The following is a 230,686-nucleotide window of genomic DNA, read 5'->3' on the forward strand; positions in this document are numbered from 1 at the left end:
TCCCCTGGCAAGACGGACAAGTCTCTGAACCGCCGAGAATCAATTGAAAATATCCTTTCCCTGAACAAAATGGGCATGCATGTGAAGCGGTTGTCGTTGCAGTTTTCATCTAATCATCACCCTTTTTCTTAATTTTCTGATAATATACCATATCAAGCTGTCAACAATAAAGTCAGATCATGTGACAAATCTTTTGATGTAAGCGGAAACATACTTATTTTCCTCTCATTCTCTTTTTATTTTGGCGTTTTTTAATAAAGAAAACCCGCTTCCGCGGGTTTTTAGAAAAACTTGAACTTGCCTTTTTTCAGTGTCAGTCCGAGTCCGCCAATCATAAACAGCGAGCGGTTATCAATGACTTTTTTCATAAACGAAGCGGGCGTGCCTTTCAGCTTTCTGCCATAAACAACCCCAACCGCGTTATGCTCGCCAAGAGAAGCCACTGTTCCCTTAATGTCCGGCTTGAATTCCTCAAGCTCTCCGCCTTTAATAAGCCTGCCAAGGTTTATAGCGACCGTTATGCCCTGCTGCATTGCAATTTGCGCAGTCGGCGGATACGGGCGCTCTGTATCTTCATTCATAAACAGCGAGCTGTCGCCGAGAATAAAGACATTGTCATGTCCTGGGGCGCGAAGATCAGGGTTGACTTTCACCCGGCCGCGCATATTTTCAAAACCGGCCTCCTCTACAATCGGATGGCCGCGGACACCTGCTGCCCATACAACGGTTTGCGATTTGATCTGCTCTGGTTCTTCATCTTTTTTGCCGACTCTGACTCCTTCTGGTGTACATTCTTGTACAGCCGTTCCGATCTTGAACTCAACTCCGTTTTCCTCAAGATAATGTACGGCGTAATCAACAAGTTCCGGATCAAAGCCCGGCAAAACGGTCGGCGCTGCTTCCACACAAATGATGCGGACAAGGCTTCTGTCAACGTCATATTCCTTACAGAGCTCCGGCACGCGAGCAGCCAGTTCGCCAAGAAATTCAATTCCCGTAAATCCGGCACCGCCAACAACGATCGTTAACCTGTCCGGCCGTTTTTCCGCTTCCGTATTGTAAGTCGCAAACTGCAGCTCAATATGTTCCCGCAGCAGGCGCGACGTGTTGATGTTGGCAATCGGAAACGCATATTCTTTTAAGCCTTTAATGCCGAACGTTTCAGGCACGGCGCCGAGCCCGATGACTAAATAATCGTACTGCAATTCTCCATTCGCAAGCACAACTTTTTTCTCATCAATTTTGATTGCCTTTACAGTATCCTGTACAAAATTCACCCGTGACTGGTTGATTACATCTTTTATCTGATAACGGCAGCGGTCATGATGGAGCGTACCCGCGCTCGCTTCATGCATCCATGTCGTTTCATAATGATAATTGTGTTTATTTACAAGCGTAATGTCAGCATCATTCGGCCCGACATACTTCGTCAGCCTTGTCACCGTCATCAATCCGCCATATCCTGCACCTAAAATCACGATTTTGGGCTTATTCAATGCCATCACATCCACCTTCTCTTTTTTTGCTTTTGTTAGACCCATAATAAAATCATCATTTGTGTTAGCTTCAGCTTATTGGCGGGATTTTATGAAATATATTGAAAAGTTTTTTGTGAAGTCCTTACCCGTAGCACTATTATCATGTTTATCCGGCTGGCCCAAGAAACATTCAGAAAAAGATCATTTCATTTGGTTATTATCGTAGCGGCCTGCGGAAATATTTTCAAGAACGGATGGGCATGTTAGATCCTTGCGATTTTTTCTGCTGACTCGTCAATTTCAACGGCAATATGGTATAATTAATAACAATTTTCATTTAGGAGGCAATTTTCGTATGCGAGAGGATACAAAGGTTTATGATATTACAATTATAGGCGGGGGACCGGTCGGCTTATTCACCGCTTTTTACGGCGGGATGAGACAGGCAAGCGTCAAAATTATCGAAAGCCTGCCTCAGCTCGGCGGACAGCTTAGCGCCCTATACCCTGAGAAGTATATATATGATGTAGCGGGATTCCCGAAAATCCGCGCGCAAGAGCTTATCAATAACCTAAAAGAGCAAATGGCGAAATTCGACCAAACCATTTGTGTGGAGCAAGCGGTTGAATCTGTTGAGAAACAAGCAGACGGCGTGTTTAAGCTTGTAACAAATGAAGAAACCCACTACTCTAAAACGGTCATCATCACTGCAGGAAATGGCGCATTCAAACCGAGAAAGCTGGAACTTGAAAATGCCGAGCAGTATGAAGGCAAAAACCTCCATTACTTCGTTGATGATCTGCAAAAATTCGCCGGCAGACGCGTTGCGATCCTTGGCGGTGGAGATTCCGCGGTTGATTGGGCGCTTATGCTTGAGCCAATCGCAAAAGAAGTATCGATCATTCACCGCCGCGACAAGTTCCGTGCGCACGAGCACAGTGTGGAAAACCTTCATGCGTCGAAGGTTAATGTCCTGACACCATTCGTCCCTGCGGAGCTGATCGGCGAAGACAAAATCGAACAGCTAGTGCTTGAAGAAGTGAAAGGCGACCGCAAAGAGATTTTAGAAATTGATGACTTAATCGTCAACTACGGTTTCGTTTCATCTCTTGGACCGATCAAAAACTGGGGCCTGGACATCGAGAAAAATTCCATTGTCGTGAAATCAACAATGGAAACAAATATCGAAGGCTTCTTTGCAGCAGGTGACATTTGTACATACGAAGGGAAAGTCAACCTGATTGCCAGCGGCTTCGGTGAGGCACCGACAGCAGTGAACAACGCCAAGGCTTACATGGACCCGAAAGCCCGCGTACAGCCTCTTCACTCAACAAGTCTTTTTGAAAATAAATAATAAAAAAGGAGCTTGTGTCTGCGACACAGCTCCTTTTTTATTTGAAGATATTTATATAATTCAATGCAGTTCCTACAACCAGCGCAATCACAAGGGCTGCGACTACCCAGATCATTGCCATAATAATGCGGTCCTGAATCTTTTGGGACTTCGGTGTTTTTTCTTCGTTTTGGGCCATCTTATTCGCTCCTTTCCCATGTCCATGCCATAAAGAAAGCCTGGTGCTGAACAACCAAGCTTTGCTGAACGTATATCATTCGCGTTTTGATCCGCTCTCTAAGACCATTCGTTAAAACTATGATACCTAAACTCACCCTGCATGACAAGCTTCGGCACTTGCACCACACCTGCCAGCAAATCATAATGTTTGACATCCTAAATAAAACAGAGTACATTATAGAAGGCGAACATTTCATATAATATTATTTTAAATATTCGTTTTTAGGAGTGAAAACCATGGAAAACGTATTTGATTACGAAGATATTCAGCTAATTCCTGCAAAATGCATTGTAAATAGCCGTTCAGAATGTGATACATCCGTACGTTTAGGCGGACGTACATTTAAATTACCCGTCGTCCCAGCCAATATGCAGACGATTATAGATGAGAAGCTGGCGATTTCATTAGCCGAAAATGGCTACTTTTATGTGATGCACCGATTTGAACCTGAAAAACGGATTGATTTTATTAAAGATATGAACGCACGCGGGTTATTCTCTTCTATCAGCGTGGGCGTCAAAGATGAGGAGTATCAATTTGTCCGCCAGCTGGCAGAAGAAAATCTGACTCCTGAATACGTGACAATTGACATTGCTCACGGGCACTCAAATGCTGTCATTGAAATGATCCAGCACCTTAAAAAACATTTGCCGGACAGCTTTGTTATTGCTGGCAACGTCGGAACGCCAGAAGCGGTCAGAGAGCTTGAAAATGCGGGAGCGGATGCCACTAAAGTCGGCATCGGACCGGGAAAAGTATGTATTACGAAAATCAAAACCGGCTTCGGCACAGGCGGCTGGCAATTAGCAGCGCTGCGCTGGTGTGCCAAGGCTGCCAGCAAACCGATTATCGCGGATGGAGGCATCCGCACCCATGGCGACATCGCAAAATCAATCCGATTCGGCGCAACGATGGTCATGATCGGTTCACTATTTGCCGGACACGAAGAATCGCCAGGCCAAACGATCGAAAAAGACGGAAAGCTTTACAAGGAGTACTTCGGCTCAGCCTCTGAATTCCAAAAAGGCGAAAAGAAAAATGTCGAAGGCAAAAAAATGCACGTGGCGCATAAAGGCTCAATCAAGGATACACTGATTGAAATGGAGCAGGATCTTCAATCTTCTATTTCTTATGCAGGAGGAACAAAGCTTGACGCCATCCGCAATGTGGATTATGTGATTGTGAAGAATTCCATTTTTAATGGGGATAAATATTAATCATAAAAAAACGCCAAGTCAGCGGTTCTCCGCTTGAGTTGGCGTTTTCTGCTACTTCTTCAGCAAAGTAAGCTTATAATTGCTTTTTGAATTTATTTTCCATCAGTTCTGCCATTTGTTTTGCATTTGGATTTTCTTCATTTTGCAACTGTTCAATGATGTTCATATAATCCGTTTCATTTCGGTTCTGGCTTAATTTATATGCCGCTTGAATGTCTTCCACCTTAATCTTAAATCCAACGATACCTTTCAATTCACGTTCTAAGAGTTTTGGAGAAAGCTTATCCCATAAAACAGGATTGTCACGATGTTTTTCGTATTTCTCCAGCATGATTGTTAATTCTTCTTCTAATTCATTTTTCTCTAACATACTTGCTTTTCCATACATGTGGACAGCCTGATAATTCCACGTCGGAACATTTTCGCGCGAATACCAGGAAGAAGAAATATAAGCGTGCGGTCCCTGAAACATCACAAGCACATCTTCACAGACTTCAAACGTTCTCCACTGAGGATTTCCATAAGCGAAATGCCCCGTAATATAGTAATGATCATCTTTTTTATTGAATCCTAACGGCAAATGTGTGGCAATTGGTTTTCCTTGTTCTGTTGTGACAACCGTACCAAAGGAGTTTTCTTGTACAAAATTCCAAATTTCTTCAGCATTTGTGACTTTAAAATATTTTGGAATATACATCATCATCCACCCTTCGAAAAATATTATATGAGTGTTTTAGCCATGATTAAATCCGTTTGTTCTTCATCACCCATATAAAAAGAGTGGGCGCCGGTCTGAACAAACCCCATTTTCTTATAAAAGGCAATGGCATTTTCATTTTTTTCCCACACACCTAGCCAAATGTTCTTTTTATTACGTTCCAGCGCAATTTCTATCGCTTTATTCAACAGATGTTTGCCAAGCCCATGTTTTTGAAAGCTGTTCTTTATATAAATTCTCTCGATTTCAAGTGATTCAGCACCCATTTCTTCAGACTGAGCATCATCGATATTGACCTTTACATATCCAGCGATTTCATGATCAAAGTAAACAAAAAAGAATTGCGAAGACATATTGGATAACTCTTTTTCCAGCTGCTCAGTGTTAAATGCGCTTTCTAAATAGGCTTTCATATTTTCAGGTGAGTTCTGTTCTTTAAAAGTGTCATTGAATGTTTCAATACTCAATTGTTGAAGTGTTTGTAAATCTTCCCGGCTGCATTTTTTCATTTTTACACTCATTGTTCGGATTCAGCCCCTTTATTTAAAATTCAATTGTCTTGTGTCCCTTTTTAATATATTTAAACACGGAACAGATACTGACCTTGTTACCATTCCAAAAATCTTCTTCATCACCAACTCCCTATCGTGATTTTGTTGTAAATGCAATAAAATATACTCCGCATTAAATATAGCGTAACTTTGCTGTATTTACAACAAAAATCAAACAACAAAGCAGCGTTTCTCTTGCCGAAGTCCCCGGAACTCTCTGCATCATTTCCCCATAATAAAAACGCCTCCCTTAACGATGATTTATCGCTAAGAAAAGCGTCAGTAATAGTTGCTATCCGTTTTTAGTGCTTAGCACTCTTCAGGCTTGCCTGCATTCGTTGCTGTTCTAAACGAAGAACCGCAGCCGCATGAAGCGATGGCGTTTGGATTGTCGATGGTGAAGCCGGAATCCTATTCCCGATGGCCGAAACGCTAGTTTATCAACGTTTAAGCCGCGGAAACAGTGACGTTATTGTATTTCGCGCTCGATGATTACCGTTTCAATGACGGTTTTTTTCGTTATCCACATATTACACAATTTTTCCGAACAAGACAAGCGTTGTTATCCACATCCCGAAAATTAACCGCTAAAATACTCCTCGCGATCCACTTCGTACCCCATCGATTTGAGCGCCCGCTCTACCTTCGATTAGGTCGAATGCAAAGGGACGTCTGCATAAAAAAGTACCCCATCCGCGAAGGACAGGGCGAGGATTGCTACTTTTTAAACGCTTGATGTTCATAGTAACTGTCGGCAACTATTTCGAAATTCTTGTATTTGAATTCTTTCCAGTTTATTTCATCGGCGGTTTTTCGCTCTAGCTGAATCGATAGGACTTTTTCAAAAGATGAGTTGCCTTTTGCGTCCTTCAAAGGAAATTCCCACGTTATTAAAACCCTACCGACGGAAGTATCCTCAAAAATCTTAGGAAAAAGTTTTTCGCCTTCTTTAAGCATTCCCTTTTTCACCATATTGTTAGTTAAATTACTACTCCCGTTTAAAGTAACGTTAACGGTTTTAATTCCTCGATTATTCTCGTCTACGTCATCAAAGATATCAAGCTTCTTCAATTTTTCCGTATCTTCTGTTCCTTTTTCCTTCAGCTCATCCGCTATAAGCATCTTTACGTTTTTATCCGTTACTTTAAAAGGCTCGGCTTTCTTGCTTTCTGCGCTGTCCTCTTTTTGCACCGCACCTGTATTAACACTATCTTCACTACATGCCGACAATAATAAAAGTGGTACAGAAAGTAACAATAAAAGCATCTTCCGCATAGGAATACCTCCGCTATGTATTACCAAAATTATACTACGGCGCCAAACTTATCCGCAATGAGTTTTTATGTACGCGAGCACCTACGTTATCATACGTAAGCACTCGCTAAAAGTTTCGCTATTTCGTTGTACCTTCGCGTTTGGCTCCGAGTTCAAAAAGACCTGTCGCAGCTAATCCCGCAAAGCCTCCGGCCCATAATCGCAGCACCAAGTCGAGGTCAGTAAACGGATAAGCAACCGCGCCTAGTCCGATACCGATCACAAAACTTAACGCCGGGATTACATTAGTCGGAAGCTTAACCGTTTTCTTAACGAGTTGAACAAGCGCCGTTAAAATAGGCGCCAACACAGTCGCGAAAATTAAAACGTCTTGCATAGTATCGTCTCCCTTTCGTTATTTTACTGTTGCGCCGGTTGATTTCGCAGCATAGATATTTACTTTTCCGAACTGATCCGTTTTAATCGTATAGACGTCCGTTTGTGGGTTCGCAAGGACTTCGTATTTAAGGCCGCCGAATTTCTTAGGACGCAAATAGCCGCATTCATTTCCTTTAACCGGCGCTTTGTTAGTCGGATAGATGCGCCAAGAATCGGCCGAAGCCGGAAGGTAGACGTATTTCTTACCGCTGGATGACGGTCTAGAAGAACCTCCTTTAAGCTTGAGAACCTGGCCGACGGAGATTTTATTCGCATTCTTGATGCCGTTGTACGATTGAAGCTTCGCCACACTTACGCCTGTTTTCTCCGCAATTTCAGAAAGTGTGTCGCCTTTCTTGACGGTATAGGTAGATCCGGAAGCTTTAGGCGCTGATTTCTTCGCGGATGAAGATGACGTTGATTTACCGCCGAGTGCTTTAAGTTCCGCCGCAATATCCGCTTTTACTTCTTCCCAACGATCTTCAGCGAGAACACGATGCGGACAATATTTACCGGACCAGTCTTGGTGCTTACGTACGCGATCAACGCCCCAACCGCGCTCTTTTAATAGTTGCGCAATAAACTTAATCGCCAGATTCTCGGCCGCTCTATACTTTGCACCGCCTGACTTCGAATAGCAAACCTCTACGCCGATGGACGTACGGTTTCCGGAACTTGCTCCGCTACCATCTCCGGTATGCCACGCGTTTCGATCTGTCGGAATGCCTTGTACGACCTCCTTATCGTCCACCGCGAAATGGTAAGATACTTCGTTGTTATTTCCGATCATGTATCGAATTTCTGCGTCTGCTGATGCGTCGTTCGCCGTATTGTGGAACGTAATGTATTTCGCATCCATAGAATACGGACACTTAACGGAATACTTACTTGATGCGACGAGATTCTTACGTACTGAAATCGCCATTTTATCGTCTCCTTTCGAAATTAAAAAAGCCCGCCGGGACTCTCACCTGACGGGCGTATTGCGTTTATTCGGTTATAAAAATAGCGCAACTCCCGATATCGCTAAGCCAGCGACGCCGATCATTACGCCCCAAATCCATTTCGTATTTGCTTTCATATCCGCTATATCTGCGCGATTTTCTTTCGCCAACGACAATGCTTCGTCAGCTTTTTCGTCAGCTCTCTCGGCTGTCGTTTTTACATCGTTAAAATAATCGACCTTGGTGTCTATCCGAACAAGCCATTCGCGAACTTCGGCTAACTTATCGTTAAATTCGTGTATGTTCGGCTCCGGCATTGGGACGCCTCCTTTCCGTTATTTACTCAGTCCCAGTAGATCCGTCAGTCTCCCCAGAAGGCCCTTCGCTGGGAGTCGGATAACCCTCTCCGGTAATTTCCTTGTATTGCTCCGGCGTAATCTTGCCGTACTGTACAGCCTCCGCCACCATCTCTTTCGTCCAATAGCCTCGCTCATACCAACCTTTGATGCTGTTATACCAATCCATTTAAGCGCCTCCCGTTGTTGTAGTCATCATTTCGTAAGCTACCTGCGCGTTTTCTTTTTGGAGTTCTTCGTATTTTGCTTGCACAAGCAGTAGTTCGTAAGCAAGTCGCGAATCCTGAACCAGAAGGTCTTCCAGAAAAATAGTGGTGTCTTCCATACGTTGCCCTCCTTTACGTTAACGGAATCGTTATATTCACGGAGATTTTACTAATCCCTGTCTCGCTGTTTACAGTTCCACCGGCCAGATACAGATCGCCGTTAACTCGATAATCCATTCGCAAATATCCGTAGGTTCCTACCGTTGCCACAAGAAATTCGGTAGGATACTTAACTTTCGGCAATCCCGTCGCGATGATCGTTCCGAAGGCCGACTTGAAGCCGCCATTAATTTGGAGTTCGTCACCACCGTTTTTAGTACGATAACGCAATGGAACTGTGGTGTCTGTAACCGCACCGTTTATCAACGGAATAGTCGTCCATGTGCTCGTAAGCTGACCGACCTTTGTATCCGTGTAAGCCTTTGCGTCTGTGAGCGCCTTATCCGCCTTGGCCTGCGCCCCAGTGGTCGTTTCTTTCGCATTCCATGACGTACGTTCATCAGCCGTTATATGTTTAATGGTATCGGACGCATGAGTATCAAAATCGATCTTAGCCGCCTGTTCAACGTTCGAAACGTTAGCCAAACCGATCTGTGCCTTCGTTACTGCGTGCGGGTTATCCATTCGGTTGGCGTGCGTATCAGTGTACGCTTTTGCATCGCCTAACGCTTTATCCGCTTTACTTTGCGATCCCGTTGTCGTTTCCTTTGCGTTCCAGGTCGTTCGTTCGTCAGCCGTAATGTGGATCGTTTTATTATTCGCGTGCACGTCCGTATAGGCTTTAGCGTTAGCTTCGGCTGCGTCCGCTTTCTCTTGGGCGCCGGCTTTTGTTTCGATATTTTCAAGGTCCGAAAACTTCTGCCGTAGTTCTTCCATCGTCACAATAGCTTCGTCATACAGTTCGTTGACCTTTGCGATCAAAGCCTCGAAATCATCAATATAATACTCCGCTATAGGAGCGATATCAGTATCGACTAGCGCTCGATCTATGTTGAAGGAAAACTTATGGACGGAAATCGCCTGATTATTCGCATAGTACAAATTAAGCTCTGCGTTGACCGTTCCGTAATGCTTAATTTCATCCGAAGTTAATACGTATTGCGCTACGCCACCTACCGGATCTACAATTTCTACGTTTTTGATAAATCGGCTGCCGTCCGCCATGAACATAACGAGCTTTCCGCTAACTGCCGACAGGGGCAAAGGCTCCCCGTCTTTCGTTAACGTAAATATGAGTCGCGCCGTGTCAATGTCTTGCGTGCTGAATTGGATTCCGGTAGTTATTTTTCGTTTGGTTGAGGCGGTAATTTCAAACGACTGTTTTGCATCGTTATAAATCATTATCGAACCTCCTAATGCTGCGGCGTAACGATCATTTGCGCTACACCGTATCCTTTTTCTGCGTCATAAGGCGTTTTAATTTTCATGACCGTTCCATAGCCGTCCGATTCCGCTTTAGTTGCGATACCCCCGACCGCAGTCACGCTGTCTCCTACCGCGACGGTTTCGTCGATACGTACGTAAACTTGCCCGATTAGTCCAATTACGTGCCATTCGTCTCTTTCTTCACGAGGCGTGTACTCGACGGTTGGATCGTAGTCCGGATTCTCAACAGGTACAGTGACCGTACGACCATCTTCTTCAATGTCGTGGTAGATAAGTCCGCCGAACTCGTCGTGTAGGTAACGGTCATTCCAATAGAACGCTGCTCCACCGAGTACCAAGCCCGCAGTTTTAGAAACAACGCCCAGGATCTTATCGCCTCTGTCCGCTTTTCGAATCTTATCGCCTTCTAACGCAACTAGATACGAAGCATCGATTTTCTTGCCGTCTACCGATTCAAAGTACTCCGCGAAATCCTGGAGGTTTGATACGCTTTCGACTGCGCCGGTTGCTCTTACGGTTCCGTATTCTGCGCTTAGTTCAATCTTCTTGTTCGCTTCTGAAGCGCTGCCTGTGCCGTGTCCCATAGCAAGTGAATACGATTTACTGTTCTTCGTTGCACGCGAAAACATAACGCCAGATGAACCGCCGTCGCCTGTTGTATGCGAATCATACGAGAACATAACTCCATTCCGTGAACCTTCAGTAGACGCTCCGCCCGCATTGCCTGCGATAAAGTTACGCTCACCCTTTGCGATAGCTGATCCGGTATTCGCGATGATGGCGCTAGAATTGGTTAGAGGTGCTCCGGTCGAAGCAGCCGCACGGAATCCGCCTTTCAGGTTGTTCGGGACTACCTTATATTTTTGCCCGCCTAATACCGCTGCGTCTGTATATCCGACAGCACGAACCGCAATTATATTAGCCTGGTTGTTCGGTGAGGTAATACCCGAAGTTCCTCCCCGCGTATGCGCAATACCGTTCATCAAAGTAACGTTATAAACGCCACCACCCATACTGATTCCGACAGGTGCCGAATCGTGGATCGCAAAATTTGAAATATGAATATCATCCGTCCGCTGCCCGCCTCCGTAAATATGGATGTCTGATCCGGCTTGGGCGAATCCGCTAATCTGCAACCCGTCAACGTTTATCTTCCGGCTTTTATACTGGAAGGCGATAATTGGTGCGCCTTTATAGTCATACGTTGGATCACCTATCGCTCGGAAATTTGAAATCATGACGCGTTGATATGCTGATACCGCCAGAGCTTTCGGTACCATACCTTCGTATAGATCGTTATATATAGGTTCGCGCGCTGTACAGTCAGTAATCGTTATGTCGCGCGCTGTTTCACTCCAAGGATCAGCTTCTAAGTGGTGTCCGATATGACGAAGATCATAAGCCCGCACATCGCGATATGATTCGTGTCCGCGAATATGGACGTTTGAAGGCGCCGGCCAAGCTGCGTGCGCTTTCACCTCGACGCCCCTTACGTTCCCTTCGGTATAGCAATCGATAACCCATACGTTTTTAGATCCGTCATCAATTTCAATACCGTTCGAGTTAGCGCTTCCGGTAGCGTGAGCAGTTCCTCGCGGATTCGTCATAATACAGTTCGTGATAAAAATGTACTCGCTATAGTGCGTAGAAATACCGTCATCTCCGTATCCAGAGCCGACGCAACGATCGAACCAAATGTAACGACAGCCTTGTTGCGTATAATCCGTTGCGCTAATATCGTAAGTTGGCGCTGAAGCATCGAAACTATGCAGACCCGGATTAATACTTTCCACTTCGCGCACGATACCGAACTTAACTTGCGCAAGTGTCAGGCCGCTCGAGTGTAAGCCGCCTGTTGCTCCGACGCCTCCCTGACGATTCGGGTTCCAGTCCAACGTCATGCCTTCGACGGTAATATTTCGGTTGCCGCTTGCGTGATCCGCGTTAGTCACTACCCATTCGCTTGCTGGCGTGTCTTCGTGGAGCTTTAGCGTTGTGACGCCCATGCCTTCTCCGATCAGATACGTCCACGACGGAAGCTTAACGCCCTTTACGATGTAAGTACCAGCCGACAATTTTACTCGTACTTTACCCGCGCCAATCGCCTTTTGGAACGCTTCTGTACTATCGGTAGTGCCAGTCGGATCGGCTCCGAAATCATCAACGTTAACTGTACGCTTGATTTTCTGAAGAAGCTTAACATATTCGCGATCGAGCCGTTCCTTTAATAACGGAAATACTTCTCCGTCAGTCCCTACGCGTGCATCTACGACTTCTTTTACGTTTGTTCCATCTGCGTTCAAAATTAGATTTCTCATGCGGGTATACAACCCGTCTATATAATTGCGCAAAGAAAAGCCGCCATGATCGATTTGATCTGACGTATGGGCGTGCTCATCGGTTTTATGTCGGCTCAGCCCGTTACTTAGTTCGAGCATATCGTTTCCGATGTCTCCAAGGTTTTGGTTATAGTCCTTGATATACTGACGGTTAAATCCGCCGGTACCTGCTTTCTTATATGAATATTTCCCCACGCGCTCACCTCCGTTTAGTTCGCTTTAAATTGCGTGTTGATTGCGATAAAAGCATTCGCAGTAGTGTTCGTGCTGCTTTCGATACAAACATCGCCGTTCGTTTTTATAACACCGGTATAAATAAAACCAACGCCCGCAGATCCGGTAAAGTGATGCGGATAAGCTGGCCGAAAACCTGCCGGCAGTGTGTAAACCGGCGCGGTTGATCCGATGGTGCCACCTTTTGCAACGCCCCGCAATACCACCGTTCCGACCATATCCTTACCGTACTGAACCGGATAACTTCCGGAAGCATCAGTGTATTGCGTCCATCCATTTTTAAACGTCGGAGCCGTCCACGTTATATTCGTTAGTCGCGCTTCTAGTGCGGCCGCCGCTCCTCCGGCTTCCTTCGAATCCCACGTTAATTTTTGCGCTGCTGTTACGTGTATGTCCGTGTTTTTTACGTGCGCATCTAAATCGCTCTTAAGCGCCAAACCTGACGTGTTGATCGCGCTCGTCTTAATCGTGCCTGTCGAAGGGTCAATTACTTTATCAACGGTTTTTTTAGTCGTGTCAAAATCCGCAATTAAATCCGAAGCCTTTTTCGTAACTGATCCGAATGTAAATACCGGCGGCTTTTTATCGTTTGAATAGTCTTCAATAGTTAAGACACGCAGTTGAACGTTTATATCAAACGGCTCAATAACGCACCATAAATAATCGCCTTTTCTTACGTCTGTGAAACCCATGTTCGCGAGTTCAATAGCCGTAAATGTTAGCGATATTTCCATACTGTCACCGAGCTTGCTTTTCATCTCCGCCAATAACGATGCCTTATCCGTAAACCTCTCGTCCTTTACAGGCTCTGCGTGCTTTATTCCGTAAATAGCCGCTAGTGGACTTGTATATTCCGCCTGTACTACGTAGGTGCCGTCTTCGTTTTGTTTACCGTAGCCTCGAATATATGTCGCGAAACTGCTCGTATCTATTTCTTTCTCCGGCTGACTAACGTTGAATTTATAGCGCAGGAAAGGTTCGTCTTTTTTGCTTCCGATCTTTTTCGCGATGAAGATACGCTTCCCGACGTAATCAAATTCCGCGCCGAATTTTTCGAGAATGCTTCGCAGTAAAGCTAGCGAATTATCCCATCCGAAGTTCTGAACTTCGACTGATGTCGGTAAGTCCGTATTATCCACTTCGTACGTGTAGCCGGTACCTTTTAACGCAAAATCGAGCATCGCATCTATTCGCAACGTGCCCGATTTCTCTTCGTAAATTCGATAGTTTATCAAGTCGTCAAATATCCGATGAAGTGCCGTTACCTCGACACCTACACCGTTTTTAAACGTCTTCTCCTTGTGCGTTTTGATAATGTATTCTTCGTCTTTGTAAATAAGGATGTTTTCGTTTTTAACAAGTTTGTATCCGTATTGATTTAGCTCGGTCTTATAACCCGTTACGCTTAACGTTTTTTCGCCTTCGATTCCGTTACTTCGCGTCGCATAGAAACCCGGCAAAGGCTCCGCGATTCCTGATAGATCTTTTACCGCTAAAATAGCCATCGCCCGCACCTACTTATAAAGATAGTGAAAATCGAAAGATATTTCGAAGCTTCCCGTCGTTCCAGAAAGTTCGATTTCGTTCCATCCGGGCGCAAGCGAAATGTAGCCTCGGTTTGTGTTCGCGTAAATGCTTGTGCCGTTTTTCAAATGTCGAAGGCCTTCGAGCTTAATCGTATCAGTAGATCCGGAGCTCCCGGAATAAGAAACCGTTTGATTCGTCGTTTTATTGACGATCTTAAAATTAGTTGAGGCGCCTTTATAAACGATATCTAACGGTACGTCTTCGGTTGGATCGATCGTTACATTGCCTGCGTTATAGATTCGGAACCTATTCGTTTTGTGTCGATACGATAAATCGTCCGACGGCAACATACCCTGCGCGACTTGCCACTTATCGGAGCTAAACGTTAACGGGTCGAGCGTTGATCCTAAAGAAGCCGCAAAAGGAAAAGAAGCCGTAAACTCTACCGTAAGTTTTCCGCTCCTCGGCGTAATATCTTCCGGCTCGTACGTGCTGCTTACTTTTACGGACCAAACCTTTCCGGGCTGGCGCGAATCTATAATTTCCATTTCGCTTTTCGTTGCAAATAGATCGTATATTTCGTCTAGTAACAAATGATAGTCGAGATGGTCAACGCCTTTAAAAAGAAAGACGGCCGTTAATTTTCGGACATCGAAGGTCGTACCCATATCGATTGATCCGTCGCGGCCGTCTATTTCCTGAAGATCTGTCCGATGGGTTAACGAGTCCTTTCGAAAACTAAGGAGCCGCAAACCGAAATTACGGTGATCGATCGTCTCACCGTTTTTGATAATTATCAGATGCACTACCGATCACCCCTAAATAATCTTTTCATCGTAGCTTGTTGCGCTTGTGAACTGTCGACGTAGCTAGTTAAAGCATCCTTATCTACACGTACGTTAGGATCTTTTTGCGCGATTATATTAAGTGCCGCCAAAGATCGTTGTTCAACGCTAACTAAGCGCTCAAGTAGACCCGCCACAACCGTCTGATCTGTTCCGCTTTCTACGCCTAATTTCTTACCGGTTTCTTTATAAAGCTGAAGCGCTCGTTGACGGTTGTTCTTTAACGGAATAACCGCTTCTGGGCCCTCTTCCGCAACCCAAGCGAGCTGTTTCTGCGTTACAATGTCGCCGATTTTGTACCCCTTGTACGGGCCACCTGCACGCATTGACTTAATGCCTGGCGTATTAAATACCGTTCCGTAGCGCGAAATGATATACCGGATGGCTGCAACCGCGTTGTGCACCGGATTCATAATATCGCCCATGCCCTTCATCTTGTGCGAATCAAACGTTGTTCTAATCGTCTGCATAAGCCCCATCGACGGCGTTCCGCGTTTCCAGTTAATGTCCCACTTGTTTATCGTAGAAGGTCCGGTACGTCCGCCTGATTCCTTCATCGCGATGGTCGTTAATGGGCCGAACCAGTCGCTAGGTACTTTCGTAATCGCCATCGCTTTTCGAATCCACTGCTTAACGTTGCCTGTCGCTTTTTCTCCGCTACCGAAACCGCCGCCAAAATCAGCGACCTGCTTCTTAACGAAACCGACCATTGACGACTTAACCTTTTCGTAGGCACCTTTCGCCATATCGCCGAATACGCCGGATATTTCCGGAAGCTTCAGGCCGAGACTGCCGACGACTTTCGAGACTAACTTTTTCGGATCGGAAACGTAGTCCCACACGTCAAACGCGAATTCTTTAACTTTGTTGACGGCACCTTTCGCGACATTAACAACGGTGTCTTTCGCGCCAGAAACTGCGTCGACGCCTTTTTCGAACAGGTTTTTCTTCTTCGTCCCGTTCTTAAATGCCGGAATACCTTGTGCAATAAGCTTTTTCGTCATGTTATGCGGAAGGACTTGCGTTCCTTTCGGCAAATTGAACAACGTATCTCTGCCGGGACTTAGGCCGGTAAATCCGGAAGGTGTGCGGAATAGCTCAGGGCCGCCTCCATCGCCGAGAATCGCTGGACCGCCTGGATGTCCGCCGGCTGACGTACCTTTCGCGTATCTAGGAATCTCTAATTTCGGAATGTAATGCTTCTTGTCGACGCCGATTAATCCGAGAACCTTATTGATACCTTTTTGCGTGAGTCCGTTTACGATGCCCTCGAATCCGCCGATCATTTTGTTTCCGAGAGCTTTAACACCGTCAACTGCTTTTCCTGCCATACTTTTAATACCGTCGCCGATTTTTCCTGGTAGTGCTTTAGCGTTTGAAACCAACTTGTTGAATACATCTATAGCGAAATTCTTTATTTTATTGAATAAACTTTTGGTGCTACTCCAAAGTGAATTCCATGCGCTAACTGCACTACTAACTACCTTATTAGCTAATGTCTTAATAGTGGATACAATACTACTCCAAATTGTTTTTAATATTGTCTTAATAGTATTAAACACTGCTGAAGTAACAGACTTTATCGTGTTCCATGCAGTCTTAATAACGAGTAAAACTAGACTGACGGCCCCTTTTATTACTGCCGCGATAATTGACCAAACGCTCTTCAGAATACCTAATACAGCGTTCCAAACACCTTGCCAATCTCCTTTTAGTATCGAAGAGAAAAGCTTGATGATATTTGTAACTAAATTAAGAGCTCCTTGAATAACGCCGACAATTACCGGAAAAACAATCTGAACAACTTGTAGTATGAAACGTATGGCAGGAACAAGAATGCTTTGGATTATTACGGCAACACCGTTCAAGACTGCTATAATTACTGGAACTGCTGCCTGTATTATTGTTAGAACAACAGGGAAAACCGCTTGAACCACGTTAAGTACAAGAGGTAACACATTAGTTACGAGATCTTTGATTACGGTAGCGAGTAATTTGATTATCACAACAACAATCGGTAATACTGCTTGTATGATTGTCAGGACTGCAGGGAAAATCGCCTGAACTGCGCTCAAGAGAATTGGCAACACTTCAGTCGCGATCATTTGAATTATCGGCACGATTGCTTGAATAAGACTCAACGCTACTGGAAATACCGCTTGGACTATATTCAAAATGATCGGCAGTAGTGACGTAAACCCTTGAACAAGTACCGGAAGCACTGCCGTTACAATTGACGTAACTATTTGCAGCATTGAACCTTGTACTTGCGCCCACACGCTTACTAGTCCGCCAACTAGGCTGATAATCCCTGGAAGTATCTGCGCAAAAGCACCAGCCAATTCACCGATTAAAGGCGTAATCTGAACGACTGCATCCGAAAACGCTACGCCGAGCGTTCCCGCTAAACTTACAAACGTCGTACCTAGTTGCGCGAAGGCTGGTCCGAGCTCTGCGATAGCTGCGCCTAAATCCGAAAATGCCGGCTTCAACGTGGCAAGACTCGTAACCATAACGTTCATTGTTTCCGCAAACTGTGGCGCTAACTCAGCCGCGATCTCACCGAAGTATTGACTAAACGCGTCAAACACCGGTTGCAACGCCGTCATTGCGCTGCTAATAACGCTTGATACTTGCGACCAAACAGTCGTAACCGAGTTGCGAAATTGTTCGTTAGATTGGTAAAGTCGGAATAAGAATCCGGTCAAGCTGACCAACGCTGTAATCGCGAAGCCAATCGGCCCAGATACGCCCATTAACGCCAAACCAAACGCTGTGATCGTAGGCGCAACGATAGAAATAACGCCGCTTACGCTTGAGAATGCCGTCTTAAGTTGCGCGAAGAAGATTCTGGCGGCTTCCGATACTTTAGCACCGACTCCTTGAGCGAAAGACTCCGATGCTTTCTGGCCGATTGAATAAAAGAACGATCCGATTGCGCTAATGGCCGCATTAAATCCGCTTTGTATTGCGGTACCTATGTTGACTGCTCCGGCTGCAAACCCGTTCCACATGACCGGCCCTTTTTCGAGCAAATACGCTGCTACACGATCGACTGCCGCTACGATTCCGTCAAAAGCTACCTTCGCGCCGTTATATGCGACTAAGGCTCCGGCTTTGATTGCGTTAAACACTACGCCGAGAAGTTTCTGTAACTGCTCCGAGTGTTTGTATACGAGTGCGAATACCGCTATCAGACCTAATATTCCAGCGATGGTTAAAGAAATAGGACTGGTTAACGCTGCGAATACGGACCCGAGAACGGTTCCGCTGACGGCTAATATTCCGCCCGCTTCGATCAATGCACCGATACCTGCAGCCATCGCGCCGAATCCGGCTAACACCGCTCCGAACGTCGTTATGATACCAAGGATCGCAGCTACAACCGCCGCAGAAATCGCGATAAACTTCTGCATACCTGGCGATAGATTATTGAACGCGTCAACGACCTTTTGAAGCACGGCAACTAACGCCGATACGACCGGAGTTAAGGCTTTACCGATGTTAATCTGCGCTGTTTCGAACGCTCCCGAAAGTTCCTCGATTCGCCCTTTCAAGTTGTTCATACGCTCTGCAGCAACGTCGGCCGCTTTGATTTTATCCATCGCTTTCGCCATGTCGTTAAATCCTTTAGAGCCCTCTTTTCCGAGGATCAACGCGCCACGGATTGCGTCAGAACCGAATATTTTATACAGCGCTTCTTGCTTATCCTTCGCAGTCATGCCGTCAAGGGCTTTCGAAAGCTCTCCGGAGATTTCCGTCATACTTTTGATGTTCCCTTGCGCATCGAAAAATTTGTTATCCATTATGCCGAGTGCGTTAGACGCCTTAGAAAACGCCTTTTCGAAGCTGTCCGTTCCTTTCTTAAGTCCGGTACTTTTTTCTACGTACTTGTCTAACGCATTATATACGTCGCCGAGGTTCTTGCTTGCCGGCTTAAACCCTTCCTTAGAAAGGACATCGAACGCCTTATTCGTATCCAACGTTACTAGACCGAGAGATTCCATCGTCGTATAAGCGCCTTCAGTCATCGGCACTAACCGGCTGAGCATCGTTTTGAGTGACGTACCCGCATCCGATCCCTTAAGACCGTTCTGCGCGAAAACAGCGAGCGCCGTCGCCGTATCTTTAAACGTCAGCCCCATTCCGGCAGCAACCGCAGAAGTCATCGATAACCCGTACTTCATTTCTTGAACGTCGGTTGCCGAAGAGTTGGCCGCCCCTGCCAGAATATCCGCTGCTTGCGCTACGCTGAGGTTATCGTCCTTAAACGCGTTAAGCGCAGTCGAAGCGATTTCCGCCGCATCTGCCAATTCAAGACCGCCCGCCGTTGCCAACGATAGCGCTCCGGAAAGGCCGCCGTTTATAATGTCCTGCGTGGTTACACCGGCTTTGACGAGCTCTTCCATACCTTGCGCAGCCTCTAACGCACTGTATTTCGTATCAGCACCGAGTTTGACCGCTAGGTTCGTTAAAGCATCGCTGTACTTATTCGCTTCTTCCGGATTCATAACCGATTTAACGTTCGACATTTGCTGTTCGAAGTCCATCGACTTTTTAGTCGCAAGGCCGAGCGCTCCACCAACCGCTAAGGTAGCCGCGCCGAATGATGTCGCGATTTCCGAGCCGATCGATTGTAAATTTCCGCCGACCGTCCGAAGGTTTTCGCCGCTTTCTTGGGCTTGCGTTCCCATGCGATGCCATGCGTTGGCTTGCTGATTAATTTGCGTCGTAGTCGATCTTAGTTGCGCCTGCGTTTCGCGTAGTTGTGCGGTCGCTTCGTTCATACGAGCGCTAAGTTCCTGCGTTTCCTGTGCGTCCTCGCCTTTTGCGCGTTTAGATTCGAGATATAAACGGCGAAGGTCTTTAAGGCGCTGCTGCTGAAGATCAATCGATTTGTTTAAGTGGTCGGCTTTCTGCCTCAGTTGGTCCGAGGTCGATCCGAAGTTATCAACGCCAGCCGTTGACGCTTTAAACGCCGCATCAAGCGCACGCATTTTCGTCGTGATCGTATTGACGCTCGCGTTTAGCTTGGCGCCTAGCTGTGCGAAACCTGTACTCTGTTCCTTAATCCGTTTGTTGACGAGATCGAGTTGGTCCTCGGTTTTCCTCATGGACGCTAACGCTTTGTTGTAATGCGTTAGTAACTTAACGGAGGCAGCCGCATCTTTTCCTTTTGTACGCACGCTTTCTTCGTACTGACGCTTAAGATCGGTTAGTTTCGCTTTGTGTACTTGTAGCGTCCGATTTAGTACGTTCGCTTTCTGATTAAGAGTATCGAGACTATTATCGAATTTACCTGCGCCAGCCATAGTCGCCTTGAATTCACTATTAAGCGCACCGAGCTTTCGGTTGATATCTGCAAGTCCTCGCGTTAGGTCTGCGCTTTCTAGTCCGATACTGACTCGCAATGAGCCGAGTGATTCCGCCATGCTTTACCCCCTTTCTAAAAACCGAGTACCTGATCGACATAGACTTCCTGCTTCCCGCCGCTTGAATCGCTGCGCTTGTTTTTGCCGCTATCGGAATACTGCATGAGCTCGAAGAACCATCCGATGTCCATTTCGTCTAGGTAATAGATATCCTGCGGACGTTCCATGCTGTCGAGATAAAGCTTTTTAATGTCGTGTTCGAGCTTTTCGAGGAAGTCTAAGGGGAAAAGGTACCCCGGCGTTAGTTTTTTGCCGGAGTTTCCGCAGTGGCTTCGCCTTCAACTTTCGCAGCTTCTGACGGTTCAACGCCTGCATTTACCGTTCCTACGACGCCTTGGATAGTATCGGAAATAGTTGAGATCATCTTTTCGGAAGAAATACCGTCATAGAATTCGTCGAGTGAGAACTGGCCGTCATAAACGCGAACAACGTAATCAACGAGATTGTCAAGATCGCCAACGTCCAGGTCATCGAAGTTGCTTGTTTTCGAAAGTTTGATAGCTTCGCGAAGCATTCTTCCTTTAATAAATGGCGCGCTAAATACCTTTTCTTCACCGTTGATTAGTAATGTAATTTGCATATAAACACTCTCCTAGTTTTTGTTTTTTAAGTAGTCAAATAAAAAGAGAGCCGGCTTTCGCCAAACTCTCCGTTGAATCTATTAAGCTCCTGTATTTTCTTCCGGTGCAGGTGCGGACGTAGAAGGCTCATAAACTTTCTTGAACCAATCGTTAATGACCGTCTGATTAACGCCTTCACCTTTCGTGTAAACTGAACGTCCCCAAACGCCATCAAATTCACGACGCATGAATGTACCGGAAATTGAATCCGTCTGGAATTCCGGACTATCCGTTTTAGTTGCGAATTCTTCTTCTTGCAACTGGAATTTACCTTTATATAACGCGTAAAGCTTATCGCCGCCGCCCGATACTTGCGACTTAAAGAGCAACGCACCATATGGCGCCAAGTCGGTGTCTTTCTTTTCGAGTACGCCGTCAGCGTTAATCGTGTGACCGAGCAATAACGCCTGGATATCGTGAGATAATTGGTCAACGCCGATTTCAACCTCAACGCCTCCGAAAGCTGTTTCGATTTCTGACGGGCCATCATCCGCGTTCAAAGTTTCGCTGTTTGTATTCGGTGAAATAGATGCCTCGATTGCCTTACCGACCTTAACCGGCGTATCGTAAGTGGCGCCCGTAGCATCGTCCTTAATCAATTTCGCAAAGTAAATATCGCGTAATCCCATGCGTGTTCCTGCCAAATTTATTCCTCCTCTATATTTTGCGCATAATAAAAACGGAGCACCTTGTGATAGATCTCCGTTTCGTTTTCGTATAGGTCGTACTGCCCTAAGCGTCCAAAGCCCGCATCAACGAGCTGTTTCTTAACGCCGGTTTCTAGTCGGGCGTATTCGCTAGGGTCCTTCGTATAAATATCAACTTGAACGTAAAATCCCGTTGCTTCTTCGGCATCTTCCGCATTTAGTGCGCTCTTTTCGTCGTAGAAGAAAAACCGGATATACGTTTCGTCCTCTCCGCGATACTTCAGAAAAACAACGGGCACGCCCAACGGTTTAAGCGCCGAATTAACGATTGCCCGTGCACTCATCGCAATAACTCCCTTTCTAAATAGCGTCTGATTTCGCGCTGTGCTTCGTTCTTTTTCGCGTTGAAAGACGGCTCAATGAAAGGCATCGCTTGGTGTCCGGGATGGTCGACTTCTCTTCCGTAAAACGTAGAACCGTCGCTCATGACCTTTTTGTTCTTCGCTTTCTCTAAGTGCGGACTGGTGCCGAACTCAGCGAATCGCGATATAAAGTCGAGGTCGCTCGGTCCGATTTCGATAATGTCGTCCTTAACGTCGCTGACTAGGATCTTGCTTTGTTCGCTAGGCTTTCGCGCTTCCATCTCGTCAAATACCGGTTTTGCGCCGGCTTCGAGAGCGCCTTTCTTAACGGATTGAGCTTCGTGGCCCATCCGATTAAGCCGCGTCATTAATTCGCGCATCCCTTTTACATTTGATCTTGAACTCACTTAACGTTGACCTCCTTCGCAATAATCGTGAAGGTAACGTTCGCTTCGTTATCGTTAATGAAGCTATCAACCTCGAACTCTCGTGCACCATACTTAACGCGCATCTTATTGTTGAGCAGCGAATTCATCCGCTTTGAATACCGAATGATAAAACGGGTCGTTCTCTCGGCCTGAATCGTAGCCGCCGCGATATATTCCCGGCCCTGTAACGTCTTTACTGCCGCCCATACCGTAGCAACCGGTGTCCAACCGTCGATCTCAAACCCTTCGTCATTCGTTGTGTTTGCGTATTGTAAAAACGTGATTCGCTTGTCTAAACTTCCGATATTTACCGCCATAGCCTCACCTCAATTGAAGGATCATACCGGCGATTTTTGTGCCGCTGTTGGCTGTCGTCCTATTTTCGTAGGCATCCGCAACAAAGATCAGCGCCGCCATTTTGTATAGGTCCGATTCGGTATCCTTTACGCCTGCGTTTTCCATGTGCTTGGCTGCTGCGGAAATAAAAAAGGAGACGAGGTTATCGTCCTCATCTCCGTCAATCCGCAAGTATTCTTTTGCTTCCTCAAGCGTAAGAGCCATCGTTATTCACCTGCCGGTGGTGTCGGTTCGTTAACGGTAATAGCAACCGTCGTCTTAACCGAAGGTTTAACCTTAGACGCGACTGTGATCGTCGTTGTGCCGGCCGCTTTAGCCGTTACTAAGCCGGAGCTTGATACGGTTGCTGTTGCGGTGCTACTAGACGTATAGGTCACGTTTTGGTCTGCGCCTGAAGGCGAAACTGTTGCGTTAATCTGGTACGTATCGCCGACCGTTAATGTCTTAGATGATTCCGTTACGTTAACGCTTGTAGGTTCGGTCGCTAACGTTGTAACTGAAAGCTCGGCGCTAAGTGGTGACGGATCACCGACGTTAGGAATTGCGCGAACCTGGTATTTATACGTTGTTAATTGCGTCAAGCCGCTATCTGCAAACGATGTTCCTACGCGTGTTCCGATTGATACTCCGTCTCTATATACTTCGTATTCTTTGATGCCCCCATTAAAGGTTACGGCGTCCCAACTAAGGGACACCGATGTGTCTTTAGGAGTCGCCGTTAACCCTTGGGGCGCATTAGGGCGCAGTTACGACGGACGCGATGCGGAAAGCAGATTTAAGTTTGATTTTGTGATCGAACCAAGCAGTCAGTACGAATAAGTTTTCGCCTGTGCTGATGTCTTTGTCGCTTTCGTAAGTGATCGCAGGATCGTAGTTAAAGTGAGAGTAACGGAAGTCCCCAACGATTGGTTTAACCGCAGCATCAGAGAACACAACCGGTTTACCGATGATTTGCTCTGGCTGGGCGTTGTAAAGAGTTGTGCTGCCGTTTGCAAGAGTTTCGATCATTTCAAGGTAATCCGCATAAGTCATCATAACTTTGGCGTTCTCGCGGAAATCTTCTGGAAGATCGGCGATAGCCTTTTTAATCGCTTTGTAAGTAGATTCTCCTTCAACTTCTTTGAGTCCAGCACCGTAGAATGACATTTCTTCTTCGCCAGCTTTCGGAGTCACAGCGAAAGAAACTTTCTTTTCTTTTGCAGCCAAACCGGACTGAAGCGCTCGTTCAACTGTTGATACTAGGTTTGTATCAGTCGCAGCTAAGATTGTTTCAGAAACTTTAGCTTTAACTTTGAACTTACGACGACCGAAAGTAACGACTGAACCTTCAACTTCTAGCTCTTTAGCAGTCTGTGTATCTTGAATGAAGTCGTCATCATCCAAAGAAAAGTCCACTTTAGGGATCTCAAGATTCGTAACGCTAGTGTAAGTTGATACACTGCGTAGTGGGTTTGTTACAAAAGGCTCATGGATTAGCTCTTCAGAAACAGTTTTCGGCAGTAATTTTTCTCCGCCAGTTCCATTGTTATCTCCAAGAGTCGCACGTACTTCCTGTGCTGGAACTTCACGGCGAACCGCGGCACGGATAAGTCCGGCTTTAGCTGCGATTTTACGAATGGACGGGTCAGAGCTTTCAAGACCTGCGCTTGCTCCTGCATTTGCTTTTTCCAGTGAAGCTTGAATTTTTGCTTTCTGCTCTGCTTCTTTCGCATCATGCTGGTTTTTCAAAATGTCATAACGTTCTTTCAAATCTTGTTTCTTTTGTTGAAGTGCTTTTAATTCATCCGTAGCCACGCTAGGATTTGCAGCTTTATTTAAAATATCTGTTTCTACAGACGCCAGCTGCGCACCGATCGTCTGTAAATTCGCTTTAAGGTCGAATAATTCCATTAATATATTCCTCCATCACTTTTTAATTTGAGTAAATGTGTTTCCGCTTCTGCGGCAATTTGTTCGCGGAATCTCCGTTCCTCTTCCGACATGCCCGCAGGCTGCTCGGACTTAAAGACGTCCGGAGTATTCCGATAACTCGCGAATAACTTCGTATCTACTTTCGCAGCCACTTGCTTAGGTGCTTCGATGCTGTCGCAAAGCCCTAATTCGAGGCATTCTTGCGCTGTAAGCCACGTTTCAGCGTCCAAAAGCGCGATTAATCGGTCGCGATCAAGCTTTTCGCCTGCTTTTCCGAGATAAGCCTCGATAAGACTTTCGCGAATACGGTCCATGTCATCGGCTTGCTTGCGGAGTTCGTCCGCGTTGCCCTGCGCTAACGTCCACGGGTTGTGAATCATCATCATCGCGTTTGCGGGCATAAAAATAGCGTCACCGGACATTGCGATAACGCTTGCGATACTGGCCGCCAGCCCGTCGACGTAAACGTTAACGTGGGCTTTGTGCCGCTTTATGATGTTGTAGATCGAATTTCCTTCGAAAACGGACCCGCCAGGCGAGTTAATATAGATATTTAGCGTTGAAACGTCGCCAAGTTCGTCTAAATCCGCCTTAAAAGTCTGCGCTGTTACTTCGTCGCCCCAAAATTGAGCTGAACTAATTTCGCTGTAAATGTAAACCTCGCCAGCTTTAGCGTCATTCTTCGCCGCTTTGATTTCCCAGAACTTCTTTATCGTTCTCACCTCCTTCAACTGATTCGTTATCATCTTCGTTAGTATCTAACGTTGGAGGCGTCGGTGCGTCGGTGCTCGTAATTTTCTGCTGTGCGACTTGATCGATCGGGAATAAGTCTTTGCTTAAATAAAGCGTATCTCCGCCCTTTTCAGGCGGTAAATCCTCCCACGCACGCACCTCATTCGGCTTAAACCAACCGCTCCGGATGCCTTGTTGATAGAAATTACCGCGAGTCTGCATGTCTCCGCGCAATAACGCGTTCATACTGAACTTAAAATAATAACCGGCCTTGCGTTCCTTTTCGGTCAGCAGCTTCCGGTTAAATTCCTTTTCGTATTGAGTTGCGATAGGCATCAGCGTGCCTTGTACATAATCGATGTAAAGTTGCTCCATGTTCGATACGCTGCCTTGCGTTTCGCCGAGCATATATAACGGAATGTTAAAAGCTTGCGCAACCCTGGAACGGGTCACTTTTTCGACCTCAAACGCCTTTGTATCGATGAATTCCTTCTTTAAATCCTTAATTTCAACGCCAGGTTCTTGAATTAGAATGCCGCCATTGTTCGAATAGAAATTCCGGAAGTTCTCTAACATCGCTGTTTTCCGGTCATCATCGAGTTGGTTGGCGACTTTGAGAATAAACGATATTTTGGCACCGTCCATTTGCTCGAGACTGAACGTCCTTACATCGCGATCAAAGTCGAGCGCGTTCCGCAGCACCTTTAACGGCGATATTCCTTTCAGTCCGTCAACCGACGTATACTTAACGTGAATCATATCCATGTTGTGAACGAAGTAGTTGCCGTTATCACCGAATACCTCGTACCAGAGCTCGCGAGACGTTTCTTCAATGACCGGCTGCACTCGCGAAGGGTCTAAAACATCCAATCCGATGACTTCATATCGCATTCCATACCGTTTTATCGCGTAAGCATTGCCGTAAACAGCTCGATGCGTCTCTAAAATTCCGATCATTTCACCGGACGTCATGTTATGGTTCGGCGCGTACGTTAATAGTTCGGATGCCTGCGACTCGATTGGCTGATAATTTTTGTACGCCTTGATCGGTAAGCTTGCCATCGTATTTGACAGCCGCGATACAGCCGAAAAGACTGTTTCGTTATCCGCTAGCGTTGTCTCTCCGTAGTTGCCGAAAATACTGGCGCGAGGAATAAACCAATGCGGAAGGTCCTTTTTAACGGCCGCCTTTGATCCGGATGCGCCTCCGAAAAAGCTTCGTACGTTGCTCCAAAAGCCCATTTTCTCACCTCCTAACCGTTTAGTAGATCGTTAATCGAGATAAATCCGACGCTCCCGCCTCCAACCGGCTTCGTCATGTCGAGATATACCTGCGAATGGGCGTTAAGGAACGCAGCAAAGCCGTCTATTTTTCGGTAGCGCGTCTGTTTGGTCGGCAGCCAGTTTCCGTTGCGATCTTCGACCAGCTTGACGTTGTTCAAATACCACGTAAAAAGTTTGTTTTCGTTATATACGACTCTCCCGTCGAGTAATAACTCTTTAACGTTCTTCAACGGATCGCTCAGTGTAATGTAACCCTGCCGCACGACCTCCGTTTGGAATCCGTAGTTCTGTAGGTCTTGGACCAATCGCATCGCATTCGCCGGGTCAAACGTGATCTTTTCGATCTGATATTTTCGCGACATTTCCACGAACCAATCGTAAACGTACTCGTATTCCACGTATTCGCCCGGAATAATCGTCAAATAACCGTCGGCCTCAAACCCACGGTAGTCGATTTTTTCGTTATCTTTTTGTACTTTTGCCGCCGGTACCCACGAATGAGACAAAACAAAAACGCGATTATCCGGCAAAATAAATTCCAGACACGCGCTCGTAAAGTCTTCCGTTTGTGATAAGTCGAAGCCGCCGATACATCTCATGCCGCGCAACGATTCCGGATCTACATGTCCGTTATTGCGCTTAATGACTTCGAAGTCGATAAAGCTTTCTTCGCCGTTGTCAACGAAGATATTGAAACGCTTGACCAGCCAGTCGTTATATTCTCGTGGTACGTGTCGGTCCGCGTTAAAGTCCTGTATCATTGACGGAATATCCATCGTTACGCCGATGTTTGGGTTCGCTTTGATCCACATTTCCGGGTTTTCGACCTCGGATATGTCGTCTAATTCCGCCATAAAGTAGAAATTTCGCTCCTGTACGTTACTTCCGTCAAGAACATCGGAGGCAATTTCGTAATATTCGACTAAAGGACCGTCCAGCTGATAACCTGCCGTCGTAATGTAAATGATTAACGGCTGAGTCCGCGCAGCCCTCGAGTTCTTAATTACGCTGATAAGCTTCGAATCTTTGAATTCGTGTATCTCATCGAATATGCCAAGATGCGTGTTTAAGCCGTCCAGCTTTTCGCTATCTGACGCCCGCGCTTCGATCTGACTCATTGACGCGTCGTGATAAATGCCTTTCTGATTTTCGCGAATATGTTTACGAAGCTTTGGCGATTTTCTAATCATGGCGCGACTCTCTTCGAAAAGCACGCCCGCCTGCTGCTTCGAGTTAGCTAAAACGTAGGCTCTGGCGCCAGGTTCGCCGTCTTTTGTTATCGCAAAGTTAGCCAAACCGCTGATTTTCGTTGTTTTTCCGTTCTTACGGCCGACAAATATCAGGCCTTCGCGGAAACGTCGTAGCCCAGTATCGCGATGAACCCACCCGTACAGCGATCCGATAACGAAGTGCTGCCACGGCTGAAGCGTTAAGTTTGAATACCGGCCCTGCGACGGCTTACAATACCGCTCGATAAATTGTATCGGCCGGTGTCCTTTTTCTTCGTCAAAGACGTAAGGAAATTCGTCTGTGCCGGCGCGTTCAAGATCGCGAAGGTGACGTTTGCAAGCGAGAATATTTTTCTTGCTCGCGACTATTTCACCCGACGCTACCTTTTCCGCATACCAAGTCGTTAGCAACTTTTCGGACGGTTTTTCGCGTATAAATCCGGCTATTTTTTGCGTTTTTAGCCAGTTTTCGTACCATTTTTCGACCTCTGTAGCGTTAGAATTTACTGAAATCGTCGTCATCGTCATCACCGCCCGCGTTTAATTCCTTGCGTTGTGCCGGCGTAAGATCGAGCGATTTCAGAAGGTTATTTAACGTCGTAACCGTCTTCGTAAGCTCAATCGCTAACGGATTTTTGACGAGGTTTTCCGCGCCTGCCTTGTTCGTATGCCGCATCATTAAAGGGTTTTCCGCCACTTCCTTTTTTAATCGGCGGTAGAACTTATGCGTATCGATGTAAAGTTCGATAAGCTCTTCGTCCGATTCCGTATACCTGTCGCCAAGATATTCGCGCAGCCTTTTCGCAGTAGGTACCGCCATATGATCGCTCCTTTCATCCGGGGATTTACCCCCTTTAATGTAAAATTTCCGGTCGCGCTACAAGCGAATGGGCCCCGCCGGTCCTTACGTTTTTGCCTTTGAAATCCGAGTGGCGGGGGGGCTATAGCTCCGGATTAGCCTGCGCCTTCACCACGTTTATTTTGCGCTTCTTAGCCGCCTTGGCCGCCGGTCCAGCGCCTTTTTCCGGGTGCCTTCGATTGTGGCACGGGTTGCACAAACTTACGAGATTTTCGAGCGTTAGCGCGAGTTCCGGATGATCTCGTAATTCTTTGATATGATGAACCGTCTGAGCCTTCGTTATCTTACGTTCTTTGAGACAGTCTTGGCATACGTTGTGGTCGCGCGTAAGAGCCAACGCTCTGCATTCCGTCCATGCCTTCGACTTATAGAACGCTCTCGCTTCGGGATCGCGCTTGTGCTTGTCGTAGTAGTTCAAGGCATCGTCTCCTTTCACATACTAAAGCGTCAATCACTCTACAGTGACTTAGGCTGCGGCACTGTTCTCGACCTTCTCCGAAATAGAGGCGAACTTCCTCAGATAGAATGATTGCCGATGCTTTGAGAGTTGCTTTATATATCTGTTCACGTGCGTAAGGCGAGTCTCTCCGTATACTCTGTCTTCGTCCGGACCGATTAAGTAAACGATTATAAGGTTACGACAGATCGCGTTATATTCACGTAAAGTAGGCGATTGGCAATTAATAACGCGCGAGTGGCTTAGCTTAGCGTCCATCCAAACTCCGTTCTTAAAAGTAAAGTCCGGTCTATGTTTTCCGTGACTCATGCGTTTGTAAGAAATCCCGAGCTCCTTTAAAAGACCGGACAGAACATGCTCGAATTCATGCCCGCACTTAATGGATGTATATCTGTTCTTTTTGATAGAGTTATAAGGGATGCCAGCTGCCTCTACCGCGTGTGCATACTTACCGAACAACGTCTCGCTTCTTAGCCTTAATGAGTCATCGGTAGCTTTTACGGCAGTATAATTTAAAGGGAGTCCCTCTGTATGCCTGCGCTGTATTTCGTTAATCACAGATTCTTCTGTCGGGTACTTTCTTGAACCTCGATACGAATTCTTTGCCATATGCGTTCTCCTACCTTTCGCGTATTTTTCCTACCGGTTAAGGTGCGATGCGGCTCGCACGTGGTAGGCCGTTCTGCTGGCGGGGCCAATCGCCAGTGAGCCGCAAACACAAAAAAGGCGACCGACAATATGCCGATCGCTTTCGTTCTGTTTGCGGAAGTACAAACAAACTTAATAAAATTCAAAATAGGGGAAGAGGAAGAAAAAACGACGTTTAATATCACATGAGGTTATCGATTTCTTCCTCACTAAATACGGATAAAATCCACATGAAACATAGGTTTTTGTAGTTGATAAGAATTAATTTTCATAACGTAAGACAGCATAAGCTGCAGTTATACAAGTGCCTTGGGGAGAATTAGTTACACTTCTTTATCCAGTAAAAATCACCGGACAATAGTTCTTGAAACATAGCGCCCCTACGTCGCTTTGCTCCTACGGGCCGCAGATATTATTTATTAAGTACCTTGATCGCGATAAGGTTTTAAAGAAATGAATATCACCGCCGGAGTGAGCAAAGCGAACGGCAGGCGGAAGGTGTTAGAGATTTAAAGAATAGATGTATTATAGATAAGAGGAGATTTACTAATAAAAACGCTACAAACACAGTCGTACCAACGATTCACTCCACTTTTATACCACGACATATTTGATACGTAACTCGCCGACTACACGCCATATTTGATACGCAACTCACTCCGAACGGTCTAATTCACGGAAATGTCCGCGGACTGTATTCGTATATTCCGTCTCTTTTTCTGCGCGGAACATAACGTCCGGGTTAACGACAATCGCCGAATTCCTCGCCTGCATCTTCATAACGAGGTTCGCCTTCATAAGTGCGCTCATATGCCGTTTAACAGTCGGTAAGCTTTCGCCAATCACTTCCGATAGTCTCTCCTGCGTCATGTGCTCGATCGCTTCGCCTTGCGACGTCGGGTTCTCACATAGGTAGTATTCCGTTTGGTGAAAATACGGCAACATCTTATATAGAAGGCCGCATTCTTGAAGCGTTAGATTGCGTATACGACGCTTTGTTTCCTGTTGGTATAGTTTCGTATAGGTTGCGCCAGCGATCGTTTTGCCGATACTGTGAAAGCTCTCTGATACGTAATACTGCGTTCCGGCTCCGTGTCCCTCCCGTATGATCGCGCCGGCAGTGGTCAGCTTTGTCATAGTGCGGCTTGCCTGGCGATCACTCTTTCCGATAATCTCCGCAATTCTTTCGAGGTTCATCGGCTTTCCTTTATCAAATAATAGGCCGTGTTTTTGAAATTTAAGATACGGCAGCAGCTTAATAAGAGCGCCAAGCTCTGATAGTGATAATGACGCCGTAAGCTCTTTAACGGGCTCGTCGTAGCAATTAACGTAGTATTTTGATGCGCGTTCGGTGTTTTGCCGTTTAATGTAGTTATATCGACGACGGCTCTCGATCTGTGCATTCGTTATAAACTGACCTGTTTTCCCGTGTTTATCCATGTAGTAGGGTCCGCTGATATGGTGCAGCTCCGCGTCAGGCTTTTCCGTTTTAATCTCCGCATATTTTCGCTGCCATTCCTTTAGTTCCAGTTTTCTCATATAATTACCCCCGTCTTTTTTATTTAGCCAACAGGCCCGCCTATGAAGCGAAGCCGCCGCCCTTGAATGCGATATAACCTAGCGGACCCTGCCGCCCACGTTTCCGCCATGCTCGGTACTTCTCGGAGCACATAGATTTCACTTTGCCGCGGTAATCTACGTTGTCGTAGTATTCGCGTGTCTGTAGGTTGAAGCGTAAGTATTCGTCGAGGTAGCACGTCACAGCCCTGCCATTCGTGTAATCGAGGTATATGCGGCCACATACCGGACACTGTTTCCACCGATTGGCACGTATCCATTTAAAGTCGCGCCAAGTCAATTCTCCACCTGGTACCTCTTTTTCGAGAATCATATCAAGCACTCCGCGATAATCATTAAGATCGCTGCGCAGCCCGTCAAAGGCCGCGCGGAAATCTTCAATACTATCAAAACGGTCTCCTAAAATAACGCTGAATTCATATGATATATTGGAGTAAAAGCGTCGCTTCCACTCCGGATGTCTCTTTTCGATTACAGGTACAACGGGTGATTTCGGCATGTCCTTTTCCTCCTTACTTATAGATAGGTTTCCACTGTGAACGAGTTTTTGAAGTGCCGTCATCGTTAACTGTTATTGACTTTCTACGACCGACTACCCCGTCTTTTCTAATCGCGCCCCAACCCGGTTTCGGATTATTATCATCGCCCTCGTCAACTAGGAATACGCCCCATTTTCGGTAAGCCTCTTCGAACGCTTCTTTTCCGCTGAATGTGTATTCTTCTACGTAATCCGGAAAATCTCGTGGAAATACAGGCGGCCCGTCTTCAAGTTGCCGTAAGGTTTCAGCAGCAAGAGGATCGCGAGGGTTTTTCTCGCTCAACCAACGCATTAATGCTCTCTGTACTTCACAAGTAAACGAATATACCGGCGCTTCTCCGGCGCCTACGGCGTTTAACCACTCGCCAAGTACGTCAGGCCCTTTAGCTTCAAACGGCTTATATGGCGGCAATTTCTTCGCCCTATAACCGAGCATCACAGCGGCAATGCTTTCCGGTGAGGCTTCGCGTATACTTTTTACTTCTGTCCCTTTGAGCTTCAGTAACGACATAATGTCTACATCAGCTAACTCCAAGAAATATGAAAGTGCGAGAACTTTCCGTTCTGTAGCGTTAAGAATGTCAGTATCAAGCGCAGACCTTAAATCATTGAGCATAGTTACTGTAGCTTCGTCTGTTTTGCTTTCAATGTAGTTGTACATAGATAATAGACGGATGATTCCATCCTCGTCGTACAAATACTCGTCCTCTCTTTGTGCTACTTTTGCGTGATAGATTGAGCCTTTACCCATTTTCCGTATCCCCCTATTTTTAAAAATTTAGTTTGCAAAACCGAACAGTTTGTGTTATAATTTATAATGGATAATACTATGGGTATTTAAATATAAAATCAAAATAGATACTTAGAAATTTCCTTAACATACGCAAACGCCCATCACCCCAATTTCTTTAGATTTTCATATCTTCTTACAAACTCCAAAAACTCAGCGTTTGTTGCGTCAAAATTCAATACTATAAAACACTCGATCTTTTCAGACACAGAACGAACTCCGGATTCGATCATATTCACGTAAGCCGGCGCAATTCCTAGCCATCGCGCGTACTCGCTTTGTCTCATTCCTTTAAATTTCCTTATCAAGATAAAAACTTCTCTACTCATACAGACCCACACCCTTCATTCATTAACTAAAATTAACAAGCTAATCAAAAATAAGCGACACGGCTGTAAGCCGCATTAACAAACCTTCACTATATAATGATTAAGTCCACATGAAACATAGGTTTTTAGGTCTTACAAGAAAAAATTCTCATAACGTAAGACAGCATATTGGGAGCTTTAACAAGTACCTTCCAACCTCAAAATCGATTCATAACGTATAGACAACAAAAGGACAAAAATATGTATTGTGCTCATTTAAAGTTTTTCTTGACATAATCATTATTTTTGGTATAATTCAATTAAGATAGGAAAGTCTATATTCACCGAAATACATAACTCAATATAAATAGATTCGAAGACACTTTTTTAATTATGTCCGTCGAACCTATCTTTTTAACGCCTATTTTATATAATATCGGCGCTTTTTTGCGTTTGTTTAGCTTTTTCTTCGTTTTTTATGCCGGAAGCAAGCCACTGTTCCCTTCACAACCTCTCTCAATCAGATCTTCCGGAACGTCGTGTATAGCCCCCGACCGCCCCTCGATCTTATAACTCTGTTTTTCGCGCTGCCAGTCGATTACCTTACCGATCATCGCTTCAGATGAGAGCCAAGTCAGTCCGCCAGTTTTAACGCCCCAATATCGCACGGTTTCGCCTGCTTTATACACAACTTTCGCCTCCCGTGAAAAACAATCGCATGAACTGCGCGACGCTCATATCGGCTATTTTGCGACCGTCGAGCTTCTGAAGAGCCGCCGTCGTCTTGGCAAACTCGAATGCGAATGCCTCCGGGTGCGCTTCGTCGTGTAAGTGGTATCCGTCTTTATTTCGCGTTAGGCCGTCAGTGTCGTAAAACGCAAACCTACCGCCGCCCAACGCATCAAAGTCGCATAATGCTACCGTATCTGCTGCGATTAGATAGGCGTTGTGTGTCTCCGTATAAGGAAAGGCCACGCCACTATGCCGAATCAAACGTACTTTTTCCATTTCGTTTCCCCCTCGAATTTTGGTTCCGTCCGCAATCTTAGATATAAGGTACAAGAGCACGCTCTAATTCAGTCCGTTCTTTTCTGAGTGCTGATCTATCTTCGTGCAGTCGCTTATTATCTGCGCAAAGCTCCGCTAAACGGCTGTTTAACGCCGCAGCATCTTCGGTACTCGCGTCGATTAATCCGAAGCGCACTTTAGCTATTTCGTAACTATTTTCGTGAAAAGCGAGTTCAGCTTCGCACCATTTGCGGTGGATCTCGTCTCTTTTCGCGATCAAAGTCTCTTTAGTCGACTCCTTAAGCGATTGTCTTACCTTTTCCGATAAGTTGTGCGGTGACTGTAGCGCGTAATCAATGGGGAAAACGTCCAGTACGGTGCCATTCTCGGCAATAACAAGGCGCACTCTTTCGTTATAGTTGTCGTAAACGGCTTGGCTGCCGCTTGTAGAACCGAGTGACCAAACGAATGAAGAACCTTGCGCGTATTTAATTAACGCGTTCTGTGCTTGCGTTTTTGTAAGACCGAGACGAGCTGCTGCATTTTTTACCGCTGATTTAGAAACACTGTATTTATTCATCATGAACCCTTCCTTTCTAGTGAGAAACCAATCCGAATGAAATTCACAAATGACATATTTGCGAGTTCAGGTAAATCAATTTTAGAAAGATCCGCGCCTAATTTCGACGTTCCTACCTGGAAAAAGCGTGGATGGTTATCTTCATACAAATGAAATCCGTCATCCTTCTTATCCAGCCGGTCAGCTTCGTAAAATACGAGCTCATCGTCTCCCGTATATTTTCCGATGATGTCGGGACTCATTAACCAGGCGTCAGATACCTCGTGTATAGGCAGCCCCGTATCAAAAGCGACTCCGTGCCAGTGAATTTTCACCTTCTTCGGACTAAATTTTTTCGTCATGCCGACCGCACCTCCTCACCGAATAATTCTTGCGCTGACTCGGGCTTAATTTCAGCGCAACCAGCAAATGCTTTTCGAGATACTTGGGGCAAGAGCGTAAAGAATTCCTCTGGCGAAAGATTTACGAACTGCTCGTCTGAGCCTGCAGGATAAATATTCCACCAACCAACAACAGTTTTTTTATAGTAAACGTTCATTTTTCAATTTCCTCCTTCAATTTTTCGTAAAGACGCAACACTGTATTAAGAAGCAAAAGTTGCGATATGTAACTTAGGGTTAATAGACTACAAAATTTTCGCTTCTGATCTGAGTGTCGATGCCTTCGCCTTTTTTACTTATGAAGTATTACTTGTTGAGTTAATAATATTACTTCAGGAGTAAAACGTCAAGAGGTTTTCTTAGGTTTTTTCAAAAAACATTTTACTGCTGCCGTTTTACTTGTATAATATGTTTAAAATAAAATTACGGAGGACTAGAGAAAATGCCTTTTGAATTTAAGTTGAACGATATACTGGACGAGCTAGGAATTACTAAAAACAAACTAGCTGTTGAGGCAAAAGTAAGGCCGGCAACCATCGGGGATCTTTGCGAGGGGAAAACAAAACGGATAGAACTCGAAACAATCGAGAAAATCCTATATGTATTAAATAATCTCTCACCAACTAAGACATACACTATCGACGACATTATTCTTTACAACTTGGATATTGAGGATTGATCATAAAATGTTATTTGAAGGAGAAAAACAAGAATGGCTACTCTTTAAGGAGAGGGATCTATCGGTTAGAGTTTTTGAAGCCAATAATACATATGAAGCATACGAGACAATAGCAGGCAAAGGTACGCATGTAGCTCGCGGTTTAGAAAAATGGCCCACGATATCAGAGGCAATTGACGGGATAATACAAAAATAAAGACGCCACGCTGGCGTCTTTGGGAGTGTAATATTAACTGTGTAAGTAAGGAATGCGTACGGTTCCTTACTCACACAGTTTTTTATTTGATAGAATAATACGTATAAAGCTAAAGGAGTGGTTTCAGTGGGGAAATTGAAAAGAGATCCGAACTCCGTAGAATTAGCTAACAAGATTATCGAACAGTATCAGCCTAAATCAGTAGAAGATATGCAAGAAGCATTAAAAGACATATTTGGTCCCATGTTTGAGTCAATGCTAAAAGGTGAAATGAATCACCATTTGGGCTATGAATCCAATGACAAGGGAGAAAAAGAAACAAGAAATAGAAGAAATGGATATGGCAAAAAGATCGTGAAAACAACGGCAGGAGAAGTTGAAATTGCAGTCCCCCGTGATCGTGATGGTTCATTTGAACCGCAGTTGATTCCAAAGCGTAAAAGAGATGTATCCTCTATAGAGGATAAGGTCATTTCGATGTATGCCAGAGGAATGTCACAACGAGACATTTCTTCCACGATAGAAGACATCTATGGCTTTTCTGTATCTCATGAAATGGTATCCGACATTACGGATACTGTACTTCCTAATTTAGAAGAGTGGCAAAATCGTCCCTTAAGTAACTGTTACCCTTTTGTGTTTGTCGATTGTCTTTACACAACCATTCGTAATGACTATGAAACGAAGAAGTATGCCGTTTACACAATACTAGGATATACCATAGAAGGTAAAAAGGACATTCTAGGTTTGTGGTTGAATGAAACGGAAAGTAAACATAAATGGATGCAAATTTTTGATGAAATCAAATCTCGTGGTGTAGAAGATATCTTCTTTCTCTCAATGGATGGCGTTAGTGGTCTGGAAGAAGGAGCACGTGCGATTTTTCCTGATGTGACCGTACAGAGATGTATTGTTCATTTAATTCGAAATTCGATTAAGTATATACCAAGTAAAGACTACAAGCCTTTTACTGCTGCCTTAAAGAAAGTGTATGGAGCTCCAAGCCTTAAGGCTTGTCACAGTGCATTTGAATCTTTTGAAAAGCAGTGGTCTACGTACCCTGGAGCTGTAGACGTATGGAAACGAAACTTTTCTCATGTGGAACAACTTTTCGATTATGGTGGTAATATTCGTAAAATCATGTACACTACAAATGCCGTTGAAAGTATCCACTCTAGCTTTCGAAAAGTCACGAAAAAAGGAGCATTCCCCCATGAGAATGCCCTATTAAAAATATTGTTTTTACGAACAAAAGAATTAGAAAAGAAATGGGATGGTGGACGCATCCAGCAATGGGCTATGGTCATGAATCAACTATTAGTTCATGACCACCTAAAGGAACGTGTGAAGAAATATCTAGAATAACTTACACACTTTTCTTGACAAGCCCGCGTCTTTTTAATAATCACAATCTTTATCTCTACATTCTTTCTTTCTCACAGCATCTATAGTGTGCCCCATAATCTTGTCATTTGCCTTATCATAAATACCGTCAAATTTATTCGATGTATCATCGTTGTAATAGCCAAATACCTCTATTCCACCCATTGGATCTATTTCGTATTTATCTTTAAATGTGACGTTATGTATTCCTTCATAATTCGCTTTGATAAATTTCTCCATTCGTTCTTGAGCAATCTTTACCCCTTCTGCCTGTTCATTTTTATCATTAATATTCTTCATTATAAAACCCCCAACTGCTATAATAATTATTATAAGGATAAAAATGTATTTTTTCATAGAATCACCCTTTCAATAATTCATTTTACATTATATGTGAGGAGTTTTGTATGACCAAGAACATAAAAGTACCTGAAGTATCTGATGAAACTTATTACATACTTAGTCGGTACGCGTACAATTATAATAAACTAAAAGAAAGCCTAAAAAACAATCAACCTATTATAGCTGATAGAAACATTCCTTGGTATGTTGAGAAAATAAAAACTGACGAAGATACCGGATTGGACGCGGTTGTACTATCACAAGGAGAAAAAACAAAAGATGGCAAATGGGTGAAATCAAATAATCCAGAAAATGTTGTCGTATCCTTTGCAGGAACCGATCTCGGAAAAGACCCGATCAATGATGGCGCAAAAGCTGACGGCGGCAACATTGTTTTTGGAAGCGACCCTAAAAAAGAAGCTCATTATATCGTTAAAAAGGACGCCAAAGACACGTCTAAAACACTCGGAAAATACAACGGTACACCTTCCCAAGACGCGATGCTTACAACCGGAAACTATAAACTCATTACGAAAACATCGCAAATCGACCAAGCAGACCAACTCGTTAAAGAAGTTAAAAGGAAGTATAACGGAACATCGACGATTGTTTCAACAACAGGTCATTCACTCGGAGGTGCAGAGGCCGAATACAGTGCAGTAAACAATGATATTTATGGAGTCGCGTTTAACAGCCCTTCTGTCGTCAAACTACATACTGATAATAAGCGAGAAGAAATAAACGATGGCTTGTACGATCCTTACGTGAGGTCTATTATTAACCCGGATGATATGGTCGGAGCTGGTTATTGGAACGAATATGACCGCCACAACGGGACCACAATTTACACAAAAAACCCTGCACTTTCACAGATCAATCGCAAACAAAGACTGAGTGGAAGATGGGGTGACCAAATCGAAAAGAACCTCGCCTACTTTATAGATACTGTTATTCTTCGAAATCCTGATACGCACGGCCTAAATGAAGCCAACTTTACATTTGATGAAAACGGAAATATCACGAACGTAAACGGCGATGAGCTTGTGTACGATAAAAACCTAAACGCAATGCTTCCGGCCGGCGCGATCGGTGGCGGGGATGCCATTAAAGTAACTCCCAAAAGTGCAAAAAAACTTGCCGAAAAAGTTGACGCGATGGTCGAGGATCTAAGAACGATGAAAAAAGAAGCGCAGAATGCCTATCAAGAGCACGACGAAAAAGTTGCTGAACTAAAAACGGAATTTTATGGCCAAGTTGGGCATGGATTCTACGATCAACTAAACGGGCAGGATGTTACAAATACGTTAGAGGATATAGCTCAATCTTACGATAGAGGACCTATATTTTACGACACACAAGCCGAACAATCATTCATAGATTCACTACAGGCAGCGATTACAGACCTAGAGGAAATAGGCGGTTTCTTAAATAAAATCGCCGATGATTTTGAGGAAAAAGATCAAATGCTTGCCAATTGGCTAAGATTATAGGAGTGACACCGCAATGCCAACGTTAGACAACCTTTTAGAACATAAAGATGATCCAATGCGAAAACAGATGCAGCGTCAAATGTTAAAAGCAGGTATGACACAAGTCGCAAATACTAAGCTTGAGACGGTTCGAAAAAACCTTAAACCAAAGTTCGAAATGAATTCGCTACAGGAAGAATTAAACGATGTTTATTCAGCCCTTTTATACAGCTTCGAGGGAAAAGCGCAAAAAGCACTCGCTCAACGGATTAGTGAAAGTGCCCAGCTTGTCGTTAACGCGGAGAACGACGGAGAAACTTTTGTTACTAGCTTTAAAACGAGATAAAAAGCTATTTTAATTATCGATGATAACCAGCAGTTTACTATAGACAAGTTCAGTCGCAGAGGTGATCGAAATGAAATTAAACGCAACACCACGCCTACATGCCGTTATGAAGGAAAAAGGATGGACGCAAGCAAGGCTCGCAGAAGCATCCGGCGTGCCGCAAGGGTCGATTTCGCGATTCGATAAGAACAGTCGCCACGAAGATTGGCACGTTTTCTCGATAGCGAAGGCGCTCGAGGTAGAAGTCGAGGAATTATTCGAAATTGAAGAAGCTACGGAAGAGGGCGCTGAATAAATCGGCGTCTTTTATAAAAATTTCCGAAGGTTTTCAGCTACTTCATTCTTATCTAAATACAAATACTGTGTTGTTACGGAAAGATCGCTATGACCAAGCGCTTTTGATATATCTGTTAATCTAGCGCCTCTATTTAGTAATGACTTGGCGAAACCTCTTCGTAAAGCATGCGGATTAATATTTTTCAATTCATACTCACGAGCGTACTTATTTAAACGCTTCTGTATATTGTTGTTTGATGGTCCCGTCGCGATGGGTCCACCCTGTTTCGTAATAAAAACGAAGTTATTATCCTTTTGGTACTGATATCGGATGGCTTTGTTTTGCTTCATTAAAACGTCTAGCATGCGTGTAAGTACATCATCGAACGGTAGCAATAAAGATTCGCGACTCTTAAGAATATCTCCGTTCAATCTTAGTAATTTATCCGAGAGATCAATGTGTTTTTCCTCGAGTTTTGCCAGGGTACTTACGCGAATCCCCGTTTTATACATAAGGAGAACTGCCGTAGCATCGCGCAATTGGACAAAATCTTTTAAATCTAGTACGGATAAAAGTATTTTAATATCCTGCTCCGTCGCCCCTTCTTTCACTTGTTTATCAACCTTTATATTAATACTCTTCCAAAACTTCGTTTCAAACCATCCATTATCAAAACACCGCGATAAAAAAGCTTTTAGACACTTTAGACGTATTAGTCTTGTTTGTGAGCTGACATCCATTTTTTCAAGCCATAAATAAATTGATTCCGTAGTTATTTCGTCTAAAAACGTCAGGCCTTCTGATTTCATGAAGTCTGTTACGTGAAGACGATAGTCATTCATGGTTCGCTTTCTATTCCCTGAAACCTCCATTTGCCTCAAAACAGTAATAAGAGCTTTTTCAATCTTTGTACGATCCTTAAAAGAATTGGATGAACTCAATTTATGTATTAAATTAGATAACTCAGTTAAGTCCTCTTTGACAGTGAAACTATCCTTCTTTTTTGTCACTTTCAAACACTCCTTTCATTAGAAAGGATAGGCATTCAAATAGTCATTTTCAACAAAAATACGAAAATTAAATTGATATAACTAAAGAAAATTTGGCTTTTATATCTAAAATACGAACATAAAACAGTAGAATAATACTAATTTTAACGAAACACGAACGAAGCTATTCGCTAACAATACGACGAACAAACGCACGAAGACGCTACCGAGGCGTTAACGAATCAAATCTCGCAGCATATAAACGATCCAGCATCCGATCCAACACACCGTTATAATACCCGGCAAGATTACGTATAGTTTTCCGTTTAGTCGCGATAAATGTTTGCCTTACGGCTTCCAGTCCGATTTCTTGAAGCGTATCGGCAGCATACACGCCTTTTAAATACGACGTATGCGCAAGGTATATACCGTACAGCTTGCTCGTTAATTTCCGATCGCTGACAAACGTATTGACCGCAGACTTAAACGCAGCATACGTATTACGTAGTAACTTTAATTTGCTTTGAGAAATAATAGCTTCGTCTTTCCGTTTCGGCGCTTCCGGCTTTGTCTCCGCTGGCTTTTCGGCTTCTTGACGGGGTAACACGGACGGGGTAACATCGGCTTTAGTCGCCGGCAGGATAACGTACATATTGGCGCCGTTGCCGCCGGATACTGGCCGGTATTTAATTTCTTTGCGGATAATTCCGAGATCGACTAAACGCTTAATGGCCCGAATCACAGTAACGCGGTGCCGGCCGATTAGTTCCGCGATAGAGGCGAGCTTCAGGTACGCCACGCCCGGCGTTTTGACGGCATGACGAGACAACACCTTTAGAACCTCGATTGCGGCAGGTGTTAGATCGGATTTATTGCGGTATATGTGCGTGCGGATGGCGCCGTTAAGCTCGTCCACTGAACGGAACGACGCCATTTTAGAGGCTTCTTTCGTGTACATTCGGTTTCTCTCCTCGTTAAGAGACGGCAACCGTTGCGGAAAATTAGGCGCACTTAAATAAGCGTTGACTTGTACGCTTTTTTCCGATATAATGAACACAGGGTTAGGGCGTTCAATTTATCGGGTTTCCGATGGGTTGACGTTCTTTTTTTTGTTTTTATATTCTTTTTCTTCGACTATCTCTTATCGCCATTAACGGCGAACCTTCATCATGTGACCTTCTTAAATCCTCAGTAGAAAGTTGTACATATCTCCGAAGTGTTCTTATATCTTTCCAGCCACCCATTTTTTGAACTGTGTAAATGTCTATCTTCTTGTCTACGATCATGATTTTAGCCCAAGTATGTCTATAAACGTGCGCGGTGACTTTCTTTGTCTTTATTCCTGCTCTTTCTGCGTAAAACTTAAGGCGTTTATTAAAATGATTAGTCGTGAGTTGATCCCCTAGACTGGATACGAAAACCGAGTCAGTATCAAAGTGGGCGCGATTCTCTTCAATGAGCTGCTTCAAAAGCTTTGCGCAATATGTTGATATAGGCACAATTCTAAAATAGCGTCCTTTAGTTCTGCCGCCGCCTAAGACTATTTGCTGAGCGCTGAAGTCAATTTCATCTACAGTTAGTCCAACGAGTTCACCTATTCTTAGACCGGAATCAAGTAAGAGGCTAATTCCTACGTAGTCTCTAAATCCGACAAAATCACGTTGCTCCGGCTGCTCCAGTATCCTCGCGACATCTTCATTTGTGAAATTGTTCGTCATATCAACGTCCTGTTTAATCAGTTTTAACCGTTCGACCGGATTCGGGTCTATAAATCCCTCGGCGTATAGGTAGTTAAAATATGCCGTAAGCGTGCGAATCGCAATATTTACCGTAGTCTCAGACAATCCTATCGGCTGTTTTGTCGCATCGATATTCGTATGACCTTCGTATCGCCTTCTCTCGTAACGTAAGTAATGGATATATGCGCGCAAATGCTCGATTGTCACGTCGTTCACATACTCCATATCTTCGTATTTTTGCGTTAGCCACTCCGTGAAATATCTAACGATCTTTTTGTAATCGATTATCGTCCTTTCACGTAAACCCTCCGCAATCTTTCCCGAGATAACAATATCTGTCGCACGATCAAACGTAATATTCGGAAGTTCTCGTTTAGTTGCTGAAGTATAACGCGCACGTATTCGCTTCGTTCCTTTAGCCATAAAAAAACGGCCTCCTTTTCGATGAATGAAAATCACCGCAAGGAAACCGTAATAATCGAGAAATAAACGCCCCATAATGGGTTGTTAATTGTCGCGAGATACTAACGTTTTTTACCGAAATTATTTTGACAATCGTTAATCATTCGCCTGGCCGACCGTATAGTTTACCGTCTAGCACTCTTCAGGCTTGCCTGCATTCGTTGCTGTTCTAAACGAAGAACCGCAGCCGCATGAAGCGATGGCGTTTGGATTGTCGATGGTGAAGCCGCCGCCGAGCATGGATTGTTTATAATCAATCACGGTGCCGTTCATGATGTCAAGGCTTTCTTTGTCAACTAGAACAGTGATGCCGTGCTGATCAAACACACTGTCTGATTCACTCTTTTCATGCTCAAAGCCCATGCCGTAAGAAAGTCCGCTGCAGCCGCCGCCTTTGACGCCTACACGCAGAAACGCGTTTTCTTCTTCATGCTCTTTCATCATATCTTTTATATGCAAAGCTGCTGCTTCTGTAATTGTTACCGGGTTGCTCATCATTATGAACCTCCTTTTAAAAACCGGTTGCTGTCTTTTATTATAAACATGATCGTTCCAATTCTCAAACAAGGTGTTTTACAAGAAATAGACACCCTCACAAACGGTTTCAGCCGGCCCTGTCATCATTACATGGCCGTTATCTTTCCAGTTTATCACCAAATCCCCGCCTGCTAAATGCACCGTGATGTCTTGATTTCGCTTTGATACTCCGTTTAATACAGATGCGACCGCCGCTGCACATGCTCCTGTCCCGCATGCCTGAGTAATCCCAGATCCCCGTTCCCAGACGCGGAAATGCAATTCTTGTTCATTCACGGTTTCAACGAATTCCACATTGATGCCTTCCGGAAATCTCGGATCTTTCTCAATCACCGGCCCCAGTGTCGTTAAGGGTGCCTGTTCAATGTCTGCGATCGGAAAAACGATATGCGGATTTCCCATTGAAACGGCAGTGCCTGTTAGTTCTACTTCACCAAATGCCATCGTTTCATTGATTGTGTGCTCTTCCCCGCCGTCAAGCATCGGGAGCTCGGATTTTGTCAAGCGCGGTTCGCCCATATCGACAGTGACCACATTCACTTTTCCATTTTCAACTTGAACTTCCGCTTTCACAAGCCCGGAGAGGGTTTCAATCAGAAAAGATGTTTCCTCAACCAGCTTATGCTCATATGCGTATTTTGCGACGCAGCGCAGGCCGTTGCCGCAGTTTTTCCCTTCAGACCCGTCATTATTAAAAATCCGCATTTTAACAGGCGCTTGGTCTGATGGGCATATCAGGATCATTCCGTCGGATCCGATCCCTGTATAAACAGAAGAAACCTGAATTGCAATCTCTGACAGTTTTTCTTCTGGAAGCTGTTCTTCAAATTGATTCACATAAATATAACTGTTTCCCAGGCCGTGCATTTTGGTAAATCGAAATGAGTTCATAGGTGCCTCCAACTTTTTTTCTTTTTCTTAGTATAAAAGCTATTATAAGCGGACACAATACAATTATCCCCCGTTTTTCATACATAAAAGCTCCTTGCATTGACGCAAGGAGCTTTTATCGTTTATATAAACATGCCGGCAATGGCTGCGCTGAGCAGATTGGCTAATGTTCCTGCAAGAACAGCCTTCAGGCCGAGACATGCGATATCTGAACGGCGGCTGGGTGCTAATCCGCCCAGCGTACCAAGCATAATCGCAATTGATGAAAAATTGGCGAATCCGCATAACGCGAAACTGATAATGGTAGCAGTTTTCTTAGAAAACTCGCCGATGTGCGGACCGAAGTTAGAATAAGCGACAAACTCATTCAGCACCAATTTCTGGCCGATATAGCTTCCCGCCTGCAATGCTTCATGCCAAGGCACGCCAATCAAAAAGGCGATAGGAGAAAACACATAGCCGAGAATGGATTCTAATGTTACGCCTTTTAAACCGAACAAGCCGAAAGCCCCGCCGAGAATACCGTTTACTACAGCGATTAACGCAACAAACGCAAGCAGCATCGCCCCAACGTTTAACGCAATTTGCAGTCCTGTTGACGCTCCCTTTGCAGCTGCGTCAATGACATTGGCTGCGCCTTCGCCTTCATCCATTTTGAAATCGCTTTTTACGGTTTGCGTTTTTTCCGTTTCGGGTATAATCAATTTACCAAAGACTAGTCCAGCTGGAGCAGCCATAAAGCTGGCCGCCAGCAAGTATTCAATCGGAATACCAAGAAGCGCGTACCCAAACAAGGTAGATCCCGCAACTGCCGATAGACCGCTCGTCATAATCGTAAACAACTCAGAGCGCGTCAGCCCCGCAATCAGGGGTTTGATCACTAACGGAGATTCTGATTGTCCTACAAAAATATTGGCAGCAGCCGCCAGAGATTCCGTTTTGCTTGTTCCAAGGAGCTTCGACAATCCGCCGCCAATGACACGGAAAACGAGCTGCATGATTTTCAAATGATATAAAACTGCAATCAGTGCTGAGAAGAAAATGATAACGGGCAGTACACTTAATGCAAAGGCCGGACTGTCTCCGACCTTTAGAAGCGGTCCAAAAATAAAACTGATGCCTTCATTCGCATAGTCAATCAGAAGCTGTACACGGCTTGAAAACCATAAAAAAACAGCGCGTCCCGCTTCCCATTTCAACACGATGAATCCAAACGCCACCTGTGTGCATAAACCAACGATGACGGTTCTTATCTTAATATTGCTTTTCTTTTCTGAAAATAAAAACGCGATAGCAATGATCGCAACTGCGCCCAGCAGCCCCCACAGAACATTCATGAATACTCGTACACCTCTTAAATTTTATTTAAAAAATATCTTTTATACGATAACAATAATATTTTTTGATGTCTACACATTTTTTAGTTCTTTTGTACGGCAAAATAAAAAAGGGCCTGTCCAGGCCCTTTTCTTTAAAACATTGGATTTTCTTCAATAAAGGTATATATATTCTCAACAAGCTCAGCAGGCGTTTCACCCATGACGACTTCTCCGTTTACCAGAGCGAAAAGCGATTCCATGCATGTCCCGCAGTAGCTTAAGCAGCCATATTCAAGGACATCAAGGTTGGGATCCTTCTCCAAAATCGCCCGGGCTTCCTGAGAGCCGTGAGCCAGATTGCTGACACAAAATTCAATCATTGGATTCATGCGGTTTCACCTCACATATGTCCATTATCGCGAATTTTTCACTATTCGTCAAAGACAACGGATGATTCAAAATTTATTATCGTAACATATTATTTCTCAAATAACGTTTTACTAATTTGTGTTTTCAGGCTAAATTGTAGGTTATTTTGAAACTATTATTGTGATTTTAGATCAAATTCGATATAATTCTAGATGTTATTTTACATAGTTCGTATTTTCTTCAATGTGTCTATCATACTCTTCGGATTAAAGGGGAATTCAAATGAAAAAATTGGTCTTGATCGGCGGAGGTTACGGGAACATGCGTGTTCTTCATCGCTTATTGCCAAACCAGCTGCCTGATGATGTTTCAATCACGTTAATTGACAGAAATCCTTATCACTGCTTGAAAACAGAATATTATGCCCTTGCCGCAGGCACAATTTCTGACCATCATATCAGAGTGTCATTCCCAGAGCACCCTCGCCTGGATGTCCAATACGGTGATATCACATCAATTGATATTGTACAAAAACAAGTGCTGTTCCAAGATCGTGAACCGATTTCTTACGATGACGCCGTAATCGGGCTCGGCTGTGAGGATAAATATCACAACGTGCCGGGAGCGCCTGAATTCACCTACAGTATTCAAACCATCGATCAGTCCCGCGAAACCTACCAAAAGCTGAATAATCTGAGCGCTAATGCGACCGTCGCCATTGTCGGAGCGGGCTTAAGCGGCGTTGAGCTTGCAAGTGAATTGAGAGAAAGCCGTGATGACCTGAACATTATTTTGTTCGACCGCGGTAATCTCATTTTATCAAGCTTTCCCGAGCGTTTAAGCAAATATGTGCAAAAATGGTTCGAAGAGCACGGTGTCCGCATTATTAACAGGGCAAATATCACAAAAGTAGAAGAAGGCGTTGTGTATAACCACGATGATCCGATTTCTGCAGACGCCATTGTGTGGACAGCCGGCATCCAGCCAAACAAAGTCGTCAGAGACTTAGATGTGGAGAAGGACGCACAAGGGCGTATTGTATTAACGCCTCATCACAATCTTCCAGGTGATGAACATCTGTACGTTGTCGGCGATTGCGCCAGCCTTCCTCATGCACCGAGCGCCCAGCTGGCAGAGGCTCAAGCAGAGCAGATTGTCCAAATCTTGCAAAAACGCTGGAATGGGGAAGCCCTGCCTGAATCAATGCCTCAGTTTAAGCTGAAAGGCGTCCTCGGTTCACTCGGAAAAAAAGCCGGCTTCGGGCTTGTTGCTGACCGTCCGCTGATCGGCCGTGTTCCGCGTATGCTGAAATCCGGCTTGCTGTGGATGTATAAACACCATAACGGTTAATGATAGAGAAGAACCGCTGATCAAGTCAGCGGTTTTCTGTATACCCATGCTTCTCCATTTCCTCATAAACGTCTTTTAATTTTGGATTGCCTTCACCGACAATTTTGTCTTCTACGAGCACAAGCGGATAAAAATACTCGTCATTTCTGATTTTTTCCGCAAGCTCTTTCGCATGTTCATTGTCAGGCGGCTCATAAATATCGATGTACTGCATTTCAAAAGGCTGATTTAGATATTTTCTTTTCAGCGCAGCCTCAAGCCACTCGTATGTATCCTTGGCTGTCGGCATATTGACACAGCTCGCACACACGGTTTCTGCCCCGTACACGCTTAGCATGACTGGTTTCATCACTGTAAACGCCCCCTTCTCCTATGCAAGTCCTTTCTTTTAAGTATACAGAGCCAAAGGGCGTTTTTATAGAAAAAAACCGTTTTTGTGTTGAAGTCTGAATGTGCTATAATAGGGAAAGCAACTTTGCAAACCAAACAATAGATTTTTATTGTTACACTGAATATAATGGTTTTATGACGACGAAAGGAGCGAATGTCATGACTGAAGTTGAAATGAAAGAACAGGTGCAGGAAGTACTGGACAAACTTCGTCCGTTTTTACTTCGTGACGGCGGTGACTGTGAGCTTGTAGACGTAGATGAAGGTATCGTTAAGCTTCGTCTTCTAGGCGCATGCGGCAGCTGCCCAAGTTCAACAATTACGCTGAAAGCCGGAATTGAGCGCGCTCTTCTAGAAGAAGTGCCGGGTGTCGTTGAAGTAGAACAAGTCTTTTAATAAAGCAGCCAGGCTGATATTTGATCAGCCTGGCTTTTTTTATTAGAGATATTGGTCAAACCATGAGCTGATATAATTCAGGCGCTTGATCCGCTGTCTTGGGTGTCCGGTGCGTGACAAATTGTGCGATGCATTCGGAAAACGGACAAGCATGGTTTCCTTGCCCATTTTTTTCAGAGCGATAAACAGCTGCTCCGCCTGCTCGATCGGGCACCGGTCATCCCGCTCGCCATGCAGAATCAAAAGCGGTGTCTCCACGTTTGCTGCGTATTTTAAAGGAGATCGGTCCCAGAGCTTTTCTGTGTCCTCAAACATGTCATGCTCAAGCTGCCAGTCTGTAAAGAAATAGCCGATATCACTGACGCCGTGAAAGCTGATCCAATTTGATATCGAGCGCTGGGTAACGGCAGCTTTAAAGCGGTTCGTCTGCCCGACGATCCAGTTGGTCATAAAACCTCCGTAGCTTCCGCCCGTGACACCGAGCCGCTTAGGATCAATATGCGGATCTCGTTTGATAGCCTCATCCACAGCTTGCATCACATCGTCATAATCCTTTCCTCCATAATCCCCTCTGACCGCATTCACAAATTCCTGCCCGTAGCCGTGGCTTCCTCTCGGATTGATATAAACGACCGCGTACCCTTTCGCCGCCAGCACCTGAAACTCATGAAAATATGTATGTCCGTACATCATATGCGGACCGCCGTGTATGTTGAGAATAAGTGGATATGTTGTCTCACCTTCCATTTGTGCAGGCTTCATCAGCCAGCCGTTCACCGTCACGCCGTCTTCTGTAGCATATTGAATCTCTTCAGGTATTGATATCATATGCTCACTGACAAACTTGTCATTCGCGCCAGTCAGCTGTTTCTCTTCCTGTCCAAGCGGGATACTGTAAAGCTCACTCGGTCTGTCCGGCTTTGTCACACTGGCAATAAAGTGCTGTTCATCAGGTGAAAGAGAAAAGCTATTGATGTACTCTTTTTCCAGACGAACCGGATACACAAGGCCTTCAATCGAAATATAATAGATGCCGGTACTGCCTTGATCTGTGCCGATGACATAAAACCCTTGGCAGTCTTTCGTCCAAATCGGGCGCTGTTCGGCGCCTCCGATCAATGAATCTCCAATCAGCGCATCCGCTAAATGAACGTCCAGCATCTCAGTCAGACATGTGAGGCGGCCTTGTTCGATATCATAGAGCCACGCCTTTGAGAGCGTTGCATTCTTATATTCCTTTTCATTTCCAAGCAAAGCAAGATACCTTCCGTCTGGTGAAAATGAACTAGATCCGAATGAGCCGCGATGAGGTGTAACCTGCTTAAGATCTCCAGACTCCAGTGACATTATGTAAACATCATGCGGCTTGCTGGCATCATCTGTATCAGTTAAATTAGCTGAGAAAACAAACCATTTGCCGTCAGGAGAAAAAGCAGGGTCACTATGATCAGCTTTGTGATTTGTCAGCTCCTTTATCTCACCCGACTTAACGCTGACAAGCACAAGCTGGGCATACGCACCTCTCGTCAGCCCTTTGCCGTCCCGTTTGTAGGAGAGGCTTTGCACTTCAACAGGTTCATAGCTGTCCTGCTCCGTTTTTTCTCGGTCATCAATGCTTTCTCCCTCTCCCAAACTGACAGTGACCAGAATCGATTCGCCATCCGGGGACCATATTGGCTTTGACACGCCATACGGGATATCAGTCAGTTTTCTCGCTTCTCCGCCTTCAGCGCTCATCATATACAGCTGTGCCGCATCGCCCTCTCGATCAGAAATAAAGGCAAGCGTGCGCCCGTCCGGAGACCATCTTGGGTCGGTGCTTCGCTTTTCTCCATGTGTCCAAGGAACAGACCCGCCCGTTTTCGTTTCATAGATCCATATATTTGATGTATACGAATCTTTCTCTTGATTTACTTGTGATTTTACATATGCGGCACGGGTGCCGTCTGGGGCGTATTGAGGATCGGTCACAGAGACAATCGCTGTGATGTCGTCTGCGGTTATCAGCTTTTTCATATTCATCTCCTCCTTTTTACATGTATTTCGTTTTTCTAAATAAAAACTCCTTTATCTCCAGCAAAAAAAGCGCCCTCCGCTGACGCTGAGGAACGCTTGGCATGATCTATACACTTTTTACTTGATATAAAGGATTTCGCTCTATTATACTTCCCTCTTTCGGAACGGTCAAAGCGTCTACTTCACAATGAGGGAAATGAAGCGCGAGCTGTTCTTTTAGCTCTTCTCCCTTTCCTTTTTCGGTCATGACGAGAATCGTTGGGCCTGCTCCGCTGAGAGCCGTTCCATATGCGCCCTTCATCTCGGCGACGTGCTCTACTTTTGACAGCTCAGGCACAAGCATCGCCCGGTACGGCTGATGAAACATATCCTTCTTCATGATTTTCCCGACAAGCGGCCAATCCTTGGACATGATCGCAGCAATGAGGATATTGCTGACAGCACTTGCTTTTACGGCATCGGCATATGGAAACTCCTTCGGAAGCACGTCTCTCGCGTCTCTTGTCAGCACTTCATAAAAAGGAATGACAACGACTACGTCAATGTCAGCATTCGGGACGCGGATCATTTGGGTCTCGTCATCCTCATGCAGGCCGATCACAAGTCCGCCGACGAGAGAAGCGCCAGCATTGTCCGGGTGTCCTTCTTCTAGACTGGCTAAATGCAGCTTGTCCGCTTCAGACAGCTTTAAGCCGCATAATTCATCAGCCAGTTCAATGGCCGCTACAATCGCCGCGGCGCTGCTGCCAAGGCCGCGTGCAAGCGGGATGTCGCTCCACACCTTCACATGGACAGGAGGCATTTCTTTTCCGTACAAATCTGCGGTCCGCTTAGCCACTTGATAGATCAGGTTATCTGTACCCGCCGGAATTCCGGCGACTGTTTCTGTTTCAGCCTCAAAAGACCATTTGTCGCTTTCAAAGACGGTCAGCTTCAAATATCTGCTGAGCGCCATTCCGACTGAATCAAAGCCGGGGCCTAGGTTAGCTGTGCTTCCGGGAACAGTGACAGAGAACAGCATGTTGGCTTCGTTCATACACGGGCCGCTCCTTTTACATATTCAAGGATGCTGTCTTCATCAGTCGGCAATGTGACGGGCTTGATTTCTGAAATGTCGACCGCTGTGTTCGGATCTTTCAGTCCGTTTCCTGTTAACACAGCTACGACCTTGCTGCCTTTCGGAATTTCTCCGGATTTCACCTGTTTCAGCACTCCTGCGATAGACGCGCAAGAACCTGGTTCTGCAAACACGCCTTCTACACGGGCGATCAGCTGATATGCGTGAAGGATTTCATCATCAGTGACTTCGTCAATTTTCCCATTGGATTCCTCGGCTGCCTTTACAGCTTTGTCCCAGCTTGCCGGGTTTCCGATACGAATGGCTGTCGCTATTGTTTCAGGATTTTCAATCACTTCATTGCGCACGATTGCCGCCGCACCCTCAGCTTCAAAGCCGCGCATTTTCGGAAGGCCTGTGCCGTTTTTCTCATGATATTCCTTGAAGCCCTTCCAGTACGCAGTGATGTTTCCAGCGTTTCCGACCGGGATCGCTAAAACATCAGGCGCTTCCCCCAGCTGTTCGCACACTTCGAAGGCAGCAGTTTTTTGGCCTTCAATGCGGTAAGGGTTGACTGAGTTGACAAGGGCAATCGGTGATTTCTCACAGATGGAACGGACAATTTTAAGCGCATCGTCAAAATTTCCGTCAATTGCGATAATCTCGGCTCCGTACATGACAGCTTGAGCGAGTTTTCCAAATGCAATTTTTCCGTTCGGGATGATGACAATGCATTTCATGTTAGCACGGGCTGCATATGCTGCCGCAGCAGCGGAAGTGTTACCTGTTGACGCGCACATAATCGTGTCATTGCCTTCTTCTTTTGCCTTTGCCACAGCCATAACCATTCCGCGATCTTTAAATGATCCCGTAGGATTGACGCCTTCCGTTTTGACATGAAGCTCAATTCCGAGCTGCTCAGACAGCTTCGGCAGGTGAATAAGAGGTGTGTTTCCTTCATGTAAAGTTAGCGCCGGTGTTTGATCTGTTACAGGTAAAAATTCTTTATATTGATGGATAAGTCCTTTCCACATTAGCTCCAACCGTTCCCTTCTACACGATATGTGCTTTTGACTTCTTGAACGACTTCCAAATCATTTAGGTTTTGCAAAATATCACTGAAATCAGCTTCTGATGTATGATGTGTGACAATTACGATTTCAGCTAACTCATCATGGCCTTTAATTGGCAGCTGAAGGATTTTTTCAAAGCTCACGCCCCGCTCAGAGAACACAGATGTAATTTTCGAGAATGAACCAACCTCATCTTTTACATGAATTCTTAAAAACTGCTGTGCATAAATGTTAGACGGCGATTTCATGTTTTTCTCATATTGCGGTCCGACAAAGCTGTTGCCGGTTACACCGAGGCGCATATTTTTCATGACAGCGACGAGGTCAGAAACAACGGATGTCGCTGTCGGCATGCTTCCGGCTCCCGGCCCGTAGAACATCGTCTCACCGACAGCCTCGCCGTATACATAAACAGCGTTAAACTCATTATGAACAGCAGAAAGCGGATGGTGGTCAGGAAGCAGTGTCGGCTGTACGCTGACCTCGATTTTGCTGCCGTCACGCTGAGCAATCCCGATCAGCTTCATTGTATAGCCGAGGCGTTTGCTGAAGCTGATGTCCTCGTCTGTAATTTGGGAGATCCCCTTTACTTTGACGTCTTCCAGATCCACGTTCATCGAGAAGCCGAGGCGCGCCAATATCGCCATTTTCCGTGCGGCGTCAAGCCCTTCCACGTCAGAAGTCGGATCAGCTTCGGCAAAACCGAGATCCTGCGCTTCCTTGAGCACTTCCTCGTATGGGCTTTTCTCTTTGATCATTTTGGTTAAGATAAAGTTTGTTGTGCCGTTCACAATTCCCATCATTTTTGTAATTCGATCTGATGAGAGGCCTTCCTCTAACGTGCGCAGAATCGGAATCCCGCCGGCAACACTGGCTTCAAAGTAGATATCGCATCCATTTTCCTTCGCTTCGGCAAGCAGCTCGGAGCCGTACACAGCCATTAAGTCCTTGTTTGCTGTGACAACATGCTTTTTCGATCTCAGCGCGTCGACCAAATATTGTTTTGTCTGTTCAACGCCGCCGATCACCTCGATGACGACATCAACATCTGGATCATCAATGACATCATACACTTCTGTCGTGAGCACTTCCTTCGGCAAATCTACTTCTCTCTTTTTCTCTAAATCTTTTACAAGCACTTTTTTTATCGTAACCGGACAGCCGACCTGATGCATAAGCTTATCCTGATGGTCTTGAATAATTTTAACGACACCGCTTCCGACGGTACCTAAACCTAAAAGCCCTACACGAATCGCTTTCAAAAAAACTCCACCTTTCTTTTGATTGTCCTCTTGAAAAAGACAATTGTTAACTCAACACAGACATATAAGTTACAAACATTATATAAGCCCGCTCCTGTTTTGACAAGACAGCATTAGGCTGAATTTTGCGAATGTAAACGCTTAACGAATTGATATGACAAGATTCTTTATTTTCTAATTATTTTTGTCAGATTTTCTCCTCACCCTGAGCTGCCTTTGCCGAGCCAGCTGACGCGTGGAACAAACAGCTTCTGCGCCCGCATATTCATGAATTCCTGCGCTGTATTGAGAAATTGTTCATAACGCCTGCAGTCATTAAGAATGAAGTTAAGCTGTTCTTCAAAATAATGCTTTTCTGATTCTGATGACGTGTAATAGCTTTCTACGATTTCAAAATAATGAAGCGGGAAAAGCAGACGGCTGTATAAAAGGCGTTTCGAAAATGAAGACAGCGGTGTGACTTGCTCGTATTCCTGTAAAAAGAGAAAGCCCTGCTGATTAAAATCTTGTCTGTGATGCAAAAACGTATGCCTCATATATTCAGCCAAATCACGGGAAGCGTGGTCAAACACCCAATCCGCCGGAATCCTGATCAATGATTCCGGTGACCATGTATGCCTTTCCATCCGCTGATGGCATATCGTTCCTGAATCAGCGGCTTGGGGCTTGTCATCCAGCTCAGTGTCCACTAAATATTGTATCGCGTTTTCTGACAGTCCTAAATAATATGGAAATGATTCGATCATTTTTTTATCGAATGGCTCATGCGGAGGGGTCTGAACCTTTCTCTGCCAAAATGCTTCCAGCTGATCAATTCGTTTTCCCCACAGATCCTTCCACTGGCCGATTCTTCCGGCTGCCTTCACCTCATACGGATATCCTCGGCCTTTTCGGTGAAATTCCGCAAGCTCCGCTCCAATGGAGAACGCCCTGTTTGAATAAGGGGGGGCCGCCTTCAGCAGAGCGTACGTTTTTCCCTCATGTTCAAATGTCAGTTCACCTTCTTTTGTAAAGATAAAAACCGAAACGTATGGGTCACTTTGTTCTTGTAAATACTGACTCATGTAATAAAGCTCCGCCAGCTCTGTTTCTGAGAATTGGGAAACGGGGACAATCAGAAAGTATGAATTAGGCGTCTGAAAGCATTGATATGTGTGCTGGTACATGGAAAGCTGCCTGATGTGAATGCCGTATTTTTCTTTTATTGTACCTTTCACCATGATCACCTGCCTGTTGAATTTGGGCTCATCACATCGTAGTCATACACAGCCGGAATTATGAATACATATTTTAATCCGAAGAAGGCGCAAGAAAAAGTCGTAAACTTCTCATGCATTTTGTATAAACTAGTAAAAAAGATTGGGTGAAGCTGATGTCAGAAAACGAACAATTCAGTCAGATGGAAGCTAAAGCAAGAGCACGGATGAAGGAGCGCGGCGTTGAGGTATCAGACATTGCCGAGCTTGTCTTTTTTCTGCAGAAAAAATATCATCCGGATTTAACCATTGATGAATGCACGCTGAACGTCAATCGTGTTCTCGCAAAACGCGAGGTGCAAAACGCGATTTTAACGGGCATTGAATTGGATGTTCTTGCTGAGCAGAAAAAACTGTCTGAACCGCTGCAAACGATGCTGGAAATAGATGAAAGCCTATATGGAGTAGATGAAGTTCTGGCATTTTCCATTGTGAACATTTACGGATCGATCGGGTTTACGAACTACGGTTACATCGACAAAGAAAAACCCGGAATCCTTAAACGATTGAATGATAAATCAACCGGTGAATGCCATACCTTTTTAGATGACATCGTCGGAGCGATTTCCGCCGCGGCTTCAAGCAGACTTGCTCACCGCGCGCGGCATACAGAATAAGGGCACCCTTTTAGGGCGCCCTTTTTTCAAATGTATGGAATCCATTCAGTCAGAGAGTCAATGGCGTGAGTCGGTTTTTCCATATCGTCTGTCATATGTTCTCTTTTCGTTACGCCTGTGTGAACGAGCAGCGTATCCATACCCGCGTTAATGCCGGCCATAATATCAGTGGCGTAGTTGTCGCCGACCATGAGTGTTTCAGACACATCTGTGCCGAGAACGCGCATCGCCTGCTCCATAATAATTGATTCCGGCTTGCCGATAAATACAGGCTGTACACCTGTAGATACGGTTAACACCGATGTCAGTGAGCCGTTTCCCGGCAGGAGCCCTCTTTCAGTCGGAATCGCAATATCTCCGTTAGTGGAAATAAAGCGGGCGCCATTTCTGATTGCCAGGCAGCCAACAGCAAATTTTTCGTATGTAATGGAACGGTCGATGCCAACAACGACAAAATCCGCGTTTTCTCCGCCAAATATCAGGCCGTTTTCTTCAATCGCCTGGCGGATTCCTTCCTCCCCAATCACATACACAGACGCGTCTTTTTTCTGCTGTGCAATGTGCTGGGCAGTTGCCATGCTGGTCGTGAAGACCTGCTCTTCTGTTGCCGGAATATCAAAAGACACGAGCTTGTCCGCTACCTGCTTCGGTGTGCGCGAAGAGTTGTTTGTCACGAAAAGATAAGGAACGCCGCGATCTTTCAGCGTTCTGACAAATTCACACGCCTCCTCGATTTTTTCCGTGCCATTGTACATCGTTCCGTCTAAATCAATTAAATACCCTTTATATGTTTTCATATCCAACACTCCTGTGGCTTTCCAGTTGTTATTTAAACGCGGAAACAGGTCCTAGCTCTGTTTCCAAATAGCTTCTGATCCGTTTCGGGAAGTCCTGAAGAGCTGTTTGATGCGCCTTGATCAGCCTGTAAAGCTCGCCGCTGTCAGCGAGCAGATACTGTTGAACCAACGTTTTGCGGTAGGCGATCAATTTTTTGAGCTCATCACCCTCTTTTTCCGTGACAACTTTCTCATCAACAAGTATATCCATAATGTCGTCATAGCTGCCCGGGTCCCGCATAATAAAGCCGTCAATCATGTCATTGCCTGTATCCAAAATGCATTCGATTAACAGATGGCCTATACGCTGAAGTGCCAATTCCCCGATTTCAGACTGCCAGTCTGTTTGTGAGTCAAAAAGCGCCAGCTGGTGCTCGAAGAACCCTAGTGTTTTCTCGATTTTGCTTCTGTCAACAAAATACATGACAGCATCCCCTTTGTGTATATTTATTTTCTGATCCGTTTCAAGACAAAATACGCACAGCCGAAATTGCAGTATTCGTAAATATATTCATCTAATGTGCTGATTTTCGTTTCGAAGGTTGCCTTTTGATTCTGGTCGTCAAAGAAGCCCTTGAGCCTTAACTGACCGTATCCCCAGTCTCCCACAATATAATCGTATTTATTTAATATATCGGAGTAGCGGGCTTTAAAAGCCTCTTCGTTGAAGCCGTCTTTGAAATTGTGCACCAATTCAAATTCGGCATTTTGAATAAGAATCATGATCTCACCTCTTTTTCACTCATTCCTATCATAATTCATTGCCCCGTCCCCATCAATTGCTAAAGAATAAATCATGCGATTTGGCTACCCTACACATGAGGAGGGATTGATAAATGAAACGAACCGCTGTCAGCCTCTGCCTGCTGACCGGACTTTTATCCGGGTGCGGAGGCGCAGGATTGGATAATGCCCAAAATGTCCGGAATCAGACGCAGAATCAAACCAAACCCATTCATGTGTCGGACCGCAACGAGGCTTTTAACAGGCATAATGAGAACGAACAATTTGGCTATGTCCGCTATCAAAAAGAACAATTTGACGGAGACCAGCAGAAAACGCCGGTGATGAACCGGGAAGAAACCGCTCACATGATATCAAGTTTAACGGTTCAGCTCCCCCATATTCAAGATGCTGCGACATTGGTGACTGACCGAGAAGCGCTTGTCGTATACAAAACCGATTCTAAAAACCGGGAGCTGACCGCCGATCAGGTGAAAAAAACAGCGGCTTCCGTGATACCGCGATACTATCACGTGTATATTTCCGATAATCCAAACCATATGCAGTCCGTCGAAAATTACAGCAATCTCGGCTCTGGTTCAAGGGATATCAGAGAGATCATGTCGGGGACGATTCAAGAAATGAAAACCTCCCCGCAAGGAAGCCCTGTCTCAGAGAATGAAAATGCCAATGGAGAAACGCGTCAGGACATGAAAATCGATAGGAATGACAAAAACGCCAGATGATCTGGCGTTTTGGCATTATGCTTGTGCTTGACGCTTTTTAGATGCTTCGTTTACTTGTTCATCCGCATGGTAAGAGGAACGGACAAGCGGACCGGCTTCACAATGGCTGAAGCCTTTTTGCATCGCGATTTCTTTTAATTCTGCAAATTCATCAGGATGGTAGTATTTTTGGACTTTCAAGTGTTTCTTCGTCGGCTGCAGATATTGGCCGATTGCCATAATATCCACGTTGTTCGCCAAAAGGTCGTCCATTACTTCAATAATCTCTTCTTTTGTTTCGCCGAGTCCGATCATGATACTTGATTTTGTAGGAATGTCAGGCTGCATTTCCTTCGCACGGCGCAAAAATTCCAATGAACGGTCGTACGTCGCACGCGCGCGGACTCTTGGCGTCAGGCGGCGAACCGTTTCGATATTGTGATTCAGGATGTCTGGGCGTGTATCCATTAAGGTTTTTAGGTTATCGTAGTTTCCGCCCATATCAGACGGCAGCACCTCAATTGTTGTGAACGGGCTTTTTCTGCGGATCGCACGGACAGTTTCCGCGAAAATGCCTGCCCCGCCATCTTTCTGATCGTCACGCGCAACAGCCGTAATGACCGCGTGTTTCAGATTCATAAGCGCGACTGAATCCGCTACGCGTTCCGGCTCTTGCAGGTCAAGCTCAGTTGGAAGGCCTGTTTTGACAGCACAGAAACGGCATGCTCTTGTACAAACAGAACCTAAAATCATAAATGTCGCTGTACGTCTGACCGCCCAGCATTCATGAATATTCGGGCACTTTGCTTCTTCGCATACGGTGTGCAGGTTGTTTTCCCGCATGAGTTTTTTGAGCCCTGTATAGTTTTCATTTGTATTTAATTTAATTTTAAGCCATTCGGGCTTTCTGAGGTGTTCGTCTTTCTTTGCCAATTCCCATCATCTCCAATATCCAATATACTCAATTTCTGACACGAAACATTCTGAAAACGAGAAAGGTGCAGGTTTTAGTTCTGCAACAAAAATAATGTTTTTCTAACTAAAGAAAGTCTTTTCTTTAGACACTTTAACATAGGAAAAATTTCTCGACAAGGGAAGATGATTACTGACATTTTTAAGCCGGGTTGCCGCAAACTATGTGTATTCAATATGAAAGGAGATTATTTTGTGAAAGTTTTGTTATCCGCTCTTCTTCTCCTTTTGTTTGCATTTGAGCCTTCTGCGTCTGGAAAAAAACTTTCAGATCCAGTGCTGTCGAAACGGATGGAATTATATCATAAAATCGAAGCTGTGACGCAGATCCCTTGGTATGCGCTCGCCGCTGTTGATCAATACGAAGAAAACGTGCGGAGCAACCGGAAAGATCTGCCTGACAAGGCGGGAATCATCAGCATCTATATACCCGATGATATCTGGAGCGGGCCTGAAAACCCGAATCCGAAAGACGATGCGCCCTTAAGCATTAAAGTGTTTGACGGAATCGGAATGGATGGCGATGGAGACGGGAAAGCCGAGGTCAGCAACGATGAAGATATCTTGTATACGTTCAGCCAATACTTACTGTCGTATGGCACAGATGAAGACAACATCCGGATCGGGCTTTGGAATTATTACCGGCGTGATCAGACAGTGGGGATTATATCTGAATTCATGAAGCTGTTTAAAGCCTACGGCCATATTGATCTGGGCGAGCATGCATTCCCGCTTCCGATCAGAACCGATTACAGCTACCGAAGCACGTGGGGAGATGCCCGCGGCTTCGGTGGAAGGCGGATTCATGAAGGCACGGATATCTTTGCCCATTACGGCCTTCCTGTCAAATCCACATGTTACGGCGTAGTTGAAATGAAGGGCTGGAACCGCTTCGGAGGATGGAGAATCGGCATCAGGGACATTAACAATACGTATCATTATTTTGCCCATCTCAATGGGTTTGCCAAAGGGATTAAAACAGGACAAATCGTTGAGCCTGGCCAAGTGATCGGATCAGTCGGCAGCTCCGGATACGGCCCGCCGGGAACCGCCGGGAAGTTCCCGCCGCATCTGCACTATGGCATGTACAAAGATAACGGAAGAACCGAATGGTCATTTGATCCATACCCGCATTTGAGGGCGTGGGAGCGATATGAATACCAAAAAAAGAAATAACAAAAAGCCGCCTCTTCAACAGGCGGCTTATTTGCTGCTTTTTTCTTTTTTTGAATCGGCACCGTCTTCTTTGCTGCTCGGAAGCTGGACAGAAGGCGTGACACCCGAGCCGCCGCTTCCATTATAAAACTGCGGCACTTCGCCCTGCACTGCTTTAATCGATACAGGAACATTATTTGTGACGACAGCGGTTTTGCTGGCAAATGGAATGATGACCTTCACTTTAATTTCGACAAAGATGCTGATATCAATAAGTGCGTTATTTATGCCATACGGCTTGATTTTGGTTTTGACATCTGTAAAAGCGTCACCGATTAAATTGAACCGGACCGGGATTTTCGGCCCGAGGTTTCCAAGAAGGCTGTTGCCGGTTACCTGTCCCAGCGGAATGTTGATCATAATGTTTTCACTGGCGCCGCTGTGTCCGGTATGGGTTTCCATCTCTTTCAAATGAGCCTGAAGCTGCTTTGTCACTTTTGTTTTCACACTGTTTACAACCTGTGTATTAAAATCGATTGTCGTTAAGTTTCCGTTTTCATCAGAATTCATTTGAAACATATCTTTCATATTTTCACTGTCAGACATATAGTCCTCAATCGAATCCTGGATCACCTCTGTCGCTATACGCTTCGTTTCCATCTCGCCGATGTCCATTAAAACAGGTTTGATCGAGCCATTGATCATCCAAAGGCTGACCGTTGTTGACAGGATAAAAAAGACAACTGACAGGAGCATCACGTAACGGAAAGGCAAAGGTCCTCTCTTGCGAAAAGGGCCGCGATATCTTGGCAAGAAAATCCCCCCTTACATATCACAATGTATGCTTGTAAGAGGGGACATAGTAATAGCCGGGGCCAATTTATTTTATTTCACCATTTTTAAAAGCGCTTCTCTGCCGCTCATGCCGACTTTGATGCCAAGATCTTCCGCAGCGTACGTGACGGATTCTAAAGGTGCGTCTAACAGCTGGTCAATGGTGCGGACACCAACTGCCCGCCCCGCCACGATGCCGCGCTCCTTTAATTTTTCATTCAGCAGCGCCACATCAAGCGCGCCGCACATAATGTATCCGTGATCATTGGCGACGGCCATAAAATTCGTTTTGGGAAGCTTTACTGTCACAGCTGTAAAAGGCTGTCCTTCTATCATGATCGGTGTCAGGTTTACCACGTCAACCACTCCCTTCATTCATCACTTTATGATGAAGGGCACAGCTTGTTGTGGGCTGACTGCCTTATTGCGCAAGCTTCCAAGCAAGCAGATCCCGCAAAAATTCCGGCATAAAATATTCTTTTTCTGCAGCGTCGCGAATCAACGGAAACAGTTTGCCGAGCGTAAACATATCAAGCACCGCAACGGAGTATTGTTTATGTTTTTTAATATCTTCCCCGTTCAGTGTGATCCGGGTGACGTGGGTGATCCCGTCATCGAGCCGTTTCGTTTCTACCTCAACGCCGGCATACACCATTTTCCCCATCACTTCTCCGCGGAAGCCGAGTCCTTTGATCCGGAGCTGCTCCATTTGTTCGGAAGCGGCATGGACAATGGTTTCCTTCAGTTCTTCTCCCGTCAGGCGGACAGCCACCGGGTTGATCGGATGCGGACAGATGCGGTGCAGATCCAGCTTTGTCACAGGACCTGCTTTTAGCGGACCGAGAATGACACCTGAATTGACCATACTGATGTCCGTCTCGCACCATTCCTTTAAGGCGTATGCCAAAAACAAAGGCAGCTCTGATTCTTCAAACCACTTCACCTCAGCATCTTGTGCAAGCTCTGCAACGGCATCGGACAGTTTCTCCTCGGCTTCACGTTCTTTTTCATTGAGAAACGCTTTTGTTTCTGCGGATTCTCCTGTCCATTCCGCCATGTTCTGCACAGAAGCCGTTTTGCTGATGATGCTTTGCTGTACGCTGTCCACCGTGATTTCTACACAGCCGACATAATGCCCGTATTTCTCGGCGCTGGCCAGCAGTACCCCATTCACCACTTGTCCATCTTCAAGCAAATGATGGGTATGTGATTCGAGGATTACATCAATCTCAGGCACCGCTTCAGCCACTGCCTGATCATCAAGAATGCCTAAATGTGACAGCAGAACGATAATATCAGCCTGCCCTTTCACTTCCCGATTGGTTTTCTTTATGCTTTCAAGAGCATCCGTTACTGTCCATCCCAGCTTGTCATATACAGGATAATACGGCACAGTTACACCTAAGAAAGCAATGGACATACCGTTTTTCAATGATTTGATATGGTAAGGCACCGCCCAGGACGGACGGTTTCCATTTTTATCAAACAGGTTAGAGACGATGACAGGAAATTCAGCATGATCATATAAGGCAGCAAGCTCTTCATGCGGAAGCGTAATCCCTTCGTTATTGCCGATCGCCGCTCCATCAATGTGAAGGCGGTTTAAGAGATCGACATTCGCTTTTCCGAATGTCGCCTCTGTCACGAATTGAAAACGATCAAGATGATCGCCAATATCAAAAACGAGCGTCTCTTCACCGTCTGACTGATGCTCTTTTCTTTTCTGCTCGATATAATCTACAATTTTCGGCCAATTTTCAAAATGGCTGTGCAAATCATTTGTATGATATAAGCGGAGCTTCTCCTTCATAATATCTCTCCCTAATCGTTCAGCTGAAAATGCCTTCATAAATGAGCTGGCAGCCGATCAAAATCAATACGATCCGCATGATCATAACGATCGTTTTCGTCTGCATTTTTCTGTTGATGGCGGCGCCAAGCTTTCCGCCGAACCAAGCGCCTGGCACAAGCGCGAGGGCGTACAGCCAATTGACGTGCCCGGAAATCATATGTGAAACAGACCCTGTCATAGAAGACAGGAAAATAATAAACATGGACGTTGCCACCGCAACCTTCGGCGGAAACAGAAATAACAGCATCATCGCCGGAACCATCAGTGATCCGCCGCCTATACCGAAAAGTCCGCCTAAAAAACCGACAACAAAGGCAATGGCAATACCCACAGAGGCCTGATATGAGTACGTATAAGGCTCACCGGCATCATCCTGAAATGTCCGTATAATTCCTTTGTGCGCTTTGTTGATTGGCCGGGCTTTCGCTTTCAGCATTAAGGATAATGAAATCAGAATCATAAAAATGCCAAACCAAACGGAAAACGAGCTTGAATTGAACAGCTTTGACACGTAAGCCCCGATCATGCTGCCGGGACCTGAACCGATAAAGAAAATGAGCCCGCTCTTATAATCAACTGTTTTATATTTAATATAAGCCAAAGTTGAAGAAAGGCCCGTAAAAATAATGACCAAAAGCGAAGTTCCAATCGCAACCTGCGGCGTCACATCCTGAAACAGCTGCGTCACTGTGCTTAAAAACATCAGAGACGGCACAATGACAATTCCGCCGCCAAGCCCGATCAGACTTCCTACCGTACCTGCGATTAATCCCAGTACGACCAAAATCACAAACGACATCAATAAAAACCTCTTTTCTAAAATAAATCGAGCTGTCTCGGGGCAAGTCCGCTGTACTCGATATCAAGCAGTTCAAGCATCTGCTTGCCGTTATCCGCGGCGTCACCGCCGGAATTATTGTTGAACAGGACAAAAACATCCTTACATTGCTGCTGCAATTCATTCAGGTGCTTTTTCCAATCCTCCAGCTCCTGTTGGTTGTAGCGGTATAAGTACCTGACCTCCCACCAGTTTTTCCCGCCATCAGGCTTCATCCAGCCCTGCTTGTTGCGTCCGTGAAACCTGACGAGCGTTTTGTTTTCATCGGTCGCGCGCAACACGGTCGGAACGCTGCCTTCTCCGATTTGCGGTTCATCACAGACACTGTGAATCCAGCCTTCCGCTTTCATAAATGAAAGCGTCTGCTCATAAAATGGCGGCGAGAACCAGGAACGGTTTCTGAATTCAAGCGCGCAAGGAATATCTCCCATTTGGTGCTTGCACCATCTCAAATAGGCGACATTCTCCTTCTTGCAGTCAAACCACGGCGGAAATTGAAACAGCACCATGGCGATCTTATTGCTATGTAAATATGGCGTTAAAGACACCTTAAACGCATCAAACATCTCCTCTTTTGAGTCAAAGGGAATTTCGCCGCGCTGATGCCCTGTCATGCCCTGATATGCTTTCACGATAAATTGGAAGGTTTCGGGCGTTTCCTTCACCCACTTTTCATTATTGCGCGCCGGCTGAATCGCGTAAAAGCTCGCGTCTAATTCCACGATCGGAAAATGGGAGGAATAGGCCTGCAATTTTTTCTGGCTGGCCGTTTTCGGCGGATAGATGCTGTCATGATCCCCCCATCCCGTCAGTCCGATATAAATCACACTCATTCACCTCTCTTCCAGTTTATCACACGTGTTTTCAGGTTTCCTCGGAAATGCTGTTCATATGGCGGGAAAATGCCTCACGCAAATGCTGATATTGTTCCTCATTCGTATCTAAAAACGCCTCTTCTCTTGAGGAAGGAATGTGCTGATATTCAATAGGCGCCTGAAACTGCTCACTCGTAAAATCGTACACCACACCATTGATGCTGTTGTAAAAATGCCAGCTCTCATCGACTTTTGTTTTGAAAATCGTGCCGCCGAAATGGTCTTGAATCACCAATGCCGTCACGCCGCATTGGCCGCATGACGGGCATTCTTCCGTCCATTTAGAGCTCGAATGGCGCGACCAGGATTGCTTAAGTATGTATTTGACATGCTCCATTGCCTCCGCCTCCTTTAAAAAAAGATACCACGTTGATGAGATTTTAAAAACTAGAACGGAGGAAATCAAAAAACCCGGCGGTAAAATCCGCCGGGCTTACGAAGGAACGACCAGAGCTCCGTCAATTTCAGTGACTTTTTCCCCATCATTGTACACGCACCGGCCTTTGCTGTAAGTGGCCGTAATGCTGCAGGGAAATGTATGTCCTTCGTAAATGCTTTTTTTATGCTTTGCAAACATCGATTCTCTTGTAACAGTGTACGGCTCCATGCTGACGAGCACGAAATCTGCATCACACCCCGCCTCAAGCCGCCCTTTTTTCTGAAGGCCGAATCGTTTTGCAGGGGCCGCCGCTGTCCATTCTGCGATGGTTTCAAACGGAATCTGATGCTCAAGCGCCAGTTCCAGCATTCCTAATAAAGTGAACTGCCCCCCGCTGATTCCGCCCCATGATAAAAACATGTTATCCTCCCGCTTCAAGGATGGACGGCAAGGGGAATGGTCTGAGGAAACCATGTCAATGTCCCCGGCAATGAGCGTTTCGATCAGCGTCTCTTTTGATTGCAGCGACCGGAGCGGAGGCGCGCATTTTGCGACAGAGCCCCTTTGCCGTAAATCGTCATGGCTGAACAAGACATAATGCGGGCATGTCTCGACCGAAACATCAAGACCTTCCTGTTTCGCCTCTCTGATCAGCCGGACCGCTTTCGCCGTGCTGATATGGACAAAATGAACCGGACAGCCTGTCACCTTCGCATACTGAATCGTGCGATACACCGCTTCAACTTCTGCTTCCTCCGGGCGGGAGGCGGCGTACGCATCCGCGTCCACCTTTCCTTTATTGGCCAAAACCATTTGCAAGTAGCTTGTGATCGCGTCGCTTTCCGCGTGGAGAGCGAGGATTTTTCCTGCAGCCGCGATTTCTGCCATGCCTTTGAGCAATGTCCGTTCATCAACAGAGCGGAACTCATCAGTACCTGACTTTGATAAAAACGCTTTAAACCCGATCGCTCCCGCTTCAGCCATCGGACGGATGTCCTCAATATGGCCTGGCACAAGGCCGCCCCATAGCGCAAAATCCACGGCAGATTTTTGCCTGCCTAGCTCAGCTTTTGCGAGAAGATGCTCTGCCGTCACGGTTGATGGAATACAGTTGAGCGGCATATCAAAATAGGTGGTGCAGCCGCCTGCGGCCATCATTTGAGAACCTGTTTCAAACCCCTCCCAATCCTCCCTGCCCGGTTCATTAAAATGAACATGGCAGTCTATCACACCAGGAAACACGTATTTCCCGTCTGCCTGGATGATTTCCGTCCCGCTTGCTTCAATGTCAGAACCTATCTCGGCAATGACACCGTTTTGAACTGCAATCTCAGCTTCTATAACGCCATCTGGCGTAACTGCCTTCGCACCTTTTATCACCATATCGTAAGCCATATTGATCCCCCCATGTAAGGATGACGATTTTTCATGTCAGTTTATGTAACACAACCAGTTCTATTTTCAACAGTTTACTGCTACTATGATCGTATTACATCAGCAAAACCGCTAGAATTCCTATTGAAAATTATTCACCTTAACCAATGTTTTTATAGAAAAGGAGAATGCGCTATGAATATTTTTGATGTGATGAAAATACCGGCTTTTGAAAACGCCAATTTAATCGCTGGAAAAGCAGGAGGGGAAAGAGAGGTTCAGCATGTCAATATGATGGACGCTCCGGATATCGCAGACTTTTTGCATAAGAATGAATTGCTCGTCACCACCGCCTATCACCTGAAGGATCACCCGCATCAATTATCTGAACTGATTCGGCAAATGGCAAAACGCGGCTGCGCGGGCCTCGGCATTAAAACAAAGCGCTATCTGGAAGATATCCCGAAGGAAATCATCGAACTGGCCGATTCATATGCGTTTCCGATCATTGAGCTTCCGGAACACATCCGCCTCGGCGATATTGTGAATGCCACACTCAGCCATATTCTCGATATGCGTTCTAACGAGCTGCAGCAAGCCATTTACGCGCACAAAAAATTCACAAACCACATTATGAGCGGCAAGGGGCTGCAATCCCTCCTCAAAAAGGTGTCAGACCTCCTTCAGCTTCCCGTGCTGCTGCTTGACCAGCATGCCAAAATGCTGTCTGCGTCTCATCAGATTTCAGTTGAGACCGAAAAGCTGAAAGGCACCCTGAATACCGTATCCGGGCCATTTTTCACTTGTTTCTCTACAATCTCAGATCAGAAAACATATTCTGTCCTGCCTATTTATAATCACGAAAAAAACTGCGGCTACCTGCTGATACCGGACATGGTGCAGGCCGGCGACAAAGGATTGATCCTCACGATTGAACAAGCGGCCAACGTCATTTCCTTTGAACTGCTGAAGGAAAATGCGCTGAAGCAGTTCAGCCGAAGGGCCCGCAATGAGTTTTTCAACAATTTTATTGAGCGGTCCTTTTCTTCAGATGACGAAATCAAAAACCGGGCGAAAGAATTCAAACTGCGCTGGGATCAAAAATACATGTGCATTGCCGGCAAACTCGATCGGAATAATGAATCAATCAGTTTTACAGAAAATCAGCTTGCTTCCGACAGCGTATTCGAATTTCTTGAAGGTGAATTATCAGCCTTCCCGTTTCCGCCTCACTTCTTTATGAAAGGAAATGTCGGCATTATTCTAATCGAGGCGACAGACAGCTGGAGTGAAATGCACGCCTCGGTGATCAGCTTTTTAGAACAGTTTCAAACACAGGTCAGCGCTCAATTTAAACGAACCGTGTCCTTTGGCATCAGCAATATCTGCCAAAAGCTCATTGATGTTCCCGACGCTTTCACAGAAGCTTCTGATGCTCTGCAATCGGGGCATTTGTCAAGAAGCACCGCATTTATCCAGGTGTATCACGCCAAAGATGTGCCTGAGCTTCTGCGCTTGCTCCCGGTTGAGGATTTGAAGAAATTTTACAACTCCACGCTTCAGAGCCTCGCTGAAAAACAGCAGGAGGATCAAAGCCTGCTTCATACGCTTTCCGTCTATTTAGAGACACACTGCCAAATTTCAGAGACGGCAAAGCGTCTGTACGTTCATCGCAATACGGTCATATACCGCCTTGAAAAATGCGAAGAGCTGCTGGGGAAAAGCTTAAAAGATCCTGAAACAACGATGCGTTTGCGGCTTGCCTTACGTATGCAGCGGCTGATCAGCTAATGTTTGTTACATTTTCTTACAAAATGAATCATTTTTCGTCACTTTCAGCAATCACACCTGTCTTTTTCAGCTACTGTATCCAATGACACCCCTCGATCGGCACGATATCATGTTACTAAAGTTCACATACAAGGAGGGACTATAGTGAAAAAAAGATCGTTTAAGGTGTTTACGCTTAGCCTGCAGCATGTGCTCGCCATGTATGCAGGTGCGATTTTGGTGCCCCTGCTTGTCGGCAGGGCGCTGAATGTAACAACTGAACAGCTGTCCTACCTATTGGCGATAGACCTGTTAACGTGCGGCGTCGCGACGCTTTTGCAAACCTTGCGCGGAGCATACATCGGCATCGGGCTTCCCGTCATGCTTGGCAGTTCATTTGTGGCCGTCACCCCGATGATCGCAATCGGCAGCAATTACGGCATTCACGCGATTTACGGTTCCATCATCGCGGCCGGTGTGTTCATCTTTTTGTTTGCGCGTTTTTTCGGCAAGCTGACTGTGTTATTTCCTCCTGTCGTAACAGGTACGGTTGTGACCTTGATCGGCCTTTCACTTGTTCCGACAGGTGTGAAAAATATGGCTGGCGGCGAAAAAATAAACGGCAGCGCCAACCCCGAATACGGTTCGCTCGAAAACCTTCTTCTCTCTGTCGGTGTCCTTGTTCTGATCTTAGTCCTCAACCGCTTTATCAAAGGATTTGCCCGAACACTGTCCGTTCTGATCGGCATCGCCGCCGGAACAGCGGCAGCAGCGATCATGGGCAAAGTCAGCTTTTCTTCTGTTACAGAAGCACCGTTCTTCCAAATCCCGAAGCCTTTTTACTTCGGAGCCCCTGCGTTTGAAATCGGTCCGATCTTAACGATGCTGATCGTCGGAATCGTCATTATTGTGGAATCAACCGGCGTTTTTTACGCAATCGGAAAGATATGCGGCAGACCTTTAACTGAAAAAGATCTCGTCAAAGGCTATCGAGCGGAAGGAATCGCCATTCTCATCGGCGGGCTGTTCAATGCCTTTCCTTATAATACCTTTGCGCAAAACGCCGGCTTATTGCAGCTGACCAAAGTGAAAACAAGAAACATCGTCGTTACCGCAGGCTGTATCCTTGTCTGTCTCGGACTGATTCCGAAGATTGCCGCCCTTGCATCTGCCGTTCCTGCTGCTGTACTTGGCGGCGCGACCGTCGTCATGTTCGGCATGGTGATTGCCTCCGGCGTCAAAATGCTCAGCACAGCGGATCTCAAAAATCAATACCACCTCCTGACCATCGCATGCTCAATCGCACTCGGCATCGGCGCCAGCACGGCCCCCGGGATTTTTGCTGAATTCCCCGCTCCGATTAGAATTCTGGTCAGTGACGGCACCATCACTGGCAGCCTGACCGCCATCTTTTTGAATCTATTTTTCAGCTTGCGCGACAAAAAAGAATTAACAGCACAGCAAACAGAACTTCCGGTATTAGAACATACACTCGCATTAGAAAAAGAGGTGTAAAAAAGATGAAGGAACAGCACAATGCCTTACAGCTGATGATGCTGGGGCTTCAGCACATGCTTGCCATGTATGCGGGAGCCATTCTCGTTCCGTTGATCGTCGGAGCAGCGATCGGGCTGAATGCGGGGCAGCTGACGTATTTAATCGCGATTGATTTGTTTATGTGCGGGGCGGCAACTCTTTTGCAGCTCTGGAGAAACCGATATTTCGGCATCGGCCTTCCCGTTGTGCTCGGATGCACGTTTACCGCAGTCGGCCCGATGATTTCCATCGGAAGCACTTACGGTGTCCCAGCGATATATGGTGCCATTATCGCCGCAGGACTGATTGTCGTCTTAGCCGCGGGCTTCTTCGGGAAGCTTGTCCGTTTTTTTCCGCCTGTCGTAACCGGATCAGTCGTCATGATCATCGGCATCAGCCTGATTCCAACGGCAATGAATAACCTGGCCGGAGGTGAAGGAAGCAAAGAATTCGGCTCACTCGACAACGTGCTCCTCGGGTTTGGCGTCACAGCTTTTATCTTATTGCTGTTTTATTTCTTTAAAGGCTTTATCCGCTCCATAGCGATTTTACTCGGTCTTATCGCAGGAACAGCGGCTGCATATTTCATGGGAAAGGTCGATTTTTCTGAGGTCTTGGAGGCGTCTTGGCTTCATGTCCCGTCTCTGTTTTATTTCGGACCGCCAACCTTTGAGCTGCCGGCTGTTGTCACGATGCTTCTCGTTGCGATTGTCAGCCTCGTTGAATCGACAGGTGTTTACTTTGCGCTTGCGGATATCACAAACCGCAGACTGTCGGAGAAGGATCTGGAAAAGGGCTACCGGGCAGAAGGCCTTGCGATTTTGCTGGGCGGCTTATTTAACGCGTTTCCCTATACAGCTTTCTCGCAGAATGTCGGCATCGTTCAGCTCTCAAAGATGAAAAGTGTCAACGTCATCGCCATCACAGGAATCATACTGGTCGCGATCGGGCTGGTTCCAAAAGCAGCGGCCCTGACAACAGTGATCCCCACCCCAGTTCTCGGCGGCGCAATGATCGTCATGTTCGGCATGGTCATTTCTTACGGAATCAAAATGCTATCCAGCGTTGACCTTGATTCGCAAGGCAACTTGCTGATTATCGCCTCTTCCGTCAGCTTGGGGCTTGGCGCTACAACAGTTCCCGCGTTGTTTTCATCTCTTCCGGGCGCGGCCTCTGTCTTGGCAGGAAGCGGAATTGTGATCGGCAGTTTGACGGCCATTGCACTGCACGCTTTTTTTCAAACCAAACAGCCGAATGTCACAGACATAAAAACGTAAAGGAAGATGCCAATGTTCACAATGGATGACCTGAACCAAATGGATACACAAACACTGACAGACACACTTGGCTCTATTTTTGAACACTCTTCATGGATTGCGGAGAGATCCGCAGCACTACGGCCGTTTTCGTCCCTTTCTGATCTTCACCGCAAAATGACTGGCATTGTAAAAGCCGCGGATCGCGAGACACAGCTTGATTTAATCAAAAAGCATCCCCGGCTCGGAACAAAGAAAACAATGAGCGATGACTCGGTACGAGAGCAGCAGAACGCGGGGCTCGGCAAATTAGAACAGCAGGAATACGAGGAGTTTCTCATGCTGAATGAACACTATTATGATCGCTTCGGCTTTCCTTTTATTTTAGCGGTGAAGGGAAAGACGAAACAGGACATTCACCAAGCCCTGCTGGCAAGGCTTGAGAGCGAACGAGAAACGGAGTTCCAGCAGGCCCTTATAGAAATTTACCGAATCGCCCGCTTTCGTCTGGCTGACATCATCACTGAAAAAGGAGAGACGCAAATGAAAAGAACCATGTCTTATGGCAAAGGAAATGTATTTGCATACCGAACGTTTTTAAAACCGCTCACTGGAGTGAAGCAAATCCCAGAATCATCTTTTACCGGGAGAGACAATACCGTTGTCGGCGTTGATGTGACATGCGAAATTGGCGGAGACGCCTTCCTGCCATCATTTACAGATGGAGACAACACTCTCGTCGTGGCAACGGATTCAATGAAAAACTTTATCCAGCGCCATCTCGCATCCTATGAAGGAACGACAACCGAGGGGTTCCTACAATATGTAGCTCACCGATTTTTAGATACCTATTCTCATATGGACACGATCACTCTGACTGGCGAAGACATTCCGTTTGAAGCAATGCCTGCATACGAGGAGAAAGAGCTCACCGCAAGCCGCCTTGTCTTCAGAAGATCACGCAATGAACGAAGCCGCTCTGTGCTGAAAGCAGAACGCAGCGGGAATACCATCACGATTACAGAACAATACAGCGAAATCATGGATCTTCAGCTCGTTAAGGTGAGCGGCAACTCCTTCGCCGGCTTCATCCGGGACGAATATACGACTCTTCCCGAAGACGGCAACCGCCCGCTGTTTGTCTATTTAAACATCAGCTGGCAGTATGAAAATACAAATGACGCATATGCTTCTGACCCAGCCCGCTACGTCGCGGCTGAACAAGTCCGCGACTTGGCGAGCACCGTTTTTCACGAGCTCGAAACCCCTTCAATCCAACACTTAATCTATCACATCGGCTGCAGAATATTAGAGAGGTTCCCGCAGCTCACTGATGTCAGCTTCCAATCTCAAAATCACACATGGGATACAGTTGTCGAAGAAATCCCGGGTTCAAAAGGAAAAGTCTACACCGAACCTCGCCCGCCATACGGTTTCCAAAATTTTACCGTGACAAGAGAAGACGCCGAGAAAGAAAAACAGAAAACTGCTGAAAAATGTCGGAGCCTGAAAGCCTGATGGGACAACTGACAACCCATATTTTAGATTTAACCTGCGGCAAACCAGCGGCGAACGTAAAAATTGAATTGAAGCGGCTGGGCGAAAGTATTATGAAAGAGGTTTACACTAACAATGACGGCAGAGCCAATGTCCCTCTGCTGGCTGATGAAGAGCTGGTGTCCGGAGAATATGTGATGGAATTTCATGCAGGAGAGTATTTTGCGAATAAAAACGTGAATACGGTCGACCAGCCGTTTTTAACCATAGTCACCGTCCGTTTTCAGCTAGCAGATCCAGATGCACATTATCATATCCCGCTCTTGCTGTCGCCGTTTGGTTATCAGGTGTATAGGGGGAGTTAAGAAGGAAGCCCGCCTCACCGGCGGGCTTCTATTTGCACTTCAATAAACTTTTGATCCTAGGACAGTACTTGCAGTAATCCCACGCTTAGTGAAACAACAGCTAGAATAAACATTCACCTATATTTTTCAGGATAATTGCCTACGACAAAAATATCCTGTAGTCCTTTCATTTATAAATCGAGGTTTCAAACTAATAAGTCAGCTCTTAGCAGCCGAGCTCCCTTCTCCAATCCTATAAACAGACCGCGTTTTTTCTCGAAAAAATACTCTGTAGACAATTGCTGCGTTTTTAATAGTTTTGATAACGCGTTCTCTCTTACACCTTTAGACAAAATATTCATTTTTTCTTTTTTAGACTTAAATCTATGTCGAAAATAATCGTTGACATATCTTATACTATCTCCACTAAAGGAGGTGACATTATGGGATTCTACAATTCTGGTGGATATAGTGGAAACTCTGGTTACTCAAACGGTTTCGGGAGCTCCTTCGCTTTGATCGTGGTGCTATTCATTTTGTTGATCATTGTTGGAGCAGCTATCTTTAATTATTAAGTTTAACTTTCCTTGCCTCCGCCGTATCCAACACCTCCCTGTCCGACAGACGCCATAAGAAGTTTTTATGGCGTCTTTGCTATGTGTTCACTAATCTTTTTCTAATCCAGAAGCTGTCAAGTTCTACGAGATTTATCGTGTGTTTTCCCACAACGCTTCTGCGTCTTGATCTCGCTGTCTGACTGAGGCTAAAAAAGTCCGGCTTTTAAAAGCCGGACTCCAGTCTACCCCCGTTCAACTCTCTTCTAATCCTGCAAGCTGACCGCATAATCCCGCCATACCCGGTACACCGGCACAAATTCCCCGCCAGCCCTTCTTCTATATCTTCGTCAGAAGGTTGAGGGGTTTCCCGAAACAGCGCTTTAAGCGCAATTATCATTCCTGGGGTACAGTAGCCGCATTGGAAGCCTCCTTCTTCCAAAAAAGCGGTTTGGCAGATATCCAGTTCCTCTTGTTGTACGCCCTCGATTGTTGTAATGGAGTGGCCGTCCACTTGATAAGCCATGGTCATACACGCATTGGCCAGTTTTCCGTCGATTAAAATAGAGCAGGCTCCGCAGCGGCCGATTCCGCAGGACACCTTTGTCCCGGTCAGCTGAAATTCCTTTCTAAGCAGGTCACTCAGATGTGTCGTAGGAACGGCAGCAACCTCCCACTCCTGCCCATTCACGGTCATCCGGAACTGTTCCTTTTTTACAGGAAATGGCCCGGCCTCTTTTACGTCCATTGCTTCAGCCCCTTTCTGTCTATCGCTTCAAGCAGCTCTTCTCTTGAAATTGGCAGCTTGTTTATCCAGCATCCGACCGCATCATGTACTGCCTTTACAATCGCCGGAGTGATGGCGATTGTTCCGATTTCGCCAACACCGCGCGGTCCATATACGTCTCCCTTCATTAAGTCTTCTATTGCAATCAGCTTCATGTCAGGAACGTCTTTGATTCCGGGAATCAAATAGTGATCGAGATTTTCTGCGGCATAACGGCCGTCCGTCATTTTCGCTTCCTCCATCAGTGTGTAGCCGAGTGCCATGGCAGCGCCGCCTTCAATTTGACCTCGATATCCCTGCGGACTGACAACCGGACCTGCCGCAATAGCGTGCTCACAACCTATCAATTTGACATCGCCTGTTAACAGATCTACCTCCACCTCAACGGCAGCCGCTCCAAATGAGTAGAGGAAATGGCCGCCCACCACAGGATCAGGCGTTGTTGGAAAGTCAAAGGCCGTTTCCTCTGCCAAAGGGCCTTTTTCAGCCAGCTCCTTATACGTCACCACGAGCGCCTTTGTGTTTTTGTCACGCAAGCCTGCAGCGCCGGGAATAAGATTTTCCGCTGAACAGCCGTTCCATTCTGCCGCCCGTTTTTTCAACTGGGCTAGAAACGGCTTCTTCAAACGCTGGATCGCGTGCCACACCATGCTTGTGCCGCGGGATGCTGTGGAGGAGCCTGACTTCGGCACTTTTGCGGTATCCCCAATAACAATGGAAATATCTTCTGCGGCACAACCCAGCTCCTCCATGACAATCTGTTCAATCGCTGCTAGAATCCCCTGTCCGCATTCTTCAAATCCGAATGATGCTGTGATTTTACCTTCACTCGAAAGGGACAAACGGCCTCCTGCCGCATCCATTCGGCCATACCCCAGCCCGCCGCCGTGCATTGTAATTGCCGCTCCCGTGCCTCTTTGCAGATACCCGCAGTTCCGGCTGGTTCTTGTAAGAATGGGAGATTTAGATATGGCATTCAACACCTGTGCCGCTCCGTCAGTCGATGCAATCCGATGCTCAAGAGGCCCCAAGTCATGCGGTTTTCTGATATTTTTTCTTCTCAGCTCCAGCGGGTCGATGCCGAGCATGCCGCTGAGACGATCGAGATGGGTTTCGAGTGCAAATGTGATTTGGTTGCCGCCAAAACCCCGAAATTCCCCCGCCACCCCGTTGTTCGTAAATACTGATATTCCTTCAGTCCGGATATTCGGAATACGGTACGGCCCTGCGGCATGCTCGACAGAAAAATCAAGAACGGCAGGTCCGAGCGTGGCGTAAGCGCCTGTGTCCGCCACAATTTTCACGTCGTGCGCCAATAGATTTCCCGAATGATCTGCACCCGTTTTTATCGTAATCTTCATCGGATGGCGCTTAATGCCAGAACGTACAGACTCCTTTCGTGTCTGATGGATTTTGACAGGACGTCCGCTTTTCAGTGACAAAAGCGCGGCATACGGCTGAATATTCAGCTCATCCTTCCCTCCGAACGAGCCGCCCATCGGACTTGACACAATCCTGATCTTCTCTTCAGGAATGTCAAAAATACGGGCAAGCTGGAAACGGTCTTTATAGCCGTGCTGGGTTCCTGCATACATCGTAAAACCCCCGTCGTCTTCCGGAACGGCTACACCTCCCTCCGTTTCCATATACGTATGCATCTGCCGCGGCAGCTCATAGGTTTCTTCAAGGACTGTGTCAGATGCTTGAAACCCTTCTTCCACATCACCGTTTGAAAAAAATGCGCGGTGCAGGATATTCCCGTCCTCATGCAGTCTTTGCGCATTCGGCCGAAGCGCTTTTTCTGGTGAATCCATGACTTCCAGCTCTTTATACTCAACTCGAATCAGCTCCAGCGCCGCTTCCGCGATTTCTTCCGTTTCCGCAGCAACTGCGGCGATCGCATCCCCGACATACCGCACCCTGTCCTCACATAAAACCGGCTGATCAGGGATGACAATGCCAAATCGGTTTAAGCCGGGAACGTCTTTATGTGTGACGACGGCCTGCACGCCTTCCATTTTCTCAGCTTTTATGGTGCAAACCGACACAATCTCTGCATGAGGATAAGCACTTCTCAGCACCTTGCCATACAGCATTCCCGGAAAGCTGAGATCGGTCATATATTTCAATTCCCCTGTAACCTTACCCCTTCCATCCGGCCTGACCCTTGACGGTTTGTTGATGATCATTTATTCCCCTCCCTCAGCCATCAGCTCTGCCATGATGACGTTGGCAGCGGCTTTTTTTCTGTATGCCGCTGACATAAAAGCATCTGAGGAAAACGGCAGCTCATGGATAAGTGTTTTGTACAGCTCATGCGAGTCCCACCCTGGTGCCATCCATTTCGCTTCGCTGTCCAATAATCTCCTAGGAGTGATATCGGCATGGCCAGCGGCGAGGCGAATGCCGCCGTCTTTCAAAAAACGTCCAGCTGCAACAGCAACCGCTTCTGTAAAAGCCTGGCGCCTTCCAAGCTTGTGATAAAATACACGCTCTCCCTCCGCCCGCGGGATGATGACACGCGTGACGATAGCCGTTCTAAAGTCTTCCTCACTGAGCCAAGCGCCAAGCGGCAGCCTGATTAGCTCCTTTTGATATACGATAAGCTCAGCACCAAGCACAAGCAGAAGCGGAATGAAATCACCGATTTTACTCGCTATGTTGCCGCCAATCGTGGCACGGCTGCGAATCCCCGGTGCAGCGACAGCGGAAGCAGCGTCACTGAAACAGCCAAGCGCTCTCTTGATCAAAGGGTTCTTTCTGCATTCATTCAGTGATGTGAGCGCCCCGATCGACACGTGGGTGTCACTGGCGCTGATCCCTCGCATCTCGTCAATCCCTTCAAGGCTGACAAGGTGCTGTTTCGGCAGAGTTCCTTTGTCCCACTGAAGCTGAAGCAGCGTGCTTCCCGATGCGGCACACACATCCGGAGCAAGCTTCTCTAAAAGCGAATAGGCCTCATCAAGCGCTGTCGGCCTCCATAATTGAATATTCATCCTTGCTTTTGTCACTTGGCCGTTCAAGACATCGCCCTCCTTACCATGTCATATTCCTCGGGTGTATCAATATCGTCCAACTCACCGCTATCCTTTGCCTCCAAAACCGCTCCTGCTCCAAGCTGTCCGCTTTTCAGGAGCCTGCGAGCCCCTTCATCTCCCGTTAACCCCTTTACATAAGGAAAACAAGCCGACGAGAAGTAGATTGGCGGGGTGAACGCCCCTAAAAACGATGACACGGCAAATGACTCAGGAGCCAGAGCCACAAGGGCATTGAGATGATCGACGGAAAGCTGAGGCTGGTCGGCTAACAAAATGACAACGCCGTCCGCCCCCATGCTTTCTGCTTTTCTCACCCCGCTGCTGACTGAATGCCCCTGACCCTTTTCTGCGTCTTGGCAAACGTGCAGGCTCCAGCGTTTTTGAAAAGGCGGAGCGTGATACGGCGCTCCTATCCACTCAAGGGAGGCATGTTCTGTCCGCTCGACGACCAGCACGTGATCAAGGCGGGACGACAGAGCAGTTTTCAAGGAAAGTGAGCCGATGTTTTCTCCTTTTAGCGGCAAAGCCAGCTTGTTTTGGCCCATTCTTCTGCTTTTGCCGGCAGCGAGAAACACGCCGATCAGATAGGGGCTTCTCATACAACCGCTATCCGTTTTCTTGTTTGAATGATTTCTGCAACTACACTTACCGCAATTTCCTCGGGACCTTCCGCACCGATTTTCAGCCCGACCGGACTGTAAAAGTGAGACGGAGGATGTTTTCCGTTCAGCAGCCGTTTCGTGCGGTTTGCCGAACCCAACAGTCCAATATAATGGATGTTTTGAGAAAATAAGAAGTTGATGATCGTTTGATCGTGCTGATAATGATGGGTTGCCACAACAGCTGCATCATTCGGAAAAAATTGAAATTCGCTAAGCATTTGTTCCGGAAAAGCGGTGATCAGCTGATCCGCTTTTGGAAAAAGAGAGGATGTACAATAAGCGGGCCGCCAATCCGTCACGATAACAGAAAACCCTGTGTCAGCCGCCAAATTGGCCAGCGGTACAGTATCCGGTCCCGCCCCAAACAGAATGAGACGCGGCTTCGGTTCAATTCGCTGAATAAACATGTTAGTGGTTTGATCGAAATGCGGTAAATGAAGCGTTGAAACAGTACGTTGAATATCTTGCAGAGGCGCGTCCGGCCAGTTGCCAAAATGCCCGTTCTCCGTCAGAAATAAATAATGGGAGGATCCAATCTTTGTAACGGAAGTGACAGCTTTGCCTGAATGAAGGCAATCCCTCACTTTCTCATAGTGCCGCCTTTTTTCCTGAGTGATTCGCTCCGCATGAACATGAATCATGCCATTGCACCCGGCTCCCATGCCCCAAGAAAGATCGTCCTCCGACCGCATGTCGTAGGGAATCTGCGTTGGTGTGAGCTGATCGCCCAGCGCACTGATTCTTTGGAATACATCTTCTTCCACACACCCGCCGCTCAGCAAGCCAATCCGTCTGCCATTTTTCTTAAAGAGCATAGAGGCGCCTGCTTTTCGATACGCGGAGCCTTCAACTTGAACAATTGTCGCCATTACAGCCTCCTCCTGGTCTTCCAGGAGCGCATCTAACATCGTGTGAAAATTCCCCAATGCCGCATCCTCCTCTCGAAAATTGCCGTGAGAAACAACTAGTTCAGCGTGATTTTATAGGTAACTTGTATAAAGAATAGACGATGGAAGAAAAAATGACTCATGATTTGTCAGAAAATGAAACACATAGAAAGACGATTTGTAAAAAGAGTCAAACGAAGAAATTCAGATTGGAGAAAACACGAAATCATATCTAAAAAGCTTGCGGAGGTCCGCAAGCTTTTCTTTACACCGCTGCCTGGCGGCCAGCGTTTTCATATACATCCAGCGCTGCTTGGAGCGCTTTTCCTGCTTCGATTCCTGCGTTATGTCTGAGAAGCACAGCCTCTAACCCGGCAAGCACGAATAGCACGTTTTCTTTTCTGCAGCTGTACCCCATCGTACCTATTCTCCAGATCTTCCCTGCAAGCGGGCCGAATGAGCTGGCGATTTCAATGCCGAATTGTGCCAGCAGCATGTCACGGACAGACTCGCCGTCAATGCCGCCGGGAATTTCGACACAGGTAACAACAGGCATTTTGCAGCTGTCATCTCCAAACAATCTTAGCCCCATTGCCTTTATCCCTGCTGCTAATGCGGCTTCATGGTGCCGATGCCGCTCGAAACGCGCCTCAAGACCTTCTTCAAGCACCAGTCTGACTCCCTCACGTAAGGCGTACAGCATCGTCGTCGCTTCTGTATGATGATTGAGCCGTCTTTCGCTCCAATAATCCTCAAGCTGGCTCAAATCAAAGTAGTTGCTTGTGATTGGCCGATTTCCCAAAAGCGCTTCCCTGTCAGCTTGTGTCGCAATCCCGCGCTCCACCTTTTTGCGAGCTGCAATCACATCCGCCACCCGCTCATTATACGTAATCGGCGCCATTCCTGAAGGCACAGACAAACATTTTTGCGTTCCGCCGATGGCAGCGTCAATCTTCCATTCATCGACTTTAACCTCGCAGCCCCCAATCGTTGCGACTGCATCGACGATAAACAATGCATCCTCGGTGCGGCAGGCTTGGCCGATGGCTTTCAGCGGGTGAATCCGTCCTGTCGATGTTTCTCCATGCACCATTGCCACAATTTTCGGCTTCACTTTTTTTATCTCCCGTATGATGTCCTCCGGGTCAAAAACCGTTCCCCATTCGCACTCAAGCATATGAACATTTGCCCCATATCGCTCGGCGATTTCAGTCAGCAAATAACCGAAACGGCCGTAAATGGGAATGAGCACATCATCTTCCGGCTCTATCACACTAGCCAGCACTGCTTCAATTCCCGCCCTTGAAGTGCCGTCAATCGGGTATGCCCAGCGGTTTTTTGTTTGGAACAGCTCCCGAAGCATCTCCATCGTTTCATTCATAATACCTGTAAACGCCGGATCAAATTGGCCGACAACCGGGGTGCTCATTACTCTTAATACACGCGGATCAACCTCAACAGGCCCTGGCGTCATAATCGTTCTTAACGGGGTGCATAATTCTCTTCTGCCTGACACAGCCATTCCTCCTTTATCAGTAAGCCAGTTTGTATAATAAATCAGTCAGTGCGCGGACACCGATCTCAAGCTGTCTGGCTGACGTATATTCCTTCGGTGAGTGGCTGACGCCGCCTCGGCTTGGCACAAACAGCATACAAGCAGGATAGCGCCTTCCGATCATTTGCGCGTCATGCCCTGCTCCGCTCACCATTTCCTCACAGCTGAAGCCGTTTTCTAATGCTGTTTCAAAAGCCGCAGCCTTCAGCCTTTCGTCCATCGGCACAGGCTCTATCCGCATATATTCATCAATCACGGCGCGAATTCCTTTTTGTAGGCAAATGCCGTTGATCAAAGCAACCATGTCTTGATGAAACTGTTCCAGCACATGCTGATGCTGATGGCGAATATCGATTGAAAACTGGACGCGGCCCGGTATGACATTGGCTACATTGGGCTCTGCCGTTATTTTTCCGCATGTCAGACGGAGCTCATCCGGCAGTTCCTCCGACCGCAGCAACAGCTCATGAATGATACGGCTGCTGGCTGCGAGCGGGTCCTTGCGCCATTTCATGGAGGTGGTTCCCGCATGATTGCATTCCCCCTCCAGCGTGACGAGATAGCGCCTCTGCCCCGCAATGCTTGTCACAATCCCGAGATCCCGTCCTGACATTTCCAATGTCTGTCCCTGTTCAATATGGAGCTCAACAAAAGCGCTGATATCTGTCCGATATGCTGCCTGAAACACACCTTTGCCAAAACCGTTCTCATGCATCGCATGTTGCAGCGAGACTCCTGATTCGTCTCTTGGCTCTGCTCCATCCTGTAATGAAAAAACACCCGTCATATTCCCTGATCCCCAATAGGTCATTGGAAAACGGCTGCCCTCCTCCTCACATAAGGAGACCGCCTCGAGCGTTTTTTTTGGCGCTCCGTATGTCTCTTTGAGCCGCTTTATCGCAAGCATCGCCGCCAGAACGCCATAGGCGCCGTCGTATTTTCCTCCATTGATGACAGTATCGATATGTGAACCGGTTACAATGACTTCATCCGGAGACTGGGTGCCCGAAAGCCTTCCAAACACATTGCCGACATCGTCGAATCTTGTTTCAAGCCCGAAAGAAGACATTTCCGTTTTCACAGCAAGCTGTGCGTCCATCCACTCTTTTGTGTATAAAAGCCTCGTTACGCCGCCATCCGCAGACGCACCGTATTGGGCGAGCCATTCAATATAATCTGTGATGCTGTTTTTTACTGAAAGCTTCTGCTTTTCCATGTACTCCCCCCTCTGGCCGCTATGGTGACTTCATTATAGAAGGAAGAACATGATAGTTCATTGACAGATTAACCAAAAAAACGTTTATTTTTTAGTCGCAGTATCTATCCAACAACCAGATTCACCCTATATGTCACAACTATTTTAGTGTAAAGGTCAAAAGAAAACACGGTAAGGAAGAGAGCCAGCAAGAGCGAAAGAGAGGGTCAAGCTCAGCTTGCCAGAGAGGCGATGTTCGCGGAACGGATGAAAACGGAAATGCCGGCAGCTCGCAAAAACAGGACCTAAAGATATGGAACAGGAGATTTCCGCCTCCTCCAAAGGGACTAATTTACAATTTTAATGAAAAATATACAAAATGACACTTCTATCCTTTATTTGAATTTTAGATAATAGACATGATCTGATAAAAGGAGGGCAAGTGATGACAAAAAAAGCATGGTTTCTGCCGCTCGTCTGTGTATTACTGATTTCCGGATGGCTTGCGCCGGCAGCTTCAGCAAGCGCGCAAACCGCATTAAGCCTCAATGACCGATTGGCGTCTTCCCCTTCAGGAACAGGAAGCCTTCTCTCATTAGCCGCCCCCGCTGCACCCTATGCTGACACAGATACCTATTATGAAGGGGCTGAAGGTAAAACAGGAGACTCGCTAAAAAGCACCCTGCACCGTATTATCAGCGGACACACGATGCTGTCCTACAGCGAAGTGTGGAACGCGCTGAAAGAAACGGATGAAGACCCGAGAAATCCGAATAACGTCATCCTGCTCTATACGAATGAATCGCGGTCCAAAAGCCTGAACGGCGGCAATGTCGGCGATTGGAACCGCGAGCACGTCTGGGCGAAATCCCATGGCGATTTTGGTACGAGCAAGGGACCTGGTACTGATATTCATCATTTGCGCCCAGCCGATGTTCAAGTTAACAGCACAAGAGGAAATATGGATTTTGACAATGGCGGCACTGAATATGCGAAGGCACCCGGAAATTATTATGACGGCGATTCATGGGAGCCCCGCGATGATGTGAAAGGCGATGTTGCCCGCATGCTGTTTTACATGGCTGTCCGTTACGAGGGTGATGACGGCTATCCTGATCTTGAGCTTAATGATAAGACAGGCAACGGCTCAGCTCCTTATCATGGCAAACAATCTGTCCTGCTCGAATGGAATAAGCAGGATCCGGTTGACGACCGCGAGCGGAAAAGAAATGAAATCATTTATGAAAAATATCAGCACAACCGCAATCCATTTATAAACCACCCTGAATGGGCCGGCGACATCTGGCCGTAAGAAAAAGGTGCTCCTTGTGAGGAGCACCTTTAGATAACTTTGGTAAACATATTCTGAGCAAAAGGGATACTCATTTAAGATAATTATACACACACAATACAAAATCATTCTTAGGAGGAGCTTTTAAAATACAAGACAAACAAAAAATAGACTAATTAGAAATTAAAATAACCGGTAGTTTTTAAGATTAATATCTTTCGAATATGAGCTTATTCGTAGGATACCAAAGAAAGTACGAAGTACCGGATTTATTGTGCAAAAGAGCTCTTACCTATTCCTTTAGAAAGACTGGCCCCTACCACTTGGATAGGTGTAACGAACGAATGAGATGCATTTGACAAGTTTTAGACATGGGAGCGAAAAGCTACAAGTGTTGCGTAGAGAATACGTACGATACATGGAAACTATTGGAGTTATTACTACCTTAAAATTCTTGTACTGTGGATAAACGCTTAGCATCCAGCTTCAGCGCCTAGCCCCTCGAGGTCATAAGCGACGCTGATCAAGGCGCTTGCGCTTTTGTTCTTCCCTTTATATTTTAAATTATAGAAAATATCTTAGTAAACTAATAGTTATCATTCCTGCCACTACAGCACCTAGCAAACTCTTAGTTAATAAAACAACTAAAAAAGTTGGTATGATTCCTAATAACTCATGACTATTTGAGAGAGGTGAAAAATTATCATCTTCAAAAAGAAGTTCTTGACCCAACAAAGCAGTCATAACAGTAACCGGTACAAAACTTAGCCAACTCAAAAACCATTTAGGCAACTCTATTTTACTTAAAAAAAGGAGTGGGATTACTCTAGGTAATAATGTAACAATACCTGTACCTAAAACAATGAGTAAAATATCTAATCTCAATTCCATTTCTTAATCACCATCCCGACTGTTGAAGCAATAATAGTTGTCACCATGACGGCCCACATACCTGGCATTAAATAATTAACAGCGATCAAACAAAAAATTGTAAAGATAGCTATTGATATTTCGAGAGCTTTATTGGTCTTACTCAAAATCTGTAGAACCAATAGGCCAGCGAACATCGCAGGTAAAGCAAAGTCCATCCCTATAGACTCTGTATCTGTTACTAAACCTCCAAAAATACCTCCTAGGACATTAGCAAGTAACCAATTGATATATGCTGTTATATTTAATCCGAGTAGCCAAGAAAAACTCGCTTCCTTCCTATTTTCTAGATGATTGGATGCAACACCAAATGTTTCGTCCGTAATTTGCGAACCAATAACAAAGTTTTTCCAAGCGGAAAATTTACGACAATAAGGAGCTAAAGAAGCACTAAATAGCAAATGTCGTAGATTTACTAAAAAGATTGAAAAGAGAATGGAAGTAATTGCACTTCCAGCCAAAATCATTCCAGCTGTTACAAATTGTCCTGAACCTGCATAAAGGAATAGGGATAACAATGCAATTTCTAGAACACTTAGACCAGCTGTCTTTGCAACTACCCCTGCTGCAAAACCAATACTGAGATAACCAAACACAGTCGGCAAGCAAGCTTTCACACCATCCATAAAAGTTTCTTGGCTTTGTGCTGAACGTTTAAGTTGAAGAGCACTGTCTGACATACGAATTCCACCTTTTTATAATTTTCAAAATAAGTTATATTGTATGGTATGACCCTAATATAAACCAATAATTAGAATAACAGTCAACATAACACTATAACACCTTGATGGTTTTACGGAGGGATTAAATTTGAAAATTGAATTGAACAGATATAGTAGAATATCCCTTGTCCAACAAATATACGAAAATCTATCCGACAGAATACGGTCAGGGATATTAAATGAGGAGGAGTGTCTGCCTTCAATTAGGGAAATGTCCAAAAATTTAGAGGTGAGTTTTCTTACAGTTGTGAAAGCTTATGATCTACTTGAACAAAATAACCTTGTCAAAAGAGTACAAGGAAAAGGAACTTTTGTTAAATCGCATTCCATAAAGTGTGAAAAATCAAGAAACACGGGGAGTTCATACAAGTGGCAACTTTCAATACAAGATTATCTTCCAAGAACACATTTTGATACACATTACAATTCGTCAGATCATAGTTTACAATTTTCATTAGCAGCTATTGCTCCCTCTCTCTTGCCAAATAGATATCTAGAAAACGAGATTCATATAATGTTAGAAAAAAATCCTCTTATCTTATCAGAATATGGACCAATTCAGGGAGACTTAGATTTAAGAATAGCTATGAAACGAACTTTAAAGAAACAAAAAATTAATGTTAGCGAAAAGGATATTTTAGTTACAAACGGTACACAACAGGGAATAGACTTAGTAGCAAGGACATTTATTGGTCCAGGAGATGTAGTTATAGCAGAAGCGCCTACTTATCCAGCAGCATTAGACATATTCCGTTCGCGAGGAGCCTCAATTTTACCCGTTCCAATAGATAAAAATGGAATAAGAACAGACATATTAATTAAACTATGTGAAACAAAAAATCCTAAATTAATATATACAATCCCTAATTTCCACAATCCCACAGGAATAGTTATTAGTGACGATAGAAGAGAACAACTGTTAACAATTGCTCAAGAATTTAAAATAATAATTATTGAAGATGATCCTTGGAGTGAAATTTATTACAATGAAAAACCGCCAAATCCAATTAAAAGTTTGGATACTAAGGGGAATGTTATATATCTAAAAGGATTAAGTAAAACACTAATTCCTGGTTGTAGAATAGGATTACTAACTGCAGATGGGACTATTTTTAATCGTTTGGTATCATCAAAAATGAATGCTGACCTTGGAAGTCCTTTATTAACACAAAAAGCTTTATATCCACTCTTTCAATCTAAAAGAATGGAAGATCATATAAAAAAATTAAGAACTGCATTAAAAATAAGAAGAGATTTAGTAATTAAGTTGTTAAAGAAACATATGCCTGAAGGTGTTGAGTGGATAGAACCAAAAGGAGGATTAAATATTTGGATATCTATTCCTGAAAAGTGGGATACCAAACAGTTATTATTAGAATGTCAAAAGAAAAACCTATCTTTCCTACCAGGTTTTGTATGTTTTTCTGGTGAACCAGAAACAAATCATTTAAGATTAAGCTTTTCATATCTAAACGATAATGTTTTAGAGACAGGAATTATAGAATTATGTAGAATCTTAAAAGAATTTTTATCAGTTACTCCTCTAGAGAATAGTCGGCTAATATTATAAAATAGATATTTTAGTAACCTATTATCAAAAAAGAGCGAATATTAAAAATGTTCACTCAGGCTGTCGAGAAAATCTCGACGGCCTTTATTTTTCCTTAAAATATCCATTCTCCTGCAATAAAATAAAAGAAAGACTAAAAAGGACGGTGTCTTTCTCATGTTCCACACAAGAAACTCTTCTCAAAACACAGCCGAATTTGTTCTGCTTGACCAACTCGTTGAAGAGGATCACCTGCTTCGGAAAATTGATAAACACATAGACTTCTCTTTCATCATTGAAAAGGTGAAACCTTACTACAGTGAAAACAAAGGCCGCCCCTCACTTGATCCGCTTATTTTATTTAAAATGATGTTTATCGGATACCTCTATGGTATCCGTTCAGAAAGACAGCTTGAAAAAGAAATTTACTACAATATGGCGTACAGATGGTTTCTCGGATTGAACATAAACGACCCGGTTCCACACCACTCCACCATCAGCTGGAACAGACGCACACGCTTTAAAGATACAACCATCTTCCAAGACATTTTTGATGAGATCGTTCTTCAGGCCATCAATCATGACATGGTGGGCGGACGAGTCCTATTCACCGACTCCACACACCTTAAAGCCAATGCCAACAAGCATAAATACACAAGAAAAACAATTGCGCAGGATACCCAAAACTATATCAAGGATTTAAATGAAGCCATTCAAGAGGATCGGGAGGAACACGGAAAAAAGCCATTAACAGCCAAAGAGGAGGTGAAAGCTGAAAAAGAGATCCGCCACAGTACCACTGATCCTGAAAGTGGATATATGTACTGTGAAAACAAACCGGAGGGTTTCTTTTATTTAGATCACCGCACAACGGATATGAAATACAACATTATCACCGATGCTTATGTCACGCCCGGAAATGTCCATGATTCTGTGCCCTACCTTGACCGATTGGATCATGAAATCACACTATTTGGTTTTCAAGTAGAAGCCGTCACTCTTGATTCCGGATATTTAACGGCTCCGATCTGTAAAGGATTATCTGACCGACAAATCTTTGGTGTCATTGCACATAGACACACTTACATACTCAACAACTGACCGAAAAGGCTACCGGTCATACAAATCAAATCCTGAAATATGTTCCTCATGCCCACTGCTTGAAAACTGTACAAAATCAAAGAATCGGCAGAAAGTGATTACTCGACATGTATGGGAAGATCATAAAGAAAAGGTCAGACAAAATCGCTTGTCTGTTTCAGGAAAAAACCTCTACAAAAAAAGAAAAGAAAAAATAGAGCGAAGCTTTGCAGATTCAAAACAGCTGCATGGGCTTCGCTATTGCAGGTTGAGGGGAAAACGAAATGTGAGTGAACAAGTTATCCTCACAGCCGTATGCCAGAACATGAAGAAGATTGCCACATACCTAGCCAAGCAGGGCTAGGCATGTGGGAGCGCTTTTTCTGCATCTGAAACTGATGAATATTTAAAGAAACTGGATAAAACAAAAAATCTTGTAGAAAAAACATCGTTTTCTCTACAAGCTGAGTGAACATTAAAAATGTTCACTCTTTTTATATGGGGTGGCGGCAAATTTCTACCCTGAGGAACACAAGTTTATAAAAGGTTAGGCGCCATTTGCTGAGTCTGCAATTCAAGATAAGTTAGGGGGAGAAGCAAAATCCTATAAATGGGAAATTTTCATAAAGGATACTGGCGTCCAATTCTTCACAAAACCTTATGTTCCGCTAATTAGCGAAACTAGGGTTAAAGAGCATAACTCTACTAAAAAATTCAATCATATAAAAAGATTTAAAAACAGTCAAGGAAGAGCAATAACACTACTTATAACACTAGGGAATTTAGAATAACACTTGTATTCGATTGTTATTTACAAATTTAGTCATATCTTGATAAACTGACACATGAAACACCACAGAAAAACAAGTAATAACGAAAAAAATATCAGAATGGGAGGATTGAAGTTTTATTGCATATGTTCCATGGAGCATTTACAAACAAAATCAAGAGGGAGAACTAACTTTCATATGGGTAAACTTTACACATTATCTATCGAAAAAGAAATGTTAGAAAAATTCAAGGACATTCACTTAACAGGAATTATCGTTAAAAACTTGAAGGTGAAAAGTATAAATCCTAATTTTTTTGAACCTTATATTTCCGGCTTAAATGAACTCTATAAACAACAGGATGTAACTGAAAATGAAGAAGTGAAAAAATGGAGAAATATATACAAAGAAATGGGGCTAAAGCCAAGTAAATACCATTGTTCTTTTGAAAGTATTCTTCGAAGATATTTAAAAGGCTTTAATTTTCTGGGCATTAATAATGTTGTAGATTCCTATAACTCTGTGAGTCTATTACATCAAAAATGTATTGGTGGTTATGATCTAGACAAGATTCAAAATAAAATCACTCTCCGTTTTGCGAAGGAAGGTGAAACTTGCTTACCAATTGGAGCAAGCGAACCAATTTCTCTTTCTAAGAACTCTGTTGTATATGCGGATGAAGAAAAAGTGTTGTGTTCCTATTGGAACTATAGAGATTCTGAGTATACAAAAATTACTGAAAATACAAAAAACTCTATATTCTTTATAGATGAAATTGACGCAACACCTAAAAAAGGGAAAAATGCGATCAAGGACTTAGCAAATCTACTAAAAGATACATGTGATGCTCAAATTATATATCAATTTGAACTAAGTAACGAGTATCCCACTAATTATTTCGAAGTTTAAATAAATTATTATTCGTAAGGGAGAGTTATTAATGGAAAATAAAAATAGAGGTTTTCAAACTAGTTGTATTCACTCTGGAGAAGAATGGAACAAGAGTGGTCATTTGAGTCCCCCAATATGTCAATCTACAGCATTTGAATTTCCCAACACTGAGGAAGGTGCACGTAGAGCAGCAGATATACATGCGGATGAGTTTTACGGAAGATGGGGTAGTAGAAATGAAAGGGAGTTTGAAGCGATTATAGCTGCATTAGAAGGAGCAGAAGATGCCGTATCTACTTCTTCAGGATTAGCAGCAATATCGATGGTATTCCATGCTTTACTGCAACCAGGAGACCATTGTGTTGCTGTACATAATTGTTATTCCGAGTCGAAAATATTAATCGAGGAATTATGCAAACAACATTCTGTTGAACTTACAATGATTAGTTCAGAGGATATTGAAAACTATAGGAATGCCATTAACCCAAATACAAAACTTGTATATGCAGAAACACCAGCAAATCCAACTATCACTCTTGTAGACATTCAAGAAGTGTCTAGGATTACAAAAGAACAGAGTGACGCAATCTTTGTAGTGGATTCCACTTTTGCAACACCATACAATCAACAACCTTTAAAGCTCGGAGCCGATATTGTACTACACTCGGCAACGAAGTATATTGGCGGTCACTCTGATGTTGTAGCTGGAGTTTGTGCAGGAAACAAAGACTTAATGAGTAAAGTGAGAAAAGCATTTTCGTTCCATGGTCCGAAATTAGATCCTTTTGCAGCATGGCTTTTATGCCGCGGTGTGAGAACTTTAGGATTGCGAGTTCAAAAACATAACGAAAATGCTTTGAAAATAGCTACATTCCTCGAAAATCACCCTATGGTAAATAAGGTATATTATCCATTCCTTAAAAGTCACAAACAACATGATATAGCCGCTCGTCAAATGACTGGTGGGGGAGGAATGGTTTGCTTCGAGGTAAAAGGTGGAATGAACTCGGGTCTTTCACTTATATCTAACGTGAAACTTAATAAGATGGCTGTTAGTCTTGGTGGTTATTCAAGCACCATTACACACCCTGCTTCTATGACTCACAATTTATTGCCTCGTGAGGAAAGAGAAAAAGGTGGAATTACAGATGGAATGCTTAGACTTTCAGTTGGAATTGAGGAAGTTGAAGATATCCAAGCTGATTTAGAAAATGCATTAAATCAAGCAAATTTAGTAACAAATTAATATAAATAATAGGGTGCCATTCGGCTCCCTATTCTAATTAATAACGGAGGAAAAGTCATGTCTTCAGTGAACTCTATCTTTTCACAAGAAACTAGAAAAAAATTAACCAAACTTTACAAGAAAAATAACTGGTATAACTTCTTATGTATCTTCTTTAATTGGGGCGTGATAAGCAGTTCGATTTATTTATCTATGAAAACCCCTAATATTTGGATATACCTATTAAGTATTATCTTGATTGGAAGTAGAATGAGAGGTTTTGACAATCTCATGCATGAAGCAAGTCATAAAATGTTATTTAAGAATAAACACTTAAATAAATGGGTTACTTGCTTTTTTTATAGCCTTTCCTATATTCACTTCTTTTACAACGTACTGTAAGTCACATGTACTACATCACCGTTTCTTATGGGACCCTCAGAAAGACCCAGATACCAAACGATATGAGTTAATGGGGTTAGATAAACCACAGAAAAAAATGAGCACATTCTTAATTAATCATATTATTAAACCATTAACATTATTACATGTACCTAAGTATATATTTGGAACATTAAAAGTTAATCTTTTCTCAAAAGAAGAGCCATTGAGCGAACGTATCGCACGCCTCGGTTTTTGGGCAACTATTTTAGTAGTTATTGCTGTATTTAATCTATGGTTAGAGTTATTGTTATTTTGGTTTGTACCATTATTAACAACATTTCAAATCATTAGATATTGGGCGGAAATGGCAGAGCACTCGGGTTTAAAAACTGATCATCCCCTCTATTCAAGTAGAAACACACTTGGTAATCCTATCGAAAGATTTATCTTGCATCCACATCATGATAATTACCATCTTGTTCATCACTTATTTCCTGGTATACCGCACTACAATTTAAAAAAGGCACATATTATATTAATGGAAAATCAAGAATATAGAGAGGCGCATCATTGTATGGGCTTCTTTAAGTCCTTCTTACCTGGATTTTCATCGGTTATAGAGGACATATGCGGTAAATTTATATTTTTGCGAGATAAATAATACTACTTTATTGAAATAACGAATGCCACAAGTTAATTACAGAATACTTGTGGCATTCATTTTATATAAATTGTTATTAGCAAAAGAGCTATAATAAAATATTAGGAGATGTAGATATGAAGGTAGTCAAATTTGGTGGTTCCTCGTTAGCAACAATCAAAAAAGTGTTTAATATAGTTGTGTCAGATCCAAACCGAAAAATAAATGTAACGGCAAGTGAAAGACTTAAAATCAGCAGGGCAGCTGTGATTACGGGATAATTAATTTGCTGAAAAGGACGGCCGCTGTACCACGTCCTTTATTAAGTAATTCTTCTCTTAAAACTCTTCATGCTCTTAACCGTTTATGGGTACGTCCGGGCGGGTAAGCGAATGATGATCTTCATGTCGTTTTCTTCAAGGAGAAATCAAAAACAGAGATATTTACAGGCTGGCTGTCTAGCGGTGCTGATTTTGGAATCGGGACAGCACCGGGCTAGATATGCCAGCGTAAGATCACTTAGAAATTGTTTTATGATGCTTTCCTGCAATTTGCTCAAGCTGAAGATGCCTTTTCAGGAGCACCTTTCCTAATACACAGCCTCTTCCGTCTCCGCATCGAAAAAGACGGCGTGATCCATTTTCACTGCCAGCTGAATCGAATCGCCTGCGGCAATTCGCGTGTTCCCATTCAGGCGAACCGTCAGCCGCTCGTCCCCGCTTGTGACATGGACAATCAGCTCCGCTCCCAGATTTTCATTCACTTCCACCTTTGCTTTACACACTGAATCAAACAGCTGTTCATTCCCTGCCACATGTGTGATATGCTCCGGCCGGATGCCGGCAATCATCTGTTCTCCGGCGTAACCCTTTTGTCTAAGCCGCTTTGCTTTTTCTTCAGGAATATGAAGCCGGATCGAAGAATTTGTGAAAAACAGCTCGCCATGCTGCTGTTCTATGATGCCTTTCAAAAAGTTCATTCCGGGAGAGCCAATGAAGCTTGCGACAAACAAATTGGCTGGGTAATGATAAATGTCATGAGGTTTCGCCACTTGCTGAATTTCCCCTTCATTCATGACGACAATCCGATCTCCCATTGTCATTGCTTCGGTCTGGTCATGCGTGACATAAATGATCGTTGCCTCTAATCGCTGGTGCAGCTTGCTGATTTCTGTCCGCATCGTCACTCTTAGTTTTGCATCCAGATTAGAAAGCGGCTCGTCCATTAAAAAGACCTTCGGCTCCCTCACAATCGATCTGCCAAGCGCCACCCTTTGCCGCTGCCCGCCGGAGAGCGCCTTCGGTTTTCTCTTCAGCAAATGTTCAATTTCTAAAATTCTGGCTGCCGCATGAACCCGCTCGGCAATTTCCTGTTTCGCCATCTTTCTGAGCTTTAATCCAAACGCCATATTATCAAAAACCGTCATATGCGGATAAAGCGCATAGTTCTGGAATACCATCGCAATATCACGTTCTTTCGGCGGAAGATCATTGACCCGCTCCCCATCAATAAGAAGATTTCCTTCAGAAATGCTTTCTAATCCAGCCACCATCCGCAGCGTTGTAGATTTTCCGCATCCTGACGGCCCCACCAGCACCAAAAGCTCCTTATCCTTTACATCTAAATCAAAGTCCTTCACGGTTAATTGTGAGTGATATGATTTTTTGACGTGTTCAAATGTTAATGAAGCCATCAGAAAAGTCCCCCTATCTTTTGACCCGTTATTTCGTCACTGGAAACAACTTGGTCTTTCTGTTATTTTTAGAGTAATCGATTCCCATTTTTGCTATATTTCTAAAATAAAAAATGTAAATTTGTATTATAACGTCATAATACATTATAATATAAATAATAGGTTAAAAGGAGGCTACCCTTTGTTAAACAACGGAAGTTCTACACCTTTATACATTCAGCTAAAACAAATCATCACTGATGACATCAAAAAGGGCGTGTATTCCCCAACCGCCAAGCTGCCTACCGAAAACGAGCTTTGCACCAAGTATAACGTCAGCCGCATCACCGTCAGGAAAGCCATTCTCGATTTAGTCGAAGAAGGCTATCTGATCAGGCAGCAGGGAAAGGGAACGTTCGTTAAAAGCCCTAAATTAAAACGAGAGCTGATCGCTGTAAACGGCTACTCGGAATTTATGGAATCCACCGGCAAAAAACCGAAGCATCATGTGCTGTCCCATGACATCATTCCAGCGACAAAACCTATCGCCGAAAAGCTTCAAATCCATCCCGAGAGCCCTGTCATTGAATTAAAACGGATTTTATATAATGATGATCAGCCTCTCACCTTTGAAGTGACGCATTATCCGCTTGATTTGTTTCCCGGCATTGATACCTTTATTGCTGACGGCGTCTCCATGCATGATATTTTGAAACAGCAATACAAAGTTGTACCCACGCACAATACGAAGCTATTAAACGTTGTATATGCCCAACAGGAGGAAAGCAAATACCTGGATTGTGATATCGGGGATGCGCTGTTTGAAATTGATAAAACGGCTTTTACATCAAACGACCAGCCAATCTATTGCTCATTGTTTTTGATGCACACAAACCGTGTCACTTTTACCATCAACAGCCCCTACACATAACAGGCATAAAAAACGAGACACTGCTTATAGTATTCTCGTTTTTTCACTGCTTCCCCCGTCCTCCAAGCGATAAGGATAGCCATAGCCGAAAGCTCCGTACACACCGCATGTTTTCGCAGCCGTTTCGGCGGCCTGGCGCAAAGCGTACGTTATATCCTGCTTCACGCAAAAGGCAGTCAAAAAGCCTGCTATAAAAGAATCTCCCGCTCCAAGTGTATCTATTATATCAGTTTCCACAATCGGCTGATGATAGACTCGATCACCCGCAGACAGGATTGCTCCTTGGCCCCCTCGGGTCATACAAACCATTTTGGCTCCGTACCCATGAGCTGTTTTGGCAAGCTCACCGCATTCCGACTCACTCAAATCGCTTCCTGAAAAAAACGCATACGTCACATAAGGACAGACCCTCCTCAAATAATCATCCTCCCGATTGGTTGAAAAATCAAATGAGACCGGGACAAGCCCGCACAGCTGCGGAAGATCGTTCTCAAGCCTGCTGTACACGCTCGTATGCAGCAGATCATGCCCGCTGATAAAAGATACATCTTTCTCCTGGAACGCGAGCCGAAGCCGGGACTGAATGCCGCCTTTATTTGACCTGACAAAAATGCGGTCCCCCTGTTCATCAAGGGTGACAATCGCCATCCCGTTTTCTCCATGCGCCTGGCGGATATAATCTGCATTGACCTGCTCCAGCTTGAGAACGTTCAACAGATGCGCCGCGGCTTCGTCATTGCCGACGATTCCGATATAGGAAGACTCATGCCCGAGCCGCTTGGCAAGCACAGCAACGTTTAAGGCATTTCCTCCCGCTGTCTGCAGCGCGTCTCTGAACTGCATCAGCCCGGCTGGAATGGTCCGCAAATTCCCTGTCTCCGGATTGTAAATAAAATCAAACAAAAGCGCGATCACCGTCATTGAGATGACAACCGGCAAAAAGAAAACGGTACGAAAAAACGGCGACCATTTTCTGACCAGCTTATCCTCAAGCACCGCCGCCAAAATCAAACCGCCAAATACCTGGCATACAATTGAGATCACTGCATAAAGCACATTATTGGTAAGTGCCTGATAGAAGACAGGATCATGAAATAATTCAACATAGTTTTTTAAGCCGATAAACTTTTTCCGGAGAAAATGAGCTCCACTGAAACAGGCTGAGGAATACATTCTCAAAAATCGGGATATAAACGAAAAGTAAAAAAACGAGAGCGGGGACCAAAAACAAATAGGGGATTATTTTATTCTGATTGACCAAGGGTATCTCATCTCCTTTATAAAAAGAAAAGGTGCGAAGCTTCACCTTTTCTTTGATTTATTCAGCTGACGCCCTCACCTGCTTTGCTGCCTTTTGAACGGCTTTCATCACCTGCTGCGGTGTCATGTCGCCGCCAAGCATTTGCTGGACGCCTGTTAGGTACGCATCTGCGACTTCAACATCGACATCCATATCAAACCATGGAACCATTGATTTGGCATCAACAATATGCTGAACGGCTTCACGCTGAATGGCTGTTGCATTTTCTTCAGTAGCCGTACCTTGCACTGCACTGTATTTCCCGACATCTTTCACGAGCTTTTCGCCCATTTTTTTCGACGTCAAGAACTGCAAAAATTCCATCGCTTCCTTCGGATGTTTTGTTCTTGAGGAAATCATGAATCCTTCCGGCGCTCCCGTTAACGCTTCTGAAGATCCTTTCTGCCCGCTGATTTTAGGAAATGGGAACATCCCGAGATTAACCGGTTCAACCAGCTTGAGTTCCGCTGTTTCCGCATATATCATCGCCGACTTTCCGCTCTTAAATTGCTGTCTCACATATTCGTGGTCGACGGAGTTTACATGTTTATTAAAGTAAGGCATCAGCTCTTGAAGCTTTTCAAGTGCTTTTACGTAGCCTTCATCAGTAAATTCACCCGTTTTGGCGTTATAGTCCTTTTCCCGTGTTTTTTCATCGACCATCCGCTGATTAAGCGTGCCGATATAGTGCGAGATTGTCCAAGTCGCCTTTGTTCCAAAGCTGATCGGTGTGTAGCCATGTTCTTTCAGCTTTTTTGACACATCGATTAATTCATCCCACGTCTTCGGGGGATCAAGATTCAGCTTTTGGAAAATGTCTTTATTATAGAAGAATGATTTAGCGTCCATTTGCCACGGCACGCCATATTGCTTGTTTTCATAAGTAAATGGTGTAATTTGCGATTGAACGAGCTGTGATGACCAATCGGTGTCATTTTTGTAGTAGGACGAGAGATCAAGTGCTTTATTGCCTCTGATAAATTTAAAAGCAAACTCATCGCTCCAAGAGAAGTAAATGTCAGGAGGGCTGGTGGTTCCCAGCATGACCTTAATTTTATCTTTATAGGAGTCATTTAAAACGGCTTCAATTTGAATATCGATATCTGGGTGTTCTTTTTCAAATTCCTTAACAACCTCTTCAAAATAACTTTTTTCCGGCTCCTTCGGCCATCTGTGGAAAAATTTCAATGTCACCTTTCCGTCCGCTGAACTGCTTTGGCTCGAACAGCCTGCAATGGTGAACATACTGACAGCTGCAATGATCAAGAACAACAACATTTTCTTCAAAGGGTTGGCCTCCTCTGGACATTAGACTATAATGTTATATAACATTATAGTCTAATGCATAATGGTTCCTCATTTTCAGATCAATACTCAACTTTCCACATGTATCTTCTATGGGATAAAGGATGATTTCTCGCCTCTGCCAGCTCGTCTGCATAGCTTCTCAGCACACGATTGAGAACGAGCGGAGCAAGATAGCCTTTAACTGAATCGTCAATTGCAGTGAAGTCGTAAGATGCAGCATCAAGCACAGTGAGCTTTTTGCCATACTTTTTCGAGAAGGTAAGCGCCCGCTCTTCAAGAGGTCTTGTTTCATCTAAACCGAGCAGGATGATAAACGGCACGGATTCATCAATAATTTCAAACGGTCCGTGAAAATATTCTCCGGCATGAATGGCGTGGAAATGAATCCATTGCATTTCCATGAGAATGCAGATGCTGTAGGAGTAAGCGACACCGTAGTTTGCACCGCTTGCCATGGTATAAATAATACTTTCTTTTTCATGGGCTTTTGCAAATTGCTTGGCGTTGTCAGCTTCCTGCTTAAGGGCTTTTTCATATACAGCCTGCAATTGATCTAAGCCTTCAATTGCCTGCTCAAATTTCGTATTGTTTTCTAATACTTGCAGGGTGCCAAAAACGATTTGATACAAAACGCCATAGTTTGTATTGATCGCAAGCGCCTCATCACCCCAATCGTACTGGGCAACATATTGCGCCTCCTGCGCTAAAGGAGACTCCGGTTTAAACGTCGTCGCAATCGTAAGTGCACCCTTTCCCCTTGCAAACGCAGCAGCTTTGACTGTCTCCGGGGTATTTCCCGAATGCGAGCACAAAATAACAAGAGACTTTTCACCAAGCTGAACAGGGTTGCGCTGAATAAATTCGTTGGCGCTGTAGAGGTCGGAGTTTATTGATTTTGACTCTCTGTCAAACACATACTTACTCGGATACATAATGGCAGAAGACCCTCCGCATGCGACAAAGAATACATGATCAATGGTTTTCCCTTTCAAATCCTGCAAGAAAGCTTGAACCTCACGATTTACTTTTGCTGTGGCCTGACTCAAATCCTTCACTCCCCGTTTTTATTATATAACGTTATATAACATTATATATTGTTATATTAAAGTCCGCGGGTAGGATTGTCAATATTATTTTCTGAAATTTCTCAATAATTTATTCGAATGACAGACAAATGGTCTATATGCGAAAAAATGCCCAAATCAAAAGCCAGAACTTGACTTAAGCTCTGGCTTCGCTGTTCAATCCGCAGACTGACGTCTTATTTAAAAAATACCTTGTCTATGTTGTACTTCGAGTGCTGTGTATTGATGATATATGTTTCGTAAATCTCTCTTTCCATTGGATCATCAACTACACATACCTCAATTTTATATACTTCGTCTCTGTGATGTTTGATCGGTGAAACAGTGTCTTCGAAATGCTTCTTAATTCTCTGTCTTAACTTTCTGGCTTTACCGACAAACAGCAGCTCGTCATGAATGTTGTAAAACATAAAAATGCCGCCTTTGTCCCTTGGGATCTGGTGAAAGTCAATGAATCCGTGAATCGGTTTTATCTTCGGCTCGTTATCATTAGCTGACTGCTGTCGTTCAGTGATGGTGACATTCGGTGCGGGTATATCAATTTTTATCAAAATCAGTTCACGTCCTCTTTTTCATTAAAGATAAATGCTAACACATACAGAAAAGAAAAGCTAGAACAGCTTTATACTATTTGTTTGTTAAGCCTTTATTTATTATGCAAGCGCTCCGGCTGGATCATACGGGCCAAGGTCGATTTCAGTCTGCTTTCCGAGAACGAGTTTTGCGAGCTCTGCACCCAAGAACGGCCCCATCGTCAGTCCAGAAGCACCCAAACCGTTTGCAGCATACAGGCCTTGAACATTCGGCACGGCCCCTACGACCGGCAGAAATCCGGGTGTAAACGGCCTGAAGCCCACTCTTGTTTCAACAGCAGCCGCATCAGCAAGACCCGGTGCAACGGCTAACGCTTTGCTCAATACTTCGTGCTGGCCTCCGGCTGTCACACGAAGATCATCAAGGCCGGCATCGTTTTCGTGTGTGGCGCCGGCTACAATTCTGCCGTTATCAAACGAAAGAATGTACTGATCACTCGGCGGCATTACAACCGGCCACGATCCTGTATCTGCATCTGTCATTTCAAAATGCATAATCTGCGCTTTTTGAAATGACACTTGAAAATGAATGCCAAGAGGCTTCAATATCTCATTGGCCCATGCTCCCGCTGTCACAATCACCGCGTCAGCCGCAAACTGCTTTGCATCTGTTTGCACGCCGGTGACTGTTCCGTTTTCAAAAAGCAAAGACGCATTTCCTTTGATGACCGTTGCGCCGTGTTTCTCTGCAGCGCTTAAAAGCGACCGGCACAGCGCTCTCCCGTTCACACGGGCGGCACCGCTGATATGAACCGATTCATAGCCGTCAGCTAAAATCGGAAACAGCTTTTTCGTTTCACTTGCAGACAAGCGGGTAATGTCGCCGATTTCCGGCGCATCCTCCCGTCTCTTATACGCTCTTTCCTCCATTTTATCGAGTTTAGACGCGTCAGTATGAATGCTGATGGCACCGACACGTTTGTATCCTGTATCCGATTCACCGTCTTTTTCCAATTGATGGATTAAATCCTTATAGTACCGGGCTCCCCCCTTAGCAAGCTGGTACCAATCCTGATTACGGCGTTGCGAGAGCCATGGACAGACGATCCCCGCCGCCGCATCAGTCGCTTGTCCCGGCTCTTTCCGATCAATGACAGTAACGCGAGCGCCTGATTTTGCGAGATGATAAGCCGTCGACGCGCCCAGAATCCCTGCGCCGACGATGATGTACGATTTCATATGCAAACACCTTTTCTATTATAATGTCTATTCATTTTACCAAATAGAATGCTTTCCTTCGACCTTTTGCCCTAATGTGGAAAAACCGCGAAGTTCGTCCAATCTCTTTACTCTCCTATCGAATATCCTGTCACTATCAATAGAGAAAGGATGATACCATGAGCGAAAATCGTCATGAAAATGAAGAAAACAGACGCGATGCGGCAGTCGCAAAAGTCCAAAACAGCGGTAATGCAAAAGTCGTGGTCAGCGTGAATACAGATCAGGATCAGGCACAGGCGCAGTCACAAGACGGAGAAGACTAATGAACGAAAACATCATTCCTCTCAACAGACATACTCAAGAGATACCCACTACTGAATCTGTTATCAAAAACAGCGGCAACTCAGAGGTCCATATCGACATTCACATTGATACAATGCCAATTGCTTTTGCTATATTATGCTCTGCATTAGCCGCAAAGCAGATGACAAAAGAGGAATTCGATATGGCTTATACTCAATTGCGAGAGATGAACAGAGAAAATAACAGCAGATCATCTGTAAAGCAAATTATCAATCAGGAGACAGAAGAAGAGTAAAAAACCGCGGGCCCTGTGGCCAGCGGTTTTTCTTCTGCATACAAAAAGGACGCGACTGAATCGGTTACTTCTGTACAATTTGAATAAGGTTACCGCTTGTATCGTCGAAGACAGCTATTGTGACTTCGCCCATTTTTGTCGGTTCCATCGTAAACGTCACGCCTTTTTCCTTTAATCGGTTGTACTCTTTTTGAATATCTGCAACGCCAAACATTGTGGCCGGGAGGCCATCGGAGAATATCTTCTTTTGATACTCCTTGGCGGCAGGATGTTCATTCGGTTCGAGTAAAAGCTCGGTTCCGTCTTGATCATCTGGAGAAACAAGCGTTATCCACCTGAATTTCTCCATGGGAACATCCTCCTTTTTTACAAACCCCAGTTTTTCTGTATAGAACTTCAGTGCCTTGTCTTGATCTTGCACAAATATACTAGTCACAATGATTTTCATATTGTTGTTGCCTCCTTTGATATTTATGGTGCATGGTACTGTGCAAACAATCCGGCTTCAAGCAAAACAAACCAACATTTGTCAGAAACTCAGTACTGGTTTTATAAAATTACTCTATCCATCCTTTCAGCAAATTTTTAAGCGGTTCGTTGTTGAATATAAGTACTCGATATTTTCCCTTTCGTTTTGATGTTACAAGTCCTGCATCCTCCAGTACAGAAAGGTGTTTAGCTATCGCCTGTCGCGTAATAGAAAGGTCGTACTTTGTATTAAGACATATCGTAAGTTCATACAACGTCAGCTCGTTGCGTTCAGATAATTCGTCTAATATAAGCCGCCGAGTCGAATCGCCGAGTGCTTTGAATATAGCGTCTTTGTTCCAATTCATATATTGAGTATAAGCAACTCATTAGTTGCATGTCAAGTATAAGAAACTGTATGGTTGCGTGATATAGGAACTGAACCTGCCCGGCGCAGGTCTGAAATATTCTAATCGATAAGGAATTAAAACCATCAAAATAACAGTGGATATGTCTCTGAAAAATAAAAGAAGACGAACTTCAAAAGTTCGTCTTCTACAATCAAATTCGGCACGCCGGCCATTTTAAAGTTGATAACTATCTCTAAACCCCTTGATAAACAAAGGGGTTTTCATCATTAACCGATAGAACCTTCCATTTCGAACTTAATCAAACGGTTCATTTCAACTGCGTATTCCATCGGAAGCTCTTTTGTGAATGGCTCGATAAAGCCCATTACGATCATTTCAGTTGCTTCTTCTTCAGAAATACCGCGGCTCATCAAGTAGAAGAGCTGCTCTTCAGATACTTTAGACACTTTCGCTTCGTGCTCCAATGAAATGTTATCATTTAAGATTTCATTGTAAGGAATTGTGTCTGATGTTGATTTGTTATCCATAATGAGCGTATCGCACTCGATGTTAGAGCGGGCGCCTTCCGCTTTGCGTCCGAAGTGGACGATTCCGCGGTACGTTACTTTTCCGCCCTGTTTTGAAATCGATTTTGATACGATTGTAGATGATGTGTTTGGTGCAAGGTGAATCATTTTCGCACCTGCATCCTGATGCTGGCCTTTACCCGCAAGAGCAATAGAAAGCGTCATACCGCGCGCGCCTTCGCCTTTTAGGATACAAGCCGGATATTTCATTGTCAGCTTAGAACCGATGTTGCCGTCGATCCATTCCATTGTTGCGTTTTCTTCACAGACTGTACGCTTTGTTACAAGGTTGTAAACGTTGTTCGCCCAGTTTTGGATCGTTGTATAACGGCAGTAGCCGCCTTTTTTCACGATGATCTCAACGACCGCACTGTGAAGTGAGTTTGTTGTGTAAACAGGCGCAGTACAGCCTTCAACATAATGAACACTTGCTTCTTCGTCAACAATGATCAGTGTACGTTCGAACTGACCCATGTTCTCAGAGTTGATACGGAAGTAAGCTTGAAGCGGTGTTTCAACCTTCACGCCTTTAGGCACGTAGATGAAAGATCCGCCGGACCAAACAGCTGAGTTAAGCGCCGCAAACTTGTTATCAGTCGGCGGGATTACTTTTGCCCAGTGCTCACGGAAAATATCTTCATTCTCTTTCAGCGCGCTGTCAGTGTCTTTAAAGACGATGCCTTGCGCTTCAAGATCTTCTTTCATGTTGTGGTATACAACCTCAGATTCGTACTGAGCAGAAACACCCGCAAGGTATTTTTGTTCAGCTTCAGGAATACCGAGCTTGTCGAATGTTTGCTTAATTTCTTCAGGAACTTCATCCCAAGAACGCTCTGAACGCTCAGACGGTTTTACGTAGTACGTAATTTCGTCAAAGTTCAGTGAGTTTAAATCTCCGCCCCATTGAGGCATCGGCATATTGTAGAAATGCTCAAGTGATTTCAAGCGGAAGTCAAGCATCCATTGAGGCTCTTCTTTCATGCGAGAAATTTCTTCTACGATTTCTTTTGTCAATCCGCGCTCTGAACGGAAAATGGAAACGTCCTTGTCGTGAAAACCATACTTGTATTCACCAATATCAGGCATTTTTTTAGCCATCCATTTTCACTCCAATCCTTTTAATTGCCGCCTTCTTCTTTCGCGACTCCTTTTTCAAGTGCTTTCCATGACAGGGTTGCACATTTAATACGGGCCGGGAATTTTGAAACGCCTTGAAGGGCTTCAATATCCCCGAGATCTATAGAATCATCATACTCTTTCCCTTGCATCATATCCGAGAAAATCTTAGACATGGAAAGGGCAGTTTCAATATCTTTCCCTTTAATCGCCTGAGTCATCATCGAAGCGGATGCCATTGAAATGGAACAGCCTTCCCCTTCAAACTTCGCATCTTCCACGATGTCTCCGTCAAGCTTCATTGTCAGTCTGATGCGGTCGCCGCATGTCGGATTGTTCATATCCACGACAATGCTGTCATTCAAAACCCCTTTATTTCGCGGGTTTTTGTAATGATCCATAATCACCTGTCTGTACAATGTATCTAAGTTTGCATTAAAAGACATTTGTAAAATACTCCTTTGTCTTTTGAAGAGCTTCCACAAGCTTATCAATCTCTTCCTCTGTATTATACAGATAAAAGCTTGCTCTTGCAGTAGCAGTTACATCCAGCCATTTCATCAGCGGCTGCGCACAATGGTGGCCGGCTCTGACTGCGATTCCCTCCGCATCAAGCACAGTCGCCACATCGTGCGGATGAACATCATCAAGGTTAAATGTGACAAGCCCGGCACGCTCTTCCGGCCCGTAAACCGTTACGCCGTCAAGCTGGCGGAAGCGTTCAAGCGCATAAGCTGCAAGCTTGTGCTCATGGCGGGAAATCTCATCAAGACCGATTTCTTCGAGAAAATCAATGGCGGCACCGAGGCCGATTGCTCCTGCAATAATCGGAGTACCCGCTTCGAATTTCCACGGAAGCTCTTTCCAAGTTGATTCATAAAGCCCGACAAAGTCGATCATTTCACCGCCGAATTCGGCAGGCTCCATATTTTCCAGCAGGGCTTTCTTTCCGTACAGCACACCAACACCGGTAGGTCCGCACATTTTATGGGAAGAAAGCGCAAAGAAGTCGCAATCGAGATCCTGCACGTCAATTTTCATGTGAGGCGTGCTTTGTGCACCGTCCACCACAATGACAGCCCCATTGTCATGAGCGATTTTCGCCATTTCTTTAATCGGGTTGACCGTGCCGAGAACATTAGATACATGAGACACCGCAACAATTTTTGTGTTGCTTGTGACCGTTTCTCTGACGTCTTCTAAAGAAATCGTTCCGTCTTCCTGCAGCGGAATATATTTTAATGTGGCGCCAGTTGCTTTTACAGCCTGCTGCCACGGAATGATATTCGCATGATGCTCCATGTAGGTGATGACCACTTCATCACCAGGTTTCAGGTTGGCGCGCGCATAGCTTAACGCCACCATATTCAGTGATGTGGTCGTGCCTTTTGTGAAAATAATCTCAGCCATTGACTTCGCGTTAATAAACTTGCGGACTTTTTCACGCGCTCCTTCATAACCATCTGTCGCTCTGGTTCCAAGTGTATGGACGCCCCGGTGAACATTGGAATTGTATTGGTTATAATACTTATCCAGTGTTTCAATGACAGCACGCGGCTTCTGGGAAGTCGCCGCGCTGTCGAGATAAACGAGATCATGTCCGTTCACTTGCTGATGAAGGATCGGGAACTGCTCACGAATATCTGTGATATTCATTACTTCACTTTCCTTTCGATAACAGAAACTAATTGTTTCTTAACGCCTTCAATCGGAAGTTCATTTACTACCGGTGCAAGGAATCCGTAAATGACTAAGCGTTCTGCTTCTTCTTTCGGAATCCCGCGGCTCATCAGGTAGTAAAGCTGAATAGGGTCCACACGGCCGACAGATGCCGCATGTCCTGCAGTTACATCGTCTTCGTCAATTAAAAGAATAGGGTTTGCGTCTCCGCGTGCTTTTTCGCTAAGCATCAGCACGCGTGATTCTTGCTCCGCATTCGCTTTAGAAGCGCCATGTTCGATTTTGCCGATTCCGTTAAAGATAGAAGAAGCGGAATCCTTCATCACACCGTGCTTCAAGATATAGCCTTCAGAAGCTTTACCGAAATGGATGATTTGTGTTGTGAAGTTTTCTGTTTGCTCTCCTCTTCCGACAACAACCGTTTTCGTATCACCGTATGTGCCGTCACCGTAAAGGTTTGTTGTATTTTCGGAAATCGTGTCGCCGTCGTTCATCAGGCCAAGAGCCCACTCGATTTTGCTGTCGCGTCCGCGCGCAGCACCGCGGCGGTTCACATAAGTTGTCACACCGCTTGACAGATTATCCACCGCACCGTATGTCACGCTGGCATTATCACCTGTGATGACCTCACTGATAATATTGAAGACAGCGTCTTTCGGGTTTACAGTGCTGATGTAGTTTTCTACATATGTGACAGAGCTGTGGTCTTCAGCCACAATCAGCACGTGGTTGAATAGAGCTGTATCATTGCTTTCGTGGACATAAACAGCCTGAACCGGCGTCTCCACCTGAACATTTTTCGGAACATAAAGGAATGCTCCTCCGTTAACAAGAGCCGCGTGAAGTGCAGTTAACTTATGTTCGTCAACCTTCACGCCGTCCTTCATAAAGTATTTCTCCACCAAGTCGCTGTGCTCGCGTGCAGCAGTCAGAATATCAGTGAAGATGACGCCTTTGTCTTTCAATTCTTGAGAAAGAGAAAGATATGCCGGCGTCTGGTCACGCTGTACGTATAATGTTTTATCTTCGTTTTCAACGTCGATCAGCGCTTTTACTTCATCAGTCAAATCTTCTAATGAAGAAAGCGGTTCGTTATCCACTGTATGCTTCGCGAAATTCGTGAAGTTCCAGTTTGTGATTTTTGTTTTGTCAGGTTTTGGCATCGGCAGATCCTCAGCTTGTTCAAGAGCCTGTAAGCGCAGGTTCTTCAGCCAGGCAGGTTCTTGGTGCTTTTCGGAAAAGCTTTTGAGATACTCCTGATCTACGGATAGTTTTGTACCTAGTGTCATATTAATCCCCCTAACGCTTACGCTTCTTGGCCAACAGTTTCGTCTTCAATGCCAAGTTCTTGTTTGATCCAGTCATAACCTTCTGCTTCAAGACGCTGTGCAAGCTCTGCACCGCCGGATTTTACAACGCGGCCTTGCATCATAACGTGAACAACATCCGGAGTGATGTAGTTTAACAGGCGCTGATAGTGAGTGATCATCAGGCAGCCGAAGTTTTCGCTGCGCATTTTGTTGATCCCTTTTGATACAACTTTCAAAGCGTCAATATCAAGACCTGAGTCGATTTCATCGAGGATGGCGATTTTCGGTTCAATCATCATTAATTGAAGGATTTCGTTGCGTTTTTTCTCCCCGCCTGAGAATCCTTCGTTAAGGTAGCGCTGAGCCATTTCAGGGTCCATTTCAAGGAACTCCATGTTTTCGTCCATTTTGCGGATGAATTTCATAAGAGAAATTTCATCGCCTTCTTCTCTGCGCGCGTTGATTGCTGAGCGAAGGAAGTCGGCATTTGTCACACCGCTGATTTCACTTGGGTACTGCATCGCAAGGAATAAGCCTGCCTGCGCACGCTCGTCCACTTCCATCTCCAGTACATCTTTGCCGTCAAGCGTGATGCTGCCTTTTGTTACTTCATATTTAGGATGCCCCATAATAGCAGCTGATAAAGTGGATTTACCAGTTCCGTTCGGGCCCATTACTGCGTGGAATTCTCCACCTTTTATTTCAAGGTTTACACCCTTTAAGATCTCTTTCCCTTCGATTTCAACGTGAAGATCTTTGATCGTTAATGTTGAAGCAGCCATATCTATACCTCCAAAAATATATAATCATTATTCTCATTTTATTCTCATTCTAATTTTATAACAAATGAAAAGTAAATACAACTTTTTATCGTGCCTTGCACATTCCTCAAGTTTAACAAAGATCAGCACTTTATTAAAGCGATTGAAAAAGAAAAAGAGTGGATTCCCACCCTTTTTTAAAAGATTGATTTTCTCAATAAGCTCCCGCAGAAATCCGCTTGCTTTTTTCGTAATCAAGCTCTCTCTGCCGCTCTACTTTCATTCTTGTTTCCAGCCGGCGTCCATATTCCTCGTATCCAATTCCGTGTGACAGCTGCATCGCTTTTTCCATTTCTGACGTATAATCGAGGTTCAGTCTGTCCTGGCTACTGCAAATAATGAATCAATCCCTTCATATATTTGCTTTTTATTGTACCAGTGCTGCGTTGGATGCCGCAAAAACGATTTGGCGTGAAATAGCGGCAGATGAGACGAAAGCATCCTTTCAGAACAAATGAGAATGGTTTTTCGGAATATTCCTTCTCTTAATGCGTGGTGTTTCCGAATTCCTCAATGCACTGTTGAACGACTGTCACGCCTTGGCTGAAAGCCGCGCCGCCTTAAAATGCCGCTGCCACACTGACGGCTTCGAGAATGTTTTCTTCTGTCGCTCCCTGATCGAGACAGCCTTTTGTATGATAGATCATGCAATATTCGTCCTGAGCATTGATGGCAATTCCGAGGGCGATCAGCTGTTTTTCTCTTTCAGTCAGAGAATTCCCGGCAAAGCACTGTTCAGTAAATTCGTTAAATTTTCTTCCCATCAGCGGCATCTTTTGTTCAAATGTACCTAAACCATGTTTATATTGTTTGAGCGCGTCCTGCATGCTTCCTCTGTCTTGATTCAAAGTAAATCCCTCATTCTGTTTAACATTCCTTTTTATTATGAACAGCTTTTAGGAAAATACGCGAAAAAACCCCGGAATTCTCATCCGGGGTTTCACCGTGTCAGCAAACCCTCGCATTCGTTGTCAGACCTGCGCGTTGGTGCTCACGAATTGCAACATTCGCTCCGCTCCAATGCTCGGCCTTCCTAGACTTCAAGGGTTTTCAATCACGCTGAAAAGATGACAAAGCCCTAAAACGAATATCGTTTTAGGGCCTTGTCAATAATTGAACCCCGGAATTCTCATCCGGGGTTTCAGTCTTATTCAGATACAGGAAGCACAGCTCCGTCGTATTTTTTCTCGATGAAGTCTTTGATCTTTTTAGAGTGAAGAACTTCCATCAGCGCTTTGATTTTTGCAGAATCTTCTTCGCCTTTTCTTACTGCGATGATGTTAGCGTATGGGTTGTTTTTCGTTGATTCTACTTCAATCGCGTCTTTTTTAGGATTTAATTTATTTTGGATCGCATAGTTTACATTGATGAAGACCGCGTCTCCTTCTTTGTTTTCATATGCTTTTGCCGTTAATTCAGGCGCCACTTTTTTGAATTCAAGGTTTTTCGGGTTTTTCTTAATGTCTTTCAATGTTGCGTCAACTGTTTCCACTTTAGAATCAAGAGTGATTAATCCAGCGTTTTCAAGCATTGCAAGCATACGGCCTTGTTCAGCAACGTTGTTTGTCAGAATGATTGTCGCACCGTCTGGAAGGTCTTTCAGTGATTTGTATGTTTTAGAGTAAATACCGAATGGCTCTAAGTGAACAGCGCCGGCATTCACAAGTTTGTAATCTGTGTTTTCTTTCATTTCTTGCTCAAGGTAAGGAATGTGCTGGAAGTAGTTCGCGTCCACTTCTTTATCAGCTAAAGCTTTATTGTACATTTTATAATCACTAAGAACTTTCACTTTCAGCGTATAGCCTTTTTCTTTCAGCAATGGTTCAGCTTCTTTTAAAATTTCCGCATGCGGTGTTTTCGTTGCCGCAACGACAATTTCTTTCTTGCCGGATTCAGCGCCGTTATTCGAACCGCAGGCAGCCATAACTCCTGCAAATACAAGCAGTAATGCACCCAAAAATAGCTTTTTCAATGTAAATCCTCCCTTATCGTTTGTCTATAATATTTGTTATTAGATCACCGATGATTTGAATAATAAACACGATGATTAAAATAAACACAGTAGCAACGAAGGTAACATCAGCGTTATTAGACTGATATCCTTCTACGTACGCAAGGTTTCCAAGGCCTCCTGAACCAATGGCTCCGGCAATTGCCGTTGAGCCGATCAAAGCGATGGCAGTAACCGTAATGCCAGAAATAAGAGCAGGCATTGATTCCGGAATCAGCACTTTGAAAATAATCGTAGACGTTTTCGCGCCCATTGATTTAGCGGCTTCAATCACACCTTTATCCACCTCACGCAGCGCGATTTCAACAAGGCGCGCGTAAAATGGTGCCGAGCCGATTACCAGCGCCGGCAATGCGGCGTTTGGCCCTAAGATCGTGCCGACTAAAAATTTCGTAAAACCTAATAGTAAAATAATTAAAATAAGGAACGGAATCGATCTGAATATGTTAACAACGGCCGCAATCACAGAGTTGACCGCTTTATTCTGCCAGAGGCTTCCTTTGCTCGTCAGAAAGAGCAGCAAGCCGAGGATGACCCCGATGACAAAAGCAAACAGTAAAGAAATCAGCGTCATATAAAGTGTTTCATATGTCGCGTTCCATAATTCAGTTAAATCAACGTTCGGGAAGTATTTTTCAAACATTCGTGATCACCTCTGCTTTCACCTGTTTGTCATTAATGAATCGGATCACGTTTTGCACTTCTTCCTCGTCCCCGTCAATGTGGATGAACAGTGAACCGTAAGCCCCATCCTTCGTCTGCGAAATTTTCCCTTGCAGAATATTGACGCTGACATTGAAGTTTCTGATCATCTCTGTAATCAGAGGCTGTTCAGCTGACTCACCGACAAATGTGAGCTGAACCATTTTTCCTGATGCTGTATCATCAAGAAGGTGCTGAAGCGTCTCTTTCGTTTCTTCCGGCTCTGTCACCTGCTGAACAAATCGTTTTGTCATTTGTTCCTTTGGATTTTTAAAGACATCGAGAACCTCGCCTTCTTCGACCACCTTGCCGTTTTCCATGACGGCGACTCTGTTGCAGATTTTGCGGATGACATGCATTTCGTGCGTAATCAGCACAATCGTCAAACCGAGTCTTTCATTAATATCGGACAATAGATCCAGAATTGAATCTGTCGTTTGCGGATCTAATGCTGATGTCGCTTCGTCACAAAGAAGAACCTTCGGATTGTTTGCAAGCGCTCTGGCAATTCCGACACGCTGCTTCTGCCCGCCGCTCAGCTGGGACGGATATGATTTTTCTTTTCCTTCTAAACCTACCAGTTTAATCAGTTCATTGGCGCGCTTGATCCGCTCGCTCTTTTTCACCCCGGCAATTTCCAAAGGAAACATGATATTATCTCTGACAGTCCGCGACCAAAGCAAATTGAAATGCTGGAAAATCATACTGATCTCATGGCGTGCTTTTCTTAAACCGCGTCCATTTACTTCATTAATCTTGGTTCCCGCCACTTCCACGGTTCCTGAGGTTGGTTTCTCAAGGCCGTTCAGCAGACGGATTAAGGAACTCTTACCAGCTCCGCTATATCCTATAATTCCAAAAATCTCACCTTTTTTAATGGAAAGCGAGACGTTTTGGACAGCATTGACATCTCCATGTTTCGACTTGTAAACTTTTGAAACATCCTGAAGATTGATCAAAGCAATCACCTGCCTTAACACTATTCTAAGAAATCTTCCGGTTTTTTCTGCAAAAGAAAAGCCTTTCTGCACACTTGAGCAGAAAGGCTTATATAAAATGCCTTTCTCTCATCTTTCAAAGCTGAACGCTTCGTGTGAATTGGCACCATTTCAACAGTGTTGATGGTTGCCGGGCTTCATAGGGCACTTCCCTCCACCTCTCTTGATAAGAGAAATATATAGTCTTTTTCGTCCGGAAATTCTTAATGTAGAATAGCACGGCGAATGATTAAATGTCAATAAAATAAATGATGTCAACTTTTACTATTATAATAATTTATTATTTTTTAATTTTTTATAATCCTCTGAAAAAATCCATTTGTCAGCCAGAGAATGGCTTCCAGTTTTAACAGGGCCCTGAATGACCCCTTTACTTTGAGGCTTCCGCTCTGAATCAGGTGCTGAAGGGAAATGTCTCCGTGCAATAAATCAATAATTTCCGTTTGGTTTCCGTAAAAGGTCAGGTTGGACGTTTGGGGCGGAGAAACTTTTTTCATTTCTCCCTGTTCGTTTATTGAGACGGTTAAGGCTTCTGCTTCTCCTTGGAAGGTAATGAGCAATGTTGAGGCATTCAAAAGGGGTTTTAAAAACAGATGCTGATACTCATCCTCTAAAACTTCCGCTTTCTCCATATGTACAACCTCCTATTTGTTGGTCATACATACACATTTCTCTCTTTGTCGCAAGAACCCCTTTATAAAACGAACGACAATTTCATTGGATATGCTGAGAAATATGTCATAAATGGGATGCGGAAGATGATTTTTGTTTGATCAGCTCATATAAATAAGAAACGGAATGAAATGCATATCCTCTTTCGACCATCTTTCCGCCTTTAAACAGCAGAAAACAAGGGACGCTTTCAATTTGATACGCTTTTGCGAATGTCGGAGAGTAATTGACATTGTTTTGATAGAAGGCGACAGCCGGCAGCATTTCTTTCACCACTGTCAGCATTTTGCTTGCAAGCTGGCAGGTGCCGCAAAACGGAGTATATAAATATAGAAGGTACACATCATCTTCAATGTGATCGAGTTCGTGTTCTTGGAGTTCTTTCATGCTATACACCTCGGGACTTTCTTTCAAGAAAAATAGTATGGACATTCAGATTCGCACGCAGCAATACAGAGGCGACATGGTGCCTGGGCGCAGCCGCTACTTCCTTATAGGCTCTGTCGATATGGAGATGGCAGGCTTCATTAAATTCACGCTTCAGCTGTTTTCTCAATTTCTCACCTGATTCATCAGCATCAACTAATATATAGACGTCTTTATCATAAAGCTCGTCAGCCAATTCCTCGAGCCTCAGCTGGCTGATTGTTCCGTTTGTGCAGATAATGCGCACCGGTTCATTCAGGACGCTTTCGATTTTCTCTTTATCTGATTTCCCCTCGACAATCATTACCTTTTCCAGCTCATCCATCTTCATCTTCTTCACCTGCCGCGTCAAATTTGAAACGTTCAGATTGTAAAAGAAGGCAGTGAAATTCACCGCCAACATTAACACCAGCCGTTTTCGTAGTCACAATCTACATATTTTGCGTCGTCTCCAGAGACCACATCGGCTGTCTTATAAAATTTCTCATTTTCAAAGGAATAACCGGACTTAAGCTCATATTCATTCATGCTTGTCATTTGGCCGATCATCTCATTATCATGATATAACGAGAGCCGGCCATTTTGAAAGCGGCCTGTCACGTCATTGGTGACATCGAGCTTTTGTTTGTCGAAAGCCATATTGGACACCTCCCATAACGTTAGCGTGTCCAATTGCTTGTACGGCTATCCTGTTTTAGTCTTCTTGTGTCATCTCTTCGTATTGCTCTGCTGTCATCAGTTTTTCAATTTCAGAAGCGTCAGATGGCTCAACGACGATCATCCATGCTTTTTCGTACGGAGATTCGTTGACGAATTCCGGACTGTCATCAAGATCTTCGTTTACTTCCACAACCGTTCCGTTAATCGGTGCATAAAGCTCAGATACCGTTTTAACGGATTCAACACTGCCGAATGGCTCGTCCGCTTTGATTTCAGCGCCCACTTCAGGAAGTTCGACAAACACGATGTCGCCTAGTTCGGACTGGGCAAAATGCGTAATTCCGATTCTGGCTTTTTCTCCTTCAACTTTTACCCACTCGTGTTCTCCTGAGTAACGCAAATCTTTTGGTATGCTCAATTGAATCCCTCCATTTTTTACAGCACTACAATAAGAAGATACCACACTTTTCAAAAAAAATTTACATTAAGCCCAGTTTTCTTCAAATTGGTCTTCTTTAAATCCGACAGTCACTTTTTCGCCGTCTGTTGTAAGCGGGCGTTTGATCAGCATACCATCTGAAGCCAGCAGCTCGAGCTGTTCGTCCTCTGACATGTGATACAGCTTTTCCTTGAGATTGAGCTCGCGGTATTTCATGCCGCTCGTGTTGAAAAATTTCTTGAGATCCAGCCCGCTTTTTTCATAAAGCGCTTTTAATTCTTCTTTGCTTGGCGGCTGCTCAGCAATATGTATTTCGTTTATTTTCTTCCCATGCTCTTCAAGCCACTTCTTTGCTTTGCGGCACGTTCCGCATTTAGGGTACCAGTAAAAAGTTAACGACATCTTCTTCCCCCTCAATAAAATAATCGAGGTTATTTTAACACAGTTTGTTTTAAAAACCTAAAACAGTGCTTCTTAAAAAAGAGCTCCGCGCATGCGGAGCTCTTGGCCAATCAGACAGTATATTTCTCAGCCTCAAAAATGCCTGCCGCCGCCTCGCGTTTTTTCTGAATCACATTTTTAGGCGTTACGCGTGTCAGCTTGCGCAGAGCGGAAAGCATCATGCGGAGTGAATCTCCTTCTTCCATTGCGATAAGGGATTCCTTCGCATGCGCTTCAATTTCGTTAAAGGCCTCTTGAACGAAAATTTCTGTGTACAGCACCTTTTGCGCTGCTTTTTCAGCGCCTTGTGCGGCAATGGCCTTTTCCGTTCTGAGCACGGCTGATTCCATTGCGTATACATTGCTGACGATATCCGCTACGTTCACGAGAATTTCTTGCTCACGATCGATCGCTTTTCCGTATTTTTGCGCGGCTAGGCCGGCAGCAAACAACGCAATTTTTTTGGCTTGCTTGACGATATATTTCTCCTGCTCTAAGACGCCGCTTCCAGGCTCTTCAGGCATAAGCATCATGAGTTCTTCCTGCAGCGACTGCGCTTTTTCGAATAAAGGCAGCTCGCCTTTAAGCGCTTTTTTCAGGAAGGTGCTTGGCACGATTAACCGGTTGATTTCGTTTGTGCCTTCAAAAATCCGATTGATCCTTGAATCCCTATAGGCCCTTTCTACTTCGTATTCCTGCATAAAGCCGTAGCCTCCATGAATCTGCACGCCTTCATCAACGATATAATCAAGCGTTTCAGAGCCGAATACCTTATTCAGAGAGCATTCGATGGCGTATTCCGCAATCGATTTGGCGATTTGCCGGCCGTCCTTGAGATCTTCGGCCGTGAACTGGCTCATATTGTCTTCAAACAGCCCGACGGTTCTGTATACAGAGCTTTCCATCGCATACAGCCTTGAGGCCATTGTCCCGATTTTTTCCTGTGTTAATGAAAAACCAGCAATCGGCGTTTTAAATTGGCGGCGCTGATTTGCGTATGCCGCAGACAGCTCGATGACGCGTTTAGATGCGCCGATTGTGCCAACCGCCAGTTTGTAACGGCCGATGTTTAAAATATTAAAGGCGATGACATGCCCTTTGCCGATTTCTCCGAGCAGGTTTTCCTTTGGCACTTCAGCTTGATCCAGAATGAGAGTTCTTGTCGATGATCCCTTGATTCCCATTTTCTTTTCTTCCGGTCCCGTGGAGACACCCGGGAACTCTTTTTCTACAATAAAGGCTGAAAACTTGTCGCCGTCTACCTTGGCGTAAACCACAAATACATCGGCAAAAGCAGAGTTGGTAATCCACTGTTTTTCCCCTGTTAATACATAATGGGTTCCTGCTTCATTCAGCACAGCTGTTGTTTTTGCTCCAAGTGCATCAGACCCAGAGCCAGGCTCAGTCAGAGCATAAGCGGCGATCTTTTCGCCTGAAGCGAGTCCAGGCAAATATTTTTTCTTTTGTTCTTCTGATCCGAAAAAGACGATCGGCAAGGAACCGATACCGACATGCGCGCCATAAGAAAGAGAAAAGCTTCCCGCACGCGAAAATTTCTCAGTGATGAGTGCCGAGCTGATTTTATCAAGACCGAGTCCTCCGTATTCTTCCGGCACATCGGCGCCAAGCAGCCCTAGTTCGCCCGCTTTCTTCAACAGTCTGACAGAATGCTCGAATTGGTGGTTTTCGATATCATCTATATGAGGGAGAACATCTTGCTCGATGTAATCCTCCGTTGTTTTCGCAATCATTTTATGCTCGTCAGTGAAATCCTCCGGTGTATACATTTGATCGTATGTGACATCCTCGATTAAAAATCCGCCGCCTTTTTGTACTTCAGCCGTTTTTTTTGCCATTTGTTTTTCCCCCTTTAGCATAATTCAAATACACCGGCCGCTCCCATCCCGCCGCCGATACACATGGTCACGACTCCAAATTGCTCATTTCTCCGTTTCATTTCATGGATGAGTGAGAGTGTAAGCTTCGTGCCCGTACAGCCAAGCGGGTGTCCAAGCGCGATTGCGCCCCCGTTGACATTCACCTTTTCTTCATCAATTCCCAATTCCCTGATTACTTGAATGGCCTGTGAGGCAAAAGCTTCATTCAGTTCAAACAAGCCGATGTCCTGCAGCTGAAGTCCGGCAAGCTTCAAAGCGCGCGGAATCGCTTCCACCGGTCCGATTCCCATCACTTCCGGCGGCACGCCGCCTACGGCAAAGGAGCGGAATTTCACAAGCGGCGCCAGGCCAAGAGCATCGGCTTTTTCCCGGTCCATCAGCATGACAGCCGCCGCTCCGTCACTTGTCTGCGAGGAATTGCCCGCAGTCACCGTCCCGTCAACGGAAAACGCCGGGCGCAATGTCGATAAGATGTCTGCAGTCGTTTGCGGGCGAACACCTTCATCCTGAGAAAACACAAACTGTTTTTCCATATGCTTATGGTCTTCTCCGATTTCTGTCACCGTCACTTCTACGGGTACAATTTCATCTTTAAATTTTCCTTCTGCAAGGGCTTTAGCAGCGTTTTGGTGGCTGCGAACGGCAAACGCGTCTTGATCCTCACGGGAGACGCCGTATTTTTTCGCGACTTGCTCGGCTGTGTGTCCCATGCTCATATAATATTCTGGTGCCTTTTCTGCCAAAGCAAGGTTCGGACGGGTAACATGCCCCATCATCGGAACTTGCGACATGGATTCTGCTCCGCCGGCGATCGCTGTATCGTAGGCGCCCAGCATAATTTTTTCTGCTGCATATGCAATAGACTGAAGGCCTGAAGAGCAATAACGGTTAACTGTAATCGCCGGAACTGTGTACGGCAGGCCCGCGAGCGCACCGATATTTCTCGCCATATTAAGCCCCTGCTCCGCTTCAGGCGTTGCACAGCCAATAATCAAATCGTCAATATTGCCTTCGTAGCCGCCTGCCCGTTTCAGCGTCTCTTTTACACAAATCGCTCCCAAATCATCCGGGCGAACGCTGGCCAACGATCCTTTTTTTGCTTTTCCAACCGGTGTTCTTGCACCTGACACAATGACTGCCTCTTTCATAAGCTCCCTCCTAATTCCGTAAAGGTTTACCTTTCACAAGCATATGCTGCATTCTCGCTTGAGATTTTGCCTCTCCTGCCAAACTCAAAAACGCTTCTCTTTCGATCTCCAATAAATACTCTTCATCAACCTCTGTACCAAACGGCACTTTTCCGCCCGCAATGACATAAGCGAGTTTTTTCGCGATCTTGAAATCATGCTCAGATATATAGCCGGACAGCTTCATCTGCTCAGCGCCAAGCAAGAGTGCCGCATAACCGGTTTCTCCCGGCACCTTGACCTTTTCTTTTACAGGCGGCCGCCAGCCGGTATCGTATAAAGATACGGCCAGCTGCTTCGCATCGTATAACAGGTGGTCTTGATTCACGCTGATCTGATCCGTTTCTTTTAAGATGTTCATCTCACGAGCCTCTTGAGCGGAAGCGGACACTTTCGCCATCGCAATCGTTTCAAATGTTTTCATTGCCGCATTCATCGGATCAAGGCCGCGGCGAAGATGGTTGATGTACAGCTCTTTGTTACCTCCTCCGCCAGGGATGAGGCCGACACCGGATTCCACAAGTCCCATATAGGCTTCGCTTGCCGCTTGAATGCGCGCCGCCGGCAGGCATACTTCCGTTCCTCCGCCGAGCGTCATGCCAAATGGCGCGGCGAAGACCGGTTTCGCGCTGTATTTGATTTTCATCATCGTCTCCTGAAAACGGCGTATCACAAAATCAACTTCCAAAAAGTTGTCGTCTTGGACTTCCATTAAGATCATGGCGAGATTCGCGCCGACGCAGAAATTTTTCCCTTGATTGCCGATGACAAGCCCCTTGTAATTCCGTTCTGTTTCCTCTAATCCTTTGTGGATCATCTGAATGATATCGAGACCAATCGCATTGCTTTTCGAATGAAATTCAAGAAGGGCCACATCATCTCCAAGGTCAATTAAGCTTGCTCCGCTGTTTTTCGCAATCACGCCTTTTGTTTCTTTAAGTGCTTGTAAATGAATTCGTTTTTTGTTTTCTTTCACGGCTCTGTATTCGCCGCGGTCATAATAAAATACCGTTCCGTTCTCTTTGATGTAGAAGGTTTCATTTCCTTTATCCAGCATCTCTTTTATCCAGCCAGGCATATCTGCTCCAAGCTGCTCAAGCTTTTCCGCTGACTGCTTGAGGCCGATGGCATCCCACATTTCAAAAGGGCCCAGTTCCCAGCCGAATCCCCACTTCATGGCTTGGTCAATCGCATGAATATCATCGGCAATCTCGACAAGCAGCTCGGCTGAGTAAAGCAGGGTTTGAGATGTGATATTCCACAGCAATCGGCCGGCTCTGTCATCCGAATAAATAAGCGCTTTCATTTTGGCTTTTGTCCCTTTTGCCTGTTTTGCCGCTTCAAGTGCCGGTGATTTCATTTTTGTCCGCTCGCCGTAAGTAAGCGTCACTGGGTCAAGCTCATAAATCGTTTTTCCTTCTTTTTTATAAAAGCCTTGGCCGGCCTTGCTTCCGATCCACCCTTTTTCCAGCATATCGTTCATGAAGCTTGGAAGGCGAAACACTTCTTTTTCATCGCCATCAGCTTTGTCAAACACATTTCGGGCAACGTGGGCGAATGTATCGAGGCCGACCACATCAAGCGTTCTAAAGGTGGCGCTTTTCGGCCTGCCGATCAGCGGTCCTGTGATCGAATCAACCTCCCCGACCTGATAACCGCCTTTCAGCATTTCTTGGACTGTCACGAGAAGCCCGTAAGTCCCGATTCGGTTTGCGATAAAGTTCGGTGTGTCCTTTGCTGTAACAACGCCTTTCCCGAGGACATTTTCTCCGAAAGCTGTCATAAACTTTAAAATATCAGGATCCGTTTCCTTAATCGGAATGATCTCCAGCAGCTTTAAATAGCGTGCGGGATTAAAAAAATGCGTTCCGAGAAAATGGGCTTTAAAATCATCCGACCGGCCTTCAGCCATTTCCTGCACTGATATGCCGGATGTGTTGCTTGAGACGATGCTTCCAGTCTTTCGATGTTCATCCACAAGAGCGAAAATTTTCTTTTTGACTTCAAGGTTTTCGACAACGACCTCAATAATCCAATCTGCTTCTTTCAGTTTTTCTGCATCATCCTCCAGATTGCCAGGTGTAATATAGGAGGTATTTTTCGCTGATGTGAGGGGAGCGGGCTTTTGTTTCAGCAGTTTTTTCACCGCCTGCCGGCTCAGCCTGCTGCGCACCTCCGGACTGTCCTTCGTCAGCCCCCTTTTTTCCTCTTCCTTTGTCAAATCGTTCGGCACAATATCTAGCAGCAGGACAGGAATTCCGATGTTAGCCAAATGCGCCGCAATCCCGGAACCCATTACCCCCGATCCTAAAACGGCTGCCTTCCGAATGTGTTTGTGCATGAGATATCCCCCTTGAACATTGAATGAATAGTCATTCATTTTTTGACTAAAAAAATGAAACCCGTTTCTTCTTTCATCTTAAAAGATTTCCGGTTCGACTTCAATAGCTAATTTGTTATTTTTTTGTATGAAGCCTATAAAAGTCGGGCAACTTAAGCCCGGAGGTGAAGGGAATGGTACGAGAGAAAAAAAATCCGTCTTCAGCGGCAGTCAGCGCGGCGAGCGTAAAGGGAGATGCCGGTCCGACTCAGCATTACGGCGGCGGAAAACGGACAAGTCAAAATCAGCAGTATAAAAAACATAACATGGAACAATCATAATGCAGCTGCTTCCCGCGGCTGCTTTCACTTTTTCAAAATTCCTTTTAACACAAACGCTGCATTGGCAGGCCGTTCTGCAATTCTTCTCATAAAGTAGCTGAACCAGTCCGTTCCATATGGGACATACACACGCATTCTGTAGCCTTCCTTGGCGAGTTCCTTCTGACGCTCCGGCCTGATGCCGTATAGCATTTGAAACTCAAATTGCGACGCGGGGATTTGATGTTCGGCGACGAGCTGTTTCGTAAATGCAATGATGTCATCGTCATGTGTGGCGACAGCCGTGTAGTTCCCGCTTAACAACTGCAGCTTTATTAAGCTCTGAAAATGAAGGTCCGTTCCTCTTTTGTCGGGAAACGCTACAGCCGGAGATTCTTTATAAGCGCCTTTTACAAGTCTGAGATTCGGCTTTAAGTCCCGCATCTTTCTGATATCTTCTGCCGCCCGGTACAGATACGCCTGAATGACCGTGCCGAGCTTCTCAAATTCCTGTTTGCATTGCCTGTAAATAGAAAGTGTCTGTTCATAATGGGAATAGTCTTCCATATCAATGGTCACAGCAACATCATATTGCTTCGCAACGGAAAGAATGGCGCGCAAATGAGTAAGAGCAAGTTCTTCTGAAAGATCGAGCCCGATTGAGGTCAGCTTAAGTGAAAGCTCTGAATTCAATTGATGTTCGGCAATGGCTTGAATGGCTTTCTTGCATTCCTCTGCGACTTGGTTTGCTTCTTTTTCCGAAGCTGCATACTCGCCTAAATAATCAATTGTTGCACACAAACCGGATCTGTTTAGCCTTTTGACGGTCTTAACCGCCGATTCAATCGTATCCCCTGCGACAAACCTTCGTGCTCCAAGCCGCGTTCCGTATGCTTTTGCGAACTTGGTAAGTGTTTTATTTTGAGATAAGAATAAAAACACATGTCTCAACATCCGACTCCCTCCCGCCGTCATCTTCAAAACACCTGTATATAACTCCCAGTCTGAAGGAAACTATAAAATGAACAGAAACCAAAGGAGGATCACAATGGATAATCAGCAGCAATCTCAAATGCCGCCTTCCGTTATTTCGACAAAGGATCATTTGTATCTCAATGACATGCTGAACTGGAATTTGCTCGCGATGAAAAAAGCGCATTTCATGGCGCAGCAGTGCCAGGATCAAACGTTAAAGCAAGAACTCGACCGCGTCGGACACATGCATCATGATCACTATCAAAGAATATTAAAGCACCTGCAGCCAGGCCAGCAGCAGTCCGGCTACATCCAATAAGGAGGCGCCAGAATGAATCAGCAAAATCAAAAAATCAGCAACCCGCAGACACCTGTACCGACAACATCGGAAATGAATGACAGAGATTTCGTCAACGAATTGCTGACAACCGAAAAATACATGACAACAGCTTATTGCACTGCTTTGCACGAATTCAGCCACGAGTCTCTTTATCAGGATATTCAATCCATTTTTGATGAGTCACAAAAAGCGCAAAGAAAACTATATGATCTCATGTTCCAATATGGATGGTATTCTGTTGAAGCGGAGGATGCACAAAAGCTGCAGCAGTCCTATCAAAAATTCCAGCAGACCATTCAGCAGCAGTCTCCTTATCAGCAATAACAATATCAGTAAAAAGGATACGATGTTCTTTCGGGCATCTATCCTTTTTTTGTGTAAAATCAGTTGACTTTTCATTTACGCTTATTTATATTTAATAAGCATTAACTATTTTGTCATTAAAATATATATACAGTGTATGTAACAGAGGGGAAATGAATATGAAGAGTGCGGATCAGTTAATGTCCGATATTCAATTATCGCTTCAGGCGCTCTTTCAAAAGATACAGCCTGAAATGCTGGAAAGCATGGAGAAACAAGGTGTCACCCCAGCGCAGCTGTTTGTGCTGGCCAGCCTAAAGAAACACGGCAGCCTCAAAATTTCTGAAATTGCCGAGCGTATGGAGGTGAAGCCAAGCGCGGTGACGCTGATGGCAGATCGCCTTGAACAAAAAAATCTTATCGCCAGAACACACAACACAAAAGACAGGCGAGTGATTGATCTCAGTCTTACTGACGAAGGAGACAGAAAGTTCGAGGAGGTTTTGGCAGGCAGAAAGGCCATTATGGCGCGCTACCTTTCCTTTTTGACGGAGGAGGAAATGCTGCAGGCGGCGCATATTACTGCAAAGCTCGCACAAGCAGCAGAAACGGATGAAAAGCAAAACATGAAAAGAGGAAACGGATGAAAATGAGTAAAGAAGGCAAACAATCAAAACGAACGTTATTAATAACAGGCTTAATTATTGCCATGTTTTTTTCAGCCCTTGACGGTACTATTGTCGGAACGGCCATGCCGAAAATTGTCGGTGATCTGGGCGGTTTGAGCATGATGACCTGGCTGACAACGGCATATTTGTTAACATCAACAACCATTGTTCCAATTGCCGGTAAACTGGCTGATTTATTGGGACGCCGCATTGTCTATGTATCAGGTTTAATTATTTTCATGGCAGCTTCTGCTTTGTGCGGAATGGCCAACAACATGACGGAATTGATTATCTTCCGTGGACTGCAGGGAATCGGCGGAGGCATCATGATGCCGATGGCGATGATTGTCATCGGTGACTTGTTCACAGGAAAACAGCGTGCTAAATTCCAAGGTGTCTTTGGCGCAATTTACGGGCTGGCTTCAGTGATTGGGCCGCAAATCGGCGGCTGGATTGTAGACTCGTTAAACTGGAAATGGGTTTTCTATATTAACCTGCCAGTCGGAATTATTGCGGTTATTTTTATTGCCAGAGGATTACAGGGACGCCAGCAGACTGGTCCGATCAACTTCGATATCGCAGGTATTTTCACAATGATTGTCGGTGTGGTCAGCCTACTGCTCGCCTTAAGCTTTGGCGGAAAAGATTATGCATGGGATTCATGGCAGATTCTTGGGTTGTTCGCTCTCGCACTGATCGGCATTGTCAGCTTTATCATCGTAGAATCAAAAGCAAAAGAGCCAATCCTGCCAATGTATTTATTTAAAAACAGAACATTTACATTTCTAAACTTGATCGGCTTCTTTATGAGTATCGGTATGTTTGGCGCCATTACGTTTGTTCCTTTCTTTATGCAAGGAATTGTCGGTGTAAGTGCGTCTGAATCGGGTACAATTATGACACCGATGATGATTTCTATGATTATCACAAGTATCATCGGCGGACAGCTTGTTTATAAAATCGGGATTAAATCGCAAATCATTACAGGCATGCTGGTTATGGCCGGCGGATTCCTGCTGTTAACGACATTGGATCTCGACACGAGCAAGCTTGTCGCTACATCTTTTATGGCGATTATTGGTCTGGGAATGGGTCTTGTTATGCCGATTCTGACATTGGCTTTACAGGAAAGCTTTTCGAAGGAGGAGCTTGGAGTTGTCACTTCATCCAGCCAATTCTTCCGTTCTATCGGCGGAACATTCGGCATTACCATGCTGGGAGCCGTCATGAATGCGAGATCAGGAAATCTATTAACAGATAAATTGGTTCCATATTTAGACTCTCTTCCGGCACAGGCAAGCTCGTTTGCCGCCCAGCTAAAGGGTATGATTGATACAAATCCGCAAGGGCTGCTGCAATCACTGTTCAGTCCGGACGCGGTCAAACAAATCCCTGCGGCTTTCTCATCCCATATTGTGCCGATTTTAAAAACATCGTTGATGGATTCGCTCCACAGCGTGTTTTATACGGGCCTGATCTTTATCGCAGTCGGAGCCGTATTCACCTTGTTCTTAAAACCTATCAAGCTATCAAATAAGAAAGCGGAAGACCAACAAGAAAAAGAGAAGGCGGCAAAAGCCGTTGAATCACCTTCCCATTAATAGAGCACCCCGCGGGTATCAATCCGCGGGGTTTTTTATTCAATCATCTGGGCTCTTCCATTTCCGAAAGACCAATCCTCAGCCTGATTTCCGGCCAGCATGATAAACACATCTTCTTTTCTTACACCAAGCTCGGAATGAATCCGGCTCGCGATTGAGCGGTAAAGTGCTTTTTTCTGTTCAGTTGTTCTTGACTGTTTCAGTGTAAAATGAATGTATATCAGTTCATCAGTACGCTCGACTTGGAGATAAAATGGATCATAAAAAAATTCGCTTTTTTCATATTGTCTGATGACTTGGAAATAGTCATCTTCCGGCACATTGATTTCTTCAATCATCGATTGGTGGACAGTCCTGCTCAGTTTTTGAAGCCACACTTCGCTTCTTCCCGACCGTAAATGAATCTGTACAAATGGCATCTCCCCGCATCCCTTTCTTTACAGCGTCTGTCCGCTGTCAATTGTGATAATTTGGCCTGTGAGTGATTCCTGTTCAATTAGTGAACAAATCAATTAGTAATAGGAGTTTAATTCTTCTATAGGCATTATTCCGATCCCTCCTCTTCCTCTTCATCATTTACACCGATTAAAACATGAGGGAATTTTTCATGAGGATAATTCTTTAATGCAAACTCCATACATTCCCATTCTGTCCCTGTGAAGAATGTGACGTTATTTCTTTTATCAAAAACACGACTACTTTTCTTTTTCATCACTCCGCGCCCTCCTTACTCATATTTTTCTAAATAATCATCCCAACCACACCGACACTTAGTCGCAAACCATGTGGGCAATCCGTCTTTACTGCGTTTTAACATCTTCCCTGTTTTCGCTGACCTTTCAAACTCCACTGCCATTTCTCCGTAATTGATAAGCTGATCATTCCCGCACTTTGGACATTCTGTATATTCCTTCACTCCGCATCCTCCTTCATCATCTCTTCCAGTATACTTAAATCGTCAGAATCCATCGCAAGAGTTTGATCTCCACAAAAAGGGCAATAGATTTCGGACGTACAGGCAGGACTTTCTAAAAACATCCATTCCTCGCATTCGTCGCAATAGTATCCGATTAATGTTCCATTCACTTTTGGCATTCCACAGCCTCCTTAGAGCAAAACAATTCTTCATCGGTACCACAGGCCTTCAAAGCCACTATGCAAATTGCCATTTGAGGCGTTTCGGCAATAGCTGTGAAAACACGCTCCTCTGTCGGTATTACTGCGAGGTATGGTGTATAATTTCTGTTTGAATCTCTATCAATTTTCACAAGTTGGAATTTCTCCATCGAACACTATTCTAAACAACATCTTCAGACCTATGATCAACTGTTTCAAACGAAATTTATCCAATAAGGAGTGCAGGTAAATGGAACTTTCGAAGCAAGCATTGGTAGAGGAAATTAATACATTAAGCAAAGAGCTCAAATTGCCTAAAATCCGTCAGGATTTTGAAGAAGTGATTAAAGAATCAGTTGAAACAGATGCCAGTTATGAAGAATTCTTACGACAGTTACTTCAAAAAGAACTGGATTCCAGACAGGAATCCGCCAAATACAACCGAATCCGTCGTGCAGACTTTCCATATAAAAAATATCTAGAAGATCTATCAACTGAGGATTTGTCAAAAGATGCCCAGCAAAAATTTAAGCTTTTAAAGAGCTTAGACTTTATCAGAGAAGGTCGAAACATCATTTTAGCTGGCAATGCGGGTACAGGAAAGACTCATATGGCAATTGGTTTAGGGATAAAAGCTTGTATGGAAGGTTATAAGGTATGGTTTACAACGGTCCCTTTATTAGTCAATCAAATAAAAGAATGCAGATCGGAGAGAACTCTACGAGTTTTTCAGAACCGATTTGAAAAATATGATTTAGTCATCGCAGATGAAATGGGCTATATTTCATTTGATAAAGAAGGTGCAGAGTTATTGTTTACCCATTTATCATTACGAGCGAATCAGAAATCAACCATTATTACAACGAACTTATCTTTTGAAAGATGGGGGGAGATCTTTCAAGATCCTGTCATGACAGCAGCTATGATTGATCGTTTAACCCATCAAGCCTATATTGTGAATATGATTGGTGACTCCTACCGCATGAAAGAGACAGAGAAATGGTTGAAGAAACAAGAATTAATCGAACAGAGCTAGAACGAAAAGAAGAATAAAAAAAGCATTAAAAAACCGGCCAATTATATAAATGATGGCAGAAAATTGGCTGGGTTTTTAATGACGAAATGGCTGGATTTTAAGTTGACAAATACAACGGCATTATATATACTTTGTATCTCCAATGTCTCATTATTAATGAGTGTTGTTGTATGAATAGGTTTCCATTTACCGTCCTTTTACAGCCTCTGGGAACGACATCCCGTAATACATTTGAGTTAAACTGATTACTCCAGAATAAGATAATGTTTCCACTTAAATATATTCTGCTTTTCCATACTGATCACGTCCTTCTTTTAAATTACTAGCATCAGTATGTCCAAGTTTTAGAGATTAGTTTCAAGTTAGATTAATTTTTTGCACTAGAACCCTTATCCTATCCTTTTTTAAAATACCAGTCTCAATAAAATATGAAAATTTTAGGGAATAGAGTGCAAGTACCTTGAAGTTTTTATACCAGAACACTTAAAACTAAAAAGATTCTTCAAATGTAATAATGAAAACATTCATATAGTAGAAATTATTTTGATATTGTATTAGAGCAGGTAAGAAACTATTCAATCCTTTTCTGTTTATTAAGTCCTTATCCCTTCGGTATTGTAATAAATATTTGCCATAAGTAATGGATTTGAATTAAATTTTTAAAAATTTAAAGTTGTAGATATAATGATCTATTTTCACATTTTTTATAACATAGTTTCTTTAAAATATTATCCGCTTTCATTCTTGTGAAATCATGGAAGTGAGGTCTTAATACCCATCGATTGATTCTTTAAATGAATAGTTGACAGAACATTTTGTAATTAATTATATTAATCTGGTGTTAATTAAATCTTTTATCCAAGAGGTGGAACATGAATCTATCAAAAAAGTCGTTACGTGTTTTAGCGAGCCTTTCCATTGCGGCTACTGTTAGTTTAACGGCAACAGTTCCGAACGTTCTGGCGGTTACTCAACCTGAAGCCGATACTCCTTTAACAAAGGACAAACTTCAAAAACTTTCTGTTCAGAATATCGAAAAACTTTCTAATGGTGTAAAGCTGGACTTAGGAACAAATGAAGCCTATATCCGTATATTTGACAAAGATCTAGTCAAAGTTTCCGTAGTGAAAAAAGGTGAGAAAGAATTCGAATCAAGAGGAATTGCTAAAAAAGCGTCTGAATGGAAAACTCCTCGCTTCCGTGCAAACGTTAGCGCAGATGTATACACTCTAAAAACAGACGAAATTACAGTAGAAATTAAACTGAGCGAATTTGGAGTAAAGTTCCTTGATAAGAATGGAAATGTAATCAATGAGGACTACGTAAATCAGGGAAAGACCTCCGGCTATGAAAATGGAAAGCCTTATGTATTTAAGAAAACTGACAAGGACGAAGATTTCTATGGCTTTGGTGAACAAGCTGGATTGGAGGTCAATAAACGTGGCGAAAGCATGGGTATGTGGAACACAGACGCTTACTCGTATACAAAAGACACAAAATATTTATATACGACTATTCCATTCTTTGTTGGTTTAAAAGATAAAAAAGCATATGGTATTTTCTTTGACAATACTCATCGTTCTTACTATGAAATGGCCAGTGAATCCGATGATTATTACTATTTCTATGCGAATGGCGGTAAATTAACGTATTACTTTACATATGGTCCGCAAATTAGTGATGTTATCGACCAATACACAGAATTAACAGGAAAAATGGATATTCCACCAAAGTGGTCATTAGGTTTACATCAAAGTAAATGGGGATACACTCCTGAAGAAATTGTAAATGTCGCAAAAACATATCGTGAAAAGCAAATTCCATTAGACACCATGCACTTTGATATAGATTACATGGATGGTTATCGTGTGTTTACTTGGAATGAACAATATAAACAAGCATTAAAACAATTAAAGTCCATGTCTGGATTCCATGCTATTGCGATTAATGATCCAGCTGTTAAACAAGATGAAAATTATCGTATGTATCAAGAAGGAACAAAAAATGACTACTGGGCGAAAAACGCTCACGGCACTCCCTACATTGGTCCAGTATGGCCTGGAGATGCTGCCTTCCCAGACTTCTCTAAACAAGAGGTCCGCAATTGGTGGGCAAACAACCTTGGTGAGATACTCAATGAAGGGGTGGATGGTATCTGGAATGACATGAATGAACCAGCAGTCTTCCGTGACGATGATAAACAACATCATACACTCCCTCTTGACGCATATTTTGGAACAGAGGACAACAAAATTCTCCACTCTGAATACCATAACTTATATGGGAATGATGAAACAGAGGCAACATATCAAGCATTTAAAAACCACAAGCCTGGCACTCGTCCATTCGTCTTAACACGTGACATGTATGCAGGTACACAGCGTTATGCTGCCTTATGGACTGGTGATAACGCAAGTAACTGGGAACATTTACAAATGTCCCTTCCTATCAATATGAACGTAGGTATGTCAGGAGTATCATTCGTCGGTAACGATATTGGTGGTTTTGCAAATCGTCCAAGTCCAGAATTATTTGCAAGATGGATTGAAGTTGGTGCTTTCTTGCCATTTTCTCGTATCCACTATGATAGTGACGCAAAAGCCGACGTAAAACAAGGTCAAGAACCATGGGCATTCGGTCCGGAAGTTGAACAAATCAGTAAAAAGTATATTGACATGCGTTATCAATTACTCCCTTACCTCTACAACGAATTTAAAGAAGCAGCTGACAGTGGTAAACCAGTTCAACAACCACTTGTCTATCAATTTCAAAATGACAAGAATACACATGATATTAGTGACCAATACATGTTCGGTGACTCTATGATGCTTGCTCCAGTTGTAAAACAAGGTCAAACTTCTCGTGAAGTTTACTTACCGGAAGGTGTAAATTGGACGGATTACTGGACTGGAAAAGAATATAATGGTGGACAAACCATTACTATGAAAGCTCCGCTTGGTCAATTACCTATTTTCGTGAAGAAAGATTCGATCATTCCGACTCGTGCTGTGCAACAATACACAGATGAAAAACCATTAACAAATCTTGTTCTTGATACGTATGTAGACAAAAATGCTACTTATACGTTCTATGAAGATGATGGTAAGACCGAGGATTATAAAAAAGGTGCATATAACTTAACAAAATTAGATGTAATAAAGAAACAAAATAAAATTACATTCAAACAAAGACAAGAAGTTAAAAGGTACGAAGCCTCTAAACTGCAACAATATACATTAAAATTACACAATGTTGAACACCCATCTAAAGTTCAAGCTGGTTTCAAAAAATATCAAGAAGTTCATTCACTAGATGAAACGCAAGGGAAACCGAATACATTCTTCTACGACACGAATACAAAAGTGCTTTATGTAGCTATTCCAGCTGAAGAGAAGAAAGAAGTTCAAATTCGTTAAAGTTACGGTACGTACGGTATTGAAACAGAGGCGAAAGTTTAGATCTGGAATAATATAAAAAGAAGGGGCTAACAGTATCGTTAGTCCCTTCTCTTCAAATCAATAAGGTGTAGAGGTAAGGAGTTAAAATGCATGTTACTGAAGAAGAAATATATAGTCATTATTTTGTCCTCTATTTTATTGCTATTAATGATCAAAGTCGTGGTAAATCACTCTATAGATTTACCTAAGAAACAACCAAAACGAGAAAAAACAGAGGTTGTGCTGAAAACTAAGAGCATCCTTCACCATATCATGACAGATAAGACTTCGTATCAGCCAAATGAGACCGTTCATTTTACAACTCAATTACCGGATAAATATAAAAATGGAATTCTGAAAGTCACCTACTATCATTTAGATGATATTGTTTCTCGTCAAGAAATAAACCTCAACAAAAATAAGGTCAAGTGGACATGGCAACCTCCTAAAAAAGATTTTCAAGGGTATTTAGTGAAAGTCCAGTTTGAATCCCATACTGAAAAGGATGAACAAACGATTGCTGTAGATGTGTCAAGTGACTGGGCTAAATTTCCACGTTATGGATTTTTGTCAATGTTTCAAGATATGTCCATCAAAGACATGCAGTCTGTTATTTCTCAATTAAATCGTTATCACATTAATGGATTACAATTTTATGATTGGCATTACAAACATCATCAACCTATTAAACTAGAAAACAATGTTCCTGACACTCATTGGGAAGATATCGCAAACCGACCCACTTCGTTTCAAACGATTAAAACCTATATCGATTTAGCTCATCAACGAAACATGAAAACGATGGCCTATAATTTATTATACGGTGCTTTTGCAGAAGCTGAAAAAGACGGGGTTAAAAAGGAATGGCGAATTTTTAAAGATCAACAACAAACGGCTTATGATTACCATCCTTTACCTGATGAATGGAACAGTGATGTTTTCCTAGTTAATCCAGCCAACCGTGAATGGCAAACTTATTTAACTAATCAACAAAAAAATGTGTATAAGTCCCTTCCTTTTGATGGCTGGCACATTGATCAACTAGGTGCACGGGGAACTGTATATGATTATGATGGGAATCCCTTGGCTTTAGATGAATCCTTGCCATCCTTTATCAAACATATAAAAACAGAGATACCAGATAAGCATTTAGTGATGAACGCCGTAAACCAATATGGACAAAAGCAACTGGGGCAATCTCCAATGGACTTCTTATACACAGAGGTATGGGAGCAATACAAATATTATAGCGATTTAAAACGTATTATTGATGAAAATAATGCGTATTCAGAAGGAAACTATAATACAGTTTTAGCAGCCTATATGAACTATGAATTTTCTAATCAGCCTGGCAAATTTAATACACCTGGTATTTTACTAGCAAACAGCGTAATTTTCGCATCTGGAGGAGCCCACTTAGAACTAGGGGAACATATGTTGTCAAAGGAATACTTTCCTCATAAGAACTTGAAAATGAGTCCAGACTTACAAAACAGGCTTTTGCATTATTATGACTTTCTAGTTGCCTATGAAAATTTGCTGCGTGATCATGCCCACGAGGTACCAGTTACTGTTCGTTCCTCTGATTGGGTGCATTTTGCATCCAAACCAGAACAAGGAAAAGTATGGGTGTTTGCTAAACAAAAAGTTGATAAAAAAATCATTCACTTTATCAACTTTTACGATGCAACCACACTTGAGTGGCGTGATACAAATGCAAATCAAGCAGAACCTCAAAATCGTGAAAAATTAACGATTCAGCTTAAAGAAAATCGACCTATTAAAAAAGTGTGGGTAGCCTCCCCAGATAAGCAAAATGGTGTTACTATACCGCTTCACTTTAAACAAGAACACAAAAAAGTCACCTTTACCCTTCCAAGTCTTAAGTATTGGGATATGGTTGTGGTCGAGTATGGAAAATAAGTTAGCGAGCTTTCCTGAACACTCTACAAGACTATATCACTTTACGACAAGGCATTCGCATTAGTAGAAGTTGTTCAGCTTTTGAAAAGGTGAATTTTAAACTGAAATTATGGTAATAAACATGATCAAAAATAATTAAATACAAGGGAGTGTTTTTAATAAAAAAATGGTTTGCATATTTTGGAATGGCAACCTGTATTCTTTCTCTTTCTGCTTGTAACTCTACTTCGAGTGCTAATTCAGATATAATCGTTCAGTCTAAAGCAGGTGAAATCACTAAAGAAGAGTTTTACAAAGAATTAAAAACTCAAGGGGATGACCAAGTCCTAAAACAAATGGTCGATACCATGCTCCTTGAACAAAAATATAAAGTAACAGATCAAGAGATTGATAAGAAAATCAAGGAGTATGAGAAGCAATTCGGTGGAAAGGTTGCCTTAAAACAGGCTCTTGAACAAAAAGGAATTAAAGGTGAGGAAGCGTTTAAAAAACTTATTAAACAAGAATTGTTGGCTGAAAAAGCTGCAACAGACGGAGTGAAAATATCTCAAGAAGATATAAAAAGCGAATTTGTGGATAAATATAGAGTAGAAATTAAAGCGAGTCATATTCTTGTGGCTGACGAAAAAACCGCGAAAGAAGTAAAAGCAAAACTTGATAAAGGTGATGACTTTGCTAAACTCGCGAAAGAATATTCAAAAGATCCTGGTTCAAAAGATAAAGGTGGTAACCTTGGATATTTTACAAAAGGAAAAATGGTTCCTGAATTTGATAAAGTTGTATTTACGATGGACGTTGGAAAAATTAGCGAACCTGTGAAAACACAATTCGGTTATCATATTATTAAAGTAACGGATAAGAAAACAAACAAGTTCGATGATAAGAAAGAAGAAATTGAAAAAGAACTAAAATTTAAAAAAGCGAAGTCAGTTGATCAAGTGATTCCAAAGCTTCAAAAAGAAGCTGATATTAACATTAAAGATAAAGATTTTAGCGAGCGGAGGCATACTTTTGGCTATATGGGTGTACAAAAGGGCTTGTCAAGAAAAGTGTGTAAGTTATTCTAGATATTTCTTCACACGTTCCTTTAGGTGGTCATGAACTAATAGTTGATTCATGACCATAGCCCATTGCTGGATGCGTCCACCATCCCATTTCTTTTCTAATTCTTTTGTTCGTAAAAACAATATTTTTAATAGGGCATTCTCATGGGGGAATGCTCCTTTTTTCGTGACTTTTCGAAAGCTAGAGTGGATACTTTCAACGGCATTTGTAGTGTACATGATTTTACGAATATTACCACCATAATCGAAAAGTTGTTCCACATGAGAAAAGTTTCGTTTCCATACGTCTACAGCTCCAGGGTACGTAGACCACTGCTTTTCAAAAGATTCAAATGCACTGTGACAAGCCTTAAGGCTTGGAGCTCCATACACTTTCTTTAAGGCAGCAGTAAAAGGCTTGTAGTCTTTACTTGGTATATACTTAATCGAATTTCGAATTAAATGAACAATACATCTCTGTACGGTCACATCAGGAAAAATCGCACGTGCTCCTTCTTCCAGACCACTAACGCCATCCATTGAGAGAAAGAAGATATCTTCTACACCACGAGATTTGATTTCATCAAAAATTTGCATCCATTTATGTTTACTTTCCGTTTCATTCAACCACAAACCTAGAATGTCCTTTTTACCTTCTATGGTATATCCTAGTATTGTGTAAACGGCATACTTCTTCGTTTCATAGTCATTACGAATGGTTGTGTAAAGACAATCGACAAACACAAAAGGGTAACAGTTACTTAAGGGACGATTTTGCCACTCTTCTAAATTAGGAAGTACAGTATCCGTAATGTCGGATACCATTTCATGAGATACAGAAAAGCCATAGATGTCTTCTATCGTGGAAGAAATGTCTCGTTGTGACATTCCTCTGGCATACATCGAAATGACCTTATCCTCTATAGAGGATACATCTCTTTTACGCTTTGGAATCAACTGCGGTTCAAATGAACCATCACGATCACGGGGGACTGCAATTTCAACTTCTCCTGCTGTTGTTTTCACGATCTTTTTGCCATATCCATTTCTTCTATTTCTTGTTTCTTTTTCTCCCTTGTCATTGGATTCATAGCCCAAATGGTGATTCATTTCACCTTTTAGCATTGACTCAAACATGGGACCAAATATGTCTTTTAATGCTTCTTGCATATCTTCTACTGATTTAGGCTGATACTGTTCGATAATCTTGTTAGCTAATTCTACGGAGTTCGGATCTCTTTTCAATTTCCCCACTGAAACCACTCCTTTAGCTTTATACTTATTATTCTATCAAATAAAAAACTGTGTGAGTAAGGAACCGTACGCATTCCTTACTTACACAGTTAATATTACACTCCCGTACAAAATCCATTGCTTCACTTCTTCTTTTAGCTCATCGTTTGTTTCACCAAGCAGAAGCTCAGTATACTTCTCCAGCAATCCATCCAGCTGCTCCTGAAGTTTTTGTTCCATTTTCCATCTTCCTTTCGAAAAAACAGCAAGGAGCTTTCTCAATTGAAAGCTCCTTCGCTGCGTTATTTATCCATGTGATGTGAAAGCCGCTTCCTGGACAATGCATCTGCCCCTGCCATGAGGAATGCAAAGAGGCGTTCCGAAGAGCGGGTCCTGTGTAACTTGACAGTTCATAGAAAACACATTTTGCACAAGATCACAAGTGATGACCTCTTCCGGACGGCCTTCTGCATAAATCCGTTTGTCTTTTATGGCCACGAGATGATGTGCATAGCGGCACGCCAAGTTTAAGTCATGGAGAACCATAACAATCGTCCGGTCTTCCTTTTCATTCAGCTCAAACAGCAAATCAAGAATTTCAATTTGATGCGTCATGTCTAAATACGTCGTCGGCTCGTCAAGAAGGATGATATCCGTTTCCTGGGCAAGCGTCATCGCGATCCAAGCCCGCTGGCGCTGTCCGCCTGACAAAGAATCAACGGCACGGTCAGCCATGTCCTCAAGCTTTGTTGCTTTAAGCGCTCTCTCAACTGCTTCCTCATCCTCTTTTGACCACTGCTTCAGCCAGTTTTGGTAAGGATATCTTCCTTGCTTCACCAGCTGATGCACCGTCAGCCCCTCTGGAGCCGAAGGACCTTGGGGCAGGATTGCGAGCTCTTTTGCGACTTCCTTCGTCGGAAGCTTGGCAATGGCTCTTCCTTCCAGCAGCACTGAACCGCCTCTCGGCTTCATCAGGCGCGCTAATGAACGTAAAAGTGTCGATTTTCCGCAGCCATTGCTGCCAATAAATACGGTAATTTCACCTTTGGGAATTGTTAAATTCAACTCATCAATAATAACGGCATCCCCGTATCCTAAGCTCAGCGTTTCTGTAGAAATTGCACTCATACCCATAACCGCTCCTTTTTGCTGGCTTTTTAGCAGCACTATGTATTGCACGTTTTCTATATACATGCTTTTAAGTCAATTGTCATCAATGCAAGTGATTCTGATATTCAGCCATTTGATATGGTCATATATCCCTCATTGTAGCAGAAAACACTGACTTTGAAAATCATTTTCAATTAGTTTTATGGACATAATTGACGTTTATGGGTTTTTTATCACAAGATTACTTCTTGATTTCTCTGATGGAGCCGTCCTTCAGCTTCAATTTTAAATCGATATGATCATAATGACTGTCCAGATTAAATGCTGCCAGCACACTGTGTATCACTTCTGTTTCAGCCATTTGGTCTGTCACGGAAAGCTCACTCAAAATCATTTTCATCTCATCCAATGCTTCTTCTCCCTCCTGATTGACACCGGAGAGCTTATCCTGTATTTCCGCTTTTTCCTGAGTCCCGTTCTTTGTATAGATTCCTTCATAACGGTTATGCTCACCATCCCCGTAGCTCACACGAAGCGAAAAATTGCTGTAGGGAACGGACTTCAGCTGGGTGACGGCTGTATTTTCTCCTTCTGCCTGCTGCTGATCTTCATTGAGACGGCAGCCCGCAATCAGAACCACTGCGAGACATACAGCCCCGGCTGCTCTGACCAAATGCATATGTTTCCCCCCTGTAGGATTCCATTTATTTTAGGTATATCCAGAGAATGAAATCCTCATTCAGAGAAGAATTGAAAAAGCCGAGGCATAACGCCACGGCTTTTCTTTAAGATTCGGTCATTTGCAAAAAGGTTTCGGCGTCACGCACAGCCAGCTTGATGGCACTCTCCCAGAAATCGCGCTTCGTGATGTCAGCGCCCAAATGCTTCATCGCCAAATCCTCCACTGTCATAGAAGCCGTATCTCGCAATAGCGCCATATACTTCTCTTCGAATGCGTTTTTTTCTTCAAGCGCCAGCGCGTAAATGCCAAGAGAAAACAGGTAGCCGAATGTATAAGGGAAATTGTAAAACGGCACCTTCGTGATGTGAAAGTGAAGCTTTGATGCCCAAAAAAGCGGATGATATTCTTCTAACGCATTGCAGTATGCCTCTCTTTGCGCCTCTTCCATCAGCTCATTCAAACGGCTGGCCGGTACCACTCCCCGCTTTCGTTCCTCGTAGAATCTCGTTTCGAATAGAAATCTTGCGTGAATGTTCATGAAGAACGCAACACTTCTTTGCACTTTATCCTCCAGAAGAACAAGCTTTTCTTCCTTGGTCTCGGCCTGCTGGACAGTCGCGTCCGCGACTATCATCTCTGCAAACGTTGAAGCTGTTTCTGCAACGTTCATGGCGTAGGAGCGGTTTAACGGCCTGACGTCGAGCATTGCTTCCTGATGGAACGCGTGCCCGAGTTCATGCGCAAGGGTAGAGACATTTGAGGCGCTGCCCGAAAATGTCATGAAAATCCGGGATTCCCCGCTGTCTGGAAAGCTCGTGCAAAAGCCGCCGACTCTTTTTCCGCTCCTGTCTTCCGCCTCAATCCAGCCGTCACGAAACGCTTTTTCAGTGAATGAGGACAGCTTTTTGCCAAACGTTGAAAACTGGCTGGTAATGATATTCGCGGCTTCATCATACGAATAGACCTTTCCGTCAGAACCGATCGGTGCCTCGACATCGTACCAGCTGAGTTTTTCAAGGCCGAGCATGGATGCTTTCCGGTTCAAAAACTGAACGAACGGCTTCTTGTTTTCAGTGATGACCTGCCACATCGTATCAAGTGTTTCTTTTTTCATCCTGTTAATTTGCAGCGGTTCCTTCAGGACATTCTCCCAACCGCGCGCTTTATAGGTTTCAAGCCGGAATCCCGCCAAATGATTCAGCGTGCTGCTGAAAAGATCTTGCTTGCTCTCCCAAGCTTGGCGGAAACGTTCATATACTGTTTTTCTGACAGCACGGTCTTGATGATCCATCATATTCTCCGCCTGACCGACAGACAATTGCTTGTTTTCACCGTTTTCCTCATACGGGATCGTCATTTTCCCGACAACCATATTGTATAAGTCACTCCAAGCGTGATATCCGTCCACCGCAAGGTTCCCGATCAGTTTTTCTTTACCGGGGCTAAGCTTTTCGGCAACCCTCTGTCTTCTTTCATTTAATATGTAAGAAACATCGCGCAATCCCGGTTTTGTTAACAATTCATTCCACACGTCTTGATCAATGTCCACAAGTTTATGATCTAATGTAACGAGCGACGATTGAAAATCTGCGGAAAGCCGGTTCATGAGTGCCTGATGCTCTATAGCCTTTTGATCATTGATATTCTGGGCCTGGAGGCAAGCAACAAAAGCGCCGGCCTGCTGAAGCTTGACGGATGTCTGTTCGAATAAATCAAGCAACGCGGTCAGCCCTTCAGCCTCTTCAGGCGATTCAGGCACCTGAAACGCATCAGTCCTGTCTTGAAATGCACGCAAACTTTGTGACAGCTTCTCAATATATCCTTTGAATTCTTCTGATTGGCTCCCGCCCTTAAAAAATGAATCAAGATCCCATCTTTGGCCTACCCCTTGAAGCGCCATATCACAAAACCCCTTTCCTTCTTTCGTTCTATTATAGAATAATTCTGAATTGTTGTATAAAAATTTCTTTTACAGACGTCATTTCCTGTTCAGGATTGTACAATAGCTGTAGCAGTTTAATAGGAGGTATAGGATGAATAAAAAAATAGCCATCGTAACAGGAGCGTCCAGCGGCTTCGGTCTGCTGGCAGCTGTAAAGCTCGCCCGATCATTTTTCGTGATAGCCACATCAAGACAGCCTGAAAAAGCCGAACAGCTTCGGGAATTGGCTGCAGCACACAATGTGTCTGATTCTATTCACATTACAGCTCTCGATGTCACCGATGAACAATCTATAGTCTCATTCGGAAAAGCCGTTAGTGCTTACGCCCCGATCGATTTACTCGTTAACAACGCCGGAACGGCTTATGGAGGATTTATTGAGGATGTGCCGATGGAACATTTCAGACAACAATTTGAAACGAATGTCTTCGGAGTGATCCATGTGACAAAAACCGTTCTCCCTTACATAAGAAAGCATGGCGGCGCAAAGATTATAAACGTGAGCAGCATCAGCGGACTGACCGGATTCCCAGCGATGTCGCCATATGTTTCTTCCAAGCATGCATTGGAAGGTTTTTCTGAAAGCCTGCGTATCGAGCTGCTTCCGTTCGGTATCGAAACCGCTTTGATCGAGCCGGGCTCATACAAGACATCGATCTGGTCAACGTCATTATCAAATTTTATGTCGGTGCCTGCTGACGATTCAGCCTATCATCAATACTATAAAAAGATCCTTTCCTATGTTCAAAAAAACGGAGAAGAAAGCGGAGATCCCCAAGAGGTTGCCGACCTCATTTATCAATTGGCAACAAAACAGCACATAAAGAAATTGCGATACCCGGTCGGAAAGGGCATCAAGCTCACCCTGCTATTCCGATCGCTTTTTCCTTGGTCTGCGTGGGAGTCTATCCTGAAGAAAAAGCTATTCAAATAACATAAATTATAATTATTATAATTTAGTATTGATTTTTATTTAGTATATGGTATAATTAAATCAACAGATCACAAGGAGGACGTTATCTTATGAAAACTGAAAATGCAAAAACAAATCAAACATTAGTTGAGAATTCAATGAACACACAATTATCAAACTGGTTTCTTTTATACTCTAAGCTCCACCGTTTCCATTGGTATGTGAAAGGGCCTCATTTCTTTACATTGCACGAGAAATTTGAAGAACTTTATGACCATGCGGCTGAAACAGTCGATACAATCGCTGAGCGCCTGCTGGCGATTGGCGGACAGCCTGTTGCCACAGTGAAAGAATACACTGAGCATGCATCTATCACAGACGGCGGAAACGAAACATCAGCTTCAGAAATGGTACAAGCATTGGTAAACGACTACAAACAAATCAGCAGCGAATCTAAATTCGTGATCGGCCTGGCTGAAGAAAATCAAGACAACGCGACAGCGGACTTGTTTGTCGGATTAATTGAAGAAGTTGAAAAACAAGTGTGGATGCTTTCCTCTTATTTAGGATAAAAAAAGCTGAACCCTATTTGGGTTCAGCTCAGTTTGTCGACAAAAGGGGTTCGGAATGGTCTCATTCCGAACCCCTTTTTAGCTTTTTATGGGATTTTAAGCTATTTAATAAAAAGACAGACCTCTTCGAGTTCATCATTTAGGCCATTTTTGGACCTTGCCACGTCCAGTTGGCCATCTTCTTCAGGTTCATGGCAGCGAAAGTAAGCATCGCCTGCATCGACAATTTTTTAAGTCCCCTTAACGTTGTCCAACGCATGCCATGCTTTTCTTTTCCATCTGCGAATACACGCTCAATGGTTTCTTTACGTTTGGCATAAATCTCTTTCACCTCTGCGTGATAGCGAAGATGGTCTGCCTCTTCTACGTATTCCTGCCAAATATGACGCGTCACCACTTTCTGGTGGTCTTTACTCTCCGTACATCTGGCTAAAAATGGGCATGTCGCACAAATCTGTTTTGGCGATTTGTACTCCCGATATCCTTCTTTATTCGTTGTCGAGTAGGCCAAGATCTCACCTGCCGGGCAAAGATAACAGTCAAAGTATTCGTCATACACATAGTCATGTTTTCGGAAAAAACCTTTTTTCGTACGTGGTCGTGTGTATGGCAAGGCAGGGGTCATCCCCTGTTCCAATAAGTAACGGGTAATCGCAGGAGTTTTGTACGCGGCATCTGCGGCGACCGCTTCAGGCTTTCCGACTCTCTCTATGACCTTTCCGACCAATGGCTCTAAAATCTGACTATCATGTGTGTTGCCAGGTGTGACCATGGTGCCAAGCACAAAACCGTTACGATCCGCGGCTGCGTGAAAAGAATAGGCGAACTGCTTCGTCCGTTCATCCTTCACATAGTAACCACTCTCTGGATCGGTGGTGCTTTCTTTGATTTCTTTCTTCTCTTCCTTCTCAAACTTGTCCGGAGGAAATGTTTTTTTTCCGTGATCTTCCCGGTCCTGGTTAATCTCTTCTTGAAGGCGTTCCTGATACGCGCGTGTCTCTTTGCGAACGACTTTCTTTTCAAATTTGCGTTTGTTCGCACTCGCTTTAACATGGGTCGAATCCACGAAAACGTGCTCGGCACTGATTAGCTTTTTCTCGGCAGCTTCCTTTAAGATGCGATAGAAAATCTGTTCAAACAGATCGGTATCTTTAAAACGGCGTTCATAGTTTTTTCCGAACGTAGAGAAATGAGGCACTTTATCGTGAAAACCATACCCAAGGAACCAGCGATAGGCCATATTGGTTTCCACTTGTTCAATCGTTTGGCGCATGGACCGGATTCCAAACGTGTATTGAAGGAAGGTCAATTTAATTAAGATGACAGGATCAATACTGGGACGACCGATTTCTGAATACATGTCCTTCACCAAGTCATAGATGAACGAAAAATCAAGTGCTGCCTCTATTTTACGAACCAAGTGGCTGGCCGGTACCAATTGATTTAACGTAATCATTTCTAATTGATCTCGTTGAATGGGATTATGTTTCGAAAGCATGTCAATCACCTCAAGTTATGTAGTACTTCCATTGTAAAATAAAAAAGACTGTAGGCAAACTGGATTTCTTCCAGTTTGTCTACAGTCTGAGCTGAACCCTATTTGGGTTCAGCTTTTTGTTTTTTTCTTAGCTTGAACTGCTTTCTGTCTGCTTGGTCAGTGTCGCGTTCAACGTTTTCGTTTTTCCCTTTCGCAGCACTTGGATTGTTGTTTTATCTCCGACTTTTAAGTCTTTGTAAAGGATCTGACGGATATCCGCACTGCTTTCCACGTCTTTACCGTTTAGTTTGACAATGACATCCTCAGATTTAATACCTGCTTTTTCTGCCGGCGAATTTGCTTGAACTTCTTTTACATAAACACCTTTGCCCAATTGATCTCCAAACAGACCGAGCGTATTTTCCTGATAGGTTTCAGGAACTTGTGACATGTCAATCATCTGCACGCCTAAAAACGGACGGTCCACCTTCCCGTTTTGCAGCAGCTGGTCAACAATCGGCTCGACATCATTGCTTGGGATCGCAAATCCAAGTGATTCCACGCCGCTTTCGCTCACCTTCAAACTGTTGATGCCGATGACCTGGCCGCTTGCATTGATTAATGGGCCTCCGCTGTTCCCCGGATTGATCGCTGCATCGGTTTGCAGCACGTTCATTTCCACCGTCCCCTGTGTTGTATCCACATCAATTGTCCGGTTCAGTCCGCTAATGATGCCTTGTGTCACTGTACCGGAAAACTGCTGTCCGAGCGGGTTACCGATAGCGATTACCTTTTCGCCCGTGCGCAGCTGTGAAGAGTCACCAAAGCTCGCCACTTTTTTGACGTTCTTGCTGCTGATTTCCAAAACTGCCAAATCAGTAATGGTATCACTGCCGACAAGCTTGGCAGTTTCCGTTTCTCCGTTGTATAGCGTAACAGTCAGCTTGTTCGCGCCTTCAACGACATGGTTGTTTGTAATGATATACGCTTTATTGCTGTCTTTTTTGAAAATGACACCTGACCCGGTTCCGCTTTCACTTTCTGAGCTGGAGCCTCCTCCCGTGCCGAATGTGTTATTTTGAGAGGTTTGGATATTTGAGATTCCGACAATCGTAGGCTCTAAATCCTCTACCATATCAGCGATGTTTGATGCGTTCGTTATCGGCGCCGTTGTAAAATTATCAGACTGCACCTGTTTATTTGCGGAAGCGGTTTCGGTCGCCTGATTTTGGTCTGACGAAAGATAAGGCGCGATGCCAAGCATGAGGCCCCCGCCGATAATACCGCCTAAAATCGGGCTCAGCCATGCGGCTCTCCGTTTCTTTTCTTTTTTCACAGCCGTTTCTTGCTTTTCCATTTCTAAAGCAGAAGCCGTTTCCTGCCGTCCCGCTTCATACGACACAGGCGCGTCAAGCAATTCTTGTTCAGAATGTCCAATCAGCTTCTGGTTTTCTGTATTCTGCTGTTCTGTATGTGAAGGTTCAGTTTGATGTTGATCGTTTTGGCCATCACGTCGATAATCCATGTTCTTACACTCCTTTAACGGTTATTCATTTATCGTTACATATTCATCGCATGTACAAGTTCAATTGTCCCAATAATGAGGAGAAAAGCAAAGCACCAAAATAGAATATGTTTGATCATCCTACATCTTCCTCGCTCTTATTCTCTTCCTTTCTTCCCTTATACATATCATAAACAAACATTATGGGATAAAAATGAAAAGAATATGTGAAATTATGAAAATTGCCTGCCGTATGTTAAAACTAGTTTATAATGACGTTGAAAGGATGTGAAGAGCCTTGTCATACACCATTTATCTAGTTGAAGATGAGGATAACCTGAATGAACTGCTGACGAAGTATTTAGAGAATGAGGGCTGGAACATTACATCTTTTACGAAAGGTGAAGACGCCAGAAAGAAAATGACACCGTCTCCCCACCTATGGATTCTCGATATCATGCTGCCGGATACCGACGGCTATACATTAATAAAAGAAATCAAGGCGAAAGATCCTGACGTGCCGGTCATTTTTATTTCCGCCCGAGATGCGGATATTGACAGAGTGCTTGGCTTAGAGCTTGGCAGCAATGACTACATTTCAAAGCCGTTTCTGCCGCGGGAGCTGATTATCCGTGTGCAAAAGCTGCTGCAGCTCGTATATAAGGAAGCTCCTCCTGTACAAAAAAATGAAATTGCCGTCTCCTCATATCGGGTCGCTGAAGACGCCCGCGAGGTCTATGACGAAAACGGGAATATTATCAATTTGACGTCAAAGGAATTTGATCTGCTGCTATTATTTATCCATCATAAAGGGCATCCGTACTCTCGTGAGGATATCCTCCTAAAAGTGTGGGGGCATGACTACTTCGGAACAGACCGGGTCGTTGATGATCTCGTCCGGAGACTGCGCAGAAAGATGCCTGAATTGAAGGTGGAGACGATTTACGGTTTCGGCTACAGGTTGATGTCATCATGAAAAACAAGCCGCTCGCGTTTCAGATATGGGTTGTCATATCCGGCATCCTGTTAGCGATATCGATTTTACTGCTTGTGTTATTTTCAAACACGCTGCGAGATTTTTTCACTAATGAAACGTATACGACGATTGAAAATGAGCAGCATGTTCTGACAGAGTACCGCCTGCCAGGTTCGATTGAAAGGCGCTATTACAGCGAGGAAGCGACGGCGCCGACAACTGTCCGCTCCGTACAGCACGTGCTCCTTCCTGAAAATGAAGAGGCTTCTTCAGACAAGGATTTAAGCATTCTGTCATCTTCATTTATCCACAAGGTGTACAAGCTGGCTGATCAGCAGGAAGCTAAAAAGAAACGTTACAGCGCCGACGTCAATGGAGAGAAAGTGTTTTTTGTCATTAAAAAGGGACTTTCCGTCAATGGACAATCAGCGATGATGCTCTCTTACGCGCTTGATTCTTATCGGGACGATTTGGCCTATACCTTATTCAAACAGCTTCTGTTTATTATAGCTGTCGTCATTTTATTAAGCTGGATTCCGGCTATTTGGCTTGCAAAGTATTTATCAAGGCCTCTTGTATCATTTGAAAAACACGTCAAACGGATTTCTGAACAGGATTGGGATGACCCAGTAAAAGTGGACCGGAAAGATGAAATCGGAAAATTGGGCCATACCATCGAAGAGATGCGCCAAAAGCTTGTGCAAAAGGATGAAACAGAAAGAACTCTATTGCAAAATATCTCTCATGATTTAAAAACGCCGGTCATGGTCATCAGAGGCTATACACAATCAATTAAAGACGGGATTTTTCCTAAAGGAGACCTTGAAAACACTGTAGATGTTATTGAATGCGAAGCTCTTAAGCTGGAGAAAAAAATAAAGGATTTATTATATTTAACGAAGCTGGATTATTTAGCGAAGCAAAAAGTGCAGCACGACATGTTCAGTATTGTGGAAGTGACAGAAGAAGTCATCGAACGATTGAAGTGGGCGCGGAAAGAACTATCGTGGGAAATTGATGTAGAAGAGGATATTTTGATGCCGGGCGATCCGGAGCAATGGAACAAACTCCTCGAAAACATTCTGGAAAATCAAATCCGCTATGCTGAGACAAAAATAGAAATCAGCATGAAACAAGATGATCGAAATATCGTGATCACCATTAAAAATGACGGTCCGCATATTGAAGATGAGATGCTCTCCAGCCTCTATGAGCCTTTTAATAAAGGGAAGAAAGGCGAATTCGGCATTGGTCTAAGCATCGTAAAACGAATTTTAACTCTTCATAAGGCATCTATCTCAATTGAAAATGACAAAACGGGTGTAACATACCGCATAGCAGTGCCAAAATAGACTGTAGATGTTTTGCAGTCTATTTTTTTATGTGAAAGAATAGCCGTTAAAATCTCTGTAATTTGTTTTGAGCGGCTGTTTGCATTGATGAACCCATTTTTTCTCTGACAAGGTCTGCTTCGGATATTTGACTTTCTCCACTTTGATTCCTCTGTTTCGCAAGCGGCTAATCATTTCGTCCAATTCTCTCATTCTAGATTCACCCTTTCGCTTGAACTTTGACCATTCGGTCATCTCAATTTATAATATAAATAATACATGATAAAAAAACAAGTTACAATAAGGTTAATTTTATAACAGACGGTGTGACTATATGGTCATATCCTAGCAGGCCTCCGGGCTCCGAAAGGGTGGAACCATTGAAGGAAAAAGAAAAACTGATTATTGAAACAGCCTTAAAACTATTTGCCCAAAAAGGATACAACTCAACATCAGTTCAGGAAATCGCAAAAGAATGCAAAATATCTAAAGGCGCTTTTTATATTTATTTTCCTTCGAAAGAAGCGCTTCTTCTCTCTATGCTGAACTACTATTATGATAAAACGTTTACCCGAATTTTAAATATTAAAACGAAGGGCGACAGCCCCAGAACGGCTTACCGTAAACAGCTGACCGTCCTCTATGAAAACATTCTTGAACACAAAGATTTTATCAGCATGCAGTTGAAGGAGGGTTCTCTGCCTTACACAGAAGAAGTGGAGCAATGCGCAAAAAAGATCCGCCAGTCCTCACTTCAATTTCATATCGACAGCCTGCTGAACATCTATGGAAAAAAAGCGGAACCGTACACTGCTGAGCTTTGTTTTTTAATAGAGGGCATCAGCCAGATTTACCTGGAGTGCATGATTTTGCTCGGGTACACTGTGAAGCCGTCTCAATTAGCTGATATCATTATGAATCGAATTGATGATATGGTAAAAGGCATGTCTGAACGAAACGATAAGCCTTTCATCACATTGGAAGAGGCGAGCTCTTTATTCGGGCCTCTTACGCACGGACGGCCTGACCCGCTGACTGAATCGATTGTGAAAAGCCTACGTGACAAAATTAACAGCTTAAACACAAACTCCTCTCTTGAATTATCGGAGAGCTTGGACATACTTGAAGCAGAAATGAAGAAAAAAACACCGAAGCTGGCGATCATAAAAGGAATGATTCATAATCTGACGGAGTCTGAAGCTCTCGCCAAAGATGCGGAGCAGCTTAAATATTTATTAAAACAGCAACATATTTAGAAGAACGGCTGCTTAAAAAGCAGCCGTTCTTTCTTACTATTACGCCTTTGGTTTTACCATGTCTTCCGGCTTAACCATTTCGTTAAATTGCTCCTCTGTCAGCAATTCAAGCTTCAAAGCTGCTTCTTTGAGCGTCAATCCCTCTTTATGGGCAAGCTTGGCGATTTTCGCCGCGTTTTCATAACCGATATGCGGGTTCAGCGCCGTAACAAGCATTAATGAATTTGACAGGTTTTCCTGAATGGTTTCTTTATTAGGCTCAATACCGACAGCACATTTATCATGGAATGAATTCATGCCGTCACTGAGCAGCTGCACAGATTGCAGGAAGTTGTAAATGATAACAGGCTTAAACACGTTCAGTTCAAAGTTTCCCTGACTCGCAGCAAAGCCGATTGTAGCATCGTTCCCCATGATTTGCGCTGCGATCATTGTTAACGCTTCGCTTTGTGTCGGGTTGACTTTACCAGGCATAATAGAGCTTCCCGGCTCATTTTCAGGAATGACGATCTCCCCGATGCCGCAGCGAGGTCCGCTTGCGAGCCATCTGACATCGTTCGCGATTTTCATTAAGTCAGCCGCAAGCGCTTTTAATGCGCCATGCGCATAAGTGATTTCGTCATGGCTTGTCAGCGCGTGGAATTTATTCGGGGAGCTGCTGAACGTTTGGCCGGTCAGCTTAGTGATCTCTTCTGAGACAAGCTCTCCAAACTCTGGGTGGGCGTTGATACCTGTTCCGACAGCCGTTCCACCAATTGCAAGCGCACGCATTTTATCTGTCGCTTCCAAAATCATTTCCTTCGAACGGTCCAGCATGTGAACCCATCCGCTGATTTCCTGTCCGAGGGTCAGTGGCGTAGCATCCTGAAGATGTGTGCGTCCGATTTTGACAATATCATTGTATGCTTTTGCTTTTTCATCCAGTGTATTGCGAAGCTGATCAAGCGCTGGCACAAGCTGCTCGTAAACAGCCAAAACAGCGGCAACATGCATCGCAGTCGGGAATGTGTCGTTTGAGCTTTGGCTTCGGTTCACGTCATCATTTGGATGAATCGTTTGATCAGAGTTCTTCTCTTTTAATAAAGCAGTCGCACGGTTGGCTACCACTTCGTTCATGTTCATATTGCTTTGTGTGCCGCTTCCGGTCTGCCATACGACAAGCGGGAAGTTGTCATCGTACTTGCCTTTGAGCACATCATCACAAACCGCTGCAATCGCTTCTGCTTTTTCAGCATCCAGATTGCCGAGGCGTTTATTAGCTAGAGCAGTGCTTCGTTTTAAGATTGCAAACGCCTTCACAACACGCATCGGCATTTTTTCAGAACCGATCTTAAAGTTCTCCTTGCTTCGCTGTGTTTGGGCGCCCCAAAATTTATCAGCAGGAACTTTTACTTCTCCCATGGTGTCTCGTTCAATTCTGTATTCCATTTATGTATCCCTCCATAACGGTTGCTTCAATAGATCATAATTCGCCAATGACACAAAAAATCCTTTTTATTTTTCGATCTTGGCAGATTTTAATTTTAATTCAAGATATACGCGGGAATCCTTTGAATATTTGTATTTTGGATTCGTCCTTCCGTACTCCTTTGATGTATAAGAGACATCATAATGCTTTTCAAATGATCTAATGAGCTGTTCAATTTCTTCTTGTTTTCCAGCTAGCCTTACCTGTGCCACTTCGTATCCTCCGCTTTCATAAAAAAAACTTACTCCATGAAATACTCTAACACAGTATATCATTTTTTTAACAGGAAAAGATAACCTCTACTAAGGTTTTGGATAAGAGGTGACCTCATTGGAACAAACAGAGTTTAAGGAATATATACACGATAATTTAGCATTGGTGCTGCCAAAATTAAAAGAAAACGATGATCTGGTGAAAAACAAAAAAATGCTTGCGAACGGACTGGTTTTTTACTATCTCTATTTCAGTGAACTGACTGATGAGAATAAGGTGTCAGAAGCCATTAAAACTTTAATTAAAGATGAGGAGACCTTAACGCTTGACCAGGTCAAAAAACGCCTTGACCAGCTTGACGCAAGACCTATTGAAACCGCAAAAAAAACGATTGAATCGATTCTCAACGGCAATTGTGCTGTGTTTATCAACGGATTGGATAAAGCCTATATTCTGACCACAGGAAAGAAAAAAACAAGAAGCCTGACAGAGCCGACAACTGAAAATGTGGTACGCGGCCCAAAACTTGCGTTTGTAGAGGATATTGATACAAATCTCGCTCTGATCAGACAAAGAACCTCTCATCCGAAATTGATCACCAAAAAAATCATGATCGGCGAAAACAAGCTGAAGCCCGCAGCCATTATGTACATTGAGGGCAAAGCGAAAAAGTCCGTCATAAAAGAAGTGAAGGCGCGGCTTAAAAATATCCAGCTGGAAGATATCCAGGACAGCGGAACGCTCGAGGAGCTCATTGAAGATAATAAATATTCACCATTTCCGAAGATACAAAATACGGAAAGACCTGACAAAGTATCTTCAGCCCTGTTTAACGGCCGTGTGGCAATTTTGGTCGATGGTTCACCATTTGTGCTGCTGGTGCCGGTTTCTCTCAGCATCCTGATGCAATCCCCGGAAGACTACTATGAACGCTGGATTTCAGCATCTCTTATCCGGTTGCTGCGCTATGCTTCTATCTTTATCACCTTGTTTTTGTCATCGATTTATATTGCACTCGTTTCCTTCCATCAGGGGATGCTGCCGACCGCACTCGCCGTCACGATTTCGGCGAACAGGGAAAACGTGCCGTTCCCTCCGATATTTGAAGCCCTGCTGATGGAAGTAACCATCGAGCTGCTAAGGGAAGCCGGACTGCGACTCCCCAATCCGCTCGGACAGACGATCGGCCTCGTTGGGGCCGTAGTCATCGGACAGGCTGCTGTAGAAGCGAATATCGTCAGTTCGATTATGGTCATTGTCGTCAGTGTCATTGCCCTGGCATCCTTTACCGTTCCTCAATACGGAATGGGTCTGTCTTTCCGGGTGCTGCGTTTTATTTCGATGTTTTCCGCCGCTATTTTAGGGCTGTACGGCATTATTTTATTTATGCTTGTCGTTTATACGCACTTAACGAGACAAACGAGCTTTGGGTCTCCGTATTTTTCGCCAAACGGTTTCTTTAGCCTGAAAAATACGGATGACTCCATTATCCGTCTCCCAATTAAAAACAAACCAAAAGAGGCGAATAATCCAAATGAGCCAAAAACAGACTCCACTGAAACTTAATACCTTTCAAGGTATTTCTATTGTTGCAAATACAATGCTTGGGGCCGGACTTTTAACATTGCCGCGAGCGCTGACCACTAAGGCTAATACGCCTGACGGCTGGCTCACGCTGATATTAGAAGGTTTCATTTTTATTTTCTTCATTTATTTAAACACGCTCATTCAGAAAAAACATCAATACCCTTCACTCTTTGAATATTTGAAGGAAGGGCTTGGGAAATGGATCGGCAGCATCATCGGCCTTTTGATCTGCGGCTATTTCCTCGGCGTAGCCAGCTTCGAGACCCGGACAATGGCTGAAATGGTGAAGTTTTTCCTGTTGGAGAGAACCCCAATTCAAGTCATTATTTTAACGTTTATTTGCTGCGGTATTTATTTAATCGTTGGGGGCTTAAGTGATGTGTCGCGGCTGTTTCCCTTTTATTTAACGGTAACCATTATTATTTTGCTGATTGTGTTCGGGATCAGTTTTAAAATTTTTGATATCAATAATTTGCGTCCTGTTTTAGGCGAAGGCCTTGGACCCATTGCAAACTCCCTTACCGTCGTTCCCATCTCTTTTTTAGGAATGGAAGTGATGCTGTTTCTTCCTGAACATATGAAGAAAAAGAAATACACGTTCAGATATGCGTCTCTAGGATTTTTAATTCCGATTATTTTATATATCCTTACGTATATTATCGTTGTCGGAGCTTTGACCGCTCCCGAGGTAAAAACGCTGATTTGGCCGACTATTTCTCTCTTTCAGTCCTTTGAGCTTAAAGGCATATTTATTGAACGGTTTGAATCGTTTTTACTGGTGGTCTGGATCATCCAGTTTTTCACCACATTTGTCATTTACGGATACTTTGCCGCTAACGGGCTAAAGAAGACATTTGGATTATCGACTAAAACAAGCATGGTGATTATCGGTATAGCGGTCTTTTATTTTTCTCTCTGGCCGGATGACGCCAATCAAGTCATGATGTATAGCGATTATCTTGGCTATATTTTTGTCTCCCTGTTTCTGCTTCCGTTCATTCTCTTTTTCATTGTAGCTCTCAAGAGGAGGATTACAGCAAAATGAAAATCCGGATTTTATGTATGTTTATATGCACCCTATTGCTGTCCGGATGCTGGGACAGTGAGAATATCGAGGAATTAAGCTTAGTGATCGGAGTAGGGCTAGACAAGCCTGACGATGAAAATTTAGAGCTGACACAGCAAATTCTCGTGCCGAAAAAAATCAGCGAGGGCTCTTCATCTGATCCGACACAGCTTTCTATCACAAAGGGTGAAACTGTCCATCAAATGATGAGAACCTCTGCATTAAAGCATAATCCTACGTTTTTACAGCATTTGCGTCTCATTCTGCTTTCCAAAAACGTGATTGCGGATCAAATCGGAACGGATGCCATTATTAACCAGTTTGTCAGAGACAACGGAACAAGGAGGAGTTCCTACGTCTTTATCACCAACGGCCGAACTAAGGATATATTTAACATGAATGATGAAGACGAACCCGCATCCAACGTGATATATGATCTGACAGAGAATAATAAGGTGACGATCAGAATGATGGAGCCAGTTACATTGGGGGAGATCTCAGAACACTTAACCTCTGACGATTCATTCCTCATCCCTCATGTCGGTAAGGAAAACGGAAAGCTCGCGATAAACGGAGCCTCTATCATCAAAAATAAATTATGGCACGGAGATCTCACCCCGATTGAGGTTCAAAATATCAACTTATTTTCAGGCAATGTCGAGGGAGGCGTCATTGACTTGAAGCGCGATGGCCATCTCTTTTCTTATGAAGTATATTCAAGCAATCGGAAGATCAAGACGGCCTATAAGGACGGAAAGTTCAAATTCACCGTCACCCGCACTATTGAAGGTCGTCTATCTGAGGACTGGAATCCTAGTGAAGATTCGTTTAAGGATTCATATATTAAAAGCATTGAAAAGACAGTCGAAAAACAAGTACACAAAACAGTAACGACATTTATTACAGAGAAACTGCAGAAAGAGATCAAAGCGGATGTGACCGGATTGGGAAACCAAGTCAGAATTCATTATCCTCAAAAGTGGAAAAAGATCTCAAGAAAATGGGATGATGATTATTTCAGCAATGCGGAAATAGACTACCGGGTCAATGTGATTGTCAGAGACTTCGGAACGAAAGGCGCAAACAAATAACAGCCGCCTAATTCACGAGATGATTTCGGTGTGCGTACACCGCCGCCTGCGTCCGGTCACTGACATCCAGCTTTGATAAAATATTGGTAATATGTGTTTTGACTGTTTTAATCGTAATAAACAGTTCCTCGCCTATTTCTTTGTTTGTCTTTCCTTCTGCGATCAGGAAGAGTATTTCGAGCTCCCGTTTCGTAAGCGATTCATGAGGGAGCTCGTTTTCACCTGAGTGGCGCAGCCTGGATAATACTTTTCCCGCCACTTTTGACTCCAGCTTCGGCTCTCCCTTGCTTGCGGCGCGGATGGCATCGGCGATTTCTGCCGCTTTTGAGGTTTTCAACAGATAGCTGAGCGCGCCAGCTTCAATAACCGGGTACACTTTGTCATCATCAATGAAGCTAGTGAGCACAATAATTTTCGGGTCAGAAAGCTCCCGGCAAATTTGCTTTGTAGCTTGAATGCCATCCATGCCCTCCATGACAAGGTCCATTAAAATGACATCAGGCGACAGTTCCGCAGCAAGCCGAACACCTTCGCTGCCGTCCGATGCTTCGCCGATGACTTCAATATCGGGCTGCGCCTCCAAAAAAGCCGCGAGCCCCATTCTGACCATTTCATGATCATCAATCAATAATACTCGAATCACGTTCGTTCTCTCCTTTTTCTTCCGGGAAAATCGGGACCTTCACTTCGATTTGGGTGCCTTTTCCTTCTACTGAAATCACTTCGGCGACCCCGCCGATTTCACTTGCACGTTCTTTCATAGAATTCAATCCGTATGAGGATGCTTTCACCTGGTCCATTTTAAAGCCTTTTCCATTATCAATCACCTTCAGACGGAGCTGGCTGTTCTTTATGCCCAGAATCACGGTTACTTTTGACGCTTTTGAATGTCTAAATACGTTTGAAAGGGCCTCCTGCACGATTCTGAACAAGTGGTCTTCAACACCCTTGGATATCGCTGTGTCCTGTATATCCCACTCAATATCAATCGGCTGCTTTTTTCGGAACTCGTCCAAAAGCTCCGTAAGGCCCTCCTTCAGCCCTTTTCCTTCAAGGGTAACAGGCCGTAAATGGAGCAGCAGCGCCCTCATCTCATTTTGGGCTTCGCCTGCCATATGCTCGACCATCCTGATCCGCTTGACTGTTTTGTCATCAGCATCCTTGACATGTTCCAGCACGGCTGATGTCATCATCGATATGGCAAAGAGCTGCTGGCTGACCGCATCATGAAGATCTCTGGCCAATCGCTGGCGTTCTTCTGAGATAACCGACTTCTTCATTTGAGCCTGCCATTCCGCACGTTCATTGGAAAGTTTCTGGAGGGATGCGACTTGAAGTTCCACGCGCTTCGCCATTTCGTTCAGCTGATCAGCGGCCAGGCCGATTTCATCATCACCGAGCGGCGGTATCCGATAAGCGAAATTGCCGTTTTCAAAGGTTAAAATGGATTCAATTAATGTATCAATCCTTGTCTTCAACCGGTTGCCGTACATATACCCTGAGGCGAAACCGACGGTCACGCTGATCAGAAGCAAAATCAGGATAAACGGAATTCCGAACCAGCTAGATGACAGCAAAACAAGCGGATCGAGCCGATAGTAAAACATCATAAAGGAAATCAGGCAGGCAAAAAGGAGCAGGCTGATTCCCGTTGTCATGCGGATGGCGCGCCATTGGAGGCTGGCAAGCATTTTTTTTCTCATACGTACTTCACATCCACATCACCGATAAATAAGGAAACGGACACTTTGACCCGGCGCTTTGACTCGCTAAAATCGGTTGACGCGGCATATACCTTCGTGCTTAATCCGCTTTTCTTCGAGCCGATCAGATTGATGTCTCCTATAAAAACAGCCGAGCTGACAGCTACTTCAAGGTCCGATGGTACATAAATATCAACGTTTCCAATGACTCCGCTAATGACGATTGTGCTTTCTCCCTCGGGAATCATCGCTTTAGACAAATCGATTTTGATATCACCGATAAAACCAGAAACATTTAAATCATTCAGATCAAACGGCTGCTTCATCATTTGCAGCTCACCGATAAAAAAGCTGCGCATGTCGGGATGTTTTACATCTTTTGGCGGATCATGATGTTCTTTTTTATTGAGATTGACCTGTTTCTCATTCGGTTCAAATATCGGCTTCCCTTTGATAAGCCTGTAGCCGGCGTAAATTAGAAATGCCGCAAACGCATAACCGAATAAATTAAAGGTGATGCTGAAGAGGTTTTTCAAAAATAGAAACGCGGCAAAGATATACATGACGGAGCCAAGCCAATCACGGGAATATTTTTTAAGGAAATAGCCGGCAATCAGAAAAAAGAGCGGCCAAAACAGCAGATCGCCTATTCCGATAATTTGCAAAAACATACTGATGCCGAATAAAGCAATGATCAATCCGAGAAGCTGTTTTTTTGTCATTCCTGGTGTCCGCCTCCTTTCTTCTGCCTAGTGCTACCGTATCGCTAGATCCCCGCTGTCCGTTTTGATGTCGATTGGATGCCGGCCGCTTCCTTGCGTGCCTGTGATGTGATGCTGTTCTTTATGTGCTTTATCAGCAAATGAATACGGCGAACTGACGTCACCGCTTGCTGATAAAGCATTGACTGCAAAGCTGCCGTTTTGGGGAAGGCTTACATTAGCATCGCCGCTTGTCAGCGTGACAGATACGGGACCGGTTACCTTTTTCAATACAGCATTAAAATCTCCTGAAGTCATTTTCACATCAAGAGAGCCTGATACATGAACCAGATTTGCGTCCCCTGAAGCTAAATCAATGCCGGCTGTTTTGGAGACGGTATTTGAAATGGAAACATCCCCCGATGATGCCTTCACTTTCAGATCTTGAAGGCGGACGTCCGTCACGCTCGTATTTCCGCTCGCAGATACTGCGTTCAGCCCGGAAAGCGCAAGATGGTCATTCCCGGCCACAGACAAGTCGCCGCTTGAGGTTCGTACTGCCAGATCACCTTTATAATCATACGGAAGCCTGACGATAAGAGTTGAACGGTTAAACCCATTCAAAAATTGAAATTCTTTTTCCTTTACGGTCAGCTCCAGTTTTCTTTTGTTTTCAGTAACAAATAACTTTCCTGAGTCTCCTGAAATGCCTGCCGATATGTCACTTCGTTCTTCCGCTATAATCCGGACATCCTTGCTATCCGACTCAATGACCATGCTGTCAATCTCCCGCGGCGATGCGCTGGCTGAATCGGCTTCTGTGCCATTTATGAAACCCAGGCCTGCAGCAAACACATCTTTTACGACAACAGCGAAACAAACCAGAATACCGGCAGTGATCAACAGTTTGCCAAGCATTTTTTTCATTCGGTTTCATCCTTCTCATTCATTCTATTATAAAGGAAAAGCTTGCGAATTGATACGTGCGGAAGGGAAGGACTTGACCGCAAATCCTTCCCCGTTCCGCTTATTCATTTGCCGCTTGTGTCTGGTCTGATTTTTGCAGTGAAAGTGTCCGCATTTTTTCAATCTCCGCTTCCACATCGTCTGCGAATTCTTTACGTGTAAGTTCTGCGCCGGCTTCCGCTGACTTTGAATAATTCGCGCGGATTTCCATTTCTTCAATACGATTTTCAATACGTAAAAATTCACGATACGCGCTTTCACTGTCAATTTTGTCAAATGTCGTATTCATATGCTCTTTAGCTTTCGCCGCATTTGCCCGCGCAATCAGCGCCTGTTTTTTATCCTTTACGTCCTGAAGCTTTGTTTCAAGTGCAGCCAGCTGCTCTTTCAGATCAGCCAGCTGACTGTTTGCCTGTTCATAGGAAGCTTTATGCTCAGCCGCCTTCCCTTCTAAATACTTCATTTCAGTCAGCGCCTTTTTCGCCAGTTCTTCTTCACCCGCGTCAAATGCGAGCTGTGCCTGATTTTTCCGTTTGCCAGCCACTTCAGCGGCTTCTTCATATTTTTTCTTAAATTGATAGGCAATCGTGTGCTGTTTCACAATTGTTTGCTTTGCTTTTGCGATGTCGCTTTCCATATCGCGTACATATTGATTCAGCATCACCTTTGGATTCTCCATTTTATCAAGTCCTTCATGAACTGACGCAACAAACATATCTCTGATTCTTTTTAATACCATACCTAATTCCTCCTAATATATTGATATTATTTTTTCTTCAAAAATTCTTCCCATTCGTCATCAAAGTGAGATTGGTAGGCAGCAGAAGCCGGTTCAGGATCAAAAGATGATACACCGTTATCAGCTGATCCGTTTTTCATCAGCTTCCAGCCGTAATACACCATAGCGGCCGCCAATGCGATTCCGACGACAAACGGAAGTGAGCAGATGAGCATAATGGCTCCGATACCGCCCACGATGATTCCCGTAATGGTTTTTCCCGCGGCAAACCTTTTGACTCCTGCGTATGTCATCAAGCTCCCGATGGCGAGCGGGATGATAAAGCCGAAGCTTCCTCCTCCAAAAAAGACGGAGATCCCAAATACAATTAATAAGAATCCGCCTATTGTTTTCTTGTTGATCTTCATGCAGATCCTCCTTTCGTTTTCCTTGTCTTCATCTTATACAAGTTGGAAGATATGCAAAACGAATCAGAGATTGATTTTTATATAAGACCGGAGTCGTATCTCGCACAGGACCCATCGGCACAAAAAAACGCCATGCACGAGGCATGGCGTTTCAAAACCCTTTACAGATGAACACTTGCTTCCCTTTCTTTAATCAGGTCGGACCTTTCTGCTTTGGCCAGTTTTGTAAACAGCAAGATTCCGATACCCGCAATAATTTCGACAATCCCGCCGGCAGCAATCACTGTTCCTGAGCCGAAAGCATTAGCGGCATACCCGCAAATGACAGCTCCGGCAGGAATCGAAATATTTGAGATCATATGTATAACGGCGTAAACCTGCGGCTGATCCTCACTATCCACAGACGTCTGGATAATCGTGTACTCAGGAACATTAACAGCACTGACTGCGGCGCCAAAGGTAAAAGCAGCGAAAAAGACGAGCGGCAAAAAGGTGTTCATCCCGGTAATAAAGAAAGCAAATCCTTCAATAATGCCAGCAGTGACGAATAACAAGCCGTACCTGTTTACTTTGACTTTCGCCAGCACAAACCCTAATAAAAACGCACCCCCGGCAGTGGTGGCTTTTAACAGCGAGTAAACGATCGGCTCTCCGTTTAAATCTTCCGCAACGTATACGGCAGAGAGCGCTTCCCATGGGGCAGCCGCGAAATTCATAAAGATACAGTAAATGGCGAGCGGATATAAAATCTGGTGTTTTCTGACGAGCCTAAAGCCGCGTTTCAGTCTTCCGATATATGTGCCTCTCTGTGTAACAACCGCAGACTCTGATTGAGATTCAACCGCAGTGTACTTAATAAAAAGAACGAGAAAACCCGACACCAAATAGAGCACAAGTGCGATAAGCATGGTATAAGAAGGACTGATAAACGTAAGAAAAGCGCCGCATAATGTGACAGCCCCAAGCCGGACAATTTGAGCGGAGGATTGCAGCACAGCGTTTGCTTTTTGAATGCCCTGTTCATTGACGATTTGAGGAATCAAAGCGATAGAGGCGGGATTGTAGGCAGCTCCAGTAGCTGAATGCACAATCATAAGTGTCATGACAAACCACAGCGGAGAGAAGCCCGCAAAATGACATAGAGGGATAATCAAAACAATCGCCGCCCTTGTCAGATCTGAAAAGTACATCCAAAATTTCAGCGTGGTCTGTTTCATAAAAGGCCCCGTCACAGGCGCCAGAACGGCTTCCGGCAAAAACGTGACAGCAATCAATAAAGCAGTGCCGATCGCACCTTTGCCGTCATAAATTAAAAACCATAATATTGAATTAAATGCGAACATATCGCCGGATATCTTGACTATTCTTGAGAAAAACAGATAATTGAAATTTCTCTTCCAGATGCTATCACTTTCAATTAAATTCACCATCCATCAGAGCCCCCCACTGCCTATTTTTTACATCTATTTATTACAATATCTCATTTTTCCATTTTTCAGTCAATAATTCATAAGGTTCATTTTTTGTCGTAAAATGGGAAATTGACAGAGTGAAAAACAAAAAAAGCCGGCATGTATTTGAACACGCCGGCTTTCGTTTTCACTTTTTATGATTCACTGCTGTTTCGGTCCCGAAACACAATGGCACTTCTTTCATATTCTACATCGCCAATACCGCTTCTTGCATTTACAACCCGGGCGGCGGCAAAGAAATAATCGGACAGACGATTGAGATAACGCAGCACTGTTTCATGAATCTCCTCCGATTTCATCAGCGCCACCACTCTTCGCTCTGCCCGCCTTGTAATGGTGCGTGCGATATGGAGAAGCGAAGCACCCTTTGATCCGCCTGGAAGAATAAATTTCTTCAGTTCCGGCGCTTCTGCTGTATAGGCATCAATGCGTGTTTCTAAAAAAGAAACAGATTCTTCCGTTAGTTTATAGTCTTTTCTTTCTGTGACGATTGCCAGATCGCCTCCGCAGTCAAACAGCTCATGCTGGATAGTCAGCAGCTCGGCTGTCAGATCTTCAAAGCCGAGCTGCCCGGAAAGCTCTGCCAAAGCAAGCCCGATAAAGCTGTTAAGCTCGTCAATCGTGCCGTAGCTTTCGACGCGCAGGCTGTCCTTGTCCGTCCTGCCCCCGACTAAGCCCGTTTGTCCCTTATCGCCTGTTTTTGTATATAGTTTCATACCCTGAATCTCCTTTACAGACTTATTCAAACAACTCAGCAGCCTCTTTTATACATTCAGCTGTCCCTTTCTTTATCAATTGGTTCAGCCGCTGTTCTATGTTTTCGGATTGCTGAGTTTGAGTCGCGGCGATGAGAATATCACCTGTGCCTCTTCCGTCTCCCAGCACTTTCGTCCGTTCTGCTTCGGCAGCCATAAGAGCCTTGATGAAGAATTGATCTGCCGCATAGCCGTTAATCAAAATCCAAATCGAAAAGCCGGTCTGAACGCATATGAAAACGGATAACTCTCCGTCTTCATATGTTCGATACACGAAATGGTCAAGTCTTTCTGAAGAAGCCATCGCACACGTCTCCTGCAGTTGAAAACCGCTTTCTGAAAGACAGGCCGTAAGTCCTTCTATCGGATCTGGCTGATCTGGCAGCCGTTTATGGATCAGCGTCCTGCTCCACGAAAACCCTGCACCGATAGGCGTGGAGGACAATGTTCGAAGCGGGATTTCCGTTTGCAGAAGAATGTCATCACGCCCCGCTTGGAGCAATGCTTCAAATGGGATAGACTGCTGCTTCACGCTATCTTTTTCAGGCTGAATCACAATCATCGGTTTAGGTGAGCTTTGATGTACCAAGGCGGTGACATCTGTATCGTACACCGCCTTTATGCTTTGTTCTGTGACAGCATATTCCGGTTTTTGCTTAGGCCCGGCGGTACCGTTTTTCATAAACATGAGCTCATCACAGTACAGGCTTGCGGTGTTCAGATCATGAAAAACGCTGACAGCCGCCAATCCGCTTTCTCTCGTCAGGCGTTTGATCAGATCAAGCAGGTCTTTTTGATAAGCCAGATCGAGAAAATTAGTCGGCTCGTCCAAAAATAAAATGCGCGGCTGCTGTGCCAAAGCTTGTGCCAAATACACCCGCTGCTGTTCCCCTCCGCTTAGTTCGCGAATCGGCTTTTGCGCAAAATCGGCCACTCCTGTTTGCTCCATTGCTTCCTGTACAATGGCTTCATCCTTTTCAGTCTGCTGTCTGAACAGTCCCGTTTGGAATGGATATCTGCCAAAGGCTACAGTTTCTTCGACGGTAAAGGTGAAGGCTTGATCCGTTTTTTGCGGCAGGACAGCCATGATTTGCGCCAGTTCCTTCGGTTTATAGTCCGCCAGCAGTTTTCCAGCCAGATAAACCCTGCCTTCCTTGGCCGGCAGCGTACCTGTCAGCAAGTGCAAAAGCGTGGTTTTTCCGCTTCCATTAGGGCCGAGAATTCCGAGAAATTCTCCCTTCTCCACGGTTAAGCTGACATTGTTAATTAGGCGGCTGTCGCCGTATCCTCCCGACAGCCCTTCTGCCTTCATCATAAGCTTCTCCCCCCGCGGTGCTGCCGAATTAAAATAAGAGCGAACACAGGCGCTCCCGCCAAGGACGTAATGATCCCGATCGGCAGTTCAATCGGCTCAATGATGGTTCTGGAAAGCAGATCGGCTAAAACGAGAAACCCTGCCCCGAGCAAGGCGGACAGCGGCAGTAAATGCCGATGGTCCGTTCCCCACAAAAGCCTTGTGATATGCGGAATCACAAGGCCGACAAAGCCAATCGTACCCGATACTGCCACAGCGCTTCCCGTCAAAAGAGATCCGGCTATTAAAATCAGCATCTTCCTCTGCTGAACACTGACTCCAAGAAGCTTTGCTTTATCTTCTCCATATGTCATCACGTTCAGTTCCCTTCCGTTTATAATCAATAAAATGGTTCCCAAAAGAAAAAACGGGAGAAACAAAATAACATAGCTCCAGCCCCTCATTGAGACGCTGCCAAGCAGCCAATGCACAATCGGAAGCAGGTTGTCTCCTGTCAAGGCGATGATAAGAGAAATAAATGCGCCCAAAAAAGAGTTGGTGATGACACCGGTCAAAATGAGGGTGGAAACAGACATCGAAGCATGAACGAGGCGGCTGAAGAAAAGGACCGCCGCCATCGTGGCAAGTGCCGCGGCTACACTCACAACCGGGAGTGTAAACCCTCCGATGACAGGAAGGTGCAGACCTAAGAACAGAGTCACAACAGCTCCGACTGAAGCACCGGATGACACACCTAGCGTATAGGGATCAGCAAGCGGATTTTTCAACAATCCTTGAAAAGCGGCCCCTGCAATAGAAAGAGCCGCCCCCACAAGGGCGGCCAGCACAACTCTCGGCAGTCTGATATTCATCATAATATTAGTGTACATCGGATCATCAGAACCGATAGAGCCGCCGAAACCTTGATGCCAAAAGACACGAAAAACAGCGGGAATAGGAATATGCAGGCTGCCGCAAGAAATTCCTAAGATGACGCTCACGGCTAAAAATGAGAAACCAATGATATATGCGGCATAACGATTATTCTTTAAACGTATCCGGGTAAATGCTTTCCGCAAGTTCTTCGACCCCTTCGATCAGACGGGGACCGGAACGTGTCACAAGATCAGGGTCCACATCATATACACGATGATGTTTCACAGCATTGATTTCGCTCCAGCCATCGCGTTTTTCCACAGCTTTCGCTTTCACACCGTCCGTTGTAACAATTGCATCAGGATTGAGTTTTACGATCGCCTCGTCTGTCATTTGCACCCATCCTGTCTGATCCGCAGCTGCGTTTTTAGCATGGATGACATTCAGCATTTCATTCATAAACGTATCTTTTCCGGTTGTATAAATGTCAGGATCAGGAGAAACCTCGATAAATACGCTTTTCTCCTCGTCTTTTGAAATGGTTTTCGCTTTTTCTTGAATATCCTTTAGATCTGATTTCATACTTTTCACGAGCTGATCGGCTTTTTTCTCCGCCCCGCCAGCTTCTCCGATCATTTCGATTGATTTGTACACCTCGGAGAATGATTGTGCATCATTGACAGTCAGCACTGTAATGCCCGCGTCTTTCAGCTGTTTGATGGCATCCGCTGATGCTGACATGGAAGACTCATGGGCCAGAACGAGATCTGGTTTTAGAGAAATGACTTTTTCAACGTTTACATTCATATCTCCGACTTTCTCAACCTTTTTGACTTCCTTTGGATAGGTATCGTTTGTGGTGACACCGACCACTTTGTCACCAAGGCCGAGTGCGTATGTAATTTCTGTGTTGCTCGGCATTAATGAAACAATCTTTTTTGGCTCTTTTTTGATGGTTACATCTTGGTTTGACGCATCATCAATGGTGACAGGAAACGCTTCTGTTTTTTGTTTTGCCTTTGAATCCTTCTGATCCGCAGGATTGCCGCAGCCTGCCAGCATAACAACAGCCAACAGGAGCGCAGTCCATATCCCGGCTCGTTTTTTCATAATCTCTTCCTCCTAAACGAACTAAAAAAGCATCTCTACGACGGTAAAGATGCTGTAAACAACACAAAAAAGCCTATTGTTTACACATCATCTGTCCTCGCAGAATTCGTGCTGATCAAACAGGCAGGTATCCTGGCTCTTGGCGCTTGGCCAATTACAGTGGCGGGACCGCACCGGCTTTTACCGGTTTCCCTTTTAAGCCGGCTGTTGTTCACGGACCGGCACCTATTTGACATTCGTATCCTTTTTTCGGAGTAATTATACTATATGACTGACAGGCTTGTATATGTGTCCCGAATGACTTTTCCCCGTATTGTGTATGGGAGCAAAATCCTCGTAAACACTAAATTTGATCTTGTATACTTAATACCATCATCAATCAAAAGGAATGATTCTTATGGATTTACAGCTAAAAGACAAACTCGTCTTAATCACCGGCTCGACGTCCGGTATCGGGAAAGCCGCCGCAAAAAGCTTTCTGCAAGAGGGTGCGGCAGTCATTGTCAACGGACGCAAACAGGAGACTGTTAATCGCACGATTGAAGAGCTTTCTGGATATGGAACGGTGCACGGTGCTGCTGCCGATTTGTCAAAAACAGATGAAGCAGCGGCTTTTATTGAAAAAGTAAATGAAATCGGTGATATTGATATCCTTGTCAACAACCTTGGTTTCTTCGAGGTAAAAGACTTTGCCGATGTGACAGATGAAGAGTGGAATCAATATTTCGAAGTGAACGTGATGAGCGCCGTTCGGACAAGCCGTCACTTCCTTCCAAAAATGCTTGCCAAAAACAGCGGCCGCATTTTAAATATTGCAAGTGAAGCAGGCGTCAAACCGCTGCCAACGATGATTCCATACTCAATGACAAAAACGGCGCTGATCAGCCTTTCAAGAGGAATGGCTGAAATGACAAAAGGCACAAATGTGACGGTTAACTCAGTGCTCCCGGGACCTACTTGGACAGAGGGCGTGGCATCCTATATGGAAGGCGCCGCAAAAGCAGCCGGCCAGGATATAGATACATTTATCAAAGACTATTTCAAGGTCAATGAGCCAACCTCACTTATTCAGCGATACGCGACAGCAGAAGAAGTCGCCAACACAATCGTATTCCTCGCGTCTGACACCGCATCCGCCATTAACGGCACGGCACAGCGTGTGGAAGGCGGCATTATCCGTTCTCTGTAGTATAAAAAAACGCATCCGTGTTTCGGATGCGTTTTTTTATACGTCTCCAGCAAATGGTACCGGCTGATATCCGCCTGTTTCCAGTTGTGCTGAAAACAACCCTCCAGCGTGAGGCTGCTCGTATCTCTCTTTTTCTGTCATTTGTTCTGTTGCCGTTGTAATGTAAAGGGTTTTTAAGTCTCTGCCGCCGAACGCGCAGCACGTGACATATTTAGCCGGCACGCTGATTGAATTGATTTCTTTTTTCTGAAACGGGTCAATGTGAACAACGCGGCTGCCGCCAAACAGCGCCACCCACAGCATGCCATTTTGGTCAATTGTCATGCCGTCCGGCAATCCGTCTGACTGATCAAAACGATAGACAGGTTCTGGATTCGAAACATCCCCGCTTTGAGGATCATAGCTGTAACGTACAATCTCCTGGGTCGGCGTGTCGATGTAATACATCAAATTCCGCTCGCGGTCCCAATCCAAACCGTTTGAGGTGGAGACTTGATCCTTGATTTTGACAAGACTGCCGTCTAGATTCAAACGGTACAGCGACGCCTGTTTTTGCTCGCCTTCCATGCTCGTCGTCCCCGCCCAAAGCCTTCCGTACGGGTCACATTTAGCATCATTAAATCTCAGGCTCTCATGCATGTCCTTCGGCTGTTTAATTTTTTCCAAGCTGTCATCCCGAAGATGATACAGGTAAAACCCGTCCTTCATCGTCATAATCAGTTCATCCTTTGAATATTTCGCAAGCGCCGTCACAAAGGATTTGAATTTGATTGATCGGTTGATTTTTTCTTCAGGGTCAAAGATGTGGAGCTCGCTCCCCAGGATATCAACCCAATATAAGCGGCCGTTTTCTTCATCCCATAACGGGCCTTCTCCAATCACTGCCCGAGTGTCTGCTTCCAATACTGCATCCATGTGTTACACCTCTTTAGCTTCAGTCTATATATTGTTATTCCCGGCAAAGAGGTGTCCAAACCACATGATGTTTATTGTTTTTTAAAAAGGATGGTAATGACCGTTCCAATGTCCATTCTGCTGTTCACATGGATCGTTCCGTTATGCAGATGGACAAGCTCCTTGGCAATCGCGAGCCCGAGACCCGTTCCGGCAGTTGAATCTTTTGTGTTCGTCCCTCTGTAGTAACGGTTAAACAAATGGGTGATCGTTTCTTCATCCATTCCTTTCCCATTGTCCTTCACCTTTAAAGAAATATGATTTTTTGTTTGCTCCAGAATGACTTGAATCTCTGTTCCTTTGCCGTTGTGCTTCACGGCATTCCCAAGGAGGTTTTCTAATATGCGCCTGAACCACGCTTCATCCAGGGCAAATTCAATATGCTCTTCTTTGGATACAAACGAGATATCATACCCTTCAGAAAACGGATTTTTCTTAAAATCCTCAATGACATTTTTAAAAAACGGGATTAGGCTAGTGAGCTTTCTCTCAATAGGAAGAGCATCATTTTTCAGGCGATACGTTAAATTTAAGTCTTCAATCAGCTTGGACATGTATTCAGATTTTTCTCTGACAACCTGCCCCATTTCTTTCACTTCTTCCGGCGACCAGTCATACTGCTTCGACTCGAGCATCATGCTGTAGCCGTAAATGCTGCTGAGCGGTGTTTTTAAGTCATGTGACAAACCGGCAATCCATTCTTCCCTTGTCGCCTGGATTTTTTCTCTGTTTCTTTTATCCCTTCTCAGCGTTTCAGTCAGCTGATCCATTGATTCAAATATCTCACCGAAGAAGCGGTACGGCTGTTTGATTTTTCCCTTTTTATTTTTGCTGACAGGACGGCCTTCCCGGTTTCTGGGCTCCTCAAGCTTCCCTTTTGACAGATTGACCAGCCATCTAATCGTGTGAAAAATCGGCAGCCCGAATCGGAACATATACCAAACGGTCATCCAAATGATATACATGAACAAAACGGCCATCACGAGAAACATCGCTTTTAATACAACTTTCAGGAATGATTTGTTAAACTCCTGATCGGTTACATAGACAGGGTTCGGCACCGTAGCGACCATCCATCTGTCTTTATTGAGGATCTTAACGGAAATTTCCCGCTTATAGTTCCAAGGCTTAGAGCTGTATTTAAGCAGCTCCAGCTGGTTCATCGTTTTTCTTTCGCTTTTTGTGCTGTTGATGCTGTCGAGAATCTTTCCATTGCTGTCTAACAGGTAAATGGCGCCTTTTTTCCGTTTAATATAGTCGATGGTACTGGACTTATAGTGCGCTAGTGAGTCTATCTTTTGTTCGCGCTTTTCAACGGAAGTCAGGAGCTGTTCACTTTTTGATTTCCAGCCGGACAATAGAAGATACGACTTATCTTCAATATTGATGGCCCAATAATTCAGTTTATAGTTATGAAGCTTTTTGGTTTTATAAATAGACAAAAGCTCTTTCTTGGTATAGGTGCCAGGCACGTCTTTTGGCACGCTGTAGGAATAATCAGTGTTTCCTTCCGAATCAATGATTTGCATCCAGCCGTGCTGTTTGTCAACAGATTTCTTCAGGAAATTATCCACTTCCCATGTCCCGTCTTCGTTTACATCGAGATATGCCTCAAGTGTGTCGGTCGTTGCCTTCGTCAGCCCTGAATTGGATTCCGCATCGCTAAAACGAGCGTCTAAATAGAAAAAAAGACGCAACAAGCATAACCGTAAGCAGCAGGATCACAATCAGCATCTGGCCGAAAAAGTGAAACAAAAACTTCCATCTTAACCTCATGACCGCTTGCCTTCAGGATTTGGGATAAAACGATAGCCGAGACCTCGAACGGTTACAATATACTCCGGATTGCTCGGATCGCGCTCAATCTTCTCCCTAAGCTTGCGAATATGAACCATGACGGTGTTGTTGTCACCGTAGGAAGGATAGCCCCATACTTTTTCATATATTTGATCTTTGGAAAGCACCATGTTAGGGTGTTCACAAAAATACTGCAAAAGCTGCAGAAGCTGGGCTGAACAGGCAACGGCTTCCCCGCCTACGATCAACTCGGCATTTTGCGGAGAAAAAGTAAAGTAATCATATGTGTAGGTTTGATTTGAACTCGTTTCTTTCGATTGATATGTACGCTTGAGATGCGCTCTGATCCGCGCCGCTAATTCCAGCGGATTAAATGGTTTTGTGATATAGTCATCAGCTCCAACCGCAAAGCCCGATAATTTGTCCGCGTCGGATGATCTTGCCGTCAGGAAAAAAATCGGAGCGTCTGAATACTCTCTGATAAGTGTGCAGGCTTCAAAACCGGACATTCCGCCCATCATGACATCCAGCACAATCAAGTCAACCTTATTGGCCTTCACAACGGGAATCGCTTCTTCTGCGCTTGCTGCATCCAGTATATTTCGATAACCTTCTTTTTCGAGAACGCGTTTGATCATGTCCACAATCGCTTTCTCATCGTCTACGATTAAAATTGACGCATTTTCCACTTTTATGTTCCTTTCTGTCACTGTTTTTTTCATCTTATCATTATATCGTTTATTTATGGTACATTTTTGAATACATTGGAGCTTGGCAAATCAAAACAGCAAAAAAGGAGCAAACAAGCGCTCCCTTTTGATGTTTTTTCATATGAAAATATTATGAGTTCTCATCTACCATGTACAAAATAAACTCCCAAAATCCCGGGACATCCTGACACAAAAGCATATCAGCCTTTTCAAACATTTTGATCTTCAGCTCTTGCTCTAAATCTTCTCTTTCTTGATAGGACGTATTGCTGAGTTTTTTTCTGATCATCGGTGAAAAGCATGCAATCAGATGCTCAATGTCATAAGTCTCGTCTTTTTGTTTCTTTTTTTGTTCAAACTGGCCGTCCACAGCTTACTTTTCCCCCTTTTTTTGCGCCGCTAGCTGCTTTCTGATATTCTCCAGCCCCTTTTTATGAATGTTGGAAATGTTTTGTCGGGACTCCCCTAATGAATCTGCAATCTCCTGCATCGTGGCACCGTGAAGATACACTTTCGTCAGCACACTTTTTTGTTTGTCAGTCAGCTTCTGAATCGCTTGGTAGAGCTGGTAATCCTGAACATGCTGGCTCAAATCATCCTGCCTGTCTAAAAATTCTTCAAATGCATCGCTTCCTGTTTCGGAAGGAAGCCGATCTCCTGCGTCCGGATGATCAACCGTCAGCGGATACCGTTTTTGATTTTTGCGAACCCGCTTATCAAAATCAATAGAAAAGATGCGGATCATTGAATTCATATACTTGACGATGCGGATTTCTTTATAAAACTGCTTAAATAGCTTGTCCAATGATTTTGCATCTTTTTCGTTAGGGCTTTCCATTACGTTTTTGAACAAATGGTAATGCTGAGGATTGCTCAAAAAATGCTTCACGATGGGATGCTTCATTATCTCCTTACATTTTGACCGTAAAAGACTTTGATAGTCCATCAAACCGCCTCCCTACTAAATTAAATGAAGGAAAGCAAAAAAAAGTAAACTACTACTTTCCGACTAGTGTCTTCCAAAATACTTTGCAGCAGTTTACGTTTTATCGGATTTCCTTCACTTACATACATGACTGCAGAAAAAGAAGGGAGGTATTTTCCTATGGATCAGGTTTTTATAGAGGAAGTCGTAAAACAGATCGGCAATTTCGGATTTCCCGCGCTGATTGCAATGTATCTGCTGACCCGATTCGAAAAGAAGTTTGATCAACTAATAGAACTAATGACAGAACTGAAAGATCATGCAAAAAAATAATTTTTCAATCAAAGTTGACTTTTCGCTGATTTTTTTCACTTAACAAAACAGAAGGGAAAACGAAAGGCCTTTCACCTTCTCTTTCTGCTATCACAATTAAATGTAAGGAGGAAACATTTCATGAAAAAACAAAATGACATTCCGCAGCCAATTAGAGGAGACAAAGGAGCAACGGTAAAAATCCCGCGCAATATTGAAAGAGACCGGCAAAATCCTGATATGCTCGTTCCGCCTGAAACCGATCATGGCACCGTCAGCAATATGAAGTTTTCGTTCTCTGATACTCATAACCGATTAGAAAAAGGCGGATATGCCCGTGAAGTGACAGTACGTGAATTGCCGATTTCAGAAAACCTTGCATCCGTAAATATGCGGCTGAAGCCAGGTGCGATTCGCGAGCTTCACTGGCATAAAGAAGCTGAATGGGCTTATATGATTTACGGAAGTGCAAGAGTCACAATTGTAGATGAAAAAGGGCGCAGCTTTATTGACGATGTAGGTGAAGGAGACCTTTGGTACTTCCCGTCAGGCCTGCCGCACTCCATCCAAGCGCTGGATGAGGGAGCTGAGTTCCTGCTCGTGTTTGACGATGGATCATTCTCTGAAAACAGCACGTTCCAGCTGACAGATTGGCTTGCCCACACTCCAAAAGAAGTCATTGCTGCGAACTTCGGCGTGACAAAAGAAGAGATTGCCAATTTACCTGGCAAAGAAAAATATATATTTGAAAACCAACTTCCTGGCAGCTTAAAAGATGATATTGTGGAAGGGCCGAATGGCGAAGTGCCTTATCCATTTACTTACCGCCTTCTTGAACAAGAGCCGATCGCATCTGAGGGAGGAAAAGTATACATTGCAGATTCGACAAACTTCAAAGTGTCTAAAACCATCGCATCAGCACTCGTAACAGTAGAACCCGGCGCCATGAGAGAACTGCACTGGCATCCGAATACCCATGAATGGCAATACTACATCTCCGGTAAAGCTAGAATGACCGTTTTTGCATCTGACGGCCATGCCAGAACGTTTAATTACCAAGCCGGTGATGTCGGGTATGTGCCATTTGCAATGGGTCATTACGTTGAAAACATCGGTGATGAACCGCTTGTCTTTTTAGAAATCTTCAAAGACGACCATTATGCTGATGTATCTTTAAACCAGTGGCTTGCCATGCTTCCTGAAACATTTGTTCAAGCGCACCTTGACTTGGGCAAAGACTTTACTGATGTGCTTTCAAAAGAAAAGCACCCAGTAGTGAAAAAGAAATGCAGTAAATAAAAGACTTGCGGCTTGCAGAGAGCACTCGTTCTCTGCAAGCCTTCATAAGGAGCTGAACCAGTGAAACATCAAAACCCTTCAAAACGCTTATTGCAGCTCTCCATAAAGTACTTGCTGGCCGCAGCAGCAGTGGTGTTGACCTATTTTGCTGTCATCTATATATTGTTTTCTTTAGCGGGAACGAGCTACCGCTCAGCAGCTCATGTCCTGCTTTTTGCCGTGGTATTCCTTGTTCTCGGATTATGCTTTGAACCATTTGAAAGGCTGATGATACATAGCTTTACATTTTTCAAGACAGGAAAAAGTTTATTCATTCTCCTTGCCGGCATCGTACAGCTGCTGTTTTTGTGGATGACTGCTCATACAACAGACCAATTGATCAGCGACATCTGGCTGTCCACCACAGAAGAAATGATTGTCGCAGCCGTTTTTTTGATTTTAGACAAATGCAACTCGGCTCTTCCCAGCTAAAAAAAGAACGCATTCCAATTGGATGCGTTCTTTTTATTCATAGCGAAGCGCGTCTACAGGCTGAAGCTTCGAAGCCTTAATGGACGGAAGCAAGCCGAAGATAATGCCGACTGCCATTGAAAAGATGAGTGCTCCGACAACAGCTGGAATGGAGACGATAAAAGGCATCGGAAAAATGACCGTCAGCAGCTTGGCGATGCCGAAGCCCGCCAGCACACCGAGTATTCCGCCAATGCTTGTCAGCACGACAGCCTCGGTTAAAAATTGAAATAAAATCACACGCCGCTTAGCACCGAGCGCTTTCTTAATTCCGATTTCCCTCGTGCGCTCCGTTACGGAAACGAGCATAATGTTCATGACGCCGATACCGCCCACCAAAAGTGAAATACTGGCGATTCCGCCAAGCAGCAATGCAAATGACTGATTAAAGGACTCCACTTCCTGCGCGATCTCCTGAAGATCCATTACACTGTACTCTGCTTTTTCCAGCTCAGCTTCTGACAGTCCCTGATTTAAAAGATCTGCAGCCATTACACCCGCTTCTTGGATATGCTCAGAAGAATCAGCCTGCACGGCAATCTGCGTTGGCGCGTCAAACCCTTCAATAAGCGGCCACACTTTTTTCGGCACGTACAAAACCGGGTTCGCATAGTCGCCTTCAAACATGCTTTCCTGTTGATTTTTTTCTTTAAAAACACCGACGACCTTAAACGGCACACCATTCATCTCAATGTTTTTATGCAGAGCTTCTCCGTCTGGAAACAGTTCATCTCTGACAGCTTCATTGATCATCACTACTTGGTGTGTGCTGTTTAAATCGTTTTCCGTCAGCTTTCTCCCTTCGGTTATTCGGATTGGAAACATGTCGAAGTAATCATCGTCCACTCCATACACTTGGGGATACGAAACGTTTGTTAAATGAAAAACGCTCGCGCCTTCTGACAAGTAATATAAGGATAATCCTTTGACCATTGGATCTGATTTGATCGCCTTTATAGTTTCTTCCGCTACAGGCGGCGCGGACGCATACGACATCTGAGGGCCGCCGCTCTCCTCTTCTCCGCCAGACGGCTGGTAGACAACGTTGATGGCGTTGTTTCCCATGCCGATCATACTTTGCTTTAATTGCTCACTTTGGCCCTTCAGCATTGAAACAATCGCGATGATTGCCGCTATGCCGATAATCACGCCGAGCATTGTCAGAATGGATCTTAATTTATGAGAGAAAATGGACTGAAAGGAGATTCGAATATGTTCAAGCATGGCTGATATCTCCTCTCTCATCTAATACCAGCTCTCCGTCTCTGATAAAAACGGTTCTGTCAGCTTTTTTGGCGACGTCCGGGTCGTGGGTTATCATAATAATGGTCTTGCCTTCCCGATGCAGTTCAGAAAACAGTGACAAAATTTGTTCACTTGATTTGGTATCAAGCGCCCCGGTCGGTTCATCAGCTAAAATAAACCTCGGCTGATTGACAAGGGCCCTCGCTATCGCCACCCGCTGCTTTTGGCCGCCGGACAGCTTAGGCGGTTTGTAGGAGACCCTGTCTTTTAATCCGACCTTTTCCAGCGCTTCATATGCCCGTTGCCTTCTCTCTTTTTTCTTCACTTTATTGTAGATCATCGGCAGTTCGACATTTTGCAGCGCGGTGAGACGCGGCAGCAAATGGAAAGTTTGAAACACAAACCCGATTGATTCATTGCGAATTTCGGCTAAAGCTCCGTCTTTCCCTTTCAATATATCGATCTGGTCAAGCGTATAGGTTCCTGAGGTTGGCCTGTCCAAACAGCCGATAATATTCATTAACGTTGACTTTCCAGAACCGGAAGGCCCCATAATAGCTAAAAACTCCCCCGCCTGAACAGTCAGATTGATATGTTTCAAGATTGGAACTTCTTCTTTTCCCAGCTTGTACGACTTCGAAATATTATTCAGTGTCAGCATTGACTGTAACCTGCTTTCCTTCCTTGACCGCGGGATCAGGATAGATCACATAATCTTCCGGCGTCAGGCCGCTCTTAATTTCCACCATGTCATTTTCATCAGTCTCTCCGATTTCAACAGGCTGCTTAACCGCTTTCTGATTCTCATCAGCTTTCCACACATACGGTTCGCCGTCATCCTGAATGACCATGTCGGACGGCAGCTTGATCGTATCCGCATCAGCATTATCACTCATCACTTCGATGTTGACATGATAGCCGACTTCAAGACCTTTATGGCTGTCTAATAAAATGGTGAAAGGATAGTTAGAGGACTGGGGGTTTATTTCTTCATCAGTAAAGCTTTCTGATTCTTCACCCTCGCCTGCTCCCGCCGGAAGCTTGCCGATCGAGGTGACCTTTCCTTTCCACTCGCCCTCACCGCCTGTTTTCAGCGTGACCCTGACTTTGCTGCCTTTTTTGATCGTGTCCATTAACAGCTCATTGATTTGGCTTTTGACCAGATATTTGCCCGTCGAAACAATCTGGATATACGGGCCCGTTGCCTGGTCGCCTGTTGCACCGTCAGCGATATCCTGATTGACGCTTTGAACGATTCCGTCATGCTTGCTTGTAATGACATTGGAACCTTTGTTTTTCGTCAGGCCAGCCAGTTCTTTTTGATGCTGCTTCAGTTCAAGCTGGCTTGTTTTCAAATCGAAATTGGCCTGATCAAGTTCATCTTGAAGCTGGGTTTTCTCTTCTTTTCCTGCCGCTTTCAGCTTCTTTTCCGTTTCCGTTATTGATTTTTGCAAACGGTTGATTTGCAGATTTGTCATTTCAATTTGCAAATTTGCTTGCTCCACTTCATCAGAATGATCCTCGCCCTCATACTCAAAAAGCTTATCGCCCTTTTTAACCTGATCGCCTTCTTTGACGTATGTTTTTTTAATGCTGCCTTTTTCTGAATCTATGTATACTTTCTGCTGTTTCTCAGGTTCAACCTTTCCAGAAAACGTTTGGCCTGATTCTGAATCTCCTCCCATGTATACCGCGACCGATTCAGCATAGGGCTCCGATGATACGGCAACTTGGTTCATGTGGGTAAAAAAGTAAAAACCGCCAGCGCCGATCCCAGCCAATACAAGCACACCGGCACATATCGCACCGCCAATAAGCCATTTTTTCTTCTTGGACACAACGATCTCCTCTTTCTGTAAACTATGTAATATTTTCAAAACATTCTAACCAATATTATCTATTAATTCAAAAAGACTTGCAATCCTTTTATTGAAATGACGGAATCAAATAGAAAAATTGTATTTTCAAAGCCGAATAAAAAAAATCCCGGCTTCAAACCGGGATTTTTTCATACAGTAACTAGCTCTTTTTCATTTTTAATCAAGTCATATGTCAAGCATACAGGTTTATTTGTACGGGGATCAGTCACGATTTCGGCATCAATCTGAAATACCTGCTTCAAAATGTCCGGTGTCATGACCTCCAGAGCAGTTCCTTCCTTGATGACCGTGCCTTTTTTGAGCGCGATCATATAATGAGAAAAACGAGCTGCATGGTTAAGGTCATGAATGACCATTAAAATCGTCCGCCCTTGCTCTTTGTTGAGTCTGTCAAGCAGCTGCAGAATTTCAAGCTGATGTGCAAGATCAAGATACGTTGTAGGTTCATCCAGCAGAAGCAGTTCCGTCCCTTGCGCAAGCGCCATGGCAATCCACACGCGTTGACGCTGTCCGCCTGACAATGCCTCAATCGGCCGTTCAGCATATTCAGCCATGCCTGTTTCTTCAAGCGCCCATTTGATAATCCGGCGGTCTTCGTCATTTAATCTGCCGAATCCTGATTGATGCGGAAACCTGCCGTACGACACCAATTCGTGCACTGTTAGGCCGCTCGGCGCTTCAGGTGTCTGTGGAAGAATCGCCATATCTTTCGCAATGTCCTTTGTAGACATTTTATGAATCGCTTTGCCGTTTAAATAGACGGCACCTGCATGTGAACGCATAATTCTGGACATTGTTTTTAAAATCGTTGATTTCCCGCAGCCGTTCGGGCCAATTAAGGTGGTAATTTTCCCTTTAGGAATCGATATATTTAAATCCTCTACAATCACCCTGTCGCCATAACCGATTCCAAGCTGTTCCGTTGATAATGAATTCATATTCGGCCCCCTCCTCTAATTCGCTTTCATCAATAAATAAATAAAGTAAGGCGCACCTAGCACGGAAATGACAAGTCCGACCGGAATTTCTGATGGTGCCAATACATTTCTCGCCAGCGTATCAGCAAGCAAAAACAGGAATGAGCCGATGAAGGCGGAGACCGGTATCAGCGTCTGGTGACGTGGACCGGTCAGCCTTCTAGCCACATGCGGCGCGATCAATCCGAGAAACGCAATGCCCCCCGCAGCTGCCACGCATGAAGCGGCAAGAGTGACCGCTGCCAGAAGAAGAATCCGTCTTTCCCTTTCAACAGCGGTGCCCAGCCCGGTCGCCAATTGGTCTCCGAGCTGCATAATGTTCAAATAGCGTGCCTTATATAAAGTAAACAGAAGCAAGATCACAATCCAAGGGAGAATCGCCCAGATCATATTCCAGTTCGCCCCCCATATTGAGCCGGATATCCAAACCGCGGCTTGCATAAAATCATGAGGGTCCATCTTAAGCTGAAAAATCAGCAACAGGGCATTGAATCCGGCATTCACCCCTATGCCGACTAAAATCAGCCGAATCGGTGTCACGCCTTTTTTCCATGCCAGAATATAAATGAGAAACGCAGCGAGGATTGCTCCTGCCAAAGCACTGAACGGCAGCATAAATGTTCCGAAAAAGCTAAGATCTGAAGCTGACCCTTGAAAAAAGTATATAAAAAGCACTACAGCAAGTGAACCGCCGGCGTTAATTCCGAGAATACCAGGCTCGGCAAGTTCATTTTGAGACACGCTTTGCAAAATGGCTCCAGCTACGGAGATCCCTGCTCCAACAAGCAAAGAAAGGATGATCCGGGGCATCCTGAACTCAAATAAGACAAGTTCATCACGCGCCGTTCCTTGGCCGAAAAAGACCTGAAGCGTTTTAAGCGGTGCAATTTTGATAACGCCCAAATTGAGACTGATAAAAAAGACTAGCACGATGAGCAAAAGGGTCACAGCCATTACAACGAGCGGTTTGTTTGTTTTTGTTTTCATTACAGCCCTCTCCTTTCACGACGTGCCAAATAAAAGAAAAAGGGAACGCCGATAAGAGAAGTCAGCGCGCCGACAGGCGTTTCAAAGGGCGCATTTACGAGTCTGGCCGCTATGTCAGCAAAAACAAGCAAAACAGCACCGAGCACCGCCGAGCAAGGAATGATCCACCGATAATCCACACCGACCAAAAAACGGGTAATATGCGGAATGATCAGCCCGATAAATGCAATGGTGCCGGCAATGGAAACCGCAGCTCCGGTCAGAATTACTACAATAAGCATGCCAACCAGTTTCACCGCTGATGTATATTGTCCAAGCCCTTTTGCCAGATCGTCACCGAGACTTAACACTGTCACAGACCGGGCGATGAAAAACGCGAGCGTTAAACCGACAGCCCCTGCAATAAGCAAAAGCTGGACCCCCGACCATTTCACACCCGCTACCCCGCCTGCGTACCAAAAGCTGATATCCTGAGCGACATCAAAGCGGATTGCAATAGCAGTTGAAATGCCGGTAAAGAAATAAGTAACTGCCGTACCCGCCAGAGCAAGCTTTACAGGCGTAAGTCCGCCCCTTGAAAACAAGCCTATGCCCATTACCGTCGATGCCCCCAGCCCCGCTCCCGCAAAGGACCATAGCACAAGCCCCATTGCAGAAAGTCCGGGAAAAAAGGCAAACGCAATCGAAACCGCAAACGCAGAGCCTGATGTCACACCCATAATCGAAGGCTCTGCCAATGGGTTTCTCGTCATCCCCTGCATGATTGCTCCCGACACTGCCAACAATGCGCCTACAAGCGCGGCAGCCGCCGTTCTCGGCAGCCGAAGATCATGTATAATTTGGTGAGATGTCTTTGTCGGCTTGAAATAAAAAATGGCGTCCCATACAGTGCGCAAATGAATATCCGCTGCACCGAGGGATATGGATAAAAATGCGCCAAGGCAAAGCAGGCATAGACCTGCAATAAGGACGATGACCGCGCCATATGTCCTTGGCGTCCATTGGATTTCTTCTGATGCAGTCTGTATATTTTTATGTTGACTCAACTGCCGTACTTCCTTTCTGTTACTGATAATGATTATCAATTGTTGTTTCAGTATATCACTTTTTTCAGCTGATTTAATAGAGTGTTTTAAACAAAAATGAAAATGCATTTGCAAAAATATCGTGTCAACCGGCACTTGCAGTGGTATAATCACAGATGATAATGATTCTCTTTTTCATCTATTTTTTAGAAAGAAGGTATGAGATATGACCCATATATACAAGAAACTCGGAGCCGCGTTTTTTGCCCTGTTATTGATTGCAGCGCTGGCAGCCTGCGGGAATAACTCAGAAAGCAAAGGTTCTGCCTCTGATTCAAAAGGCGCAGAAACCTTTACATACAAGGCTGAAAACGGAAATGTAAAAATCCCGAAGCATCCTAAACGGGTGGTTGTCATGGCAGACGGCTATTACGGCTACTTCAAAACACTCGGCATCAACGTTGTCGGTGCGCCTGAGAATGTATTTAAAAACCCTTACTACAAAGGAAAAACCGACGGCGTTGAAAACATCGGAGACGGCACTTCGGTTGAAAAGGTCATTGATTTGAACCCTGACCTGATTATCGTCTGGACAACACAGGGCGCTGATATTAAAAAGCTTGAAAAAATTGCGCCGACTGTCGCAGTAAAATACGATAAGCTCGACAACATCGAACAGCTGAAAGAATTTGCAAAAATGACGGGAACTGAAGATAAAGCTGAAAAATGGCTGGCCGAGTGGGATAAAAAAGTTGCGGCCGCTAAAACAAAAATCAAAAAAGCGGTCGGTGACAAAACCATTTCCATTATGCAAACGAACGGAAAAGACATTTACGTATTTGGTAAAGACTTTGGAAGAGGCGGAAGCATCATTTACAAAGACCTCGGCCTGCAGGCTACAAAGCTGACAAAAGAAAAAGCCATTGACCAGGGGCCAGGTTATACAAGTATTTCATTAGAGAAGCTCCCTGATTTCGCCGGGGATTACATTTTCGCGGGCCCATGGCAATCAGGCGGTGATGATGGCGGCGTATTTGACAGCTCCATTTGGAAGAACCTGAATGCCGTTAAAAATGGCCATGTATACAAGATTGATCCGATTGGCTTCTATTTCACAGACCCGATTTCATTAGAAGGACAACTGGAGTATATTACGGAAAGCTTGACTAAATAAACAAAAGAGCCGCCTACCCGCGGCTCTTTTGCTGATTTATAAGGAACGGCTCAATTTGAATCATATCGGATATTTTCTTTGAGCCATTCATATTAAGCTGCATCCTCAACACGATCAGTTTTTTTATGCTGGAGAGACTGAAAAACGTTTTTTGCATATTTAACGAACGGATTCCTAACAGGAGAAATTGTGATTTTATAAAAAAGACACCTGAGCAAATCAGGTGACTTTTCATTATGCTTGTTTTTCTTTCTGGAACTTTTTACTCACAAATGGATAAACGATTAAGCCGACAAAGAATAAACCGATGCCGAGGATAAATGTCGTTAAATCTGCTGTGCCTGTTACGATAACAAACACGGAGTATGCACACGCCAGTATCGCGATCAATCCGTCTCTTACACGGGAGCCTTTCAGCTGGTCATACGTTTCACCTTTGATGACTACCTTCAAGCTGTAGATTGCAGATACCAGATACGGAATTAAATATGCAAGTGTAGCCGCTGTCGTTAAAAATGTAAATGCGTCACTTATTGTCCGGGAAATAACCGAGAAAATGAAGACCTGTGACATGACGTTTGTAATAATGAGTGCAATGACCGGACTTCCCTTTTTATTCGTTTTTGCAAAAAATGCCGGGAAATCTCCTGCTTTAGCGGCTTGGTATGGCACCTCAGAGCCAAGCAAAATCCAGCCGAGCATCGTTCCGAATAAACAAAGGATAGCCAAAAGCGCCATAATCACGCTTCCCGCGTTTCCAACAATCGCATAGAGTACATCAACAAATGGTTTTTCAGAGCCGACAAGCTTATCATGCGGCAGAACACCCATCGTAATTAAAGTCACAATAATATATATGCTCAAGGCAATCAGCAAGCCGGTAATTGTCGCACGTTTCACATCACGCTGAGAGCGCGCACGGCCGGACAGGATCACCGCGGATTCAATTCCGACAAACGCCCACAGTGTAGAAATCGCGGCGTTATGAACCTGGCCGCCAATTCCAATGCTTGTGCCGTTTTCTCCTTGAACCGGGAAATAAAAATGACCGAATAATGCCGTTTGAAACACAAATAAACCGGCAACGATAAAGAAGACAAAACCTAATACTTTAGAAAGCGTTGTGACAAAGTTTAATTTACTTGCGCCGTTAATGCTGGCAACAAGAATCGCGTGCGTTCCCCATAACAAGATCGTACATACGGCAAACGTCAGTAATTGGCCGAGTGTCACCTCTTGCCCGCCGATCGAAAACATCTCACGTTTATCAACCAAGATCGGGAAGAACGAAGTCAAGTAACCGGCGAGACTTGTGATGATCGCCACGTTACTGATCCAGCTCGCCACCCAGTAGCCCCACACCATTGTGAAACCGGCAGCGTTGCCTTTTTTCGGGTCAGAAAACAGCGCTCTTGCATAACTTTGCGGTCCCGCTGTCAGTTCAGGCTTACGAATGGACAAATGTCCGAACACAAGTGCAATCATCAGCACGCCGGCACCTGTCAAAAGCCAGGCGGACGTAGCTCCAAACGGACTCGCAATTGAAGCAAGCGAGCTCGGCAAGGAGAAAATTCCTGATCCAACCATATTTCCAACGACAAACGCCGTTAATAACCAAAAACCCCATTTTTTTGTCTGTTCCATTCCAGTACCTCCATGATTCTTTGTACGGACCAGACCCCGAGATCATATAAACGCAAAAAAAGCCTGAACAAAAGTCCATGCTTAAAGAAACACACACCCTTGATCTCCGGATAGCCCTCCGCGAAAAAGCACGCGGCAGTCCTGCACTTATTCAGATACAGTCCCAGCATAGAGAAGGATCGGCTTTCTCCACACTTCGGCGCTGATGCCTTTTACACATGTTTAACAGCCCCTGTCAGCCTGGCATGTGTGACTTATCATCCGCGCAACCTCTACCTCACTGAGAAAGAGTGAGGATTTAATTATTCAGTTACTCCCAGAAGGTTATCAAAGAAAGGATGATCTGTCAAAGGGAACAGATGGAAAATACGGATAGGGCCAAGCCCTATCCGCATGTGGTTATCGATTATTTTTCTTTTTTTGCACAGCTTCTTGAAGCGGATCATCTTTTAGAGCTGAACCAGCATCTTCAAGAGCTCCTTGGATTACGTTTTTTTCTTTTTCGGAACGTTTTCCTTTATCTTTATTAAAGAAACCCATTCGTATCACCTCTTTTAAAAAATAGGTACATGTTTAAGATGCCTCTTTCCTGAAAAATTATGCGGGATATTTTTTATCGTCCAAAGTCCTGTTGATCAAACATACATTCTCTTGATATATTTGTAATTCAGAGATTTTTTGCAAAAGATAAAAGGAGAAGCGGCAAATGACAGGAAAAACACACATCATGGGAGGCATCGCTTCTTGTACGGCAGCGGCTTATTATTATGGATTTGATCCAGTGCTTATGGCTGCGTCAGGCGCGGTTGGAGCATTAATACCCGATATCTGCCACACACAAAGCAAAATCGGGAGAAGATTTCCTATTTTATCGAAAGTGGTCAGCTCCGTTTTTGGCCATCGCACCTTTACACACAGCCTGCTGTTTATGCTCATCATGTTTTTTATCACTTCTACATACATTCCAGATAAAAACATATCAGCCGGCCTGATGATCGGAATGGCGAGCCACTTGATTCTTGACGCTTGGACTGTGAACGGAATCAAATTATTATTCCCTTCCACGATCCGCGTTCGGCTTCCATTATATATGAAGACAGGCAGTTTTTCTGAGCAGCTCGTGCTAGCCGGCCTGACCCTTGCTTCATGTTACTACTTTTATATGCTGTTTCATGGGCGCATGTTTTAAACATGAGTGCTGAGACTTGTCTGAACCGGCTGTTTTTAGTAGGTTTTACTTAAGAAGCATTTCATGCAGATGATCAAGAAAACGTGAGGAGTCATATTGATGAAAGGAACCTTTTTTCACAATCAGCGGTTTTTATGTTTTTCGATCTTATTTATGTGGATCAAAACGTATGTGATATATAAACTCGGCTTTGATTTGCAAATCGATACTCTGTTGGAGGAGCTAATGCTGCTGGTCAACCCGCTCAGCTTTATTCTTCCTTTATTCGGGATCGGCCTGTTTCTAAAAGAAAACAAGCAGCGGGCCTTTTTGCTGATTGCCAATTTGGTTCTGACTGTTATCTTGATCTCTAATACGATTTTTTACGGCTTTTATATCGATTTTATTACCATCCCGGTTTTATTTCAGGCCAGCAACATGAGCGATATGGGCAGCAGTGTAAAAGAATTGTTCCATCCTCTGTTTATCGCCCTGTTTGTGGATTTGGTTTTTCTGCTGCTGTTCGCCAGAAAAACCAAACACCCACAGACAAAAGCCGCTCCCCGCACGATCAAACGGTACTATGCAGCTTCCTGCGGCATGCTTTTATGCACACTGGCACTTGCAGAAGTACAGCAGCCGAAGCTTTTGGCACATTCTTTTGACCGGGAAATGCTAGTCAAAAGCATCGGTCTGTTTCAGTTCCATATTTACGATACAATTTCTCAGACTGTTAATATCAGCGCGAAAGCTTTTGCCGATGAAGACAGTATAACTGCCATTAAAAACTACACAGAGGCTGATTACAGCAAGCCTGATCAAAGCAAATTCGGTCTTGCAAAGGGGCGCAATGTCATCTTTGTAACACTTGAATCGACCCAAAGCTTTGTTCTGAATGAAAAAGTAAATGGAAAAGAAATTACCCCATTTATGAATGATCTTATTAAAAAAAGCTATTCCTTTGATCATTTCTATCAGCAAACAGAACAAGGCAAAACATCAGATTCAGAATTTATCGTCGCTAACTCACTGTATCCTTCCCTTAGCGGCGCCGTCTTTTTCACGAAAAGCGACCATCAATTTCATACGATGTATAAATCGCTGAAGCAGCACGATTATTATTCAGCCGTCTTTCACGCTAACCATAAAACATTTTGGAACAGAGATGTCATGTATGATACGTTTGGCATTGACCGCTTTTTTGATGTTGATGATTTTCATGTCACTCCCGGGACATCTACAAGCTGGGGCTTAAAAGACAAAGAATTTTTAGAGCAGTCCGCCGAAAAGCTGAAAAGCCTGCCGCAGCCGTTCTACAGCAGTTTTATCACGTTAACGAATCATTTTCCGTTTGAGATTGATGAAAAGGATCAGCTGATAGATGAATTCGATTCAAGCAGTGATCTGTTAAACCGCTATGTGACCACGGTTCGCTATGAGGATGAAGCATTGAAGCATTTTATCAAAAAACTGAAGGACGAAGGCTTATACGAAAATTCGATGATCGTATTTATGGGAGATCATTACGGCATTTCTGAAGCCCATAACGAGGCAATGGCTGAGTTTTTAGGGAAAGACGAAATCACACCGTATGACAACGTTCAGCTCCAGCGGGTGCCGTTTATCATACATATCCCGGGAATCACCGATCAAAAGCCGGAAACCATCCCTGATGCCGGGGGACAGGTCGACGTCAGGCCGACACTGATGCATTTGCTCGGCGTTGAGACAAAAGGCGATATCCAATTCGGCAATGATTTACTGTCCAGCGACCGCACCCCATTCGCCGTTCTGCGAAACGGCAGCTTTATTACGAACGATTATATATACACAAAGAACACGTGCTATAGCCAAAAAACAGGTGAAGTGCTGGAAGATCAGGATGCGTGCCTCCCTTACAAGGAGAAAGCAAACGAAGAACTTTCTCTCTCTGATAAAATTTTAAATGGTGACCTGCTCAGGTTTTCCGAATGAAAAAATCCCTCTATCAAGAGGGATTTTTTACGTTTCCAACATCACCTTGCCAGTCAGCTTTGTTTCATAGCCGTTTAAATGAGACAAATTCGCCTTGTATTCCTCAGAATTCAAAATCTCCTTCACGGCTTTCAGCAGCTGCTCATGTTTTTTCAAAACGACGATATCATATTGTTCGTCGATGAGCGAGATAAAATCAACACTGCCCATATGTGCCGCGTGCTGCGCCCCGATTCCCGCGTCAGCCTGTCCGCTTGAAACTTGTGAAGCGGCAGCGTAATGATCGGTCACGATATCGCCGTATCCCTTTACATCAGCCGGATTCACACCAAGCAAGCCAAGCTGTTCATCAAGGAGCACCCTTGCGCCAGAACCCTTTTCCCTGTTGATGATCCGGATATCGGCTCTTTTCAAGTCTTTCCAGCCTTGAATGTTTTTCGGATTCCCTTTTTTCACATACAGTCCTGCTTTGCGGAGAACGACATTGATGAGACAAAACGGTTCACCTGTCAAAATCCGCTTCACATAAGGAGCGTTATACTGGCCCGTTTCTGCATCGTACAAATGGAGGCTGACAATGTCACACTTGCCTTGATACATATCAATCAGGCTGTTTAAGCTTCCTTTGTATTTACGGAGCGGCGTCTCCTGAATGGCATTCTCCAAATGCTTGCTGAGGATATCCATCGAAATGTCCTGTCCGCTGATCATGACATTCGGTCTGCCGTCCGGCTCAGCCTCCTGCACCTGTTTCGGCGCTTCAGTTGCAGCGATGGGCTGAGACATTCTCATATTTGTTTTATATTGCTTTAAATCTTCTTCATCCACACGCATCTGCCTTCCGACACGGTAAGCAGGCAGCACGCCTTTTTTAATCAAATCATAAACGGTCAGCTTTGATACCTTCAGCAGACCTGCAACTTCTTCTATCGTATAGGAAGAGGTTTCATTCATCATCATCACTCTCCTATTTTATTATACCTTTTCGCCGAATGTAAAAAAACCCACATAAACCAAACATAATCAGTTATAATTAGTTATATCTAATAATAAGGGGTGCAATCATGTTTAAGAAGTATTCTATTTTCATCGCAGCCTTAACTGCTTTTCTGCTTGCAGCAGGCTGTTCTTCAAACCAGTCTTCAACGGACAGCGAGAAAAAAGTAACGTTAACCATCTCAGCTGCCGCCAGCGCGCAGGATGCACTTGAGGAAATCCAAAAAAATTATGAAAAAGATCATCAACATATAACCATCCAAGATAACTATGGCTCATCCGGCGCCTTGCAAAAACAGATTTCTCAAGGAGCAGGAGCAGATCTGTTCTTCTCAGCTGCTGAGGATAAATTTAAAAAGCTGGTGGATGATGGAGATATCGCAAAAAAAGACAGCACTGATTTAGTCGGTAATGAAATTGTGCTGGTCGTACCGAAAAACGGAGATTCACCTGTGACAAGATTCAGCAATCTGGCTGAATCAGAAAAAATCGCCCTTGGCACTCCGGAATCCGTACCGGCAGGAGCTTATGGGAAAGAATCACTGACAAAGCTGTCTTTATGGGACAAAGTGAAGGATAAAATTGTGTATGGAAAAGACGTTCGCCAAGTTCTTTCTTATGTTGAAACCGGCAATGTAGACGCAGGTATTGTTTATAAAACAGATGCCCTGGTCTCGAAAAAGGTCAACATTATTGACGAGGCAAAAGCAGATACACACAGCCCAATTGTCTATCCGTTAGGAATCCTAAAAGATACAAAACACCGTAAGGAAGCGAAGGAATTTTACGAATACCTGCAATCTGATGAAGCAATGAAAGTATTTGAGAAATATGGCTTTACTGCCGAGTAGCATAAGCGCTTCAGAATTTTTCACACCCGTTGTGCTTTCCTTTCAGGTGGCGGCAGTTGCCGGAATTGCTGTCATTATTCTCGGAACACTTGCTGGAGCATGGATGTCACGGGCATCATTTTTCGGAAAAACGGCACTCGAAACATGTTTTATGCTTCCGCTCGTTCTTCCGCCTACTGTTGTCGGTTTTATTTTGATCGTCATTTTCGGAAAGCACAGCTTCATCGGACAAGCCATCGAGTGGATCTTCCGGCAGCCTGTCATTTTCACCTGGTGGGCCGCTGTGATCGCCTCGGCTGTTGTAGCCTTTCCGCTTATGTATCAATCAGCCAAAACCGGCTTTGCTGACATTGACCCCGATATACAAGGCGCGGCAATGGTAGACGGCGCTAGCAGATGGAAAGTGTTTATCCATATCTCCGTCCCGCTTGCCTATCCTTCATTGCTGACCGGAAGCATCCTCAGCCTGGCGCGGGCGCTCGGAGAATTTGGCGCAACACTCATGTTTGCAGGGAACATCCCCGGTGTGACGCAAACACTGCCGACGGCGATATATGTCGCATTGGATTCCGGCAACAATACTCTTGCTTGGGCGTGGGTCGTCTGTATTGTTGTCATTTCCTTTTTGATGCTGTTTTTCATTCAACAGAAAAAAACGCACTAAAAAAACTCCCCATTACGGGGAGTTTTTTGATTAAAACAGAAGCTCATCAGGATTTGGGCCGACACGTTCATCTTTATTTAATGCGTCAATTTTGTCCATGTCTTCTTGAGACAATTCGAAATCAAAAATATCAGCGTTTTCGATGATACGGTGTTCTTTAATGGATTTTGGAATGGTTACAACTTCATGCTGCAGATCCCAGCGCAAAATCACTTGAGCCACAGATTTATTGTGTTTTTCAGCAATCTGTGTCAGCACTTCGTTATCCAAAAGCTGTCCCTGCATGAGCGGAGACCACGCTTCCAGCTGAATGCCTTGCGCTTTGCAGTAATCTCTTAATTCTTTTTGCGTCAAACGAGGGTGAAATTCAACTTGGTTCACCATCGGTTTGATTTCAGCATCTTTCAACAGCTCTTCTAAATGATGAACTTGGAAGTTGCTGACGCCGATCGCGCGAATTTTGCCGTCTTTGTACAGCTTTTCAAGCGCGCGCCATGTATCTTTATATTTATCTTTGCCAGGCCAATGGATCAAATATAAATCTAAGTAATCAAGCTGCAATCTTTCCAGGCTTTTTTCAAAGGCAGCAAGCGTTGTTTCGTAGCCTTGATCTTCATTCCACACTTTTGATGTGATGAAGAGCTCTTCTCTTGCCACACCGGATTCTTTAATCCCGATGCCAACGCCTTCTTCATTTTTGTAGATCGCTGCTGTATCAATGCTGCGATAGCCATTTTCAATTGCCGCTTTCACTGATTCAGTCGCTTCATTACCATTTTCTACTTTAAAAACGCCCAGACCGAACCAAGGCATTTCAACTCCGTTATGTAACTTTACAGTATCTTTTAAACTTGTCGGCACTTGAACATCCACCCTTTCACTGAAATGTAAGCGTCTATATTATCTCACATTCCTCTCAGCCGATACCAATAATACGCTTAAGACCCTCTTTTTGCTTCTTTTTTCACAGCACAGGCAAATCAAAACACTATTTTTTTCCTATTTTAACAATATTGAGATTACAAATACATTGAGCAGGGTATGCGTGTAGTGTAACCAAATGAAAACAAAGGAGGAAACAACTTGAAACGTATTCGTATCCCAATGACACTTGCTCTTGGTGCCGCTTTGACAATTGCCCCTTTGTCCTTTGCTTCCGCTGAAGAAAATCCTGCTCCGAAGATGTCGCAGACAACTACTGCTGGAACAACTGCCGCTGATGTAGGTTTAAACGTCAACCTGGATGTACTTGGAATTGCCAACCAGATCGCTGATGCCATCAAATCCGCACAGAACAGAGATGGGTTTGTGAAAAACCTCATGGAGTCTTCCTTCTACGCATCCGGCCAAAAATATAATGTCATGGTCTTTAATTTAAGCCAGGAATATGAAGATCATTTGAACGGTGTGCAATTTTACGGCTCAGCCGTTTACGACGGCATTACGTATGGCATTTGGGTATTTGAAGACGGAACCTTTACAAACAAAGGCGATGGCGGCTGGATCAACTGGGCCTTCAGAGGCTGGTTCGACCGGGATGGCAGCACTGTCGCATTTCATCGCCCTTAATATAGAAAAAAGCTGGCGCTCTAACGCCAGCTTTTTTGCTCCATTTATTCGCCGCCTTCAAGCATGGCGGCTTCGACATCATTAATGTATTGGCGAAGCTCATGGGAGATGTCCCGGGAAATTTCCCTCTCTTCGAAGAGCGTTTGAATTTCATTTCTGATCGCCTGCACAGCCTTCAGCTTCACTTCCAGCTTCTGATTTTCAAAATGGGCACTTGATTTTAACTCATGATGGCTGTGCTCCAGCCTGAAAATTAACTGCTTATAGAATGTAATGACAGATAAAAACACTTCTTTATGCTCATCCGTCTTATGTTTTTCCAGATATTCTATCGCTGCTTTTGCCGTTTTCACTCTTGTTGCCCGTATCAATCCCGCTTCATTTAAGATCGACATCTCCGGCTTTTTATGTTCACCGAAGAAAATCCAATACATCAGCCTCTTGAGCCTTGTTTTTGATAATCCGACTTTAAACGGGTTCGCATACAAAATTTCCAACTCGTTAAATCGTTCTTGCAGCACATTTGCTGTTTCTTCCGGGATGTCTCCCCGCTCCAGCATTTTCATCAGCGCCTCTTGCTCTGCCTTAACCCCTTGCGCACGGACTTTTCGCTCGTGCTTTTTGATGCGATTAGACGATGTATATTGCTGAAAACGAAGATTTTTCATTTTCTCATTGTATTCAGCTATCACCGCAAGAGAGGCCGTTTTGTTTGTCTCATTCATGTCCTCTTTAATCGTTTGAAGGGCTGTTTTGATCAATTTACGTCTCGCCGTCAGCAGCTTCTTGTTTCGTTCCTCGTCCTCTTCTTCTTTTTCAGTCAGAATCGGCAGCACAACGGTAGCAATGACAAGCGTGCATAAAATGACGCCGGCTGCTAAAAAGAGAATCAGATTTCTTTCCGGAAACGGCGTGCCGTCCTCCAGGAAATACGGAATGGAAAAAGAACCTGCAAGCGTTACTGCTCCACGCACACCGGAAATCGAAATTAACAGCGTCGAACGAAGACCCGGTTTATAGATGTTCTGATCTTTATTAAAGAACCATTTGCCGTTCCAGAAGAACAGCACCCACAGGAATCTCAGGAGCATTAACGTAAATGTGATGACTAGGATATAGCCGATCACCTTCATGTTGCTGATGGCAGTGTCGTTAAAGATAACAGAAATAACATCAGGGATTTGCGTGCCGAGAATAACGAAGACCAGGCCGTTCAAAATAAATAAAATAATGTTCCACGTACTTGAGGAGACAATTTGCAGCTTGATCATCGTTGATTCCAGACGATCCTGTTCAACCGCATGGGTAATACCGCCAGCCACAACAGCTAAAATGCCGGAAACGCCGATTTCTTCAGCTGCCAAATAAATCACAAACGGCGTCAGAATTTGAATCAGCATATGCATCGTGACATCCTGCATGCCAAGGCGGCGCAGAAATAGGCGAAAACGAATAATCAAAAATGAAATGACAACCCCGCACAGCAAGCCTCCGAGAGAAATAAAGACAAAGCTGACAGCCGCTTGTGCTAATGAAAATGCACCAGTCACTGCCGCTGCAATCGCAAACTTAAAGGCCACCAGACCTGATGCGTCATTCATCAGCCCCTCACCTTCCAGCAGGCGAAGAATCCCTTTTGGCATTTTCACTCTTCCTGATAATGCGCTGACAGCGACGACATCAGTCGGTGAAAGAATGGCCGCAAGTCCAAAGGCCGCTGCCAGCGGAATAGCAGGAATCATCCAGTGAATCGTGTAGCCGCCTACAATCACAGTCGCAAATACAAGGCCGAGTGCAAGCAATAAAATCGGAGCCCTTAAATTCCAAAGCTCTGCCCGCGGTGTCCTCTTTCCATCATTAAATAGCAGAGGCGCGATAAACAGAACAAAAAACAATTCGGTATTTAATTCAAAATGAAGACCCTGTGGAAATGATGCGGCAAGAATCCCAAGAGCCACTTGAATCAGCGGTACCGGAATAAACGGAATAAACCGGTTCACGATATTAGAAATCGCAATAATCGTTAATAATACGAGCACAACTAAAAATATGTCCAAATGCATGACCTCCTTCGTCTGTTGTGTTTCGGCATGTTGAGCCAAAAATCTGTTTGTCTAAAAGCCGCTGAGCTAGTCTGGCCTTGCATCCGCTATGTGGTTTCGCAGGAGTTCCCTCCACACTTGTCTTCTTTTATAGTACCCTTTTTAGGGTATTTTTTCTCATGATATGCTCACAGTGAACTTTTTTGCAGAAGAGCAAATTACAGAAAAAAGAGACAGGAAACTACTCCCTGTCTCTCTTCTTAGTTTTCTCAATCATGAAAATTCGTACCGTCAGTTGTTGCTTTAATAATGCCCGCGCGGATGACAAAGTCACCGAAATGCTCGCCTTCCTCGCGTTCTTTCGCATAGCGGGAAAGAAGGATGCGCAGCTCGCTTAAAATGTCTGCTTCACCGATGTTTTCACGGTACATTTTGCTTAAACGGCTTCCGTCAAACGCAGCGCCAAGATACATATTATATTTGCCCGGCGCCTTTCCGATAAATCCGATCTCACCGAGTGCATGACGTGCACAGCCGTTCGGGCATCCTGTCATGCGAATGGTGATTTCCTGATCACGAAGGCCGTTTTCGTCAATAATCTCTTCAATCTTATCTAACAGGGTCGGCAAATAACGTTCTGCTTCAGCCATTGCCAATCCGCAGGTCGGAAGAGCGACGCACGCCATCGAGCTGCGGCGAAGCGCTGAATAGTGCTTGCCGTCAGTTAGTCCGTATTGTTCAATTAAAGCACTGATTTCTTCTTTTTTATCGCTTGAAACGTTCGCAATCATTAAGTTCTGATTGGCTGTCAGCCGGAACTCGCCTGTATGAACTTTGGCAATTTCCCGCAAGCCTGTCATCAGCTTATAATCATCGTAATCCGTTATACGGCCGCCTTCGACAAACAGCGTGAAATGCCATTTATCCTCGATGCCTTCCACCCAGCCGTAGCGGTCGCCGTTATGATCGAAATGATAAGGCTTCGCTTCTTCCAGGCTCCAGCCGAGACGGTTTTCCAATTCTTCTTTTACGTTTTCTAAACCGAGGCGGTCAACTGTGTATTTGAACCGCGCATTTTTACGGACAGAACGGTTGCCGTAATCACGCTGAATCGTAATCGTTTTTTCAGCAACGTCATACATTTGATCGGGCCGGCAGAATCCGATGACCTTGGCTAATTGCGGATATGTCGCAGTATCGCCATGCGTCATTCCCATACCGCCGCCGATCGCCACGTTAAAACCGATCAGCTTGCCATCCTCGACAATCGCAATGAATCCGAGATCTTGTGAAAAGACGTCAATATCATTAGACGGCGGAACGGCAATACCGATTTTAAACTTCCGCGGCAGATAGAGCGGTCCGTACATTGGCTCGACTTCTTCCTCCGGCGTGCCGGCAACTCTTTCTTCATCAAGCCAAATTTCATGATATGCTCTCGTCCGCGGCAGCAGATCATCACTTAATTTTTTAGACCACTCGTATACCTCTGAGTGGATTTCAGATTGATAAGGATTTGATGCACACATGACGTTACGGTTTACGTCTCCGCAGGCTGCGATCGTATCCAAAAGTGCTGAGTGGATCGTCTGAATGGTTTTCTTCATGTTCCATTTCAGAATCCCGTGCATTTGGAACGTTTCACGTGTCGTCAATTTTAATGTGCCGTTCCCGTATTTCTGGGACAGATCATCCATGACAAGCCATTGTTCAGGCGTTGAGACGCCCCCTGGCATACGCACGCGCAGCATGAACTGATATGCGGGCTCAAGCTTCTGCTTTTGGCGTTCATTTCGAAGATCTCGGTCATCCTGCAAATAACTGCCGTGGTGTTTCATCAGGCGGTTGTCATCATCCGGAATTCCGGCACTGATTCGATCGAGCATCACTTCTTTCAGCGTTCCGCGCAAATAATCACTTTCTTTTTTAATGCGTTCAACATCACTTGGAGAGCCGTCCGGTGCTTTTAGAATTTTGGTCACCATGTTGAAAAACTCCTTTCAAGTCAAATCAATATACATCACGCTGATAGCGTTTTTGCTGCTGCATATCGGCAAGATAAGCCTCCGCTTCTTCGCGGCTCATATTGCCTTCTTTTTCGATAATTTCAAGCAATGTGTTATGGACGTCATGCGCCATGTGCTTTTCATCTCCGCAAATGTAAACAGCCGCTCCTTCTTGAAGCCATTCAAACAATTCTGCGCTATGTTCGAGCATGCGGTGCTGCACATAAACTTTTTCTTCCGTATCACGTGAGAACGCCACATCCATTTTTGTCAGCACACCGTCTTTGAGCCAATTCTGCCACTCTGTCTGGTAAAGGAAATCCGTGACAAAGCGCTGATCGCCAAAGAACATCCATGCCTTTCCTTCCGCTCCCGTCTCCTCACGCTCCTGCATAAAGGAACGGAAAGGTGCGACGCCTGTCCCAGGGCCCACCATGATAATCGGTGTTTCAGGGTCTTTCGGAAGCTTAAAGTTTTGATTGTGCTGTACATAAACCGGCAGTGTGTCTCCCGGCTGCAGACGTTCCGCGCACAAAATCGAGCAGACGCCTTTTCGTTCACGGCCGTGCGCATCGTAGCGGACTGCGCCGATTGTTAAATGCACTTCATCCGGATTTGCGGATAAACTGCTTGCAATCGAATAAAGGCGGGCAGGCATTTTTCGCAAAATCGAGACAAACTCCTGCGCAGATACACTAAATGGGCCATAGTCACGGACGAGATCAAGCAAATCGCGCCCTTCAATATAGGCTTTTACATTCTCCTCATTTCCCGGGGCTAAAAGCTCTCTAAGCTCATCGTTCCCTGTCAGTTGGGCTGCCTGTTCAAGAAGCGGTTTTGTGAGAACGGTAATCTCATAGTGAGAAATCAGCGCTTCTTTCAGCGGACGGACATCACCTTGCTTATTAAGCGTCACAATTTCTTCCGGGTCCCAATTCATTTCCTTAAGGAGCAGCTCGACAAGTTCCGGATCGTTTTCCGGATAGACGCCGAGGCTGTCACCAGGCTCGTAAGTCAGGCCAGATCCTTCAAGAGACAGCTCCACATGGCGTGTTTCTTTATTTGATCCTCTGCCGTTTAAATTTAAATTTTCTAATACTTCAGCCCGAAACGGGTTTGTTCTGGAATACGAAGACTCACCGGTTTGAGACGCAGCCGCCGGCGCAGGCGCGGCGCTTCCGCCCCCAGCTTCATTTAATCCCTTCAATACACCCTCAAGCCATTCGGCTGCCGGTTCATCATAGTCAAGATCGCAATCAACGCGCGGAGAAATCCGTTTTCCGCCGAGTTCTTCTAAGCGCTGATCAAATTCTTTCCCTGTCTGGCAGAAAAATTCGTACGAACTGTCACCAAGCGCCAAAACGGAAAAGCGCAGATCTTCAAGCTTAGGCGCCCGTCTTCCATGCAGAAATTCGTGAAACGACAGCGCGTTATCAGGCGGCTCGCCTTCTCCATGCGTACTGACGACGATTAAAAGATTGTTTACTTTCTTCAGCTGATTCGGCTTAAAATCGCTCATGGATGAGACGGTCACTTGAAAACCGCTCTGTTCAAGCTGCTTGCCGGCATTTTCTGCAAGCCCCTGTGCGTTTCCCGTCTGTGAACCATAAAGAACGGTCACTTCTTTTGAAACGGCTGGTGCCACCGCTTCCGCAGACACAGCTGCCGCCGGCGCACCCGCCGTTTCTTGGGCGGAAACAGATTGCGCGGATAAGTATCCGCTCAGCCAGATTTTCTGGGATTCGGTCAAGGTCGGCAGAAGGCGGTTAAGGAGCTCTGCCTGCTCCTGATTAAACGGACTGTTCATTACCTGAAGTTGCAACGTATCCACCTCACAAAGTTATAAACTGATCGAAAATTGCATCTAATTGAACTTTACCGGAATACTAGGCTTAAGTAAAATATATTTACATGATGATAACTATTAAGAATCCTAATGATAAAACGGCTATGCTTCATGTAAATAGAAAAAAGAGAAGGACTCCCTTCTCTTCATTCAGCAATCTGATATAAGTGAGGCGGCACAGCGGTTACAAACGGACTGGCTGCACCTGTATAAAATACCGCCAGCATGTGCATCGCACGGGTGCACGCAGTATATAAAAGCCTGCGGTCGTGCTCTGTATGATAGTGTTCTTCAGATGCATCATAGACAAGCACTGCGTCAAATTCAATTCCCTTCGCTAAATACACCGGAATCACGCAAACACCCTTTTGGAATGGTTGATTTTCTTTATGAATCAGGCGAACATCTGTATATTCACTCATGTGGGCGTGCGCCTGTATGCATTGTTGCGCAGTCTTGCAGATGACGGCTATTGTTTCGTGCCCTTTTTTCTTGAGCCGTCCAATTTCTTGCGCGAGCTTTTGGCAAAGGCTCTCATGTCCTTCAGTTTTGACAACGAGCGGCATTTCCCCGCTTCTATTAAACGGCTCAATATCCTCTCCATCTTGAAGCATCGCTTTGGTAAATTCGACAATCTGCCTTGTTGATCTGTATGTTCTCTTTAAACGAACATACTCAGCAGGCTCATCCTCAAAGCTCGCATCCATACGCTGATCCCCTTGTACGGTATGCGCGTAGATGGACTGATTGATATCACCGAGCACTGTCATGCTGGCAGCCGGAAAAATGCTTCTCATGTAAGCCATCTGAAACGGTGAATAGTCTTGGGCTTCGTCAATAAATAGATGTTTGATCTTCGTATTTTTCTTTCTGCCCTCAATCAGATCCTGCATATAAAGAAACGGTGCCGCGTCCTCATAGAGCAATTTATTATCCGTAAATGCCAAACGGGTCAGCTCACCTATCGCGGCCACCTTCTCATGCTGAAATTTTCCTCCCCAGCCAGAAAACAATTGCAAATACATCTGTGGAACATCAAGAAATGCAAGGAGCCTGACCGCTTGTTTGAGCGGTTTGAAAGCTTTTTTCACAATGATGGCGGCAAGCAGCTGCTGCTCTCTTTGATAATCGTTAAACGTACTCTCGCTGAACCGTTTCCTTTCCTGCAGTTTCTTATACACGTCCAAGTAGTCCTCTTTGTCGAGCAGCTCAGCTTCATGAACGACCCAATCCTTTCGCCGTTCCTTTTTCTCAAGCTTGTTAAGCTCACTCAGCAGCCACTTCGCGGTTTGCTCCATCCGGTTCGGAATGGAGTGATTTTGATCCAATGAGTAAAAATAGGATTGAATGTGTTCCTTTGTGATCAGCTTTTGTCCGCGGAATATAATATTTTTAAAAATCATCCCTTCAGAGGAAAGCCGTGTGACGTATTCATTAATGAATTGCTGAAAGGATAAACCCGCCTTCCATGTGATTCCCGCAAGCCTTGTTGGAAAATCGCCTTCCTTTGTTTCAGTCAGGCAATATTCGAGCTGATCAAAGGCGCTTTCACATTTGAACTTGCGGCCAAGACGATGCTCGATATATTCCTGAAACGTCGCCTGCTCCATATTCTCTTCTCCTAACTCAGGCAAAACAGAGGATACATAGCTGTTAAATAAGAAGTTGGGAGAAAACAAAACGATTTGTCCGGCATCAATGACGCCGCGGTGCCTGTATAACAAATAAGCGACACGCTGAAGCGCAGCCGATGTTTTCCCGCTGCCAGCCGCTCCCTGCACGATCAGGATCTTGCTTTTTTCATTACGGATAATCTGATTTTGTTCTTTCTGAATCGTAGACACGATGTTTTTCATTTGGGTATCGGAGTGCTGGCTTAATACCTCTTGCAGCATTTCATCGCCAATCGTCATATCGGAATTAAACATCGCCTTGAGAGTGCCGTTTTTGATCATAAACTGGCGTTTCAGCACCATTTCCCCTTCTATCGTTTCACCGGGCACCTCGTACTCCGCTTTTCCTGGGGAATAATTGTAGTACAAACTTGATATCGGCGCCCTCCAGTCATAAATCAGAAAGTGTTCCTCCTTCTCATCCAAACAGGAAGCTAAACCGATATAAATTCGCTCTGCCTGCTCCTCGCCGTTTTCAATAAAATCAATCCGGCCGAAATAAGGCGATTTTTTTAATTGATGAATTCGTTTGAGCTGCTGATCCATGCGCCGATGATTCTGTTCCCGATCAGACAGCAGCTCTGCCTGCTGCTTAATGCTTGCCATCGTTTCAATCGCTTCATGGGCATCATCAAAATTAACCTTAACATCCTCCCAAAAGCTTTTTCTTAATCCGATGATATCATGCTTCAACCCGCCCGCAGACGTTTCCAGAAACCGCTCTTTTTTTTCGAGCACCTGCAGCACCTCATCTATTCTCGACTGCTCTTCCTTCCATTCCTTATCCTGCTGATTCATGAACGGCACCTCCAGAAAATAGTTGACATACATAGATGAAATACTGTAAAATATAATTGGATACATATATTAAATATATGATGAAAACTGGCAAATACAATTTATCTTAGCACATTCACCCAACATCGTTCAAGGTTTGGGTTATTTATATGCAGAAAAAACCGATTTCACATCGAAATCGGTTTTTTTGGTATTAATTATCTAAACGAAAAGAACGGTTTGGCAGCTTCCAATTAAACATATAAGAACAAACCCGGCAAACAACGAGCACGAAAAACAGAACGTACAAGCCAAACGAGTTCCCCAGCCAGCCCAAGCCGACGATTAAACCGCCGAGAGCCGCCCAGACTGCATAAATTTCTGCCTTCAGCACAAGCGGTTTGCGCCCGGCAAGAAGGTCACGGATGATTCCGCCCCCGCTTCCCGTCAGCACAGCAGCCACGATCACGGCACTAAGCGGATGGCCCATTTTGACGGCATACAGTGCGCCTTGGATAGCAAAGGCAGCGAGGCCGATCGCATCTGATAAATTGCCCCACTTATTCCAATGCTTCAGCAGCAGCTTCGGAAACAGAAACACAATTGTAATAGATAAAAGCGCGATTTGAAAGTACGCTCCCTGCTCCCATAGCGCTGACACCGGAACGCCGATCAGCAAATTGCGGATCGCTCCTCCTCCAAAAGCTGTGACAATCCCTAATATATAAACTCCTAAAATATCATATTCCTCTTCCATCGCAACAATTGCGCCGCTGACTGCAAACGCAATGATGCCAATCACACTGAGCAGCTCCCAAGCCATTCTGATGACTCCCTTTTATGTTTGTTAAATTTTCTGACGACCTCTAGATTTTATAATCGCTCAAGGGTAAAATCAATAACATTTTCACGATAAAAAAAGATAAATTTTGAGGGAGTACACCAAACGCTATTGAGCGTGAGTTTTCGAGATGAAAAAAGCGCCCGGCATACGCGGGCGCTTTTTTTGTTATTCAGATTTTTCGCCTTTCAGCAGGCACATAAAAATGATAATCAGGATAAAAGCAATCAGGGCCAGGAATGGAATCGTAATAAAACCAAACCAGTTAATATATTGGCCCGAGCACGGCACGCCGCTGACACATGGCTTAATGCCGCTAAAACCGGGCACTTTTTGCTCTAAGTAATGCATGGTCGAAATGAATGCCCCTATAATCGCCATCGGGAGCACATATTTTTTCACTCGTGTGTCCCCTTGAAAGGTGGCGATGCCTAAAATCAGGACGAGCGGATACATGAGGATACGCTGGTACCAGCACAGTTCACATGGAATAAACTTTCTGATTTCACTGAAATACAGGCTGCCCAGCATAGCGATAAGAGCCACAACCCAGGAAGCATATAAAAATACGATTCTATTTTTCATATCGTTACTTCCCTTTCAGCTCTTTTTCTATTGTCTCTTTGATTTCATCATAATCCGCAAAATTTTTGATCACTTTATCATTGACGTAAATCGTCGGTGTTGCCTGTATGTTCATTTTTTGATTAAGGTCAGAATCCTTTTCCACTTGAGAAGCGAATGTTTCCTTATCAAGATTTTCCTTGAGCGTATCAGGTTTTATCTTTGTGGTGCTTTTTGCAAGATCACCAAGGAGGCCTGGGGTTACCCATTCCTGTTCCGTATCCGGCTGTTTTTCGAACAGCTTTTCATGGAAATCCCAGAAAGAGTCAGGGTCTTCCTTCCATACTTCTTCAGATGTAAGAGCCGCTAATCTTGAACCTTTTCCATGGAACATGACGTTCACGAAAGAAAATTTCACATCGCCCTTATCAATAAAGTCTTTTTGTATTTTTGGAAAGATGTCACTGTTAAACACCTTGCAAGACGGACATTTGTAATCTCCGAATTCTACTACAGTTACCGGTGCATCGTCCTTGCCAAGCACAGGCTGCCCTTTGATAGACGGCTGTCCGGAAACCGCATCATTGCCTTGTTCCGTTTTGTTATTAATGATGACAATGGCTGCTAGCAATACAACAACCACAACCGTAAGGATGACCGCGAATTTCGCAGAAGACTGCTGTTTCTTTTTCACTCCGACACCTCATCGTTTTAAAATTAAAAAAGAAGCGGATCGCAATTGACCCACTTCTTTATTTTAACAAGACAAGCGCCGATAAGAAAACCCCGAAAAAATGAATTCTCTCCGACAATTTATTTGTTTTTGAGACGCATGACGCGCATAGCGTTTGCCACAGCGAGCAGTGTAACACCGACATCTGAGAAAACCGCTTCCCACATGGTTGCAATTCCAAATGCTCCAAGAATGAGAAAGATCGCTTTCACACCTAAAGCAAAGCCGATGTTTTGCCACACGATTCGCCGTGTCCGTTTCGCAATCCGAATCGCTTCTGCTATTTTTGACGGCTGATCTGTCATCAGCACGATGTCTGCGGCTTCTACCGCGGCGTCTGAGCCAAGGCCTCCCATCGCAACCCCTATATCTGCGCGTGCAAGCACCGGCGTATCATTGATGCCGTCACCGACAAAAATGAGTTTTTCACTAGGCAAAAGCTTAGCTTCTAATGCTTCGACCTGCGCGACTTTATCTTGCGGCAGCAGCTCTGCATATACCTCACCAATCCCAAGCTGTTTTCCGACGGCTTCTCCCGTTTGTTTCGAATCACCCGTCAGCATAGCTGTCTGTTTGATCCCAAGCGACTTCAGATCAGCAACCGCCTGTGCTGCGTCTTCCTTTACTTCATCCGTTATGATGATTGCTCCGGCATAGCGTTGATCAACAGCAACGTGTACGATTGTTCCAGCATTTTCATCCGGGACATCCTCAATTTGTTCTCTTTCCATGAGCTTTTTATTCCCGGCAAGGATCTCAGTTCCATTTACCTTTGCAAAAATGCCGTGGCCGGGGATTTCTTCGTATGACTCTATCTCATCGGAGGAAAGCATTTTCCCGTAAGCTTTACGCACAGATTCAGCAATCGGATGCTGTGAATGAAGCTCAGCGTATGCCGCCGCTTCAAGTAATCTATCCTTTGTAAAACCTTCCGCCGGTTTGATTTCTGTCACTTCAAAGCTGCCTTTTGTTAGTGTTCCCGTTTTATCAAACACCGCGTATTTGACTTGATTCAAAGCTTCTAAATAATTGCTTCCCTTTACAAGCACTCCGGCCTTTGAGGCCGATCCGATTCCGCCGAAGAAACCGAGCGGAATGGAGACAACAAGCGCACAAGGACAAGAAATCACTAAAAAGATAAGCGCGCGGTACACCCAATCGGAAAGCGCGGCGCCAGAAAGAACAAGCGGCGGAACAAAGGCCAGCAATACCGCGATGATCACAACAGCAGGTGTATAATACTTGGCAAACTTCGTGATAAAGTTTTCTGTCCGGGCTTTACGGCTGCTCGCATTCTGAACCAGGTCTAATATTTTTGATACTGCTGATTCCTGATAGCCCTTTGTGACTTCAATATGCAGAACGCCGTTTTGATTGATAAAGCCTGACATTACATCTTGTCCTTCCGCAGCTTTTCTCGGAACGGACTCACCTGTTAAAGCAGATGTATCAACCATCGCTGACCCGTGCACGACCTTACCGTCCAGGGGTATGCTTTCTCCCGGATTAACCACAATGATGTCTCCTGTCTGAACGTCCTCCGGGGAAACCTGTTCGATGCCGTTCTTTGTATTGAGATTGGCGTAATCAGGCCGTATGTCCATTAACGCACTAATTGATTTTCTGGAACGGCTGACCGCGGCACCTTGAAAAAGCTCACCGATTTTATAAAACAGCATAACGGCGACCCCCTCAGGGTATTGCTGAATCAGAAAAGCGCCGATTGTGGCAAGAGCCATTAAGAAATGCTCATCAAACACCTGACCGCGGATGATGTTTTTGACTGCGCGGATGACAATGTCACCGCCGATGATCAAATAAGCAGCGAGGAAAAGTTCAATGGTTCCCGAATGAACCAAATATGCCGCTGCGCCGAGAATGACAGCCGCCGCCATTCTGATCAGCATATTGACCATTCTATTACGATAGCCATCATCAGCTGATTTCTTTTTATGCTTTTGCCGAACCGTTACATGCGGATCAATTGATTTCACTTTTTTCTCTACTTTATTCGTGACCCATTGCTCTTCTTTCCCATCGGCTGAGACAGTTAAGGTGCTTGCCGCAAAATTTACCGCGCATCCGTCAATGCCTTTTATGCCTTTGACTCCATTTTCGATTTTTCGGGCACAATTGCTGCAATCCAAACCGTCCAGAACGTATTCCTGTTTCACTAGTCTCACCTTACCTTCCGATTTAGGGTTCCCTCTTCAAAGCGTATCAATGAGTATTGCATTCTTTATAATATATATGAGCATATACTCATATAATAGTTACACCTATTATATGTTGTTTTCCAAGAAAGTTTCAATGAAAAACAAAAACCGGCATATAGCCGGTTTTTCATTTTACTTTTTGCAGACGAAGAGCATTCAGAACAACGGAAACGGAGCTGAATGCCATTGCTGCTCCTGCTATCCACGGTGCTAAAAATCCAAGTGCTGCGATTGGGATGCCGAGGCTGTTATAGCCAAGCGCCCAGAATAAGTTTTGTTTAATGTTTTTCATTGTCAATCTGCTCATGCGGATTGCGTCGGCAATGCTGTTCAGATCGCCGCGAATAAGTGTAATGTCTGCTGTTTCCATGGCAATGTCCGTGCCAGTTCCAATCGCCATGCCGATGTCAGCTGTGGCAAGCGCCGGCGCATCGTTAATTCCGTCGCCCACCATTGCCGTCTGGCGGCCTTCTTTTTGCAAGCGGGCGATTTCCGCCGCCTTTTGTTCAGGAAGAACTTCCGCAATGATATTCGTAATTCCCGCTTCCTTCGCGATGGCTTCTGCGGTTCTGCGATTGTCTCCTGTCATCATGATGACATCAAGGCCCAACTCTTTCAGACGGGCAACAGCCTTCCGCGACGTGTCCTTAATCGTATCTGCAACCGCTACTAGCCCAGCTGCTTCTCCATCAATGGATACAAGCATAACTGTTTTTCCTTCTGCCTCTAGCTCTTCCATTTTGGCGAGAAGAGCCCCATGCTCAACCTGTTCGCTCTCCATTAATTTTCTAGTGCCGACGAGAATGCTTTTTCCTCCGGCTTCAGCCAAAATGCCTGCGCCGACTTTTGCTTCAAAGCGGGTAAGTTTCGGTATCTCAAGCCCTTTATCTTTCACGCCAGCAATAATCGCTTCGCCAAGCGGATGCTCTGATCCCGTTTCGGCTGCCGCTGCAAATTGAAGCAAATCTTTTTCTTCAAAACGGCCGAATGGAATGGCATCCGTCAGACGCGGCTTCCCGTTTGTCACGGTTCCGGTTTTATCAAGAACAATTGTATCGAGACGATGTGTTTTTTCTAAATGCTCGCCGCCTTTAAATAAAATCCCGAATTCAGCAGCGCGTCCGGATCCAGCCATTATGCTCGTCGGAGTGGCAAGACCGAGGGCGCAAGGACAGGCAATGACAAGAACCGCAATGAACTTGCTGATCGCTTCGGCAAAATCGCCAGGAGCCGCCCAAAGATACCAAATGAGAAAAGTGAGAACGGCAATCCCCAATACAATGGGAACAAAAATACCTGAAATCTGGTCAGCGAGACGCTGGATCGGCGCTTTTGACCCTTGTGCTTCCTCAACAATTTTGATGATATGAGAAAGCGCAGTATCCTTTCCGACGTTGACAGCTTTAATTTTCAGAAAGCCGTTTGCGTTAACGGTTGAACCTGTCACGCTGTCACCAGGATTTTTGTCAACAGGAAGACTTTCTCCTGTAATCATCGATTCGTCAACCGCTGAACGGCCTTCAACCACTTCTCCGTCGACAGGAATTCGTTCGCCAGGTTTGACGTAAACAATGTCATTAACAAGCACTTCGTCGATCGGGATGATTTGCTCCTGTCCGTCTCTTACAACAGTCGCTGTTTTCGCTTGAAGCTTCATCAGCTTTTTAATCGCATCCGAGGAACGGCCTTTTGCTTTTGTTTCAAACAACTTGCCTAATAAAATCAGCGTCAGCAAAATCGCGCTTGTTTCATAGTAAAGGCCGTCTGTATGCCCGTGAGAGCCAAGGCTTTGAAAAGTAAGATAAAGACTATAAGCGTAAGCAGCCGTCGTACCGAGGGCGACCAATACATCCATATTGGCGCTTTTATTTCTGAGCGCCTTATAAGCACCCACATAAAACGGCCAGCCGATCAGAAACTGGACTGGTGTCGCCAGCGCAAACTGCATCCACGGATTGAGAAATATATCCGGTACCCAAATGAATGATGTAAATGTAAAATGGCTCACCATCGCCCAAAGCAATGGAAATGACAGGACAGCTGAAAAAATCAGTCTCGCCGTTTGCTTCCGTTCTTCTTTCTTTTTAGCAGCAGCAGCCTCACTGTCCTGTTCACCCTTCAACTTTAGCTTATATCCAAGCTTATCTACCGCTTCTTTCAAATCGCTGACAGACGCTTCTTTTGGATTGTATTCGACCGTAACTGTTTCTAAAGCGAAGTTTACTGGAGCATTTGCGACGCCTTCTATTTTGTTAAGCCGTTTTTCAATCCGATTGGCGCAAGCCGCACAGGTCATGCCTTCAATATCGAATTCAGCTTTTTCTGTAACGACGTGATAGCCCAGCTTTTCTATTTTTTCTTGAATCGCTGCAGTCCCTGTTTCAGCAGGATCGTAGATTACATTTGATGTTTCCGTTGCCAGATTAACATTTGCATCCGTGACACCGGGCATCCGCTTCAGGCCTTTTTCAATTCTGGCAGCACATGCCGCACAGGTCATACCAGAGACCTGCATCGCGATTTCCTTTTGTTCACTCAACATACTCACTCCTTTATATACACCTGGGGGGTATATAAAAATGAAAGAAATATCGCGCCTCCCTAAAGGCGCGATACCTTGAATCACTCAGCTACGTCATAGCCCTGATCTTCTATCGCATCCGCAATATCTTTGACTGATACTTTGTCAGCATCAAACGAAACATCGACTTTACCCGCTTCCAGATTGACATGAACGGCACTGACGCCGTCCAGTTCTCCTACGCTTGTTTCTACTGCTTTGACGCAGTGCTGACAAGACATTCCTTCAACTTGCAATGTTTTTTGTTCCATAATCAATTCCTCCTGTTTATTCTTTGTATTTTTATCCTACCATACCCCCGTAGGGTATTACAATAAAAAACGCTTTATGATTTTGTGAACTTTTTAAATACGTCCAAAAGCTCAGAAATGGCCTGTTCCCCGTCTCCGCTTTTGATGGCATCTGCTACACAATGATGGGCATGATCCTCAAGCAAATGAAGCGCCACATTTTTCATTGCCGCCTGAACAGCTGAAATTTGCACAAGAATATCTACACAATATCTGTCGTTTTCCACCATGTTTTGAATGCCTCTGACTTGACCCTCAATCCGCTTAAGCCGGTTTGTAATCTGATCTTTTTCTTTCGAGCTTTTATGGTTTAATGTTTTATGTTCGTTATGCTTTTCCATGCGTACACCTCTGTTTAATGATATTAATTCCCATTATACTGATTGTCCAAACGGTTGTCTAAGCATGCCGATCCAAAAAATGAATCAGTTAGGTTTTACCATTTGATCAGGAGGGTATATACTTCTGTTGATAACGCTTTTAAAGGGGAGAAGAAAAGTGGATGCGATCAAGGTTGGAATATTAGGATACGGATTGTCCGGTTCTGTTTTTCACGGGCCGCTGCTGGATGTTCTGGATGAATATCAAATCAGCAAAATCATGACATCACGGACAGAAGAAGTGAAACGGGATTTTCCAGATGCTGAGGTTGTACATGAGCTTGAGGAAATCACAAATGCCCCTGCCATTGAGCTTGTCATTGTCACCACCCCGAGCGGCCTTCATTACGAGCATGCTATGGCATGCATACAGGCCGGAAAACATGTTGTGATGGAAAAACCAATGACAGCAACGGCCGAAGAGGGGGAAACATTAAAAAGGGCTGCCGATGAAAAAGGCGTATTATTAAGCGTATATCATAACCGACGCTGGGATAACGATTTTTTAACAATTAAAAAGCTGATCTCTGAGGGATACCTTGAAGATATCAATACATATCAAGTTTCCTATAACCGCTACAGACCTGAAGTTCAAGCGCGGTGGCGGGAAAAAGAAGGCACTGCCACTGGTACGCTGTATGATCTCGGCTCCCACATCATAGACCAAACCCTGCATTTGTTTGGGATGCCTAAAGCCGTGACTGCAAACGTGATGGCCCAGCGGGAAAATGCCGAAACGGTTGACTATTTTCATTTAACCCTGGATTATGGCAAGCTTCAAGCCATTCTATACGGAGGATCAATCGTTCCGGCAAACGGACCTCGTTATCAAATCCATGGAAAAGATTCCAGCTTTATCAAATACGGAATTGACGGACAGGAAGACGCACTCAGAGCGGGAAGAAAACCAGAGGATGACAGCTGGGGTGCGGATGATCCGGAGTTTTACGGACAGCTTACAACCATTCGTGGCTCCGACAAAAAAACAGAAACGATTCCATCAGTAAATGGCTCCTACCTTACTTATTACCGTAAAATAGCGGAAAGCATACGGGAAGGTGCTGTGCTGCCAGTCACTGCTGAGGAAGGTATTAATGTCATCCGCATCATTGAAGCCGCGATGAAAAGCAGTAAAGAGAAACGAACCATTATGCTGGAGCAATAAAACAAAAGCCTCCCCAAATAAGGGGAGGCTTTTTCATTAGAATGTTTTTCCTGCTTCTTTCGCACGCGCAATCGCGTCTTCTTTGATTTGCTGTGCTTTATCAGGCTCCGCATTATGTCCCTCTACGAAAATGCCATCGAATGATGGTACCCCGAAGAAGTTCATCATGATGCCGATGTAGCGGTGCCCCATTTCCATCTCAGCCGCAGGGCCTTCTGAATAGTAGCCGCCGCGCGCTTGGATATGAATTGCTTTTTTATCAGTCAACAAGCCAATAGGGCCTTGTTCTGTGTATTTGAATGATTTTCCTGCAACAGCAACAGAATCGAGATACGCTTTCATCACTGGCGGGAATGAGAAGTTCCATAAAGGAGTAACAAATACGTACTTATCAGCTGATGCAAATTGATCGCTAAGCTCTCCCAAACAGCCTACTTTCGCTTTTTCGCTTTCAGAAAGCTCTTCAAAGCCTGTACCTGACTGAAGCTTTCCCCATCCGCTAAATACATCTGCGTCAATGTGCGGGATGTTTTCTTTGTACAAATCGATATGTACAACTTCATCATTTGGATTCGCTTCTTTGTAAGATTCGATAAATGCTTTACCTGTTGCCATACTGTACGAAGTTGCTTCGTCATGCGGATGAGCAGTGATATATAATACTTTTGCCATTTTTACCAGCCCTTTCGTTTTTAAAAATCACACATCAATTATTATCATACAGATGCATAATGATTATTCTGTCTCTCTTAGACTTCAAGTAAAACATCTCGAATTAAAGATTATTTAACTTTCCAAACAGCTTACTTTTCAAAAGCTGTTCTCAAGCCGGAATACAGCGCGGACAGTTCTTTACTGATTCGAGGATAATGAGGAACATGCGGCACTTGAATATCCGCAGGCATCCTTTTCATGATAAAGGATTGCTCAGCCTGTTCAAAAAACGCCCGCAGCTGGTTGATCTCTTCATCAGAAAATGGAGCAGGCGGACGGCGGTGAGCTTGGGCCGAGAGCAAATAGTACCCTAAGTGCTGAGCACCGGAAATGGCAGGCCAGAGCGCCTCCGCATTCGCATGAGGAAACTCTCCAAGGGCCTTGTCATACGCATCCCGAAGCCTGACAAGACTCACCCTTAACTTGTGTTCGTCGGCATTCTGCCCGGTTAACAGTTTCTCCATAAACTGCCCTTCCAGCCGGATGACGTTCCTCATCAGTTCAGGCAGTCGCTTCGTTGAAAACCGCCGCCACAAAAGTATTGTTCCCAACAGCCCGATCACGCTGCCGACAGCTACATCAGTCAGCCTCGCTATCATAAAATAACCGGCACTCGCGCCGCCATGCATACTTTCTGTGATAACAAGCGCATTTGCGGTTAAAAAGGGAACAGCCAGCGCATAATTGCGGACGATCAGCATCTCAAGAAGACATTGAAGCGCTGCAATACAAAACGCAATATAAACACCGCCCGGCTTAAAAACAGGATTGCGCCTGCCAGTATAACACCGATCACCGTTCCGGCCGAACGCTGAATAGCCCTGTGAAGCGTAAAAACAACAGTAGTGCCAAGCATGACCGCTGCTGCCGAAAGCGGAATCCAATAGGAACGTGCAAAGCCGAATGCGAGGGCAAACATATCGGCGGCAAACAGAACAATTCCGTACTTTAACGCTCTAATCAAAACTGGAGACTTCCAGTCAAAGGCATTTCTCAAAAAGTAAAAAGAGGATGGCAGGCGGCTTGGTTCCCCGTCAAGCTGCTTATCAAAACGTCCTGAAGCGATATACAAAACCTCATTGATTTCTTCAAACAGCTTCCGCCTAGGCTCAGATTCATTTTCATTAATCTGAAACGTATTGAAAACCCGTGCATTCGCAAGCATATCTCCGGTTTGGCGAAGTGCCTTTTCAATCTGCTCGGTCTCTCTGTCCGGCGTTTCAGCTGAAAAATGAATAATGGCAATAAATATGTCGTCAGCTTTCTCAAGGAGGCGAAAAAATCGTTCATCATGCCGCGATTTTTTCCGTCTGTTCCCTTTCCCAAGAACCGTTTGTCGGGCTGTTCTAAGCATGAGCACCGTCTGATGCTGTGCGTTATGAAAACCTGGCGTTCCGACGGCTGAAAGACATGCAGCCAGCTGATGATATGTTTTTTGCAGCACCGCTCCCTCCGGTCCATGTTTGTTCCATAACCAGCCGATTAAAGCGATACCCATGGCGAAAATGCCGCCGAGAAACGTCAGTCCCGCTCTGAACAGCGCTTGTGAAGGATCGGCCGGCAGCCCGGAACTGACTAAAAAGGCAAGGACAAAAAACATCGGCGCAGGGCCTTGAATGCCGAGCGCGCTAAAAATAAACATCGCCGCTGCACCGATCAGCCCCAAAACAGCCGCCATCATCCAAAGCATCCCGGACAAAAGCGTCCCTAAACCAAATGAGAGGGCGATCCCAATAGAAACCAAGAGCAGCTTCAAGGCGCGCTTTTTGTACGATTCACCGCCCGCATATAAATAAACAAAGCCTCCGATACTTGCAATTAATCCGTAATCCGTGTGACCTGCCAATGCACCGACCAGCACAGGAAACCCTGAAGCGAAACCTGATCCGATAGCCCTTTTCCAAGGAAATGGATTTGCATGAATGCGAAAGGCATCCTTCACGATAGGCATGATTCTTTGATTGTTCTCAGCAGTTTTGTTCATTTGACAAAATCCTTTTCAATGAATGTGTAGAACTTTTCCCGTTTCTTCGCTTTAGTATGCCCAAAAACGCGGTTAGCTTCTCAATTGGTGCGCCCGATAAAAAAACAGAGACTTATACCGGCTCTGCTTCATTACATCAGTTTATTATCATAAAAGCGGCACCTGTCAGGACTGTTTTGTCCTTCTGCCTTCCTTCAAGAGCAGGTGAATAAAAAATAAAGGATAAATCAATAGATACCCATTAAACAGCCACCACACAAGATCAAAGTCACTGCTGAATGTCCAGAATGATAGCGCCTGCAGACCTGAACAACAGGTCAGCACAAGAGAAATCAGCGCCATCAGCTTCCAGTCAGCTCGATTCACCCGCTGTAGGTACAAGCTGTACAACCCTGTGACAGAAATCAGGATATCCAGTGGAAAAAAAGACCAGTTCCATGCGATCATAAACGGATGGTCATGATGTTTAAAAGCCCAGCTTTCCGGTATGAGCGAAAATCCGGCTGACAGCCAGTACAAGATAAAACCGATATCAGTCACGAGAAAAAACAGCTTCATATATCTCATTTGTACTGCCCGCTTTTATGTACCGGCTCAGACACCCTAGCATGCTCGATCAGGTTTAAAGACACAACACCGGCAATAATCAATCCAATTGAAATGACTTTCATGACACTCACATGTTCTTGAAAAAACAAAAAACCAACGACTGTAATCAGGACAATTCCCATCCCTGACCATACAGCATAAGCAACAGATACATCAATGGATTTAAGCGTAAGCGTCAGAAAGAAAAGACTCCCTCCATAAAAGAAAATCAACAGCAAACTGGGAATAAGCTTTGTAAAACCGGACGATAGCTTCATGCTGACCGTTCCCGCAACCTCAAACAAAATCGCCGAGCATAGAAACACCCAATTCATGTCGCATCAGCCTCCTCATCAGCTGTTATACCGTTAAACAAAACATCTACAATTGATTCAAGCAACTCTCCTGTCGTGAACTGATGTTTCAGCGGATATTCAGGGTCATACACTTGATTGATGCTCCCTATATACATGTGAACAAACAGGTCCGGATTGATGTTTCTGATTCTCTTTTGCTGTTTGCACTCGTCTAATAATTCTAGGACAATGGCCCATTCTGCCTTAATAAACGTGTCTAATGTAAGCCACGCATCGTAATGGTATTTCTTTAGTTCATTTAATAATCCCATGTTCAGCAGTTCCATCCCCTGCGGAAGGCTGATCAGCATTTTTTTCACCTTTTCAAGCACATTTAAACTTTCATTTTCATAGATGTCTCTTTCTATTTGCTTCATTTCAGCTATAAATTGTTCGACAACCGCCTCAACAAGCTGATCTTTAGATGAATAATATGCATAGAGCGTCCGCTTGCTCGTTCCCAGCGCTGCCGCCAAATCATTCATCGTAAATGAAAATCCTTTTTGCTTAATCAGCCGGATGGTTTCCGCCATAATTCTTTTTTCCACATTAATCCCCCGCTTTCGGTACCGATAAAACTATTTTGGTACCAATATTACACGAGAGAAATTTATGGAAATCAACAATATATAAAAAAACCTCTCCTATTGGGAGAGGTTTAAAAGACACTGCGGACCAAACCGCCGTCCGCCCGAAGTGCCGCGCCATTGATCGCAGAGGAAAGCGGGCTGCTTAAAAATGTAACGAAGTGGGCGATTTCTTCCGGACGGATCAGTCTTTGAATAATAGATGTCGGCCGGTTTTCTTTCATAAAACGTGCCTCAGCTTCTTGAACAGTCAGGTTTTCACCAGGATATAGCGAGTTCAGCATGGTTTCCACACCCTCTGTTAAGGTAGAGCCCGGCATGACGGTGTTGACTGTGACATTCGTGCCGGTTGCCAGCTCCGCCAAACTGCGGGAAATGGACAGCTGCATCGTTTTTGTCGCACTGTAATGCGCCATTTCCTGTGACGGCATAATCGCCGCTTCACTGGCAATGAAAATCACACGCCCTTCTTTTTTCTCTATCATGTTATGCAAATACCTGCGTGTCAGCCTTACACCGCTCATAATATTCACTTCAAAAAAACGAAACCATTCATCGTCGGGAATATCAAAGTACTCCGCCGGTTCAAAAATCCCTAAATTGTTGACCAAAATATCAACCTCTGGATATGCCTGAAACAGCTCATTGCAGCCTTCTTCTGTTCCCAAATCAAATGCAGCCGGATAAAGAACCGCTTCAGCATGTTGTGTTTTCAGTTCATCTATCGTTTGAATTCACTTTCTCTTCCCGGCGTCCGTTAATGATCACTGCCGCACCTTCTTCAGCTAACGAAGAGGCAATAGCTTTTCCGATCCCTGATGTCGAACCGGTCACCAGTGCGGTTTTTCCTTGTAAATTCAGCTTCATTATTCATCCCTCCGTTTTTGATTCCTCTTATTTATTGACAGAAATCTGATTGGTGAAACATCTGCTCTGCAATCAGTATGAAACAGCTGGGATTGAAATGGAAGTACGCACTTTTTGGTGCCTGTGGTTTGGAGAAAAAATAAAGCAGAACCTCTTAAGAGGTTCTGCTTTATTGTCAGTATGTATGGAGACGGTGGGAGTCGAACCCACGTCCAGAAACATCGATTACTTAAGCGTCTACGAGCGTAGCCTGCATATTTATGGTTTCACTCATCTTCTTGCCTGCGGGCGGGCCTTCCGAGAGCTAGTCTGTTCATCTCTTCTTACGTTCTCAGACAGGAACGCAAGCGTAGCCTACTTGGATGTGCTCTTCACAGACACATAGGCAATGTCAGGAAGAGCTCGCTGCGCTTATTAGGCAGCTAATGCTACGTTTTGGTTAAAACTGTTAGTTTTGCCAGTTATATTTAAGTGCGTGTTTACGAGATCGCCTCTCGGCTCGCAGCTCAAGCTCGATCCATCCCTGTCGAATCCGTAACGTCCCCTTGGTATAAGGGAAATACGGGAGAAAATATCAAGCTCTCACTCAAACTGGCTATAGTCTTATTATAACATGATCACGGCTCTTTTCAATTGTCAAATCCTTCAAATGAATGGCGTCGTGATCTGATCGTGAACACAGTATAGCACAGGCCTGATTTTCGAATCAAGCACTATGCCTTTAGAAGCCTTTTTGACTGTCTCTGAACGCTCTTTCGATTTCCCGCTTCGCGTCCTTGCGCTTCAGATCTTCCCGTTTGTCATAGTTCTTCTTCCCTTTTCCAAGGCCGAGAAGCACTTTGGCAAAGCCGTTTTTTAAATACAGCTTCAGCGGAACGAGAGAATAGCCTTTTTCCTTTGTTAACCCGATCAGCTTATTAATCTCCTTGCGGTGCATTAACAGCTTTCTTGTCCGAAGCGGATCGTGGTTATAGCGGTTTCCCTGCTCATATGGGCTGACGTGCATATTGTGGAGAAACACTTCTCCCCGTTCGATTTTGGCGAAGGAATCTTTAAGGTTTACGCGGCCGGCGCGAATCGATTTGATTTCGGTTCCTTGCAGAACGATGCCTGTTTCATAGGTTTCTTCTATAAAATAATCGTGATTGGCTTTCTTATTTTGAGATAATACTTTTCCTGACCCTTTTGGCATGCCAGAACCTCCTCTCTCTAAGGAAAAACTGTCCACCTTTTGCGATACGCTCTATTTTACCAAATGTCACGTACCGCTACAATGAAAAGCTGTTTCCGAAAGAAAGCAAATAGAGCGCTGCGGCCCTATTTCTTGGTTGAGCTGCTATTTCTTCTTTTTCCGTTTCTGTTTCGGAGCATTCTGGAAGCCGCGTTTTTTCTTTTTCTTCTTCGGCTTAGTGAACCACTCCCCTTTTTCCTCAGACGGAGCTGGAGAAACAGGCGTATTGGTGCTTTGAACACGTTTTCTGGCAGGCTTTCCGCGTTTTCTGCTCCGGCTGCTGTCCAATTCTCTCGGGCGCCGCGGAGTACCCTTCATGCCGACGATTTCAAAGTCGATATTGCGCTCATCTTTATTGACATCAACAACCTTGACTGTGATTTCATCCCCGATGCGGAAGACGTTGCCTGTCCGCTCGCCGATCATTGCAAAATGCTGTTCGTCAAAGCGGTAGTAGTCATCTGTCATAAAGCTGACGTGGACGAGTCCTTCGATTGTATTCGGCAGCTCGACGAACATTCCGAAGTTTGTCACAGAGCTGATCATGCCGTCAAACTCTTCACCGATTTTATCAAGCATGTATTCCGCTTTTTTCAGGTCATCTGTCTCACGCTCGGCGTCAACTGCACGGCGCTCCATAGATGATGTATGTTCGGCGATATCCGGCAGGCGTTCAGCCCACTTTTCCTGTGTCGCTTCATCGACTTTGCCGTTGATCAAATACGTTCGGATCAGGCGGTGAACGGTTAAGTCCGGATAACGGCGGATCGGCGATGTGAAATGCGTATAGAATTCCGTTGACAGACCGAAGTGCCCCAAGCTTTGCGGGTCGTATTTCGCCTGTTTCATCGAACGGAGCATAACAGTAGATATAACCGTTTCCTCTGGTCTGTCACGCACAGCGTCCAGAATGCTTTGCAGCTCGCGCGGATGAATATTCCCCGCCGTTCCTTTCACCACATAGCCAAATGTCGTCACAAATTCTAAAAACTTTTGCAGCTTTTCAGCATTCGGCTCTTCGTGAATCCGGTATATAAACGGGACGTTCATCCAATGGAAATGCTCTGCCACTGTTTCGTTTGCTACAAGCATAAATTCTTCAATCAGCTTCTCGGCGACAGAGCGTTCTCTGATCACAACGTCTTTAACCGCTCCTTCGTCATCAACAAGCACCTTTGCCTCTTTGAAATCAAAGTCAACGGCGCCGCGGTCCATCCGCTTATCGCGAAGAATTTGAGCCAGGCGCTCCATGTCTTTGAACATCGGAACAAGAGGCTCGTATTTTTGCTTCAGCTCTTCATCATCGTCAACAAGAATTTTATTCACATCTGAATATGTCATTCTTTCCGTTGTTTTGATGACACTTTGGAAGATCTCGTGCTCTGTCACCTGTCCCTGACTGTTAATGGTCATTTCACAAGAAAGCGTCAGGCGGTCAACCTTTGGATTTAAGGAGCAGATGCCGTTTGACAATCTGTGCGGAATCATCGGGATGACACGGTCAACCAGATACACACTTGTTCCTCTTTCAAGCGCTTCTTTGTCAATCGGCGAGTTTTCGGTTACGTAATGACTGACATCAGCTATGTGAACGCCAAGCTTGTAGCTTCCATCATCAAGCTTCGTCACGGTAACTGCATCATCCAAATCCTTCGCATCCGCACCATCAATGGTGACAATCACCTGGTCACGGAGATCACGGCGGTCTTTCAGATCTTTTTCATCAATCGTGTCAGGCGTACTTGATGCCTGTTCCATCGCGTCAGCTGGAAATTCTCCCGGCAGGCCGTGCTTATGAATGACCGATAAAATATCAATGCCCGGGTCGTTTTTGTGGCCGAGAATGGTTTCAACCTCACCCTCTGCGTTCATGCGGCCTTCAGGATAGCTCGTCAGCTTGACAACAACCTTATGCCCTTCCGCAGCTCCATTTTTCCCATTTTTCGGAATGAAGATGTCACTCGTGATTTTTTTGTCGTCCGGAATGACAAAGCCGAAGTTTCTCGTTTCTGTATACGTGCCGACAACCCGCTGAATCGCTCTTTCTAAAATCCGTATGACGGTTCCTTCCTGCCTGGAGCCGCTTGACTGTGAGTTCAGACGAACCATGACGATATCACCGTTCATTGCCGTATTCAGCTCATTAGGCGGAATAAACACATCACTTAACGACGTATCCTCAGGCAGCAAAAAGGCGAATCCTTTCGCATGCGCTGAAATCTTTCCTTTTATTAAATTCATCTTCTCCGGAATGCCGTAGCGGTCGCTTCTCGTCCGTACGATAAGCCCTTTTTCTTCCAAGGCGACTAACGCTTTGACGAGCTCTTTAAACTCCTCGGCTTCCGTAATATTTAACATCTCCTCAAGTTCCTGAACGGTCAGAGGTTTGTACGCCTCTTCCTTCATAAACGAGAGAAGCTTTTCCATAAATGCTTCTTTTTCCATTATCCGACCTCCTGTTGATTACCAATCGAGCTTCTCTAAAAATTCATGCACATCCTGATGGACGAGGTCACGTTCTTTGTCGAGTGTAATGACATGCCCTGATTCCTCGTACCATTTCAGCTGTTTATCATCAGTTTCCACTTCGTTGTAAATAATATTGGCGCTTTCGGTATTAATCATGTGGTCATGACGGGCCTGCACCACAAATGTCGGTGAATAAATCATATCGACATTATTCCGCACATCAGCAATTAAGTCTTGCAGCGCCTTAAGGGTATTCATCGGCGTTTTTTCGAATTCTTTCATTTCCTCTTCAATTTGCTCCGGGCTTTTCCCCTCAAACTTTTTGTAATTGCGAGCGTATGAAAGAACGCCTTGATACATGACATCTTCACTCTTAATATGCATCGGTGCGCACATTGGGACAATTCCCTTTATGGGTACAGTGTAACCCAATTTCAGCGAAAAAACCCCGCCAAGCGACAGTCCGCAGGCAGCAATGCTCTCATAGCCTTCAGATTTTAAGTATTCATAGCCATCCATTACGTTTTTCCACCAGTCTTCGGGCCCCGTATGTACAAGTTCTTCAGGCGGGACGCCATGTCCTTCATATTGAGGCGCGTGGCACGTATAGCCGCGTTCATTCAAATATCGTCCCAGCATCCTTACATCCGCTGTATTTCCTGTAAAGCCATGCAGCAAAAGCACCGCTTTGTCTCCGCCTTTAAATGTAAATGGTTTTGGTGTCACAACTTTCATGCTCATGTCTCCCTTTCTATCTGCACGATCATTTTAGTTTTCCACAGTTTAATCAGAAAAAAACGTTTTGAATATCATCCAGAAACGTGAAAAAGGCCTGACTTCACATCAGACCTTATACAAACATTGCCCTATAGGATATAAGCAAGCGCAATCGTTAACACGAAAAACAAGACTGCCAGCACTACCGTAATGCGGTGCAAAATTAAATCAAGACCTCTTGCTTTTTGTTTCCCGAAGAGCTGCTCCGCTCCGCCTGAAATCGCACCAGATAATCCGGCGCTTTTACTGGATTGAAGCAAAACGACAATAATAAGTGCAATGCTGACGATAACCAATAAGGTAATCAAAACTGCGTGCATCCCATACACCTCCAGACTCACTGGCTACATTACTTCTATTTTACATGAAAAGGGTTGGCATGTCACGCTGTATCAGACGCCAAAAGGCCGGATAAGACGTTTTATCTTGGTTACCCTATTCATATGAAAAGGTCAAAGGAGAAAAGCGATGCCGCGTATCAGCATAGACAGCAGGAAACATCTTTTTTATGAAGAATATGGACAGGGAATCCCTATCATTTTTATCCACCCGCCGGGCATGGGACGCAAGGTTTTTTATTATCAGCGCCTTCTATCCAAGCATTTCAGGGTGATTTTTCCCGATTTAAGCGGCCACGGTGATAGTGATCACATCGATCAGCCAGCGTCTATTTCCCATTACGCAAACGAGATCGCGCAATTCATGGACGCTTTGCACATTGATAAAGCTGTGTTATTCGGGTATTCTGCCGGAGGCTTAATCGCGCAGCATATCGGCTTCACCCGCCCGGACAAAGTGTCACACCTTATTCTGTCCGGCGCCTACCCCGCTGTTCATAACGTAATCGGCCAGAAGCTGCACAAACTGGGAATGTATCTGCTTGAAAAAAACCCCGGTTTGCTCATGAAAATCCTCGCTGGCAGCCACACAAAAGACAGACAGCTTCGCAGCATATTAACAGACCATATGAAAAAAGCAGACCAGGCCCATTGGCATCAGTATTATCTGGATTCGCTTGGCTACAACTGCATTGAACAGCTGCCCCGCCTAGAAATGCCAATGCTGTTTATGTATGGCGGCCTGCGGGACTGGACCTTTACAAACGCAGGCTATTACCGAAGAGCGTGCAGACATGCCGAATTTTTCAGATTGGAATATCAGGGACATCAATTGCCGACAAAACAATGGAAAACATGCAATGAGCTGGTGACAGGGTTTGTGCTGACACATCATTCATAGGAATAGAAAACGCTTGGCTTCCTAGCGTTTTTTGTTACTTTATTGACTTTTGTCAATAAAATCATAGTAAAAAAGATCCTCAAATTTCAAATTAAAATAGTGAAGCATTTTACCGATCACAAGCTGCCCCGGCCGTCTTTCTCCATTCAGCACGCGGCTCAGTGTGGCGGGTGAGACTCCGATTTCCAGCGCAAGCTGATTAAGGGAATAATCGTTATTAACCATATACTGCAAGACATAATCACGTCTAATCTGTATCTTTTCTACTGGCACTTTCCTCACCTTCCATTCCTGAAAAACTTTTTTCTATACTTTTACATTACGGCTTATGTTAACTTTTGTCAATACATTTCCAGTCTACCTATTCCCTTTAGTCAATAAACATACTAAAATATGAGTAACAGTGAGGGACGGGGTGAGATATATGGAAAGCTTTGGCGAACAATTACGGGCATTGCGTGAAGAGAGAAAGTTAACAGTCAACCAGCTGGCGACTTATTCAGGCGTAAGCGCGGCCGGCATCTCCAGAATCGAAAACGGAAAACGGGGCGTTCCCAAACCTGCCACCATCAAAAAACTGGCAGAGGCCTTAAAAATTCCTTATGAGGGACTTATGTACAAGGCTGGTTACATCGAAGAAGTGCATGAAGCCAGGGCCCCTTATGAAACGAAGTGCAAGCTGCTTGAAAAAGCGGAGGCCTATGATCTGAAAAACCTTGCGCTTCTTGAGAACGAAAAGTGGCAATATCTCAATAAAGAAGATTTGCTCATGCTGGATCATTATTTTTCGTTTATTTCAGACGAAGCCAAAAAACGGTCTGCTGATACTGACTCTTGATAGAAATGTGAGGCGATAGACCATGTCACCGTTCGGACAGCAATTACGGGAGCTGCGCCGCGCCCGCAAACTGACAGTGAATCAGCTTGCGGTGTACTCAGGCATCAGCTCGGCCACCATTTCAAAAATTGAAAACGGCAAACGCGGGACGCCAAAACCCGCCACGATTAAAAAACTGGCAGCCGTCCTGAAAGTGCCGTACGAAAACCTAATGGCCGCCGCAGGCCATATTCAGGCCTTTCCTGAAGAAATCCGCGAAGCATCTGAAAGCTATCAATCCGTTTATGAAATTTACCAGACGGCTGTCACTCGCGGAGCGGAGCACCTCCCGATTTTCAATAGTCAAAAATGGGAACATCTCTCAAAGCAGGATATTGAAAATCTCAGCAAATACTTCGATTTTTTGTCTTCAGAAGCAAAAAAACGCGCCTCTTCCTCATAATCCCCTGTTTCTCTTTCTATATTTTATCAATCACGCTTGCATACCCTCCCTCGTTATTTGCGTTATAATAGTGACAGACGAGGTGAAAAGTATGAACCAATCAGAAATGTGTCCTAGATTTGAAAAAGCAGTCGACATCTTAAGTAAACGCTGGGTCGCTTTAATCGTATTTCAGCTCTTGAACGGGTCGCAGCGATTTAGCGAAATTGAAGCAGCACTTCCAAATCTAAGCGGCAGAGTTCTGTCAGAACGGCTGAAAGAACTTGAGCTTGAAGGAGTAGTGAAGCGGGATGTCATCCCTGAAACTCCGGTTCGCATCGAATATTCATTGACTGATAAAGGAAAGGCACTAGCACCCATATTAGGTGAGATTTCTAAATGGGCGACTGAATGGATTGACCCTTCCTTTCTTTCTTAATTAATTACTAAAACGGTTCTGATCTCAAAGACGAGAAAAGAACCGTTTTTTATTTTCCAGGTGAAAAAAAGATATCTCAGCCGATATATAGTACATCCACACATTACGTTTTTAAAGGAGACCACTATATGCGACTGACGATTTCCCGCAAATTCAGCCTGGTATTTTTGACACTGATCCTGATCAATTTACTTGTAGGCGGAATAGGCGTTCTTAATATGCAGCATATCATTCAAAAAACAGATGAAATCAACACAAAATGGATTGACGGCATCAAAGGAATCACTTCAATTAATTATGTAACCGAGCACCTGTCTTCTAAAGAAAAGGACTTTCTGATTTATACAGACAAAAGTAAAATGGATACACTTGATCAAGAAATGAATCAAATCATGGAAGACATTAACCAAAAGCTCGATAACTACGAAAAAACGATCTCCACTGATAAAGAGCAGAAACTGTTCGAGCAGCTTCAAACTGAAGTGAATACCTATATGGATATTCATGCGCAAATTATCGAAAGCGGCCGCACGAATGACATGGACAAAGCAAGAGGTTTATTGGTTCAGACTGAGGCCAGCTTTGAGGATATGAAAAAAACAATCACTCAGCTTGTTGACTTAAATCAAGAAGGCAGCAACACAGCGGTAAAAGAAACGAAGGCCGTCTATCATAAAGGGCTCATTTACACTGCTTTGCTTGTGGCAGCATCAATCCTCATCAGCATTTTCATCTGGCTTTATATCACGCGAAACATTGTAAAGCCTATCATTCGCATGAAGGAATCTGCCAATCATATTGCCGAAGGCGATCTGTCGAACGATATGGAGCCGCTCAACTCAAAAGACGAGCTGGGTGATCTGAATGAAGCGCTGCAAAAAATGGTAGGGAATCTGAGAGATATTGTCGGATATTCTAAAGACATATCAAGCCGGGTTCTTTCTTCTTCACAGGTGCTTGCAACCGCAACGAATGAAACAAGATCCGGCAGCAAACATATTACTGAAACGATGAACGAAATGGCTGAGGGCTCTGAACAGCAGGCCCAAGACGCGGTGACGATTGCCGAATCGATGAATGAGTTCACTGAAAGCATTGATAAAGCCTATAATCACGGCATCACCATCAGCGATACGTCTCAAAACGTTCTCGAACTCGCGGTAAGCGGAAACGAAAATATGGCTACGTCATTACAGCAAATGAAAACCATCCATCATATTGTTGAAGAAGCCGTGCATAAAGTGAGATCACTGGAACAGCATTCTCAGGATATTAACAAGCTCGTTCAGGTCATCAACGGAATTGCCGAGCAAACGAATTTGCTGTCCCTTAACGCCGCGATTGAAGCTGCCCGCGCAGGAGAAAGCGGCAAAGGCTTCGCCGTTGTGGCAGAGGAGGTCAGAAAGCTTGCTGACGGCGTTTCTGATTCCGTGCAGGATATTACCCGGATTGTAGGCGGGACACAGCAGGAGATCCACACTGTCATTACGTACTTGGAAAGCAGCTTTACAGAAGTCGAAAAAGGAACGGAAAACCTGACAGACACCGGGCAGGCTATGCGGCATATCAAGCAATCCGTCACTCATGTTGCAGACAGCATTAAGGAAGTAACGGATGGCCTGAAACAGTTAACAAACCAATCGATTACTATCAATCAATCGATTGAAAATATCGCTTCTGTATCCGAAGAGTCGGCCGCCGGCATTGAAGAAACATTTTCAATAACCGAGCAATCCGCCCATTCGATGGATCAAGTGCTTCAAAATGCTGAAGAGCTTGAGCAGCTGGCGAAGGAGCTTAATGAGAAGATGGGTCAGTTTACGATTTAAATAGAAAAAAGAGGCTGGACTCCAGCCTCTTTTTCTATTCTATGCAGCTGATTGAACGTGTTTCGCCCCGGTTCTTTTTTTCTTCACCGGACTTAATGCCCGCTCCAGCCAGGCCATGAGCAAATCCGCCCCTACCGCCATCACCGCAGTTGGTATCGCTCCGGCTAGAATAATGGCTGTTCCGTTTGTCGCGTTTGAGCCGCGGACGATCATGTCCCCAAGGCCTCCGGCACCGACAAATGTGCCGATCGCTGTAATTCCAATGGCAATGACGAGAGCCGTGCGAAGGCCCGCCATAATGACAGAAAGTGCGAGCGGGAGCTCAACCATTCTGAGCACTTGGAATTTCGTCATGCCCATTGCTTTCCCCGATTCTAAGTAGGCATGCTCAATACTGATAATGCCTGTGTACGTGTTTCGAATAATCGGCAGCAGGGAATACAGAAATAATGATAGAATCACGGTATTTGCGCCGAGCCCCATAACAAGCATTAAGACGGCCAGCATAGCGAGCGCCGGGATTGTTTGAATAACGTTTGTTACGGCAAACACCCAGGCTGACAAACGGCGAAAATGCGCGATGAGGATTCCGGCCGGAACCCCGACGACAGCTGCAAACAATACGCCGTAAGCCGACATGAGAAAGTGGCGGCTGAATTCATCCATGACGTAACTGCCATTCTGCGCGTAATACGTCATTAACTGTTCAAACACGTTCATTGACCTCGTCCCCCTTTCACGATTCGAAGTAGCGATGTTTTTCTAAATATTCCTTGGCAACGACAGACGGTTCTTTGAGATTGCCGTCGACTTCATAGTTAAGCTCCTGCATCGTGGCTGTGTCGATTTTTCCGAGCATTTTCTTGATGATGCCTTCAAGCTCAGGATGTTCTTTGAGCACCTTTTCCGGAACAACCGGAGAGCAGTCGTACGGCGGGAAAAATTGTTTATCATCCTTTAGCATTTTGAGACCATAGGACTTGATTCTTCCATCGGTTGAATACGCAAGCACAATGTCCATTTTTCCGCTTTTCACCGCGTCGTACACAAGGCCGATCTGCATCGGATACGTGCCGCCGAATGTCATGCCGTAGGTTTTCGTAAAATCCTGATAGCCGTTTCCTTTGAGCTTCATCCAATAGTTATCAACGCCCAGCTTTAATTGCGGCGCCCATTTTTTAACGTCTGATACGGTCTCTAAATGGTATTGGTCGGCCAGCTCCCTGCTGACTGTAAAGGCATATGTATTATCAAACCCGTAGGAGTCATACCACTTTAAATCATATCTTTTTTTAAACTCCCGCTGAGTAAGCGCCAGCGCTTTGTCCGGGTCTTTTTCCGGTTGCATTCTCAGCGTGCCTGTCAGCGCGTCTCCCGTATATCTTGTGGCCGCAATGTCAATTTCCCCGTTCATTAAAGCCTGCTGCTGCACCGCGTTGGAGCCAAGATTTTTAATCGTTGTTGTTTTGAGATCAGTATGGTGTTCGATCAACTGGCCAAGCATGCTGGCGATGATTTCTGATTCGCTCATGCTTTGCGCGCCGATTTTAATGGTCTGGTCTGCAGCAGCGCTGAGACCAGGAAGCGAACAGCCGCTCAGCGTCAGCGTTGCCGCAAGTGCTAAACCTATCATTAATTTGAGATATTTTCTTTTCATGAGCCGCCTCCTTATGACAATTCATTCAATCTCTGCATGCCGGCAGGTGTCAGTTTTCGTTCAGCAACTGCCAGCACATAATCAATCACAATTGCCAATATCGTGACAGGTACCGCGCCCCCGATGATATATTCCGGCTGATATAAATTCAGGCCGATAAAAATGTAATCACCCAATCCACCGCCTCCGATAAAGGAAGCAAGCGTGGCCCAGCCGATTAAGTAAATCGTCGATGTTCTGATTCCCGCCATGATCACTGGCGCGGCAAGCGGCAGCTCCACCAAGCGGACTTGTTCAGTCGGCGTCATTCCTATGCCTTTACCAGATTCGAGCAGATTTTTGTTGACGCCGCGAATGCCAGTATACGTGTTGCGAAGAATCGGCAATACGGAATAGAAAAACAAAGCCACAATGGCCGGAACCTTCCCTACACCAAGGAGCGGGATAAAAAAAGCGAGGATGGCCAGACTCGGCAGCGTCTGAATAATATTGACAATGCCGATAATGGTGCCGGCTCCTTTTTTCATTCTGGTAAGTACAACTCCGAGGGGGACGGCAACCAGCACGCCCAGGATCACAGCAATGAGCGATATCGTAATATGCTCGTATGTTTTATAAAGAAGCTCGCCCCCATTGGTTTGCAAAAATTGAACAATATGATGCATGACTTATCGCCCCTCCCTATGACAATGCTGCGAGCTGCTTTTCTTCTCCCCAGAGGGAGTCATACACGATGTCGACCAGACTTGCCCTCGTCACAATTCCGATCAGGCGTCGGTCTTCATCCACAACGGGAACATATTTGACACCCCGTTTTAAAATTTTGCGGACCGTGTCGCGCAGCAGTGTGCCGCTTAGTACTGTGTATATATTTTCATGTAAAACCTCACCTACGAGATTGGCCTTTTTCCGGCATTGATCAATGATTTCAACATCGACATAGCCTTGCAGAACGTGCTCGTCATCGACGACCAGCAATGAATCGACCCGTTCCTGCCTCATCAGCTGAATGGCCTCAGAAAGCGTTTTATCCGCGGTGATCGTTACAGGCTGTGTGTTCATAATCTGGTCAACCCGTTCAACATCCGGGCTGGATGACTGAATCAGCCGCTCCTTGCCGATAAATTCCTCAACAAATTCGTCTGCCGGATTTCTTAAAATGTCATCGGGCGTTCCAACTTGAACGATTTCTCCCGCTTTTAAAATCACAATCCGGTCTGCCAGCTTAATCGCTTCATCCATATCATGGGTAACAAATACGATGGTTTTATGTAAGGTTTTTTGCAGTTTTTTAAATTCTTCCTGGAGGGAATCCCTCGTAATCGGGTCGAGTGCCCCAAACGGTTCATCCATTAAGATAAGCGGCGGCTCCGCGGCAAGTGCCCGTAATACACCAATTCGCTGCTGCTGCCCCCCGCTTAATTCATGAGGGTAACGGTCTAAATATTCAGGCCCCATATCGACCAATTTTAAAAGCTCACGCGCCCGCTCTTTCCGCTGCTGCTCCGGCCATTTCAGCAGTTTTGGGACGAGTGAGATATTCTGCTGAATGGTCATATGGGGAAACAGGCCGATCTGCTGAATCACATAGCCAATTTTGCGCCTGAGCTCTACAGGATCCTGGTCCATGATGTTTTCGCCGTCAATGAAAATCTTCCCGGCGGAAGGCTCAATTAATCGGTTAATCATTTTCATTGTTGTTGTTTTTCCGCAGCCGCTCGGCCCGATAAAGCAGATAAATTCGCCTTTTGCAATCTTAAGATTTACGTTGTTCACGGCTTTTTTGCCGCCCCTGTATGTTTTCGAGACATTTTCTAATGTCAGCAAACATCGCACCTCCAAAATTAAGTTTATTCAATTTGTTCAGTTTAAATTTAATTTTTCAGACAATTGAATGCTTCCCATTATAGAATAAAGTTTATAAAATAAAAAGTTTACAATTTGTTCATATTATTTATAAAGTATGTGTAAACGCTGATTTACCCGCATTGACGTGTGTTGATCTCCTTATTGCTCCAATTTCCTGCCAAATTCTCTTTTGACAGCATTTTCGCCGTATCAAAAATGTGGTATATTGACATCGGAATTGTTAGCTGAAAGGATGAAACCGTTGGAGAAAGATCCGTTAACGATCATTGAACAAGCCGAGGACCATTTTATAGAAAAAATCGCGGAAAACATGCATGCATTTGGAATGCCCTCTACCGTCGGACGTGTGCTGGGCATTATTTATATGAATCGAAAACCGATGACGCTTACGGAATTATCTGAGGCCACCGGCATGAGCAAAACACGCATGAGCCAGGTAGTGCGGGAAATGCTTGATGCCAACATTGCCGAGAAGGTGTTCGAAAAAGGCGTCCGAAAAGATTTATATGAGGTGGAGCAGGACTACTATCAAACATTTATCACGCTGTTTTCAGCCACCTGGAGCAAAGTCGTCAGCAAAAACAAAATGATGCATAAAAAACTCAATCGGGAGCTGCTTAGCGTGTTGGATGAAGAGCTTACTCCTGAAGCGGAAGAAAAAGTGAATGAACTGCTGAAAGAATTAAAGGAATGGCTTGATTATTATAATTGGCTCAGCCGTTTGATTGAGTTTTTTGAGAGCGAAGAAATTTTTAAATATGTGCCGAAGCCGTAAAAAGTTCCCAAATTCAATTCTGGGAACTTTTTTAGTTCCAATCCAAATGGTTGAATATCAAACTTCAAGAAAATAAACAAAATAATGCATAGTTTACATTAATTTATTCATTATCCATTTTTTGTTGATTATTCTAACTAGCTATTATATAATCTTTTTGAAATGATTATATTAGCTTAGAGGAGGTAATCTATATCAAAAAAAAAGGAATTATAACTGTAATGACTATATGTTTCCTATTATTTTCTTCTTATTACTTTAGTAATATTTCACCTCAGAATCCACTGTTCAAAAAAAATTTTTTGCAACAATTGTCTCCCCAAGGCTTTGGCTTTTATAGTAAAAGCCCTACAGAAGAAAACATTTCATTTCACACAAAAGAAAATTTAAAGTTACCTAATGCACTTCCCAATAATTTTTTTGGGATAAAAAGAGAAGGAAGAGTTCAGGCAATAGAATTAGGCAAAATTGTAGAGAATATCGATCCAAAGAATTGGAAAACTTGTGAAAACAACAACTCCTGCACAAATTTAGAGAAACAAATAAAGCCTATTAAGGTTATAAAAAATGAAGATTATATACATCTTAGCAAAGGAGAATACCTAATATATCGCCAAAAACCACTCTCATGGTATTGGATAGACTTTAAGCAAACTACCTCTTTTGAAAGAAAGGTGCTAAAAATAAAAATAGTATGAAGATATTAAATAGTTTAGAAGGTTATATTGACACCTATAATCCATGGAAAAATACATATGCACTTTTTAGAAGTTTACTTGGTTTCTCAACATTACTAGTACTATTATTCAATAGTACTGATATTTTATTTAGTTATAGTGCAAATAATGTCACATGTGAAAATGTCTATATCCCTACCGCTTTTTGTTTTGCTAAAGAATATAGTATCAATTTTGAGATTATAAGATACTTAATGATTTTTATATTAACCTTAGTGGTTATAGGGTGGAGACCTAGATTTACCGGTTTATTTCACTGGTATATTTGCTATAGTATTCAAACTTCAGCTTTAACTATCGATGGTGGAGAGCAAATTGCAACTGTTCTTTCTTTTCTTATATTACCTGTTACATTATTAGATTCAAGGCGAAATCATTGGAATATAAAGAAAAACAATAATGAATCTTTCACAAAGAAGACAGTATTGTTTTATATAATGACAATAATTAAAATTCAAGTTTTTATCATTTATTTAAACGCAGCTTTAGAGCGATTGAAAAATAAAGAGTGGGCAGAAGGAACAGCAATTTACTATTTCTTTTCTGATCCGGTGTTTGGATTACCTGAATATCAACTTAACTTATTGAATCCACTACTTGAAAGCAATTTTATTGTTGTCATCACTTGGTTAGTAACTATTTTTGAGTTGTTCTTAGCAGCAAGCATAATTTCAAATATCAGAATAAAGAGAATTGCCCTTGTTTTGGGAATATTATTTCATATTGGGATAATATTCAGCATTGGTATTGTAAGTTTTGGCTTGATCATGATATCAGCATTAATTATATATCTGCATCCTGTACAACAAAATATCACTATGAATTGGTGTTCTCCTTTATTTAAATATATATATGTAAAAGGAAAGAGAAATTTCAAAAGAATAGGAGGTGAATCAGTCAAGTATCTTACAAAATTGTTTCATAGCTAACATTTAGATAATGGAGAAATAACTTAATGGAGGTATAATAATTTGAAAAGTAAATTACTTAGGCTATTGATTGTTTCCATGGTGACGATATTGGTTTTTTCATTAGTAGGACTCTCTAAGGAGTCAAGTACATCTGCTAAAGAAAACCATACATTTTCTGGAGAAGATTACTTTAGAGGACTTTTATTTGGACAAGGGGAAGTTGGTAAATTAATTTCAAACGATTTGGACCCTAAACTCGTAAAAGAGGCAAATAGTACAGAAGGTAAAAAGTTAGTAAATGATGTAGTCAAATTTATAAAAAAAGATCAACCACAATATATGGATGAATTGAAACAATCGATTGACAGCAAAGACCCTAAAAAACTCATTGAAAATATGACCAAAGCAGACCAACTTATCCAAAAATATGCTAAGAAAAATGAAAACGTAAAATACTCTTCTAATAAAGTTACTCCATCTTGTGGGCTTTATGCCGTCTGTGTAGCAGCTGGATATTTATATGTTGTGGGCGTTAACGCAGTTGCATTACAAACGGCTGCCGCAGTAACAACTGCAGTGTGGAAATACGTTGCCAAATATTCCTCTTCAGCTTCTAATAATTCTGATTTAGAAGCGGCTGCTGCAAAAACCCTAAAATTGATTCATCAATAATCCATTATAATTGAGTGTCTTGCGGATTGCTCCGCAAGACACTTTTTCAACGTGAACCGTTTAATTTTTTGTAATAATGATATGAAGCTAGTGTTGAAATAACTAATGCTAGAAGAACTAGCACAATCATAATAAGAATTATATATTCTCCTGTGAAAAATGAAAGAACAGCTATTATAAAACCACACACTACAAGTACTTTAGAGGCAAAGCGATTTCCCAGTTTCCAAACAGTCTCATCTTTTAATGTCCAAGGTGTCCTCAATCCAATAAGATGGTTTTGTTCTGCTAGCTGCATAGAATTTCCACCAATAATTAAAAAGATACCAACACCAAGCCCTATTATTAAATCAATATTCACTTCGTATCCTAAACTTATCAATAGAGTTGAGAGTTGTAAAATATATAAAAGGATTAACATATTATTAGAAGCTAGGAAAAGCAATGCTTTATTTTTTTGTGTAGACTTAATAGTTAACATATAAAAAGTAAGATAATAAATAAGCATAACAACAGGTATAATAAATATTGTTAAAGGTTTAGATACAATTGCAGCCGGTTTATTTCCTGACCATTGTATCGGTATTTCTTCTGGAAGGTATTGATATAATATAATTGAAGTCAAGAAACTCAAACATACAATAATTATGGAAATTATATTTTTCTTCATAAATCGTTATCCCCTTTATTTATAAAGTTAAGCATCCAATTTATTGAGTCTTGAAGTACTGTTGTATTTAGAGAGTAATAAATAAATTGTCCTTTGCGATGGTCACTTATGACTTCCGCTTGCTTTAAAATATTCAAGTGGTGCGAAATACTCGGTTTGCTGATATTAAAATGCTCAGCAATATCTCCCGCAGTCATATCCCCTCCTTTTAACAAATCCAAAATTTTTCTCCTTGTTGGATCTGATATAGCTTTGAAAACATTATTCATAGCGTTTTCTCCTTTACAAAAAAACATTTAGACATTTAGATATTTGTATAAATGTATTATTTCCATTATAACTTGAAATTTTTTTAAAAACAACCCTCAAATTGGTTATAATATATGTTTTTGTATTTTATTCAAATAATTGGATAATCCCAACACTGGAAAATATGTTTAACAGGTACTAACACATGTTGTTTATTAAAAAAAACCACCTCCGTTGTATTTAAATAGAGGTGGTTTTTCTATCAGCTATAATAAAATTTCCTTTTTTCTTTTTAATCGGGCTTAACACTCGTTCCAGCCAGCCCATGACCAAATCGGCAATCACCGCCATCAGAGCTGTGGGGATCGCGCCCGCTAATATAATCGCGGTTCCGTTTGTGGCGTTTGATCCTCTGACGATGATGTCCCCGAGACCGCCAGCACCGACAAATGTCCCGATGGCCGTAATGCCGATGGCAATGACAAGCGCGGTGCGCAGGCCGGCCATTATGACAGAAAGCGCAAGCGGAAGCTCGACCATCCGCAGCACTTGAAATTTTGTCATCCCCATTGCTTTTCCGGATTCAAGATAGGCGTGCTCAATACTGATAATCCCTGTATACGTATTTCTGATAATCGGCAGAAGAGAATACAGAAATAATGACAATATCACTGTATTAGCGCCCAGCCCCATGACAAGCATCAGCACGGCGAGCATGGCGAGAGCCGGGATGGTCTGAATGACGTTCGTGACCGCAAAAACCCATCCGCTTAATCTTCTGTATCTGGCTATCAGGATGCCGAGCGGAATTCCAACAAGGGCGGCAAATAAAACACCGTACACCGACATCAGAAAATGGCGGTAAAATTCCTGCAGCACGTAACCGCCGTTTTGCGAATAGTAAGTGCCAAGCTGCTGTAGTACTTCCATATGATCCACCTCTTTTCTTAGTCAAAATAATGATGTTTCTCTAAAAATTCCTTTGCTACGACAGACGGCTCCTTCAGCTTGCCATCCACCTCATAGTTAAGTTCCTGCATCGTTTCCGTGTCGATTTGCCCAATCAGCTTATTGATCACACCTTCAAGCTCCGGATGCGCCTTAAGCACCTTTTCCGGAATCACCGGTGAACAGTCATACGGAGGAAAGAAACGCTTATCGTCTTTTAAGATTTTCAGATCGTATGCTTTAATCCGTCCATCCGTTGAATAAGCCAAAACGGCGTCCATTTTCCCGTTTTTGACTGCGTCATAGACAAGCCCGATCTGCATCGGATAAGTTGTGCCGAATTCAAAGCCATATGTGCTGACAAAGCCTTTATATCCGTCGCCTTTCCGTTTCAGCCAGGCATTGTCGACGCCTAATTTATATTGGGAGGCATTTTTTTTCAGGTCGGACACGGTGTTAATATGCTCATTTTCCGCAAACTTTTTTGTTACGGTGAAGGCATACGTGTTATCAAAGCCGTAGGAATCAAACCATTTATAAGAAAAGCGCTTTTGAAACTCGTTCTGCACAATGTTCAGCGCTTTTTTCGGATCTTTCTCCGCTTCCTTGCCGAGGGTGCTTGTTAAATCTGTTCCGGAATAGCGCGTGGCTGAAATATCAATGTCACCGCCCAGCATCGCTTGGTGCTGAACATAGTTTGAGCCGAGGTTTTTCACTAAAGCGGTATTCAAATCTGTATCATGTTCAATAAGCTGCGCGATCATATTCGCTAAAATTTCTGATTCTGTCATGCTTTGCGCCCCGATTTTGATCGTGTCGTCAGAAGCGCCGCCGAGACCCGGCAGAGAGCAGCCGCCTAGCAGCATGACAAAGACGAGAGCAAACGCGCCAAGCCATTTGATTTTTGTCGTTTTCAACAGAGCCAACTCCTTACGAAACTTCCTTCATCCCTTGCAAGCCTTTCGGCGTCACCTTTCGTTCTGTCACGGCTAGGACATAATCAATGATAATTGCCAGAATTGTGACAGGCACGGCACCGCCAATGATATATTCAGGCTGGTATAGGTTCAGGCCGATAAAAATATAGTCCCCGAGGCCGCCTCCCCCGATAAACGACGCAAGTGTCGCCCAGCCAATTAGATAGATCGTTGATGTGCGGATCCCCGCCATGATGATGGGAATCGCCAGCGGAATTTCAACGAGCCGAATCTGCTCCCAGCCGGTCATGCCAATTCCTTTCCCCGATTCCAGGAGGTTTTTATTTACACCTTTAATGCCGGTATACGTATTGCGCAGGATCGGCAGCACCGAATAGAAAAATAAAGCGACAATCGCAGGCACTTTTCCTACGCCGAGAAGCGGAATAAAAAAGGCTAAAATCGCCAGACTCGGCAGGGTTTGCACAATGTTTACGAAACCGATAACCGCATCTGCGCCTTTTTTCATTCTGGTAAGAGCAACGCCGAGCGGCACTGCAACGATAATGCCCAATACAACGGCTATGAGTGAAATATATAAATGCTCTCCTGTTTTATACAGCAGCTCTCCGCCGTTCGTTTGCAAAAAAGTCATCATTTGATTCATCTTAAAAGAGCTCCTCCCCTGGTCAGATCGTCATGAGCTGGTTTTCCTCGTCGCCCCAAATGGAATCGTATACGATATCAACGAGGCTCGCTCTTGTCACAATCCCTGCTAAATGGTTCTGTTCATCGACCACCGGAACATACTTGATCCCCTGCTTCAAAATTTTTCGGACTGTATCGCGAAGAAGCGCCCCTTTTTGAACGGTATATATATCTGAACGGTATACGTCGCCAACGATGCTCGCTTTTTTGCGGTTTTGATCAATCATTTCCACATCAACATAGCCCTTCAGCACGTTTTGCCGGTCCACAACGAGCAGCGAGTCAACACGTTTTTCTCTCATCAGCTGAATCGCCTGAGAAAGCGTTTTGTCCGCAGATACCGTCACCGGCGTTCTGTTCATCATTTGCTCTACCCGCTCGATATCCGGTCTTGACTGAATCAGGCGCTCTTTCCCGATAAATTCTTCAACAAACTCATTTGCCGGGTTTCGAAGAATCTCATCAGGTGTGCCGACTTGAACGATTTCTCCCGCTTTTAATATCACAATCCTGTCAGCAAGCTTAATTGCTTCATCCATATCGTGGGTTACAAACACAATCGTTTTGTTTAAGGTTCTCTGCAGTTTTTTGAATTCTTCCTGAAGGGAATCACGCGTAATCGGATCAAGCGCTCCGAACGGTTCATCCATTAAAATGAGAGGGGGTTCCGCTGCCAGGGCGCGCAGCACGCCGATTCTCTGCTGCTGTCCGCCGCTGAGCTCATGCGGATAACGGTCTAAATACTCCGGGCCCATATCCACAAGCTTTAACAGCTCGCGCGCCCGTTCTTTCCGCTTTTCCTCAGGCCATTTCAGCAGCTTTGGTACGAGTGAGATGTTCTGCTGGATGGTCATATGGGGGAACAAACCAATCTGCTGAATCACATAGCCGATTTTTCTCCTCAGCTCAACCGGGTCCTGTTCCATAATATTTTCTCCGTCGATAAAGATCCTTCCAGACGATGGTTCTATCAGTCTGTTGATCATCTTCATCGTCGTCGTTTTTCCGCAGCCGCTCGGGCCGATAAAACAGATAAATTCACCTTTGGCAATATCTAAATCAATGCTGTTCACAGCTTTTTTGCCGCCTTTATATACTTTTGACACTTGTTCCAATTTCAGCAATCCGTGCACCTCCGCAGGTTTCCTTTAAATTTTCTGAAAAGTATAATCCTTATTATAGTTTGAACTTTGTAAAATAAAAAGTTTATAATGTGTTGAAATTATATGTTATTTATAGATTATTTATTGTTATGACCGAGACGGAAAGGGTGTTCTTACAATTACGCCGGATACCTCCCACTTCCTCTGCATTCAGCTATTTTCAACACCAGGAAGAAATATGATATATTGACACCATCAATTGCCATTTGAAGGGATGATCAGCTGTGAAAAAAACCGCTCTCGACATCATTGAACATGCTGAAGAGCATCTCATTGAGAAGATTGCCGAAAATATGCATACGTTTGGAATGCCTTCAACTGTCGGACGTGTGCTCGGAATTATTTATATGAATCGAAAACCGATGACCTTAAGCGAGCTCTCTGAGGCAACCGGCATGAGCAAAACACGGATGAGCCAGGTTGTCCGGGAAATGATCGATGCCAATATCGCCGAAAAGGTGTTTGAAAAAGGCGTACGAAAAGACCTTTATGACGTCGAGCAGGATTATTATCAAACCTTCATTTCTTTATTTGCTGCGAATTGGACAAAGGTCGTGAGCAAAAACAAAGTGCTGTATAAAAAATTAAACCGGGAACTGAGTGATCTTTTACAAAGGGACGGGCTTACCCCGGAAGCGGAAGAGAAAGTCAATCAGCTGCTGAATGAATTAAAAGAATGGCTTCATTACTATGATTGGCTGAGCAGGTTGATTGAATTTTTTGAGAGTGAGGAAGTCTTTCGGTACGTGCCAAAAACAAAAGAAAGCAGCTCTCTAAAATAAGGAGCTGCTTTTTGCATCATGAGGTTAAGATCGGAAACATGCCTTTCAGCCCCGCACCAATCATCCCGACCGCAACCACGGCTAAGATTAATCCCATCAGTCTGGTAATCACATTCATCTCAGTTTTTCCGAGTTTGCTGCTGATAAAAGCAGAATAGTGGAAAAAGAGAAAGGTCAGGGCAATAACGGCGGCTATGCCGATCATGACAGCCGCATAATGACCAATGCCGCTATGTCCGGCGGAAAGGCTCATCACTGTTGCAATCGTTCCGGGCCCAGCAATGATCGGAATGGATAAAGGTGTGACTGATATATCCGCTTTTTCCTTGCTTTCCTTATGTTCATCATGGTGAAGAGATTGCACATGGGATTCTTTCGCATTCAATAGATTATAGGCAATGCCGAAAATGAATATGCCGCCCGCCACTCGTAGCGCGTGAATGTTGATATCAAACAGTTTAAAGATAAGATGACCGAAAAACAAAAAAGCTGCGAGAATAAAAAAGGATAAAATAGCTGCCTTCCGGGCAATCGCTTTTCTTTCCGCTGCAGTATAGCCTTCTGTCAGCGTCAGAAATATCGGTACGTTTCCGATCGGATTCGATACTGCGAATAAAGAAATGAGAACGTGAACGATGAATGAGAACATCATATACCTCCTTGTTGGTAGTGTCTGCACAGGAAATAGAATTATTCTCCACCCTTTTACCCGGAGGCGATTTCCCGGTAAACCTTTATAGCCTGTCAGAAACGCGCCATGCTACAATGAAGTGACAAATTGAATAGGAAGGACGTATACAGATGTTCAAAAAAATTGCGGCAGATGCCTTGGGCTTATCTGATATCGGAAAAATTATCGAACCTCAGGACTATGACAAAACAGACGCAGACGACTATGTCATGCATGAAGATAATGAGAAAATTTATTTCTTGATTAAAACAAAAGCAGACGAGTATTGCTTTACGAACCTGGCCCTGATCCATGTAGACGGCGAACGCGCCACTTCCTCGAAACGAACGTTGAAACGCTATCCTTATTCGCAATATAAAATCTCTGACGTTTTTCTTGAAACTGCCGGAAAAGTGGATTTGGATGTTGAAATTAAGTTCAAGCTGGGCGGTGAACAATTCGACATTGATGTCCACAAAGACCAGATTGAAAAGTTAAAAGACCTTTATAAAGCACTGCTTCGCATCGCTGAAACAACCTATGAAAATGACATTTTAATCAATCAAGCGGAGCAAAGCTTAGATAAAGCAGTGACGATTCTTCACCATACCCGCCCTGAGCACGTCAATATTGAAACGCAATACAAAGAGCTGACCGAATTCGGATTCACTTGGCTGACATCCGTTCGCTCGCAGTATCATATTAAGGATTTTGGGGATGTATTTGAGAAATATATGAATAACTAGATAAAAAAAGACACAGCTGCTATCGGCCTCGTGTCTTTTTTTGTATGAATATTGATTACTTTACAACTTTTTTCTTTTATAATAAAACTATTAGTCTATTTTCCCTATATTACAGATAAAGGAGTTATTTTATGTATTGTCCTCAATGCGGCCATCAAACAGATGGCGGAAATTTTTGTGAGAAATGCGGATCACCGCTCCCCGGTCAATCAGGCTACCAGCATGCAGCTCAAACTGGAGCCGCTGCAAAGCAAGCAGCAAAACAGTTCGGTTCATTTGTCTTATCCGTCCTGAAACGCCCTTTTCAGGAATGTAAAACAACAGGCGGAGAACAGCTGATCAGCGCGGTGATTACGCTGGTTCTTTTCAGTTTGCTGACCCCTTTGATGTTTTATATTCTTTTTTCAGACGGTCCCGGAAACGTAAGCTTTACAGCAATCTTCTTAGAGCCAACCATTTATTTTATTTTATTTCTATTTGGCCTGCATGCATGCATCTTTTTCGCCCTGAAAATCGCGGGAAACCAAGTGTCTTTCAAGGATTCATTCTCAAGATTCGGAGCATTTCTTATTCCTTTTACGGCTATTTTGATTCTTGCCCTTTTCTTCTTTTTATTACATACAGACATTTGCTTTACCATATTAGCCATTGGTTTAATCGGTGCATTCTTCGCCATTCCTCCTGCGATGCTGGGCAGTTACCAGCATTCATATAAAGGGAAAATTGATGTCATTTACTCAACGATTGTGATTTATCTGATCATCTGCGTTACATTTCAGCTTATTATCGAACACTATGTCAAAGAAATTTTCCGTTATATGCTCTTTTAAAAACAACCCCATCACCTGCTGGTGATGGGGTTGTTTTATTGAATAGACGTTAAGTAAATTCTTCCGTTCTTCACTACGCCGGTATAGGTCCAGTTATATGTTCTGAGCTTTGGACTGCCGCCTGATTTTGTGATTTCGAATTCTTCGTATGTTTTAATTGTGATATTCGAGCCGCTTTGACTAAAGCTTTTGACCTCTACATCAATAAATACTTCAGTCGTCCCCTCGCTATACAATTTCTTAACTAGTTTCTGCTGATCAGCATATAATGTGCTTCCTTTTTCCAAATTACCTTCCATCACTGCAAATTCATTTAAACTCACAGCACTTGATTGATTTGTCAGATAATCAACCATAAATGATGTCACTTGCTCTTTTGTAAGTGTGTCGGAATTAACTTTGGCCTCATTTGATGACGCCCAAGCGGAGGTGTATATTTTAGGATTTTCATTTTTAAGAGTTTTTATATGGTCTCCTATGGAATCAGAAGTGGTCTCCGCACTCTCAAGCTTCCATTCTTTTTGTTTTTTATCATACGACAAATATAACGATAAGCTGTATGTTCTTGTTTCATCTCAGGTTCTGTATAATCATCAAAATAAGCTGATTCGTGAAGTTCATTTCCGTTCACTGAAACAATCCATTGTCCCTTGTCACTTTGTGAAATAGCAAATGAATCAAGATCGTAATCTGTTTCTATATATTTATCCTTATAATACATATGATTGCTCTTCATCTCTGAAATTTGTTTTTTCGTTTGAGCTTTAACATCGGATACAGCTTTTGTCATCTGTTCGGTTTTCCCATTGGAAAAGGCAGCCGTGTATTGCTCAGTCGCCTTATTAATGGTTTCTATGATGTTTTCTTTTGTTTCTTTATCAGGAACTAATCTCATCTTCATGTCGCTACCTGTAATTGGCATTGCATCAGTCATTTGCTTTCCCCATGGAAAGTCAGTTTTCACAGTCGCCGTCATACTGCCATCAGTCAAAAGAGGGCCATATGTAAAAGTTTTGAATGGATCTTTATGAATTGATTTACCGTTAATCAGCAAATCTCCCTTCCCGCTCTTGATGTCATCCGCTAAGCTGAATGTCACATCGTCTGCTTCCAATGAGAGATCAACACGAAAGCTGCTATCGCCAACCGCCTGAATGTCTTCCTTTTTCACAAGATCGACGACATCGTTTTTCAGTTTGGCTGAGACTGTATATTCGCCGGGAATGTACGGACCAAGGGTTTGTGCTTGATCTTCTTTCTTTACAGATCCGGCTTCCTCTTTATTGACATATAGATCGGTATTTTTATAATTGCTGCTCACTTCAAAATAAACAGGTGCTACCTTTAAGTCATAATGGTCAAATACCAGCAGGCTTTTCCCGTCTTTTTCCGCATATACGATATCCTTCTGGGCTGTTTCATCCCGCAGCGATGCAAAAAGTTCATCTTTTTTGTCTGGATGATCCTTCAAATATGTAAGAAACGGTTTTACATTATTTTTAGTGAGTTTAAGATTGTCATTTACCGGTGTAAGTAGAGTCGCGATTTGGTCCTGATCCTCATCATTTACGGCCTGTTCAAACTTGTTAACTAACCTATCCTTTGAAGTAAAATACGCTCCGGTTTTATATGCGGCGAATAATATAACGCACGCCGCGGCAATGCTGCTCCATAAAATGATGGTTTTCTTAGGGATCGGTTTTCGCGAAACCTGCCTTGTTTCTGCAGTGCTAGCTGTTTCTTGATTCGCCTGTTTGTTGCCCCCTCCGATCGGGGTGCCGCATTGTTTACAAAACTTGGCTCCTTCATTATTTTTTTGACCGCATTCCTTACAAAACATGTGGCTTTCCTCCTGTTTGTTACCCGCTATATTTTGTGCTTATTTCCTATGTTACATATTTTATAATAGAATGGTAAGAAATTGGAGAAAATCATGAAAATATCTCTATAAACTATGAAAAGGTGGAATGATAATGCAACACCTCACCATTCAAAAAGCAACAAACTTTGATCAAGCGCTGTATGAGCTTCTGCTGCTCGCCGATCCGTCAAAAGAAATTGTTGATGACTACTTGGTCAGAGGAGAATGCTACACAGGTTATATATCAGGCGAATTAGCTGGTGTATACGTGATCATCACAACTAGGCCACAAACGGTAGAAATCGTTAACATCGCAGTAAAACAAACAATGCAAAAACAGGGCATTGGCAAGCTTCTTATCCTCGACGCCATTGAAAAAGCGAAACACATGGGAGCAAAGGTGATTGAAATAGGTACTGGAAATTCAAGCATCCATCAGCTGTCGCTTTATCAAAAATGCGG

The 230,686-nt window shown here is 44.3% G+C and carries 235 protein-coding genes, 1 other RNA gene, 13 pseudogenes and 3 riboswitches (2 of these 252 only partly in view); of the genes and pseudogenes, 71 read left to right on the forward strand and 178 right to left on the reverse strand.

Annotated elements, in window-relative coordinates:
* On the reverse strand, positions 1-109 hold the 5' portion of the coding sequence (locus tag NSQ09_RS00585; RefSeq protein WP_003243733.1) for a YuiA family protein. It extends 35 nt beyond the left edge of the window; 109 of the gene's 144 nt are visible here — the first part of the coding sequence; it begins with the start codon at positions 107-109; its stop codon lies beyond the left edge, outside the window.
* A 172-nt stretch (positions 110-281) separates the two neighbouring features.
* Positions 282-1,502 carry an NAD(P)/FAD-dependent oxidoreductase gene (locus tag NSQ09_RS00590; protein WP_041057634.1) on the reverse strand — a complete coding sequence of 407 codons (1,221 nt, stop codon included), beginning with the start codon at positions 1,500-1,502 and terminating at the stop codon, positions 282-284.
* 331 nt (positions 1,503-1,833) lie between these two features.
* Between NSQ09_RS00590 and yumC the strand changes: the two genes are divergently transcribed.
* Positions 1,834-2,832: a ferredoxin--NADP reductase 2 gene (gene yumC, locus NSQ09_RS00595; RefSeq protein ID WP_257986187.1), complete on the forward strand. Its 999-nt coding sequence runs from the start codon at positions 1,834-1,836 to the stop codon at positions 2,830-2,832.
* 37 nt (positions 2,833-2,869) lie between these two features.
* On the opposite strand, the gene NSQ09_RS00600 is transcribed toward yumC, so the two are convergent.
* Positions 2,870-3,010: a hypothetical protein gene (locus tag NSQ09_RS00600; protein ID WP_003228723.1), complete on the reverse strand. Its 141-nt coding sequence runs from the start codon at positions 3,008-3,010 to the stop codon at positions 2,870-2,872.
* A 278-nt stretch (positions 3,011-3,288) separates the two neighbouring features.
* Here NSQ09_RS00600 and guaC point away from each other — a divergent pair, with 278 nt between their 5' ends.
* On the forward strand, positions 3,289-4,269 hold the full coding sequence (gene guaC / locus NSQ09_RS00605) for a GMP reductase (protein WP_017695551.1): 981 nt from the start codon (positions 3,289-3,291) through the stop codon (positions 4,267-4,269).
* Between the two features lie 73 nt (positions 4,270-4,342).
* Here the strand turns inward: guaC and paiB are convergent, their stop codons facing one another.
* The 36 genes and pseudogenes from paiB to NSQ09_RS00785 form a co-directional block, all read right to left on the reverse strand.
* Positions 4,343-4,966 carry a protease synthase/sporulation negative transcriptional regulator PaiB gene (gene paiB / locus NSQ09_RS00610; RefSeq protein ID WP_017695552.1) on the reverse strand — a complete coding sequence of 208 codons (624 nt, stop codon included), beginning with the start codon at positions 4,964-4,966 and terminating at the stop codon, positions 4,343-4,345.
* Positions 4,967-4,989: 23 nt separating this feature from the next.
* Positions 4,990-5,508, reverse strand: a complete 519-nt coding sequence (gene paiA / locus NSQ09_RS00615) for a spermidine/spermine N(1)-acetyltransferase (RefSeq protein WP_014477872.1) — start codon at positions 5,506-5,508, stop codon at positions 4,990-4,992.
* 339 nt (positions 5,509-5,847) lie between these two features.
* A pseudogene (locus NSQ09_RS00620) lies at positions 5,848-5,943 on the reverse strand (iron-sulfur cluster assembly accessory protein); the annotation flags it as partial.
* A 312-nt stretch (positions 5,944-6,255) separates the two neighbouring features.
* Positions 6,256-6,813: a hypothetical protein gene (locus NSQ09_RS00625; protein ID WP_146260889.1), complete on the reverse strand. Its 558-nt coding sequence runs from the start codon at positions 6,811-6,813 to the stop codon at positions 6,256-6,258.
* 118 nt (positions 6,814-6,931) lie between these two features.
* Positions 6,932-7,189 carry a holin gene (locus NSQ09_RS00630; protein WP_017695214.1) on the reverse strand — a complete coding sequence of 86 codons (258 nt, stop codon included), beginning with the start codon at positions 7,187-7,189 and terminating at the stop codon, positions 6,932-6,934.
* 18 nt (positions 7,190-7,207) lie between these two features.
* Positions 7,208-8,155 carry an N-acetylmuramoyl-L-alanine amidase gene (locus NSQ09_RS00635; protein WP_341030343.1) on the reverse strand — a complete coding sequence of 316 codons (948 nt, stop codon included), beginning with the start codon at positions 8,153-8,155 and terminating at the stop codon, positions 7,208-7,210.
* Positions 8,156-8,227: 72 nt separating this feature from the next.
* On the reverse strand, positions 8,228-8,491 hold the full coding sequence (locus tag NSQ09_RS00640) for a hemolysin XhlA family protein (protein ID WP_017695216.1): 264 nt from the start codon (positions 8,489-8,491) through the stop codon (positions 8,228-8,230).
* Between the two features lie 22 nt (positions 8,492-8,513).
* Positions 8,514-8,699, reverse strand: coding sequence for an XkdX family protein (locus NSQ09_RS00645; protein WP_065180440.1), 186 nt, complete (start codon positions 8,697-8,699; stop codon positions 8,514-8,516).
* Positions 8,700-8,855, reverse strand: a complete 156-nt coding sequence (locus tag NSQ09_RS00650) for a hypothetical protein (protein ID WP_341030346.1) — start codon at positions 8,853-8,855, stop codon at positions 8,700-8,702. It lies immediately after the preceding gene.
* A 13-nt stretch (positions 8,856-8,868) separates the two neighbouring features.
* Positions 8,869-10,137 carry a phage baseplate upper protein gene (locus tag NSQ09_RS00655; RefSeq protein ID WP_341030347.1) on the reverse strand — a complete coding sequence of 423 codons (1,269 nt, stop codon included), beginning with the start codon at positions 10,135-10,137 and terminating at the stop codon, positions 8,869-8,871.
* Positions 10,138-10,148: 11 nt separating this feature from the next.
* Positions 10,149-12,620: a peptidase G2 autoproteolytic cleavage domain-containing protein gene (locus NSQ09_RS00660; RefSeq protein WP_445291718.1), complete on the reverse strand. Its 2,472-nt coding sequence runs from the start codon at positions 12,618-12,620 to the stop codon at positions 10,149-10,151.
* Between the two features lie 110 nt (positions 12,621-12,730).
* Entirely contained in the window at positions 12,731-14,260 is a 1,530-nt protein-coding gene (locus NSQ09_RS00665; RefSeq protein WP_341030351.1) for a phage tail protein, read from the reverse strand.
* Positions 14,261-14,269: 9 nt separating this feature from the next.
* A complete protein-coding gene (locus NSQ09_RS00670; protein WP_341030353.1) occupies positions 14,270-15,088 on the reverse strand; it encodes a phage tail family protein in 819 nt (272 codons plus the stop codon).
* Complete coding sequence (locus NSQ09_RS00675; RefSeq protein WP_341030354.1) at positions 15,088-19,821, reverse strand: phage tail tape measure protein; 4,734 nt, start codon at positions 19,819-19,821, stop codon at positions 15,088-15,090. The genes NSQ09_RS00670 and NSQ09_RS00675 overlap by 1 nt, the downstream gene beginning before the upstream one ends.
* 979 nt (positions 19,822-20,800) lie before the next feature.
* Positions 20,801-21,139 carry a phage tail assembly chaperone G gene (gene gpG, locus NSQ09_RS00680; RefSeq protein WP_250619915.1) on the reverse strand — a complete coding sequence of 113 codons (339 nt, stop codon included), beginning with the start codon at positions 21,137-21,139 and terminating at the stop codon, positions 20,801-20,803.
* 81 nt (positions 21,140-21,220) lie between these two features.
* Positions 21,221-21,808 carry a major tail protein gene (locus NSQ09_RS00685; RefSeq protein ID WP_153952167.1) on the reverse strand — a complete coding sequence of 196 codons (588 nt, stop codon included), beginning with the start codon at positions 21,806-21,808 and terminating at the stop codon, positions 21,221-21,223.
* A 17-nt stretch (positions 21,809-21,825) separates the two neighbouring features.
* On the reverse strand, positions 21,826-22,170 hold the full coding sequence (locus NSQ09_RS00690; protein WP_326121071.1) for a hypothetical protein: 345 nt from the start codon (positions 22,168-22,170) through the stop codon (positions 21,826-21,828).
* Positions 22,167-22,595 carry an HK97-gp10 family putative phage morphogenesis protein gene (locus NSQ09_RS00695; RefSeq protein WP_341030360.1) on the reverse strand — a complete coding sequence of 143 codons (429 nt, stop codon included), beginning with the start codon at positions 22,593-22,595 and terminating at the stop codon, positions 22,167-22,169. Before NSQ09_RS00695 ends, NSQ09_RS00690 begins: the two co-directional genes overlap by 4 nt.
* Positions 22,592-22,933 carry a phage head closure protein gene (locus tag NSQ09_RS00700; protein WP_172861160.1) on the reverse strand — a complete coding sequence of 114 codons (342 nt, stop codon included), beginning with the start codon at positions 22,931-22,933 and terminating at the stop codon, positions 22,592-22,594. Before NSQ09_RS00700 ends, NSQ09_RS00695 begins: the two co-directional genes overlap by 4 nt.
* Before the next feature lie 4 nt (positions 22,934-22,937).
* A complete protein-coding gene (locus tag NSQ09_RS00705) occupies positions 22,938-23,177 on the reverse strand; it encodes a head-tail connector protein (protein ID WP_088110611.1) in 240 nt (79 codons plus the stop codon).
* A gap of 2 nt (positions 23,178-23,179) precedes the next feature.
* Positions 23,180-23,719 (reverse strand): Ig-like domain-containing protein, encoded by a 540-nt coding sequence (locus NSQ09_RS00710; protein ID WP_374197241.1) that lies wholly within the window; start codon positions 23,717-23,719, stop codon positions 23,180-23,182.
* Entirely contained in the window at positions 23,709-24,863 is a 1,155-nt protein-coding gene (locus NSQ09_RS00715) for a phage major capsid protein (protein WP_341030366.1), read from the reverse strand. The genes NSQ09_RS00710 and NSQ09_RS00715 overlap by 11 nt, the downstream gene beginning before the upstream one ends.
* Positions 24,863-25,606 carry a head maturation protease, ClpP-related gene (locus NSQ09_RS00720; protein ID WP_326220801.1) on the reverse strand — a complete coding sequence of 248 codons (744 nt, stop codon included), beginning with the start codon at positions 25,604-25,606 and terminating at the stop codon, positions 24,863-24,865. Before NSQ09_RS00720 ends, NSQ09_RS00715 begins: the two co-directional genes overlap by 1 nt.
* A complete protein-coding gene (locus NSQ09_RS00725; protein ID WP_341030368.1) occupies positions 25,560-26,858 on the reverse strand; it encodes a phage portal protein in 1,299 nt (432 codons plus the stop codon). Before NSQ09_RS00725 ends, NSQ09_RS00720 begins: the two co-directional genes overlap by 47 nt.
* 11 nt (positions 26,859-26,869) lie before the next feature.
* Positions 26,870-28,651 (reverse strand): terminase large subunit, encoded by a 1,782-nt coding sequence (locus tag NSQ09_RS00730; protein WP_129092594.1) that lies wholly within the window; start codon positions 28,649-28,651, stop codon positions 26,870-26,872.
* Positions 28,626-28,949: a P27 family phage terminase small subunit gene (locus NSQ09_RS00735; RefSeq protein ID WP_065180427.1), complete on the reverse strand. Its 324-nt coding sequence runs from the start codon at positions 28,947-28,949 to the stop codon at positions 28,626-28,628. The genes NSQ09_RS00730 and NSQ09_RS00735 overlap by 26 nt, the downstream gene beginning before the upstream one ends.
* Before the next feature lie 121 nt (positions 28,950-29,070).
* Positions 29,071-29,406, reverse strand: coding sequence for an HNH endonuclease (locus NSQ09_RS00740; RefSeq protein WP_341030375.1), 336 nt, complete (start codon positions 29,404-29,406; stop codon positions 29,071-29,073).
* A 48-nt stretch (positions 29,407-29,454) separates the two neighbouring features.
* Positions 29,455-30,054, reverse strand: coding sequence for a hypothetical protein (locus NSQ09_RS00745; protein ID WP_341030376.1), 600 nt, complete (start codon positions 30,052-30,054; stop codon positions 29,455-29,457).
* 693 nt (positions 30,055-30,747) lie between these two features.
* A complete protein-coding gene (locus NSQ09_RS00750) occupies positions 30,748-31,632 on the reverse strand; it encodes a replication/maintenance protein RepL (RefSeq protein ID WP_341030377.1) in 885 nt (294 codons plus the stop codon).
* Positions 31,633-31,672: 40 nt separating this feature from the next.
* The gene (locus tag NSQ09_RS00755; protein WP_341030379.1) at positions 31,673-32,170 is read right to left on the reverse strand and encodes a hypothetical protein; all 498 of its coding nucleotides are present in this window, start codon (positions 32,168-32,170) and stop codon (positions 31,673-31,675) included.
* Between the two features lie 13 nt (positions 32,171-32,183).
* Complete coding sequence (locus NSQ09_RS00760; RefSeq protein ID WP_327820498.1) at positions 32,184-32,960, reverse strand: hypothetical protein; 777 nt, start codon at positions 32,958-32,960, stop codon at positions 32,184-32,186.
* Between the two features lie 823 nt (positions 32,961-33,783).
* Entirely contained in the window at positions 33,784-33,996 is a 213-nt protein-coding gene (locus NSQ09_RS00765) for a hypothetical protein (RefSeq protein ID WP_327820499.1), read from the reverse strand.
* A complete protein-coding gene (locus NSQ09_RS00770; RefSeq protein WP_341030381.1) occupies positions 33,989-34,315 on the reverse strand; it encodes a hypothetical protein in 327 nt (108 codons plus the stop codon). Before NSQ09_RS00770 ends, NSQ09_RS00765 begins: the two co-directional genes overlap by 8 nt.
* 37 nt (positions 34,316-34,352) lie before the next feature.
* Positions 34,353-34,895 (reverse strand): hypothetical protein, encoded by a 543-nt coding sequence (locus tag NSQ09_RS00775; RefSeq protein ID WP_341032481.1) that lies wholly within the window; start codon positions 34,893-34,895, stop codon positions 34,353-34,355.
* Entirely contained in the window at positions 34,895-35,236 is a 342-nt protein-coding gene (locus NSQ09_RS00780; RefSeq protein WP_341030382.1) for a hypothetical protein, read from the reverse strand. Before NSQ09_RS00780 ends, NSQ09_RS00775 begins: the two co-directional genes overlap by 1 nt.
* Positions 35,233-35,433 (reverse strand): hypothetical protein, encoded by a 201-nt coding sequence (locus tag NSQ09_RS00785; protein ID WP_257434586.1) that lies wholly within the window; start codon positions 35,431-35,433, stop codon positions 35,233-35,235. The genes NSQ09_RS00780 and NSQ09_RS00785 overlap by 4 nt, the downstream gene beginning before the upstream one ends.
* Before the next feature lie 284 nt (positions 35,434-35,717).
* Here NSQ09_RS00785 and NSQ09_RS00790 point away from each other — a divergent pair, with 284 nt between their 5' ends.
* From NSQ09_RS00790 to NSQ09_RS00800, 3 genes are all read left to right on the forward strand, one after another.
* Positions 35,718-35,954, forward strand: coding sequence for a helix-turn-helix domain-containing protein (locus tag NSQ09_RS00790; RefSeq protein ID WP_024085142.1), 237 nt, complete (start codon positions 35,718-35,720; stop codon positions 35,952-35,954).
* 7 nt (positions 35,955-35,961) lie between these two features.
* Entirely contained in the window at positions 35,962-36,150 is a 189-nt protein-coding gene (locus NSQ09_RS00795; protein ID WP_341030386.1) for a hypothetical protein, read from the forward strand.
* A gap of 117 nt (positions 36,151-36,267) precedes the next feature.
* Positions 36,268-37,515, forward strand: a complete 1,248-nt coding sequence (locus NSQ09_RS00800; protein WP_031600262.1) for an IS256-like element ISBsu2 family transposase — start codon at positions 36,268-36,270, stop codon at positions 37,513-37,515.
* 33 nt (positions 37,516-37,548) lie between these two features.
* Here NSQ09_RS00800 and NSQ09_RS00805 read toward each other — a convergent pair whose 3' ends face one another.
* Positions 37,549-37,890 carry a DUF1433 domain-containing protein gene (locus NSQ09_RS00805; RefSeq protein WP_121591690.1) on the reverse strand — a complete coding sequence of 114 codons (342 nt, stop codon included), beginning with the start codon at positions 37,888-37,890 and terminating at the stop codon, positions 37,549-37,551.
* A 50-nt stretch (positions 37,891-37,940) separates the two neighbouring features.
* Between NSQ09_RS00805 and NSQ09_RS00810 the strand changes: the two genes are divergently transcribed.
* The 3 genes from NSQ09_RS00810 (at position 37,941) to NSQ09_RS00820 (ending at position 39,985) form a co-directional block, all read left to right on the forward strand.
* Complete coding sequence (locus NSQ09_RS00810; protein ID WP_341030389.1) at positions 37,941-39,365, forward strand: lipase; 1,425 nt, start codon at positions 37,941-37,943, stop codon at positions 39,363-39,365.
* A gap of 13 nt (positions 39,366-39,378) precedes the next feature.
* A complete protein-coding gene (locus NSQ09_RS00815; RefSeq protein WP_086352491.1) occupies positions 39,379-39,690 on the forward strand; it encodes a hypothetical protein in 312 nt (103 codons plus the stop codon).
* Between the two features lie 70 nt (positions 39,691-39,760).
* Complete coding sequence (locus NSQ09_RS00820; RefSeq protein WP_341030390.1) at positions 39,761-39,985, forward strand: helix-turn-helix domain-containing protein; 225 nt, start codon at positions 39,761-39,763, stop codon at positions 39,983-39,985.
* A gap of 11 nt (positions 39,986-39,996) precedes the next feature.
* Here NSQ09_RS00820 and NSQ09_RS00825 read toward each other — a convergent pair whose 3' ends face one another.
* From NSQ09_RS00825 to NSQ09_RS00855, 7 genes are all read right to left on the reverse strand, one after another.
* On the reverse strand, positions 39,997-40,977 hold the full coding sequence (locus tag NSQ09_RS00825; protein ID WP_339225973.1) for a tyrosine-type recombinase/integrase: 981 nt from the start codon (positions 40,975-40,977) through the stop codon (positions 39,997-39,999).
* 202 nt (positions 40,978-41,179) lie between these two features.
* Positions 41,180-41,914: a helix-turn-helix domain-containing protein gene (locus NSQ09_RS00830; RefSeq protein WP_341030392.1), complete on the reverse strand. Its 735-nt coding sequence runs from the start codon at positions 41,912-41,914 to the stop codon at positions 41,180-41,182.
* Between the two features lie 157 nt (positions 41,915-42,071).
* On the reverse strand, positions 42,072-43,118 hold the full coding sequence (locus tag NSQ09_RS00835) for a tyrosine-type recombinase/integrase (RefSeq protein ID WP_341030393.1): 1,047 nt from the start codon (positions 43,116-43,118) through the stop codon (positions 42,072-42,074).
* 171 nt (positions 43,119-43,289) lie between these two features.
* Entirely contained in the window at positions 43,290-43,652 is a 363-nt protein-coding gene (locus NSQ09_RS00840) for a HesB/IscA family protein (protein ID WP_003244166.1), read from the reverse strand.
* A gap of 78 nt (positions 43,653-43,730) precedes the next feature.
* Complete coding sequence (gene dapF / locus NSQ09_RS00845; RefSeq protein ID WP_003243745.1) at positions 43,731-44,585, reverse strand: diaminopimelate epimerase; 855 nt, start codon at positions 44,583-44,585, stop codon at positions 43,731-43,733.
* Between the two features lie 122 nt (positions 44,586-44,707).
* Positions 44,708-45,922: a NupC/NupG family nucleoside CNT transporter gene (locus NSQ09_RS00850; protein ID WP_017696734.1), complete on the reverse strand. Its 1,215-nt coding sequence runs from the start codon at positions 45,920-45,922 to the stop codon at positions 44,708-44,710.
* 134 nt (positions 45,923-46,056) lie between these two features.
* Complete coding sequence (locus tag NSQ09_RS00855; protein ID WP_003222913.1) at positions 46,057-46,293, reverse strand: YuzB family protein; 237 nt, start codon at positions 46,291-46,293, stop codon at positions 46,057-46,059.
* A 262-nt stretch (positions 46,294-46,555) separates the two neighbouring features.
* Here NSQ09_RS00855 and NSQ09_RS00860 point away from each other — a divergent pair, with 262 nt between their 5' ends.
* Entirely contained in the window at positions 46,556-47,623 is a 1,068-nt protein-coding gene (locus NSQ09_RS00860) for an NAD(P)/FAD-dependent oxidoreductase (RefSeq protein WP_003228707.1), read from the forward strand.
* Positions 47,624-47,648: 25 nt separating this feature from the next.
* On the opposite strand, the gene NSQ09_RS00865 is transcribed toward NSQ09_RS00860, so the two are convergent.
* On the reverse strand, positions 47,649-47,975 hold the full coding sequence (locus NSQ09_RS00865) for a YuzD family protein (protein ID WP_341030396.1): 327 nt from the start codon (positions 47,973-47,975) through the stop codon (positions 47,649-47,651).
* Positions 47,976-48,073: 98 nt separating this feature from the next.
* On the opposite strand from NSQ09_RS00865, the gene NSQ09_RS00870 reads away from it, so the two are divergent.
* Positions 48,074-48,409 carry a NifU family protein gene (locus NSQ09_RS00870; protein ID WP_010886606.1) on the forward strand — a complete coding sequence of 112 codons (336 nt, stop codon included), beginning with the start codon at positions 48,074-48,076 and terminating at the stop codon, positions 48,407-48,409.
* A 42-nt stretch (positions 48,410-48,451) separates the two neighbouring features.
* Here NSQ09_RS00870 and NSQ09_RS00875 read toward each other — a convergent pair whose 3' ends face one another.
* The 5 genes from NSQ09_RS00875 to cotNH form a co-directional block, all read right to left on the reverse strand.
* Entirely contained in the window at positions 48,452-50,425 is a 1,974-nt protein-coding gene (locus tag NSQ09_RS00875) for a S9 family peptidase (protein WP_341030398.1), read from the reverse strand.
* Positions 50,426-50,531: 106 nt separating this feature from the next.
* Positions 50,532-51,461 carry a homoserine kinase gene (thrB, locus tag NSQ09_RS00880; protein WP_341030400.1) on the reverse strand — a complete coding sequence of 310 codons (930 nt, stop codon included), beginning with the start codon at positions 51,459-51,461 and terminating at the stop codon, positions 50,532-50,534.
* Positions 51,458-52,516 (reverse strand): threonine synthase, encoded by a 1,059-nt coding sequence (gene thrC, locus NSQ09_RS00885; RefSeq protein ID WP_003228697.1) that lies wholly within the window; start codon positions 52,514-52,516, stop codon positions 51,458-51,460. Before thrC ends, thrB begins: the two co-directional genes overlap by 4 nt.
* A complete protein-coding gene (locus NSQ09_RS00890; RefSeq protein WP_341030402.1) occupies positions 52,516-53,817 on the reverse strand; it encodes a homoserine dehydrogenase in 1,302 nt (433 codons plus the stop codon). Before NSQ09_RS00890 ends, thrC begins: the two co-directional genes overlap by 1 nt.
* 200 nt (positions 53,818-54,017) lie before the next feature.
* Positions 54,018-55,037: a spore coat-associated protein CotNH gene (gene cotNH / locus NSQ09_RS00895; RefSeq protein ID WP_095843919.1), complete on the reverse strand. Its 1,020-nt coding sequence runs from the start codon at positions 55,035-55,037 to the stop codon at positions 54,018-54,020.
* A 152-nt stretch (positions 55,038-55,189) separates the two neighbouring features.
* Here cotNH and NSQ09_RS00900 point away from each other — a divergent pair, with 152 nt between their 5' ends.
* Positions 55,190-55,690 (forward strand): phosphatidylglycerophosphatase A family protein, encoded by a 501-nt coding sequence (locus tag NSQ09_RS00900; RefSeq protein ID WP_003243814.1) that lies wholly within the window; start codon positions 55,190-55,192, stop codon positions 55,688-55,690.
* 26 nt (positions 55,691-55,716) lie between these two features.
* On the opposite strand, the gene nucF is transcribed toward NSQ09_RS00900, so the two are convergent.
* Genes nucF through NSQ09_RS00915 form a run of 3 tightly spaced genes read right to left on the reverse strand, consistent with a single transcriptional unit; the run spans position 55,717 to position 57,249 of the window.
* Positions 55,717-56,487 carry a 5' nucleotidase NucF gene (gene nucF, locus NSQ09_RS00905; RefSeq protein WP_017696729.1) on the reverse strand — a complete coding sequence of 257 codons (771 nt, stop codon included), beginning with the start codon at positions 56,485-56,487 and terminating at the stop codon, positions 55,717-55,719.
* A 28-nt stretch (positions 56,488-56,515) separates the two neighbouring features.
* Entirely contained in the window at positions 56,516-56,950 is a 435-nt protein-coding gene (locus NSQ09_RS00910) for a DUF86 domain-containing protein (protein WP_003228684.1), read from the reverse strand.
* Between the two features lie 23 nt (positions 56,951-56,973).
* A complete protein-coding gene (locus NSQ09_RS00915) occupies positions 56,974-57,249 on the reverse strand; it encodes a YutD family protein (protein WP_003228682.1) in 276 nt (91 codons plus the stop codon).
* Between the two features lie 113 nt (positions 57,250-57,362).
* Here NSQ09_RS00915 and NSQ09_RS00920 point away from each other — a divergent pair, with 113 nt between their 5' ends.
* Positions 57,363-57,995 (forward strand): YhcN/YlaJ family sporulation lipoprotein, encoded by a 633-nt coding sequence (locus tag NSQ09_RS00920; RefSeq protein WP_021480537.1) that lies wholly within the window; start codon positions 57,363-57,365, stop codon positions 57,993-57,995.
* Positions 57,996-58,010: 15 nt separating this feature from the next.
* Here the strand turns inward: NSQ09_RS00920 and lipA are convergent, their stop codons facing one another.
* Positions 58,011-58,907, reverse strand: a complete 897-nt coding sequence (gene lipA / locus NSQ09_RS00925; protein WP_003222888.1) for a lipoyl synthase — start codon at positions 58,905-58,907, stop codon at positions 58,011-58,013.
* 234 nt (positions 58,908-59,141) lie between these two features.
* On the opposite strand from lipA, the gene lytH reads away from it, so the two are divergent.
* A complete protein-coding gene (lytH, locus tag NSQ09_RS00930; protein WP_015714649.1) occupies positions 59,142-60,122 on the forward strand; it encodes an L-Ala--D-Glu endopeptidase in 981 nt (326 codons plus the stop codon).
* 27 nt (positions 60,123-60,149) lie between these two features.
* On the opposite strand, the gene yunB is transcribed toward lytH, so the two are convergent.
* The 7 genes from yunB to NSQ09_RS00965 all read right to left on the reverse strand — a co-directional run bounded on the left by yunB (position 60,150) and on the right by NSQ09_RS00965 (position 66,274).
* The gene (gene yunB / locus NSQ09_RS00935; RefSeq protein ID WP_024573524.1) at positions 60,150-60,914 is read right to left on the reverse strand and encodes a sporulation protein YunB; all 765 of its coding nucleotides are present in this window, start codon (positions 60,912-60,914) and stop codon (positions 60,150-60,152) included.
* 72 nt (positions 60,915-60,986) lie between these two features.
* Complete coding sequence (locus NSQ09_RS00940) at positions 60,987-61,292, reverse strand: YunC family protein (protein WP_019712942.1); 306 nt, start codon at positions 61,290-61,292, stop codon at positions 60,987-60,989.
* 64 nt (positions 61,293-61,356) lie between these two features.
* The gene (locus NSQ09_RS00945; protein ID WP_041057659.1) at positions 61,357-62,745 is read right to left on the reverse strand and encodes a bifunctional metallophosphatase/5'-nucleotidase; all 1,389 of its coding nucleotides are present in this window, start codon (positions 62,743-62,745) and stop codon (positions 61,357-61,359) included.
* A gap of 19 nt (positions 62,746-62,764) precedes the next feature.
* Positions 62,765-63,586, reverse strand: a complete 822-nt coding sequence (locus NSQ09_RS00950; protein WP_044052462.1) for a sulfite exporter TauE/SafE family protein — start codon at positions 63,584-63,586, stop codon at positions 62,765-62,767.
* 17 nt (positions 63,587-63,603) lie between these two features.
* Positions 63,604-64,452 (reverse strand): DUF72 domain-containing protein, encoded by an 849-nt coding sequence (locus NSQ09_RS00955; protein ID WP_341032482.1) that lies wholly within the window; start codon positions 64,450-64,452, stop codon positions 63,604-63,606.
* 37 nt (positions 64,453-64,489) lie between these two features.
* Complete coding sequence (locus NSQ09_RS00960) at positions 64,490-64,837, reverse strand: YunG family protein (RefSeq protein WP_069704011.1); 348 nt, start codon at positions 64,835-64,837, stop codon at positions 64,490-64,492.
* 96 nt (positions 64,838-64,933) lie between these two features.
* Entirely contained in the window at positions 64,934-66,274 is a 1,341-nt protein-coding gene (locus NSQ09_RS00965) for an allantoinase (protein WP_069704012.1), read from the reverse strand.
* 174 nt (positions 66,275-66,448) lie between these two features.
* Between NSQ09_RS00965 and pucR the strand changes: the two genes are divergently transcribed.
* The 6 genes from pucR to yuzJ all read left to right on the forward strand — a co-directional run bounded on the left by pucR (position 66,449) and on the right by yuzJ (position 73,231).
* Positions 66,449-68,044: a purine catabolism transcriptional regulator PucR gene (gene pucR, locus NSQ09_RS00970; RefSeq protein ID WP_041057665.1), complete on the forward strand. Its 1,596-nt coding sequence runs from the start codon at positions 66,449-66,451 to the stop codon at positions 68,042-68,044.
* 144 nt (positions 68,045-68,188) lie between these two features.
* Positions 68,189-69,538 carry a uric acid permease PucJ gene (pucJ, locus tag NSQ09_RS00975; RefSeq protein WP_041333037.1) on the forward strand — a complete coding sequence of 450 codons (1,350 nt, stop codon included), beginning with the start codon at positions 68,189-68,191 and terminating at the stop codon, positions 69,536-69,538.
* A 5-nt stretch (positions 69,539-69,543) separates the two neighbouring features.
* Positions 69,544-70,836: a uric acid permease PucK gene (gene pucK / locus NSQ09_RS00980; RefSeq protein WP_095843920.1), complete on the forward strand. Its 1,293-nt coding sequence runs from the start codon at positions 69,544-69,546 to the stop codon at positions 70,834-70,836.
* 12 nt (positions 70,837-70,848) lie between these two features.
* Positions 70,849-72,333 carry a factor-independent urate hydroxylase gene (gene pucL, locus NSQ09_RS00985; protein WP_017696719.1) on the forward strand — a complete coding sequence of 495 codons (1,485 nt, stop codon included), beginning with the start codon at positions 70,849-70,851 and terminating at the stop codon, positions 72,331-72,333.
* Positions 72,333-72,677, forward strand: coding sequence for a hydroxyisourate hydrolase (gene uraH, locus NSQ09_RS00990; RefSeq protein ID WP_017696718.1), 345 nt, complete (start codon positions 72,333-72,335; stop codon positions 72,675-72,677). The genes pucL and uraH overlap by 1 nt, the downstream gene beginning before the upstream one ends.
* A 422-nt stretch (positions 72,678-73,099) precedes the next feature.
* Positions 73,100-73,231, forward strand: a complete 132-nt coding sequence (gene yuzJ / locus NSQ09_RS00995) for a YhzE/YjcZ family sporulation protein YuzJ (protein ID WP_009968115.1) — start codon at positions 73,100-73,102, stop codon at positions 73,229-73,231.
* Positions 73,232-73,436: 205 nt separating this feature from the next.
* On the opposite strand, the gene pucE is transcribed toward yuzJ, so the two are convergent.
* The 7 genes from pucE to allC all read right to left on the reverse strand — a co-directional run bounded on the left by pucE (position 73,437) and on the right by allC (position 81,355).
* Positions 73,437-73,958: a xanthine dehydrogenase subunit E gene (pucE, locus tag NSQ09_RS01000; protein ID WP_041352136.1), complete on the reverse strand. Its 522-nt coding sequence runs from the start codon at positions 73,956-73,958 to the stop codon at positions 73,437-73,439.
* On the reverse strand, positions 73,949-76,186 hold the full coding sequence (gene pucD / locus NSQ09_RS01005; RefSeq protein WP_017696716.1) for a xanthine dehydrogenase subunit D: 2,238 nt from the start codon (positions 76,184-76,186) through the stop codon (positions 73,949-73,951). The genes pucE and pucD overlap by 10 nt, the downstream gene beginning before the upstream one ends.
* Entirely contained in the window at positions 76,187-77,020 is an 834-nt protein-coding gene (pucC, locus tag NSQ09_RS01010) for a xanthine dehydrogenase subunit C (RefSeq protein WP_017696715.1), read from the reverse strand.
* The gene (pucB, locus tag NSQ09_RS01015; RefSeq protein WP_017696714.1) at positions 77,017-77,634 is read right to left on the reverse strand and encodes a xanthine dehydrogenase accessory protein PucB; all 618 of its coding nucleotides are present in this window, start codon (positions 77,632-77,634) and stop codon (positions 77,017-77,019) included. The genes pucC and pucB overlap by 4 nt, the downstream gene beginning before the upstream one ends.
* A complete protein-coding gene (locus NSQ09_RS01020; RefSeq protein ID WP_017696713.1) occupies positions 77,631-78,623 on the reverse strand; it encodes an XdhC family protein in 993 nt (330 codons plus the stop codon). Before NSQ09_RS01020 ends, pucB begins: the two co-directional genes overlap by 4 nt.
* Before the next feature lie 226 nt (positions 78,624-78,849).
* Positions 78,850-80,100 carry a (S)-ureidoglycine--glyoxylate transaminase gene (pucG, locus tag NSQ09_RS01025; RefSeq protein WP_272515988.1) on the reverse strand — a complete coding sequence of 417 codons (1,251 nt, stop codon included), beginning with the start codon at positions 80,098-80,100 and terminating at the stop codon, positions 78,850-78,852.
* A 16-nt stretch (positions 80,101-80,116) separates the two neighbouring features.
* Positions 80,117-81,355: an allantoate deiminase gene (gene allC / locus NSQ09_RS01030; protein ID WP_042974675.1), complete on the reverse strand. Its 1,239-nt coding sequence runs from the start codon at positions 81,353-81,355 to the stop codon at positions 80,117-80,119.
* Positions 81,356-81,579: 224 nt separating this feature from the next.
* On the opposite strand from allC, the pseudogene NSQ09_RS01035 reads away from it, so the two are divergent.
* Positions 81,580-81,698 (forward strand): annotated as a pseudogene (locus NSQ09_RS01035) (hypothetical protein); the annotation flags it as partial.
* An 81-nt stretch (positions 81,699-81,779) separates the two neighbouring features.
* Positions 81,780-82,646, forward strand: coding sequence for an endonuclease I family protein (locus NSQ09_RS01040; protein ID WP_272515987.1), 867 nt, complete (start codon positions 81,780-81,782; stop codon positions 82,644-82,646).
* Between the two features lie 543 nt (positions 82,647-83,189).
* On the opposite strand, the gene NSQ09_RS01045 is transcribed toward NSQ09_RS01040, so the two are convergent.
* Together NSQ09_RS01045 and NSQ09_RS01050 are read right to left on the reverse strand one after the other, a co-directional pair.
* Complete coding sequence (locus NSQ09_RS01045) at positions 83,190-83,516, reverse strand: AzlD domain-containing protein (RefSeq protein WP_016938040.1); 327 nt, start codon at positions 83,514-83,516, stop codon at positions 83,190-83,192.
* Complete coding sequence (locus NSQ09_RS01050; RefSeq protein WP_016938039.1) at positions 83,507-84,235, reverse strand: AzlC family ABC transporter permease; 729 nt, start codon at positions 84,233-84,235, stop codon at positions 83,507-83,509. Before NSQ09_RS01050 ends, NSQ09_RS01045 begins: the two co-directional genes overlap by 10 nt.
* 130 nt (positions 84,236-84,365) lie before the next feature.
* On the opposite strand from NSQ09_RS01050, the gene pdxR reads away from it, so the two are divergent.
* The 6 genes and pseudogenes from pdxR (at position 84,366) to NSQ09_RS01080 (ending at position 91,097) form a co-directional block, all read left to right on the forward strand.
* Positions 84,366-85,847: a MocR-like pyridoxine biosynthesis transcription factor PdxR gene (pdxR, locus tag NSQ09_RS01055; protein ID WP_095843921.1), complete on the forward strand. Its 1,482-nt coding sequence runs from the start codon at positions 84,366-84,368 to the stop codon at positions 85,845-85,847.
* A 156-nt stretch (positions 85,848-86,003) separates the two neighbouring features.
* Positions 86,004-87,270: pseudogene (locus NSQ09_RS01060) on the forward strand (IS1182 family transposase).
* 604 nt (positions 87,271-87,874) lie between these two features.
* A complete protein-coding gene (locus NSQ09_RS01065; RefSeq protein ID WP_033880488.1) occupies positions 87,875-88,585 on the forward strand; it encodes a B3/B4 domain-containing protein in 711 nt (236 codons plus the stop codon).
* Positions 88,586-88,616: 31 nt separating this feature from the next.
* Entirely contained in the window at positions 88,617-89,813 is a 1,197-nt protein-coding gene (locus tag NSQ09_RS01070) for a trans-sulfuration enzyme family protein (RefSeq protein ID WP_017696706.1), read from the forward strand.
* A 57-nt stretch (positions 89,814-89,870) separates the two neighbouring features.
* Positions 89,871-90,837: pseudogene (locus NSQ09_RS01075) on the forward strand (fatty acid desaturase).
* A 116-nt stretch (positions 90,838-90,953) separates the two neighbouring features.
* Positions 90,954-91,097 carry a hypothetical protein gene (locus tag NSQ09_RS01080; protein WP_017696705.1) on the forward strand — a complete coding sequence of 48 codons (144 nt, stop codon included), beginning with the start codon at positions 90,954-90,956 and terminating at the stop codon, positions 91,095-91,097.
* A gap of 75 nt (positions 91,098-91,172) precedes the next feature.
* Here NSQ09_RS01080 and NSQ09_RS23055 read toward each other — a convergent pair.
* Positions 91,173-91,379, reverse strand: a pseudogene (locus NSQ09_RS23055) (aldo/keto reductase); the annotation flags it as partial.
* A 26-nt stretch (positions 91,380-91,405) separates the two neighbouring features.
* On the reverse strand, positions 91,406-92,509 hold the full coding sequence (locus NSQ09_RS01085) for an ABC transporter ATP-binding protein (RefSeq protein WP_017696704.1): 1,104 nt from the start codon (positions 92,507-92,509) through the stop codon (positions 91,406-91,408).
* Between the two features lie 181 nt (positions 92,510-92,690).
* Between NSQ09_RS01085 and frlR the strand changes: the two genes are divergently transcribed.
* A complete protein-coding gene (frlR, locus tag NSQ09_RS01090; RefSeq protein WP_017696703.1) occupies positions 92,691-93,419 on the forward strand; it encodes a transcriptional regulator FrlR in 729 nt (242 codons plus the stop codon).
* Between the two features lie 24 nt (positions 93,420-93,443).
* Here frlR and frlD read toward each other — a convergent pair.
* The 6 genes and pseudogenes from frlD to NSQ09_RS01120 all read right to left on the reverse strand — a co-directional run.
* A pseudogene (gene frlD, locus NSQ09_RS01095) lies at positions 93,444-94,232 on the reverse strand (fructosamine kinase FrlD); the annotation flags it as partial.
* 42 nt (positions 94,233-94,274) lie between these two features.
* Positions 94,275-94,680: pseudogene (locus NSQ09_RS01100) on the reverse strand (carbohydrate ABC transporter permease); the annotation flags it as partial.
* Between the two features lie 57 nt (positions 94,681-94,737).
* Positions 94,738-96,006, reverse strand: a complete 1,269-nt coding sequence (locus NSQ09_RS01105; protein WP_095843922.1) for an ABC transporter substrate-binding protein — start codon at positions 96,004-96,006, stop codon at positions 94,738-94,740.
* 80 nt (positions 96,007-96,086) lie between these two features.
* The gene (frlB, locus tag NSQ09_RS01110) at positions 96,087-97,073 is read right to left on the reverse strand and encodes a fructosamine deglycase FrlB (protein WP_129137892.1); all 987 of its coding nucleotides are present in this window, start codon (positions 97,071-97,073) and stop codon (positions 96,087-96,089) included.
* A 215-nt stretch (positions 97,074-97,288) separates the two neighbouring features.
* The gene (locus tag NSQ09_RS01115) at positions 97,289-97,663 is read right to left on the reverse strand and encodes a nucleotide excision repair endonuclease (protein WP_003228617.1); all 375 of its coding nucleotides are present in this window, start codon (positions 97,661-97,663) and stop codon (positions 97,289-97,291) included.
* Positions 97,664-97,765: 102 nt separating this feature from the next.
* Entirely contained in the window at positions 97,766-98,884 is a 1,119-nt protein-coding gene (locus NSQ09_RS01120) for an NAD(P)/FAD-dependent oxidoreductase (protein WP_095843923.1), read from the reverse strand.
* Positions 98,885-99,042: 158 nt separating this feature from the next.
* Here NSQ09_RS01120 and sspG point away from each other — a divergent pair, with 158 nt between their 5' ends.
* Both sspG and NSQ09_RS01130 read left to right on the forward strand, forming a co-directional pair.
* Positions 99,043-99,189 (forward strand): acid-soluble spore protein SspG, encoded by a 147-nt coding sequence (sspG, locus tag NSQ09_RS01125; RefSeq protein WP_003228613.1) that lies wholly within the window; start codon positions 99,043-99,045, stop codon positions 99,187-99,189.
* Complete coding sequence (locus NSQ09_RS01130) at positions 99,189-99,464, forward strand: hypothetical protein (RefSeq protein ID WP_003243521.1); 276 nt, start codon at positions 99,189-99,191, stop codon at positions 99,462-99,464. Before sspG ends, NSQ09_RS01130 begins: the two co-directional genes overlap by 1 nt.
* Before the next feature lie 64 nt (positions 99,465-99,528).
* On the opposite strand, the gene NSQ09_RS01135 is transcribed toward NSQ09_RS01130, so the two are convergent.
* From NSQ09_RS01135 to NSQ09_RS01235, 21 genes and pseudogenes are all read right to left on the reverse strand, one after another.
* Positions 99,529-99,912, reverse strand: coding sequence for a VOC family protein (locus NSQ09_RS01135; RefSeq protein ID WP_341030428.1), 384 nt, complete (start codon positions 99,910-99,912; stop codon positions 99,529-99,531).
* A 109-nt stretch (positions 99,913-100,021) separates the two neighbouring features.
* Positions 100,022-100,300, reverse strand: coding sequence for an ArsR/SmtB family transcription factor (locus NSQ09_RS01140; protein ID WP_089172650.1), 279 nt, complete (start codon positions 100,298-100,300; stop codon positions 100,022-100,024).
* Between the two features lie 269 nt (positions 100,301-100,569).
* The gene (gene sufB / locus NSQ09_RS01145) at positions 100,570-101,967 is read right to left on the reverse strand and encodes a Fe-S cluster assembly protein SufB (protein WP_003228608.1); all 1,398 of its coding nucleotides are present in this window, start codon (positions 101,965-101,967) and stop codon (positions 100,570-100,572) included.
* Between the two features lie 20 nt (positions 101,968-101,987).
* Positions 101,988-102,431, reverse strand: a complete 444-nt coding sequence (gene sufU / locus NSQ09_RS01150; RefSeq protein ID WP_003222809.1) for a Fe-S cluster assembly sulfur transfer protein SufU — start codon at positions 102,429-102,431, stop codon at positions 101,988-101,990.
* Complete coding sequence (gene sufS / locus NSQ09_RS01155; RefSeq protein WP_003228604.1) at positions 102,421-103,641, reverse strand: cysteine desulfurase SufS; 1,221 nt, start codon at positions 103,639-103,641, stop codon at positions 102,421-102,423. Before sufS ends, sufU begins: the two co-directional genes overlap by 11 nt.
* The gene (gene sufD, locus NSQ09_RS01160) at positions 103,641-104,954 is read right to left on the reverse strand and encodes a Fe-S cluster assembly protein SufD (RefSeq protein ID WP_014480787.1); all 1,314 of its coding nucleotides are present in this window, start codon (positions 104,952-104,954) and stop codon (positions 103,641-103,643) included. The genes sufS and sufD overlap by 1 nt, the downstream gene beginning before the upstream one ends.
* A 17-nt stretch (positions 104,955-104,971) precedes the next feature.
* Positions 104,972-105,757: a Fe-S cluster assembly ATPase SufC gene (gene sufC, locus NSQ09_RS01165; protein WP_003151872.1), complete on the reverse strand. Its 786-nt coding sequence runs from the start codon at positions 105,755-105,757 to the stop codon at positions 104,972-104,974.
* A 193-nt stretch (positions 105,758-105,950) separates the two neighbouring features.
* Positions 105,951-106,088, reverse strand: a complete 138-nt coding sequence (locus NSQ09_RS01170; RefSeq protein ID WP_003228600.1) for a hypothetical protein — start codon at positions 106,086-106,088, stop codon at positions 105,951-105,953.
* A gap of 193 nt (positions 106,089-106,281) precedes the next feature.
* A pseudogene (locus NSQ09_RS01175) lies at positions 106,282-106,623 on the reverse strand (carboxymuconolactone decarboxylase family protein).
* Between the two features lie 320 nt (positions 106,624-106,943).
* Positions 106,944-107,768, reverse strand: coding sequence for a methionine ABC transporter substrate-binding lipoprotein MetQ (gene metQ / locus NSQ09_RS01180; RefSeq protein WP_003228595.1), 825 nt, complete (start codon positions 107,766-107,768; stop codon positions 106,944-106,946).
* Positions 107,769-107,781: 13 nt separating this feature from the next.
* Positions 107,782-108,450, reverse strand: coding sequence for a methionine ABC transporter permease MetP (gene metP / locus NSQ09_RS01185; protein WP_003228593.1), 669 nt, complete (start codon positions 108,448-108,450; stop codon positions 107,782-107,784).
* A complete protein-coding gene (gene metN, locus NSQ09_RS01190; RefSeq protein WP_003242531.1) occupies positions 108,443-109,468 on the reverse strand; it encodes a methionine ABC transporter ATP-binding protein MetN in 1,026 nt (341 codons plus the stop codon). Before metN ends, metP begins: the two co-directional genes overlap by 8 nt.
* Positions 109,469-109,573: 105 nt before the next feature.
* Positions 109,574-109,680: riboswitch (SAM riboswitch) on the reverse strand.
* Positions 109,681-109,794: 114 nt separating this feature from the next.
* Positions 109,795-110,139, reverse strand: a complete 345-nt coding sequence (locus tag NSQ09_RS01195; protein WP_015251269.1) for an SCP2 sterol-binding domain-containing protein — start codon at positions 110,137-110,139, stop codon at positions 109,795-109,797.
* Positions 110,140-110,245: 106 nt separating this feature from the next.
* Positions 110,246-110,566: a thioredoxin family protein gene (locus NSQ09_RS01200; protein ID WP_017697190.1), complete on the reverse strand. Its 321-nt coding sequence runs from the start codon at positions 110,564-110,566 to the stop codon at positions 110,246-110,248.
* A gap of 1 nt (position 110,567) precedes the next feature.
* On the reverse strand, positions 110,568-110,930 hold the full coding sequence (locus NSQ09_RS01205) for a toprim domain-containing protein (protein WP_015483668.1): 363 nt from the start codon (positions 110,928-110,930) through the stop codon (positions 110,568-110,570).
* A gap of 77 nt (positions 110,931-111,007) precedes the next feature.
* The gene (locus NSQ09_RS01210; protein ID WP_003228581.1) at positions 111,008-111,244 is read right to left on the reverse strand and encodes a YusG family protein; all 237 of its coding nucleotides are present in this window, start codon (positions 111,242-111,244) and stop codon (positions 111,008-111,010) included.
* 55 nt (positions 111,245-111,299) lie between these two features.
* Complete coding sequence (gene gcvH / locus NSQ09_RS01215; RefSeq protein ID WP_003222781.1) at positions 111,300-111,683, reverse strand: glycine cleavage system protein GcvH; 384 nt, start codon at positions 111,681-111,683, stop codon at positions 111,300-111,302.
* Positions 111,684-111,749: 66 nt separating this feature from the next.
* Positions 111,750-112,106 (reverse strand): arsenate reductase family protein, encoded by a 357-nt coding sequence (locus NSQ09_RS01220; protein ID WP_095843926.1) that lies wholly within the window; start codon positions 112,104-112,106, stop codon positions 111,750-111,752.
* 110 nt (positions 112,107-112,216) lie between these two features.
* Positions 112,217-114,001 (reverse strand): acyl-CoA dehydrogenase FadE, encoded by a 1,785-nt coding sequence (fadE, locus tag NSQ09_RS01225; protein WP_017697188.1) that lies wholly within the window; start codon positions 113,999-114,001, stop codon positions 112,217-112,219.
* 14 nt (positions 114,002-114,015) lie between these two features.
* Positions 114,016-115,191, reverse strand: a complete 1,176-nt coding sequence (locus NSQ09_RS01230) for an acetyl-CoA C-acetyltransferase (protein ID WP_326043333.1) — start codon at positions 115,189-115,191, stop codon at positions 114,016-114,018.
* Positions 115,192-115,201: 10 nt separating this feature from the next.
* Positions 115,202-117,571 (reverse strand): 3-hydroxyacyl-CoA dehydrogenase/enoyl-CoA hydratase family protein, encoded by a 2,370-nt coding sequence (locus tag NSQ09_RS01235; RefSeq protein WP_341030436.1) that lies wholly within the window; start codon positions 117,569-117,571, stop codon positions 115,202-115,204.
* A gap of 173 nt (positions 117,572-117,744) precedes the next feature.
* On the opposite strand from NSQ09_RS01235, the gene NSQ09_RS01240 reads away from it, so the two are divergent.
* Positions 117,745-117,891, forward strand: coding sequence for a YuzL family protein (locus tag NSQ09_RS01240; protein WP_003240817.1), 147 nt, complete (start codon positions 117,745-117,747; stop codon positions 117,889-117,891).
* A gap of 24 nt (positions 117,892-117,915) precedes the next feature.
* On the opposite strand, the gene NSQ09_RS01245 is transcribed toward NSQ09_RS01240, so the two are convergent.
* Entirely contained in the window at positions 117,916-118,824 is a 909-nt protein-coding gene (locus tag NSQ09_RS01245) for a proline dehydrogenase family protein (RefSeq protein ID WP_033884683.1), read from the reverse strand.
* 94 nt (positions 118,825-118,918) lie between these two features.
* Here NSQ09_RS01245 and NSQ09_RS01250 point away from each other — a divergent pair, with 94 nt between their 5' ends.
* The 4 genes from NSQ09_RS01250 (at position 118,919) to mdtP (ending at position 121,757) form a co-directional block, all read left to right on the forward strand.
* Positions 118,919-119,164 (forward strand): hypothetical protein, encoded by a 246-nt coding sequence (locus NSQ09_RS01250; protein ID WP_003228567.1) that lies wholly within the window; start codon positions 118,919-118,921, stop codon positions 119,162-119,164.
* A 12-nt stretch (positions 119,165-119,176) separates the two neighbouring features.
* Positions 119,177-119,509, forward strand: a complete 333-nt coding sequence (locus NSQ09_RS01255) for a spore coat protein (RefSeq protein ID WP_003222766.1) — start codon at positions 119,177-119,179, stop codon at positions 119,507-119,509.
* Between the two features lie 158 nt (positions 119,510-119,667).
* Positions 119,668-120,135 carry a MarR family transcriptional regulator MdtR gene (mdtR, locus tag NSQ09_RS01260; protein WP_014480800.1) on the forward strand — a complete coding sequence of 156 codons (468 nt, stop codon included), beginning with the start codon at positions 119,668-119,670 and terminating at the stop codon, positions 120,133-120,135.
* Positions 120,132-121,757, forward strand: a complete 1,626-nt coding sequence (gene mdtP, locus NSQ09_RS01265) for a multidrug efflux MFS transporter MdtP (RefSeq protein WP_017697184.1) — start codon at positions 120,132-120,134, stop codon at positions 121,755-121,757. The genes mdtR and mdtP overlap by 4 nt, the downstream gene beginning before the upstream one ends.
* A gap of 35 nt (positions 121,758-121,792) precedes the next feature.
* Here the strand turns inward: mdtP and NSQ09_RS01270 are convergent, their stop codons facing one another.
* The 4 genes from NSQ09_RS01270 to NSQ09_RS01285 all read right to left on the reverse strand — a co-directional run bounded on the left by NSQ09_RS01270 (position 121,793) and on the right by NSQ09_RS01285 (position 122,852).
* On the reverse strand, positions 121,793-122,176 hold the full coding sequence (locus NSQ09_RS01270) for a tautomerase family protein (RefSeq protein ID WP_326131784.1): 384 nt from the start codon (positions 122,174-122,176) through the stop codon (positions 121,793-121,795).
* A gap of 125 nt (positions 122,177-122,301) precedes the next feature.
* Complete coding sequence (locus tag NSQ09_RS01275) at positions 122,302-122,472, reverse strand: hypothetical protein (RefSeq protein ID WP_157680843.1); 171 nt, start codon at positions 122,470-122,472, stop codon at positions 122,302-122,304.
* A gap of 12 nt (positions 122,473-122,484) precedes the next feature.
* On the reverse strand, positions 122,485-122,673 hold the full coding sequence (locus NSQ09_RS01280) for a hypothetical protein (RefSeq protein WP_017697181.1): 189 nt from the start codon (positions 122,671-122,673) through the stop codon (positions 122,485-122,487).
* Entirely contained in the window at positions 122,670-122,852 is a 183-nt protein-coding gene (locus NSQ09_RS01285; RefSeq protein ID WP_017697180.1) for a hypothetical protein, read from the reverse strand. The genes NSQ09_RS01280 and NSQ09_RS01285 overlap by 4 nt, the downstream gene beginning before the upstream one ends.
* 271 nt (positions 122,853-123,123) lie before the next feature.
* Between NSQ09_RS01285 and istB the strand changes: the two genes are divergently transcribed.
* The 4 genes from istB to NSQ09_RS01305 all read left to right on the forward strand — a co-directional run bounded on the left by istB (position 123,124) and on the right by NSQ09_RS01305 (position 130,336).
* Complete coding sequence (gene istB / locus NSQ09_RS01290; protein ID WP_017697178.1) at positions 123,124-123,909, forward strand: IS21-like element helper ATPase IstB; 786 nt, start codon at positions 123,124-123,126, stop codon at positions 123,907-123,909.
* An 872-nt stretch (positions 123,910-124,781) separates the two neighbouring features.
* Positions 124,782-127,325, forward strand: a complete 2,544-nt coding sequence (locus NSQ09_RS01295; protein WP_017697177.1) for a glycoside hydrolase family 31 protein — start codon at positions 124,782-124,784, stop codon at positions 127,323-127,325.
* Positions 127,326-127,457: 132 nt separating this feature from the next.
* Entirely contained in the window at positions 127,458-129,269 is a 1,812-nt protein-coding gene (locus NSQ09_RS01300; protein ID WP_017697176.1) for a glycoside hydrolase family 66 protein, read from the forward strand.
* A gap of 149 nt (positions 129,270-129,418) precedes the next feature.
* Complete coding sequence (locus tag NSQ09_RS01305; RefSeq protein WP_341030448.1) at positions 129,419-130,336, forward strand: peptidylprolyl isomerase; 918 nt, start codon at positions 129,419-129,421, stop codon at positions 130,334-130,336.
* On the opposite strand, the gene NSQ09_RS01310 is transcribed toward NSQ09_RS01305, so the two are convergent.
* The 5 genes and pseudogenes from NSQ09_RS01310 to NSQ09_RS01330 all read right to left on the reverse strand — a co-directional run bounded on the left by NSQ09_RS01310 (position 130,328) and on the right by NSQ09_RS01330 (position 135,237).
* Positions 130,328-131,575, reverse strand: coding sequence for an IS256-like element ISBsu2 family transposase (locus tag NSQ09_RS01310; RefSeq protein WP_031600262.1), 1,248 nt, complete (start codon positions 131,573-131,575; stop codon positions 130,328-130,330). The genes NSQ09_RS01305 and NSQ09_RS01310 overlap by 9 nt on opposite strands.
* A 96-nt stretch (positions 131,576-131,671) precedes the next feature.
* Positions 131,672-131,827: pseudogene (locus tag NSQ09_RS01315) on the reverse strand (DUF2573 family protein); the annotation flags it as partial.
* A gap of 24 nt (positions 131,828-131,851) precedes the next feature.
* Positions 131,852-132,679, reverse strand: coding sequence for an ABC transporter ATP-binding protein (locus tag NSQ09_RS01320; RefSeq protein ID WP_010886609.1), 828 nt, complete (start codon positions 132,677-132,679; stop codon positions 131,852-131,854).
* Between the two features lie 217 nt (positions 132,680-132,896).
* Positions 132,897-133,334, reverse strand: a complete 438-nt coding sequence (locus NSQ09_RS01325) for a YusW family protein (RefSeq protein WP_017696422.1) — start codon at positions 133,332-133,334, stop codon at positions 132,897-132,899.
* Between the two features lie 106 nt (positions 133,335-133,440).
* Complete coding sequence (locus NSQ09_RS01330) at positions 133,441-135,237, reverse strand: M3 family oligoendopeptidase (RefSeq protein WP_017696421.1); 1,797 nt, start codon at positions 135,235-135,237, stop codon at positions 133,441-133,443.
* Between the two features lie 133 nt (positions 135,238-135,370).
* Between NSQ09_RS01330 and NSQ09_RS01335 the strand changes: the two genes are divergently transcribed.
* Both NSQ09_RS01335 and mrgA read left to right on the forward strand, forming a co-directional pair.
* A complete protein-coding gene (locus NSQ09_RS01335) occupies positions 135,371-136,213 on the forward strand; it encodes an oxidoreductase (RefSeq protein ID WP_041053727.1) in 843 nt (280 codons plus the stop codon).
* A gap of 89 nt (positions 136,214-136,302) precedes the next feature.
* The gene (mrgA, locus tag NSQ09_RS01340; RefSeq protein WP_014477938.1) at positions 136,303-136,764 is read left to right on the forward strand and encodes a metalloregulation DNA-binding stress protein MgrA; all 462 of its coding nucleotides are present in this window, start codon (positions 136,303-136,305) and stop codon (positions 136,762-136,764) included.
* 139 nt (positions 136,765-136,903) lie between these two features.
* On the opposite strand, the gene NSQ09_RS01345 is transcribed toward mrgA, so the two are convergent.
* The gene (locus NSQ09_RS01345; RefSeq protein ID WP_041339714.1) at positions 136,904-138,262 is read right to left on the reverse strand and encodes an IS1182 family transposase; all 1,359 of its coding nucleotides are present in this window, start codon (positions 138,260-138,262) and stop codon (positions 136,904-136,906) included.
* A 127-nt stretch (positions 138,263-138,389) separates the two neighbouring features.
* On the reverse strand, positions 138,390-139,766 hold the full coding sequence (gene htrB, locus NSQ09_RS01350) for a serine protease Do-like protein HtrB (protein ID WP_041333089.1): 1,377 nt from the start codon (positions 139,764-139,766) through the stop codon (positions 138,390-138,392).
* Between the two features lie 277 nt (positions 139,767-140,043).
* On the opposite strand from htrB, the gene cssR reads away from it, so the two are divergent.
* Positions 140,044-140,721, forward strand: coding sequence for a secretion stress-responsive two-component system response regulator CssR (gene cssR, locus NSQ09_RS01355; protein WP_014480823.1), 678 nt, complete (start codon positions 140,044-140,046; stop codon positions 140,719-140,721).
* Positions 140,718-142,073 carry a secretion stress-responsive two-component system sensor histidine kinase CssS gene (gene cssS / locus NSQ09_RS01360; protein WP_014480824.1) on the forward strand — a complete coding sequence of 452 codons (1,356 nt, stop codon included), beginning with the start codon at positions 140,718-140,720 and terminating at the stop codon, positions 142,071-142,073. Before cssR ends, cssS begins: the two co-directional genes overlap by 4 nt.
* A 27-nt stretch (positions 142,074-142,100) precedes the next feature.
* Here the strand turns inward: cssS and spxO are convergent, their stop codons facing one another.
* Positions 142,101-142,265 (reverse strand): anti-adapter protein SpxO, encoded by a 165-nt coding sequence (gene spxO, locus NSQ09_RS01365; protein WP_003221681.1) that lies wholly within the window; start codon positions 142,263-142,265, stop codon positions 142,101-142,103.
* A gap of 167 nt (positions 142,266-142,432) precedes the next feature.
* On the opposite strand from spxO, the gene NSQ09_RS01370 reads away from it, so the two are divergent.
* Complete coding sequence (locus NSQ09_RS01370; RefSeq protein ID WP_003243192.1) at positions 142,433-143,308, forward strand: TetR/AcrR family transcriptional regulator; 876 nt, start codon at positions 142,433-142,435, stop codon at positions 143,306-143,308.
* Positions 143,309-143,347: 39 nt separating this feature from the next.
* Here the strand turns inward: NSQ09_RS01370 and fumC are convergent, their stop codons facing one another.
* On the reverse strand, positions 143,348-144,736 hold the full coding sequence (fumC, locus tag NSQ09_RS01375) for a class II fumarate hydratase (RefSeq protein WP_003228523.1): 1,389 nt from the start codon (positions 144,734-144,736) through the stop codon (positions 143,348-143,350).
* A 66-nt stretch (positions 144,737-144,802) separates the two neighbouring features.
* Entirely contained in the window at positions 144,803-144,988 is a 186-nt protein-coding gene (locus NSQ09_RS01380) for a YvzF family protein (protein WP_003221676.1), read from the reverse strand.
* 118 nt (positions 144,989-145,106) lie between these two features.
* On the opposite strand from NSQ09_RS01380, the gene gerAA reads away from it, so the two are divergent.
* Genes gerAA through gerAC form a run of 3 tightly spaced genes read left to right on the forward strand, consistent with a single transcriptional unit; the run spans position 145,107 to position 148,733 of the window.
* Complete coding sequence (gene gerAA, locus NSQ09_RS01385) at positions 145,107-146,555, forward strand: spore germination receptor protein GerAA (protein WP_041339037.1); 1,449 nt, start codon at positions 145,107-145,109, stop codon at positions 146,553-146,555.
* The gene (gene gerAB / locus NSQ09_RS01390; protein WP_341030457.1) at positions 146,524-147,621 is read left to right on the forward strand and encodes a spore germination receptor protein GerAB; all 1,098 of its coding nucleotides are present in this window, start codon (positions 146,524-146,526) and stop codon (positions 147,619-147,621) included. The genes gerAA and gerAB overlap by 32 nt, the downstream gene beginning before the upstream one ends.
* On the forward strand, positions 147,618-148,733 hold the full coding sequence (gene gerAC / locus NSQ09_RS01395) for a spore germination receptor protein GerAC (protein WP_095010576.1): 1,116 nt from the start codon (positions 147,618-147,620) through the stop codon (positions 148,731-148,733). The genes gerAB and gerAC overlap by 4 nt, the downstream gene beginning before the upstream one ends.
* A gap of 7 nt (positions 148,734-148,740) precedes the next feature.
* Here gerAC and liaR read toward each other — a convergent pair whose 3' ends face one another.
* The 11 genes from liaR to NSQ09_RS01450 all read right to left on the reverse strand — a co-directional run bounded on the left by liaR (position 148,741) and on the right by NSQ09_RS01450 (position 158,756).
* Positions 148,741-149,376 (reverse strand): two-component system response regulator LiaR, encoded by a 636-nt coding sequence (liaR, locus tag NSQ09_RS01400; RefSeq protein WP_014480830.1) that lies wholly within the window; start codon positions 149,374-149,376, stop codon positions 148,741-148,743.
* Entirely contained in the window at positions 149,354-150,436 is a 1,083-nt protein-coding gene (liaS, locus tag NSQ09_RS01405; protein ID WP_014480831.1) for a two-component system sensor histidine kinase LiaS, read from the reverse strand. The genes liaR and liaS overlap by 23 nt, the downstream gene beginning before the upstream one ends.
* On the reverse strand, positions 150,433-151,158 hold the full coding sequence (gene liaF, locus NSQ09_RS01410; RefSeq protein ID WP_014480832.1) for a LiaRS two-component regulatory system accessory protein LiaF: 726 nt from the start codon (positions 151,156-151,158) through the stop codon (positions 150,433-150,435). The genes liaS and liaF overlap by 4 nt, the downstream gene beginning before the upstream one ends.
* Positions 151,159-151,191: 33 nt before the next feature.
* Positions 151,192-152,064 carry a LiaG family protein gene (gene liaG, locus NSQ09_RS01415; RefSeq protein ID WP_341030459.1) on the reverse strand — a complete coding sequence of 291 codons (873 nt, stop codon included), beginning with the start codon at positions 152,062-152,064 and terminating at the stop codon, positions 151,192-151,194.
* Between the two features lie 100 nt (positions 152,065-152,164).
* Positions 152,165-152,842, reverse strand: coding sequence for a stress responsive protein LiaH (gene liaH / locus NSQ09_RS01420; RefSeq protein WP_015714684.1), 678 nt, complete (start codon positions 152,840-152,842; stop codon positions 152,165-152,167).
* 26 nt (positions 152,843-152,868) lie between these two features.
* On the reverse strand, positions 152,869-153,249 hold the full coding sequence (gene liaI, locus NSQ09_RS01425) for a cell envelope stress-induced membrane anchor protein LiaI (RefSeq protein WP_014480835.1): 381 nt from the start codon (positions 153,247-153,249) through the stop codon (positions 152,869-152,871).
* A 161-nt stretch (positions 153,250-153,410) separates the two neighbouring features.
* The gene (locus tag NSQ09_RS01430) at positions 153,411-154,679 is read right to left on the reverse strand and encodes an MFS transporter (RefSeq protein ID WP_014480836.1); all 1,269 of its coding nucleotides are present in this window, start codon (positions 154,677-154,679) and stop codon (positions 153,411-153,413) included.
* A 176-nt stretch (positions 154,680-154,855) separates the two neighbouring features.
* Positions 154,856-155,437: a cob(I)yrinic acid a,c-diamide adenosyltransferase gene (locus NSQ09_RS01435; protein WP_014480837.1), complete on the reverse strand. Its 582-nt coding sequence runs from the start codon at positions 155,435-155,437 to the stop codon at positions 154,856-154,858.
* Positions 155,438-155,459: 22 nt separating this feature from the next.
* Positions 155,460-156,788 carry an ABC transporter ATP-binding protein gene (locus NSQ09_RS01440; protein WP_072592611.1) on the reverse strand — a complete coding sequence of 443 codons (1,329 nt, stop codon included), beginning with the start codon at positions 156,786-156,788 and terminating at the stop codon, positions 155,460-155,462.
* A complete protein-coding gene (locus NSQ09_RS01445) occupies positions 156,788-157,849 on the reverse strand; it encodes a FecCD family ABC transporter permease (protein WP_033882094.1) in 1,062 nt (353 codons plus the stop codon). The genes NSQ09_RS01440 and NSQ09_RS01445 overlap by 1 nt, the downstream gene beginning before the upstream one ends.
* On the reverse strand, positions 157,812-158,756 hold the full coding sequence (locus tag NSQ09_RS01450; RefSeq protein WP_003228496.1) for an ABC transporter substrate-binding protein: 945 nt from the start codon (positions 158,754-158,756) through the stop codon (positions 157,812-157,814). Before NSQ09_RS01450 ends, NSQ09_RS01445 begins: the two co-directional genes overlap by 38 nt.
* A 105-nt stretch (positions 158,757-158,861) precedes the next feature.
* A riboswitch (cobalamin riboswitch) is annotated at positions 158,862-159,000 on the reverse strand.
* A gap of 153 nt (positions 159,001-159,153) precedes the next feature.
* On the opposite strand from NSQ09_RS01450, the gene NSQ09_RS01455 reads away from it, so the two are divergent.
* On the forward strand, positions 159,154-159,945 hold the full coding sequence (locus NSQ09_RS01455; protein ID WP_095843932.1) for an SDR family NAD(P)-dependent oxidoreductase: 792 nt from the start codon (positions 159,154-159,156) through the stop codon (positions 159,943-159,945).
* Positions 159,946-159,981: 36 nt separating this feature from the next.
* Here NSQ09_RS01455 and NSQ09_RS01460 read toward each other — a convergent pair whose 3' ends face one another.
* From NSQ09_RS01460 to sigO, 5 genes and pseudogenes are all read right to left on the reverse strand, one after another.
* Positions 159,982-160,860: an SMP-30/gluconolactonase/LRE family protein gene (locus NSQ09_RS01460; protein ID WP_003228493.1), complete on the reverse strand. Its 879-nt coding sequence runs from the start codon at positions 160,858-160,860 to the stop codon at positions 159,982-159,984.
* Between the two features lie 71 nt (positions 160,861-160,931).
* Positions 160,932-162,675, reverse strand: a pseudogene (yvrG, locus tag NSQ09_RS01465) (two-component system sensor histidine kinase YvrG).
* On the reverse strand, positions 162,672-163,385 hold the full coding sequence (gene yvrH, locus NSQ09_RS01470; protein ID WP_017696405.1) for a two-component system response regulator YvrH: 714 nt from the start codon (positions 163,383-163,385) through the stop codon (positions 162,672-162,674). The pseudogene yvrG and the gene yvrH overlap by 4 nt, the downstream one beginning before the upstream one ends.
* A gap of 151 nt (positions 163,386-163,536) precedes the next feature.
* A complete protein-coding gene (gene rsoA / locus NSQ09_RS01475; RefSeq protein WP_003228484.1) occupies positions 163,537-163,776 on the reverse strand; it encodes a sigma-O factor regulator RsoA in 240 nt (79 codons plus the stop codon).
* A 3-nt stretch (positions 163,777-163,779) separates the two neighbouring features.
* Positions 163,780-164,310: an RNA polymerase sigma factor SigO gene (sigO, locus tag NSQ09_RS01480; RefSeq protein WP_072557271.1), complete on the reverse strand. Its 531-nt coding sequence runs from the start codon at positions 164,308-164,310 to the stop codon at positions 163,780-163,782.
* 201 nt (positions 164,311-164,511) lie between these two features.
* Between sigO and NSQ09_RS01485 the strand changes: the two genes are divergently transcribed.
* The 3 genes from NSQ09_RS01485 (at position 164,512) to rsiO (ending at position 166,413) form a co-directional block, all read left to right on the forward strand.
* Positions 164,512-164,664 carry a YvrJ family protein gene (locus NSQ09_RS01485; RefSeq protein ID WP_017696403.1) on the forward strand — a complete coding sequence of 51 codons (153 nt, stop codon included), beginning with the start codon at positions 164,512-164,514 and terminating at the stop codon, positions 164,662-164,664.
* 120 nt (positions 164,665-164,784) lie between these two features.
* A complete protein-coding gene (oxdC, locus tag NSQ09_RS01490; protein WP_017696402.1) occupies positions 164,785-165,942 on the forward strand; it encodes an oxalate decarboxylase in 1,158 nt (385 codons plus the stop codon).
* Positions 165,943-166,002: 60 nt separating this feature from the next.
* Complete coding sequence (gene rsiO, locus NSQ09_RS01495; RefSeq protein ID WP_017696401.1) at positions 166,003-166,413, forward strand: acid stress-sensitive anti sigma factor RsiO; 411 nt, start codon at positions 166,003-166,005, stop codon at positions 166,411-166,413.
* 33 nt (positions 166,414-166,446) lie between these two features.
* On the opposite strand, the gene NSQ09_RS01500 is transcribed toward rsiO, so the two are convergent.
* From NSQ09_RS01500 to NSQ09_RS01525, 6 genes are all read right to left on the reverse strand, one after another.
* A complete protein-coding gene (locus NSQ09_RS01500) occupies positions 166,447-167,676 on the reverse strand; it encodes an ABC transporter permease (protein ID WP_043858677.1) in 1,230 nt (409 codons plus the stop codon).
* Positions 167,669-168,358: an ABC transporter ATP-binding protein gene (locus NSQ09_RS01505; RefSeq protein ID WP_014480848.1), complete on the reverse strand. Its 690-nt coding sequence runs from the start codon at positions 168,356-168,358 to the stop codon at positions 167,669-167,671. The genes NSQ09_RS01500 and NSQ09_RS01505 overlap by 8 nt, the downstream gene beginning before the upstream one ends.
* On the reverse strand, positions 168,342-169,535 hold the full coding sequence (locus NSQ09_RS01510) for an efflux RND transporter periplasmic adaptor subunit (RefSeq protein WP_129137902.1): 1,194 nt from the start codon (positions 169,533-169,535) through the stop codon (positions 168,342-168,344). Before NSQ09_RS01510 ends, NSQ09_RS01505 begins: the two co-directional genes overlap by 17 nt.
* 170 nt (positions 169,536-169,705) lie before the next feature.
* A complete protein-coding gene (locus NSQ09_RS01515) occupies positions 169,706-170,515 on the reverse strand; it encodes an ABC transporter ATP-binding protein (RefSeq protein ID WP_003243882.1) in 810 nt (269 codons plus the stop codon).
* A 15-nt stretch (positions 170,516-170,530) separates the two neighbouring features.
* Complete coding sequence (locus NSQ09_RS01520; protein WP_129137904.1) at positions 170,531-171,541, reverse strand: FecCD family ABC transporter permease; 1,011 nt, start codon at positions 171,539-171,541, stop codon at positions 170,531-170,533.
* Positions 171,541-172,587 carry a FecCD family ABC transporter permease gene (locus NSQ09_RS01525; RefSeq protein ID WP_041333118.1) on the reverse strand — a complete coding sequence of 349 codons (1,047 nt, stop codon included), beginning with the start codon at positions 172,585-172,587 and terminating at the stop codon, positions 171,541-171,543. The genes NSQ09_RS01520 and NSQ09_RS01525 overlap by 1 nt, the downstream gene beginning before the upstream one ends.
* A 205-nt stretch (positions 172,588-172,792) precedes the next feature.
* Here NSQ09_RS01525 and NSQ09_RS01530 point away from each other — a divergent pair, with 205 nt between their 5' ends.
* Positions 172,793-173,740 (forward strand): iron-hydroxamate ABC transporter substrate-binding protein, encoded by a 948-nt coding sequence (locus tag NSQ09_RS01530; protein WP_014480851.1) that lies wholly within the window; start codon positions 172,793-172,795, stop codon positions 173,738-173,740.
* Between the two features lie 234 nt (positions 173,741-173,974).
* Here the strand turns inward: NSQ09_RS01530 and NSQ09_RS01535 are convergent, their stop codons facing one another.
* A complete protein-coding gene (locus tag NSQ09_RS01535; protein WP_003228445.1) occupies positions 173,975-175,384 on the reverse strand; it encodes an amino acid permease in 1,410 nt (469 codons plus the stop codon).
* Positions 175,385-175,487: 103 nt separating this feature from the next.
* Positions 175,488-175,667: riboswitch (Lysine riboswitch) on the reverse strand.
* A gap of 116 nt (positions 175,668-175,783) precedes the next feature.
* Complete coding sequence (gene sspJ / locus NSQ09_RS01540; protein ID WP_003221612.1) at positions 175,784-175,924, reverse strand: small acid-soluble spore protein SspJ; 141 nt, start codon at positions 175,922-175,924, stop codon at positions 175,784-175,786.
* 166 nt (positions 175,925-176,090) lie between these two features.
* Between sspJ and NSQ09_RS01545 the strand changes: the two genes are divergently transcribed.
* Both NSQ09_RS01545 and NSQ09_RS01550 read left to right on the forward strand, forming a co-directional pair.
* Positions 176,091-176,573, forward strand: a complete 483-nt coding sequence (locus NSQ09_RS01545; RefSeq protein ID WP_017696394.1) for a metal-dependent hydrolase — start codon at positions 176,091-176,093, stop codon at positions 176,571-176,573.
* A 99-nt stretch (positions 176,574-176,672) separates the two neighbouring features.
* Positions 176,673-178,526, forward strand: coding sequence for an LTA synthase family protein (locus tag NSQ09_RS01550; protein WP_017696393.1), 1,854 nt, complete (start codon positions 176,673-176,675; stop codon positions 178,524-178,526).
* A 27-nt stretch (positions 178,527-178,553) separates the two neighbouring features.
* On the opposite strand, the gene NSQ09_RS01555 is transcribed toward NSQ09_RS01550, so the two are convergent.
* Positions 178,554-179,480, reverse strand: coding sequence for a substrate-binding domain-containing protein (locus NSQ09_RS01555; RefSeq protein ID WP_026113680.1), 927 nt, complete (start codon positions 179,478-179,480; stop codon positions 178,554-178,556).
* Positions 179,481-179,590: 110 nt separating this feature from the next.
* On the opposite strand from NSQ09_RS01555, the gene modA reads away from it, so the two are divergent.
* Entirely contained in the window at positions 179,591-180,373 is a 783-nt protein-coding gene (gene modA / locus NSQ09_RS01560; RefSeq protein WP_017696391.1) for a molybdate ABC transporter substrate-binding protein, read from the forward strand.
* The gene (modB, locus tag NSQ09_RS01565) at positions 180,345-181,037 is read left to right on the forward strand and encodes a molybdate ABC transporter permease subunit (protein WP_124059094.1); all 693 of its coding nucleotides are present in this window, start codon (positions 180,345-180,347) and stop codon (positions 181,035-181,037) included. Before modA ends, modB begins: the two co-directional genes overlap by 29 nt.
* A gap of 30 nt (positions 181,038-181,067) precedes the next feature.
* Here modB and pgoN read toward each other — a convergent pair whose 3' ends face one another.
* On the reverse strand, positions 181,068-181,898 hold the full coding sequence (gene pgoN, locus NSQ09_RS01570; protein ID WP_017696389.1) for a glyoxal/methylglyoxal reductase: 831 nt from the start codon (positions 181,896-181,898) through the stop codon (positions 181,068-181,070).
* Positions 181,899-182,120: 222 nt separating this feature from the next.
* Between pgoN and yvgO the strand changes: the two genes are divergently transcribed.
* Positions 182,121-182,606 (forward strand): stress response protein YvgO, encoded by a 486-nt coding sequence (gene yvgO / locus NSQ09_RS01575; RefSeq protein WP_003243913.1) that lies wholly within the window; start codon positions 182,121-182,123, stop codon positions 182,604-182,606.
* Between the two features lie 44 nt (positions 182,607-182,650).
* On the opposite strand, the gene NSQ09_RS01580 is transcribed toward yvgO, so the two are convergent.
* The 11 genes from NSQ09_RS01580 to csoR all read right to left on the reverse strand — a co-directional run bounded on the left by NSQ09_RS01580 (position 182,651) and on the right by csoR (position 198,516).
* Positions 182,651-184,663, reverse strand: a complete 2,013-nt coding sequence (locus NSQ09_RS01580) for a Na+/H+ antiporter (RefSeq protein WP_003243269.1) — start codon at positions 184,661-184,663, stop codon at positions 182,651-182,653.
* 254 nt (positions 184,664-184,917) lie between these two features.
* The gene (cysI, locus tag NSQ09_RS01585; RefSeq protein WP_017696388.1) at positions 184,918-186,633 is read right to left on the reverse strand and encodes an assimilatory sulfite reductase (NADPH) hemoprotein subunit; all 1,716 of its coding nucleotides are present in this window, start codon (positions 186,631-186,633) and stop codon (positions 184,918-184,920) included.
* Positions 186,634-186,658: 25 nt separating this feature from the next.
* Positions 186,659-188,476, reverse strand: a complete 1,818-nt coding sequence (locus tag NSQ09_RS01590; RefSeq protein ID WP_041353352.1) for an assimilatory sulfite reductase (NADPH) flavoprotein subunit — start codon at positions 188,474-188,476, stop codon at positions 186,659-186,661.
* 170 nt (positions 188,477-188,646) lie between these two features.
* Positions 188,647-190,971: a DNA helicase IV gene (gene helD, locus NSQ09_RS01595; protein ID WP_017695148.1), complete on the reverse strand. Its 2,325-nt coding sequence runs from the start codon at positions 190,969-190,971 to the stop codon at positions 188,647-188,649.
* A 193-nt stretch (positions 190,972-191,164) separates the two neighbouring features.
* Entirely contained in the window at positions 191,165-191,773 is a 609-nt protein-coding gene (locus tag NSQ09_RS01600) for a trimeric intracellular cation channel family protein (RefSeq protein WP_003219999.1), read from the reverse strand.
* Between the two features lie 186 nt (positions 191,774-191,959).
* Positions 191,960-192,376: a disulfide oxidoreductase gene (locus tag NSQ09_RS01605; protein ID WP_015384637.1), complete on the reverse strand. Its 417-nt coding sequence runs from the start codon at positions 192,374-192,376 to the stop codon at positions 191,960-191,962.
* A 4-nt stretch (positions 192,377-192,380) separates the two neighbouring features.
* Positions 192,381-193,049, reverse strand: a complete 669-nt coding sequence (bdbD, locus tag NSQ09_RS01610) for a disulfide bond formation protein BdbD (RefSeq protein ID WP_341030472.1) — start codon at positions 193,047-193,049, stop codon at positions 192,381-192,383.
* 119 nt (positions 193,050-193,168) lie between these two features.
* The gene (locus NSQ09_RS01615; protein WP_129137908.1) at positions 193,169-195,271 is read right to left on the reverse strand and encodes a heavy metal translocating P-type ATPase; all 2,103 of its coding nucleotides are present in this window, start codon (positions 195,269-195,271) and stop codon (positions 193,169-193,171) included.
* A gap of 160 nt (positions 195,272-195,431) precedes the next feature.
* Positions 195,432-197,843: a copper-exporting P-type ATPase CopA gene (gene copA / locus NSQ09_RS01620; protein WP_041333133.1), complete on the reverse strand. Its 2,412-nt coding sequence runs from the start codon at positions 197,841-197,843 to the stop codon at positions 195,432-195,434.
* Positions 197,844-197,926: 83 nt separating this feature from the next.
* Positions 197,927-198,136 (reverse strand): copper chaperone CopZ, encoded by a 210-nt coding sequence (gene copZ / locus NSQ09_RS01625; RefSeq protein WP_003228406.1) that lies wholly within the window; start codon positions 198,134-198,136, stop codon positions 197,927-197,929.
* Positions 198,137-198,210: 74 nt separating this feature from the next.
* On the reverse strand, positions 198,211-198,516 hold the full coding sequence (gene csoR / locus NSQ09_RS01630) for a copper-sensing transcriptional repressor CsoR (RefSeq protein WP_003228404.1): 306 nt from the start codon (positions 198,514-198,516) through the stop codon (positions 198,211-198,213).
* A 127-nt stretch (positions 198,517-198,643) separates the two neighbouring features.
* On the opposite strand from csoR, the gene iolW reads away from it, so the two are divergent.
* The gene (gene iolW, locus NSQ09_RS01635) at positions 198,644-199,720 is read left to right on the forward strand and encodes a scyllo-inositol 2-dehydrogenase (protein ID WP_129137909.1); all 1,077 of its coding nucleotides are present in this window, start codon (positions 198,644-198,646) and stop codon (positions 199,718-199,720) included.
* A gap of 36 nt (positions 199,721-199,756) precedes the next feature.
* On the opposite strand, the gene azoRB is transcribed toward iolW, so the two are convergent.
* The 11 genes and pseudogenes from azoRB to secG all read right to left on the reverse strand — a co-directional run bounded on the left by azoRB (position 199,757) and on the right by secG (position 209,613).
* Positions 199,757-200,392: an FMN-dependent NADH-azoreductase AzoRB gene (azoRB, locus tag NSQ09_RS01640; RefSeq protein ID WP_129137910.1), complete on the reverse strand. Its 636-nt coding sequence runs from the start codon at positions 200,390-200,392 to the stop codon at positions 199,757-199,759.
* Between the two features lie 131 nt (positions 200,393-200,523).
* Positions 200,524-202,418: pseudogene (locus tag NSQ09_RS01645) on the reverse strand (FUSC family protein).
* 165 nt (positions 202,419-202,583) lie between these two features.
* Positions 202,584-202,985, reverse strand: a complete 402-nt coding sequence (locus tag NSQ09_RS01650) for a YvaD family protein (RefSeq protein ID WP_003242541.1) — start codon at positions 202,983-202,985, stop codon at positions 202,584-202,586.
* The gene (locus NSQ09_RS01655) at positions 202,982-203,341 is read right to left on the reverse strand and encodes a DMT family transporter (protein ID WP_129137911.1); all 360 of its coding nucleotides are present in this window, start codon (positions 203,339-203,341) and stop codon (positions 202,982-202,984) included. The genes NSQ09_RS01650 and NSQ09_RS01655 overlap by 4 nt, the downstream gene beginning before the upstream one ends.
* Complete coding sequence (locus NSQ09_RS01660) at positions 203,338-203,910, reverse strand: TetR/AcrR family transcriptional regulator (RefSeq protein WP_129137912.1); 573 nt, start codon at positions 203,908-203,910, stop codon at positions 203,338-203,340. Before NSQ09_RS01660 ends, NSQ09_RS01655 begins: the two co-directional genes overlap by 4 nt.
* 110 nt (positions 203,911-204,020) lie before the next feature.
* Positions 204,021-204,816 (reverse strand): annotated as a pseudogene (locus NSQ09_RS01665) (SDR family NAD(P)-dependent oxidoreductase).
* 182 nt (positions 204,817-204,998) lie between these two features.
* Positions 204,999-205,361, reverse strand: a transfer-messenger RNA (tmRNA) gene (ssrA, locus tag NSQ09_RS01670).
* Positions 205,362-205,537: 176 nt separating this feature from the next.
* Positions 205,538-206,008 (reverse strand): SsrA-binding protein, encoded by a 471-nt coding sequence (smpB, locus tag NSQ09_RS01675; protein WP_003220025.1) that lies wholly within the window; start codon positions 206,006-206,008, stop codon positions 205,538-205,540.
* Positions 206,009-206,152: 144 nt separating this feature from the next.
* On the reverse strand, positions 206,153-208,492 hold the full coding sequence (gene rnr / locus NSQ09_RS01680) for a ribonuclease R (RefSeq protein ID WP_069837784.1): 2,340 nt from the start codon (positions 208,490-208,492) through the stop codon (positions 206,153-206,155).
* A gap of 18 nt (positions 208,493-208,510) precedes the next feature.
* Positions 208,511-209,251 carry an alpha/beta hydrolase gene (locus tag NSQ09_RS01685; RefSeq protein WP_129137948.1) on the reverse strand — a complete coding sequence of 247 codons (741 nt, stop codon included), beginning with the start codon at positions 209,249-209,251 and terminating at the stop codon, positions 208,511-208,513.
* A gap of 131 nt (positions 209,252-209,382) precedes the next feature.
* Positions 209,383-209,613, reverse strand: a complete 231-nt coding sequence (secG, locus tag NSQ09_RS01690) for a preprotein translocase subunit SecG (protein WP_003220028.1) — start codon at positions 209,611-209,613, stop codon at positions 209,383-209,385.
* A gap of 148 nt (positions 209,614-209,761) precedes the next feature.
* Between secG and NSQ09_RS01695 the strand changes: the two genes are divergently transcribed.
* Complete coding sequence (locus tag NSQ09_RS01695; protein ID WP_041333151.1) at positions 209,762-210,532, forward strand: alpha/beta fold hydrolase; 771 nt, start codon at positions 209,762-209,764, stop codon at positions 210,530-210,532.
* Between the two features lie 39 nt (positions 210,533-210,571).
* On the opposite strand, the gene NSQ09_RS01700 is transcribed toward NSQ09_RS01695, so the two are convergent.
* Positions 210,572-210,805, reverse strand: a complete 234-nt coding sequence (locus NSQ09_RS01700) for a helix-turn-helix domain-containing protein (RefSeq protein WP_003220031.1) — start codon at positions 210,803-210,805, stop codon at positions 210,572-210,574.
* 151 nt (positions 210,806-210,956) lie between these two features.
* On the opposite strand from NSQ09_RS01700, the gene rghR reads away from it, so the two are divergent.
* From rghR to NSQ09_RS01720, 4 genes are all read left to right on the forward strand, one after another.
* Positions 210,957-211,370 carry a transcriptional repressor RghR gene (rghR, locus tag NSQ09_RS01705; RefSeq protein ID WP_095843942.1) on the forward strand — a complete coding sequence of 138 codons (414 nt, stop codon included), beginning with the start codon at positions 210,957-210,959 and terminating at the stop codon, positions 211,368-211,370.
* 22 nt (positions 211,371-211,392) lie between these two features.
* Positions 211,393-211,812, forward strand: coding sequence for a helix-turn-helix domain-containing protein (locus NSQ09_RS01710; protein WP_014480905.1), 420 nt, complete (start codon positions 211,393-211,395; stop codon positions 211,810-211,812).
* A gap of 91 nt (positions 211,813-211,903) precedes the next feature.
* Entirely contained in the window at positions 211,904-212,230 is a 327-nt protein-coding gene (gene catR / locus NSQ09_RS01715; protein ID WP_024572576.1) for a catDE operon transcriptional regulator CatR, read from the forward strand.
* A 128-nt stretch (positions 212,231-212,358) separates the two neighbouring features.
* A complete protein-coding gene (locus NSQ09_RS01720; protein ID WP_021480615.1) occupies positions 212,359-214,059 on the forward strand; it encodes a methyl-accepting chemotaxis protein in 1,701 nt (566 codons plus the stop codon).
* A gap of 39 nt (positions 214,060-214,098) precedes the next feature.
* Here NSQ09_RS01720 and opuBD read toward each other — a convergent pair whose 3' ends face one another.
* From opuBD to opuBA, 4 genes are read right to left on the reverse strand one after another with little or no spacing between them, the layout of a single operon-like run.
* On the reverse strand, positions 214,099-214,779 hold the full coding sequence (opuBD, locus tag NSQ09_RS01725; protein WP_017695162.1) for a choline ABC transporter permease OpuBD: 681 nt from the start codon (positions 214,777-214,779) through the stop codon (positions 214,099-214,101).
* A gap of 16 nt (positions 214,780-214,795) precedes the next feature.
* Complete coding sequence (gene opuBC / locus NSQ09_RS01730) at positions 214,796-215,716, reverse strand: choline ABC transporter substrate-binding lipoprotein OpuBC (RefSeq protein WP_017695163.1); 921 nt, start codon at positions 215,714-215,716, stop codon at positions 214,796-214,798.
* A gap of 11 nt (positions 215,717-215,727) precedes the next feature.
* Positions 215,728-216,381, reverse strand: a complete 654-nt coding sequence (opuBB, locus tag NSQ09_RS01735; RefSeq protein ID WP_017695164.1) for a choline ABC transporter permease OpuBB — start codon at positions 216,379-216,381, stop codon at positions 215,728-215,730.
* A 16-nt stretch (positions 216,382-216,397) separates the two neighbouring features.
* Positions 216,398-217,543, reverse strand: a complete 1,146-nt coding sequence (gene opuBA, locus NSQ09_RS01740; protein WP_017695165.1) for a choline ABC transporter ATP-binding protein OpuBA — start codon at positions 217,541-217,543, stop codon at positions 216,398-216,400.
* A 283-nt stretch (positions 217,544-217,826) separates the two neighbouring features.
* On the opposite strand from opuBA, the gene NSQ09_RS01745 reads away from it, so the two are divergent.
* From NSQ09_RS01745 to sdpC, 4 genes are all read left to right on the forward strand, one after another.
* On the forward strand, positions 217,827-218,360 hold the full coding sequence (locus tag NSQ09_RS01745; RefSeq protein ID WP_014480910.1) for a GbsR/MarR family transcriptional regulator: 534 nt from the start codon (positions 217,827-217,829) through the stop codon (positions 218,358-218,360).
* Between the two features lie 221 nt (positions 218,361-218,581).
* A complete protein-coding gene (gene sdpA / locus NSQ09_RS01750; protein WP_009968174.1) occupies positions 218,582-219,058 on the forward strand; it encodes a sporulation-delaying system protein SdpA in 477 nt (158 codons plus the stop codon).
* Positions 219,055-220,026 carry a sporulation-delaying protein SdpB gene (gene sdpB / locus NSQ09_RS01755; protein WP_015251217.1) on the forward strand — a complete coding sequence of 324 codons (972 nt, stop codon included), beginning with the start codon at positions 219,055-219,057 and terminating at the stop codon, positions 220,024-220,026. The genes sdpA and sdpB overlap by 4 nt, the downstream gene beginning before the upstream one ends.
* A gap of 42 nt (positions 220,027-220,068) precedes the next feature.
* Positions 220,069-220,680 (forward strand): sporulation delaying protein SdpC, encoded by a 612-nt coding sequence (sdpC, locus tag NSQ09_RS01760; RefSeq protein ID WP_003243360.1) that lies wholly within the window; start codon positions 220,069-220,071, stop codon positions 220,678-220,680.
* A gap of 46 nt (positions 220,681-220,726) precedes the next feature.
* On the opposite strand, the gene sdpI is transcribed toward sdpC, so the two are convergent.
* The 6 genes from sdpI to opuCA all read right to left on the reverse strand — a co-directional run bounded on the left by sdpI (position 220,727) and on the right by opuCA (position 225,296).
* Complete coding sequence (sdpI, locus tag NSQ09_RS01765) at positions 220,727-221,350, reverse strand: immunity protein SdpI (RefSeq protein ID WP_003228357.1); 624 nt, start codon at positions 221,348-221,350, stop codon at positions 220,727-220,729.
* Positions 221,347-221,619 carry a sporulation delaying system autorepressor SdpR gene (gene sdpR / locus NSQ09_RS01770; protein WP_003243541.1) on the reverse strand — a complete coding sequence of 91 codons (273 nt, stop codon included), beginning with the start codon at positions 221,617-221,619 and terminating at the stop codon, positions 221,347-221,349. Before sdpR ends, sdpI begins: the two co-directional genes overlap by 4 nt.
* A gap of 220 nt (positions 221,620-221,839) precedes the next feature.
* The gene (gene opuCD / locus NSQ09_RS01775) at positions 221,840-222,529 is read right to left on the reverse strand and encodes a glycine betaine/carnitine/choline/choline sulfate ABC transporter permease OpuCD (RefSeq protein ID WP_341030479.1); all 690 of its coding nucleotides are present in this window, start codon (positions 222,527-222,529) and stop codon (positions 221,840-221,842) included.
* 17 nt (positions 222,530-222,546) lie between these two features.
* A complete protein-coding gene (gene opuCC / locus NSQ09_RS01780; RefSeq protein ID WP_082201019.1) occupies positions 222,547-223,413 on the reverse strand; it encodes an osmoprotectant ABC transporter substrate-binding lipoprotein OpuCC in 867 nt (288 codons plus the stop codon).
* 64 nt (positions 223,414-223,477) lie between these two features.
* Entirely contained in the window at positions 223,478-224,131 is a 654-nt protein-coding gene (gene opuCB / locus NSQ09_RS01785) for a glycine betaine/carnitine/choline/choline sulfate ABC transporter permease OpuCB (protein ID WP_326233818.1), read from the reverse strand.
* A gap of 22 nt (positions 224,132-224,153) precedes the next feature.
* Entirely contained in the window at positions 224,154-225,296 is a 1,143-nt protein-coding gene (gene opuCA, locus NSQ09_RS01790) for an osmoprotectant ABC transporter ATP-binding protein OpuCA (protein ID WP_003243370.1), read from the reverse strand.
* A 263-nt stretch (positions 225,297-225,559) separates the two neighbouring features.
* Here opuCA and opcR point away from each other — a divergent pair, with 263 nt between their 5' ends.
* Positions 225,560-226,117 carry an opuC operon transcriptional regulator OpcR gene (gene opcR, locus NSQ09_RS01795; RefSeq protein ID WP_003228345.1) on the forward strand — a complete coding sequence of 186 codons (558 nt, stop codon included), beginning with the start codon at positions 225,560-225,562 and terminating at the stop codon, positions 226,115-226,117.
* Positions 226,118-226,133: 16 nt separating this feature from the next.
* On the opposite strand, the gene NSQ09_RS01800 is transcribed toward opcR, so the two are convergent.
* Positions 226,134-226,769: an NAAT family transporter gene (locus NSQ09_RS01800; protein ID WP_031600965.1), complete on the reverse strand. Its 636-nt coding sequence runs from the start codon at positions 226,767-226,769 to the stop codon at positions 226,134-226,136.
* 149 nt (positions 226,770-226,918) lie between these two features.
* Between NSQ09_RS01800 and NSQ09_RS01805 the strand changes: the two genes are divergently transcribed.
* Together NSQ09_RS01805 and NSQ09_RS01810 are read left to right on the forward strand one after the other, a co-directional pair.
* The gene (locus NSQ09_RS01805) at positions 226,919-227,533 is read left to right on the forward strand and encodes a PH domain-containing protein (protein ID WP_003228342.1); all 615 of its coding nucleotides are present in this window, start codon (positions 226,919-226,921) and stop codon (positions 227,531-227,533) included.
* A 131-nt stretch (positions 227,534-227,664) separates the two neighbouring features.
* Positions 227,665-228,363 (forward strand): zinc ribbon domain-containing protein, encoded by a 699-nt coding sequence (locus tag NSQ09_RS01810; protein WP_017695169.1) that lies wholly within the window; start codon positions 227,665-227,667, stop codon positions 228,361-228,363.
* 35 nt (positions 228,364-228,398) lie between these two features.
* Here the strand turns inward: NSQ09_RS01810 and NSQ09_RS01815 are convergent.
* Positions 228,399-230,203: pseudogene (locus tag NSQ09_RS01815) on the reverse strand (zinc ribbon domain-containing protein).
* A 127-nt stretch (positions 230,204-230,330) separates the two neighbouring features.
* Here NSQ09_RS01815 and NSQ09_RS01820 point away from each other — a divergent pair.
* On the forward strand, positions 230,331-230,686 hold the 5' portion of the coding sequence (locus tag NSQ09_RS01820) for a GNAT family N-acetyltransferase (RefSeq protein ID WP_076457576.1). Its footprint extends 112 nt past the window's final position; 356 of the gene's 468 nt are visible here — the first part of the coding sequence; it begins with the start codon at positions 230,331-230,333; its stop codon lies off the right edge, out of view.

Origin of the sequence: Bacillus sp. FSL W8-1202, assembly GCF_038006165.1 — a bacterium.
Lineage (GTDB): Bacteria > Bacillota > Bacilli > Bacillales > Bacillaceae > Bacillus > Bacillus subtilis.

What these genes read in the sequence shown, in the direction of transcription:
- NSQ09_RS01270 (WP_326131784.1), bottom strand. Translation starts at nt 122,176, where the DNA reads ATGCCATTTGTACAGATTCATTTACGGTCGGGAAGAAGCGAAGTGTGG.
- spxO (WP_003221681.1), bottom strand. Translation starts at nt 142,265, where the DNA reads ATGAGAGAATTGGACGAAATGATTAGCCGCTTGCGAAACAGAGGAATC.
- NSQ09_RS01120 (WP_095843923.1), bottom strand. Translation starts at nt 98,884, where the DNA reads ATGAAATCGTACATCATCGTCGGCGCAGGGATTCTGGGCGCGTCGACG.
- NSQ09_RS00665 (WP_341030351.1), bottom strand. Translation starts at nt 14,260, where the DNA reads ATGGCTATTTTAGCGGTAAAAGATCTATCAGGAATCGCGGAGCCTTTG.
- NSQ09_RS00810 (WP_341030389.1), top strand. Translation starts at nt 37,941, where the DNA reads ATGACCAAGAACATAAAAGTACCTGAAGTATCTGATGAAACTTATTAC.
- NSQ09_RS00730 (WP_129092594.1), bottom strand. Translation starts at nt 28,651, where the DNA reads ATGACGACGATTTCAGTAAATTCTAACGCTACAGAGGTCGAAAAATGG.
- NSQ09_RS00755 (WP_341030379.1), bottom strand. Translation starts at nt 32,170, where the DNA reads ATGCCGAAATCACCCGTTGTACCTGTAATCGAAAAGAGACATCCGGAG.
- NSQ09_RS00910 (WP_003228684.1), bottom strand. Translation starts at nt 56,950, where the DNA reads ATGTATTTTGTTGACAGAAGCAAAATCGAGAAAACACTAGGGTTCTTC.
- istB (WP_017697178.1), top strand. Translation starts at nt 123,124, where the DNA reads ATGGAACTTTCGAAGCAAGCATTGGTAGAGGAAATTAATACATTAAGC.
- liaH (WP_015714684.1), bottom strand. Translation starts at nt 152,842, where the DNA reads ATGGTATTAAAAAGAATCAGAGATATGTTTGTTGCGTCAGTTCATGAA.
- sufU (WP_003222809.1), bottom strand. Translation starts at nt 102,431, where the DNA reads ATGTCTTTTAATGCAAACTTAGATACATTGTACAGACAGGTGATTATG.
- NSQ09_RS01080 (WP_017696705.1), top strand. Translation starts at nt 90,954, where the DNA reads ATGAAGGTAGTCAAATTTGGTGGTTCCTCGTTAGCAACAATCAAAAAA.
- fadE (WP_017697188.1), bottom strand. Translation starts at nt 114,001, where the DNA reads ATGGCAAAAAAAACGGCTGAAGTACAAAAAGGCGGCGGATTTTTAATC.
- NSQ09_RS00650 (WP_341030346.1), bottom strand. Translation starts at nt 8,855, where the DNA reads ATGGAAGACACCACTATTTTTCTGGAAGACCTTCTGGTTCAGGATTCG.
- csoR (WP_003228404.1), bottom strand. Translation starts at nt 198,516, where the DNA reads ATGGAAAAGCATAACGAACATAAAACATTAAACCATAAAAGCTCGAAA.
- NSQ09_RS01085 (WP_017696704.1), bottom strand. Translation starts at nt 92,509, where the DNA reads ATGGCTTCATTAACATTTGAACACGTCAAAAAATCATATCACTCACAA.
- NSQ09_RS01520 (WP_129137904.1), bottom strand. Translation starts at nt 171,541, where the DNA reads ATGAAAACAAAAACAAACAAACCGCTCGTTGTAATGGCTGTGACCCTT.
- mrgA (WP_014477938.1), top strand. Translation starts at nt 136,303, where the DNA reads ATGAAAACTGAAAATGCAAAAACAAATCAAACATTAGTTGAGAATTCA.
- NSQ09_RS00760 (WP_327820498.1), bottom strand. Translation starts at nt 32,960, where the DNA reads ATGGGTAAAGGCTCAATCTATCACGCAAAAGTAGCACAAAGAGAGGAC.
- sdpR (WP_003243541.1), bottom strand. Translation starts at nt 221,619, where the DNA reads ATGAATAATGTTTTCAAAGCTATATCAGATCCAACAAGGAGAAAAATT.
- paiB (WP_017695552.1), bottom strand. Translation starts at nt 4,966, where the DNA reads ATGTATATTCCAAAATATTTTAAAGTCACAAATGCTGAAGAAATTTGG.
- oxdC (WP_017696402.1), top strand. Translation starts at nt 164,785, where the DNA reads ATGAAAAAACAAAATGACATTCCGCAGCCAATTAGAGGAGACAAAGGA.
- NSQ09_RS01325 (WP_017696422.1), bottom strand. Translation starts at nt 133,334, where the DNA reads ATGCATTTGGTCAGAGCAGCCGGGGCTGTATGTCTCGCAGTGGTTCTG.
- cotNH (WP_095843919.1), bottom strand. Translation starts at nt 55,037, where the DNA reads ATGGTGAAAGGTACAATAAAAGAAAAATACGGCATTCACATCAGGCAG.
- NSQ09_RS01440 (WP_072592611.1), bottom strand. Translation starts at nt 156,788, where the DNA reads ATGAAGGCAGAAGGGCTGTCGGGAGGATACGGCGACAGCCGCCTAATT.
- opuBC (WP_017695163.1), bottom strand. Translation starts at nt 215,716, where the DNA reads ATGAAAAGAAAATATCTCAAATTAATGATAGGTTTAGCACTTGCGGCA.
- NSQ09_RS01040 (WP_272515987.1), top strand. Translation starts at nt 81,780, where the DNA reads ATGACAAAAAAAGCATGGTTTCTGCCGCTCGTCTGTGTATTACTGATT.
- NSQ09_RS00915 (WP_003228682.1), bottom strand. Translation starts at nt 57,249, where the DNA reads ATGATTCTTATTCAAAATGCCGAATTTGAATTGGTGCACAATTTCAAA.
- NSQ09_RS01545 (WP_017696394.1), top strand. Translation starts at nt 176,091, where the DNA reads ATGACAGGAAAAACACACATCATGGGAGGCATCGCTTCTTGTACGGCA.
- NSQ09_RS01220 (WP_095843926.1), bottom strand. Translation starts at nt 112,106, where the DNA reads ATGTCGTTAACTTTTTACTGGTACCCTAAATGCGGAACGTGCCGCAAA.
- NSQ09_RS00775 (WP_341032481.1), bottom strand. Translation starts at nt 34,895, where the DNA reads ATGAATAAATACAGTGTTTCTAAATCAGCGGTAAAAAATGCAGCAGCT.
- uraH (WP_017696718.1), top strand. Translation starts at nt 72,333, where the DNA reads ATGGGACAACTGACAACCCATATTTTAGATTTAACCTGCGGCAAACCA.
- NSQ09_RS00850 (WP_017696734.1), bottom strand. Translation starts at nt 45,922, where the DNA reads ATGAATGTTCTGTGGGGGCTGCTGGGCGCAGTTGCGATCATTGCTATC.
- NSQ09_RS01050 (WP_016938039.1), bottom strand. Translation starts at nt 84,235, where the DNA reads ATGTCAGACAGTGCTCTTCAACTTAAACGTTCAGCACAAAGCCAAGAA.
- NSQ09_RS00855 (WP_003222913.1), bottom strand. Translation starts at nt 46,293, where the DNA reads ATGAATCCAATGATTGAATTTTGTGTCAGCAATCTGGCTCACGGCTCT.
- NSQ09_RS01295 (WP_017697177.1), top strand. Translation starts at nt 124,782, where the DNA reads ATGAATCTATCAAAAAAGTCGTTACGTGTTTTAGCGAGCCTTTCCATT.
- NSQ09_RS00875 (WP_341030398.1), bottom strand. Translation starts at nt 50,425, where the DNA reads ATGAAAAAGCTGATAACCGCAGACGACATCACAGCGATTGTCTCTGTG.
- thrC (WP_003228697.1), bottom strand. Translation starts at nt 52,516, where the DNA reads ATGTGGAAAGGACTTATCCATCAATATAAAGAATTTTTACCTGTAACA.
- NSQ09_RS01330 (WP_017696421.1), bottom strand. Translation starts at nt 135,237, where the DNA reads ATGGCGCTTCAAGGGGTAGGCCAAAGATGGGATCTTGATTCATTTTTT.
- NSQ09_RS01230 (WP_326043333.1), bottom strand. Translation starts at nt 115,191, where the DNA reads ATGAAAGAGGCAGTCATTGTGTCAGGTGCAAGAACACCGGTTGGAAAA.
- NSQ09_RS01515 (WP_003243882.1), bottom strand. Translation starts at nt 170,515, where the DNA reads ATGAATTCATTATCAACGGAACAGCTTGGAATCGGTTATGGCGACAGG.
- NSQ09_RS00690 (WP_326121071.1), bottom strand. Translation starts at nt 22,170, where the DNA reads ATGAGTGCACGGGCAATCGTTAATTCGGCGCTTAAACCGTTGGGCGTG.
- opuBD (WP_017695162.1), bottom strand. Translation starts at nt 214,779, where the DNA reads ATGAACGTGTTTGAACAGTTAATGACGTATTACGCGCAGAATGGCAGT.
- NSQ09_RS01810 (WP_017695169.1), top strand. Translation starts at nt 227,665, where the DNA reads ATGTATTGTCCTCAATGCGGCCATCAAACAGATGGCGGAAATTTTTGT.
- NSQ09_RS01045 (WP_016938040.1), bottom strand. Translation starts at nt 83,516, where the DNA reads ATGGAATTGAGATTAGATATTTTACTCATTGTTTTAGGTACAGGTATT.
- NSQ09_RS00735 (WP_065180427.1), bottom strand. Translation starts at nt 28,949, where the DNA reads ATGGCGGTACCTACTGCGAAAAGGCTGCGCGAATATCTTGGCGACAGG.
- NSQ09_RS00870 (WP_010886606.1), top strand. Translation starts at nt 48,074, where the DNA reads ATGTGCTATAATAGGGAAAGCAACTTTGCAAACCAAACAATAGATTTT.
- liaI (WP_014480835.1), bottom strand. Translation starts at nt 153,249, where the DNA reads ATGAAGATCAACAAGAAAACAATAGGCGGATTCTTATTAATTGTATTT.
- opuCC (WP_082201019.1), bottom strand. Translation starts at nt 223,413, where the DNA reads ATGCTGCTAGGCGGCTGCTCTCTGCCGGGTCTCGGCGGCGCTTCTGAC.
- NSQ09_RS01300 (WP_017697176.1), top strand. Translation starts at nt 127,458, where the DNA reads ATGTTACTGAAGAAGAAATATATAGTCATTATTTTGTCCTCTATTTTA.
- NSQ09_RS00960 (WP_069704011.1), bottom strand. Translation starts at nt 64,837, where the DNA reads ATGGAGCATGTCAAATACATACTTAAGCAATCCTGGTCGCGCCATTCG.
- NSQ09_RS00785 (WP_257434586.1), bottom strand. Translation starts at nt 35,433, where the DNA reads ATGAACGTTTACTATAAAAAAACTGTTGTTGGTTGGTGGAATATTTAT.
- pucK (WP_095843920.1), top strand. Translation starts at nt 69,544, where the DNA reads ATGAAGGAACAGCACAATGCCTTACAGCTGATGATGCTGGGGCTTCAG.
- NSQ09_RS00635 (WP_341030343.1), bottom strand. Translation starts at nt 8,155, where the DNA reads ATGGCGATTTCAGTACGTAAGAATCTCGTCGCATCAAGTAAGTATTCC.
- liaF (WP_014480832.1), bottom strand. Translation starts at nt 151,158, where the DNA reads ATGACAAAAAAACAGCTTCTCGGATTGATCATTGCTTTATTCGGCATC.
- NSQ09_RS01805 (WP_003228342.1), top strand. Translation starts at nt 226,919, where the DNA reads ATGTTCAAAAAAATTGCGGCAGATGCCTTGGGCTTATCTGATATCGGA.
- sdpB (WP_015251217.1), top strand. Translation starts at nt 219,055, where the DNA reads ATGAAGATATTAAATAGTTTAGAAGGTTATATTGACACCTATAATCCA.
- paiA (WP_014477872.1), bottom strand. Translation starts at nt 5,508, where the DNA reads ATGAGTGTAAAAATGAAAAAATGCAGCCGGGAAGATTTACAAACACTT.
- NSQ09_RS00815 (WP_086352491.1), top strand. Translation starts at nt 39,379, where the DNA reads ATGCCAACGTTAGACAACCTTTTAGAACATAAAGATGATCCAATGCGA.
- NSQ09_RS00745 (WP_341030376.1), bottom strand. Translation starts at nt 30,054, where the DNA reads ATGGCAAAGAATTCGTATCGAGGTTCAAGAAAGTACCCGACAGAAGAA.
- gerAB (WP_341030457.1), top strand. Translation starts at nt 146,524, where the DNA reads ATGAGCCAAAAACAGACTCCACTGAAACTTAATACCTTTCAAGGTATT.
- cssS (WP_014480824.1), top strand. Translation starts at nt 140,718, where the DNA reads ATGAAAAACAAGCCGCTCGCGTTTCAGATATGGGTTGTCATATCCGGC.
- NSQ09_RS01245 (WP_033884683.1), bottom strand. Translation starts at nt 118,824, where the DNA reads ATGTTGAGACATGTGTTTTTATTCTTATCTCAAAATAAAACACTTACC.
- mdtP (WP_017697184.1), top strand. Translation starts at nt 120,132, where the DNA reads ATGAAAATGAGTAAAGAAGGCAAACAATCAAAACGAACGTTATTAATA.
- NSQ09_RS01605 (WP_015384637.1), bottom strand. Translation starts at nt 192,376, where the DNA reads ATGAAAAATAGAATCGTATTTTTATATGCTTCCTGGGTTGTGGCTCTT.
- NSQ09_RS01435 (WP_014480837.1), bottom strand. Translation starts at nt 155,437, where the DNA reads ATGAAACTATATACAAAAACAGGCGATAAGGGACAAACGGGCTTAGTC.
- yuzJ (WP_009968115.1), top strand. Translation starts at nt 73,100, where the DNA reads ATGGGATTCTACAATTCTGGTGGATATAGTGGAAACTCTGGTTACTCA.
- NSQ09_RS00950 (WP_044052462.1), bottom strand. Translation starts at nt 63,586, where the DNA reads ATGTCGTTTGTGATTTTGGTCGTACTGGGATTAATCGCAGGTACGGTA.
- NSQ09_RS00835 (WP_341030393.1), bottom strand. Translation starts at nt 43,118, where the DNA reads ATGGCTAAAGGAACGAAGCGAATACGTGCGCGTTATACTTCAGCAACT.
- allC (WP_042974675.1), bottom strand. Translation starts at nt 81,355, where the DNA reads ATGGAAAAGCAGAAGCTTTCAGTAAAAAACAGCATCACAGATTATATT.
- rnr (WP_069837784.1), bottom strand. Translation starts at nt 208,492, where the DNA reads ATGGAAAAAGAAGCATTTATGGAAAAGCTTCTCTCGTTTATGAAGGAA.
- cysI (WP_017696388.1), bottom strand. Translation starts at nt 186,633, where the DNA reads ATGGTGACCAAAATTCTAAAAGCACCGGACGGCTCTCCAAGTGATGTT.
- pucB (WP_017696714.1), bottom strand. Translation starts at nt 77,634, where the DNA reads ATGAGAAGCCCCTATCTGATCGGCGTGTTTCTCGCTGCCGGCAAAAGC.
- pucD (WP_017696716.1), bottom strand. Translation starts at nt 76,186, where the DNA reads ATGATCATCAACAAACCGTCAAGGGTCAGGCCGGATGGAAGGGGTAAG.
- NSQ09_RS01505 (WP_014480848.1), bottom strand. Translation starts at nt 168,358, where the DNA reads ATGCTGACACTGAATAATATTTCGAAGTCGTACAAGCTGGGAAAAGAA.
- NSQ09_RS01235 (WP_341030436.1), bottom strand. Translation starts at nt 117,571, where the DNA reads ATGCACAAACACATTCGGAAGGCAGCCGTTTTAGGATCGGGGGTAATG.
- opuCB (WP_326233818.1), bottom strand. Translation starts at nt 224,131, where the DNA reads ATGAATCAAATGATGACTTTTTTGCAAACGAACGGCGGAGAGCTGCTG.
- NSQ09_RS01535 (WP_003228445.1), bottom strand. Translation starts at nt 175,384, where the DNA reads ATGGAACAGACAAAAAAATGGGGTTTTTGGTTATTAACGGCGTTTGTC.
- NSQ09_RS00795 (WP_341030386.1), top strand. Translation starts at nt 35,962, where the DNA reads ATGTTATTTGAAGGAGAAAAACAAGAATGGCTACTCTTTAAGGAGAGG.
- NSQ09_RS01130 (WP_003243521.1), top strand. Translation starts at nt 99,189, where the DNA reads ATGAACGAAAACATCATTCCTCTCAACAGACATACTCAAGAGATACCC.
- thrB (WP_341030400.1), bottom strand. Translation starts at nt 51,461, where the DNA reads ATGAACGAAGCCAACATGCTGTTCTCTGTCACTGTTCCCGGAAGCACA.
- NSQ09_RS00685 (WP_153952167.1), bottom strand. Translation starts at nt 21,808, where the DNA reads ATGGGATTACGCGATATTTACTTTGCGAAATTGATTAAGGACGATGCT.
- liaG (WP_341030459.1), bottom strand. Translation starts at nt 152,064, where the DNA reads ATGAAAAAAATGCTTGGCAAACTGTTGATCACTGCCGGTATTCTGGTT.
- NSQ09_RS01600 (WP_003219999.1), bottom strand. Translation starts at nt 191,773, where the DNA reads ATGGCTTGGGAGCTGCTCAGTGTGATTGGCATCATTGCGTTTGCAGTC.
- NSQ09_RS01255 (WP_003222766.1), top strand. Translation starts at nt 119,177, where the DNA reads ATGAATCAGCAAAATCAAAAAATCAGCAACCCGCAGACACCTGTACCG.
- NSQ09_RS01285 (WP_017697180.1), bottom strand. Translation starts at nt 122,852, where the DNA reads ATGCCAAAAGTGAATGGAACATTAATCGGATACTATTGCGACGAATGC.
- fumC (WP_003228523.1), bottom strand. Translation starts at nt 144,736, where the DNA reads ATGGAATACAGAATTGAACGAGACACCATGGGAGAAGTAAAAGTTCCT.
- NSQ09_RS00675 (WP_341030354.1), bottom strand. Translation starts at nt 19,821, where the DNA reads ATGGGAACGCAAGCCCAAGAAAGCGGCGAAAACCTTCGGACGGTCGGC.
- NSQ09_RS01430 (WP_014480836.1), bottom strand. Translation starts at nt 154,679, where the DNA reads ATGGTGAATTTAATTGAAAGTGATAGCATCTGGAAGAGAAATTTCAAT.
- sufS (WP_003228604.1), bottom strand. Translation starts at nt 103,641, where the DNA reads ATGAATATCACAGATATTCGTGAGCAGTTCCCGATCCTTCATCAGCAA.
- NSQ09_RS00965 (WP_069704012.1), bottom strand. Translation starts at nt 66,274, where the DNA reads ATGGCTTACGATATGGTGATAAAAGGTGCGAAGGCAGTTACGCCAGAT.
- NSQ09_RS01650 (WP_003242541.1), bottom strand. Translation starts at nt 202,985, where the DNA reads ATGAGATATATGAAGCTGTTTTTTCTCGTGACTGATATCGGTTTTATC.
- NSQ09_RS01240 (WP_003240817.1), top strand. Translation starts at nt 117,745, where the DNA reads ATGGTACGAGAGAAAAAAAATCCGTCTTCAGCGGCAGTCAGCGCGGCG.
- NSQ09_RS01065 (WP_033880488.1), top strand. Translation starts at nt 87,875, where the DNA reads ATGGGTAAACTTTACACATTATCTATCGAAAAAGAAATGTTAGAAAAA.
- yumC (WP_257986187.1), top strand. Translation starts at nt 1,834, where the DNA reads ATGCGAGAGGATACAAAGGTTTATGATATTACAATTATAGGCGGGGGA.
- guaC (WP_017695551.1), top strand. Translation starts at nt 3,289, where the DNA reads ATGGAAAACGTATTTGATTACGAAGATATTCAGCTAATTCCTGCAAAA.
- NSQ09_RS01450 (WP_003228496.1), bottom strand. Translation starts at nt 158,756, where the DNA reads ATGAAAAAACGAGCCGGGATATGGACTGCGCTCCTGTTGGCTGTTGTT.
- NSQ09_RS00700 (WP_172861160.1), bottom strand. Translation starts at nt 22,933, where the DNA reads ATGGCGGTAAATATCGGAAGTTTAGACAAGCGAATCACGTTTTTACAA.
- NSQ09_RS01070 (WP_017696706.1), top strand. Translation starts at nt 88,617, where the DNA reads ATGGAAAATAAAAATAGAGGTTTTCAAACTAGTTGTATTCACTCTGGA.
- NSQ09_RS01170 (WP_003228600.1), bottom strand. Translation starts at nt 106,088, where the DNA reads ATGGAAAAAGCGATGCAGCTGTCACACGGAATTGGATACGAGGAATAT.
- NSQ09_RS00625 (WP_146260889.1), bottom strand. Translation starts at nt 6,813, where the DNA reads ATGCGGAAGATGCTTTTATTGTTACTTTCTGTACCACTTTTATTATTG.
- NSQ09_RS01250 (WP_003228567.1), top strand. Translation starts at nt 118,919, where the DNA reads ATGGATAATCAGCAGCAATCTCAAATGCCGCCTTCCGTTATTTCGACA.
- sufB (WP_003228608.1), bottom strand. Translation starts at nt 101,967, where the DNA reads ATGGCTAAAAAAATGCCTGATATTGGTGAATACAAGTATGGTTTTCAC.
- NSQ09_RS00820 (WP_341030390.1), top strand. Translation starts at nt 39,761, where the DNA reads ATGAAATTAAACGCAACACCACGCCTACATGCCGTTATGAAGGAAAAA.
- NSQ09_RS00645 (WP_065180440.1), bottom strand. Translation starts at nt 8,699, where the DNA reads ATGGATTGGTATAACAGCATCAAAGGTTGGTATGAGCGAGGCTATTGG.
- NSQ09_RS00655 (WP_341030347.1), bottom strand. Translation starts at nt 10,137, where the DNA reads ATGATTTATAACGATGCAAAACAGTCGTTTGAAATTACCGCCTCAACC.
- NSQ09_RS01195 (WP_015251269.1), bottom strand. Translation starts at nt 110,139, where the DNA reads ATGGAGAAAGCGGAAGTTTTAGAGGATGAGTATCAGCATCTGTTTTTA.
- NSQ09_RS00830 (WP_341030392.1), bottom strand. Translation starts at nt 41,914, where the DNA reads ATGTACACGAAAGAAGCCTCTAAAATGGCGTCGTTCCGTTCAGTGGAC.
- NSQ09_RS00790 (WP_024085142.1), top strand. Translation starts at nt 35,718, where the DNA reads ATGCCTTTTGAATTTAAGTTGAACGATATACTGGACGAGCTAGGAATT.
- gpG (WP_250619915.1), bottom strand. Translation starts at nt 21,139, where the DNA reads ATGCAAATTACATTACTAATCAACGGTGAAGAAAAGGTATTTAGCGCG.
- NSQ09_RS01500 (WP_043858677.1), bottom strand. Translation starts at nt 167,676, where the DNA reads ATGCTTGAACATATTCGAATCTCCTTTCAGTCCATTTTCTCTCATAAA.
- gerAC (WP_095010576.1), top strand. Translation starts at nt 147,618, where the DNA reads ATGAAAATCCGGATTTTATGTATGTTTATATGCACCCTATTGCTGTCC.
- smpB (WP_003220025.1), bottom strand. Translation starts at nt 206,008, where the DNA reads ATGCCAAAAGGGTCAGGAAAAGTATTATCTCAAAATAAGAAAGCCAAT.
- sdpI (WP_003228357.1), bottom strand. Translation starts at nt 221,350, where the DNA reads ATGAAGAAAAATATAATTTCCATAATTATTGTATGTTTGAGTTTCTTG.
- NSQ09_RS00600 (WP_003228723.1), bottom strand. Translation starts at nt 3,010, where the DNA reads ATGGCCCAAAACGAAGAAAAAACACCGAAGTCCCAAAAGATTCAGGAC.
- NSQ09_RS01320 (WP_010886609.1), bottom strand. Translation starts at nt 132,679, where the DNA reads ATGGGTATGAGTGCAATTTCTACAGAAACGCTGAGCTTAGGATACGGG.
- NSQ09_RS00840 (WP_003244166.1), bottom strand. Translation starts at nt 43,652, where the DNA reads ATGAGCAACCCGGTAACAATTACAGAAGCAGCAGCTTTGCATATAAAA.
- liaS (WP_014480831.1), bottom strand. Translation starts at nt 150,436, where the DNA reads ATGAGAAAAAAAATGCTTGCCAGCCTCCAATGGCGCGCCATCCGCATG.
- NSQ09_RS00590 (WP_041057634.1), bottom strand. Translation starts at nt 1,502, where the DNA reads ATGGCATTGAATAAGCCCAAAATCGTGATTTTAGGTGCAGGATATGGC.
- NSQ09_RS01530 (WP_014480851.1), top strand. Translation starts at nt 172,793, where the DNA reads ATGACCCATATATACAAGAAACTCGGAGCCGCGTTTTTTGCCCTGTTA.
- NSQ09_RS01205 (WP_015483668.1), bottom strand. Translation starts at nt 110,930, where the DNA reads ATGGATGAGCTGGAAAAGGTAATGATTGTCGAGGGGAAATCAGATAAA.
- NSQ09_RS00945 (WP_041057659.1), bottom strand. Translation starts at nt 62,745, where the DNA reads ATGAAGGAGAAGCTCCGCTTATATCATACAAATGATTTGCACAGCCAT.
- helD (WP_017695148.1), bottom strand. Translation starts at nt 190,971, where the DNA reads ATGAATCAGCAGGATAAGGAATGGAAGGAAGAGCAGTCGAGAATAGAT.
- NSQ09_RS00705 (WP_088110611.1), bottom strand. Translation starts at nt 23,177, where the DNA reads ATGGCTCTTACGCTTGAGGAAGCAAAAGAATACTTGCGGATTGACGGA.
- catR (WP_024572576.1), top strand. Translation starts at nt 211,904, where the DNA reads ATGAACCAATCAGAAATGTGTCCTAGATTTGAAAAAGCAGTCGACATC.
- NSQ09_RS00900 (WP_003243814.1), top strand. Translation starts at nt 55,190, where the DNA reads ATGTCAGAAAACGAACAATTCAGTCAGATGGAAGCTAAAGCAAGAGCA.
- sspG (WP_003228613.1), top strand. Translation starts at nt 99,043, where the DNA reads ATGAGCGAAAATCGTCATGAAAATGAAGAAAACAGACGCGATGCGGCA.
- NSQ09_RS00630 (WP_017695214.1), bottom strand. Translation starts at nt 7,189, where the DNA reads ATGCAAGACGTTTTAATTTTCGCGACTGTGTTGGCGCCTATTTTAACG.
- azoRB (WP_129137910.1), bottom strand. Translation starts at nt 200,392, where the DNA reads ATGGCAAAAGTATTATATATCACTGCTCATCCGCATGACGAAGCAACT.
- NSQ09_RS00860 (WP_003228707.1), top strand. Translation starts at nt 46,556, where the DNA reads ATGAAAAAATTGGTCTTGATCGGCGGAGGTTACGGGAACATGCGTGTT.
- NSQ09_RS01555 (WP_026113680.1), bottom strand. Translation starts at nt 179,480, where the DNA reads ATGAATGAAACCTCTTCCTATACGATAGAAGAAGTTGCAGGTCTGCTG.
- copZ (WP_003228406.1), bottom strand. Translation starts at nt 198,136, where the DNA reads ATGGAACAAAAAACATTGCAAGTTGAAGGAATGTCTTGTCAGCACTGC.
- NSQ09_RS01345 (WP_041339714.1), bottom strand. Translation starts at nt 138,262, where the DNA reads ATGCTTTCGAAACATAATCCCATTCAACGAGATCAATTAGAAATGATT.
- NSQ09_RS00640 (WP_017695216.1), bottom strand. Translation starts at nt 8,491, where the DNA reads ATGCCGGAGCCGAACATACACGAATTTAACGATAAGTTAGCCGAAGTT.
- NSQ09_RS01655 (WP_129137911.1), bottom strand. Translation starts at nt 203,341, where the DNA reads ATGAATTGGGTGTTTCTATGCTCGGCGATTTTGTTTGAGGTTGCGGGA.
- opuCD (WP_341030479.1), bottom strand. Translation starts at nt 222,529, where the DNA reads ATGGAAGTACTACAGCAGCTTGGCACTTACTATTCGCAAAACGGCGGT.
- htrB (WP_041333089.1), bottom strand. Translation starts at nt 139,766, where the DNA reads ATGGATTATCGACGTGATGGCCAAAACGATCAACATCAAACTGAACCT.
- NSQ09_RS00780 (WP_341030382.1), bottom strand. Translation starts at nt 35,236, where the DNA reads ATGACGAAAAAATTTAGTCCGAAGAAGGTGAAAATTCACTGGCACGGA.
- NSQ09_RS00660 (WP_445291718.1), bottom strand. Translation starts at nt 12,620, where the DNA reads ATGCTCGAACTAAGTAACGGGCTGAGCCGACATAAAACCGATGAGCAC.
- pucL (WP_017696719.1), top strand. Translation starts at nt 70,849, where the DNA reads ATGTTCACAATGGATGACCTGAACCAAATGGATACACAAACACTGACA.
- rghR (WP_095843942.1), top strand. Translation starts at nt 210,957, where the DNA reads ATGGAAAGCTTTGGCGAACAATTACGGGCATTGCGTGAAGAGAGAAAG.
- NSQ09_RS00750 (WP_341030377.1), bottom strand. Translation starts at nt 31,632, where the DNA reads ATGAGAAAACTGGAACTAAAGGAATGGCAGCGAAAATATGCGGAGATT.
- opuBB (WP_017695164.1), bottom strand. Translation starts at nt 216,381, where the DNA reads ATGCATCATATTGTTCAATTTTTGCAAACCAATGGGGGCGAGCTTCTT.
- NSQ09_RS01685 (WP_129137948.1), bottom strand. Translation starts at nt 209,251, where the DNA reads ATGAAAGTTGTGACACCAAAACCATTTACATTTAAAGGCGGAGACAAA.
- sspJ (WP_003221612.1), bottom strand. Translation starts at nt 175,924, where the DNA reads ATGGGTTTCTTTAATAAAGATAAAGGAAAACGTTCCGAAAAAGAAAAA.
- NSQ09_RS01695 (WP_041333151.1), top strand. Translation starts at nt 209,762, where the DNA reads ATGCCGCGTATCAGCATAGACAGCAGGAAACATCTTTTTTATGAAGAA.
- NSQ09_RS01720 (WP_021480615.1), top strand. Translation starts at nt 212,359, where the DNA reads ATGCGACTGACGATTTCCCGCAAATTCAGCCTGGTATTTTTGACACTG.
- NSQ09_RS01455 (WP_095843932.1), top strand. Translation starts at nt 159,154, where the DNA reads ATGGATTTACAGCTAAAAGACAAACTCGTCTTAATCACCGGCTCGACG.
- NSQ09_RS01485 (WP_017696403.1), top strand. Translation starts at nt 164,512, where the DNA reads ATGGATCAGGTTTTTATAGAGGAAGTCGTAAAACAGATCGGCAATTTC.
- metP (WP_003228593.1), bottom strand. Translation starts at nt 108,450, where the DNA reads ATGTTTGAAAAATACTTCCCGAACGTTGATTTAACTGAATTATGGAAC.
- modA (WP_017696391.1), top strand. Translation starts at nt 179,591, where the DNA reads ATGTTTAAGAAGTATTCTATTTTCATCGCAGCCTTAACTGCTTTTCTG.
- NSQ09_RS01460 (WP_003228493.1), bottom strand. Translation starts at nt 160,860, where the DNA reads ATGGATGCAGTATTGGAAGCAGACACTCGGGCAGTGATTGGAGAAGGC.
- NSQ09_RS01710 (WP_014480905.1), top strand. Translation starts at nt 211,393, where the DNA reads ATGTCACCGTTCGGACAGCAATTACGGGAGCTGCGCCGCGCCCGCAAA.
- NSQ09_RS01140 (WP_089172650.1), bottom strand. Translation starts at nt 100,300, where the DNA reads ATGAATTGGAACAAAGACGCTATATTCAAAGCACTCGGCGATTCGACT.
- NSQ09_RS01210 (WP_003228581.1), bottom strand. Translation starts at nt 111,244, where the DNA reads ATGGCTTTCGACAAACAAAAGCTCGATGTCACCAATGACGTGACAGGC.
- pucE (WP_041352136.1), bottom strand. Translation starts at nt 73,958, where the DNA reads ATGGACGTAAAAGAGGCCGGGCCATTTCCTGTAAAAAAGGAACAGTTC.
- sufD (WP_014480787.1), bottom strand. Translation starts at nt 104,954, where the DNA reads ATGACACTAGGTACAAAACTATCCGTAGATCAGGAGTATCTCAAAAGC.
- NSQ09_RS00805 (WP_121591690.1), bottom strand. Translation starts at nt 37,890, where the DNA reads ATGAAAAAATACATTTTTATCCTTATAATAATTATTATAGCAGTTGGG.
- sdpA (WP_009968174.1), top strand. Translation starts at nt 218,582, where the DNA reads ATGACTATATGTTTCCTATTATTTTCTTCTTATTACTTTAGTAATATT.
- NSQ09_RS01200 (WP_017697190.1), bottom strand. Translation starts at nt 110,566, where the DNA reads ATGAAAGAACTCCAAGAACACGAACTCGATCACATTGAAGATGATGTG.
- NSQ09_RS00725 (WP_341030368.1), bottom strand. Translation starts at nt 26,858, where the DNA reads ATGGGCTTTTGGAGCAACGTACGAAGCTTTTTCGGAGGCGCATCCGGA.
- sufC (WP_003151872.1), bottom strand. Translation starts at nt 105,757, where the DNA reads ATGGCTGCTTCAACATTAACGATCAAAGATCTTCACGTTGAAATCGAA.
- NSQ09_RS01800 (WP_031600965.1), bottom strand. Translation starts at nt 226,769, where the DNA reads ATGATGTTCTCATTCATCGTTCACGTTCTCATTTCTTTATTCGCAGTA.
- secG (WP_003220028.1), bottom strand. Translation starts at nt 209,613, where the DNA reads ATGCACGCAGTTTTGATTACCTTATTGGTTATCGTCAGCATTGCACTT.
- NSQ09_RS00770 (WP_341030381.1), bottom strand. Translation starts at nt 34,315, where the DNA reads ATGGAAAAAGTACGTTTGATTCGGCATAGTGGCGTGGCCTTTCCTTAT.
- sigO (WP_072557271.1), bottom strand. Translation starts at nt 164,310, where the DNA reads ATGAAGCATCCCATCGTGAAGCATTTTTTGAGCAATCCTCAGCATTAC.
- NSQ09_RS00920 (WP_021480537.1), top strand. Translation starts at nt 57,363, where the DNA reads ATGAAACGAACCGCTGTCAGCCTCTGCCTGCTGACCGGACTTTTATCC.
- NSQ09_RS01335 (WP_041053727.1), top strand. Translation starts at nt 135,371, where the DNA reads ATGAATAAAAAAATAGCCATCGTAACAGGAGCGTCCAGCGGCTTCGGT.
- nucF (WP_017696729.1), bottom strand. Translation starts at nt 56,487, where the DNA reads ATGAAAACATATAAAGGGTATTTAATTGATTTAGACGGAACGATGTAC.
- mdtR (WP_014480800.1), top strand. Translation starts at nt 119,668, where the DNA reads ATGAAGAGTGCGGATCAGTTAATGTCCGATATTCAATTATCGCTTCAG.
- NSQ09_RS01135 (WP_341030428.1), bottom strand. Translation starts at nt 99,912, where the DNA reads ATGAAAATCATTGTGACTAGTATATTTGTGCAAGATCAAGACAAGGCA.
- dapF (WP_003243745.1), bottom strand. Translation starts at nt 44,585, where the DNA reads ATGAACTCATTTCGATTTACCAAAATGCACGGCCTGGGAAACAGTTAT.
- NSQ09_RS00715 (WP_341030366.1), bottom strand. Translation starts at nt 24,863, where the DNA reads ATGGAATTATTCGACCTTAAAGCGAATTTACAGACGATCGGTGCGCAG.
- pucR (WP_041057665.1), top strand. Translation starts at nt 66,449, where the DNA reads ATGAATATTTTTGATGTGATGAAAATACCGGCTTTTGAAAACGCCAAT.
- NSQ09_RS01550 (WP_017696393.1), top strand. Translation starts at nt 176,673, where the DNA reads ATGAAAGGAACCTTTTTTCACAATCAGCGGTTTTTATGTTTTTCGATC.